This window comes from Burkholderia pyrrocinia (assembly GCF_003330765.1).
GTDB lineage: Bacteria > Pseudomonadota > Gammaproteobacteria > Burkholderiales > Burkholderiaceae > Burkholderia > Burkholderia pyrrocinia_B.
Genome location: NZ_CP024903.1, coordinates 2,672,664 through 2,903,349, shown reverse-complemented (window position 1 = coordinate 2,903,349; position 230,686 = coordinate 2,672,664). Strand labels below are relative to the sequence as shown.

Annotated in this window: 202 protein-coding genes and 5 pseudogenes (2 of these 207 only partly in view); 110 read left to right on the top strand and 97 right to left on the bottom strand. The window is 65.1% G+C overall.

Going from position 1 to position 230,686, the window contains the following annotated elements; genetic code table 11:
- The 10 genes from CUJ89_RS30810 to CUJ89_RS30765 form a co-directional block, all read right to left on the bottom strand.
- Positions 1-242: the 5' end (the start) of an acyltransferase family protein gene (locus CUJ89_RS30810; protein ID WP_114181026.1), read on the bottom strand. It extends 844 nt beyond the left edge of the window; 242 of the gene's 1,086 nt are visible here — the first part of the coding sequence; its start codon is at positions 240-242; its stop codon lies off the left edge, out of view.
- Positions 239-1,378 (bottom strand): hypothetical protein, encoded by a 1,140-nt coding sequence (locus CUJ89_RS30805; RefSeq protein WP_236655004.1) that lies wholly within the window; start codon positions 1,376-1,378, stop codon positions 239-241. The genes CUJ89_RS30810 and CUJ89_RS30805 overlap by 4 nt, the downstream gene beginning before the upstream one ends.
- Complete coding sequence (locus tag CUJ89_RS30800; protein ID WP_114181025.1) at positions 1,368-2,645, bottom strand: lipopolysaccharide biosynthesis protein; 1,278 nt, start codon at positions 2,643-2,645, stop codon at positions 1,368-1,370. Before CUJ89_RS30800 ends, CUJ89_RS30805 begins: the two co-directional genes overlap by 11 nt.
- A gap of 18 nt (positions 2,646-2,663) precedes the next feature.
- Entirely contained in the window at positions 2,664-3,821 is a 1,158-nt protein-coding gene (locus CUJ89_RS30795; protein ID WP_114181024.1) for a polysaccharide pyruvyl transferase family protein, read from the bottom strand.
- Positions 3,818-5,065 (bottom strand): glycosyltransferase family 4 protein, encoded by a 1,248-nt coding sequence (locus tag CUJ89_RS30790; protein WP_114181023.1) that lies wholly within the window; start codon positions 5,063-5,065, stop codon positions 3,818-3,820. The genes CUJ89_RS30795 and CUJ89_RS30790 overlap by 4 nt, the downstream gene beginning before the upstream one ends.
- On the bottom strand, positions 5,062-7,359 hold the full coding sequence (locus CUJ89_RS30785) for a polysaccharide biosynthesis tyrosine autokinase (RefSeq protein ID WP_114181022.1): 2,298 nt from the start codon (positions 7,357-7,359) through the stop codon (positions 5,062-5,064). Before CUJ89_RS30785 ends, CUJ89_RS30790 begins: the two co-directional genes overlap by 4 nt.
- A 4-nt stretch (positions 7,360-7,363) precedes the next feature.
- A complete protein-coding gene (locus CUJ89_RS30780; RefSeq protein WP_114181021.1) occupies positions 7,364-7,861 on the bottom strand; it encodes a low molecular weight protein-tyrosine-phosphatase in 498 nt (165 codons plus the stop codon).
- Entirely contained in the window at positions 7,858-8,994 is a 1,137-nt protein-coding gene (locus tag CUJ89_RS30775) for a polysaccharide biosynthesis/export family protein (protein ID WP_236655003.1), read from the bottom strand. The genes CUJ89_RS30780 and CUJ89_RS30775 overlap by 4 nt, the downstream gene beginning before the upstream one ends.
- Positions 8,995-9,055: 61 nt before the next feature.
- The gene (locus tag CUJ89_RS30770) at positions 9,056-10,471 is read right to left on the bottom strand and encodes an undecaprenyl-phosphate glucose phosphotransferase (protein ID WP_114181019.1); all 1,416 of its coding nucleotides are present in this window, start codon (positions 10,469-10,471) and stop codon (positions 9,056-9,058) included.
- Positions 10,472-11,008: 537 nt separating this feature from the next.
- Positions 11,009-12,025: a 1-aminocyclopropane-1-carboxylate deaminase gene (locus CUJ89_RS30765; RefSeq protein WP_114181018.1), complete on the bottom strand. Its 1,017-nt coding sequence runs from the start codon at positions 12,023-12,025 to the stop codon at positions 11,009-11,011.
- Positions 12,026-12,223: 198 nt separating this feature from the next.
- Here CUJ89_RS30765 and CUJ89_RS30760 point away from each other — a divergent pair, with 198 nt between their 5' ends.
- The 3 genes from CUJ89_RS30760 to CUJ89_RS30750 all read left to right on the top strand — a co-directional run bounded on the left by CUJ89_RS30760 (position 12,224) and on the right by CUJ89_RS30750 (position 13,808).
- Entirely contained in the window at positions 12,224-12,724 is a 501-nt protein-coding gene (locus CUJ89_RS30760) for an Lrp/AsnC family transcriptional regulator (RefSeq protein ID WP_114181655.1), read from the top strand.
- A 110-nt stretch (positions 12,725-12,834) separates the two neighbouring features.
- Entirely contained in the window at positions 12,835-13,338 is a 504-nt protein-coding gene (locus tag CUJ89_RS30755; protein WP_201752348.1) for an antitoxin Xre/MbcA/ParS toxin-binding domain-containing protein, read from the top strand.
- Positions 13,335-13,808, top strand: coding sequence for an RES family NAD+ phosphorylase (locus tag CUJ89_RS30750; RefSeq protein WP_114181017.1), 474 nt, complete (start codon positions 13,335-13,337; stop codon positions 13,806-13,808). The genes CUJ89_RS30755 and CUJ89_RS30750 overlap by 4 nt, the downstream gene beginning before the upstream one ends.
- Before the next feature lie 60 nt (positions 13,809-13,868).
- On the opposite strand, the gene mdeB is transcribed toward CUJ89_RS30750, so the two are convergent.
- Positions 13,869-16,598, bottom strand: coding sequence for an alpha-ketoglutarate dehydrogenase (mdeB, locus tag CUJ89_RS30745; RefSeq protein ID WP_114181016.1), 2,730 nt, complete (start codon positions 16,596-16,598; stop codon positions 13,869-13,871).
- 149 nt (positions 16,599-16,747) lie between these two features.
- Here mdeB and CUJ89_RS30740 point away from each other — a divergent pair, with 149 nt between their 5' ends.
- Entirely contained in the window at positions 16,748-17,275 is a 528-nt protein-coding gene (locus tag CUJ89_RS30740; RefSeq protein ID WP_114181015.1) for an Lrp/AsnC family transcriptional regulator, read from the top strand.
- Positions 17,276-17,503: 228 nt separating this feature from the next.
- Entirely contained in the window at positions 17,504-19,225 is a 1,722-nt protein-coding gene (poxB, locus tag CUJ89_RS30735; protein ID WP_114181014.1) for a ubiquinone-dependent pyruvate dehydrogenase, read from the top strand.
- 39 nt (positions 19,226-19,264) lie between these two features.
- On the opposite strand, the gene CUJ89_RS30730 is transcribed toward poxB, so the two are convergent.
- On the bottom strand, positions 19,265-20,185 hold the full coding sequence (locus CUJ89_RS30730) for a LysR family transcriptional regulator (RefSeq protein ID WP_114181013.1): 921 nt from the start codon (positions 20,183-20,185) through the stop codon (positions 19,265-19,267).
- A 120-nt stretch (positions 20,186-20,305) separates the two neighbouring features.
- Here CUJ89_RS30730 and CUJ89_RS30725 point away from each other — a divergent pair, with 120 nt between their 5' ends.
- Together CUJ89_RS30725 and CUJ89_RS30720 are read left to right on the top strand one after the other, a co-directional pair.
- Positions 20,306-21,289 (top strand): aldo/keto reductase, encoded by a 984-nt coding sequence (locus CUJ89_RS30725; RefSeq protein ID WP_114181012.1) that lies wholly within the window; start codon positions 20,306-20,308, stop codon positions 21,287-21,289.
- A gap of 245 nt (positions 21,290-21,534) precedes the next feature.
- Positions 21,535-22,125 carry a class I SAM-dependent methyltransferase gene (locus CUJ89_RS30720; RefSeq protein ID WP_114181011.1) on the top strand — a complete coding sequence of 197 codons (591 nt, stop codon included), beginning with the start codon at positions 21,535-21,537 and terminating at the stop codon, positions 22,123-22,125.
- A gap of 156 nt (positions 22,126-22,281) precedes the next feature.
- Here CUJ89_RS30720 and CUJ89_RS30715 read toward each other — a convergent pair whose 3' ends face one another.
- The 3 genes from CUJ89_RS30715 to CUJ89_RS30705 all read right to left on the bottom strand — a co-directional run bounded on the left by CUJ89_RS30715 (position 22,282) and on the right by CUJ89_RS30705 (position 25,064).
- Positions 22,282-23,421 (bottom strand): acyltransferase family protein, encoded by a 1,140-nt coding sequence (locus tag CUJ89_RS30715; protein ID WP_114181010.1) that lies wholly within the window; start codon positions 23,419-23,421, stop codon positions 22,282-22,284.
- Positions 23,418-23,585 (bottom strand): hypothetical protein, encoded by a 168-nt coding sequence (locus CUJ89_RS38705; protein ID WP_236655002.1) that lies wholly within the window; start codon positions 23,583-23,585, stop codon positions 23,418-23,420. The genes CUJ89_RS30715 and CUJ89_RS38705 overlap by 4 nt, the downstream gene beginning before the upstream one ends.
- A 327-nt stretch (positions 23,586-23,912) precedes the next feature.
- Positions 23,913-25,064 carry a porin gene (locus tag CUJ89_RS30705; protein WP_114181009.1) on the bottom strand — a complete coding sequence of 384 codons (1,152 nt, stop codon included), beginning with the start codon at positions 25,062-25,064 and terminating at the stop codon, positions 23,913-23,915.
- Positions 25,065-25,626: 562 nt separating this feature from the next.
- On the opposite strand from CUJ89_RS30705, the gene CUJ89_RS30700 reads away from it, so the two are divergent.
- The 3 genes from CUJ89_RS30700 (at position 25,627) to CUJ89_RS30690 (ending at position 28,536) form a co-directional block, all read left to right on the top strand.
- A complete protein-coding gene (locus CUJ89_RS30700) occupies positions 25,627-26,664 on the top strand; it encodes an ABC transporter substrate-binding protein (protein ID WP_114181008.1) in 1,038 nt (345 codons plus the stop codon).
- 70 nt (positions 26,665-26,734) lie between these two features.
- Positions 26,735-27,700, top strand: a complete 966-nt coding sequence (locus tag CUJ89_RS30695; protein ID WP_114181654.1) for an ABC transporter permease — start codon at positions 26,735-26,737, stop codon at positions 27,698-27,700.
- Between the two features lie 14 nt (positions 27,701-27,714).
- Positions 27,715-28,536: a quaternary amine ABC transporter ATP-binding protein gene (locus CUJ89_RS30690; RefSeq protein ID WP_114181007.1), complete on the top strand. Its 822-nt coding sequence runs from the start codon at positions 27,715-27,717 to the stop codon at positions 28,534-28,536.
- Between the two features lie 15 nt (positions 28,537-28,551).
- Here the strand turns inward: CUJ89_RS30690 and CUJ89_RS30685 are convergent, their stop codons facing one another.
- Positions 28,552-29,583, bottom strand: coding sequence for an NAD(P)H-quinone oxidoreductase (locus tag CUJ89_RS30685; protein WP_201752347.1), 1,032 nt, complete (start codon positions 29,581-29,583; stop codon positions 28,552-28,554).
- A 122-nt stretch (positions 29,584-29,705) separates the two neighbouring features.
- Between CUJ89_RS30685 and CUJ89_RS30680 the strand changes: the two genes are divergently transcribed.
- On the top strand, positions 29,706-30,611 hold the full coding sequence (locus CUJ89_RS30680) for a LysR family transcriptional regulator (RefSeq protein ID WP_114181005.1): 906 nt from the start codon (positions 29,706-29,708) through the stop codon (positions 30,609-30,611).
- A gap of 50 nt (positions 30,612-30,661) precedes the next feature.
- Here the strand turns inward: CUJ89_RS30680 and CUJ89_RS30675 are convergent, their stop codons facing one another.
- From CUJ89_RS30675 to CUJ89_RS30655, 5 genes are all read right to left on the bottom strand, one after another.
- The gene (locus CUJ89_RS30675; protein ID WP_114181004.1) at positions 30,662-32,329 is read right to left on the bottom strand and encodes a GMC family oxidoreductase; all 1,668 of its coding nucleotides are present in this window, start codon (positions 32,327-32,329) and stop codon (positions 30,662-30,664) included.
- A 16-nt stretch (positions 32,330-32,345) separates the two neighbouring features.
- On the bottom strand, positions 32,346-33,563 hold the full coding sequence (locus tag CUJ89_RS30670; RefSeq protein ID WP_114181003.1) for a mandelate racemase/muconate lactonizing enzyme family protein: 1,218 nt from the start codon (positions 33,561-33,563) through the stop codon (positions 32,346-32,348).
- Positions 33,560-34,891: an MFS transporter gene (locus CUJ89_RS30665; protein WP_236655001.1), complete on the bottom strand. Its 1,332-nt coding sequence runs from the start codon at positions 34,889-34,891 to the stop codon at positions 33,560-33,562. Before CUJ89_RS30665 ends, CUJ89_RS30670 begins: the two co-directional genes overlap by 4 nt.
- Positions 34,892-35,024: 133 nt before the next feature.
- The gene (gene aldA, locus CUJ89_RS30660) at positions 35,025-36,449 is read right to left on the bottom strand and encodes an aldehyde dehydrogenase (protein WP_114181001.1); all 1,425 of its coding nucleotides are present in this window, start codon (positions 36,447-36,449) and stop codon (positions 35,025-35,027) included.
- A 303-nt stretch (positions 36,450-36,752) separates the two neighbouring features.
- Positions 36,753-37,691, bottom strand: coding sequence for a LysR substrate-binding domain-containing protein (locus CUJ89_RS30655; RefSeq protein WP_114181652.1), 939 nt, complete (start codon positions 37,689-37,691; stop codon positions 36,753-36,755).
- Positions 37,692-37,914: 223 nt separating this feature from the next.
- Between CUJ89_RS30655 and CUJ89_RS30650 the strand changes: the two genes are divergently transcribed.
- Positions 37,915-38,790, top strand: a complete 876-nt coding sequence (locus CUJ89_RS30650; RefSeq protein ID WP_114181000.1) for a LysR substrate-binding domain-containing protein — start codon at positions 37,915-37,917, stop codon at positions 38,788-38,790.
- Between the two features lie 89 nt (positions 38,791-38,879).
- On the opposite strand, the gene CUJ89_RS37885 is transcribed toward CUJ89_RS30650, so the two are convergent.
- The 6 genes from CUJ89_RS37885 to fae form a co-directional block, all read right to left on the bottom strand.
- Positions 38,880-39,245, bottom strand: a complete 366-nt coding sequence (locus CUJ89_RS37885) for a hypothetical protein (RefSeq protein WP_152036679.1) — start codon at positions 39,243-39,245, stop codon at positions 38,880-38,882.
- Complete coding sequence (locus CUJ89_RS30645) at positions 39,242-39,967, bottom strand: hypothetical protein (protein WP_114180999.1); 726 nt, start codon at positions 39,965-39,967, stop codon at positions 39,242-39,244. Before CUJ89_RS30645 ends, CUJ89_RS37885 begins: the two co-directional genes overlap by 4 nt.
- A 156-nt stretch (positions 39,968-40,123) precedes the next feature.
- Positions 40,124-41,458, bottom strand: coding sequence for an MFS transporter (locus CUJ89_RS30640; protein ID WP_236655094.1), 1,335 nt, complete (start codon positions 41,456-41,458; stop codon positions 40,124-40,126).
- 162 nt (positions 41,459-41,620) lie between these two features.
- Positions 41,621-43,072 carry an NAD-dependent succinate-semialdehyde dehydrogenase gene (locus CUJ89_RS30635; RefSeq protein WP_114180997.1) on the bottom strand — a complete coding sequence of 484 codons (1,452 nt, stop codon included), beginning with the start codon at positions 43,070-43,072 and terminating at the stop codon, positions 41,621-41,623.
- Positions 43,073-43,085: 13 nt separating this feature from the next.
- The gene (locus tag CUJ89_RS30630) at positions 43,086-44,108 is read right to left on the bottom strand and encodes an aldo/keto reductase (RefSeq protein WP_114180996.1); all 1,023 of its coding nucleotides are present in this window, start codon (positions 44,106-44,108) and stop codon (positions 43,086-43,088) included.
- Positions 44,109-44,148: 40 nt separating this feature from the next.
- Complete coding sequence (fae, locus tag CUJ89_RS30625; protein WP_031397394.1) at positions 44,149-44,673, bottom strand: formaldehyde-activating enzyme; 525 nt, start codon at positions 44,671-44,673, stop codon at positions 44,149-44,151.
- A gap of 325 nt (positions 44,674-44,998) precedes the next feature.
- On the opposite strand from fae, the gene CUJ89_RS30620 reads away from it, so the two are divergent.
- From CUJ89_RS30620 to CUJ89_RS30610, 3 genes are all read left to right on the top strand, one after another.
- Positions 44,999-46,012, top strand: a complete 1,014-nt coding sequence (locus CUJ89_RS30620) for a LysR family transcriptional regulator (RefSeq protein WP_236655000.1) — start codon at positions 44,999-45,001, stop codon at positions 46,010-46,012.
- A gap of 157 nt (positions 46,013-46,169) precedes the next feature.
- Positions 46,170-46,520: a hypothetical protein gene (locus tag CUJ89_RS30615; protein ID WP_114180995.1), complete on the top strand. Its 351-nt coding sequence runs from the start codon at positions 46,170-46,172 to the stop codon at positions 46,518-46,520.
- 143 nt (positions 46,521-46,663) lie between these two features.
- Positions 46,664-47,227 (top strand): hypothetical protein, encoded by a 564-nt coding sequence (locus CUJ89_RS30610; protein WP_114180994.1) that lies wholly within the window; start codon positions 46,664-46,666, stop codon positions 47,225-47,227.
- Here the strand turns inward: CUJ89_RS30610 and CUJ89_RS30605 are convergent, their stop codons facing one another.
- The gene (locus tag CUJ89_RS30605) at positions 47,228-48,103 is read right to left on the bottom strand and encodes a LysR family transcriptional regulator (RefSeq protein ID WP_114180993.1); all 876 of its coding nucleotides are present in this window, start codon (positions 48,101-48,103) and stop codon (positions 47,228-47,230) included.
- A 160-nt stretch (positions 48,104-48,263) separates the two neighbouring features.
- Here CUJ89_RS30605 and CUJ89_RS30600 point away from each other — a divergent pair, with 160 nt between their 5' ends.
- Entirely contained in the window at positions 48,264-49,583 is a 1,320-nt protein-coding gene (locus tag CUJ89_RS30600; protein ID WP_114180992.1) for a DUF3422 family protein, read from the top strand.
- A 29-nt stretch (positions 49,584-49,612) separates the two neighbouring features.
- Complete coding sequence (locus CUJ89_RS30595) at positions 49,613-49,813, top strand: hypothetical protein (protein WP_114180991.1); 201 nt, start codon at positions 49,613-49,615, stop codon at positions 49,811-49,813.
- Between the two features lie 76 nt (positions 49,814-49,889).
- Here CUJ89_RS30595 and CUJ89_RS30590 read toward each other — a convergent pair whose 3' ends face one another.
- The 6 genes from CUJ89_RS30590 to cynR form a co-directional block, all read right to left on the bottom strand.
- Complete coding sequence (locus tag CUJ89_RS30590; protein ID WP_114180990.1) at positions 49,890-51,899, bottom strand: phospholipase effector Tle1 domain-containing protein; 2,010 nt, start codon at positions 51,897-51,899, stop codon at positions 49,890-49,892.
- Positions 51,900-51,914: 15 nt separating this feature from the next.
- Positions 51,915-52,370 carry a DUF3304 domain-containing protein gene (locus tag CUJ89_RS30585; RefSeq protein ID WP_114180989.1) on the bottom strand — a complete coding sequence of 152 codons (456 nt, stop codon included), beginning with the start codon at positions 52,368-52,370 and terminating at the stop codon, positions 51,915-51,917.
- A 17-nt stretch (positions 52,371-52,387) separates the two neighbouring features.
- A complete protein-coding gene (locus CUJ89_RS30580; RefSeq protein WP_114181650.1) occupies positions 52,388-52,867 on the bottom strand; it encodes a DUF3304 domain-containing protein in 480 nt (159 codons plus the stop codon).
- A 16-nt stretch (positions 52,868-52,883) separates the two neighbouring features.
- Positions 52,884-53,933 (bottom strand): DUF4123 domain-containing protein, encoded by a 1,050-nt coding sequence (locus CUJ89_RS30575; RefSeq protein ID WP_114181649.1) that lies wholly within the window; start codon positions 53,931-53,933, stop codon positions 52,884-52,886.
- Positions 53,930-56,482, bottom strand: a complete 2,553-nt coding sequence (locus CUJ89_RS30570) for a type VI secretion system Vgr family protein (protein ID WP_114180988.1) — start codon at positions 56,480-56,482, stop codon at positions 53,930-53,932. Before CUJ89_RS30570 ends, CUJ89_RS30575 begins: the two co-directional genes overlap by 4 nt.
- 208 nt (positions 56,483-56,690) lie before the next feature.
- Positions 56,691-57,587 (bottom strand): transcriptional regulator CynR, encoded by an 897-nt coding sequence (cynR, locus tag CUJ89_RS30565; protein ID WP_114180987.1) that lies wholly within the window; start codon positions 57,585-57,587, stop codon positions 56,691-56,693.
- 113 nt (positions 57,588-57,700) lie between these two features.
- On the opposite strand from cynR, the gene CUJ89_RS30560 reads away from it, so the two are divergent.
- The 3 genes from CUJ89_RS30560 (at position 57,701) to CUJ89_RS30550 (ending at position 59,433) form a co-directional block, all read left to right on the top strand.
- Entirely contained in the window at positions 57,701-58,360 is a 660-nt protein-coding gene (locus tag CUJ89_RS30560; RefSeq protein ID WP_114180986.1) for a carbonic anhydrase, read from the top strand.
- Positions 58,361-58,390: 30 nt separating this feature from the next.
- Complete coding sequence (cynS, locus tag CUJ89_RS30555; protein ID WP_114180985.1) at positions 58,391-58,861, top strand: cyanase; 471 nt, start codon at positions 58,391-58,393, stop codon at positions 58,859-58,861.
- 104 nt (positions 58,862-58,965) lie between these two features.
- On the top strand, positions 58,966-59,433 hold the full coding sequence (locus CUJ89_RS30550) for a nucleoside deaminase (RefSeq protein WP_114180984.1): 468 nt from the start codon (positions 58,966-58,968) through the stop codon (positions 59,431-59,433).
- A 162-nt stretch (positions 59,434-59,595) separates the two neighbouring features.
- Here the strand turns inward: CUJ89_RS30550 and CUJ89_RS38405 are convergent, their stop codons facing one another.
- Positions 59,596-59,958 (bottom strand): hypothetical protein, encoded by a 363-nt coding sequence (locus CUJ89_RS38405; protein WP_201752427.1) that lies wholly within the window; start codon positions 59,956-59,958, stop codon positions 59,596-59,598.
- Between CUJ89_RS38405 and CUJ89_RS30545 the strand changes: the two genes are divergently transcribed.
- From CUJ89_RS30545 to CUJ89_RS30535, 3 genes are read left to right on the top strand one after another with little or no spacing between them, the layout of a single operon-like run.
- Positions 59,957-61,057, top strand: coding sequence for an ABC transporter ATP-binding protein (locus CUJ89_RS30545; RefSeq protein ID WP_236654999.1), 1,101 nt, complete (start codon positions 59,957-59,959; stop codon positions 61,055-61,057). The genes CUJ89_RS38405 and CUJ89_RS30545 overlap by 2 nt on opposite strands.
- Positions 61,058-61,067: 10 nt before the next feature.
- On the top strand, positions 61,068-62,054 hold the full coding sequence (locus tag CUJ89_RS30540; RefSeq protein WP_114180982.1) for an ABC transporter permease subunit: 987 nt from the start codon (positions 61,068-61,070) through the stop codon (positions 62,052-62,054).
- A complete protein-coding gene (locus tag CUJ89_RS30535; protein WP_114180981.1) occupies positions 62,051-62,890 on the top strand; it encodes an ABC transporter permease subunit in 840 nt (279 codons plus the stop codon). The genes CUJ89_RS30540 and CUJ89_RS30535 overlap by 4 nt, the downstream gene beginning before the upstream one ends.
- 94 nt (positions 62,891-62,984) lie before the next feature.
- On the opposite strand, the gene CUJ89_RS30530 is transcribed toward CUJ89_RS30535, so the two are convergent.
- Positions 62,985-63,875: a LysR substrate-binding domain-containing protein gene (locus CUJ89_RS30530; protein WP_114180980.1), complete on the bottom strand. Its 891-nt coding sequence runs from the start codon at positions 63,873-63,875 to the stop codon at positions 62,985-62,987.
- A 284-nt stretch (positions 63,876-64,159) separates the two neighbouring features.
- On the opposite strand from CUJ89_RS30530, the gene CUJ89_RS30525 reads away from it, so the two are divergent.
- The 7 genes from CUJ89_RS30525 (at position 64,160) to CUJ89_RS30495 (ending at position 71,150) form a co-directional block, all read left to right on the top strand.
- Positions 64,160-65,590: an amidase family protein gene (locus tag CUJ89_RS30525; protein WP_114181648.1), complete on the top strand. Its 1,431-nt coding sequence runs from the start codon at positions 64,160-64,162 to the stop codon at positions 65,588-65,590.
- Between the two features lie 4 nt (positions 65,591-65,594).
- Positions 65,595-65,804 (top strand): DUF3311 domain-containing protein, encoded by a 210-nt coding sequence (locus CUJ89_RS30520; RefSeq protein WP_114180979.1) that lies wholly within the window; start codon positions 65,595-65,597, stop codon positions 65,802-65,804.
- Positions 65,805-65,820: 16 nt separating this feature from the next.
- On the top strand, positions 65,821-67,212 hold the full coding sequence (locus tag CUJ89_RS30515) for a sodium:solute symporter family protein (RefSeq protein ID WP_114180978.1): 1,392 nt from the start codon (positions 65,821-65,823) through the stop codon (positions 67,210-67,212).
- A gap of 210 nt (positions 67,213-67,422) precedes the next feature.
- Positions 67,423-68,406 carry a porin gene (locus CUJ89_RS30510; protein ID WP_161556573.1) on the top strand — a complete coding sequence of 328 codons (984 nt, stop codon included), beginning with the start codon at positions 67,423-67,425 and terminating at the stop codon, positions 68,404-68,406.
- A gap of 83 nt (positions 68,407-68,489) precedes the next feature.
- On the top strand, positions 68,490-68,924 hold the full coding sequence (locus CUJ89_RS30505) for a GNAT family N-acetyltransferase (protein ID WP_114180976.1): 435 nt from the start codon (positions 68,490-68,492) through the stop codon (positions 68,922-68,924).
- 247 nt (positions 68,925-69,171) lie between these two features.
- Entirely contained in the window at positions 69,172-70,308 is a 1,137-nt protein-coding gene (locus tag CUJ89_RS30500) for a helix-turn-helix domain-containing protein (RefSeq protein WP_114180975.1), read from the top strand.
- Positions 70,305-71,150, top strand: coding sequence for a GSU2403 family nucleotidyltransferase fold protein (locus CUJ89_RS30495; protein WP_114180974.1), 846 nt, complete (start codon positions 70,305-70,307; stop codon positions 71,148-71,150). The genes CUJ89_RS30500 and CUJ89_RS30495 overlap by 4 nt, the downstream gene beginning before the upstream one ends.
- Before the next feature lie 87 nt (positions 71,151-71,237).
- Here CUJ89_RS30495 and CUJ89_RS30490 read toward each other — a convergent pair.
- A pseudogene (locus tag CUJ89_RS30490) lies at positions 71,238-71,459 on the bottom strand (LysR family transcriptional regulator); the annotation flags it as partial.
- Positions 71,460-71,479: 20 nt separating this feature from the next.
- Here CUJ89_RS30490 and tam point away from each other — a divergent pair.
- The gene (gene tam / locus CUJ89_RS30485) at positions 71,480-72,265 is read left to right on the top strand and encodes a trans-aconitate 2-methyltransferase (RefSeq protein ID WP_114180973.1); all 786 of its coding nucleotides are present in this window, start codon (positions 71,480-71,482) and stop codon (positions 72,263-72,265) included.
- A 128-nt stretch (positions 72,266-72,393) separates the two neighbouring features.
- Complete coding sequence (locus CUJ89_RS30480) at positions 72,394-73,053, top strand: M24 family metallopeptidase (protein ID WP_114180972.1); 660 nt, start codon at positions 72,394-72,396, stop codon at positions 73,051-73,053.
- Between the two features lie 75 nt (positions 73,054-73,128).
- On the opposite strand, the gene CUJ89_RS30475 is transcribed toward CUJ89_RS30480, so the two are convergent.
- From CUJ89_RS30475 to CUJ89_RS30460, 4 genes are all read right to left on the bottom strand, one after another.
- Entirely contained in the window at positions 73,129-75,579 is a 2,451-nt protein-coding gene (locus CUJ89_RS30475) for a phosphocholine-specific phospholipase C (RefSeq protein ID WP_114180971.1), read from the bottom strand.
- A 132-nt stretch (positions 75,580-75,711) separates the two neighbouring features.
- The gene (locus CUJ89_RS38700; protein ID WP_236654998.1) at positions 75,712-75,849 is read right to left on the bottom strand and encodes a hypothetical protein; all 138 of its coding nucleotides are present in this window, start codon (positions 75,847-75,849) and stop codon (positions 75,712-75,714) included.
- Positions 75,850-76,016: 167 nt separating this feature from the next.
- Complete coding sequence (locus tag CUJ89_RS30465) at positions 76,017-76,697, bottom strand: HAD family hydrolase (RefSeq protein WP_114180969.1); 681 nt, start codon at positions 76,695-76,697, stop codon at positions 76,017-76,019.
- 23 nt (positions 76,698-76,720) lie between these two features.
- Positions 76,721-77,662 (bottom strand): choline ABC transporter substrate-binding protein, encoded by a 942-nt coding sequence (locus tag CUJ89_RS30460; RefSeq protein WP_201752418.1) that lies wholly within the window; start codon positions 77,660-77,662, stop codon positions 76,721-76,723.
- A gap of 267 nt (positions 77,663-77,929) precedes the next feature.
- Between CUJ89_RS30460 and CUJ89_RS30455 the strand changes: the two genes are divergently transcribed.
- The 4 genes from CUJ89_RS30455 to CUJ89_RS30440 all read left to right on the top strand — a co-directional run bounded on the left by CUJ89_RS30455 (position 77,930) and on the right by CUJ89_RS30440 (position 80,498).
- The gene (locus CUJ89_RS30455; protein ID WP_114180967.1) at positions 77,930-78,610 is read left to right on the top strand and encodes an MgtC/SapB family protein; all 681 of its coding nucleotides are present in this window, start codon (positions 77,930-77,932) and stop codon (positions 78,608-78,610) included.
- A 43-nt stretch (positions 78,611-78,653) separates the two neighbouring features.
- Entirely contained in the window at positions 78,654-79,421 is a 768-nt protein-coding gene (locus CUJ89_RS30450; RefSeq protein ID WP_114180966.1) for a DeoR/GlpR family DNA-binding transcription regulator, read from the top strand.
- A 142-nt stretch (positions 79,422-79,563) separates the two neighbouring features.
- Positions 79,564-80,055, top strand: coding sequence for a molybdopterin-dependent oxidoreductase (locus tag CUJ89_RS30445; RefSeq protein ID WP_114180965.1), 492 nt, complete (start codon positions 79,564-79,566; stop codon positions 80,053-80,055).
- 119 nt (positions 80,056-80,174) lie between these two features.
- The gene (locus tag CUJ89_RS30440; protein WP_114180964.1) at positions 80,175-80,498 is read left to right on the top strand and encodes a winged helix-turn-helix domain-containing protein; all 324 of its coding nucleotides are present in this window, start codon (positions 80,175-80,177) and stop codon (positions 80,496-80,498) included.
- A gap of 24 nt (positions 80,499-80,522) precedes the next feature.
- Here CUJ89_RS30440 and CUJ89_RS30435 read toward each other — a convergent pair whose 3' ends face one another.
- The 7 genes from CUJ89_RS30435 to CUJ89_RS30405 all read right to left on the bottom strand — a co-directional run bounded on the left by CUJ89_RS30435 (position 80,523) and on the right by CUJ89_RS30405 (position 89,667).
- Positions 80,523-81,869, bottom strand: coding sequence for a DUF2325 domain-containing protein (locus tag CUJ89_RS30435; protein WP_114180963.1), 1,347 nt, complete (start codon positions 81,867-81,869; stop codon positions 80,523-80,525).
- A 225-nt stretch (positions 81,870-82,094) separates the two neighbouring features.
- On the bottom strand, positions 82,095-83,048 hold the full coding sequence (motB, locus tag CUJ89_RS30430; protein ID WP_114180962.1) for a flagellar motor protein MotB: 954 nt from the start codon (positions 83,046-83,048) through the stop codon (positions 82,095-82,097).
- A gap of 10 nt (positions 83,049-83,058) precedes the next feature.
- Positions 83,059-83,928: a flagellar motor stator protein MotA gene (gene motA, locus CUJ89_RS30425; RefSeq protein ID WP_114180961.1), complete on the bottom strand. Its 870-nt coding sequence runs from the start codon at positions 83,926-83,928 to the stop codon at positions 83,059-83,061.
- A gap of 182 nt (positions 83,929-84,110) precedes the next feature.
- Positions 84,111-85,751, bottom strand: coding sequence for a methyl-accepting chemotaxis protein (locus CUJ89_RS30420; RefSeq protein WP_114180960.1), 1,641 nt, complete (start codon positions 85,749-85,751; stop codon positions 84,111-84,113).
- Between the two features lie 409 nt (positions 85,752-86,160).
- Positions 86,161-87,642, bottom strand: coding sequence for an aldehyde dehydrogenase family protein (locus tag CUJ89_RS30415; RefSeq protein WP_114180959.1), 1,482 nt, complete (start codon positions 87,640-87,642; stop codon positions 86,161-86,163).
- A gap of 22 nt (positions 87,643-87,664) precedes the next feature.
- Positions 87,665-88,615 (bottom strand): agmatinase, encoded by a 951-nt coding sequence (speB, locus tag CUJ89_RS30410; RefSeq protein WP_114180958.1) that lies wholly within the window; start codon positions 88,613-88,615, stop codon positions 87,665-87,667.
- 158 nt (positions 88,616-88,773) lie between these two features.
- Complete coding sequence (locus CUJ89_RS30405; RefSeq protein ID WP_114180957.1) at positions 88,774-89,667, bottom strand: helix-turn-helix transcriptional regulator; 894 nt, start codon at positions 89,665-89,667, stop codon at positions 88,774-88,776.
- Between the two features lie 198 nt (positions 89,668-89,865).
- Here CUJ89_RS30405 and CUJ89_RS30400 point away from each other — a divergent pair, with 198 nt between their 5' ends.
- From CUJ89_RS30400 to CUJ89_RS30385, 4 genes are all read left to right on the top strand, one after another.
- A complete protein-coding gene (locus tag CUJ89_RS30400) occupies positions 89,866-90,210 on the top strand; it encodes a cupin domain-containing protein (RefSeq protein WP_048249140.1) in 345 nt (114 codons plus the stop codon).
- An 84-nt stretch (positions 90,211-90,294) separates the two neighbouring features.
- Positions 90,295-91,755, top strand: coding sequence for an NAD(P)/FAD-dependent oxidoreductase (locus CUJ89_RS30395; RefSeq protein ID WP_114180956.1), 1,461 nt, complete (start codon positions 90,295-90,297; stop codon positions 91,753-91,755).
- An 86-nt stretch (positions 91,756-91,841) separates the two neighbouring features.
- Positions 91,842-93,032: an MFS transporter gene (locus CUJ89_RS30390; protein WP_114180955.1), complete on the top strand. Its 1,191-nt coding sequence runs from the start codon at positions 91,842-91,844 to the stop codon at positions 93,030-93,032.
- 128 nt (positions 93,033-93,160) lie between these two features.
- Entirely contained in the window at positions 93,161-94,081 is a 921-nt protein-coding gene (locus tag CUJ89_RS30385) for a LysR family transcriptional regulator (RefSeq protein WP_114180954.1), read from the top strand.
- A 17-nt stretch (positions 94,082-94,098) separates the two neighbouring features.
- Here the strand turns inward: CUJ89_RS30385 and CUJ89_RS30380 are convergent, their stop codons facing one another.
- Positions 94,099-94,929 (bottom strand): helix-turn-helix transcriptional regulator, encoded by an 831-nt coding sequence (locus CUJ89_RS30380; protein WP_114180953.1) that lies wholly within the window; start codon positions 94,927-94,929, stop codon positions 94,099-94,101.
- 237 nt (positions 94,930-95,166) lie between these two features.
- On the opposite strand from CUJ89_RS30380, the gene CUJ89_RS30375 reads away from it, so the two are divergent.
- The 4 genes from CUJ89_RS30375 to CUJ89_RS30360 all read left to right on the top strand — a co-directional run bounded on the left by CUJ89_RS30375 (position 95,167) and on the right by CUJ89_RS30360 (position 100,992).
- Positions 95,167-96,891, top strand: coding sequence for an amidohydrolase (locus CUJ89_RS30375; RefSeq protein ID WP_114180952.1), 1,725 nt, complete (start codon positions 95,167-95,169; stop codon positions 96,889-96,891).
- A gap of 179 nt (positions 96,892-97,070) precedes the next feature.
- Entirely contained in the window at positions 97,071-98,186 is a 1,116-nt protein-coding gene (locus CUJ89_RS30370; protein WP_114180951.1) for a polyamine ABC transporter substrate-binding protein, read from the top strand.
- Positions 98,187-98,283: 97 nt separating this feature from the next.
- A complete protein-coding gene (locus CUJ89_RS30365; protein WP_114180950.1) occupies positions 98,284-99,858 on the top strand; it encodes a DUF3138 family protein in 1,575 nt (524 codons plus the stop codon).
- Positions 99,859-99,915: 57 nt separating this feature from the next.
- Entirely contained in the window at positions 99,916-100,992 is a 1,077-nt protein-coding gene (locus CUJ89_RS30360) for a C45 family autoproteolytic acyltransferase/hydolase (RefSeq protein WP_114180949.1), read from the top strand.
- A gap of 52 nt (positions 100,993-101,044) precedes the next feature.
- Here the strand turns inward: CUJ89_RS30360 and CUJ89_RS30355 are convergent, their stop codons facing one another.
- The 4 genes from CUJ89_RS30355 to CUJ89_RS30340 form a co-directional block, all read right to left on the bottom strand.
- Complete coding sequence (locus CUJ89_RS30355) at positions 101,045-102,424, bottom strand: MFS transporter (protein WP_114180948.1); 1,380 nt, start codon at positions 102,422-102,424, stop codon at positions 101,045-101,047.
- 182 nt (positions 102,425-102,606) lie between these two features.
- A complete protein-coding gene (locus CUJ89_RS30350) occupies positions 102,607-103,470 on the bottom strand; it encodes an XAC2610-related protein (protein WP_114180947.1) in 864 nt (287 codons plus the stop codon).
- Between the two features lie 47 nt (positions 103,471-103,517).
- A complete protein-coding gene (locus tag CUJ89_RS30345; RefSeq protein WP_114180946.1) occupies positions 103,518-103,886 on the bottom strand; it encodes a hypothetical protein in 369 nt (122 codons plus the stop codon).
- Between the two features lie 29 nt (positions 103,887-103,915).
- Positions 103,916-104,308, bottom strand: coding sequence for a winged helix-turn-helix transcriptional regulator (locus CUJ89_RS30340; RefSeq protein ID WP_114180945.1), 393 nt, complete (start codon positions 104,306-104,308; stop codon positions 103,916-103,918).
- Between the two features lie 136 nt (positions 104,309-104,444).
- On the opposite strand from CUJ89_RS30340, the gene CUJ89_RS30335 reads away from it, so the two are divergent.
- The 9 genes from CUJ89_RS30335 to CUJ89_RS30285 all read left to right on the top strand — a co-directional run bounded on the left by CUJ89_RS30335 (position 104,445) and on the right by CUJ89_RS30285 (position 117,135).
- Positions 104,445-105,077 carry a glutathione binding-like protein gene (locus CUJ89_RS30335; RefSeq protein ID WP_114180944.1) on the top strand — a complete coding sequence of 211 codons (633 nt, stop codon included), beginning with the start codon at positions 104,445-104,447 and terminating at the stop codon, positions 105,075-105,077.
- Between the two features lie 106 nt (positions 105,078-105,183).
- Complete coding sequence (locus tag CUJ89_RS30330; RefSeq protein WP_114180943.1) at positions 105,184-105,564, top strand: hypothetical protein; 381 nt, start codon at positions 105,184-105,186, stop codon at positions 105,562-105,564.
- 92 nt (positions 105,565-105,656) lie between these two features.
- Complete coding sequence (locus tag CUJ89_RS30325) at positions 105,657-106,949, top strand: TolC family protein (RefSeq protein ID WP_114180942.1); 1,293 nt, start codon at positions 105,657-105,659, stop codon at positions 106,947-106,949.
- Between the two features lie 11 nt (positions 106,950-106,960).
- Positions 106,961-108,475, top strand: a complete 1,515-nt coding sequence (locus CUJ89_RS30320) for an efflux RND transporter periplasmic adaptor subunit (protein ID WP_114181646.1) — start codon at positions 106,961-106,963, stop codon at positions 108,473-108,475.
- Positions 108,472-111,678, top strand: coding sequence for an efflux RND transporter permease subunit (locus tag CUJ89_RS30315; protein WP_114180941.1), 3,207 nt, complete (start codon positions 108,472-108,474; stop codon positions 111,676-111,678). Before CUJ89_RS30320 ends, CUJ89_RS30315 begins: the two co-directional genes overlap by 4 nt.
- On the top strand, positions 111,675-112,043 hold the full coding sequence (locus CUJ89_RS30310; protein ID WP_114180940.1) for a copper-binding protein: 369 nt from the start codon (positions 111,675-111,677) through the stop codon (positions 112,041-112,043). The genes CUJ89_RS30315 and CUJ89_RS30310 overlap by 4 nt, the downstream gene beginning before the upstream one ends.
- Before the next feature lie 259 nt (positions 112,044-112,302).
- Positions 112,303-114,114 carry an ExeM/NucH family extracellular endonuclease gene (locus CUJ89_RS30305; protein ID WP_114180939.1) on the top strand — a complete coding sequence of 604 codons (1,812 nt, stop codon included), beginning with the start codon at positions 112,303-112,305 and terminating at the stop codon, positions 114,112-114,114.
- A 695-nt stretch (positions 114,115-114,809) separates the two neighbouring features.
- On the top strand, positions 114,810-116,660 hold the full coding sequence (locus CUJ89_RS30290; protein ID WP_114180938.1) for a S10 family serine carboxypeptidase-like protein: 1,851 nt from the start codon (positions 114,810-114,812) through the stop codon (positions 116,658-116,660).
- Positions 116,661-116,742: 82 nt separating this feature from the next.
- Positions 116,743-117,135: a 2-oxoglutarate dehydrogenase gene (locus CUJ89_RS30285; protein WP_236654996.1), complete on the top strand. Its 393-nt coding sequence runs from the start codon at positions 116,743-116,745 to the stop codon at positions 117,133-117,135.
- A gap of 62 nt (positions 117,136-117,197) precedes the next feature.
- Here CUJ89_RS30285 and CUJ89_RS30280 read toward each other — a convergent pair whose 3' ends face one another.
- Positions 117,198-118,160, bottom strand: coding sequence for a helix-turn-helix domain-containing protein (locus CUJ89_RS30280; RefSeq protein WP_236654995.1), 963 nt, complete (start codon positions 118,158-118,160; stop codon positions 117,198-117,200).
- A gap of 307 nt (positions 118,161-118,467) precedes the next feature.
- Here CUJ89_RS30280 and CUJ89_RS30275 point away from each other — a divergent pair, with 307 nt between their 5' ends.
- From CUJ89_RS30275 to glyA, 3 genes are all read left to right on the top strand, one after another.
- Positions 118,468-119,715 (top strand): D-arabinono-1,4-lactone oxidase, encoded by a 1,248-nt coding sequence (locus tag CUJ89_RS30275; RefSeq protein WP_114180935.1) that lies wholly within the window; start codon positions 118,468-118,470, stop codon positions 119,713-119,715.
- 34 nt (positions 119,716-119,749) lie between these two features.
- Entirely contained in the window at positions 119,750-120,529 is a 780-nt protein-coding gene (locus tag CUJ89_RS30270; RefSeq protein ID WP_114181645.1) for an SDR family NAD(P)-dependent oxidoreductase, read from the top strand.
- Between the two features lie 244 nt (positions 120,530-120,773).
- Complete coding sequence (glyA, locus tag CUJ89_RS30265) at positions 120,774-122,021, top strand: serine hydroxymethyltransferase (protein WP_114180934.1); 1,248 nt, start codon at positions 120,774-120,776, stop codon at positions 122,019-122,021.
- Positions 122,022-122,560: 539 nt separating this feature from the next.
- Here glyA and CUJ89_RS30260 read toward each other — a convergent pair.
- Positions 122,561-123,643 carry a helix-turn-helix transcriptional regulator gene (locus tag CUJ89_RS30260; protein WP_114180933.1) on the bottom strand — a complete coding sequence of 361 codons (1,083 nt, stop codon included), beginning with the start codon at positions 123,641-123,643 and terminating at the stop codon, positions 122,561-122,563.
- Between the two features lie 567 nt (positions 123,644-124,210).
- Here CUJ89_RS30260 and CUJ89_RS30255 point away from each other — a divergent pair.
- Entirely contained in the window at positions 124,211-124,480 is a 270-nt protein-coding gene (locus tag CUJ89_RS30255; RefSeq protein ID WP_114180932.1) for a DUF4148 domain-containing protein, read from the top strand.
- A 161-nt stretch (positions 124,481-124,641) separates the two neighbouring features.
- Here CUJ89_RS30255 and CUJ89_RS30250 read toward each other — a convergent pair whose 3' ends face one another.
- Both CUJ89_RS30250 and CUJ89_RS30245 read right to left on the bottom strand, forming a co-directional pair.
- Positions 124,642-126,174, bottom strand: coding sequence for an amino acid permease (locus tag CUJ89_RS30250; RefSeq protein WP_114180931.1), 1,533 nt, complete (start codon positions 126,172-126,174; stop codon positions 124,642-124,644).
- Between the two features lie 268 nt (positions 126,175-126,442).
- Positions 126,443-127,522 carry an alcohol dehydrogenase catalytic domain-containing protein gene (locus CUJ89_RS30245; protein ID WP_114180930.1) on the bottom strand — a complete coding sequence of 360 codons (1,080 nt, stop codon included), beginning with the start codon at positions 127,520-127,522 and terminating at the stop codon, positions 126,443-126,445.
- Between the two features lie 110 nt (positions 127,523-127,632).
- On the opposite strand from CUJ89_RS30245, the gene CUJ89_RS30240 reads away from it, so the two are divergent.
- Positions 127,633-128,430, top strand: a complete 798-nt coding sequence (locus CUJ89_RS30240) for a helix-turn-helix transcriptional regulator (RefSeq protein WP_114180929.1) — start codon at positions 127,633-127,635, stop codon at positions 128,428-128,430.
- A 163-nt stretch (positions 128,431-128,593) separates the two neighbouring features.
- Here the strand turns inward: CUJ89_RS30240 and CUJ89_RS30235 are convergent, their stop codons facing one another.
- From CUJ89_RS30235 to CUJ89_RS30210, 7 genes are all read right to left on the bottom strand, one after another.
- Complete coding sequence (locus CUJ89_RS30235) at positions 128,594-130,072, bottom strand: aminotransferase class V-fold PLP-dependent enzyme (protein WP_114180928.1); 1,479 nt, start codon at positions 130,070-130,072, stop codon at positions 128,594-128,596.
- Positions 130,073-130,185: 113 nt separating this feature from the next.
- Entirely contained in the window at positions 130,186-130,341 is a 156-nt protein-coding gene (locus tag CUJ89_RS38105; RefSeq protein ID WP_161556572.1) for a hypothetical protein, read from the bottom strand.
- A gap of 36 nt (positions 130,342-130,377) precedes the next feature.
- Complete coding sequence (locus CUJ89_RS30230; protein ID WP_114181644.1) at positions 130,378-130,692, bottom strand: TrfB-related DNA-binding protein; 315 nt, start codon at positions 130,690-130,692, stop codon at positions 130,378-130,380.
- A gap of 18 nt (positions 130,693-130,710) precedes the next feature.
- On the bottom strand, positions 130,711-130,968 hold the full coding sequence (locus CUJ89_RS30225; protein ID WP_114180927.1) for a PAAR domain-containing protein: 258 nt from the start codon (positions 130,966-130,968) through the stop codon (positions 130,711-130,713).
- Positions 130,969-131,038: 70 nt separating this feature from the next.
- On the bottom strand, positions 131,039-132,520 hold the full coding sequence (locus CUJ89_RS30220; protein WP_201752346.1) for a virulence factor: 1,482 nt from the start codon (positions 132,518-132,520) through the stop codon (positions 131,039-131,041).
- Positions 132,517-134,829 (bottom strand): effector protein Tle3 domain-containing protein, encoded by a 2,313-nt coding sequence (locus tag CUJ89_RS30215; protein WP_114180926.1) that lies wholly within the window; start codon positions 134,827-134,829, stop codon positions 132,517-132,519. The genes CUJ89_RS30220 and CUJ89_RS30215 overlap by 4 nt, the downstream gene beginning before the upstream one ends.
- A gap of 19 nt (positions 134,830-134,848) precedes the next feature.
- Positions 134,849-137,617 carry a type VI secretion system Vgr family protein gene (locus CUJ89_RS30210; RefSeq protein ID WP_114180925.1) on the bottom strand — a complete coding sequence of 923 codons (2,769 nt, stop codon included), beginning with the start codon at positions 137,615-137,617 and terminating at the stop codon, positions 134,849-134,851.
- A gap of 898 nt (positions 137,618-138,515) precedes the next feature.
- On the opposite strand from CUJ89_RS30210, the gene CUJ89_RS30205 reads away from it, so the two are divergent.
- The 13 genes from CUJ89_RS30205 to CUJ89_RS38695 all read left to right on the top strand — a co-directional run bounded on the left by CUJ89_RS30205 (position 138,516) and on the right by CUJ89_RS38695 (position 151,979).
- Positions 138,516-139,760, top strand: coding sequence for an MFS transporter (locus CUJ89_RS30205; protein WP_114180924.1), 1,245 nt, complete (start codon positions 138,516-138,518; stop codon positions 139,758-139,760).
- Between the two features lie 155 nt (positions 139,761-139,915).
- Entirely contained in the window at positions 139,916-140,845 is a 930-nt protein-coding gene (locus tag CUJ89_RS30200; RefSeq protein ID WP_114180923.1) for a LysR family transcriptional regulator, read from the top strand.
- 114 nt (positions 140,846-140,959) lie between these two features.
- The gene (locus tag CUJ89_RS30195; protein WP_114180922.1) at positions 140,960-141,454 is read left to right on the top strand and encodes a hydroxyquinol 1,2-dioxygenase; all 495 of its coding nucleotides are present in this window, start codon (positions 140,960-140,962) and stop codon (positions 141,452-141,454) included.
- 42 nt (positions 141,455-141,496) lie between these two features.
- Complete coding sequence (locus CUJ89_RS30190; RefSeq protein WP_114180921.1) at positions 141,497-142,516, top strand: hydroxyquinol 1,2-dioxygenase; 1,020 nt, start codon at positions 141,497-141,499, stop codon at positions 142,514-142,516.
- 38 nt (positions 142,517-142,554) lie between these two features.
- Positions 142,555-144,021, top strand: coding sequence for an aldehyde dehydrogenase family protein (locus CUJ89_RS30185; protein ID WP_114180920.1), 1,467 nt, complete (start codon positions 142,555-142,557; stop codon positions 144,019-144,021).
- 7 nt (positions 144,022-144,028) lie between these two features.
- Positions 144,029-145,096 carry a maleylacetate reductase gene (locus CUJ89_RS30180; RefSeq protein ID WP_114180919.1) on the top strand — a complete coding sequence of 356 codons (1,068 nt, stop codon included), beginning with the start codon at positions 144,029-144,031 and terminating at the stop codon, positions 145,094-145,096.
- A 28-nt stretch (positions 145,097-145,124) separates the two neighbouring features.
- On the top strand, positions 145,125-145,997 hold the full coding sequence (locus CUJ89_RS30175; RefSeq protein WP_114180918.1) for an intradiol ring-cleavage dioxygenase: 873 nt from the start codon (positions 145,125-145,127) through the stop codon (positions 145,995-145,997).
- Positions 145,998-146,002: 5 nt separating this feature from the next.
- Positions 146,003-146,314: a YciI family protein gene (locus CUJ89_RS30170; protein ID WP_114180917.1), complete on the top strand. Its 312-nt coding sequence runs from the start codon at positions 146,003-146,005 to the stop codon at positions 146,312-146,314.
- Positions 146,315-146,317: 3 nt separating this feature from the next.
- On the top strand, positions 146,318-146,653 hold the full coding sequence (locus CUJ89_RS30165; RefSeq protein WP_114180916.1) for a Rieske (2Fe-2S) protein: 336 nt from the start codon (positions 146,318-146,320) through the stop codon (positions 146,651-146,653).
- A gap of 168 nt (positions 146,654-146,821) precedes the next feature.
- Positions 146,822-147,910 (top strand): porin, encoded by a 1,089-nt coding sequence (locus CUJ89_RS30160; RefSeq protein WP_114180915.1) that lies wholly within the window; start codon positions 146,822-146,824, stop codon positions 147,908-147,910.
- Between the two features lie 277 nt (positions 147,911-148,187).
- The gene (locus CUJ89_RS30155) at positions 148,188-149,000 is read left to right on the top strand and encodes a hypothetical protein (protein ID WP_114181641.1); all 813 of its coding nucleotides are present in this window, start codon (positions 148,188-148,190) and stop codon (positions 148,998-149,000) included.
- Positions 149,001-149,358: 358 nt separating this feature from the next.
- Entirely contained in the window at positions 149,359-150,492 is a 1,134-nt protein-coding gene (locus CUJ89_RS30150) for a nitroreductase family protein (RefSeq protein WP_152036678.1), read from the top strand.
- Positions 150,378-151,979 carry a phenylacetate--CoA ligase family protein gene (locus tag CUJ89_RS38695; protein WP_152036677.1) on the top strand — a complete coding sequence of 534 codons (1,602 nt, stop codon included), beginning with the start codon at positions 150,378-150,380 and terminating at the stop codon, positions 151,977-151,979. Before CUJ89_RS30150 ends, CUJ89_RS38695 begins: the two co-directional genes overlap by 115 nt.
- Positions 151,980-152,181: 202 nt before the next feature.
- On the opposite strand, the gene CUJ89_RS30140 is transcribed toward CUJ89_RS38695, so the two are convergent.
- The 3 genes from CUJ89_RS30140 to glmS form a co-directional block, all read right to left on the bottom strand.
- Complete coding sequence (locus tag CUJ89_RS30140; RefSeq protein WP_114180912.1) at positions 152,182-154,191, bottom strand: SMI1/KNR4 family protein; 2,010 nt, start codon at positions 154,189-154,191, stop codon at positions 152,182-152,184.
- A 77-nt stretch (positions 154,192-154,268) separates the two neighbouring features.
- Positions 154,269-155,375, bottom strand: coding sequence for a NucA/NucB deoxyribonuclease domain-containing protein (locus CUJ89_RS30135; protein ID WP_236654993.1), 1,107 nt, complete (start codon positions 155,373-155,375; stop codon positions 154,269-154,271).
- A gap of 261 nt (positions 155,376-155,636) precedes the next feature.
- Positions 155,637-157,466, bottom strand: coding sequence for a glutamine--fructose-6-phosphate transaminase (isomerizing) (glmS, locus tag CUJ89_RS30130; RefSeq protein ID WP_114180911.1), 1,830 nt, complete (start codon positions 157,464-157,466; stop codon positions 155,637-155,639).
- Between the two features lie 156 nt (positions 157,467-157,622).
- Between glmS and CUJ89_RS30125 the strand changes: the two genes are divergently transcribed.
- Entirely contained in the window at positions 157,623-158,114 is a 492-nt protein-coding gene (locus CUJ89_RS30125) for an Lrp/AsnC family transcriptional regulator (protein WP_114180910.1), read from the top strand.
- A gap of 19 nt (positions 158,115-158,133) precedes the next feature.
- On the opposite strand, the pseudogene CUJ89_RS38980 reads toward CUJ89_RS30125, so the two are convergent.
- The 3 genes and pseudogenes from CUJ89_RS38980 to CUJ89_RS30110 all read right to left on the bottom strand — a co-directional run.
- Positions 158,134-158,226: pseudogene (locus CUJ89_RS38980) on the bottom strand (3-methyl-2-oxobutanoate hydroxymethyltransferase); the annotation flags it as partial.
- Positions 158,226-158,786 (bottom strand): methylated-DNA--[protein]-cysteine S-methyltransferase, encoded by a 561-nt coding sequence (locus CUJ89_RS30115; protein WP_114180909.1) that lies wholly within the window; start codon positions 158,784-158,786, stop codon positions 158,226-158,228. The gene CUJ89_RS30115 and the pseudogene CUJ89_RS38980, both read right to left, overlap by 1 nt.
- Positions 158,759-160,240, bottom strand: coding sequence for a DNA-3-methyladenine glycosylase 2 family protein (locus CUJ89_RS30110; RefSeq protein ID WP_114180908.1), 1,482 nt, complete (start codon positions 160,238-160,240; stop codon positions 158,759-158,761). The genes CUJ89_RS30115 and CUJ89_RS30110 overlap by 28 nt, the downstream gene beginning before the upstream one ends.
- Before the next feature lie 317 nt (positions 160,241-160,557).
- On the opposite strand from CUJ89_RS30110, the gene CUJ89_RS30105 reads away from it, so the two are divergent.
- Positions 160,558-161,850 carry an MFS transporter gene (locus CUJ89_RS30105; protein ID WP_114181639.1) on the top strand — a complete coding sequence of 431 codons (1,293 nt, stop codon included), beginning with the start codon at positions 160,558-160,560 and terminating at the stop codon, positions 161,848-161,850.
- A gap of 73 nt (positions 161,851-161,923) precedes the next feature.
- Here CUJ89_RS30105 and CUJ89_RS30100 read toward each other — a convergent pair whose 3' ends face one another.
- Positions 161,924-163,027: a LacI family DNA-binding transcriptional regulator gene (locus CUJ89_RS30100; protein WP_114180907.1), complete on the bottom strand. Its 1,104-nt coding sequence runs from the start codon at positions 163,025-163,027 to the stop codon at positions 161,924-161,926.
- A 101-nt stretch (positions 163,028-163,128) separates the two neighbouring features.
- On the opposite strand from CUJ89_RS30100, the gene CUJ89_RS30095 reads away from it, so the two are divergent.
- A complete protein-coding gene (locus tag CUJ89_RS30095; RefSeq protein ID WP_114180906.1) occupies positions 163,129-163,962 on the top strand; it encodes an NAD-dependent epimerase/dehydratase family protein in 834 nt (277 codons plus the stop codon).
- Positions 163,963-164,075: 113 nt separating this feature from the next.
- Here CUJ89_RS30095 and CUJ89_RS30090 read toward each other — a convergent pair whose 3' ends face one another.
- Together CUJ89_RS30090 and CUJ89_RS30085 are read right to left on the bottom strand one after the other, a co-directional pair.
- Positions 164,076-164,771: a hypothetical protein gene (locus CUJ89_RS30090; RefSeq protein ID WP_114180905.1), complete on the bottom strand. Its 696-nt coding sequence runs from the start codon at positions 164,769-164,771 to the stop codon at positions 164,076-164,078.
- A 104-nt stretch (positions 164,772-164,875) separates the two neighbouring features.
- Positions 164,876-165,334, bottom strand: coding sequence for a MerR family transcriptional regulator (locus tag CUJ89_RS30085; protein ID WP_114180904.1), 459 nt, complete (start codon positions 165,332-165,334; stop codon positions 164,876-164,878).
- 75 nt (positions 165,335-165,409) lie between these two features.
- Between CUJ89_RS30085 and CUJ89_RS30080 the strand changes: the two genes are divergently transcribed.
- From CUJ89_RS30080 to CUJ89_RS30065, 4 genes are all read left to right on the top strand, one after another.
- Positions 165,410-166,654, top strand: coding sequence for an NADH:flavin oxidoreductase/NADH oxidase family protein (locus CUJ89_RS30080; protein ID WP_114180903.1), 1,245 nt, complete (start codon positions 165,410-165,412; stop codon positions 166,652-166,654).
- 193 nt (positions 166,655-166,847) lie between these two features.
- The gene (locus CUJ89_RS30075) at positions 166,848-167,231 is read left to right on the top strand and encodes a DUF2946 domain-containing protein (protein WP_114180902.1); all 384 of its coding nucleotides are present in this window, start codon (positions 166,848-166,850) and stop codon (positions 167,229-167,231) included.
- A gap of 108 nt (positions 167,232-167,339) precedes the next feature.
- Complete coding sequence (locus tag CUJ89_RS30070; protein WP_114180901.1) at positions 167,340-168,257, top strand: hypothetical protein; 918 nt, start codon at positions 167,340-167,342, stop codon at positions 168,255-168,257.
- A 16-nt stretch (positions 168,258-168,273) separates the two neighbouring features.
- A complete protein-coding gene (locus CUJ89_RS30065) occupies positions 168,274-168,639 on the top strand; it encodes a copper resistance protein CopC (protein WP_114180900.1) in 366 nt (121 codons plus the stop codon).
- Between the two features lie 54 nt (positions 168,640-168,693).
- Here the strand turns inward: CUJ89_RS30065 and CUJ89_RS30060 are convergent, their stop codons facing one another.
- The 4 genes from CUJ89_RS30060 to CUJ89_RS30045 all read right to left on the bottom strand — a co-directional run bounded on the left by CUJ89_RS30060 (position 168,694) and on the right by CUJ89_RS30045 (position 173,605).
- Positions 168,694-170,811 (bottom strand): TonB-dependent receptor, encoded by a 2,118-nt coding sequence (locus tag CUJ89_RS30060; RefSeq protein WP_114180899.1) that lies wholly within the window; start codon positions 170,809-170,811, stop codon positions 168,694-168,696.
- A 38-nt stretch (positions 170,812-170,849) separates the two neighbouring features.
- Positions 170,850-172,313, bottom strand: a complete 1,464-nt coding sequence (locus CUJ89_RS30055) for a PepSY-associated TM helix domain-containing protein (protein WP_114180898.1) — start codon at positions 172,311-172,313, stop codon at positions 170,850-170,852.
- Positions 172,314-172,555: 242 nt separating this feature from the next.
- The gene (locus CUJ89_RS30050) at positions 172,556-173,041 is read right to left on the bottom strand and encodes a hypothetical protein (RefSeq protein ID WP_114180897.1); all 486 of its coding nucleotides are present in this window, start codon (positions 173,039-173,041) and stop codon (positions 172,556-172,558) included.
- A gap of 240 nt (positions 173,042-173,281) precedes the next feature.
- Positions 173,282-173,605 carry a DNA-binding protein gene (locus CUJ89_RS30045; RefSeq protein WP_114180896.1) on the bottom strand — a complete coding sequence of 108 codons (324 nt, stop codon included), beginning with the start codon at positions 173,603-173,605 and terminating at the stop codon, positions 173,282-173,284.
- A 594-nt stretch (positions 173,606-174,199) separates the two neighbouring features.
- Here CUJ89_RS30045 and CUJ89_RS30040 point away from each other — a divergent pair.
- Complete coding sequence (locus CUJ89_RS30040; protein ID WP_114180895.1) at positions 174,200-174,832, top strand: LysE family translocator; 633 nt, start codon at positions 174,200-174,202, stop codon at positions 174,830-174,832.
- 69 nt (positions 174,833-174,901) lie between these two features.
- On the opposite strand, the gene CUJ89_RS30035 is transcribed toward CUJ89_RS30040, so the two are convergent.
- Together CUJ89_RS30035 and CUJ89_RS30030 are read right to left on the bottom strand one after the other, a co-directional pair.
- Positions 174,902-176,530: an NADP-dependent glyceraldehyde-3-phosphate dehydrogenase gene (locus tag CUJ89_RS30035; protein WP_114180894.1), complete on the bottom strand. Its 1,629-nt coding sequence runs from the start codon at positions 176,528-176,530 to the stop codon at positions 174,902-174,904.
- 697 nt (positions 176,531-177,227) lie between these two features.
- Positions 177,228-178,175: a LysR family transcriptional regulator gene (locus tag CUJ89_RS30030; protein WP_114180893.1), complete on the bottom strand. Its 948-nt coding sequence runs from the start codon at positions 178,173-178,175 to the stop codon at positions 177,228-177,230.
- 252 nt (positions 178,176-178,427) lie between these two features.
- Between CUJ89_RS30030 and CUJ89_RS30025 the strand changes: the two genes are divergently transcribed.
- Entirely contained in the window at positions 178,428-179,456 is a 1,029-nt protein-coding gene (locus CUJ89_RS30025; protein WP_114180892.1) for a DUF1338 domain-containing protein, read from the top strand.
- Between the two features lie 357 nt (positions 179,457-179,813).
- On the opposite strand, the gene CUJ89_RS30020 is transcribed toward CUJ89_RS30025, so the two are convergent.
- From CUJ89_RS30020 to CUJ89_RS38395, 3 genes are read right to left on the bottom strand one after another with little or no spacing between them, the layout of a single operon-like run.
- Positions 179,814-180,011: a CsbD family protein gene (locus CUJ89_RS30020; protein ID WP_114180891.1), complete on the bottom strand. Its 198-nt coding sequence runs from the start codon at positions 180,009-180,011 to the stop codon at positions 179,814-179,816.
- A gap of 52 nt (positions 180,012-180,063) precedes the next feature.
- Entirely contained in the window at positions 180,064-180,414 is a 351-nt protein-coding gene (locus CUJ89_RS30015; protein WP_114180890.1) for a BON domain-containing protein, read from the bottom strand.
- 56 nt (positions 180,415-180,470) lie between these two features.
- Positions 180,471-180,635 carry a hypothetical protein gene (locus CUJ89_RS38395; RefSeq protein WP_201752345.1) on the bottom strand — a complete coding sequence of 55 codons (165 nt, stop codon included), beginning with the start codon at positions 180,633-180,635 and terminating at the stop codon, positions 180,471-180,473.
- A gap of 369 nt (positions 180,636-181,004) precedes the next feature.
- Here CUJ89_RS38395 and CUJ89_RS30010 point away from each other — a divergent pair, with 369 nt between their 5' ends.
- The 7 genes from CUJ89_RS30010 (at position 181,005) to CUJ89_RS29975 (ending at position 188,214) form a co-directional block, all read left to right on the top strand.
- Positions 181,005-182,537, top strand: a complete 1,533-nt coding sequence (locus tag CUJ89_RS30010; protein ID WP_114181637.1) for a helix-turn-helix transcriptional regulator — start codon at positions 181,005-181,007, stop codon at positions 182,535-182,537.
- A 140-nt stretch (positions 182,538-182,677) separates the two neighbouring features.
- The gene (locus CUJ89_RS30005) at positions 182,678-182,869 is read left to right on the top strand and encodes a CsbD family protein (RefSeq protein ID WP_114180889.1); all 192 of its coding nucleotides are present in this window, start codon (positions 182,678-182,680) and stop codon (positions 182,867-182,869) included.
- Positions 182,870-183,283: 414 nt separating this feature from the next.
- On the top strand, positions 183,284-184,435 hold the full coding sequence (locus CUJ89_RS29995; protein ID WP_114180887.1) for a branched-chain amino acid ABC transporter substrate-binding protein: 1,152 nt from the start codon (positions 183,284-183,286) through the stop codon (positions 184,433-184,435).
- 180 nt (positions 184,436-184,615) lie between these two features.
- The gene (locus CUJ89_RS29990) at positions 184,616-185,788 is read left to right on the top strand and encodes an NAD(P)/FAD-dependent oxidoreductase (RefSeq protein ID WP_114181635.1); all 1,173 of its coding nucleotides are present in this window, start codon (positions 184,616-184,618) and stop codon (positions 185,786-185,788) included.
- 215 nt (positions 185,789-186,003) lie between these two features.
- Positions 186,004-187,131, top strand: coding sequence for an aminotransferase class V-fold PLP-dependent enzyme (locus CUJ89_RS29985; RefSeq protein ID WP_114180886.1), 1,128 nt, complete (start codon positions 186,004-186,006; stop codon positions 187,129-187,131).
- Between the two features lie 376 nt (positions 187,132-187,507).
- Positions 187,508-187,906, top strand: a complete 399-nt coding sequence (locus CUJ89_RS29980) for a VOC family protein (protein ID WP_114181634.1) — start codon at positions 187,508-187,510, stop codon at positions 187,904-187,906.
- A gap of 35 nt (positions 187,907-187,941) precedes the next feature.
- Complete coding sequence (locus CUJ89_RS29975) at positions 187,942-188,214, top strand: hypothetical protein (protein ID WP_114180885.1); 273 nt, start codon at positions 187,942-187,944, stop codon at positions 188,212-188,214.
- A 4-nt stretch (positions 188,215-188,218) separates the two neighbouring features.
- On the opposite strand, the gene CUJ89_RS29970 is transcribed toward CUJ89_RS29975, so the two are convergent.
- Positions 188,219-189,190, bottom strand: a complete 972-nt coding sequence (locus CUJ89_RS29970) for a LysR substrate-binding domain-containing protein (RefSeq protein WP_114180884.1) — start codon at positions 189,188-189,190, stop codon at positions 188,219-188,221.
- A 135-nt stretch (positions 189,191-189,325) separates the two neighbouring features.
- Here CUJ89_RS29970 and CUJ89_RS29965 point away from each other — a divergent pair, with 135 nt between their 5' ends.
- Positions 189,326-191,626: an NADP-dependent malic enzyme gene (locus CUJ89_RS29965; protein ID WP_114180883.1), complete on the top strand. Its 2,301-nt coding sequence runs from the start codon at positions 189,326-189,328 to the stop codon at positions 191,624-191,626.
- A gap of 24 nt (positions 191,627-191,650) precedes the next feature.
- Here CUJ89_RS29965 and CUJ89_RS29960 read toward each other — a convergent pair whose 3' ends face one another.
- Together CUJ89_RS29960 and CUJ89_RS29955 are read right to left on the bottom strand one after the other, a co-directional pair.
- Positions 191,651-191,827, bottom strand: coding sequence for a DUF4148 domain-containing protein (locus CUJ89_RS29960; protein ID WP_114180882.1), 177 nt, complete (start codon positions 191,825-191,827; stop codon positions 191,651-191,653).
- A 139-nt stretch (positions 191,828-191,966) separates the two neighbouring features.
- Positions 191,967-192,911 carry a LysR family transcriptional regulator gene (locus CUJ89_RS29955; RefSeq protein ID WP_114181633.1) on the bottom strand — a complete coding sequence of 315 codons (945 nt, stop codon included), beginning with the start codon at positions 192,909-192,911 and terminating at the stop codon, positions 191,967-191,969.
- A 179-nt stretch (positions 192,912-193,090) separates the two neighbouring features.
- On the opposite strand from CUJ89_RS29955, the gene CUJ89_RS29950 reads away from it, so the two are divergent.
- From CUJ89_RS29950 to CUJ89_RS29940, 3 genes are all read left to right on the top strand, one after another.
- Positions 193,091-194,014 carry a dihydrodipicolinate synthase family protein gene (locus CUJ89_RS29950; protein WP_114180881.1) on the top strand — a complete coding sequence of 308 codons (924 nt, stop codon included), beginning with the start codon at positions 193,091-193,093 and terminating at the stop codon, positions 194,012-194,014.
- A gap of 228 nt (positions 194,015-194,242) precedes the next feature.
- A complete protein-coding gene (locus tag CUJ89_RS29945) occupies positions 194,243-195,685 on the top strand; it encodes an MFS transporter (protein WP_114180880.1) in 1,443 nt (480 codons plus the stop codon).
- A 186-nt stretch (positions 195,686-195,871) separates the two neighbouring features.
- The gene (locus tag CUJ89_RS29940; protein WP_114181632.1) at positions 195,872-196,945 is read left to right on the top strand and encodes a porin; all 1,074 of its coding nucleotides are present in this window, start codon (positions 195,872-195,874) and stop codon (positions 196,943-196,945) included.
- A 310-nt stretch (positions 196,946-197,255) separates the two neighbouring features.
- Here CUJ89_RS29940 and CUJ89_RS29935 read toward each other — a convergent pair whose 3' ends face one another.
- The 3 genes from CUJ89_RS29935 to CUJ89_RS29925 all read right to left on the bottom strand — a co-directional run bounded on the left by CUJ89_RS29935 (position 197,256) and on the right by CUJ89_RS29925 (position 199,169).
- Complete coding sequence (locus CUJ89_RS29935) at positions 197,256-197,963, bottom strand: SDR family oxidoreductase (RefSeq protein WP_114180879.1); 708 nt, start codon at positions 197,961-197,963, stop codon at positions 197,256-197,258.
- Between the two features lie 23 nt (positions 197,964-197,986).
- Positions 197,987-198,283: a YciI family protein gene (locus CUJ89_RS29930; RefSeq protein WP_114180878.1), complete on the bottom strand. Its 297-nt coding sequence runs from the start codon at positions 198,281-198,283 to the stop codon at positions 197,987-197,989.
- Between the two features lie 79 nt (positions 198,284-198,362).
- Complete coding sequence (locus tag CUJ89_RS29925; protein ID WP_114180877.1) at positions 198,363-199,169, bottom strand: SDR family NAD(P)-dependent oxidoreductase; 807 nt, start codon at positions 199,167-199,169, stop codon at positions 198,363-198,365.
- Between the two features lie 358 nt (positions 199,170-199,527).
- Here CUJ89_RS29925 and CUJ89_RS29920 point away from each other — a divergent pair, with 358 nt between their 5' ends.
- Positions 199,528-200,619, top strand: coding sequence for a helix-turn-helix domain-containing protein (locus CUJ89_RS29920; RefSeq protein WP_114180876.1), 1,092 nt, complete (start codon positions 199,528-199,530; stop codon positions 200,617-200,619).
- Positions 200,620-200,623: 4 nt separating this feature from the next.
- On the opposite strand, the pseudogene CUJ89_RS29915 reads toward CUJ89_RS29920, so the two are convergent.
- From CUJ89_RS29915 to CUJ89_RS29900, 4 genes and pseudogenes are all read right to left on the bottom strand, one after another.
- Positions 200,624-200,764: pseudogene (locus CUJ89_RS29915) on the bottom strand (SDR family NAD(P)-dependent oxidoreductase); the annotation flags it as partial.
- A 33-nt stretch (positions 200,765-200,797) separates the two neighbouring features.
- Complete coding sequence (locus CUJ89_RS29910; protein ID WP_114180875.1) at positions 200,798-203,938, bottom strand: efflux RND transporter permease subunit; 3,141 nt, start codon at positions 203,936-203,938, stop codon at positions 200,798-200,800.
- Complete coding sequence (locus CUJ89_RS29905) at positions 203,935-205,050, bottom strand: efflux RND transporter periplasmic adaptor subunit (RefSeq protein WP_114180874.1); 1,116 nt, start codon at positions 205,048-205,050, stop codon at positions 203,935-203,937. The genes CUJ89_RS29910 and CUJ89_RS29905 overlap by 4 nt, the downstream gene beginning before the upstream one ends.
- Positions 205,051-205,133: 83 nt before the next feature.
- Positions 205,134-205,751 (bottom strand): TetR/AcrR family transcriptional regulator, encoded by a 618-nt coding sequence (locus CUJ89_RS29900; protein WP_114181631.1) that lies wholly within the window; start codon positions 205,749-205,751, stop codon positions 205,134-205,136.
- Positions 205,752-205,827: 76 nt separating this feature from the next.
- Between CUJ89_RS29900 and CUJ89_RS29895 the strand changes: the two genes are divergently transcribed.
- Positions 205,828-207,288, top strand: a complete 1,461-nt coding sequence (locus CUJ89_RS29895; RefSeq protein ID WP_114181630.1) for an efflux transporter outer membrane subunit — start codon at positions 205,828-205,830, stop codon at positions 207,286-207,288.
- A 75-nt stretch (positions 207,289-207,363) separates the two neighbouring features.
- On the top strand, positions 207,364-208,050 hold the full coding sequence (locus CUJ89_RS29890) for a TetR/AcrR family transcriptional regulator (RefSeq protein WP_236654992.1): 687 nt from the start codon (positions 207,364-207,366) through the stop codon (positions 208,048-208,050).
- Between the two features lie 92 nt (positions 208,051-208,142).
- Here the strand turns inward: CUJ89_RS29890 and CUJ89_RS29885 are convergent.
- A pseudogene (locus CUJ89_RS29885) lies at positions 208,143-208,389 on the bottom strand (IS30 family transposase); the annotation flags it as partial.
- A gap of 171 nt (positions 208,390-208,560) precedes the next feature.
- Here CUJ89_RS29885 and CUJ89_RS29880 point away from each other — a divergent pair.
- Positions 208,561-209,005 (top strand): annotated as a pseudogene (locus tag CUJ89_RS29880) (phosphate acyltransferase); the annotation flags it as partial.
- Between the two features lie 302 nt (positions 209,006-209,307).
- Positions 209,308-210,276 (top strand): hypothetical protein, encoded by a 969-nt coding sequence (locus CUJ89_RS29875; protein WP_114180872.1) that lies wholly within the window; start codon positions 209,308-209,310, stop codon positions 210,274-210,276.
- A 35-nt stretch (positions 210,277-210,311) separates the two neighbouring features.
- Here the strand turns inward: CUJ89_RS29875 and CUJ89_RS29870 are convergent, their stop codons facing one another.
- Together CUJ89_RS29870 and CUJ89_RS29865 are read right to left on the bottom strand one after the other, a co-directional pair.
- A complete protein-coding gene (locus CUJ89_RS29870; protein WP_114180871.1) occupies positions 210,312-212,006 on the bottom strand; it encodes a bacteriophage N4 adsorption protein A in 1,695 nt (564 codons plus the stop codon).
- Positions 212,003-213,949: a glycosyl transferase family protein gene (locus CUJ89_RS29865; RefSeq protein WP_236654991.1), complete on the bottom strand. Its 1,947-nt coding sequence runs from the start codon at positions 213,947-213,949 to the stop codon at positions 212,003-212,005. The genes CUJ89_RS29870 and CUJ89_RS29865 overlap by 4 nt, the downstream gene beginning before the upstream one ends.
- 988 nt (positions 213,950-214,937) lie before the next feature.
- Here CUJ89_RS29865 and CUJ89_RS29860 point away from each other — a divergent pair.
- The 6 genes from CUJ89_RS29860 (at position 214,938) to CUJ89_RS29835 (ending at position 220,260) form a co-directional block, all read left to right on the top strand.
- Entirely contained in the window at positions 214,938-215,243 is a 306-nt protein-coding gene (locus tag CUJ89_RS29860; protein WP_236654990.1) for a hypothetical protein, read from the top strand.
- Positions 215,244-215,255: 12 nt separating this feature from the next.
- Positions 215,256-216,899, top strand: a complete 1,644-nt coding sequence (locus CUJ89_RS29855) for a DUF2334 domain-containing protein (RefSeq protein WP_114180869.1) — start codon at positions 215,256-215,258, stop codon at positions 216,897-216,899.
- A 106-nt stretch (positions 216,900-217,005) separates the two neighbouring features.
- Positions 217,006-217,974: a hypothetical protein gene (locus CUJ89_RS29850; protein WP_114180868.1), complete on the top strand. Its 969-nt coding sequence runs from the start codon at positions 217,006-217,008 to the stop codon at positions 217,972-217,974.
- 190 nt (positions 217,975-218,164) lie between these two features.
- Positions 218,165-219,364: a PLP-dependent aminotransferase family protein gene (locus tag CUJ89_RS29845; RefSeq protein ID WP_114180867.1), complete on the top strand. Its 1,200-nt coding sequence runs from the start codon at positions 218,165-218,167 to the stop codon at positions 219,362-219,364.
- A gap of 12 nt (positions 219,365-219,376) precedes the next feature.
- Entirely contained in the window at positions 219,377-219,568 is a 192-nt protein-coding gene (locus CUJ89_RS29840) for a hypothetical protein (RefSeq protein WP_114180866.1), read from the top strand.
- 95 nt (positions 219,569-219,663) lie between these two features.
- Positions 219,664-220,260, top strand: coding sequence for a pyridoxamine 5'-phosphate oxidase family protein (locus tag CUJ89_RS29835; RefSeq protein WP_114180865.1), 597 nt, complete (start codon positions 219,664-219,666; stop codon positions 220,258-220,260).
- 6 nt (positions 220,261-220,266) lie between these two features.
- On the opposite strand, the gene gcvA is transcribed toward CUJ89_RS29835, so the two are convergent.
- Positions 220,267-221,160, bottom strand: a complete 894-nt coding sequence (gene gcvA, locus CUJ89_RS29830) for a transcriptional regulator GcvA (protein WP_114180864.1) — start codon at positions 221,158-221,160, stop codon at positions 220,267-220,269.
- A 134-nt stretch (positions 221,161-221,294) separates the two neighbouring features.
- On the opposite strand from gcvA, the gene CUJ89_RS29825 reads away from it, so the two are divergent.
- Together CUJ89_RS29825 and CUJ89_RS29815 are read left to right on the top strand one after the other, a co-directional pair.
- The gene (locus tag CUJ89_RS29825) at positions 221,295-221,999 is read left to right on the top strand and encodes an SDR family oxidoreductase (RefSeq protein WP_114181628.1); all 705 of its coding nucleotides are present in this window, start codon (positions 221,295-221,297) and stop codon (positions 221,997-221,999) included.
- A gap of 199 nt (positions 222,000-222,198) precedes the next feature.
- Positions 222,199-223,476 carry an epoxide hydrolase family protein gene (locus CUJ89_RS29815; protein WP_114180862.1) on the top strand — a complete coding sequence of 426 codons (1,278 nt, stop codon included), beginning with the start codon at positions 222,199-222,201 and terminating at the stop codon, positions 223,474-223,476.
- A gap of 53 nt (positions 223,477-223,529) precedes the next feature.
- Here the strand turns inward: CUJ89_RS29815 and CUJ89_RS29810 are convergent, their stop codons facing one another.
- Positions 223,530-224,915: a PLP-dependent aminotransferase family protein gene (locus CUJ89_RS29810; RefSeq protein ID WP_114180861.1), complete on the bottom strand. Its 1,386-nt coding sequence runs from the start codon at positions 224,913-224,915 to the stop codon at positions 223,530-223,532.
- A gap of 162 nt (positions 224,916-225,077) precedes the next feature.
- Between CUJ89_RS29810 and CUJ89_RS29805 the strand changes: the two genes are divergently transcribed.
- From CUJ89_RS29805 to CUJ89_RS29775, 6 genes are all read left to right on the top strand, one after another.
- The gene (locus CUJ89_RS29805; RefSeq protein WP_114180860.1) at positions 225,078-226,364 is read left to right on the top strand and encodes a hydroxymethylglutaryl-CoA reductase, degradative; all 1,287 of its coding nucleotides are present in this window, start codon (positions 225,078-225,080) and stop codon (positions 226,362-226,364) included.
- 73 nt (positions 226,365-226,437) lie between these two features.
- Complete coding sequence (locus CUJ89_RS29800; protein WP_114180859.1) at positions 226,438-226,935, top strand: hypothetical protein; 498 nt, start codon at positions 226,438-226,440, stop codon at positions 226,933-226,935.
- A complete protein-coding gene (locus CUJ89_RS29795) occupies positions 226,935-228,314 on the top strand; it encodes a tripartite tricarboxylate transporter permease (protein ID WP_114180858.1) in 1,380 nt (459 codons plus the stop codon). The genes CUJ89_RS29800 and CUJ89_RS29795 overlap by 1 nt, the downstream gene beginning before the upstream one ends.
- A 258-nt stretch (positions 228,315-228,572) precedes the next feature.
- On the top strand, positions 228,573-229,616 hold the full coding sequence (locus CUJ89_RS29785) for an alpha/beta fold hydrolase (protein WP_114180857.1): 1,044 nt from the start codon (positions 228,573-228,575) through the stop codon (positions 229,614-229,616).
- On the top strand, positions 229,616-230,152 hold the full coding sequence (locus CUJ89_RS29780; RefSeq protein WP_114180856.1) for a cytochrome P460 family protein: 537 nt from the start codon (positions 229,616-229,618) through the stop codon (positions 230,150-230,152). Before CUJ89_RS29785 ends, CUJ89_RS29780 begins: the two co-directional genes overlap by 1 nt.
- A 296-nt stretch (positions 230,153-230,448) precedes the next feature.
- Positions 230,449-230,686 carry the 5' portion of a DUF4148 domain-containing protein gene (locus CUJ89_RS29775; protein WP_114180855.1) on the top strand. It continues 110 nt past the right edge of the window, so 238 of the gene's 348 nt are visible here — the first part of the coding sequence; its start codon is at positions 230,449-230,451; its stop codon lies off the right edge, out of view.

The following is a 230,686-nucleotide window of genomic DNA, read 5'->3' as shown; positions in this document are numbered from 1 at the left end:
ACGCCGAGCGTCGTCAGCCAATAGAGCGGCACGATGCGGATCAGCCGCTTGCCGAGGAATGCACGGCCCTCGCGCGGCGCTGCGCACGACATGATGAAGCCGCCGATGACGAAGAACACGTCGATGCCGTTCTGCCCGAACGGCAGCACGTGCATGTGGTAGCCGACAACCGCGAGCGCTGCCACCGCTCGTGCGCGCTGAATGTTGCTGAACACGGTCTGGCGCTGCGAGAGCGTGTTCATGTCGGGGCTCGGTCGACGTGTCGCGGGCCGGCAGCGGCAAGGCGCGACCGGGCCGTTGCATCTTCGGCAGCTTGCGCATGCGCATCGCCCCGGTAGTGGGGCGTCGGGCGCGATCGATCGGCGCGCGGGCCGATTCCGGCGAACTGCATCGCGCACAGCAGCGCCACGCTCGACAGGTGGCGCGTGTAGCTGCCGAGGTCGGGCTCGAACAGCATCGATACGGCGACGTGCCCGATGACGAGGCAGGCGAGCAGTTCGCGCGCCCGGCCGGCGCCGCGCGTGCGGCGCCATACCGACGCGAGCGCGATCCACACGAACATCTGCATGACGATCTCCTTCGGCCCCGGCATGAACATCGCCGGCAGGTTCAGCCGCAGCACCGCATACAGATAGTTCGCGCAGAAGGCCGCGAACGAGGTCGGCTCCATCGGATTGCGAAAGCTGGTGCGCGCGCCGAACGGCGAGCCGTACGCGAGGTAGTCGGCGGCCATGTCGCGCGGGTGCTGCAGCAGGTAGTACGCGTCGGGCGGCACCAGGAACAGCACGGCGGGTACCGCGAGCGTCAGCCATGCCTTGCCGCGCCACGACATATGCCTGAACAGCAATGCGACGAGCGCGATCGCGAGGACCAGCGCGAAGTAGCTGCGCACGAACACCGCATAGCCTACATAGAGCATCACGGCGGCGACGAACAAGACGGCGGTCGGGCGGCGCTGCGCGATGCCGGCCAGCACGATGGCCATCAATACGACGATCGTGTCCTTGCTCGCGACGAACAGGTTGAAGAACACGCAGGGCGCGAGCAGGACGAGACACGCCGCCATCGACCCGACGCGCGTGCCGTGGCCGATCATGCGCCAGATGCACAGCGCGCCGATCGTCGCCACGAACAGGTGTGTGCCGGTTTCGCCGAGCATCGCGTAGAACCGGGCGACCGCGTCGAACGACGTGCCATCGTAGGTATTCGAGCCGCCAATCTGGCTCTGGATCTTTTCCGCGTCGCGAAAGACGAACTCCGGCAGAAACGTGCCAGCCTTTGCGTAAATGCCCCAGTAGACGAGCACGGTCGCGGTAGCGATCGCGCGTATCAGCGCGCGGCTGAGTGGCGGGCCCGCGACGAGCAGGTTACGCAGCATCGGACAGGCCCTCCCGACGCGGTGTGACGGCATGCGTTCGCGCGCCGCGCGCGACGATCAGCGCGAGGGCCGCGACGATGCCGACGCTGGCTGCCAGATGTGCAAGCGCTGCGCCCGTCGTGCCCGCATGCCCGATCAGATGCCACGCAAGCGGTGCCCATGCGGCCGCGACGGCGGCCATCGACAGCGTGACGGCCAGGCCCGCGCGCAACGCGATCGCGGCCGTCCACAGCACATCGGCGGCCGAGCGCAACGCGAACGACGCCAGCAGCACGGCCAGCACGGCGACCTCGCGCGTACCAGCCTGCTCGTGCGCGAGCCGGAACAGTTCGTCGTGCACGATAAGAATCGCCACGGCGGCAAGCGCGGTGACGCCCACGGCCGCCGCTAGCGCGCGACGCAACTGCCGGCCGAATGCGGCGGGATCGGCGGCGAGTGTTCGCACGAAGCGGGGCCCGGCCGTGACGGCGATCGCCGAGAACGCGATCGTCTGCACGGCATTCGCGATCGACCACGCGAACACGTAGCGGCCGAGCGCATCGGTGCTCGCGAGGCCGCCGGCGATGAAGCGTTCCGCGTATTGCAGCGACGACAGCAGCACGCCAGCCAGATAGAACGGCAGACCGTGCCGCCACACCGCGAACAGGTCGTGCAGTCCTGGCGCGCGATCCGCCCGCGCGGCATGCGGCGCACGGCGCATGAGCGCGGCGAGACTGCGCCAGCACACGGCGACGGCCAGTGCATTGCTCGCGAACCAGAGGGCGAAGACGGCCTCGATCGAGTGTAGGACGCCGGCAAGCAGCCCTGCGCACGCGAGGCCGGCCCATGCGCCGGTGCGAACGAACAGCAGCAGCGAGCCGGCCCGGGGGCGATGCAGCGAGAATAGCCACGCGTTGGCCTCGAATGCGGCATGCTCGGAAAGCGCGACGAGCAGCACGCCCCACAGGAGCGACGTCGGGATGCCGAGCACATGCGCGGCGCCCCCGCCCGCAGCGCCGAGCGCCAGCACGGCCAGCAGGTAAAGGCCGGCGAACACGCCGCACAGCGTGCGTGCCCTGCCGATCGCGGGTAGCGGATTGCGAGCACTGAGCCGGCGGTTGAGTTCGGTGCTGAAGCCGAGCCCGAGTACCTTCGACGCGATCACGGACGCGGCGACCGCGATTCCGTAGGCGGCAACCGCGTCGAAGCCGAGCATGCGCGCGACGACGATCGCGAGCCCGAATTTCAGGCCCAGCGCGGAGAAGCGGAGCAGAAGTCGAATGAGCATGCGTGATTCCGGTAGGTGTCAGGCGGCGCGTGCCGCGCGCAGCGCGGCGATCACGCGTGCGCGGCCGATACGGATCTGCTCGAAACCCGTTTGCGCGGTCTGCCAGAACGCGGCCGCGGCGTCGGGAGCGAGCACGGTGCGTGCGACGGCGTCCGGATCGAAGTCGGCGCCGTTGACGACCCAGTCGTCGAGTCGCAGGTCCGCATAGGCGCCGAAGCCTTTGCGTTCGTAGCTGAGATGGAACGCGGGGACGCCGTGCAGCACCGATTCGAGCGCGCCGTGCAGGCGCACGGAAATCACGCGGTCCGGCGTGTCCGTGTCGAGCAGGATCCTGAGCGGAACGAGCGTGTCCCGGATGCCGATGCTGCGGTAGTACGCGACGTCGTCGTTGCCGCGGCCCGTGCTCTGCACTGCGAAGCTGACGCGACAGGCCGCGCCGATCTGTGCGACGAGCCGCGCGATCGACGTCGCGTAACGCATCCGTTGCGCACGGTTCCAGCCCGGCGCGCGGCGCAGCACGAAGGCGACATGGCGGACCTCGCCGTCGCTGCGTAGGGCCGCGCGGCTCAGGATCGCGTCGCGGCGGTGCTCGAAGTCGAGCACGGCAAGATCGGGCGCGCGCCGCGTGTTCGGATTGGCGGCAAGGAACGCGGCCGACCGGTCGTCGCGCACGAATACGCAATCGAACGACGCGAGCAGGTGCCGCAGATGCGCGGCGACCGGCGCTGCGCATCGCGCGGGGCCGATGCTTTGCGGCAGGTAGATGGTCGGCTTGCTCGATGCGTATGCCGCGCGCATCTGCAGCAGGTGGCCGGCCTCGAGCTTCAGCGCTTCGACGGAATCGCGCGCGCGCAGATAGCCGCCGCCGACGCCGACGATCAAGTCGACGCTAGCGAGCAGGCGGCGCAAACCGGCCAGCCGCGCGTTCGCGGAAACCGGCAACGCGGCGCTCGCCGCGCCGATCAGGCGGCTCGTGCCGTGTTCCGCGAGTACGGGTGCCGCACGCACGTCGGCGTACGCGGGGAACGACGCCGGGTCGGCGGCGACGATCGATACACGGATCGCGTCGCCGAAGGCTTCCTTCAGCAGCGCGATGGAGAGGTCGACCAGCAGGCCGTCCCCGGAATTGCGAGCGCTGTACGCATGCAGCAGCGCCACATGGGTGGGCGAGGTCATGTCGTCTTCCTGGGAACGAGGCTGAGATAGAGGTCGAGCGTCTGGCGGACCATCGCGTCCGCCGAGTAGTGCCGGGCGGCCGGCGCGCAATTCGCACGCATCGCGCCGCGCAACGCGGCGTCGCGCGCGAGCGTGACGACGGCGTGCTTGAAATCGGTCGTATCGTCGTCGTTCGGCACGACGACCCCGATCTCGCGGGCGCGGATCAGCTCGGCCGCGCCGGCAACGTGCGACGCGACGATCGGCACGCCGGCCGCCATCGCTTCGAGGCAGACATACGGAAAGCCTTCGTAGCGGCTCGGCAGCGCGAACAGGTCGAATGCGGAGAAGTAGCGGTTCGCGCGCGCCAGCGCGCCGACGACGCGCAGGTTCGGCGACAGGTCATCGGCGTCGCGGCCTGCCGCCGCCGCGAAATCGCCGGGGCCGATCGCGACGAACTGCACGTCGGCGCCGCATTGCCGGTAGACGCCGCGCGCGATTCGCACGAGGCGGTCGACGCCTTTCTGGTGATCGAAGCGCCCGACGAAGCCAATCACGAGCGGGTTGCCCGCGACGCCGAGTGCGCAGCGCGCGTCGTCGCGCGGCATCAGGGCCGGCGGCGGCACGCCGTTGACGATCGTGTCGATGCGCCGCGTCGGAATGCCGAGTGCGTCATGCAGATGATCGGCCTCGTCGCGCGACACCGCGACGATCCGGCTCGTGCGCAGGCGGCCGAGCATGCTCTCGATCGCGCCGTAGACGCGGCGCTGCCGATCGCTCAGCGACGGATTGAGCGTATACACCGCGTGCGGCGTATAGACTTGCCGCCACGGCCCCGCGCACAGCCGCGCGATGGCGCCTGCCTTCGAGCTGTGGCTGTGCACGATGTCGGGCCGGATGCGCAGCAGATGGCGATACAGGTGCGCGACGGCCAGCGCGTCGCGCCAGCCGACCGCGCGCCGCATCGGCACCGCGTGCACCGAGCGGCAATGCGCGAGCACGCGCGCATCGAGTATCGATGTGTCGAAGCGCGGCCCGTGCGGCACGACGAGATGCAGCTCGACGTTGTCATCGGCGCTCAGCCCGTCGATCAGGCTGGCGAGATGGACGGCCACGCCGCCACCCGCGGCTTCGGCGACGAGCACGATGCGCAGCCGACGCGCGGGCAGGGCGCCGGTGCGGCGCACGGTGCGCACGGCCGGTGTGGGCGCGACAGGGCTGGTGCCGGCGCGCTGGATGGCGTCGAGATCGATCCGGTCGCTCATCGCGCACCTCCGCGACGCATGCGCGCCGCGAGCGCGCGCAGCCTGCTTCTGGACGACGAATCTGTCGCGCCGTGGCGCGGTGCGTAGTCGTATTGCATGTAGCGATACGCGCCGTCGCGCGCGCCGTAGCGCCCGGTGTGCGGCGCGACGCCGTTGAGCAGCACACCGCGCGCGGCGATGCCGTTGTGCGCGAGGCGGCGGGCCGCTTCGTCGAGCTCGGCGAGGCGCGTCGAGCCGGCGCGGGCGACGAGCAGCACGGCGCCCGCGCGACGGCCGAGCACGACCGCGTCGGTGACGGCGAGAATCGGCGCGGAGTCGATCACCACCGCGTCGTAGCGCGCCGACAGCAGGCCGATCGATGCATCGACCCGTTGATGGACGAGCGCTTCGGCGGGATTCGGCGGCAACGCACCGGTCGCGATGAAATCGAGGTTCGGCGCAACGTTCGCGTGAATCACGTCCTGCGGCTCGGCCATGCCCGATACCAGCTCGGCAAAGCCGCGCTCGCGTGCGACGCCGAAATACTCATGCAGATAGCCTTTGCGCAGATCGCCGTCGACGAGCAGCACGCGCGTGCCGTTCGCGGCGAGCAGCGCCGCGAAGTTCGCGGCCACGAACGACTTGCCGACGCCCGGCGCGGGGCCGCTCAGCAGCAGCACGTTGTTGCTCGCGTCCTGCATCGCATAGCGCAGCGCGGTGCGCAGGCTGCGCAGGCTCTCGATCGCCGGATCGTGCGGCGCCAGCGTGCTCAGCAGGTGCGGCCCCGGCGCGTGCGCGGCCATTTGCCGGGCGATGCGCCGCTGATCGGGCGAATCGGGAATCGTTGCGTAGACGCTGACGCCGAGATGCTGTTCGATCTCGTCGGCACTGCCGACGCCGCCCAACAGGAAGTCGCGCGCGAACGCGAGCGCGGTGCCGAACAGCAAGCCGAACAGCGCGGCGGCGGCGATCACCACCGGCCGCTTGGGGCGAACCGGATCTTCGGGCACGATCGGCGCGTCGACGAGCCGCACGCTGCCGGTTCGGCCGGCCTTGACCAGTTCGAGCTGCTGCGCGTTGCCGAGCAGCGCCGTGTAGAGGTCGGTATCGACCTTGACGTCGAGCATCAGCCGCACGGCATCCTGCTCGAGATCGGGCAGGCGCCGGACCTGACGGTCGAATGCCTGCTGCTGGCGTTGCAGCGTTGCGATTTGCGCGTCGAGCGCGGCCATGTCGGGATGTCCTGGCGCGAAGCGGGAAGCCATTTCATCGCGCTTCTGCTGCAGTTCCAGCCGGCGGGTTTTCGCGTCGGCGGTTTGCTGCAGGATCAGCTTCGCTTCCTCGGTCAGGTCGAGCGCGCCGTTCGCGTTGCGCATGTCCGTGTAGCGCTGTTCGGCCTTCTGCAACTGCTTCTTGAGCATGGGCAACTGCGCGTTGAGGAACGCGAGCGACTGCGCGGCGTCCGCGGAGCGGCGCTCGATGTGCTGGCGGACGTAGTGGTCCGCGATGGCTTTCAGTTGCGCCTGCACGCGCTGCGGATCGGGGCCGCGCAGCGTCGCGACGATCACGCCGGACTGCTTGACCTTCTCCTGCACGTCGAGCGCATGCCGGAACGCGTCGATCGTCTCGGCACGAGACTGGCGCACGAGCGTGAAGCGGGTGCCCGGGTGCGCATCGATGCCAGCGACGTCGATGACGATCGGGCCATTCGCGGTCGCGAAGCGTCCGGGCTGACCGATCCGGCCCGTGACGGCGGCGGGCAGCGCGGAACCGGACAGCCGGTAGCGCCCGGCGTCGAGCAGCGTCAGCTCGAAGCGATCGCCTTCGAGCGGTTGCGGCACGTCGAAGCGGGCCAGATCGGCGCGCTCGGTGCCCCACGCATAGCCGCCGATGCCGAGCAGGCCGGGGCGGGCGATGCCGATGTTGAAGCGCGAGATGAAATCGCCGACCACGGGGAAGCGCTTCGGCCCCACGACGATATAGCTGCGCAGATCGTCGACGGCGCGCGTGACGACGAGACGCGATGAGAGAATCTGCGCTTCCGCGGCGGCGGTCGACTTGACGTCGAACAGCGACGACACGTCGCCGAGCAGACTTTTCGCGGCGGATGCGTCGCCGCTGTCCTCGACCTGCACGAGGATGTCGGCCTGGTATTGCGGATGGCTGAGAAACGCATACAGCGTGCCGATGCCTACGCAGGCGGCGGTCACGCACGCGATCAGCCAGCGATGGGACACGAGCACGTCGATCACGCCGGTCAGCGTGATCTCGTCGGTGCGTTCCCGCGCGTGCAGAGGGGGAGAAATTGACGTCATCGATTCAGTCCGGAAGACGGGGTGAGGGAGCGGACGGCGAGGTGCCGTCCGGCGGGGCGTCCGGCGCGATCCTTGCGCACCAGCCCGCGATGCCGCGTTCGATCAGCGCGAGGCTGCGTTCGAACGACGCGCGCGTGCCGAGATGCGGATCCGGCACGTCGAAGCCGTGCGGCGCGCCGTCGCCGAGCCGGAACACGCGGCCGCGCAGGTGCGGATAGCGGTGGGAGATCCCGCGCGTCTGGCCGGAATCCATCGTCAGGATCAGGTCGGCCCGCGTCGCGAGCCAGGCCGGCAACTGGCGCGCGCGATGCGCGGCGATATCGAGGCCGCGCTCGCGCATCAGCGCGACCGCGTGCGGGTCGGCCGGCTGTCCGACGAGCGCGCCGAGGCCGGCCGACTGCACGTCGACGTCCGGCAGGCGCGCGCGGAACAGCGCTTCCGCCATCGGGCTGCGGCAGACGTTGCCGATGCAGACGACAACCAGCGTGGTTGCGGCGCTCATTTGACGGCGAGCGCGGCGGCGGCGCTGGTGCTGACGCCCGGCAGCAGCAGGCTCAGCACGCGGCTGAAGCGCACCAGGCTGTTGCCGTCGACGTAGACGATGTCCCGGGGCTGCAGCTCGAATTCGTTGGCCAGCACCATCGACACGGGCGAACGCGCGTCGAGATGGAACACCTGCGGGTTGCCCGTCTGCGAGCCGCGGATCACGAACATCTGCGCGGCGTCGGCGGTACCGGCGTTCACGCTGCCGGCTTGCGACAGCGCGTCGGACAGCGTCAGACGGCCGTCGCGCAGCGGCAGCGCGAGCGACGGCTTGTTCACTTCACCCATCACGTAGACGCCGTACTCGTTGCGGGCCGGCACATGCAGCAGGTCGCCGGGCGCGAGCACGACGTCGGCCGGATTCTGGCCATGCCGCAGCATCCGGGTCAGGTCGAGCGGATAGGTGACGCCGCCGCGCACCAGCGCGATGCGGCTCTGGTCGGCGGCGGGGCTCATCCCACCCGCGCGGCCGAGCGCCTCGTAGAGCGTCATCGGCACGTCGTTGACGGGCTGGCCGCCCGGCGTGCGGACTTCGCCGTCGATATAGACCTGCTGCGAGCGGAACGACGCGACGCGCAGCGTCACCTGCGGATCGCGATACACGCGGGCAAGGGCGGCGACGATGCGGGTCTGCGCGGTGGCGGCGGTCAGCCCGCCGACGGGCACCTTGCCGGCGAACGGAAACGACAGGTCGCCGTTCTGGTCCACCACGAAGCCGGCGACGGGATCGGCGGCACGCGGCGCATTCTGCGTGGCGGCGCCTTGCGCGGCCGCGAGCTCGGGATGGTCCCAGACGGTGATCTGCAGCACGTCGCCCGGGCCGATCCGGTATGCGCCGGGCGGTGCGGCCAGCAGGTCGGCCTGCGTGGCCAGTTGCCGTGCCGCCTGCGCTTTCAGCGCATGAATGAGCGCGGCGTCGATCTCCGTCATCTCATAGCGTGGCGCATCGTCGGCCGCGCTCGCGGCGCTGGGATGTGCGTCGCTCATGCGCATGCCGGGCGCGAATGCGCAGGCGGACAGCGCAAGGCTGGCGGTGGCCAGCAACACGACGCGAACGGCGCGCGGGCACGCGTTTCCGATCCGTCCGATCATGGCGGTTCTCATAAGCAGTCCTTTCAATGATGCGGCGCCGTGCTGCCGCGTCTCGGTTGGGTCAGTACGCGTTGCGGTGCGTCCAGCCGCGGGTAGCGGTGGCGACAACGATGTGCATGTCGAGTGCGAACGACCAGTTGCGCAGGTAATGGAGATCGGCCTCGACGCGGTGCTGCATCTTGTCGATGCGATCCGTTTCGCCCCGCAGGCCGTTGATCTGTGCCCAGCCGGTGATGCCGGGCTTGACGCGGTACCGATGGATGTAGCCGTCGACGATCTTCTGGTACAGCGTGTCGTGCTCGATCGCGTGCGGGCGCGGCCCCACGACGGACATGTCGCCGCGCAGCACGTTGACGAACTGCGGCAGCTCGTCGAGGCTCGTGCGGCGCAGGAACGCGCCGATCCGGGTTACGCGCGGATCGGCGCGCGTCGCCTGCCGGACGCGGCCATCGGCGTCGGCATGGAGTCGCATCGTCCGGAACTTGTAGATCGTGAAGATCTTGCCGTCCGCGCCCTTGCGGCGTTGTCGAAACAGGACGGGGCCCTTCGACGACAGCCGGACCGCGACGGCGATCGCGAGCAGCAGCGGCGCCATGCCGACCAGCACGGCCGCCGAGAACATGCGGTCGAAGACGGCCTTCTGCAGCAGTGCGCTCGCGGATAGCGGCGATGCGACCAGGTTGATGGCCGGTGCGCCGACCAGATCGACCATTTCGCCTTCGAAGAGCGCGAGCTTGCTGACGTCGGGCATGAAGCGAACGTTGACGAGATCGAGTCGGAACGCGTCGAGGACGGCCAGTACGGCCTGCTCTTCGGCAATCGGCAACGCGATCCACACCTCGGGAATCGACTGCGTGCGTACATGCGCCGCGAATGCGCCGAGATCGCCGAATAGCGGGACGCCGTCGCGCGCATGCTGCCCGGCGCACGCGGTGTCAAGCAGGGCGACGGCCCGAAACCCGGCGTGCGGCGCGAGTGCGATTCGCTCGAGGACCGCTGCGCAATGCACGCCCGTGCCGACGATCGCCACGGCACGGTCGCGCTCGCCGGCGCCGCTGATCCGGTCGAGCGTCGTGCGGGCGACGAGCCGCGCCGCGACGAGTGCGGCGCCGCTCGTCGACGCCCAGCACAGAAGCCAGAGCGGCGACGCGAACCGCGCGCCGTACAGCGCGAGCATGACGAGCGTCGCGCACGCCAGCGCCAGGCCCCACGCGATGCACATGCGGAGCGCGGCCCGGCACTTCGAACGCATGCGCGCCGTGCGATAGATGCCCAATGCAGGAAACAGCGCCATCGCGAACGTTGCGGCACAGGCGACGAGCGCCACTTCGGCGGCGTGATGGCCGCTTTGGCCCGGCAGTACCCATGTTGTTCCCGCTGCACCGAATGCAATCAGAACGAGATCCGACATCCGCGCGAGCAGCCCCGCTGCTGCCGATGGTGAGGCGGCTCGCCGTTCTTCGAATGCGGTATTCATAAACCCTTCCCCTGCCGATTGATTTGATTTGCGTTCGTCGAGCCGATTGCCGGACGCGATTGCGCGCCACGAGGGCGGGCGCCGGACAACGCAAACAATCGATGAAATGAGACGCCGCCTGCCCGATCGGTCGATCGCAGGCGCTGCGTGAATTGCATCTGCCGGAAACCGAGCGATGCTCGGGTCAGTGGGAGGCGACGCGTCGAGCCCAACAAACACGCGTCAATTTTCGGTAAGCGGGGATGTGATTTAAATAGAACGTGTATTAAATGGACTTTGTATTTATTGGTACACGTACGAATGCTTTGATACGGGTCTGATCGGCGCGAATAATCGGGCGGGCAAGTCTGCTATTTCTCCGGCCTCGGGAGCGAGGCTGCCGCATATTGCCGCAGCGCGAAGGAGTCGAATCGGGACGACTTCGGCGGGAGATCGGGTGCGATGTGCCGCCGGCGCGGCGCGGGGCGATTTTCCGGGCCGGCATGCGTGCGTCGGCACGTGCAGCCGCCGCAAACGCATGCCGTGCGCGTCAGCCGGTCACCCGTCCCGGAACATGACGCTGTACGCACTCAGCGCCGGCACTCCGCCGAGATGCGCATACAGCACCTTCGAGCCGGGCTCGAACTCCCCGAGCCGCACCTTGTCGATCATTCCATGCATCGATTTGCCCTCGTAGACGGGGTCGGTCAGCATGCCTTCGAGTCGCGCGCACAAGCGGATCGCGTCGAGCGTGCCGTCGTTCGGCAGCCCGTATTCGGGGCCGGCGTAGCGCGTGTCGAGGACGACGTCCTGCTCGTCGATGCGGCGCCCGAGTTCAACGAGCTCGGCCGTATGCCGCGCGATGCGCGTGATCTGCGCATGCGTTTTCTCCGGCGTCGCGGACGCGTCGATCCCGATCACGCGATTCGCGCGCCCGTCCGCCGCGAAGCCGACCACCATGCCCGCCTGCGTGCTGCCCGTCACCGAGCACACGACGATGTAGTCGAACTTGAAGCCGAGTTCCGTTTCCTGTTGCCGCACCTCTTCGGCGAAGCCGACGAAGCCGAGCCCGCCGAGCGGATGCTCGGAGCAGCCGGCCGGAATCGGATACGGCTTGCCGCCCGCCTGCCGCACGCTTTCCATCGCTTCTTCCCAACTGCGGCGAATGCCGATGTCGAAGCCGTCCGGCACGAGCCGCACGTCGGCGCCCATCATCCTCGACAACTGGATATTGCCGACGCGGTCATACACGGGATCGTCGTAGTTGACCCAGTGCTCCTGCACGAGCACGCATTTCATCCCGAGATGCGCGGCGACGGCCGCGACCTGCCGCGTCTGGTTCGACTGGACGCCGCCGATCGATACGAGCGTGTCCGCACCCTGCGCCAGTGCGTCGGGGATCAGGTATTCGAGCTTGCGGGTCTTGTTGCCGCCGAACGCGAGGCCGCTGTTGCAGTCCTCGCGCTTCGCATACAACTCGACCTTGCCGCCGAGGTGCGCGCTCAGGCGCTTGAGCGGCTGGATCGGCGTCGGGCCGAACGTCAGCGGATAACGGGGGAAGCGTTGCAGGTTCATCGAATGGTGTCTCCGGAAAGGCAGGGGTTGCACGGGAAGCGGTGCGCTCGGGAGGAGCCGGCACGCCGTCTCCCGATGAAAAAATGATAGGCATGCAGGCGAGAAATGAGCTTGCGAAATAAATATCGTCGACCTACGTTGGGAACGAATCGCGCATCAATCAAGCAATTCGGATTCAAAAAAATGGAGGATGACGCAATGAAATTAAGTGGAAGATCGTCGACGCCGGCCGATGCCGCGCCCGCGCTCGATCGCATCGATCGCGCGATCCTCAGGCAGCTTCAGCAGGACGCGTCGATCTCGAACGTGAGCCTCGCTGCCAGGGTGAAGCTGAGCGCGCCGGCGTGCCTGCGGCGCGTCGAGCGGCTCAAGGAGATGGGGATGATTCGCGGGATCGTCGCGCTGCTCGACCCGAAGCCACTCGGTGCCGGCATGCTCGTCGTGATCGGCTTCGTGCTCGACCGCTCGACGCCGGAGGCGTTCGCCGCGTTCGAGAAGGCCGCGCAGAAGGTGTCGGGGTGTGTCGAATGCCACGTCGTGACCGGCGAGTTCGACTATTTCATGCTGGTGCGCACGCGCGACAACGAGAGCTTCAACCGGCTGCACGCGGAGCAACTGATCTATCTGCCGGGCGTGCGGCAGGTGCGGTCATTCATGGTGCTGAAGGAGATTCTGTCGACGCATGTGCTGCCGGTCTAGCGCAGCGCGCCGTCGATTTCCGGCGACTACGGCTATGCCATTTGGATAATGCCAAGTTCCCGATTGAGAGCGTACAATGGGAGAATCAATTGACCCATTCGGGAGTCGTCATGACAGCAACCCCACCTGCGGCCCGCCAGCCTGCCAAGCGGGCGGCCGCGTCCCGCACCGCAAAGGCTGCGGGCAGCTCGAACGGTCTGGGTACTGGCAAGGGCGATTTCGACACCTTTCGCCGGATGGCGCCGATGTCGCAGCGACGCACGATCGCCGATGGTTTCGACGCGGCCATCATTGAGCGCGTTGCGCGCGAGTTGCTCGGTGTGCCGGTTCAGACCCTCTTGAATGCGCTGAGCCTGCCCAGCTCGACCATTCTGCGGAAAATTGCCAAGCACGATCGGCTGTCGCAAGGCGAGTCCGATCGCGTTGCGCGCGTGCTCTATGTGCTGGATCTCGCCACCGATCTGTTTGAGGATGGCAAGCGTGCCGCGGAGTGGATGAGCCGGGCGAACGCGGAGCTTGACGGTTTGAAGCCGATTGAAGTGCTCGACGTGCAGCCTGGCTACGACCGTGTGCGAGATATTCTGAACCGTGCACAGTTCGGGGTCGCTGCGTGAGGCTGTACCGTCTCGCGAAAGAACGCAAGGGTCGCTACCTGGCAGACGACCTGAGCGGGAACGGTGCGGCGATTACGGGTGGCCGCTGGAATCCTCGCGGCATGCGCGTGCTGTACACCTGCTGCCATGCGTCGACGTCGTTGCTGGAGGCGCTGGTCCATATGTCCGGCTTGCTTCCTGCTAGCGGATTTTTCCTGGTGACGCTCGAAGTGCCCGACACCGTCCATGACAACGCGCACCAGCCGGACCTGCCGGACGATTGGGCGGCGCTGTCACAGGATCCGGAGTCGACCGCCCGGATCGGGCAGGCCTGGCTTGAAGCGGGCGAGCAGTTGGCGATGCGCGTGCCGTCAGTCGTCTGCCCGACCGACTTCAATTTGCTGCTGAACCCGATGCATGCGGATTTTGCGTCGAGTGTGAAAGTCATCAGCAAAGAAGCGTTCGCGCTGGACCCTCGTCTCTTCGGCTAGGCTATCGTATCGCGCTGATCGAAGAACAGCCGTCGGCCGCCGCACCTTCGTATCGCCCGATCAGCATTGCCACGGCGCGATGTCCGACTGCGGAGCCTTGCCGAGCCGTTCGCGCGCGGCACGCACGACGGCATCGTCGATCTCCTGCTCATCCGCCAGCGCCTTCAACGCGGCGAGCACGATGCTCGCGCGATCCACCTCGAAAAACGACCGCAATGCCTCGCGCGTGTCGCTGCGCCCGAACCCGTCGGTGCCGAGCGTCACGTAGCGGCGCGGCACGTACGCGCGGATCAGTTCGGGCACCGCACGTACGTAATCGGTCGCGGCGATCACCGGCCCGCGCGATGCGGCAAGCGCCTGCGTGACGTACGGTGCGACCGGCGCGTCGTCGAGGCGGGACAGCCGTTCGGCCGCCATTCCGTCGCGCTGCAGCTCGGTGAAGCTCGTGACGCTCCACACGGCCGCGTCGATGTTCCAGTCGTCTTTCAGCATTCGCTGCGCGGCGACGACTTCGCCGAGGATCGCGCCCGAGCCGAGCAACTGCACGCGCGCGCCCGCATTCGAATCGGCCGGCAGCGGATACATCCCCTTCAGTATTCCTTCGCGCAATGCCGACGCATCGCCGCCGGGTATCGAAGGCTGTGCGTAGTTCTCGTTCGTGACCGTCACGTAATAGAACACGTCGCGCTGCGCTTCGACCATCTCGCGCATGCCTGCGTCGACGATCGTCGCAACCTCGTACGCGAACGCGGGATCGTACGCGCGGCAGTTCGGAATCGTCGACGCCGCGAGATGGCTGCTGCCGTCCTGGTGCTGCAACCCCTCGCCGCCGAGCGTCGTGCGCCCCGACGTCGCGCCGACGAGGAAGCCGCGCGAGCGCTGGTCGGCGGCGGCCCAGATCAGATCGCCGATCCGCTGGAAACCGAACATCGAGTAGTAGATGTAGAACGGCAGCATCGGCAGGTCGTGCACGCTGTACGACGTCGCGGCCGCGATCCACGACGAGATCGCGCCCGCTTCCGAAATGCCTTCCTCGAGGATCTGGCCGCGCGTGTCTTCGCGGTAATAGAGCATCGAGCCGAGATCTTCGGGCTCGTAGCGCTGGCCGAACGGCGAGTAGATGCCGACTTGCCGGAACAGGCTGGCCATGCCGAACGTGCGCGCCTCGTCGGCGACGATCGGCACGACGCGCGAACCGATGTCGTGGTCCTTCATCAACGCGGCGAGCATGCGCACGAGCGCCATCGTCGTCGACATCTCGCGGCCGGCCGCGTCCAGCGCGAACGCTCCCCAGGCCGGCATCGAAGGAACGGTCAGCCCCTTCGATGCCACTCTCCGCCTTCTGGGCAGATAGCCTCCCAGGGCAGCCCGGCGTGCATGCAGGTAACGCATTTCCGGGCTGTCTTCCGCTGGCTTGTAAAACCTGAGCTGCTCGACGTCGCTGTCCGACAGCGGCAACCGGAAGCGGTCGCGGAACGCCTTGAGATCGTCGACGTCGAGCTTTTTCTGCTGATGGGTCGTCATCCGGCCCTGGCCGGCCGTGCCCATTCCGTAACCCTTCATCGTCTTCGCGAGAATCACGGTCGGCTGGCCGCGGTGCGCGAGTGCGCGCGCATACGCCGCGTGCAGCTTGCGCGCGTCGTGGCCGCCGCGGCGCAGGCGGTCGATCTCCGTGTCGGTGAGTTGTGCCGCGAGCGCTTCGAGCGCAGGGTCCTGGCTGAAGAAGCGCGCGCGGTTGTATGCGCCGTCGTTCGCGGAGAAGGTCTGGAACTGGCCGTCGACGGTCTCGGCGAACGCACGGGCGAGCGCGCCGGCGTGATCGCGCGCGAACAGCGGATCCCAGTCGGATCCCCACAGCACCTTGATCGTGTTCCAGCCGGCGCCCGCGAACTGCGCTTCGAGCTCGTCGATCACGCGGCCGTTGCCGCGCACGGGGCCGTCGAGCCGCTGCAGGTTGCAGTTGATCACGAACACGAGGTTGTCGAGCCCTTCGCGCGCGGCGAGCGACAGCGCGCCGAGCGATTCGGGTTCGTCCATCTCGCCGTCGCCGAAGAAGCCCCACACGGTACGGCCCGCCGTATCCGCGAGCCCGCGATCGCGCAGGTAACGCATGAAGCGCGCCTGGTAGATCGCGTTGATCGGGCCGATCCCCATCGAGCCGGTCGGGAACTGCCAGAAGTCGGGCATCAGCCATGGATGCGGATACGAGCACAGGCCCGGGCCGGCGATTTCGCGGCGGTAGTGCTTCAGGTGGTCCTCGGTGAGGAAGCCTTCGAGATATGCGCGCGCATAGACGCCCGGCGACGAATGCGGCTGGAAGTACACGAGATCGCCGCCGACCGCGCCGGTTGCGTCGCCGGCCGCGGGTGACGACGCGCGGAAGAAATGGTTGAAGCCGGTTTCGAACAGGTCGGACGCCGACGCATAGCTCGCGATGTGGCCGCCGAGTTCGCCGTACGCGCGGTTCGCGCGCACCACCATCGCGAGCGCATTCCAGCGCAGCGCGGCCGACAGCCGTTCCTCGAGATCGGGGTCGCCCGGATACGGCGGCTGCTCGGCGAGCGGAATCGTGTTCAGGTAGCGCGTGACGGGCGTGCGCGGCGACGCGAGGCCGCTCGCGCGCGCATGTTCGGCGAGGCGGTCGAACAGGTATTGCGCGCGTTCCCGGCCGACGTGCGCGACCACCGCGTCGAGCGCTTCGAGCCATTCGGTGGTTTCTTCCGGGTCCGCATCGACGCGCGCGAGGGCCGCGCGCTGCGCGTGTTCGATACCGTTCGACAGATCCGTCATGTGAGTCCCCCGCGCGCCGGCGGAGGCACGCATCAAGGAGACTCATGCTACGCGCCGGCTCACAGAATTTGCGTCTGATTTCGGTGGGAATTTGCCGCCGGATAGTGTAAATATTCTTGAATCGTCTTGAGATCAGGAATATTCAAACTATGAGCACCTCGCCCAAGCGGCTCGACCGCATCGACATCGGCATCCTGAACCAGCTTCAGCAGAACGCGCGGATCACGAACGCGGAGCTCGCGCGCGCGGTGAACCTGTCGTCGACGCCGTGCTTCAACCGCGTGCGCGCGCTCGAGAAACTCGGGCTGTTCAGGCAGCAGGTCACGCTGCTCGATCCCGAGCCGCTCGGCCTGCGGATCAACGTGTTCATCCAGGTCAGCCTCGAGAAACAGGTCGAGGATGCGCTGCGGCGCTTCGAGGAGGCGATTTCGCAGCGGCCCGAGGTGATGGAGTGCTACCTGATGTCGGGCGACGCAGACTATCTGCTGCGCGTCGTGATGCCGGACATGCGCACGCTCGAACGTTTCATCATCGAGCGTCTGACGACGATTCCCGGCGTGTCGAACATCCGGTCGAGCTTCGCGCTGAAGCAGGTGCGTTACAAGACCGCGCTGCCGCTGCCGGCGGCGGGCCTGACGCTCGTCGATCCGGACGAGTCGGCGTCGGACTGGAGTTGAGCGCGCGCGTGCCTGCCTGCCCGGTTGCCGACGAAACGGCGGCGATTGCCCGACCTGGCCGAAAGGAACGGACCGATGCGAGCGCGGTCGCTGCCGCGTGACCGCGCGACGCGTCCGCATCGTCGCGACGCCGCGCGGGACGATCGCGTATGCTCGTCCGGTCGGCGGCGAGGGCGGCCGCCGGAGCCGGATCAATCGTGTGACGACCCATCAACGAGCGAGGGCATCATGGCAAGACAGACGATGGCGGAATACCTGGCGAAGACGCTGGCTGCGGCGGGCGTCGAGCGCATCTGGGGCGTGACGGGCGACAGCCTGAACGGCCTGTCGTTCAGCCTGGGCCAGATCGGCTCGATCCGGTGGATGCATACGCGCCACGAGGAAAGCGCGGCGTTCGCGGCCGGCGCGGATGCGGCGTCGACCGGGCGGCTCGCGGTGTGCGCGGGCAGTTGCGGCCCCGGCAACCTGCACCTGATCAACGGGCTGTACGACTGTCACCGCAATCACCAGCCGGTGCTTGCGATCGCCGCGCACATCCCGTCGACCGAGATCGGCCTCGGCTACTTCCAGGAAACCCACCCGCAGGAACTGTTCCGCGAGTGCAGCCACTTCGCGGAGCTGGTGACGAACGCGTCGCAGTTCCCGCGCGTGCTCGCGCGCGCGATGCGCACGGCGATCGACGAGCGCGGCGTCGCGGTGATCGTGCTGCCGGGCGACATCGCGCTCGGCGACGGCCCGGAAGAAGCGCCGGCGTGGAGCGAATCGTCCCCGCCGTCGATCCTGCCGGCCGATGCCGACCTCGACCGGCTCGCGGCGCTGCTCAACGGGTCCGACGCGGTCACGCTGCTGTGCGGCAGCGGCACGCAGGGCGCGCACGACGAAGTGGTCGCGCTGGCCGATACGCTCGGCGCGCCGGTCGTGCATGCGCTGCGCGGCAAGCAGTTCGTCGAATGGGACAACCCGTTCGACGTCGGGATGACGGGGCTGATCGGCTTCAGCTCGGGCTATCACGCGATGGAATCGTGCGACACGCTGCTGATGCTCGGCACGGATTTTCCGTACCGGCCGTTCTATCCGTCGAACGCGAAGGTCGCGCAAATCGACTGGAAGGGCTCGCAGCTCGGGCATCGCGCGCCGCTCGCGCTGGGCCTCGTCGGCACCGTGAAGGAAACGATCGCGGCGCTGCTGCCGCGCCTCACGCGCAAGACCCAGCGGCGCTTTCTGGAGAATGCGCTGAAGCACTACGCGGCCGCGCGCAAGGGGCTCGACGATCTCGCGGTGGCCGAGCCGCCGGGCCGTGCCATCCATCCGCAATACCTGACGAAGATCGTCGACGAAGTCGCGGCCGACGATGCGATTTTCACGGCCGACGTCGGCACGCCGACGCTGTGGGCTGCGCGCTACCTGACGATGAACGGCAAGCGGCAACTGCACGGCTCGTTCAACCACGGCTCGATGGCGAACGCGATGCCGCAGGCGCTCGGCGCGCAGGGCGCGCATGCGGGGCGGCAGGTGGTGTCGCTGTCCGGCGACGGCGGGCTGTCGATGCTGCTCGGCGATCTGCTGAGCGCGCGCCAGCTCAACCTGCCGATCAAGATCGTCGTGTACAACAACAGCCTGCTCGGCTTCGTGTCGATGGAGCTGAAGGCGGCCGGCTATCTCGACACGAACGTCGACCTGAGCCCGACCGACTTCGCGGCGATCGCGAAGGGCGCGGGCATCTTCAGCGTGCGCGTCGAACATTCGGAGAACGTCGAGCACGCGTTGAGCATGGCGTTCGAGCATGACGGGCCGGCCGTCGTCGACGTCGTCACGTCGAAATACGAGCTCGCGATGCCGCCGAAGATCGAGATCGCGCATGCGAAGGGCTTCAGCCTGTTCATGCTGCGCGCGATCCTCAGCGGGCGCGGCGACGAGATTGTCGAGCTCGCGAGAACCAACCTGAGGTGAGGCGGCGCCGGGCGCGCTGCATCGTGCGGCGCGCGCGGTTCACGATTCGTTGTCGACCGGCCGGGGCTGCGTCGCCCACTCGCGCACGGCCTCGACGAACAGCCGCAGCGCGGCCGGCGGATGACGGTTCGCCGGGTAGTACAGGCACAGGCTGTCGAAATTCTGCTCCCACCCGGGCAGCACGCGCACCAGCCGCCCGGAAGCCAGATGGTCGGTGACGCGCGATTCCGTTACCCATGCGATCCCGATGCCGGCCAGCGCCGCTTCGACCATCAGGTTCGGGTTGCCGAGCGTCATCGGTCCGTCGACGTCCACGCTGACGTTCTTGCCGTTGCGCATCAGATCCCAGCGAAAGATCGCGCCGCTTTCGAACCGGAACCGGATGCACCGGTGACGCGTAAGGTCCTGCGGGCTCTCCGGCGGCGCGTGACACGACAAGTACGCGGGCGATGCAACCGTGATGAAGCGGACCGCGTCGCCGAACTTCACGGCGATCATGTCGCGCGGCACGTCCTCGTGTACGCGGATGCCGGCGTCGAAGCCTTGGTCGACGATATCGATCAGCCGCGAATCCACGACGAATTCGACGTGAATATCCGGATACCGTGCGACGAAACCGGGCAACACGTGCCGGATGAGCGGGCGCGAAGCGGATTCCGATGCGCTGATCCGGATCTGGCCGGACGGGCGATTGCGGGCGGTCGCGGCGTCGTTCAGCGCGTCTTCGAGGTCGGTGACGGCGGGCCGTACGCGCAGCAGCAGCTGTTCGCCGGCCTCCGTCAGCGCGACGGAGCGGGTCGTGCGGTTGAACAGCCGCACGCCGAGCCGTGCTTCGAGGTGGCGGATCGCATGGCTCAGCGCTGACGGCGACACGCCCAGGATGCGGGCCGCGCCGCTGAAGCTGCGCTGCTCCGCGATCGTGATGAAGGTCGTCAGTTCGCCGAGGCCGGTGCGGAGCATTGATGAAATTTCCTCAATAACGCATGAAAGAGTACGCCGATTGTTGAGCGGTATCTATCAACCTAGACTGGCTCCTTCGGCATCCCGTCGATCGTCATCACTTTCAGCAGGAGAAATTCAATGCAAACGCGCGTGCTAGGAAAGAGCGGCCTCGAAGTCTCGGCAATCGGGCTCGGCTGCATGGGATTGAGTTACGGCTATGGCCCGGCCGTCGACAAGGCGACCGGCATCGCGCTGATACGCGCCGCGTTCGAGCGCGGCGTGACGTTCTTCGACACGGCGGAAGCCTACGGCCCGTTCGTCAACGAGGAACTGGTCGGCGAGGCGGTTGCGCCGTTTCGCGATCAGGTCGTGATTGCCACCAAGTTCGGTTTCGAGAACGGCGAGCCGATGAAGGGCGTCGACAGCCGGCCGGCGCGGATCCGGGAAGTGGCCGATGCGGCGCTGAAGCGGCTGAAGGTCGACCGCATCGACCTGTTCTACCAGCATCGCGTCGATCCGGACGTGCCGATCGAGGACGTGGCCGGTACGGTCAAGGATCTGATCCGCGAGGGCAAGGTTGCGCACTTCGGGCTGTCGGAAGCCGGTGAGCAGACGATTCGCCGCGCGCACGCGGTGCAACCGGTGGCCGCGCTGCAAAGCGAGTATTCGCTGTGGTGGCGCGAGCCGGAGGTGCGGATCCTGCCGACGCTCGAGGAACTCGGCATCGGCTTCGTGCCGTTCAGCCCGCTCGGGAAAGGTTTCCTGACCGGCGCGATCGATGCGAGCACGACGTTCGACAAGACGGACTTCCGTAATGTCGTACCGCGCTTCTCGGAGGAAAACCGCAAGGCCAATGCGGGCCTGGTCGATCTGCTCGGCCGGATCGCGGCCGACAAAGGCGCGACGCGCGCGCAGATCGCGCTTGCATGGCTGCTGGCCCGCCAGCCGTGGATCGTGCCGATTCCGGGCACGACGAAGCTGCATCGGCTCGACGAGAACGTGGGCGCGGCCGCCGTCGTGCTGACGGCCGACGATCTCGCCGCGATCGAGACGGCGCTGGAGCAGGTCAGGATCGTTGGCGAGCGTTATCCCGCGCACTTCCAGCAGCGCATCGATCGTTGATCCGGCATCCGGCGCCGGCACCGGCACCGGCACCGGCTCGCGCGTGCAGCACTGCGACGTATTAGGGACAATCTTCACGTCGCCTTAATATTGCGTTTCCTAGAATCGATTTGATCGTCGCTCTTCCTGCGACGGACCGATTCGTCCAGGAGGATGCGCATGAACAAGCCCTGTGTCGCCGTAGCCCTGTCCCACGAAGTCGCCGGCATGTCGAAGCCGACGGCGCAACCGGTCAAGGTCGGCCAATGATCAGGCCGAACATGTGGCGTGTCTCGGCACTGTTCGTGCGCGAGTGGGTCGGCCGTCCGGCCGCGGTGGGCGCGTTGTGCCCCAGTTCGCGGCATCTGGCGCGCGAGATGGCCGACGCGGTGCCGGACGGCGACGGGCTGGTCGTCGAACTCGGCGGCGGCACCGGCGCGATCACCGCGGCGTTGCTCGAACGCGGCGTCGCGCCACGGCGCCTCGTGGTGGTCGAGCGTTCGCCGGCGTTCGTGCGGCACCTGCGCATACGCTTTCCGGGCATCTCGATCGTGTCGGGCGACGCGCGGCAGCTCGAGCGGCTGCTGCCGCCCGACGCGCGGGTCGATGCGATCGTGTCGTGCCTGCCGCTGCGCACGCTGCCGCGCCAGGACGTGACGGCCATCATCGATCAATGTCATCGCGTGCTGTCGGCAGACGGCGTGATGATTCAATTTACATACGACTTGCGTTCGCCCCGCCGTCATCCGCTGGGCGATTCGGCATTTGTTGCCTGCGGCAGTCGTATCGTCTGGGCAAATATTCCGCCTGCGCGAATCGTGACCGTGCGCAGCGCCACCGTCGAACACGTCGATTGACGCAGCCGCGCCGCATCCTTTCAGAAGTCGTACAGTTCCTTCCGGTTTTCGAAAGCATCGACGCCGGGGGGAACCGGCCCGTCTTGCGGTACGGCAGGGGCTCGGCCAATTTTTCCCTTGGCCCGCTGCCACCCGGCAGGGATTGCCGATCGCGCGCTAGAAGCGCGCGCCGTCCGGCACGCGCGCCGCAGGCCGCGACGCAACCCGCTTGATGGCGCGGTCGAGCGGTGTCGCATAGCCGCGCGCGATGATCGCGCTCAAGCCGGCCGACAGCATCAGATACGCGACGAGCAATGCCAGCTTGCCGTCACCATGCGTGGCAGACGGTGGCCAGAACGTGCGCAGCGCGCCGAGCACGATCAGGTGGAACAGATACAGCTCGTAGCTGAGCCGGCCGCTCCAGCGCAGCGGCGCGAGCATGCGGCCGTGCGCGCGTTCGCGTTCGGCATGTGCGCCGATCAGCAGCACGGCCGTGCCGAGCGCCATCGCGGATACGCCGATGACATGGCTCTCGGCGATCGGCCACGCGAGGTAGAGCACCGTCATCGCCGCTGCTGCGAGCCATTGCACCGGCGCTGCCGCGAGCACCTGCCAGCGTGCGCGTTCGGCGAGCAACGCGGTGCAGCACCCGATCGCGATGCCGTCGAAGCACGCGAAGTACGCGTAGAGAAAACCGCCTTCGTCGCCCGGATGCGTGAAGCGGTACACGGGACCGATCGCGGCGACCAGCAGCCAGAACGCGAACAGCCGCGTGTCGCGGCGCAGGACGATGCACAGCAGCGGAAACGACAGGTAGAACACCTCTTCGACCGACAGCGACCACAGCACGCCGAGCGCGTAGTTGACCCATCCGGCTGCGCCGATCAGCACGTTCATCCAGAACGTGAGCGACGCGAGATTCACGCGCCAGAACGACACGGCGATGCCCTGCGGCGCATGGTTCGCGAAGATCGGCACGCCGGCCGCCGCGAGGCCGTTGACGAGCGCGAGCAGCAGGAGCAGGCACGGGACGATCCGCGCGACGCGCGACACATAGAACGCGCGCACGTCGAGCGCGCCGAGGCTGCCCCAGCGCCGGCGCGCATTCGACGTGATCAGGTAGCCCGAGATCGCGAAGAACATCGTCACGCCATAGTTGCCGTTGCGCACGATCGCATGGATCGTGTTCCAGCCGAGCACGCGCGCGAGCGCCGTGTCGCGCAGCGGATACGCGATGTTGAAGTGATGCAGCAGGACGAGCAGGATCGACACGCCGCGCAGCAGGTCGATCCGCGCATTGCGCGGCCCGGCGCTCATTGCGGCCGCGCCGGTTTCGCGAGCGCCGGCAGCGCGGCCAGGAACGTGTCGCGCGAGCGCAGGCCGGCGTCGGCGACGACGGTGCAGACGGGACGGGCATAAGAGGACGCGGCGGCCGGGAGGCCGGCGGCGAATGCGAACAGTGCGCGGCGCCAGTGCTTCAAGTGAAACTCCTTGGGGGACGTGCGGAACGCGCGGGGTGCGGGCGGAAAGCGGCAGGCCGTGCGCAATGAATGCACCGGCCGGCATCGCGGCTATCGCGGATGCCGGCCGGCGGGATCGCCCACAGTGTATCGGCGGATCGCCGGCGGTTGACCTGTCACGGTTGACGGGGCGATCGCGCGGTGTTTACCGAGTCCGGCCGGATCGGCCGGTCAGGCATTGCCGCGCCGATGAAAAAGCCCGCCGGCAGGCTGGCGCCTGAGGGCGGGCGAAGACACCTCGGGCCGACCGGCCCGGGTGTCGCGTGAAGAACGGAGAACCGGGACGCGTCAGAACTTGTGGCGCAGCGCGAGACGCACGGCCACCTGGTTCGACGTCGACGACGGCGCGTCGGTGCCGGGGATGAACGCGTTGTCGAGGATCGAGTTCGTCTTGTCGCCGGCGATATGCTGGTACGCGGCCTGCACGTACACGTCGGTGCGCTTCGACAGGTTGTAGTCGGCCATCAGCCCGGCCGAGTGGATCTTCGGCTTCGCGTTGCCGGTCGACGCGTCGTACTTCTCGAGCGACAGCACGTACTGCGCACCGACCATGAACGCCGGCGTGATCTGGTACGCGCCGTTCACCTCGAAGTTCTGGTACTTGATCGCGCTGACCGTCGCTCCCGGCGCGATGATCGCGCCCGGCGTGCCGAGGTAGCCGTTGCCGGTCGGGTTCTTGTAGTTCGAGTTCGTGTACGCGAAGCCGACCGTCGCGGGCCCGAACGTGTAGTTGATGCCCGCGCCGAACACGCGCATGCGCTCGGCGATGTAGCTCGCGTCGTTCGCGGTGATCGCGCCGGCCGAGCCGTCGCCCGGATGGTTCGCCTGCAGGTACGCGGCGCCGATCAGCAGCCCGTTGTTCTGGTATTGCGCGCCGAAGCTGTACGCGCGGTTATCCGAGAAGCTCGTGCTGTTGCTGAAGCTGTATGCGCCGCCGAACTGGAAGCCGCCGAAGTTCGGGCTCGCGTACTTCACGGTGTTGTCGAGGCGGAACGAGTTGTCGGTGTTGTCGTTGTCGAACGGGTGCGCGAGCAGGTAGCCGCCCCAGTTGCCGTTGGCCGTGGTCGGCGCGAGATAGTCGACGACCGAGTCGTACTGGCGGCCGAACGTCAGCGTGCCGTACTGCGCCTGGCTCAGGCCGACGTACGCCTGGCGGCCGAACATGCGGCCGCCCTGGTTGAGCCGGCCGCTGTTCACGTCGAAGCCGTTTTCGAGCTGGAAGATCGCCTTCATGCCGCCGCCGAGATCCTCGCTGCCTTTCAGGCCCCAGCGGCTGCCCTGCGCGTAGCCGCTCGCCATCTCGTAGACGTGGCCGGTGCCGACGTTGTTCGTGTAGTTCAGGCCTTCGTCGATCACGCCGTACAGCGTGACGCTGCTTTGCGCGAACACGGGGGATGCAAAGGTTGCCGTTACGGCAAGCGCCGTCAGGGTCTTTTTCATTGAGATCTCCGGGGTATCCAGCTTGTATCGGTTGTCGTGAACGCGTCCGGCGAGGCGCGTCCCGTCATCCGGGGCGATCCGGCGCAGCGCGTGCGGCGCCGGGGCGCGCGATGCGCGGCGGCGCGGCGACCGGCAGCGTCGGGTCGTGTCTCCTCCGATGACACCGCGCATTCTTCCCAAGCCGAAACGGAATCGAAAGCGAGTAATTTCGATGGATGGGATCGGGTTCGCCGATGGGGGCACGGCGGGCGGTTTCGACAGTCGAAACGGTGCGCGCGGCGCAGCGATTCAAGGCCGGCCGGGCAACTGCCGAACGGTGTCGCAACGCAGCCCGCGCCGGGCCGTGCATGGCCTCCGGAAATCGGCCGCGAGGCCCGCCCGGCGGGCTTGGCGGGGTGCCCGGAGATCGATTGGCGCTACCGATTGCAGTGATCGGAATTACTCGTTTCCCTAAACAAATTGGCGGTCCAAACATGCAGGCTGACCGGACGTGAACGCATTCGCCGGCCGACGCGCATGCCGCGCCGCACAAACAACAGATTCGATTTGGAGACGACCCACCATGCAGATTCGACGACTGAAAACGGTCCTTCTCGCCGCCGCAGCGATCCTGTCCGCGCCCGCGGCCCACGCGGCCGGCGGCGCGTGCGCCGACGGCAAGACGGTCCATTTCGCGGGCATCACGTGGGAGAGCGGGTCGTTCGCGACCGAGGTGCTGCGGCAGATCATGGAGAAGGGCTACGGCTGCAAGACGGACGTCGTGCCGGGCAGCACGGCCGCGACGGAAACGGCGCTCGCGCGCAACGACCTGCAGATCTGGGCCGAGCAGTGGACGGGCCGCAGCGAGATCACCGCGAAGGCTGTCTCGTCGGGCGCCGTGAAGCTGATCGGCGACACGCTGCCGGGCGGCACGACGGAAGGCTGGTTCGTGCCCGAATACGTGGTGAAAGGCGATCCGGCGCGCCACATCAAGCCGGTCGCGCCGGGGCTCGTGTCGGTCGACGATCTGCCGAAATACAAGCAGGTGTTCGCCGACGAGGAGGAACCGGACAAGGGCCGCTTCCTGAACTGCCCGACGGGCTGGGACTGCGAGCGCGTGAACTCGCGCCTGTTGCGCGTGCTGAAGCTCGACCAGACGTATACGAACTTCCATCCGGGCACGGGTGCGGCGCTCGACGCGGCGATCGCGTCCGCATACCAGCGCGGCGCGCCGATCGTGTTCTATTACTGGGGCCCGGCCGCGCTGATGGCGAAATACAAGTTCGCCGCGCTGAAGATGCCGGCCTATAACGAAGCATGCTGGAAGACGCTGCGCGACGAGAGCAGCACGCACCAGTGTGCGTCGTCGTACATGGTGTCGCGGCTGACGGTCGGCGTGTCGAAGCCGTTCGCCGACGCGAACCCCGATCTCGTCGGCGTATTCGGGAAGGTGCGCTTTCCGATGGACTTCCTGAACCAGACGATCCTCGAGATGACGACGAAGAAGATCGACGGCGCGGCGATGGCCACGCAGTTCCTGAAGACCCGCCCGGACATGTGGAAGCAGTGGGTGCCGGCCGATGTCGCGCAGAAGATCGCCGGCAGCCTGAAGGGCGCGTAACCTGCGCGCGGCGTCGGGCCCGCGTCCGCCGCCGCCGTCACGCGCCTTCGCGGCGCGACGGAGAACCATGATGAACGGCTTCTTTCTGCACCTGTCGATCGCCGACTGGGTCAACAGCGCGCTCGAGACGTTCGTCGCGCAGTACGGCGACAACTTCCATCATTTCAGCACGCTGCTGCTGCGCTACCTGCTCGTGCCGCTCGAAGGCGCGCTGCGCGTGGCGCCGCCGTGGCTCGTGCTGCTGGTCGTCGGCGCGATCGCGTGGAATGCGACGCGCCGCATCGGCCTCGGCGTGCTCTTCATGCTGCTGCTCTACGCGATCGGCTGCTTCGGCCTGTGGGACAAGCTGATGCAGACGCTCGCGCTGATGCTCGTCGCGACGGTGCTGTCGGTCGCGATCGGCGTGCCGGTCGGCATCCTCGCGTCGCGCAGCGCGTGGCTGCGCCGGATGCTGCTGCCCGTGCTCGACGTGATGCAGACGCTGCCGAGCTTCGTGTACCTGATTCCGGTGCTGATGCTGTTCGGCCTCGGCAAGGTGCCCGCGATCCTCGCGACGATCATCTACGCACTGCCGCCGCTGATCCGCCTGACCGATCTCGGCATCCGCCAGGTCGATCCGGACGTGACGGAAGCCGCGCGCGCGTTCGGCACGACGCGCTGGCAGTTGCTCGTCAACGTGCAGTTGCCGCTCGCGCGGCCGAGCATCATGGCCGGCATCAACCAGACGACGATGATGGCGCTGTCGATGGTCGTGATCGCGTCGATGATCGGCTCGCGCGGGCTCGGCGAGGACGTGCTCGCGGGCATCCAGACGCTCGACGTCGGCAAGGGCACGCAGGCCGGCCTCGCGATCGTGATCCTGGCGATCGTGATCGACCGGATCAGCCAGGGCTTCGGCCAGGAGCGGCGTGCACGGCGGCGGCTCGCGCAGCAGCGCCGGCAGAAGGGCGCATCGCGCGTGCCGTACCGGTTGCCGCGCAAGGCGTCGTCGCCGGGCGTCGATTCGAATCAGGCGACGCAATCGTCGCGCGCATAGGAACGGAGGCAGACATGGCGACCATCGACGTCAAACACGTGTACAAGCTGTTCGGGCCGCAGGCCGCGCATGCGCGCGTGCTCGACCTGCTGAGGGCCGGCAAGCGCAAGGCCGAGGTGCTGGCCGAAACGGGCTGCAACGTCGGGCTCAACGATGTGAGCCTCGGCATCGAGTCGGGCGAGATCTTCGTAATCATGGGACTGTCGGGCTCCGGGAAGTCGACGCTCGTGCGGCACTTCAACCGGCTGATCGAGCCGACGGCCGGCGAGATCGTGATCGACGGCAGCGACGTGATCAAGCTCGATGCGCACGGGCTGCGCGAGCTGCGCCGCTTCAAGGTCAGCATGGTGTTCCAGAACTTCGGGCTGCTGCCGCACCAGACCGTGCTCGACAACGCCGCGTATGCGCTGCGCACGCGCGGCGAGAAGCGGCACGACGCGGCCGACGCGGCGCGCAACTGGCTGACGAAGGTCGGGCTCGACGGCTATGCCGATCACTATCCGGACGAGTTGTCGGGCGGGATGCGGCAGCGCGTCGGCCTCGCGCGCGCGCTGGCCGCCGATACCGACGTGCTGCTGATGGACGAGGCGTTCTCCGCGCTCGACCCACTGATCCGCACCGAGATGCAGGATCAGTTGCTCGAACTGCAGGCGACGCTTTCCAAGACGATCGTGTTCATCACGCACGATCTCGACGAGGCATTACGGATCGGCGACCGGATCGCGATCCTGCGCGACGGCGCGCTCGTGCAGGTCGGGACGCCGGACGATATCCTGTCGCGGCCGGCGGATGATTACGTGAGAAGGTTCGTGGAGAAGCGGTCGAGCGTGAACTGATACGCGTCACCCCGCTCAGGCCGCGCGGTGCGCGGCCGTCGTCAGCACGATCTTGCCGATGTGGACGCCCGAATCGATCAGCACGTGTGCGTCGCGCGTGTCCTCGAGCGGGAAGGTTCGAAACACCTGCGGCCTGACCGTGCCGGCCTCGACGTGCGGCCACAGGTGCCGTTCGAGTTCGGCGATGATCGCGCCCTTCTCCTCGGGCGAGCGCGAGCGCAGCGTCGAACCGATGTGCGTGAGGCGCTTGGTCATCATCGGCCACACGTCGAGCTCCTTCGCCGGCCCGTTGAGCGCGCTGACCTGCAGGATCCGTCCGTTCATTGCCGCGGCCCGGTAATTGCGCGCCACGTAGTCGCCCGCAATGATGTCGAGGATCACGTCCACGCCCTTGCCCGCGGTGATGGCGTCGACTTCGGCGACGAAATCCTGCTCGCGGTAATGGACCGCGTGATCCGCGCCGAGCCGCAGGCTCGCGGCGCGATGCGCTTCCGAGCCGACCGTCGTGATGACGGTCGACGCGCCCATTGCCTTCGCGATCATCGTCGCGGCGGTGCCGATGCCCGACGCGCCGCCGTGGATCAGCACCGATTCGCCCGCCTGCAGCCGCCCGCGCTGAATCAGGTTCAGCCAGACCGTCATGAACGTTTCCGGCATCGCCGCGGCTTCGATCATGTCGAGGCCGGGCGGCAGCTTCATCGTCGCGAGATGATGGGCGACCGCGTATTCCGCATAACCGCCGCCCGTCACCAGCGCGCTTACCCGGTCGCCCGGGACGAAACCGCGCACGGCCTCGCCGATCGCGACGACTTCGCCCGCGATCTCGAGGCCCGGAATGTCGGACGCGCCGGGCGGCGGGCTGTAGAACCCCTTGCGTTGCAGCACGTCCGGGCCGTTCACGCCGGCGGCGTGGATCCGGATCAGCACTTCGTCGGCGTTCGGCCGCGGCACGGGGCGCCGTGTCGTCGCCAGGACTTCGGGGCCGCCGGGGCGGGTGATTTCGACTGCCGCCATGTCGGCGGGAAGGGGGGAGCGTGTATCGGACATGTTTGCCTCGCAACAGACAGGTGAGTGGTCGGTGAAAAAAGTATAGGCTTGCGGGGTGATGAATTCGCGCAGCGATTTTCAAGACCACAGATGCAGATTTGCATCACATAGGGAGAACGCCCTTGAACTGGGATGACACCCGGATTTTTCTTGCCATCTACCGGGAACGCAGCCTGCGCGGCGCTGCGCGGGTCGTGGGGCTCGACCAGGCGACGGTCGGCAGGCGGCTCGCGGCGCTCGAGCGCGCGCTTGGCGCAACGCTGTTTCTGCGCACGTCCGTCGGGTACGTGCCGACTGCGGTGGGCGAGGTGGCGCTGCGGAACGCGGAGAAGATGGAGCAATCGGCGATCGATCTCGTGCGGCAGACCCAGGGCGTCGACCGGCGCCTCGCGGGCGACGTGCGCGTGACGACGACCGATACGATCGGGCTCGAGTTCGTGATGGGGGCGATCCGCAACCTGCACGACGAGCATCCGGATGTGCGCGTGCTGCTCAACACGTCGACGCAGGTAGAGAACCTCGCGAAGCGCGAGGCCGACATCGCGATCCGGACGATCAAGCCCGACAATCCCGATCTGCTCACGCGCCGGCTCGCCGCCTGGCCGACGGGGCTATACGCATCGGCGGACTATCTGGAACGGTACGGCGAGCCGGTGCCCGGCACCGGCTTCGATGGTCACGACGTCGTGTGCTTCCTGCCGCACCTGCAGATGCACGGACTGCTCACGATGGTTGGCGAGCCGGTCCGCGCGGGACGGATCGTGTCGGGGCTGAATTCGAACCTGATGCTGCGCGCCGCGGTGCGCGCCGGGCTCGGGCTCGGCGAGCTCCCGGTGCCGATCGCGGAGCGCGACGGGCTGGTGCGCGTGTGGCCGGCCTGTACCGGTGCGCGTCCTTACGAAGTCTGGATGGTGACGCACAAGGACTTGCGGCATACCGCACGCATGAGCGCGATGATCGATCACATCGTGCAGGTGTTCGGCGACGCGCCGGCGCAGCGCCGAACGAAAGACGGCGCACCGCGATGAGCGGTGCGCCGTCTTTCGTCGTTGCCCCTGTTTCGCTTGCAGCTGTCGCGTCAGTGCGCGATAGCTTCCCGTTGGCCGGACTGCACGTCGGTCGCGTCGCCGCGCAACGCATCCGCCAGAATCAGATCCGCGCCTTTCTCCGCGACCATCATCGTCGGCGCGTTGATGTTGCCCGACGTGATGTTCGGAAACACCGACGCATCGACGATCCGCAGCGCCTGCAACCCGTGCACGCGCAGCGACGCATCGACGACCGACGTCGCCGCATCGGGCCCCATCGCGCACGATCCGCACAGGTGGTAGATCGAACCCGACTGCTCGCGGAAGTACTGCAGCATCGCTTCGTCGGAGTCGACCTGCGGGCCCGGCGAGATTTCCCCGACGGTCATCGACTTCAGCGCCGGCGCGCGCATCAGCGAACGGATCATCTTGCTGCCTTGCACGGCCTCGTCGAGATCCTTTTGCGTGGTCAGCGCGTTGATGCGGATCTTCGCCGCCTCTTCCGCGCGGTTCGACGCGATCTCGATCGTGCCGCGGCTTGTCGGCCGGCACGGGTTGAACGCGATCAGGAAGCCCGAATACGGCTCGGGCTTGATGCTCGCGCGGTCGCTCTTCGGAATCCGGTACGACAGCGGGTTGAAGTAGAGCTGCAGGTTCGGCTCCGGTACGTCGCCCGAGCCGCGGAAAAAGCCGCCGGCCTGGTTCACGCTCATCGCGAGCGGGCCGCGCTTCGTCAGCAGGTAGCGCAATCCGATCTTCAGCTTGCCGAGCAGCGTGCCCATCTCGTCGTTCAGCGTCGGCCGGTTCGCCTTGAAGTAGAAGCTCACGCACAGGTGGTCCTGCAGGTTGCGGCCGACCGCCGGCAGCGCCTGCACGAGCGGCACGCGATGGCGCGCGAGCAGCGCCGGATCGCCGACGCCCGACAGTTGCAGCAGCTTCGGCGTATCGACCGCGCCGGCCGCGAGAATCACTTCGCACGCGGCGACGAGCGATTCATCGCCATGCTCGCCCGCCACGACCACGCCGGTCGCGCGCGTGCCGTCGAACGTCACGCGCCGCACGAGCACGCCCGAGCGCAGCGTGAGGTTCGCGCGGCCCAGTGCGGGCCGCAGGTACGCGAAGCTGCTCGAACAGCGCTCGCCGTGCTTCGTGTTCAGGTCGTAGATGCCTGCACCTTCGAACTGCGCGCCGTTGAAGTCGTCGGTGCGCGGCAGGTTCAGCTGCCCGCAGCCCTTCAGGAACTCGTGGACGATCGGATGCACGTCGGCCTTCATCGACGTGATGTGGATCGGCCCCGTCGCGCCGTGATGCTGCGGATCGGTTGCGCCGGCCGCGTGGGTTTCGAGCTTGCGGAAGTACGACAGCACGTCGTCGTATGCCCAGCCCGGATTGCCGGCGTTCGCCCAGTCGTCGTAGTCGCTGCGCTGGCCGCGCACGTAGACCATCGCATTGATCGAGCCCGACCCGCCGACCACCTTGCCGCGCGGGCAGTACAGTTTGCGCCCGGCGAGCTGCGCTTCGGGCTCGCTGTAGTACATCCAGTTGTAGCGGCGGTTGTAGTAGGTCTTCGTGAAGCCGACCGGCACCTTGAACCAGAACGACGCGTCGCGCTCGCCCGCTTCGAGCAGCAGCACCGAGTGCCGGCCCGATTCGCTCAGGCGGTTCGCGAGGATGCAGCCGGCCGAGCCCGCGCCGACGATGATGTAGTCGTAGGTCATGTCGCTTCCTTTGCGCTCAGCCCTTCGCGGGAGCGAGATTCTTCACGTCGACGGGCGTCTCGCCCATCTGCAGGTGCAGCCGTTCGCCCGTGTAGGGCGTGTGACGGCGCACGACGTCCATGTCGAGCTCGATCCCGAGGCCCGGCTCGTTCGACGGGATGATGTAGCCGTCTTCCCAGCGGATCGGCGTCTTCACGACGTCCGAATGAAAGCCGCCCCACGTCATGATGCTTTCCTGGATCAGGAAGTTCGGCGTGCAGGTCGCGAGCTGGATGCTCGCGGCCGCGCCGACCGGCCCGTTGTACAGGTGCGGCGCGATCTGCGCGTAGTGCACTTCGGCGAGCGTCGCGATCTTCTTCGCTTCGAGCAGGCCGCCCACGCGTGCGACGTTCAGTTGCAGGATCGACGCGCCGCCCGCCTGCAGCAGCTTGTGGAATTCGTACTTGGTCGTCAGGCGCTCGCCGGTCGCGATCGGAATCGACGTGTGCTTCGCGACTTCGGCGATCGCTTCTTCCTGCCCGGGCGGCACGGGTTCCTCGAACCACAGCGGGTCGTATTTCTCGAGCCGCTTCGCAAGCCTGATCGCCGACGAGGGCACCATCTGCCCGTGCGTGCCGAACAGCAGGTCGGCCTTGCTGCCGACGGCCTCGCGCACCTTGCGGCAGAACAGCTCGCAGCGGTCGAGCACTTCGAGCGACAACTGGTGGCCGGAGTAAGCGGTGTACGGGCCGGCGGGGTCGAACTTGACGGCCGTGAAGCCGAGCTTCACGTTCTCGGCCGCGCATTCGGCGGCGAGATCGGGGTCGTCGTAGTCGTACTCGCCCTTCGCGTTCTTCGGGTACAGGTACGTGTACGAGCGCAGCCGCTCGTGGATTTTCCCGCCGAGCAGTTCGTACACGGGCTTGCCCGCGGCCTTGCCGATGATGTCCCAGCATGCCATCTCGAGGCCGCTGACGACGCCCATCATCGTCAGGTCTGGCCGCTGCGTGAAGCCGCTCGAATAGGTCTGGCGGAACAGCCGCTCGACGTGGTGCGGGTCGTGGTTCAGCAGGTAGCGGTCGAACACGTCGTCGATGATCGGGCCCATCGCCTTCGGGTGGAAGGTCGCGGAATAGATCTCGCCGACGCCTTCGATCCCGTCGTCGGTCTTCAGCTTCACGAAGATCCAGTACATCCCGCCGATATGCGGCGGCGGCACGGCGACGATATGGGTTTCGAGCGAAACGATCTTCATGCGGACTCCTTGATTCGGTTGAGGCGGACTTTGAGGAACGCGGCGGCGCCCGCGCCGCAGAGCGCGACGGCCGCGATGTAGCCGAAATAGAGCTGGTAGCCGTGCGCGCCGGGGTAGGTTTGCGTCACGTAGCCGTTGATCAGCGGCACGAACACGTCGGGCGAATAACCGAGCACCGAGATCAGGCCGATCGCGAGGCCGGCGCAATGCGTCGGCACCTTGCAGTCGTCGAGCAGCGACCAGTACAGGCCGCGAACCGCGTAGGTGAGGATGCCGATGAACAGCACGAGCACGACGAGCATCGCCTGCGGGCTGTGCGGCGGTGCGGCGATCAGCCCGACGAGCGACAGCGCCGCGAGCACGAGCGCCCAGAACAGCACGGAGACCTTCGAGATGCGGTCGCCGAGGAAACCGCCGCCGATGCCGCCGACGGGGCGCATCCACAGCTTGAGCGTCGTGATGAAGCCGGCCGCCGTCGCGCTGAGCCCGAAATTGCCTTCGTGCAGGTACGCCGAGAAGCTGTAGGTTGCCCAGAACACCTGGTAGCCGCAGAACACGATCGCCGCGACGAGCCACAGCTCGGGGATTGCCGCGAGCGTCTTCAGGTCGGCCAGCGCATTGCCGGCGCGGCGCTTCGTGGCCGCTGCACGGTCGCCCGCGCGCGCCGGGTCTTTCACCAGCGCAAGCAGCACGCCGAGCGCGATGCAGAAGAACGCGTACAGGTGCACGACGAGCCTGAAGCCGGCCGCGTCGGTGCCGCCGTGCGCTTGCGTCACGTATGCGAACAGCGTGATCGCGATCGTCGCGAGCAGCGCCTCGACGAGCCCGCGGCCGCCGTCGAGCAGGCCGAAGAAGCGGCCCTGTTCGTCGGAGCCCGCGATCATGTTCACGCGCTTGATCACGGCTGCCCAGAACGTGAGGCCGGTGGTCAGCCCCCAGCCGCCGAAGATCAGCACCAGCATGTCGAACGATGGCCCGGTCGCATAGACGAGCCCGAGCACGCCCGTCGCGAGCAGCGAGAAGCAGATCAGCCAGCGCGGCGACAGCCGATCGGCGAGCCAGCCGCTCGGCAGGTAGCTGACGAGGAAGATCGTGCCGAGCGACGAGTACAGGTAGCCGAGCTGCACGTCGTCGATACGGAAGAACTGCAGCATGGTCGGCTGGTACACCTGCCGCAGGTACAGCATCGGGTAGATTGCGCCCGCGGCGATCACGAGCAGCAGCAGTTGCAGGTAGCGCTGCGCGCGCGAGTCGTGCGACGCGTGTGCGTCGTGCGCTTTGTCTTGCAACGCGAGTGACGCGGCGGGCGTCGACGGTTGGGTCGGCATGATGTCTTCCTCCATCAGACTTCCTTCAAGCGGAGGTCTGCAGATTTTTTATGTGTGTGATCGGATCAGGGGCGGCGCGCGCGGCGTGGTGTCGGGATGCGCGCGCCGGAAACGGCGCGTCGGCCTTGCTGCGTCAGTACTTCATGACGACGAGGCGCGTCTGCGTGAATTCGAGCATCCCGTGCTTGCCGTCGTCGCCGCCGAGGCCCGAGCGTTTCCAGCCGGCGTGGAAACCCTGGTACGGATCGGCCGGCGTGCGGTTCACGTACAGCTCGCCCGCCTCGATCGCGTTCGCGACGGTCATCGCGGTGCGGTAGTGCTCGGTGTAGAGCACCGACGACAGCCCGAACTGGTGGTCGTTCGCGAGCGCGATCGCTTCGTCGATCGTCGTGTAGCGCAGCACGGGCATGATCGGGCCGAAGGTTTCCTCCTGCACGATCTCCATGTCCTGCCGGCAGCCGGTCAGCAGCGTGGCCGGATAAAAGAAGCCGGGGCCGTCGGGGATCGCGCCGCCGGTTTCGAGCGTCGCGCCGGCCGCGATCGCGCGTTCGACCATCCCGTGGATGTGCGCGCGTGCCGACGCGCTGACGAGCGGGCCCATGTTCGACGGATCGGCCGCGCGGTCGCCGCTGCGCACGGCGGTCATCTTTTCCTTCAGCAGTGCGACGAAACGATCGTGCACGCTGTCGTGCACGTACACGCGCTCGATGGCCGTGCAGAGCTGGCCGCAGTGCGTGGTTTTCGACGCGACGAGCGCGGCGGCCGCGCGTTCGAGGTCGGCGTCGGGCTCGATGATCGCGGGCGTCTTGCCGCCGAGTTCGAGCGACGGCTTCGCGATGTTCGCCTTGCAGTAGTCGAGCACCTTGCGGCCCGCGTTCACGCTGCCGGTCAGCGTGATCATCCCGACCGCCGGATGCGTGCACAGCGCCTCGGCCGTCGCGTGGTCCATCGTCAGGATGTTGACGACACCCGGCGGGAAGCCGGCTTCGTCGACAGCCTTCGCAATCTCGAACGCGGATACCGGCGTGTGGTTGCTCGGCCGCACGACCACGGTGTTGCCGGCGATCAGCGCGGGCGCGACCTTGCGCAGCAGCGTGTAGACGGGGAAATTGAACGGGATCAGGCACGCGACGACGCCGATCGGCTCGCGCTGCAGGAACAGGTTCTCGTCGGGCGTGTCGCTCGGGATGATCTCGCCCTCGATCCGGCGCGCCCATTCCGCGTGGTAGCGCGTGATCTGGCCCGCGTAGACGGCTTCGTTCGACGCGTCCTCGACACTCTTGCCGGACTCCTGCGCGAGCGCCGCGCCGATCTGCGGCGCGCGCGCGGTCAGCGCGTCGGCGAGCTTGTGCAGGAAGGTTGCGCGCTCGGCGCTCGGCAGCTTGCGCCACGCCTTTTGCGCGGCGGCCGCGGCGTCGACGGCGGCGAGTGCCGCGGCCGGCGTCGCGGCCGGCACGCGCGCAAACGGCGCTTCGGTGGCGGGATTGTGGACGACGATGAACGCGTCGCTTTCCGGGGCGACAAAACGGCCATTCACGTAGTTGCGTTCGGTGCGCATCAAGAGGCTCCTCCGATGGATGCGGGCGGATCGCTTCGGGTGGCGAAACGCGCGTAACGGGACAGAGGCCATTCTGTTCATGCGTTTAGTGCACGACAAACGACTTATTTTCGCGTCGGGTATGAGAAAAACGCACGTTACTCGGCGAATCGGCCGGAATCGCCCGTCCGGCAAGGCCGGTGCGGCGGTGGCGGGACGGGGAGCGGGCGGCGGCGGGCCCGCATTTTCCGACTGGTCCGAATGCGGACGGGCGCGGGAGCCGGTAAGGTGTCGCCCGCAGGCGCCGATCGGCGCGGAGGCGCGTTACGGCAGCGGCACCTGCGGCAGCGGCGACGACGGTTCGAGGTGGCGTTTCGCGAGCCACACTTCCTGCTGCAGCCAGTCGCGGAACTGCACGATGTGCGGCAGGTTCGTCTGCTCGGGGCGCGTGACGAACCAGTACGACTGGTGGCCGTCGACATGCACGTTGAGCACCTGCATCAGCTGCCCGGTCGCGAGTTCGCGCGCGACCATGTGGCGGTCGGCGATCGTGATCCCGAGGCCGTCGATCGCCGCGCGGATCGCATGGTCGAGCAGGTCGAATTCGTAGCCGCCGCGCGTGTCGACGTCGGCGATGCCGGCCGCCTTCAGCCAGTGTTGCCAGGTCTGGTAGCGCTGGTCGTCGGTCGCGAGCACGTGCAGCAGCGTGAAACGGTTCAGGTCGATCGGCGCGCCGTCCTGTCGCAACCGCGCATACAGCGCGGGCGCGCAGACGGCGATATGCTGCTCCTGCATCAGCAGCGCGTTGTCGAAGCCGTCCCATTCGCCGTCGCCGAACCGGATCGCGCAGTCGAGCACGCGCGATTCGCCGAGGCTGTCGTGAATGCGCGTCGTGAGGCTGAGTTCGAATTCGGGATGCGCGTCGCGTAGCCGGCTGAGGCGCGGCATCAGCCAGCGCGCGGCAAAGGTGGGCGGCACGTTCGCGCGCAGGCGGTTCAGGTGGGTTTTTTCCTGCAGGCTGTGCACGGTCAGCTCGATCTTGTCGAACGACTGCTGCAGCGCGCGCAGCAGCACGCGGCCGGCCGCCGTCAGTTCGAGCTGGTGATGGCGGCGCTCGAGCAGGGTTTCGCCGATCTGGCCTTCGAGCTGGCGGACCTGGCGGCTCACCGCGCTCTGCGTCACGTTGAGCAGTTCGGCCGCGCGCGTGAAGCTGCCGGTGCGGCCGGCCATCTCGAAGGCTTTCAGCGCATTGAGCGCCGGCATCTTGCGTCTCACGGGGCAGGGTCGTTGTTGGTGCGGGATGCTTATTGTAGGCGGGAGGCCGGCGAGGCGGGGACGATGGATGCCACGGCGGATGGCCGGGCCCGTGCGCCGGACCTCGGGGTTTTCACGGTCTGACGGTCGACGCGCTTTTCTGCGATAAAGCTGCCCGCGGGCTGGCCGGCGGGGCTGGCCGGCAGCAACACGAAAGAGAGGAACACACATCATGCGACGCCTGCCATCGTTGATCGCGCTGCGATTTTTCGAGGAGACCGCGCGTCACCTGAGCTTCAACCGCGCGGCGGTCTCGCTGTGCGTGACGCAAGGGGCGGTCAGCCGGCAGATCCGGCTGCTCGAGGAAGCGCTCGGCGCGCGCCTGTTCGAGCGCGACCACAAGGGCGTGCGCCTGACCGATGCCGGCCAGCGCCTGCTGCCGTTCATCGGGCAGGCGTTCGACACGATCGAGCGCGGCGTCGGCGAAGTCGCTGCTGCGCGGCCGGGCGCGAAGCGGCGCCTCACGGTGTCGCTGCCGCCGACGTTCGCGACGCAGTGGTTTTCGCCGCGGCTCGGCACGCTCGCGGAGGCGCTGCCGGACGTCGAGCTGTCGATCCGCACCGAGCCGGCCGACGATTGCCATTGCCACATCCGTTTCGGGCGTGCGGCGCGGGCGGGGATGCAATCGGAGCTGCTGATGATGGAGCGGCATGCGCTGGTCGGCGCGCCGCGTTATCGCGGCGACGCGCTCGACGTGCTGCTCGGCCGGCTGCCGTCGCTGCATGTGCTGCACGAGGGCAAGCGCCTGACGCTGTGGGCCGACTGGTGCGAGCAGGCGGGCGTGCCGGTAGCGCGGATCGGCGACGGCATCGAGTTCTCGACGCTCGAACAGGCGATCCGCGCGGCGCGCAAGGGCGCGGGGCTGGCGGTCGTCGATCTGAACATGATCGAGGAGGAGATCGGCGAGGGCAGCCTGGTGCGGCTGTCGCCGGTGCAGCCGATCGGGCCGTTCGGGTACTGGCTCGACATCGAGCCGGAGAGCGTCGCGGTCGAGCCGGTGCGCGCATTCGCCGCGTGGTTGCGGGAGCAGGCGGCGAGGAAGGGGTAGGGGCATGGACGTGGAGCTTCGGATCGCAATGCGGTGTCGATCACGACGACGAGGTTCGTTGGTCGTTCACACGGCGATCCTCCAATCTGTCAGAGAGTGTCACTCATTTCGGAGTACAGATCCGGGTCGAGGCCGAAATGAATGAACGTTTCCCGGCCTCCGACGGCTCTGGCTTCGGCTTCCGAAATGATGGGCAACTTGCACTTCGACGGATCGATGCGTCCCACGTTGAAGACTGTTCTCGGCAGCGGGGGTGCCGGCTCATCGATTGGCCGTGCCGCTGGCCCGACGGCGAGCGTACGCGCGAGACTGCGACGGAGTTCGCTCGCGAGGAGTTCTTCAAGAAGTCGCCTCGCTTCCGGGCGCCAGACAAGACGATTCCCGCGAATCAGGCGACTGCGCGCCGCCGATCGTGCGATCCGGAATCCGGTGATCGGGCTGTGCTTTTCCGTCATCTGTAAATCCTCTTCTCGATCAGGTAATCCCGCAGTGTCAACACGGATGCGCCATTCGGCGCAACGTCGAATGTCATCCATCGATGTGAGCCGGCGACTCGCCAGAAGTCTCGCCCGAACCGGGTTGCATAGAGCGTCCGCAGGGATCGAAGCGATCCATCGGCCAACCCGACCGGATATCCCTGGAAATACTGGAACAGGGCAGCTTCGTCTGCATGCACGCCGGAAATGGGCGCATCGAAGCCGAATCTCGGCCATGCGTAGTATCCGTGGAGCCGTGGGCCGCCGGGTTGTGGCGGTGATTTGCGGCCGCCCATCGCCAAAGCGCCGATCCGGACAATGCCCAACGTATCACACGCCCGAACGATTCTCCAGAGCATTGCCGCGCCGAGTCCGGCGACCGCACCGTCGGCCAGATCGATTGCACGGAGTTCGAGCACGCGCATATCGGCGGTTCGGAATACTGATATCCGGTTTTCCGATCGGATCAACGTCGGGTGGGTGACGGCGAATGTCAATTTACCGGCGCTGTCGAGGTAGGCCTGGACATCCGACCCGGCCGGCGCTCCGCATAACGAGACGAGCAACGCATCGGAAACGTCGTGGTCAATGCCAAGCAATGCGGGGATGTCCAGATCGTTTCGTTCGATCGTCAGCCGATCGTCGAAGAACGTTGCCTCGTAAGGTAGCGTATGACTGAGATCGACAGGGTGGGCGGGCATGGTGGCTGACGAGAAGCGGAAAGCCCCAGCTTATCGCCGCGAATCCGGTGTGCCGAGTCCGCCGAATGGCCAGTTCGAACGCGCGGCTGCCGACTGTCTCGCCTGTTTTACGGTCGGGGCGACGAGGCGGGCCTGCATGCAGCCCGCCTCCCGTCATCAATGCCCCGACGCCTGCTCCAGCGTCAGATGCTTGGTCTCCGGCGCCCACGCGATCGACACGATCATCCCGACCAGCAACACGCCCGCCAACGCAAACATCGTTGCGTGAAACCCGAGCGTCACGATGCCGACCGGCAGCAGGAACGTGCCGATCGCCGAACCGAGCCGGCTGCACGCGATCGCGAGGCCAACCCCGCTCGCGCGCACTTCGGTCGGAAAGCACTCGGGCGGGAACACGCCGACGAGGTTGCTGAACGCCGACATCGTCAGCGTGAAGATCGCGAACGCGACGATCATCGCGACGGCCGCCGACGACGGCAGTACTGCCAGCGCGACAAGCGACGCGCACGTGACCGCGAACGAGCCGATCAGGAAACCGCGCCGCGACAGCCGGATCGTCAGCCAGATGCCGATCAGTGCGCCGAGCACGAGGAAGCCGTTCAGCAGCAGATCGGCGCCGAAGCCTTCGGCGAGGCCGATCGTCTTCAGGATCGTCGGCAGGAACGTGTAGATCGCGAAATACGGAATCACGAGGCACACGAAGAACGCGCAATTGAACATCGTCCGGCGAATCAGGTCGCGGTGGAACAGCCGGGCGAAACCGCCGTGCGCATGCGGTTCGGTCGAACCGTCGAGCATCACGTGCGGCCCGAAATGCTTCGCGACGATCGCGCGGGCCTCCTGCACGCGGCCCTTGCCGAGCAGCCAGCGCGGCGATTCGGGCGTGCCGATGCGCAGCACCAGTACGATCAGCGCGGGCAATGCGGCCGACGCGAGCAGCCAGCGCCATGCGTCGGGCGTGGCGTCGCTGTACGCGAGGCCGAGCACGTTCGCGGCGACATAACCGATCGTCCAGATCACGCTGAACGAACCGAGCAGCGCACCGCGCTGCTTGCGCGGCGAGAATTCGGCGAGGATCGCATGGCCGACCGTGAAGTCGCCGCCCATCCCGAAGCCGATCAGCACGCGCAGCACGCACAGTTCGAGCGGCGAACTCACGTAGAACTGCGCGAAGGCGGCCGCCGTGATGATCACGAAGCTCGTCAGGAAGATCTTCTGCCGGCCCATCCGGTCGGACAGCCAGCCGAACACGAGGCTGCCGAAGAAGATGCCGATCAGCGCCGAACTGCCGATCATCCCCATCCAGAACGCGTCGATCGGCATCTGCCGGCCGAGCGCGGCCAGCGCGTAGCCGATCGTGCCGAGCGTGTAGCCCTCGGTGAAATGCGCGCCGAACGTGAGGCCGGCGATCTTCACGTGGAAACGGCAGAGCGGCACGTCGTCGAGCGCGACGGGGCGCTGCGGCGCATCGGCGCCGCGCGGCAACTGCAGGGCGTGCGCCGTGCCGGATTGAACGTTGGCTTGAGTCAAGCTGCCTCCGGAATTGTTATGCGTGCGGCGCGCGGGCGGCGGATGCCGCCGCGAAGCCGTGTGAAGCGCCGCGCGGCCGGGCGGCGCGCGGCGCAGTCGCCCGGGCGGGCGTGGGCGGGGGTGTCAGCGGCCGAGGCCGGCCATCAGCGTGTACTTGAGTTCCACGTATTCGTCGAGGCCGTACTTCGAGCCTTCGCGGCCGAGCCCCGATTGCTTGACGCCGCCGAACGGCGCGACTTCGGTCGAGATGATCCCGTCGTTGACGCCGACCATCCCGCTTTCCAGCGCACCTGACACGCGCCACGCACGGCCGAGGTCGCGCGTGTAGAAGTACGCGGACAGCCCGAACGGCGTGTCGTTGGCTGCCGCGACGGCTTCTTCCTCGGTCGTGAAGCGGAAGCAGCCGGCGACGGGGCCGAAGGTTTCCTCTTCGGCGATCAGCATGTCGGGTGTCATGCCGGTCAGCACGGTCGGCTCGTAGAACGTGCCGCCGAGCGCGTGACGCTTGCCGCCGATGAGCGCGTGCGCGCCCTTCGCGGTGGCATCGGCCACGTGCCGCTCGACCTTGCCGAGCGCCGCTTCGTTGATCAACGGTCCCTGGTCGACGTCGCCCGCGAGCGCGTTGCCGACGCGCAGCGTGCGCACGGCGTCCGCGAGCTTGCGCGTGAAGGCGTCGTACACGCCGTCCTGCACGAGGAAGCGGTTCACGCACACGCAGGTCTGGCCCGTGTTGCGGAACTTCGACGCGATCGCGCCTTCGACCGCCGCATCGAGATCGGCGTCGTCGAACACGATGAACGGCGCGTTGCCGCCGAGTTCGAGCGACAGCTTCTTCAGCGTGTCGGCCGACTGCTTCGCGAGCAGCTTGCCGACCCGCGTCGAGCCCGTGAACGACAGCTTGCGCACGACGGGTGAACTCGTCAGCGTTTCGCCGATCGCGACGGCGTCGCCCGATACGACGTTGAACACGCCGGCCGGCACGCCCGCACGCTCGGCGAGCACCGCGAGCGCGAACGCCGACAGCGGCGTTTCCTCGGACGGTTTCAGCACCATCGTGCAGCCGGCCGCGAGCGCGGGGCCTGCCTTGCGCGTGATCATCGCGAGCGGGAAATTCCACGGCGTGATCGCCGCGACGACGCCGACCGGCTCGCGCGTGACGACGATCTGCGCGTTCGGCTTCGGGCTCGGGATCACGTCGCCGTACATGCGCTTCGCTTCTTCCGCGAACCATTCGAGAAAGCTCGCCGCATAGGCCACCTCGCCGCGCGCTTCCGCGAGCGGCTTGCCCTGTTCGCGCGTCAGCAGCTCGGCGAGCGCATCGCGGTGTTCGAGCATCAGCTCGCCCCAGCGTTTCACGCGGGCGCCGCGCTCCTTGGCAGTCAGCGCGCGCCATGCGGGAAACGCGTGGGCGGCCGCGTCGATCGCGCGCTGCGTGTCGTCGGCGCCGCCTTTCGCGACCTTCGCGATCGTCTCGCCGGTCGCGGGGTTCAGCACCGGATAGGTCGCATCGCTCGCGCCATGCGATTCGTGCCATTCGCCGCCGATGTAATGGCCGGTTCTCAGAAATTCGTTCATCGTGTTCGTTCCTTCAGTCTGCCGCGAAGCTGCCCTGCGCCGGGCGCGGCTCGCGCGCGATGCGCTTGTCGGCCGTGTAGTCGTTGATCAGGTCGCACGGCGTGTAGTTACGTTCCAGTTCGTGCAGTTCTTCTTCGCTAAGCTGCGTTTCGAGCGCGCCGAGCGCGCTGTCGAACTGCGCGACGGAATCCGCGCCGACTAGCATGCTGGCAATGCCGGGCCGGCTCAGCACCCACGCCTGCGCGATCTGCGCGGGCGGCACGCCGCGCCGCTTCGCGACCTTCGCGACCGATGCGGCGATCGCGAGCGACGACGTGTCGCCGTACATCTGCGCGGTGAAGAAGTCGGTCTGGTTGCGCGTCGATTGCGACTCGCAAGTCAGCAGGCCGCGCGCGAGCGGGCTGAACACCGACACGCCGACGCCCTGGTCGATGCAGTACGGCACCATCTCGCGCTCTTCCTCGCGATACGCGAGGTTGAGCTGCAGCTGCATGTTGATCGGCTTGTCCCAGCCGTTGCGCTCGCACGCCTGCATGATCTTCGCGAACTGCCACGTGTACATCGTCGAGACCCCGATGTAGCGCGCCTTGCCCGCGCGCACGATGTCGTGCAGCGTGCTCATCGTTTCCTCGACGGGCGTATTCACGTCGAAGAAATGCAGCATGAAGATGTCGACGTAATCCATCCCGAGGCGCTTCAGTGATCCGTCGATGCCGTCGAGCACGTGCTTGCGCGAATGGCCGCCCGCGTTCGGATAACTGCCCATGTCGTAGCCGACCTTGGTCGTCACGACGAGCTCCTCGCGGCGTGCGTTGCGCTTCAGGATGCGGCCGACCACTTCCTCGCCGACGCCCGTCGAATAGAAATCCGCGAGATCGATGAAGTTGACGCCGGCGTCGAGCGCGCGGCGCACGATCGGCTCGCTCTGCGCTTCGTCGAAGATCCACGGCTTCCATTCGGGGGTGCCCATGTTCATCGTGCCGAGACACAGGCGGGACACCTTCAGGCCGGACTGGCCGAGGCGGACGTATTCCATGCTTCCTCCTGGTGCGGCCTGTCCGGCCGCGCGTTGTCCGTCAGTTCTTTTTCGGCGTGTAGAACGGGTTCGACACGTCGCGCGCGGCGGCGAACACGGCGTCGCGATGCGGCAGCCCTTCCATCGCGGCGACGATCGCGTTGCGGCACGCGCGGTAGTTGTTCTCGAACACGGCGTCGAGATCGTCGGTCTGCGGGTTGACCCAGTTCGCCGACACGACGACCCAGTCGTTCTCCGCTTCCGGCGGCAGCGTGCCGTTCTCGAGCGCTTCGGCCACGGCCTTCGCGATGCCGGCCTGCGACGCGCCCCACGTGGCATTGCCGTGGAAGTCGCCGGCGATCTGCGCCTTGTTCACGTACAGCGTGAGCGGCTTGGTCGGCACGCCAGGCTGCGCGATCACGACGAACGGCGCATGGCCGGCCGACGGCGTCGCGAGTGCGGTCGCGAACGCCTGCCCGGCCGGGCCGTTGCGCGGGCCGACCAGCACGTTGATGTGCGCGAGGTTCACGCCGGGGCCTTCGAAGCCTTCGCCGATGTAGAGCTGCCTGGGTTGGGATGCGGTCATTGCGGTGTCTCGTCGATGAGGTTGGTGTGAGGCGATTGTGGTGGGCCGCGCCGCGGCCGGTGAATCGATGTTTTCTGATCGAGCCATGAGTTTTCGTTGTCTCCGGAAAAGCCCTTGGTCCGGCGCGCGAACGCCCGCCGGGCGGCCTGCGGCCGCCGCCGCGACGGCATGCGGGGCAGGGCAGACGGGCGCGCGTTCGCGTGCCGGCTCCGGGTTTGTCATACCCGGGCAGGGGTTGGAGGGCCGCGCGCATCCGGACAACAATCGGCGTACTCCGAGCCCTATCTTTCGTCTTCCCTTCCTTTTTCGAAAGCGAGTAATTCCGATGGCTGCCATTGAGAAACCTGACGCTTTGCGCCAGCCCTCCCAAGCGGGGCACGCCCTCAGCGGGACTTCCTTCGGCGCGGAAAACTCGGGGCGGCCCGGCGCTTTCTCGAGGCCCGACTGGTCGAAACTGACTTCGCTCGATCCCGAGCTGATCCGGGCATTCGTCGCCGTCGTCGAAAGCGGCGGCTTCACCGCGGCGGCCCGGCAGCTGCATCGCACGCAGTCGACGATCAGCCTGCGCATCCGCACGCTCGAGGAGCGGCTCGACACGCACCTGTTCATGCGCAACAGCCGGCGGCTCGAACTGTCGCGCGACGGCGAGAATTTCCTGATCCACGCGCGGCGGATCATCCAGGTGCAGAACGACGCGATCATCGCGCTGAAGCAGACGAGCAGCGACCGCGGCGTCGTGCGCTTCGGGCTGCCCGAGGACTATGCGGAGCTGTGGCTGCCCGACCTGCTGAAGTCGTTCTATGCGCTGCGGCCGGGCGCTCGCCTGCACGTGCAATGCCGGACCTCGCTCGAACTGCTCGAACGGCTGCAGGCCGGCGAGCTCGACGTCGCGCTCGTCGTGCGGCACGGGCCGAACGCGGGCGGGCGGCTGCTCGGCCGTCACGACGTCGTGTGGGCCGCGCACCGGGACTTCGCGCTCGGCCCGCATGCGTCGGTGCCGCTCGCGCTGTTTCCCGAGACGTGCTGCTACCGGCAGCGCGGGCTGCAGGCGCTCGCGACGGCCGAGCGGCCGTATCACGTCGTCTATACGAGCCAGAGCCCGACAGGTATCAAGATCGCGGTAAACCACGGTGCGGCCGTGACGATGATCGATCGCTGCACGCTGCCGGAGAACTGGCGCGTGCTTGGCGAGGCGGACGGGCTGCCGCCGCTGCCGGCGGCCGATCTCGAACTGCATCGCTCGCCCGGTATCTGCGATCCGCTGACCAACGATCTGGTGTCGCTGATCGAATCGATGGTCGACGAGCGGCGGCGCGCGTCGCTCGAGGCATTCGCGTAGCCGGGCGACCGGGGCGCGATCCCGGCCGACCGACGGCGGCGGGTTACATCCCGCATGCCGTTTTTTGCACCGCCGCACCGTTTTTTTGCGCGACGTTTATGCGCTGTCTTCTAAGCTGGGGAGGTGTCGAACTGCCGAGACGGCTTCCGTCCGCCCCATGACTTTTATTCATCCCGTTCCCGTCTTCGATGTCGCCGGCCGCCGGTTGCGCGCCGGCGCATGCCGCAACGTCATTCCTTTCCCGCCGCCGCGCCCGCGCCTGCAGTTGCCCGTCACGTTGACGGCCGACTCCGGCGAATGCGCGCGCGCCCGGCTCGCGGCGTTGCTGCATTCCCCGCTCGGTGTGTATGTCGTCAGCGCGCGCGCCGTGCGCGACGTGATCCACGTGCAGTTCGACATCGCGCCGGAAGATCTGGATTTCACGCTGCACATGCTGATCGCGCAGCAAATCGATGCGGTGATCGGGCCGGTTGCGCGCCGATTGCGCGTCGGACCGAAGGCCGGGTGAGCCGGGGAACGATTGTTGCTCGTTCCTTATTGCTTTTTGATCCGCCGCCGTAGCGCCGGTTGCCGTGTTGTTCGTCAGCCGCCGGCGGCGAACGTTCGTGCGCCGCGTCGTGCGCGGCGCTGATCCTGAATAACGGAGTGTCCATGGACCTCGCGGAAGAAGTGCATGTCGCACGGCCGGCAAGCCGCCGCGTGCGGACGGCGTCACTGCCGTCGGGCCAGCAGCTCGCGCGGCAACTCGTGACGACGGTGCGCGTGGCCGAAGTGCTGCTGCATCAGGCGATCGTCGTGCCCCACGGGCATCAGTGGTCGGTCGACACCGAGCGTGCCGACGTGGCCGGCGGCCCGCTCGCGGCTTGGGAGACCTGCGTGACCTGGCGAATCGGCAAGGTGTTCGCAGCGGCGGTCAGCCCGGCCGCGCGCGCCAACGATCCCCGGCAGGTCGCGGTCGAGATTCGCCTCTATCTGCCTGAGCAGGAGTATGTGGACGAGCGGCGCGTGAGCATCTTCGGCCGCCACAACGGCAACTGGTTCGGCGCGACGCTGTCGGTCGCGTCGGGTGCGCAGTGGGGCTGGCAACGTGCCGAGCACGTCGCACCGGAACACCGGCACGTGCGGGGCGATACGCTTGAAGCACTCGTCGATGCGGTCGCGGCGCACGTCAATGCGGCGCTGGACGCGGCCGGGTTTGTTGGTGCGACGCGCTGATCACGCGTCGCCGGTTTGCCCCGTCTGCCGCTGCAGATCTTCCATCAACTGCTCGGCGAGAAAGTCGCACGGCGGCCGCTTCGATTTCGTGCTGCGCGCGAGGATCAGTTCGAGCGGCGGCAGGTCGGGCAGACCGTGCGAGCGCCCGAGCATTGACAGTTGCGCGGGTATCGCGCAGCGCGCCAGCGGCGCGACCGCGAGGCCGGCCTCGACCATGCTGAGCAGCCCGAGCAGGCTCGGGCTTTCATACGAGGTGCGGTACGGCAGCTTCGCGCGTTCGAGGCTGCGGATCGCGTTCTCGCGCGCGACGCTGCCCGGCATGAACACCGCGATCGGCAGCGGCCGCTCCTCCCACACGCGCGGCCCGTTCGTCATCGCGGCCCACGCCATCGGCTCGTGGCGGATGAAGTCGCCGGACAGCCCCTTGATGCGCGTGCCGCACACGAGATCGACGGTGCCGTCCTTGATCAGCGGCGCGAGCGCGCTGCTCGGCAGCCCGATCACCTGGATCTCGACCTTCGGGTAGGTCGCCGAGAATTTCTTCAAGACCGACGGCAGCAGCGACGACGCGTAGTCGTCCGGCACGCCGATCACGACTTTACCGGTCACTTCCGGCCGCACCACGGCTGCCCACGCCTCGTCGCGCAGCGCCAGCATTCGTCTGGCGAATCCCAGCAGCACCTCGCCCTCGCGCGTCAGCACGATGCTGCGCGGCTTGCGCACGAACAGCGGCCGCCCGATCGCGTCTTCCAGGCTCTTGATCTGCATGCTCACGGCCGATTGCGAGCGGTTCACGGCCTCGGCGGCGCGGGTCATGTTGCCCGTCTCCGCGACGGCGACGACAGTGGCGAGTACGTCGTGATCGAGCATCTTCATCGCTATCAGTAAAACTGAATGTAACGATCAGCATTATGCGTTTTTATTGTCGCTGTGTGTCTGCCATAGTGCGATCACGCTGACGTTTCGCCCGAGGGTGACGTGGCGGTCAGGCCGGCTGATCCGGCGTGCAGGACCGAACAGGGAAAATGGTGTATCGATGATGGACCATCCGTTGCGCGCCGCGCTGGCCGCGGAATTGCATGCCCGGCCGTTCCTGCGGCTCGCCGAAGCCGTGTCGCTGACGCATTACGCGATCTATGCGGACGGCCAGCCCGACATCCACGAAACGCTGCTGCACGCGCTGTGCCGCGATACGGGCATTGCCGCGCCGCAAGAAGGCGCGACGCACTACGCGGTGCAGTCGCCGTGCGGTTGGCACCTGAAGTGGGAACGCCACACCGAATTCTCGACCTTCACGTTCGTCGCGCCGCGCCGCGACACCGGCTATTTCGACGATCTCGCGATCGAAGGCATTCCGGCCGCGTGGTTCGCGCGGCTCGCCGGCATCCGCTTCGTCGCGGTGCGGATGGAACTGCTGTCGGGCGACGCCGCGCGGCTCGTCTGCGGCGACCTGCGCCGCTGGATCGACGGGCCCGCGCTCGTCGGCAGCAGCGTGCTCGGCGGCGGCAAGGTGTTCTGCGACTGGCATGTGCGCGACGACGGCTTCATGCGTTTTCTCGTCGTCGACGAGGATTTCCGCGAGGAGCAGGGCGGCCGCCTGCTGCAGCGTCTCTACGAAATCGAAACGTACCGGATGATGGCGCTGCTCGCGCTGCCCGTCGCGCGCCGGATGAGCCGCGAGCTCGACGAGATCCACGCGGCGCTGCACGGATTGATGCAGCGGATGGACGCGAGCGGTGCCGACGGCGACGACGCGGCGCTGCTCGTCAAGCTCACGCATCTCGCGGTGCGGGTCGAATCGCTGTCGGGATCGGGCGCGCGCTTCAGCGCGTCGCGCGCGTACGAAAAGCTCGTGCTGGCGCGCATCCAGGAACTGCGCGAGGAGCGCATCGAAGGGATGCCGACGATCGCCGAATTCATGGAACGGCGCTTTGCGCCGGCGATGGAGACGTGCCGCAGCGTGTGGGCGCGCCACGAGCAGATCGCCGCGCGGATCGCGCGGGCGGTCGACCTGCTGCGCACGCGCGTGAATCTCGCGCAGGAAAAGGACGTGACGCGCCTGCTGGCGGGCATGGAGCGCACCGCACGCAATCAGCTTCATTTGCAGCACGCGGTCGAAGGGCTGTCGGTGGCGGCCATTTCGTACTACGTGCTGTCGCTCGCGACGGCGGCGTTCAAGGCGCTGCACGTGATGAACCTGCCGGTCGATCCGGAGCTGGCGGAAGGCTTGCTGATTGCGCCGGTCGTGTTCGCGGTGATTCACATCACGCGGCGCACGCGCGTGCAGCTTGCGCGTGCGGAGATCGCGCATGACGGCGCGCCCGTGCATGCGGCGACGTTGAAGCAGGCAAGCTAGAACATCAACGACATATCAAAGGAGTGGAGATGACTTTTTCGCAGAAACAACCGGCGTTTTTCAGTGGTTTCGATGCGTTCGACGAACCGGTATCGGACGAAGCGGGCGTATCGGAAGAGGCGCGCGTGACGTCGTATCAGGCCGTGCTGCAGGAGCCGATGACGTCGCTCGTCGGGAAGACGCTCGATCGGCCGGATGTCGCGGCGGTGGCGATTCTCGGGTACAACTGACGCGGGGTTGGCAGTGTGTGCTGCCCGGCTGCGTATGCGGCCGGGCGGGCTTGCTGATTGGAGCAGTGTGTACTGCTTAGTCGCCGGAGAGATCGCCGATCGACGCGCCGCGAGGAATCTGGCCGGACGTGACCTGCCTGACGTATTCGTCCTGCGCATCCTTGATGTTCTTCGACACGTTGCCGAGGACTTTCTTCACGTAGTCCTTCGCGGTGTCGGTCTGGCGCGCCATCCAGCCCTTCTCCTCGATTTCGCGAAGTTGCATGAATACACCGTCGCCGAGCGCGACGTTGTTGAGCCGCGTGATCGTGTTGTGAACGAAGTTGTCGAAGAACGCGATCACTTCCGGCGACAGTTTCGGCGGGTGCACCCATGCGGTGGCCAATGCGCGCACGGTCTTGTCCGAAATGTCGTCGACTGTCCGGCGTTCGCCGAAGGTGAACTGCGGGACTTTGGAGTTTGGTTCCTGGCTCTTGTAGTACCAGTCCCGGCCTTCGTAGTTTGGCAAGCCGCCACCGTGCGGGAAGACCGCGTTGTAGACATCGGCGTCCACGGTGTTGATGAACAGGTTGTTGTCCGTGCTTTCATGCGCCGTGCGGTCATGAACGTGACGAGCCCACGACACGAACAGCTTCTGGTGCTCGACGAAATGCGTTTCGAGCGGCCCGTTCGCTTTCGGTAGCATTGCCGTGTAGGCCGCGAAGAGGTCGTTGACGGTCAGGTTCTTGCCGTTCACGTTGACAGTCTTCTGAAAATCGAATTCGCGTGCCACGCCGGGATTCGTTTGGCGAAGTTGGGAAAGAGGCTTTAATGGTACGCCGGCCGCCCAAGCTCGATCGAGCATATTCCGCGCGGATACACGAGCCAACTCCGCCGACTTTTGATCCTCCCCCTCTCGAAATCCCCCTCCTACATCCGACTGGCTGCCCGGATAAACGATTTCGAGCAAGTTCGCATGATCGGGCGACCTCCTGGGAGAATCCAAATTCTTGTAAAACCGCAGTTCTGTCGCCGCAACGTGGTGAACAATCGACTTGAATTCCTTCTGGAGGTCATACTCTCCAAGCGTTTGTTTGGAGAGGCTGAGAAACATGCTTAGCCCTTTGATGGAGAAGCTAATGGCCTTCCCTTCGGCTGGCACGACGCCCAGGACGGGAGCGACCACTTTGGTGAAAATCGAATCGGCATAGGACGTCGCGACGCAATCGAAGAGGCCCATGAAGTCGAATTCGACAGGTATTCCCTTGTACGTTACTTTTCCGCTTTCCTGTTTGCATACTTTTCCGATCAGTTCGTTTGCAAATTTTCGAGCAAGAATGCCGCCACGGTCATACCCAAAAACCGCAACGCGAATGCGCTTGATTTCGCGTGGATCTTTCTCGGCCCGTTCGACGTTGGCTTTGAAGTCGGCAATCGCTTGCATGAAACGGACATTGAAACCAGTTCCCATGTAGCCTGACGCGTACTCGTTGTCACGTACCGGCTGAACCGAATCGGCAAGAATGCCTACACCTACCGGGAGAAGATCCATGCCGACCTTCTTGAGGGTCAACGACTCCTTGAGGTTTTGCTTAATTGTTTCGGGTGCCTTATTAATGCCCTCAACGATGGCGGAATAGCCGCGAGCGACGAGCGTTTTGTTGGTCGGACCATCAAGGGTATTCTTGCCAATTTCACCCGCAACCTTCTTTGCCGAATCGTCTATGAACTTTCCTTTGGCCTCTTTGACGAGCGCGGAAGCCGTATCGCTCGCTGCCTTTCCGACCACGCCGACCGTTTGATTCGATAGATCGCGCCCCATGCCTTCGTAGTACATCGCATAGATACCCAGGCTGTTGTCAGTTTCCTCGTGAGCCCTGAACAGACGAGCGATGTTTGAAAGGTGGCCTTCATCTTGAAGGCTTTGCGCGAAGCCATCGAAGAAAAAACTCTGATAGATCTCTTGATGGCACCGGAAGCACGGGGTTGGTGCCTCCGATGGAAGCTGCGTGCTGACGCTTGCGGCCCGTGCGGCACGGGACGCACCAGAACCTTGGTCCGACGAATTGGGTTGGGCGCCTTGGGCGGCTATTGTGTCGTTCGGCATGCTTCCCTCGCGAATTTAGTCCGTGTTGGGGATGTGCGGGTCGGTTGGATAATCGACCCACTGTGCTTCGATTTTTCGATTGGGAAGGAAGTGGAATTCAATATATCCCTGGGATTTGTTCGGCAAGGCCGGCACCGGAATATCCGTTTCATAAACGTCGAACGGTAAGTTGTTCTTGTACTGATCCGGGGTCAACTCGTACATGATCTTGATATGCCAGGTCTTTGCGCCGCGCGGTATGTCCATGCAGCATACGGACTTTCCACCGCCGCCGCGTTTATGGGCGGTAGAGCCGCCGGCCCCAAACCCGTCGATCGTGAAACTGTAGATGCTTCTGTCTGTATAGTTGTACCCAATGACGTGGTACGGTCCGTAGCTCGCAGTCTGCGCATGCACCCACCACGCACCACCGAGTAGCAGCACAGCGATCGCGATCGGGTTGCGAGCGAGGTGGCGAAGAAAATTCAGCATGTCGATGTTCCTGTCATTCAGTTCGTCTTGGACGATGCGTTGCTTGTTGTATTCGGGTTGCGCGGACCGGTCGGATATTCGACCCATTTGGCTTCGATCTTGCGGTCGGGCAGGAAATGGAACTCGATGTAGCCGTCGCGCTTGTTCGGCAACTTCGGAACGGCGATCTCCGTCTCGTAGATTTCCGGCGACAGGTTCTTGGCATCTTCTTCGGGCGTCAGGTCGTACGTGACCTTGAGGTGCCAAGTCTTCGTGCCGCGCGGCACTGCCATGCAACAGACCGTGCCGCCACCGCCGCCGAATTGACGGGCATGCACGCTGCCGGCGCCGAAGCCGTCGATGACGAGGCTGTAGATGCCTCGATCGGTGTAATTGAAACCCGCGACGCGATACGGCCCATTGCTCTCCGCGTGTGCCTGTACACCCCACAAGCCGCCAGCGATCGCGATCTCTATCGCAACCACCTGACGAACCGCACGACGCATTCCGTTCAACATCCCCATCTCCCGCGACTCAACCGGCTTCGGGCTGCACATCAACCGCCGCTGTCGTCGCTTGCTGCCGCTCGGTTGCATAACCCGCGAGCGGATGCACATCCAGCAGTTCCGCCCACACATCCGCGTCGACATCCGCGAGCGTTTCCGACAACGGCGGTGGATTGTCCCCGCGCGCCGCGATCTTCCCGGCAATCTCCGGATGCGCATCGAACGCCGGATGCACGTTCATCCCGACCAGCACGAAATAGGCGAGATCGTTCTCGTTCGCGAGCCCGTACCGCTCCCGCGCCCGCACGGCCAGATCCTTCACATAGCGAATGCCCCAACGGCCCGGCACAGCCGACATCGGCGGCAGGAATTCGTCGTGCAACTGGAAATAGAGCGTCTCCGCGAATCCCTCGCGCGCCAGCGCTTCGTACTGCGTATCCGTGAACACGATCGGCGTTGCCGCCACGGCAGGCAGCGGTCCCTTCTCCTCGCCGACCACGCTCTCCCACGGATCGAACCGGTAACGGAACTCGACGAATGCCGTCAGCAGTTCGCGCCGCTGCGCAGGCGTCAGAATCGGCACGAGGTTTTCGAGAATCGACGGATCGTAGTAGCGCAGCAACGCCTGGCGCGTATCGGGCAACGTCGCCTCGGCCAGCGGATGCAGATACGCGGCGAGTTCGGGCAACGCATGGCCCGTCGCGAGCCAGACGACGAGATCCGAATCGCCGCCGGCATTCAGCAGGTCGAGCATCATTGCGCGCGACGCATCGTCGTCCGCCGTCAGGTCGAGCAGGAACGGGCCGATTTCGGGCCGCGACGCCTCGAGCATCGTGACCGGATACAGCGACTGCCATGCAATGCCGCGCCAGCGCGCTGCGTCGAGCACGGTTTCGTCCAACGCGCCGTCGACCAGCGCCAGCAGGCGCAGCGGGCGCGTCTCCGCGGCCTGCCGCGTGCGATACCAGTCGCGCAGGTCGTCGAGCCGCTGCGCGGCGGTTGTGCGTGGCCATTGCGCCGGCAGCGGCAGCGCGTGCGTCAGATCGTGGAACGGCTTCATGGAGGCGGCGGATTTCATGTGCGGGGCGTCAACGCGGACTTCATTTTCGCGGCGCTGCGCCGGCATTCCGAACACACGCCTTCAGGCAGGCGCGGCAGCGGGTAGTTGGTACTGGCCGGACCCGAGAAGCTGTGGTCGCCGCCCTTGAAATCCACCTTGCCGGGCGCGTGGATCTCGATGTTGCCGTTGCCGATGCGGATGTACGCGCCGCCGGACGTCAACAGGATCGGCTGCTTAGATGCGACGTCGATCTGTTCGGTCGCGGCGAGGATCTTGATGGCCTTCTGCGCGGTGAGCTCGACGTTGTCGTCGTGCGCACGGATCTCGATCTTGCCCTTGCCGGCGAACAGCTTCATTCCGGCGTTCTGCGCGAACAGGCTGACCGACGAGATCACGCTCGCGACCAGCGATTTCCCGGCCGCGATGTGGGTGTTCTGGCCACTGACGACGTTGACGTGCCGGTCGGCAACCATCTGCAGCGATTGCTGGCTCGCCATCCCGATGCCGGCCGGGCTGCCGAACAGCATCACCGGCTGCGTGAACGCGTTCGCGTTGCCCGTGCCGCCGCCGGCCGTGCGTCCGCCCGATGCCGCGCCGGGCACGCTCTGCTGGGTCGCGTCGGTGAACGTCTTCAGCGCGTCGCGACCGGGTTTCAGCGTGTCGGCCTGATGCGTCTCGCTCACGTCAGACAGCGATTCGAGCAGGCTCTCGGCACCGACGAGCTGTTGCTGCGTCTCGCGCACGTCGAGCGGCTGGCTCGACACGGCTTTCGGATGCGTGGTGACGTACAGGCCCTGGTTCGCGCGCACGGCGCCGTATGCATCGGTCCGCAGGTCGAAGCCGCTGCCGACGTACGCGCCGCGTGTGTTGCCGGACTGCTCGATCAGATAACCGACATGCAGCAGGCTGTTCGCCGTGCTGCTGTAGAGCTGCGAGCGGTTTTGCCCGGTCGCGTCGTCCATCACGAGCTGGTTGTATCCGCCGCCCGCGTATTCCTTCGAGCGAAAGCCGGACAGGATGCCGTCCGTATGCCATTGCGGTTTGGTCGCGCCGTTGTAGAGCCGGGCCGTGACGATCGGCCGGTCGCAGTCGCCGGACATCCAGTCGACCACCACTTCCTCGCCGATGCGCGGCACATGCACGCTGCCGTACCCGCCGCCGGTGTCCGACGACGCGACGCGCAGCCAGCACGATGCGCGCTCGTTGCCTTCGTTCAGGCGATCCCAGTGGAACCGGACCTTGATCCGGTTAAGTTCGTCGGTATGCACTTCCTCGCCCTTCGGCCCCGCGACGGTCGCGGTCTGCAGATGCATCTCGGGCTTCGGATGTTCGAACGGGCTGCGGAACGGCACCGTCTGGCGCTGCGCCTCGATCTCGACGAGATAGAAACCCTCGCTGCCGTCGGCGTGGCGCACGGTCATCGTGCGGGCCGCGTCGCCGAGCTGCGCCTTCATCGCTTCGAACTGCGCGGCCAGGCCATGCGGAAAATGCGACAGCGCAGCCGGAATGTTGTTCCTGATCCACCAGACCGTCTCGACGACGGCGAACCGGTTGCCGTCCTGTTCGGCCGGCGGATGGGCCGCATGGTCGGTCAGCTCGAACACCCGGCCAGCGTCGATGCCGCGCATGCCGCCGATACCGTGGAATCGCTTCGCGCGCGATTCCCATTCTTCCATCCGGATGGTCGACTGGCGGTTGCCGTCGCCCTGCGCACCGTACGTATAGGCGCCCGTGTACGTATAGACTTCGGCCTGGTTCGGCAGGTCGCCCTGATCCGGCCGGGTCGGGACATCGGTGCCCTTCGGATTGAGCGCGGTGCCGGGCGACTTGTAGTCGAACGTGCGCGTCGTGTAGTGGCTGCTCTGCAAGGTGCGCGTGCCCGACCACTGGACGAGCGCCTGGGTTTCGTCGCCCCAGGCCGCGCGCTGGAACGGCACGCGGGCCGGCGCGGTGGCGGGCAGTGCACGGAGCGAATCAGTGATCACCAGCGTGTGGTGCGAGCCGTCGCTGGCCTGCTCGAAGTAGCCGAACAGGCCTTCGTCCTCGTGCAGGCGATGGACGAAATTCCAGTCATCCTCGAATTGCATGCAGAACGAGCGGTTCGGCAGCGGTGCGGAGAGCGCGAACCGGAACATGCCGCCGGCTTGCGGATGCTGGTTGAAAACGTCGGTCAGGATTTCGTCGGCGGTGCGGTCTTGCCAGATGCGCTGGTCACGGCGGTACCGGAGGAACCCGAGCCACGACATGACCCGGATCTGGTACGCGGTGATGCCGCCGTCGAAGCCGAGCCGGCGCGCGGTCTGCACGTAGCCGTGCCACGGCAGATAGGTGTCGCCTTGCTGTTCGATCCACAGCGTGACAGGCTGCGCGATCAGCTTCTTCAGTTTGATGGTGTCGCGGGTGGAGACTGCGTCGACCGTCAACGTGAAATCGCGGCCCAGCCGCGATACTCCGTGAACCGTCTGGGGCAGCAGGACATTCTGGCCCAGCGGTGTATCGAGCTTGAGCAGGCGAGCTTGCTGAAACAGGCCGCCGCTGATCGCGCGAACCAGTTCTTGGGAATTCATCGTCGTGGCCCTCTTGAATCGAGAACGATGAGCAGGTAGGCGATTCGACCGCCGGTTTTGTCGTACAAATTCTCTCGATCCACGATTTTACAGGATAAATCAGGGGATTCCGGCGTCGCGGCGCCGGTCGGAAGTGGTGCCAGGTGCGCCACGTGCGACCGGCCCGACGGCCGTCGGCGGCCACGCGTGCGCCATCCGGCAGCCTTTGTCATCGCGTGCGTCTGGCCGGTCCCGCCCCCTGCGCGAGCGCCAGCTCGACGAACGCGCGCGCAGCCGCGCTCCGGTACGCGCCCTTGCGCTGCAGCAACACGGCCGTGCGTCGCAGCACGGCCGGGTCGAGCGCGACGGCGACGAGATCGTCGTGCCCGGTCGCGATCGTCGCGGGCAGCAGCGTCGCGAGGTGCGTGCGGCGCACGATCTCGATCACCGCACCCAGCGAATTCGCCTCCATCAGTACGCGCGGCCGCACGTCATGCTCGCGGAAATAACGGTCGATCTGCGTGCGCGTCGCGAACTCGGCGGTCAGCAGCACGAGCGGCGCGTCGTGCAGGGCGCGCAGGCCGGCCTTGCGTTTCCCGGCGAGCGCGTGCCGACGATTCACGACGAGCGCGAGCGTTTCGACCAACAGCGTTTCCACTTCGATATCCGCCGTCTGTACGTCTTCGAACGCGATGCCGACATCGAGCTCGTCGTCGACGAGCAGCGCCTCGATGCGCTCCTGCGACATCTCGCGCACCGACAGCGACACCTCCGGATAGCGGCCGTGAAACGCCTCGACGAGCGGCCCGACGAGATAGCTCGTGAAAGTCGGCGTGACCGCGATCCGCAGTGAGCCGCGGCTGAGATCCTGCACATCGTGAATGGCGCGCCGGCCTTCCGCGAGATCGTGCAGCGCCTGCCGCGCATAGCGGAAATACACGTCGCCGGCATCCGTCAGCCGTGTGACGCGCCCGGTGCGGTCGAACAGTTGCGCGCCGAGCGTCTCCTCGAGCTGGCGGATCTGCTGCGACAGCGCGGGCTGCGACACGTGCAGCGCGGCGGCCGCGCGCGTGAAGCTGCGGTGTTCGGCAACGGCCAGGAAGTAGGTGATATGGCGCAGCAGCATGGCGATTCCTATAAGTCGTGCTTATCCGGTGGATCATAAATCAGTCTTTTACGTTATTGGAAGCGCGGCGTAACCTGCCCTTCATCGATTTCACCCACACCGGAGAACACGCGATGAAGGACATCATCGAAGGCTTTCTGAAGTTCCAGCGCGACGCCTATCCGGGGCGCGCCGCACTGTTCCGCGATCTCGCGCGCAGCCAGAACCCGCGTGCGCTGTTCATCTCGTGCTCGGACAGCCGGCTCGTACCCGAACTCGTCACGCAGCGCGAACCGGGCGACCTGTTCGTGATCCGCAACGCCGGCAACATCGTGCCGTCGTACGGCCCCGAGCCGGGCGGCGTGTCGGCATCGGTCGAGTATGCGGTGGCCGCGCTGCGCGTGACCGACGTCGTGATCTGCGGCCATTCCGATTGCGGCGCCATGACCGCGATCGCGACCTGCCAGTGCATGGACCACATGCCGGCCGTCGGCCACTGGCTGCGCTACGCCGATTCGGCGCGCGTCGTGAACGAGGCGCGCGCGCATCGCAGCGAACGCGAGCGGATCGACTCGATGGTGCGCGAGAACGTCGTCGCGCAACTCGCGAACCTGAAGACGCACCCTGCCGTGCGGCTCGCGCTCGAGGAAGGGCGTCTCGCGCTGCACGGCTGGGTCTACGACATCGAATCGGGCTGCATCGATGCCCATGACGGCGCGACCGGCCGGTTCGTTTCCCTGGCGGACCATCCCGACGTCCGCGCCACGCCCGCGACGCTCCCCGTCGCGGCCTGAACTGCTCCTGTCTACTCACGAGGTATTGCCATGATCCAGTCCCAACACAGTCAGACTGCCCGCCACGCGCTTGCGGAGACCGTCGTCCTCGCGAAGGCGCGCAACAACCTGTCGTTCGCGCAGCTCACCGAAGGCACGGGCCTCAGCGAAGCGTTCGTCACGGCCGCGCTGCTCGGCCAGCATCCGTTGCCGGCCGACGCGGCGCGCGTCGTCGCCGACAAGCTCGGTCTCGACGACGACGCGGTGCTGCTGCTGCAGACGATCCCGCTGCGCGGCAGCATCGACGATCGCGTACCGACCGATCCGACCATTTACCGCTTCTACGAAATGCTGCAGGTGTACGGCACGACGCTGAAGGCGCTCGTCCACGAGAAGTTCGGCGACGGCATCATCAGCGCGATCAATTTCCGGCTCGATGTGAAGAAGGTCGACGATCCCGAAGGCGGTTCGCGCGCGGTGATCACGCTCGACGGCAAGTACCTGCCGACCAAGCCGTTCTGACGCCGGTGCGGCGCCGCGGTGAGGCGCGGCGCAGGTTTCCTCGACGTGCGTCGGCCGCCGGCCGGCGCACTTTCCCGCCATTCCGTTTCAACGAGGACACAGTCATGGATTTTGTGAAACGCACGATCGATCTTGCGATGAAGAACGTGGAAGAGGGCGGCCGCCCGTTCGCGACGGTGATCGTCCGCAACGGCGAGATCGTCGCCGAGAGCCCGAACCTCGTCGCGCAGACCAGCGACCCGACCGCGCACGCCGAGATTCTTGCGGTGCGCGACGCGTGCCGCAAGCTCGGCACCGAGCACCTGACCGACTGCGAGATCTACATTCTCGCGAGCCCGTGCCCGATGTGCCTCGGATCGCTGTACTACTGCAGCCCGAAGCGCGTGATCTACATCACGACGCGCGAGGATTACGCGCCGTTCTACCGCGACGACCGCAAGTACTTCGAGCTCGACACGTTCTATGCCGAGTTCGCGAAGCCGATCGACGCGCGGCGGCTGCCGATGGTGCAGCAAAAACACCGCGATGCGATCGGCGTTTACCGGCGCTGGAACGAACTGAACGCGAAATGACGTGACGCGCGCGACGCACATGTCGCGCGGCGCAGCCGCCCCGGCTGCTCGTTTTCCCCACCTCCGCTCCGCCCGGCGGCTGCCGTGCCGCCGGGCGCCCGTGCTGCGGCGCGGGTCCGCGTCGTGCCCCCGGTTTCCCGCCTGCCCAAACATCGATGCCGTTCAATGTCCGGAACGGAAATCCGCGATCCAAAAAGTTTTTGACGGGTTTAAAAATTCGCACTGGAGACAACACAAACGTGCGGAAAGCTCGATGAAAACCGATGAAATATTCATGACAGCCAGCGCGGCGGCCGCTCCCGGCCGCGGCTGATCGCGGCTGTCTGCCGTGCGTCGACCCACACCTGCTTCGTTGCGCCATTCGTTCCGGACGAGGAATCGCTCGATCCCTCTCCGCCGGCACCGTGCGACCGCACGACCGGTCGCGCCTGGCGCCTGAAATTCGCTTACTTGCTTAACACGGACCATCATGAAACGGGATTCATTCAGTACACCTGATGCAGTGCGTCGCGCGACGACGGACATGCTCAAGCCGAACGACGCGTTCGTACGCATCGAAAACGTCGTGAAGAAATTTGGCGACAGCACGGCCGTCGACAACGTGAACCTGACGATCGCGAAGAACGAATTGTTCGCGCTGCTCGGCAGCTCGGGCTGCGGCAAGTCGACGCTGCTGCGCATGCTCGCCGGGCTGGAGACGGCCACCGCCGGCAAGATCTTCGTCGACGGCGAGGATCTCGCATCGCTGCCGCCGTACCGCCGCCCGGTCAACATGATGTTCCAGTCGTACGCGCTGTTCCCGCACATGTCGGTCGAATCGAACGTCGCGTTCGGCCTGAAGCAGGAAGGCACGCCGAAGCACGAAATCAAGGAGCGCGTGGCCGACGCGCTCGCGCTGGTGCAGATGAGCAAGTATGCGCAGCGCAAGCCGCACCAGCTCTCCGGCGGCCAGCAGCAGCGCGTCGCGCTGGCCCGCTCGCTGGTCAAGCGCCCGAAGCTGCTGCTGCTCGACGAGCCGATGTCCGCGCTCGACAAGAAGATCCGCCAGAAGACCCAGCTCGAACTCGTGAACATCATCGAGAAGGTCGACGTGACCTGCGTGATGGTCACGCACGACCAGGAAGAGGCGATGACGATGGCCAGCCGCCTCGCGGTGATGAGCGAAGGCAAGATCGTGCAGATCGGCGCGCCCGGCGAAGTGTACGAGTTCCCGAACAGCCGCTTCTCGGCCGAATTCATCGGCTCGACCAACCTGTTCGAAGGGCGCGTGGTCGAGGACGAACCCGATCACATCTTCGTCGAAAGCGACGACCTCGAAACGCGCATGTACGTGAGCCACGGCGTGACGGGCCCGCTCGGGATGCCGGTCGGCATCTCGGTGCGCCCGGAACGCGTGCACGTGTCGCGCGAGAAGCCGGGTTCGAAACACAACTGGGCGCGCGGCGTGGTGACCGACATCGCGTACATGGGCAGCTACTCGCTGTATCACGTGCGCCTGCCGAGCGGCAAGACGGTCGTGTCGAACCTGTCGAGCTCGCACCTGCTGCACGACAGTGCGCCGGCCTGGAACGACGACGTGTTCGTGTCGTGGTCGCCGGCGAGCGGCGTCGTGCTGACGCAGTGAGGACGACACGATGAGAACCTCCGCTTCCACTCCGTCCGCGCCGGTGTCGTCCGGCGCCGCGAGCACCGGCGCAGGCCGGGCCCGCCCGAGCCGCTTCGCCGCGCTGTCGCGTTTCCTGCCGTCGGGCCGCAGCGTTGCGATCGGCGTGCCGTTCCTGTGGCTCGCAGTCTTCTTCGCGCTGCCGTTCGTGCTGGTGCTGAAGATCAGCTTCGCCGACCAGGTGATGGGCATCCCGCCGTACACGTTGCTCGTCGAGTTCAAGGACGGCGTCGTGCACTTCGCGATGCAGCTGTCGCACTACGCGTTCCTGCTGCAGGACGACCTGTACATCGCGACCTACCTCAGCTCGCTGAAGATGGCCGCCGTGTCGACGGTTCTGTGCCTGTTGATCGGTTACCCGATGGCGTACTACATCGCGCGTGCCGAGCCGAACCGGCGCAACGTGCTGATGATGGCCGTGATGCTGCCGTTCTGGACGTCGTTCCTGATCCGCGTGTACGCATGGATCGGCATCCTGAAGGACGACGGCCTGCTGAACCACACGCTGATCGCGCTCGGCATCATCCACACGCCGCTGCGGCTGTATCACAGCGATGCGGGCGTCTATATCGGCATGGTCTATTCGTACCTGCCGTTCATGGTGATGCCGCTGTACGCGCACCTGGTGAAGATGGACCTCACGCTGCTCGAGGCCGCGTACGACCTCGGCGCGAAGCCGTGGGTCGCGTTCACGCGGATCACGCTGCCGCTGTCGAGGAACGGGATCATCGCCGGCAGCCTGCTGGTGTTCATCCCGGCAGTGGGCGAGTACGTGATTCCGGAACTGCTCGGCGGCGCGGACACGCTGATGATCGGCCGCGTGATGTGGGATGAATTCTTCAACAACATGGACTGGCCGATGGCGTCCGCGGTGACGGTCGCGATGGTGATGCTGCTGCTGGTGCCGATGGCGCTGTTCCAGTACTACCAGGTCAAGGAACTGGAGGAAGCGAAATGATCAAGCCGAGCAAACCGCTGTCGACGGGCGTTCTCGCCTTCGGGTTCCTGTTCCTGTACATCCCGATCATCAGCCTGGTCGTGTACTCGTTCAACGAGTCGAAGCTGGTGACGGTGTGGTCGGGCTTCTCGCTGAAGTGGTACGCGGCGCTGTGGCAGGACGACGAGTTGCTGACGGCCGCGTGGCTGTCGCTGAAGATCGGCCTGCTGACGGCCACCGCGTCGGTCGTGATCGGCACGTGGGCGGGCTTCGTGCTGGCGCGCTTCGGCCGCTTCAAGGGCTTCACGCTGTACACGGGGATGATCAACGCGCCGCTGGTGATTCCGGAGGTGATCCAGGGCATCTCGCTGCTGCTGCTGTTCGTTGCGCTGGAGCAGATGTTCGGCTGGCCGAAGGGGCGCGGGATGCTGACGATCTGGATCGGTCACGTGATGCTGTGCGTGTCGTACGTGGCGATCATCGTGCAGTCGCGCGTGAAGGAGATGAACAAGTCGCTGGAGGAGGCCGCGCTCGATCTGGGGGCGACGCCGCTGAAGGTGTTCTTCGTGGTGACGCTGCCGCTGATCTCGCAGGCACTGCTGTCGGGCTGGCTGCTGTCGTTCACGCTGTCGATCGACGACCTGGTGCTGTCGGCGTTCCTGTCGGGGCCCGGGTCGACGACGCTGCCGCTGGTGGTGTTCTCGCGCGTGCGGCTGGGGCTGAACCCGGAGATGAACGCGCTGGCGACGCTGTTCATCACGGCCGTGACGGTCGGCGTGATCGTCGTGAACCGGATGATGATCGCGCGCGAACGACGCCGGGTGGCCGACATGAAGGCGGCGTTCGCGGTGGCGTGAGCGGGGGGCGGACGCGCTCGATACCTGGGTGCGATGCGAGCGGGGCGGCGGGTGTGCTGCTTACTCGCCGCTCCTGTCGCTTTCGCGCGCCACTTCAGTTCTCGAATTCCTGTCTGAATAGCTCGACCAGCATCTCCGCGGCCAGCGACAGCGGCGCATCGCGCAGCTTGAGAATGCCGAGCGTCAGCGGCGGGAGCGCCATGCGCAGCGGTATCCGGCTTGCCTGCGCGCCGTAGGGCTCGACGTCGAGCATGCCGGCCGGACATGCGAGCAACGCATCGCTGCGTGTCATCAGGTTCCAGCCGACGCCAAACGAACTGACCCTGACGATGGAGGCCGGGAGCGCATGCTGCGCTCTGCGCAGATGGTCGAGCCAGTTGCTGTGCTGGCTGCCTGGCGACAGGTTCATGACCCATGTGCAGTCGACGAGGCGGTCCCATTCGGTGGCTGTCGCGCGCGGATGCCCGCGCCGGCATGCCACCACGGTTTCCAGTCTTTTCAGCGGTTCGAACTGGAACTCGCTTCCGATTTCCTCTTCCGCCGGGGCGGCCACCGCAAAATCGATCGAGCCATCGCGCATCGCGTGCAGGATGTGCGGCATCATCCCTTCCTCGACCGTGAGGTTCGCGAGCGGCATGCGCTTGCGAAAGCGCTCGATCACGGCAGGCAGCACACCGATAAATACGATCGGCGTCACGGCGACCGAAACATGTCCATGCTTGCCGCCGAGAATGTGCCGGATATCCTGGCGAGCCAGCGCCAGTTGCGCATGGGCGAGCCGTGCACGCACGGTAAGTTGCTGACCGCACTCCGTCAGCGTGACGCCGCGCGTGCTGCGCGATATCAGCGGCGCCTCCAGGTCCTGCTCCAGCTCGCGAATCGCCTTGGTGACCGCCGCCTGGCTCAAGCGAAGCTGTCGTGCCGCTCCGCGAATGCTGCCGGTTTCAACCAGCGCAAGCCACGCCTTCAAGTGGTGATCCTTCATGTCTCCTTCCACGCGTCTGTTTTCCGGCGCGCAATGCCGTGGCATGGCCGCCGACCGGACGCTCTGTCGTTCGAACCGGATTCTAGCCGGTATCCGGCCTGGCGCACTTCATCGGCACCGCGGCGACGCGACCCATCCATAGGAGGTGCTGACAACTTGTGGTTGTCTTCGCCGAGAAGCGTTCGTCTTATGCGATCAAAACTGGCCGGTTAGGCTTCTTTCATCGCGAGCCCGGTCGGGAATTCGCGGCAATCCATTCGATGAAGAACAAGGAGGAGCGAAACGTGGAACAGCAACTGTGGCGCCTGAGCGCGACCGAGATGACGGCGCTCGTCGCGCGCCGGGACGTGTCTTCGAAGGAGCTCGTGCAGAGTTGCCTGCAGCGGCTCGAGGACGTCAATCCAAGGATCAACGCTATCGTCGATGTGCTCGCCGACAGCGCGTTGTCGGCCGCCGCGGCGGCCGATGACGCGATTGCGCGACGCGAGCCGATCGGCCCGTTGCACGGTGTGCCGGTCACCGTCAAGGTGAACGTCGACATGGCCGGCTTCGCGACGAGCAACGGCGTGAACGCCTTCGCGGACCTTGTCGCGCGCGAGGACAGCCCCGTAGTGTCGAATCTGCGCAAGGCCGGCGCCATCATCATCGGGCGCAATAACGCACCGGCATTCTCGTATCGCTGGTTCACCGACAACGACCTGTACGGCCGCACGCTGAACCCGTGGCATCCGGGGCTGACGCCAGGCGGGTCAAGCGGCGGCGCCGCCGCGGCCGTCGCGGCGGGTATCGGCCCGATCGCACACGGCAACGATCTCGGCGGATCGATCCGCTACCCGGCCTACGCTTGCGGCGTCGCCGGGCTGCGACCGACGGCGGGACGCGTCCCGGCTTACAACCCGACCCAGTCGAAGGACCGGACGCTCGCTGTCCAGCTCGCGTCGGTTCAGGGGCCGCTGGCACGCACGATCGGCGACCTGCGTCTTGCGCTGTCGGCGATGGCCGCGGGCGATTCGCGCGACGCGTGGTGGATGCCCGTCGCGCCGGCCGGCGACGACGCATCGTTTCCCACGCGCGTGGCCGTCTGTGCATCGCTCCCGGGCGTGCCGACCGACGACGCAGTGACCGACACGGTGCGTCAGGCTGCACGCTGGCTCGAAGATGCCGGATGCGTGGTCGAAGAGGTCGTCCCGCCGAGGATGAACGAAGCGAGCGAACTGTGGCTTGCCCTCGTCACCAACGAGGCGACGGCGGGGCTGGACAAGACGATCGACGCGTACGGTGACCAGGCAATTCGCACCGCGTTCGCGAGCCAGCGAAGTGTCGCGCCCCGGCTCGACCTGGCCGGCTACATGAACGGCCTTGCACAACGCACGGGCCTGCTGCGCGAATGGCACGCTTTTTTCGAGCAGTATCCGTTGCTGCTGATGCCCGTCTCGTGCCAGCGGCCGTTTGCCATCGACGAGGATCAGCGAGGCGACGCCGCGTTCCGGCGCATTCTCGACGCGCAAGGCCCGTTGCTCTCGACCGCGCTCCTCGGCCTGCCGGGACTGTCCGTGCCGACCGGTGTTCGCGACGGCGTGCCGATGGGGGTTCAGATCGCCGCGGGCCGGTTCCAGGAGGCGCTGTGCCTCGCGGCCGGCGAAGCGATCGAGGCGCGCGCGGGCATCTGCACGCCGATCGATCCGGTCGACGCAGCGCGGCAGGAGGCGCGATAGATCCATGGCCAAGTTCCTGATCGGCCTTGCCGTGCCTTATCTCGGCGTGTTGGGCTTGCTGCCCTGGGTCTCGTCCGTCGATGCCTACGTGTTCGGCGTGCCGTTCGTCTACGCATGGATGTTCGCGTGGTTCGTCCTGACGTCCGCGTGCCTGTTCGTCTGCTGGCGCTGTTTCGACAAGCCGGCGGCCGATGCGGCCCGGCTCGAAGTCTGATTTCGCGGAGGCACATATGTCGACAGTTGTATTCGTGGGGTTCGTCGCCCTGTCGTTCTGCCTCGCGCTTTACTCGCGCCGTGGCGTGGGCAAGCAGAGTGTGCACGACTTCTTCGTCGCATCACGGCAATTTGGCGCGTTTCTCGTCTTTTTCCTGGCGGCGGGCGAGATCTATAGCGTCGCAACGATGGTCGGTTTCGCGGGCGGCATTTATGCGAAAGGGCCGACCTACGGCATCTGGTTTCTCGGCTATATCCTGCTAGCGTATCCACTGGGCTACTTTTTGGGGCCGAAGATCTGGGAAGCGGGGCAGCGCTACAACGCGATTACGCTCGCGGACCTGTTCGGCGGCTATTTCCGTAGCCGCTCGACCGAACTCGTCGTCGCGCTGTCGTCGATCGCGTTTCTTTTGCCGATGGCCCAATTGCAGTTCACGGGCCTCATTGCCGCGTTTCGCGGGATCGGCTGGCAATTCGAGCCGCTGCACATGGTGCTGATCGCCGGTGTGCTCGCGTTCGCCTACATCATGATCGCCGGTATCCGTTCGTCGGCCTACGTAGCAGTACTGAAAGACATCCTGATGGTCCTGGCGATTGTGGCTACGGGCCTGGCCGTGGCAGGACATGTCGGCGTGAAGGAGGTTTTCCACGCGGCAAGCCTGCGCGTCGGCAATCAGATGAACGCGGAACAGCTGCGCTTTACGATGAGCACGATCCTGCTGCAGTCGCTCGGCTTCCTCGCGATGCCATTCGGCGTGCAGATGTTCTTCACCGCGAAAAGCGCCGACACGATCCGGCGTTCGCAGATCGCGATGCCACTCTACATGCTGATGTATCCGTTCCTCGTCATCGCCGCGTATTACGCGATCAGTCAGAGCGTACACCTGCGCTCGCCGAACGAGGCGTTCTTCGTCGCGGCGAATGCGCTGCTGCCGTCCTGGCTCATCGGGCTCGTTGCGGCTGCCGCCGCGCTCTCCGGCTTGCTCGTGCTGACCAGCATGTGTCTCGCGATCGGGCCGATCGTGAGCCGCAACCTGCTGCCTTCGCTTCCGGCGCAGCGGCAGACTGGCGCTGCGAAGATCGTGATCTTCGTCTATCTCGCGGTATCCATCGCGATGACGTCTTCGACGCCGACACTGATGCTCACGCTGATCAACGTCACGTACTACGGCGTCGCCCAGTTCTTCCCGGGCCTGATCGCGGTGCTGTTCTCACTGCGCATCCGGCCGCTGGCAGTGACGGCAGGCATGCTCGTCGGACAAGGTCTCGCGCTGATGTTGTATCTCGGAAAGTTCCAGCTCGGCGGCATCAATCTTGGGCTGCCCTGTCTGGCTGCCAACGTCGCCACCGTCGCCGCGATCCATTACCTGATCGGCGCAGGTGCGCCCCGCGCGGTGGTGTCGCGGTAAGCTCACCGGCCTCGACCTGTCCGATCGACCGGCAGTTGTCACTCGGTCGACGGCTCGTCGCAGCCTTCGGTAGCCACCGATAGCGGCCGGCTCTGCCGGCCTGCATCGGTCGACTCGAAATTCAACGCGATCGTACCCGTTCATACTTCGACCCACTTCCAGATGAAACGCTTCGCATACCTACTTTTATTGTCGACTCCCGGATTGGCGATGGCGCAAGGTTCCGTGACCCTGTACGGGATCGTCGACACGGGGCTTCAGTATCTGACCAACGCCGACAGCGCCGGACATCGATCGGTCGGGATTGCGCAGAGCGCCTATCTGCCGTCCCGCTTCGGCATCAGGGGCGTGGAAGACCTGGGCGGCGACCTGAAGGCCGTGTTCCAGTTGGAGAACGGCTTCAATTCGGCGACCGGGGCAATGGTCGTGGCCGACACGCTTTTCAATCGACAGGCGTGGGTCGGCCTTGACGGGACCCTCGGAAAGTTGACATTCGGACGCCAGTACAGCGTGCAGTTCGACAGGGCGATTTACTACGATCCGACCTATTTCGCCGCTTACTCCGCTCTCGCCCTCAATGCCATCCCGCAGGCGACGATCCGCGTGAACAACTCGGTGAAGTTCACGTCGCATCAGCTCGCGGGCTTCACGACCGAAGCCATGTACGGCTTCGGCCAGCAGGTGCCTGGCAACACGCTGGCCGGACGGTATATCGGCGCCGCGCTCGAATATACGGCCAATCGCTTTACGGCGACCGCGACGGTCGAACAGATGCGTGGCACGGTTGCGGCGGCGAGCGATCTTTCGTCGCGCGTCGACCAGCGCTACGCATTCGCCGCGCGGTACAACGCGCCGAAGTGGGCCGTGATGGCCAACGTCACCCGGATCACGGGCGACCTGCAACTGACGCCGCGAGGCACCGTGTATTGGCTGGCCGGCAACATGTTCGTCACGCCGGAGGTTCAGTTGTATGCGATCGGCGGACGCTACGATTATCAGGGCCGCGCGGAGCACCCGATGATCTTCGTGGCGGGAACGCTCTACGTGCTGTCCAAGCGCACGTTGCTTTATGCGAACGTCGGCACCGCGCGGAACCAAGGAAGCAGCTCGCTTGGCGTGAACAGTTACGCGTCCGTCGGCCAGCCTGGCCACAGTCAGCTCGGTGTCTCGGTCGGTATCGATCAGAAGTTCTGAAGCGGACGGGCATGGCAGAATTGCCGGGTTGAACAAAGGCGGGCCGAATGGCCCGGCAATCTGTCGCCTACTTGTGCACTCACATGACCGCTCATTCCGACATCGAGATCCGCGTGACCGCCGTCGGGCAGCCGACCGCCCGAGACCTCATCAGCAGCAAGCTCAACGAGTACAACAACACGATGACGAACCGGCCCGACAACACGGCGCTCGACATCTACGTGACCGATCCCGCGACCGGCGAGATAGTGGGCGGTCTCACCGGCCGGACCTCGCTCGGCCTCTTTTTCATCGATCTGTTTTACCTGCCCGAATCGCTGCGCGGCGGCGGATTCGGCAGCCGGCTGCTGCGCGAGGCCGAAGCGGAAGCGAAACGGCGCGGGTGCGCGCGCGCGGTGCTGTACACGATCTCGTTCCAGGCGCCGGACTTTTACCGGAAGCAGGGCTACGAGACGTTCGGCGAAGTGCCGTGCGAGCCGGAAGGGACGGCGCGCGTGTTCATGGTCAAGATGCTTTGAGCGCGTTTTCGCGGCAACAGGCTTGTTCCTGACATCTGCCGACATCGAAGGCGTTGGCCGACGAAGCTTGACCGACCGCTTCGGGGCGGTAAGCGACACCCACGGAAATCCGGGATGAACCAAAAAATAGTAGCGGATTGAGCGGGCCTTGCGGCAGTCCCGTGATGATCGTAACATGGCCGCGTGATTTATCATGTCCATGTGATTCACGCGGACAAGTGATTTCTCATGGCCACGTGAGTATGATATGAAACCACTCTCAAACGAATTGCCCGAACACCTCGCGCTCGATGCCTTCCGCAACCTGTTCGAGGAAGCCGATGGCTGGAGCGTAACGGAGATTACGGGGTCTGATCATGTCGGGGACGTCATCGTTGCCAACGATCAAGGCACGTCGTACCTCGCGGTTCTCAAGGCGTTCAATGAGGGGCGAGCCGATCGTGTCACGGCATTCTTTGCTCAGGCGCTCCTCGAGGCGCGCACGCACGCAGAGAGGCAGGGGATGCGGCCCGCGATCCTGATCTGGGTCGGTAGCGTTTCGCCGTCTCTCATTAACCGTTTGGTGGAATTCCACACGGCGTACGGCAATCGCGAACCATTCGCTGTGCTCTCGCCGGACGGGACTCGATATGTCCAATTCCCCGGCTTGGATATTTTTGAGCGTCCGAACCAACAGACGCGCCCCTACGGCAGCAGTCCTGGCACCCAGCCGCGCCTGACATTCTCGGATCTTACCCAGTGGATGCTCAAACTTTTACTGGCGATAGATATCAAGGGCGAAGGCCTGATCGGTGCTGAGCGCAAGCATTACACCACCGCGACCGACCTCGCGCGCGCCGCCGGCACCTCGGTCATGACGGCCACGCGGCTGATCCACGCATTGAAGCGGGAAGGGCTCATCGAAACCAAGCCGTTCCTGAAAATCGTGCAACGGGGAAAGCTCGCGAAACGATGGAAGAGCGAATACCAGCGGCCACCACTGGCGTTGCCCATGAAGTTCCTTTTGCCGGGAGCGCCCGATACACAGCTGCATAAGCTACTCAAGAAAGAGCGCGGTGTTCTCGGCCTTTTTGCCGCAGCCGACGCGCTTGGTTTCGGACATGTGAAAGGTGTACCGCCGACGATCTGGGTTCATAACCTGATGGAGGCGGAGAACTGGCGATCGCTGCGTCGAGCCAAGGAGGGGGAGCGCCCTGATCTTGTCTTGCAGCAGACCGGCTTTCCCCAATCGTTGGACCGTGGTGCGGTTTACCGCGACGGTCTGCGGGTCACGGACATCATTCAGACCTGGCTCGATGTTTCGGCTCACCCGGCGCGAGGTGCAGAGCAGGCTGCCGAACTGGAGCATGGCGTTCTTGCCGGCGTGGTTGGAGAAAGTGTGTGAGCGAACTCGTCGAATTCAGTCATCTCGCGATGACTTTGGAACCGTGGCGCTCGAAGATCGTATTCGTCGGGGGCTGGGCCTTTCGGCTCTATCGATATGAACCGCGAGCCTATCAGCCGGAACACGAGCCGATCTTTACTCGGGACGCCGACGTGGCATACGCGGAACGCGAGGCACTCGAGGGAAGTATCTTGGCGGCACTTGAGGGCGCAGGATTTAAGGCGGAACCGACTTGCGGAGGCGATTTCCGGCCTCCCGCGACGCGCTACACACTCGGCGGGAACGCCAACGGGTTCTACGCCGAATTCCTGACTCCGCAGACCGGCAGTCCGAGGCGGCGCATCAAGGGCACCACGGAAACCGAGCCTGATGCGACCGAGGCCAACGCCGGTGTGGTCGCACAAAAGCTGCGACATCTTGAGGTGCTGCTATACGAGCCGTGGCTAGTGACGATTCCCGCAGAGGAGTCGGGCCTCGACGAAGCGGTGCCTGACCTGCGCATCCCGAACCCCGTGAGTTTCATGGTCCAGAAGCTTCTGATCCGTGGCGATCGAGCCGTAGAAAAGCGGCCACAGGACGTGCTCTACATCTACGATGCCATGTACATCTTCAGTGGCGCAATCGAAGACGACTTGGTCCCGATATGGAAGAACCTCGAGGGTACTCTGTCGGATAAGCAACAAAGGTCCGTTCGCGCCGGGGTCGAAGCGTTATTCGCCGAGGTGAACGACACCATCCGCGCAGCGGCCGAGATCGCGAAACCTGGTCGACACATCGAATCTGAAGATATGCTCCGGCTGTGTCAGGACGGATTCCAAGCGCTTTTCGGCGGCACCGTCTAGGCCTATGACTGCTCAACGCGCATCCGGGGACCCACGCACCAGGACCGGGCGCTCAGCGGCTTCGGAAGCACCCGTACCGCTCGCGAATCACCGCGCCGGCGTCGCGCGCCCGACGATCATGTCGTAGAGCGCCCGCGCCGCCGGCGACAGTTGCGCGCTCTTGCGTGTCACGAGCACGAGCGCCGTCGAACTGCGCTGCACCTCGTAGAACGAATGCAGCGACACGCCGCTGGTTTTCAGCGCGCCGTCGAGCAGCGCGCGATTACCGTTCACTTCGCCGGCGAAGCCCGGATGCGGCGACGCCGCCCATGCCGACAAGGAGAAATATCGTGACGACCCCACTCGATCAATACGCGAACCAGTACGTGCAATTCGAGGACGAACGCACGCGGCCGGTGCGTGACCTGCTGGCCGCCGTGCCGGGCACGCCGATCCGCACGGCGGTCGACATCGGCTGTGGGCCCGGCAATTCGACGGAAGCGCTGATTGCGCGTGCGCCCGACGCGACGATCCATGGGATCGACGCGTCGGCGGACATGATCGCGGCCGCGCGCAAACGCCTGCCGTCACTGCGTTTCGACATTGCCGATGTGGCCGGGTGGGACGATCCGGGCGGTTATGACCTGATCCTGTCGAACGCGGTGCTGCAATGGGTGCCCGCGCACGACACGCTGTTCCCGACGCTCATCGGCCGGCTCGCGCCAGGCGGCCATCTCGCGGTGCAGATGCCCGACAACCTCGACGAGCCCGCACACCGGTTGATGCGCGAAGTCGCTGCGGCCGGGCCGTGGGCGGACAAGCTGAAAGGCGCGGCGCGCACCGAGCGGTTCGACGCGCGTTATTACTATGCGCTGCTGTCGCCGCTATGTTCGCGCGTGGATGTGTGGCGCACGACCTACTACCACCCGCTGCGCGGCGGCGCCGACGCGGTCGTCGAATGGTTCAAGGGCAGTGCGCTGCGGCCGTTCCTCGCGGCGCTCGATGACGGCGAACAGCACGCGTTCCTCGTGCGCTATCGCGACGCGATCGCCGGTCCGGACGGCTATCCGGCGCTCGGCGACGGCACGGTGCTGCTGCCGTTCCCGCGCCTGTTCATCGTGGCGACGCGGAAGTGATGCGGCAATGACGCGGCGCGCGACGAAACGCGACAATGCACCGGCCTGGAAATCGATATATTCTCCTGTGCATATCGAAACGACGATCGACCGTACCGACCCACATTCACCAGCACGGGAGCAGCATTTTGAATTCGACGCACCGCGAAGCCGTCGGCGAGGCCTTTTCGCTCGACGCGATGCAGCACGCAAGAACCATGACGTGGCAGGCCGTCGACGCGATCGCCGCGGGTATCCGGCCCGGCATGCGGGAATCGGAGGCCAACGCGCTGGGGCTGCGCGTGCTCAAGGATCTCGGGATGGACAGGATCTGGCATCCGGTCCTCGTCCGCTTCGGGGAAAACACGTTGCGCACGTTCAAGGAGCGTTCGGTGGCGGACCCGGTCCTCGCCGACGACGACATCTTCTTCATCGACCTCGGCGCAGTATGGGCGAAGCACGAGGGCGACGCGGGCGCGACCTTCGTGTGCGGCGACGATCCGGACATGCATGCGTGTGCGCGCGCGGCGGGCGTCATCTACGGCGAAGTCGAGCATCACTGGCGGACCACCGGATGCGCGGGCATCGCGCTGTACGAATTCGCGGCGCAGCGCGCCGACGCGCACGGCTTCCGGCTGAATGTCGACATCAAGGGGCATCGCGTCAGCGATTTCCCGCACGCGATCTACAAGGCCGGCAATCTCGGCGATTTCGACGGCGCGCCGGCCGCCGGCCTGTGGATCCTCGAAATCCAGATCGCCCACCCGACGCGGCCGTTCGGCGCGTTTTACGAAGACCTGCTCGTGTAAGCGCGGCGCCCGGCGACGCGCGCGATGAACGCGCGCCGGCCGGGTCCCATGGACAGCGGCGGGACCGCCGCGCCCTCAGATGCTGATCGCGACGGGGCCCGCGAGCGGCGTGTAGCCGTCGTCGAACAGATACCACGCGTCGTACTGGCCCGATGCCAGCGTGCTGTTCGCGGTCGACGAGAACAGCAGCGAGCCGGTGCTTTTGGGCAGGTACGCCCACGACTTGTAGTTGCCCTTGGTCGGCTGCGCGCCGCGCGCATAGATACCCACCCAGTTCTTCGGGCTGTGGCGCCACGGCGGTACGACGTAGTCGAACCGCAGCGTGCCGTACGACGCTCCCTGCGACGCCAGCGCGGCGACGAATTTTCCGTTCGTATTGCCGATGGCCGAATCCGTCAGCAACGCGCCGGATTGCGCCTGCACGCAGCCGGCCACGCGGCGCAGGAAATTCGGGTCGTTCGCGTCGCGGATGCTTGCGTCGTACCAGCCGGCGTCGCCGTACCACGTGACGGCCTGCGTTGCGCCGGCAGGCACGCTGACCGACTGCGCTGTGTTCATCCCGTACGCGTTGTCGGCGAGCTGGAACGTCGTCGCGCTCGCACCGGCTGAGTTGTCGAGCGTGATCTGCACGTTGCCGTTCTGCACGTCGTAGCAGAGGCTGACTTCGGCCGCCGATCCCGTGTTCCCCGACGCGCCGATGTTGCCGCGGAACGTCTGCAGGAACCCGTTCGGGCCGTAGATCGAGTAGTCGTAGCCGCCGCCCGAATTCACCGCAAGCGTATCCGACAGGGCCGCGCACGCGCTCGTGCCGGCGCCGATCGTGTATTGCCGCGGGATCGTGCCGGTGCCGTCGACCCACGCCTGCAGATGCACGCCGGCCGCGCCGGTGTTGGTCATCGTCAGCGCGAGCGTCTTGCCGGACCGGTTGACCTTGCCCTGGACGAAGAACTCGTACGGCAGCCGGCAGGCGGTGTTGCGGCCGGTCGTCTGGGCCGGCACCGCGGTGGTGGTGGGGTAGGGGATGAGGGCCGTCGAGCCGTTCGGGTCCATGTTGCTGGCCGGCCCCGGGATCGCCGGAATCGTCTGGTCGGGATTCGCGAAATCGAATGCCGACGTGAGATCGCCGCATACCGCGCGCCGCCACGGCGTGATGTTGGTTTCCTGCAGCCCGAAGCGCGCTTCCAGAAAGCGGATCACCGACGTGTGGTCGAAGACCTGCGAGTTGACCTTGCCGCCCTTTGACCACGGCGAGATCACGAACATCGGCACACGCGGGCCGAGCCCGATCGGCACGTCGCCGCTGGCCGATCCGTCCGATGCGCCGCCGCCGCCGGCGACGAATTCCGCCGCCGTCGATACGGTCGACTGGCCGGTGCCGGCGTAGGCGCTCGACGGGACGGCCGGCGGCACGTGATCGAACAGGCCGTCGTTCTCGTCATACATCACGAGCAGCACCGTGCTGGCCCACACCTTCGGATTCGACGTCAGCGCATTGAGGACGTTGCTCACGTACCATTCGCCGCCGCTCGCGGCCCACGACGGATGCTCGCAATACGCGTAAGGCGCGGCGATCCACGACACCTGCGGCAGCGTGTCGTTCGCGACGTCGGCCTGCAACTGGCTGAAGAGATTCGTATCGTATTCCTTGCCGCCGCCGGCCGGATCGATCTGCGTGCCGTTGAGCGCCGGCGCGAGCGGATCGCTTGCGCCGAGGTTCTGGTACTGCTTGAAGTTCAGGATGACGTTGTCGCCGTAGTTGCCGTTCCACCATAGATCCTTGCTGGAGCCGTTGTATTCGCCGTAGCCGTGGCCGGAATCCAGCCCGTTGCCCTTGTCCTGATAGAACTTCCACGTGACGCCGGCCGCGTTCAATCGTTCCGGCATGGTGGTCCACCCGGTGCCGGTCATCGTGTTCGTCGTGTACGGAGAATAGCCGGCGACGTTGCCGCAGCATCCGGTCCACAGATACAGGCGGTTCGGGTCCGTCGGGCCGAGCATCGAGCAGTGGTAGCCGTCGCACACGGTGAATGCGCTCGCCAGCGCGTAGTAGAACGGAATGTCGTTCTGCGTGAAGTAGTACATCGTGCCGGTGGTCTTCGCCGCGACCCAGTTGTCATAGCGGCCGTTGTTCCAGGCACTGTGCGTGCCGCTCCAGCTGTGATCGAGATCGCCGTAATAGGTGTCGCCGTTCGCCACACCGGCGGGCGGGGTCGGGTTGAACGGGAACACGTAGGACAGCATCCAGGGCTGGCGCCACACCGGATAGCCGCTCGAAATCACGACCGGCCGCGGATCGCCGAAGCCGCGCGCGCCGCGCAGCGTGCCGAGATAGTGGTCGAACGACCGGTTTTCCTGCATCAGGATCACGACGTGCTTGACGTCCTGAAGGGTGCCGGTGATCGTCGCCGCCGGAATCGACTGCGCGCGCAGGATGCTCTCGGGCAGCATGCCGGTGACCGCGGTGGCGCCCGCGAGCTTCAGCGCATCGGCGAGGAACTGACGTCGTGTCGTGGGGGTGTTTTGCATGATCGCTCTCTGTCGTGGATTGCCGGTCGGACTCGCCGGGTGCGGCCGTTCGCCGTGCGGTGCACAGGTCGTTACCCATTGCCCGTTACCCGTTACCCGTTACCCGTTACCCGGCCGTAGGGCCTGCGTCGGTCAGTGGCACGCGCTCGCGCAGTGCAGGACCGGCGCGGACGCCGAGCCCGGTGCCGATGCGTGGGCGGCGGCTACGTTGCCCGCCGCACCCGAATCGCCGTCGCCGCAACCGGCCAGCGTGCACAGGAGCGCGATCATGAAAACGCCGCGCCAGTGCGGAAAGCGGCTTTCCGACCGGCGAGGCGGTACGACATTCTTTCGATCCGTTTCGAATCGGATTCCTGATTGATTGAGACTGGTGCTGTGTGCTCCGGATTTCATTACCCCTCCAGATATGAAATGGACAGCAGAGAATATCGCCCGAATCAGAACAACTTCATGACAGGCCACCCGCGCGTGCCAGCAACGAGCGAAAGCCGCGCGTCGGGATTGGTGGCGACCGGATGCGTGACGTAGTCCAGCAGCGGCACGTCGTTGATCGAATCGCTGTAGAAGTAGGTCCGTTCGAAATCCGACGGCGCGTAGCCGAGCGAATCCAGCCATGCCGTCGTGCGCACGATCTTCCCTTCGCGGAAACTCGGCACGCCGACGCTGCGCCCGGTGAATTGCCCGCCGGGCGTGCCGTCGTCGGTATCGAGCTCGATGCCGAGCAGATGCTCGATCCCGAACTCGGCCGCGATCGGCCCGGTCACGAAGACGTTGGTCGCCGTGACGATGCAGCAGAGATCGTCGTTGTCGCGATGCCGGTCGACCAGCGAACGCGCCTGCGGCGTGATCGCCGGCCGGATCACTTCGTCCATGAACTGCGCATGCCAGCGTTCGAGCTGCGCCCGCGGATAGCGGGTGAGCGGCGCCAGCGTCACCGCGAGATACGCGTCCATGTCGAGCGTGCCGGCCGCATAGTGGCCGTAGTGCTCGTCGATCAGCGCTGCATGCGCGTCGCCTTCCTGCCAGCCGACCCGGGTAATGAAGCGGCTCCAGGCCTGGTCGCTGTCGAGCGGCAACAGCGTGTGGTCGAGGTCGAACAGCGCGAGATTCTTGTGCATGGGGGGTTCCTTGTATTGCGTGCTTACGCGCCGATGAGTTTCTCGATCGCGTCCCTGGCGTTCTTCCCGTCGATGGTCGTGACGCCGTCGAGCCACTTCGACAGTACGCCGGGATTCTTCTTCGCCCATTCCTTCGCGACCGCGACCGGGTCCGAATGATTCATGATCGGCACCATCAGCTGGTTCTCTTCGTCGGTCGTGAATTTAAGGTTGGTCAGCAGCCGGCCGACGTTCGGGCAGCGTTCGAGATAGCCGGGCGTGACGAGCGTATAGACCTTCGCCGATCCGTAGTTCGGGCCGAACACGCTGTCGCCGCCGTCGAGATACGAAATCCTGTAGTTGAGGTTCATCGGGTGCGGCTCCCACGCAAGGAACACGATCATCCGGTGCTCCTGCACGGCGCGCGTGACCTGGACGAGCATCCCGGCCTCGCTCGATTCGACCAGCTTGAAGCCGCCGAGCCCGAATTCGTTCTTGTCGATCATTCGCTGGATCAGCGCGTTGCCGTTGTTGCCGGCGCCGATCCCGTAGATCTTGCCGTCGAGCTGGTCGCGGAATCTGGCGATGTCGGCGAAGTTCTTGAGACCCTTGTCGGACGCGTATTGCGGCACGGCCAGCGTGTAGCGCGCGCCGATCAGGTTGGGCTGCGGCAGCTGGTGCACGGCGCCGGCGTCCACGAACGGCTTCACCGTCGGCGTCATGCTCGGATCCCAGTAGCCGAGGAACGCGTCGATCTGCGCCTTCTTCACGCCGGCCAGCACGATCGGGGGCGACGCGATCGTCTTGCTGGCCTCGTAGCCGAGGCCGTCCAGCAGCATCATCGCGACGCCGGTGGTGGCCGCGATGTCGCTCCAGCCGACATCGCCGAGCGTCACCTTCTTGCAGACGTCGCCCTCGGATGCGTGAACGGGGGCCGTCGCAAGCGTTGCCAGCAGCGTTGCGGCCAGCATCCATGCCTTTTTCATCATGTTGGTCTCCTAAGCAAGAGTTCCGGATCGGGTTGCCTGAATGATCCGACGATTGATCGTATTGATCGGATGAAACAAACGAACTTCGGTCTAGCCATGTTGTTTTTCGTACCGTATATTAGAACGCACAAATTCGCAAGATCACACAAAAATACAATTTGCCGGCCGCCGGATGCGGTGGGCGGGCGACGGCGGGAAAAATCGGGCGGCGGTCCGCACGGGCCGCGCTTCATCACGTGGATAGGCAAGACAAGGAGACCTCGAATGATCAGTCAGCTGGAAATCATTGCCCGCCTGCTGCTGGCGGCGTTGCTCGGTAGCATCGTCGGTATCGAACGCGAGCGCCTGTCGTGGGCGGCCGGCTTGCGCACGCACATGCTGGTGGCCGTGGGCGCCGCGCTCGTGATGGTCGTCTCGGCGTTCGGCTTCGCGGATATCCAGGACGCGAAGAACGTGTCGCTGGACCCGTCGCGGGTCGCCGCGCAGGTCGTGTCGGGCATCGGCTTTCTCGGCGCCGGGTCGATCATGCTGCGCGGCGAGATCATCCGCGGCCTGACGACCGCGGCGAGCCTGTGGGTCGTGGCCGCAGTCGGGCTGGCCGTCGGCGGTGGCATGTACGTGGCCGCGATCGCCGCGACGGCGATCGTGCTGGCGATCCTGGCCGGCCTGAAGCCGATCGAGAAACGCTTCTTCGCCGCGCGGCAGCGTTGGGGCGTGCGCATCCTCGCGAGCCGCGGCGCCGTGAAGCTGACGTCGCTGCAGGCGATGCCCGGCATCGATCAGGCGCGCATCGTCCAGTTCATCATCGAACAGGACGACGCCGCGCCGGACGACGACCGTATCCACGTGGTTTTTTCACGGATGACGAGCGCCGAGTTCCAGGCCGTCCGTCAATCCCTGCAGACCCTCGTCGGCATCAAAAAGATGGAGGAGAGCGCTGCATAGATCGCCGTTCGAATAACATTGACGTTCACTCCGAGGACATTTCATGTGGCAAGAAGAGCGATATCAGAGGATCCGGCTTCTGTTATCGAAGATGCAGCGCGTCTCCACCGACCGGATCATGGCCGACCTGAACGTGTCGCGGGAAACCGTGCGCCGCGATCTCGTCGATCTCGAGGCGTTGGGGGAGCTGAAGCGCGTGCACGGCGGCGCGGTGCAGGTGGGCGACGAAGCGCCGATCGCCGAACGCGCGCAGACGCACGTCAAGGCGAAGCTGGCGATCGCCCGCGCGGCGGCCAGGCTGGTCACGGGCTCGCAGACGCTGTTCATCGATGCGGGCACGACCACCACGCTGCTGGCCGAGGAGCTGTCGAAACTGTCGGGCCTCACGATCGTCACGAACTCGATCGATGTCGCGCTGAAGATGCGTTCGAGCGACCCGGGGCAGGCGATGAACGAAACGATCCTGCTCGGCGGGATGATTGGCAGCCGCGCGGCCGCGACGGTCGGCGACGGCACGATCGCCGAAATCTTCCGCTATCGTGCCGACCTCGCGTTGCTGTCGCCAGTCGGCGTCGATCACGTCAGGGGCGCGACGAACTATGATCGGATGGAAACCGAAGTGGCGCGCGCGATGGTGAGCAACGCGGCGGACGTGGCGATCCTGGCCGATTTCAGCAAGCTCGGCACGAACAGCCGGATCGGCTTCTGCGAGCCGGCGCGGATCGGCACGCTGGTGACGGACCAGAAGGCGGAATCGGTCGACAGCTTCAAGCGCATCAGGAAGGTCATCAAGAACATCGTGCTGGCATAGCGCCGGGACGCGCGGGGCATGATCGGCTGCCGTTATGCCGCCCATGCGGCGCGTATTCTGCCTGCCGGCTTTTTTTCGGCGTAATATATCCGCCGATACAACGAAGGCGTGCCGTCCGGCGGCGCCGTTGCGGAGGCGGGCGATGGAGATGGCAGGAACGGCGGCGCCTTCGGCGCATCAGGCGGCGGCAGGCTCGATCGCGCTGACGGGCGCATTCGTGCGGCCGATGACGGTGACGCTCGACGATCTGCGCCGGCACGCGAGCGCGACGGCCGATCCGTTCGACCTGCGCTGCTTCACGACGAACCGCTTCATCCGCTCGGTCGCGCCGTATCGCGGCGCGCGGCTGAAGGATCTGCTCGATGCGGCCGGCCTGCGCAACGACGAGCCGGGCGACTTCAAACGCATGGTGTTCATCGCGCATGCGCACGACGGCTATGCGGTCACGTTCTCGTGGCACGAACTGTTCAATACGCCTGTCGGTGAGCGCGTGATCGTCGCGTTCGAATGCGGCGATGCGCCGCTGTCGATCGACGACGGCGCACCGCTGCTGTTCTCTGGTGCCGACCTGCTGCCCGCGCCGCGTCACGTGAAGCGACTGGCCGGCATCGTCGCGCGCGTGCTCGAGGTCTGAGCCGGCGCGCATGCCGCCGGCGTTGGCTGCGTCGGCCATCGTGTATGCTTGCCCGCATCGTTTAAACGGCAGACAACATGAAGACTTCGGCACACCCCAAGCCAGAGGTGCGGTTCAGGATGCGCATCCAGCAGGCCGACACGATCGCGCTCGGTCCGGGCAAGGTCGCGCTGCTCGAGGCCGTGCGCGAGCACGGCTCGATTTCGGCGGCGGCGCGCAGCCTGAAGATGTCGTACCGGCGCGCATGGCTGCTGATGGACGAGCTGAACCGCTCGCTGAAATCGCCGGCCACGGTTTCCGAACATGGCGGGCAGAGTGGCGGCGGCAGCATGCTCACGCCGGTCGGCGAAGAAATCATCCGCCTCTATCGCGGGATCGAGGAACGCGCGTACGCGGCTTGCGCGGACGAGATCGCCGCGCTCACGAAAATGGTGCGCCGCTGAAGGATTCGTTCGGTCGGGTCTTGCCTAGCCGTGCCGCAGGCAAAAGCGCGGCGTGTCGCTCGTGGAGGCATCCGGCGGCATGACGTCACGCGCTTGCGCATCGAGCCGCCCGATCAGTTCGACGAAGCTGGCGACGCTGGCGGTCCGCAGCGGGTAGTACGCGATCTGGTGGCGTTCGCAGATGCGCTTGAGCAGGTTCATCGAATCGTGGTCGATGCAGTCGACCGGGAACACGACCAGGTGCGCACCCGGTAGCGCTGCGGCCAGCAGGCCCTTGCGATCCTCGATGCCGCCGTCGTGCATCGTCACGTCGCCGCCCGACGCCTCGACGATCCGCCGGATCGCGCGGTTCGAACCGGGCCGCCCGCCGACATAGACAATGCGCTTGCGCTGAAGAATCGACAGCGTGTCCACTGCCGGTTCGGCCGGATCGTCTGTCGACGCCTGCACCGCCTGTTCGATCGCGCTTGCTTCGGCGCGAAGCGTTTTCACCATCGCCATCAGGTCGTCGAGCCGCGCGCGCATCGCGCGGGCGCTCGCCTGTTCCGCGGCAATTCGCTGTTCGGCCGCCTCGCGGCGGCTCGTGTGCAGCGCGAGCCGTTCGTCGCGTGCGGCCAGCGCTTCGCGCAGTTCGCGCACTTCGTCGCGCAACGCGGCGTCGTCGGCCAGCGGCTGCGCGCTCTGGCGCGCGTGGATCGCATTCAGTTCCTGCTGCACCGCGTCGCGCTGCGTGCTCATCTCGTGCAGGCGCGCCTGCTGCCGTTCGATCTTCGCGTGCAGCGCCGTATTCTCTTCCTCCAGCGCGACCAGCCGCCGGATATCGGCGCGATTGGCCGCGCCGACCAGGTGCGACAGCATGTGCAGATCGCCGAATGCGACCTGGCGCACGCCCATCGTCGTGCGCGGATGCGTCATCAGCGCCCAGTACGCGGGCGGAATGTCGCCGTTCTTGAGGGCTTCCTTCCAGCGCGCGAGGAGTTCGTCCGCATCCTTTGCGCTGTCGAACGCGCGTATCGCGCCTGCATAGCGCTCGTCGAGCGCCTTGTGCAGCGCCTTGCCGCCGGCCGCGCCTTCGATCGCGAGTTCGACGGCCGCGTGGTGGATTTCCAGGTCGGTCGCATGCTGGCGGTCGAGATCGGTGAATTTCGGCACGAGCTTGCGCAGTTCGTGCGTGGTCAGGCAGGTGCCGATGATCGAGCAGTGCAGGTGCGAATCGAGTTCGAACAGGCGCGTGCGGCGCTTCAGCTCGGCCTGTTGCGCGCGGGACGGCGCGCAGCATGCGTCGATCCGCACGCTGGTTCCCGCGGACGGATGGCCGCCGGACGACGGAAGGTCCGCCGTGCGGGCAAGGCGAAAGGGCGGAGCGTGCATGTTGACCTCTATCCGGCACGGTCGGACCGGAGACGGATGCGCGAAAGATTCGCGAAATATACCACGGAATATAACGGGCGCGTGTCGTGGACAGGCCGGCCCGCAGGGGTTCGCGGAAATGATGGGGACGATGACGCCGTGATGCGTTGCCGGCGCCGGACCGATGTTTCGATTGCGGAGGCAATCCATCCGCCTGCCTCCGCCCGGACTGCCGCCGGATCGCGCCTAGCGCGGCTGCGTGACCGCCACCGGCAGGACGGCGGCCCGGGCGCCGGGTGTCTCGTCTACGGTCGTGCGGCCACCGTCGCGAAAGAACGCCTGCTCCGCGGCATTGTTCATGACGAGGATGCTGATGCGGCGATTGGTCGGCTCGTCCGCGACGTTCTTGTCGAGCGGCAGCACGTCGGCGAGTCCGCGCACCTGCAGCAGCTTTTCTTCCCGCAACCCGCCGGCCACCAGTGCGCGCCGCGCGGCGTTCGCGCGATCGCTGGAGAGCTCCCAGTTCGAATAGCCGGTCGGGCCGTCGGGGTAGGGCGTCGAGTCGGTGTGCCCGGCGATCGACACGCGGTTTTCGACATCGTCGAGGGCCGTGCCGATCTGCGCGAGAATCGCGGTCGCATAGCTTTCAAGCGCCGAACTTCCCGACGCGAACATCGGACGCTTGAGCGAATCGACGATCTCGATGCGCAAGCCTTCTTGGGTGATCGCGATCCGGATCTGGTCCTTGTAGGCCCGCAGCGACGGACTCTGTGCGATCGCCGCGGTCAGTTTCGCCTTCAGGCGTTCGAGCTTTTGTGTATCCACCGCGCTGGCCAGCGCCGCGGGCGAGTCGGCCGGCGACGGGCTTTTCTTGTCGATCGCCGGCGCCGGGTCCGACATGTCGCGACCGCCACCTTGAACGACGCTCGGGCGTGGCGCATCCGCATCTTTCCCGCCGGACAGGAGGGCCGACAGCGGCGTGTTGAAATATTCCTCGATGCCCTGCTTGTCGTATTTGGAGGCCGAGCCCAGCAGCCACATCAACAGGAAGAACGCCATCATCGCCGTGACGAAATCGGCGTAGGCGATTTTCCAGGCGCCGCCGTGGTGAGCGTCGTGGTCATCGCCTTTCTTGCGGCGCACGACGACGAGCGGCGTCGATACGGACTGTTTCGACGGGTTGGAGCGACTGTCGGCCATGGCGTTTCCGTTACGCTGCCTTCGGCAACCTGGTCGCGCGGACGGCCTCGTCGAGCTCCTGGAAACTCGGGCGATCAGCCGTGAACAGCACCTTGCGGCCGAATTCCACGGCGACCGACGGCACATAACCGCTCATCGACGCGAGCAGCACGGCCTTCACGCACTGAAACGGCTTGGCCGCGGCGCGGCCCTTCGCATTGAGCAGATCCGCGAGCGGGCCGACGAAGCCATAGGCGAGCAGGATGCCGAGGAACGTGCCGACGAGTGCGCCGGCGATCATCTTGCCGAGCACGGCCGGCGGCGCGCCGACCGAGCCCATCGTATGCACGACACCCATCACCGCGGCGACGATGCCGAACGCCGGCAGGCCATCCGCCATCTTCTGGATCGCGTTGGCGGCGACCGATGCCTCCGCATGATGCGTGTGCAGTTCTTCGTCCATCAGGTCCTGCATCTCCAGCACATTCACGCTGCCGCTGGACATCATCCGCAGGTAATCGACGATGAAGTCGAGCAGATGGTGATCTTCGAGCACGTGCGAATATTTCTGGAACAACGGGCTCTGCTCGGGGGCATCGACGTCGGCCTCGAGTGCCATCAGGCCGTCCTTGCGGGCTTTCTGAAGCAGTTCGTACAGGAGTGCGATCAGCTCGACATATTGCTGCTTCGTATAGCCGCCGCCCTTGAAGCAGGTCGGCAGGCTCTTGATCGTCTTCTTCAGCGTCGTGACCGGATTGCTGACGACGAACGCCCCCAGCGCGGCGCCGAAAATGCACAGCAGCTCGAAGGGTTGCAGTAACGCCGGCAAATGGCCGCCGACGCCGATAAAACTGCCGATCACTGACCCGATCACGACGATCCACCCGATTGCGACAAACATGATTACCTCATTGGCGACTTGCGCTGCTGTGTCAGATTATCGAAAGGCGAGCGGGACAGCTTCGGCCCCGCTCCATTCCCGCAGCGGCAACGGAGCGTCGCGTGCCGCACCAACTGGCGGGTATTGATGCAATAACGGAATTATTCTGTACAACTGAACCCGTGATTCCGGGAATCGCCGCGTCAGTAGCCCGTTTGCAAGCGCGCATGTTCCACGTTTCCGGAGAGCCTGCCGTGCACGACCGGCACGTCGGCACCGCGATCGACGGCGTCGCTCACCCGGAACGCCGCCGCCGCGCGCTGCAGGCTCACGGCCTGATCCTTCAGCGACTGTGCCGCGGCCGCCGCCTGCTCGACCAGTGCGGTGTTTTGCCGCGTCATCCCATCCATACGCGTGACGGCGAGGCTTACTTGGTCGATGCCCGCGCTTTGTTCCGCCGCTGCCTCGGCGATTTCCTGCACGACGCCCGTCACGCGCATGATCGCGTCGCGCGCTTCGTCGATCGTCGAACCGGTTTGCTCGATCAGGGCCGCGCCGCTGCCGACGCTTTGAACCGCATGGCCGATCAGCTCGCGGATTTCCTTCGCCGCGGTCGCGCTACGCTGTGCGAGGCTGCGCACCTCGCTCGCGACGACGGCGAAGCCGCGCCCCTGCTCGCCCGCGCGGGCCGCTTCGACCGCCGCATTCAGTGCGAGGATGTTCGTCTGGAAGGCGATGCCCTCGATCGTCGTGATGATCTCGACCATCCGGCCCGACTCGCTCGAGATGCCGCGCATCGCCGCGATCGCCTGCGTGACCATGTCGCCGCCGCGCACCGCGATATTCGCGGCGCTCGCCGCCAGGTCGCTTGCCGTGTGCGCGTTGTCGGCGGTCTGGCGGACCATCGCGGTCATTCGTTCCATGCTCGACGTCGTGTCCTGCAGCGATGTCGCCTGGCTTTCGGTGCGCGATGACAGCTCCGCGTTGCCGCTCGCAATCTCGTTCGCACCGCCCGCCACGTTGTCGGATGCATGCTTGATCTCGCGGATCGTATGCGCCAGTGCACCGCGCATCCGTTGCATGACGTGCAGCAGGCTCGACGTTTCGCCGGCACGCGCGCGGATTTCGACGGCCAGGTCTCCCGATGCGATCGCGTTCGCGACGTGGGCGACGTAGGCCGGATCGCCGCCGATCGTGCGCACGATGCTGCGGTTTGTCACCACGACGAGCGCCACGAGCACCGCCGACACCGCGACGAATATCGCACCGATGAGCCACAGCGACTTCATGAACGCGGCGTCGATATCGTCGACATAGGCGCCGGTCGCGATAATCCAGTCCCACGGTGCATAGCGCACCACATAGCCGATCTTGCCGACCGCCTGCGCCGACGCCGCGCCGGGATGCGGGAAAACGTAGTCGACGAAGCCGCCGTCCGGCGCCTGCGCGACCGACGCGAACGTCACGTAATGGCGGCGGCCGTCCGCATCGACGCTGTCGGCGAGATTCTTGCCTTCGAGCGCGGGCTTGATCGGATGCATCACCATCTGCGGCTTCGAGTTGACCACGAGAAAGTAGCCGTCCTCGCCGTAGCGGATACCGCGCAGGCTGTCGAGCGCCCGCTTGCGCGCGTCCGCGTCGGAGGTCGAGCCGCTTTGCGCCTGCGCCGCATACTCGGTCACGATGGCGAGCCCGATATGCGCGACATTCTCGAGGTCGCGCTTGCGCTCGTCGATGCGTGTTTCGCGCGACTGCCACGCGGCCGACACCGACACCGCAAGCAAGGCGATCAGGCTGACGATCATGGGCAGCCACAGCTTCTGTGAAAAACCGAGTTTGTACATCCCGAGCCCTCGAGCGTGCGAACGAACATCGCGCAGGGTTGCCGAGCGAAGCGCCATTGAAAGGACGATCGGGCGGCGGCCGGCGGATTGTCCAGGAGACCGGAGGCTCCTGCTCAGGTTATCGGCCGGTGCGGGCGGAAGTTGGGTCATGTGAAACCCGCGGTCGCCGTTGTGTCGCGCCCGGGACGGGCGGGATGCGGCGGGTTTCAATGAGGGGATCGATCGCCGAGCCTTCTCCACAAAGGAGCGCGTGCCTGGACGGAAGGCCGGACACGTGGAGCCTGCTTCGGCGGGCCCAGTGGGTTCCTTGATCGGGATCAAGAAAGCGCGTCGGCATCTCGCGACTTTTCGTAACGCGGCGTCACGGCACCTGCCATGACGCCGCCAACGGCCTGAACGGCCGCACGGGTCAGTCGATCGCGCGCATCGCGTGGCGCAGCTCCTGATAGCTGCGCAGCCCCGCGACGCCGAGCTCGCGGCCGATCCCGCTGAGCCCGAAGCCGCCCCAGCACACGTGCGGGTAGATGAGCTGCGGCGCATTGATCCACACGAGCCCCGCGCGCACGCGCTTCTTGAACTGCTGCGCGATGCCCGCATCGCGCGTCACGACGGTCGCGACGAGCCCGTAGCGCGTGTCGTTGGCGAGCGCGATCGCCTCGTCGTCGGTGCGGAACGATTTCACGCACGCGACGGGGCCGAATACTTCGTCGGTCCACAGCGGGTTGTCGGCGGCCGGTTCGGCGATCACGACGGGCGCCATGAAGAAGCCTTCTGCGCCGGCGTCTGCGACACGGCCGCTGAACGCGACGCGTGCACCCGCAACGATGCCGCGCTTGAGCATCGCTTCGACGCGCGCCTGATGCGCGGCCGAGATCAATGGCCCCATCGCCACCTGTTCCGCGGCAGGCGGCGCGACGACGAGTGCGCGCACGGCCGTCTCGAACGCGGCCATGAAGCTGCGGTACACGCTGTCGTGTACGAGGATGCGCGCGGTGGCCGAGCACATCTGGCCTGCATTCGTGAACGCGCCCGCGACCGCGAGCGACACCGCGATGTCGAGATCGGCGTCCTCGCGCACGATCAGCGACGACTTGCCGCCGAGTTCGAGCGTCACGCGCTTCATGTCCTCGGCCGCGGCCTGCATGACCTTGCGGCCGGCCGCCGTGCTGCCGGTAAACGAGATCTTGTCGATCAGCGGATGCGCGGTCAGCGCCGCGCCGATGTCGGCGCCGCCGTTCACGACGTTGACGACGCCGGCCGGTACGCCGGCCTCGGCGACGATGTCGAGCAACGCATGTTCGGTCGGCGACGTGAGCTCGGACGGCTTGAGCACGACCGCGCAGCCGGCTGCGAGCGCGGGCGCGAGCTTCCACGCGGTCGTGACCATCGGGAAGTTCCACGGCATGACCAGCGCGGCGACACCGACTGCGTCGTAGAAGCGTTCGGCCGTGACGGCATCGCTCGGCAGCGCGACCGGTTCGGCCGCGAACAGCGCCGGGTCTTCGCACAGCTTCGCGTAGTAAGCGAACGTCGCGGCGACATCGCCGACGTCGGCCTCGGCCTCGAACGGCGGCTTGCCGCTCACCTGCATCTGCAGCGCCGCGAGGCGGTCGCGTTCGGCTTCGACGCGCTCGGCGATCTTCGCGAGAATGCGGCCGCGCTCGGCGGGCGGCGTGTCGCGCCAGCCGGCGAAGGCATCGCGCGCGGCGCGCGCCGCGGCATCGACGTGCGCGGCCGTCGCGAATTCCTGCCAGCCGATCGCGGCGCCGGTCGACGCGTTGAAGATCGGTGCGCCGGCCGCATCGGAATGCGTGCGCACGGGCTGGCCGGCGATGCGCGCCGCAGGCAGCACGAACGTGGCGGTGGAACGGGAAAGCTCGGCGGTGGACATGAGGGTCATCCTGTCGGTCGGGTTAGCGGTAGGCGACGCCCGGCATCACGCAGAGCATCTCGAACGCGAGGTTCGCGCCCGTGAGCGCGGTGGTGCCGGTCGGGTCGTACGGCGGCGACACTTCGACGAGGTCCGCGCCGACGATGTTCAAGCCCTTCATCCCGCGCACGATCTCGAGGCCCTGCTGCACGGTGAGGCCGCCGATTTCCGGCGTGCCGGTGCCGGGCGCGAACGACGGATCGAGGCCGTCGATGTCGAAGCTGAGATACACGGGCGTGTCGCCGACGCGTTCGCGCACCTGCGCCATCAGCGGCGCGAGCGACTGGTTCCAGCATGCTTCCGCCTGCACGACGGTAAAGCCCTGCTGGCGGCACCAGTCGAAATCGTCCGCGTGGTAGCCGGTGCCGCGCAGGCCGATCTGCGTGACCTTGTCGCATTGCAGCAGGCCGTCTTCCACCGCGCGGCGGAATGGCGTGCCGTGCGCGATCTTCTCGCCGAACATCGTGTCGTTCACGTCTGCGTGCGCGTCGACGTGCACGACGGCGACCTTGCCGTATTTTTTATGCAGCGCGCGCAGGATCGGCCACGCGATCGTGTGGTCGCCGCCGAGCGTGATCGGCCGGCAGCCGTTCGCGACGATCTCGTCGTACGCTTCCTCGATGCGGCGCACCGAGTCCTTCAGGTCGTACGGGTTGGTGGCGACGTCGCCGATGTCGGCCACTTGCAGCGAATCGAACGGCGCGGCGCGCGTGGCCATGTTGTACGGGCGCAGCAGCACGGATTCGGTGCGAATCTGGCGCGGGCCGAAGCGCGAACCCGAGCGGTTCGACGTGCCGAGATCGAGCGGCACGCCGACGAAACACGCGTCGAGGCCGTCGGTCGTGTCGGCCTGCGGCAGGCGCATCATCGTGGCGATGCCGCCAAAGCGCGGCATCTCGTTGCCGCCCATCGGCTGGTTCAGTTCGCGGGGCATGGGGCCGTCTCCTTTGTCTGAGGTAAAGCGATCGGCCGATGGTAGAGGAGAACGCCAGCGCGAAGATTTTGAAGTCGCAACGTTTACATCGACGGGTCTCGATGCGAGTAGCGCCGCGGCATCGAAGCGGCGCTACCGAAGGCGGCGGCGCGGTGAGGTCAGCCGGAGACCGCAGGCTGACCGGGCCGCAGCGCGCCGTCGTGCGATCCGGCGGAAGGGAACGCCGTCGCGGCCGATCCCCATGCGGCAAGCTCGCGCTTGGTGCGCACGCCGAGCTTCGTGAACGCGCGCTTCACGTACGACTCGGCCGACGCGACACGCACGCCGAGGATGTCGGCGGTCTCGGGCACGGTCTTGCCGGAGATCAGGTGCTTGCAGGTTTCGTATTCGCGCTTCGACAGCTTCACGCCGTCGGCCACGATCCGCGCGTCGAACTGTGCGAGCGGATGGACTTCGGGCGTCGGGTGCGCGACGCGCCGCACGGCGGTGGTCGACGCGTGCAGCTCGAGCAGCGGGAACAGCACGTCGCTGATGCTGCGGAAGCGGTTCATCTCGGCGAGCGTGAACGGTGGCCGGTCGCGGCCGCGCTCCAGCGCGATCGAGTGCTGCGAGTAGCGCGTGCCGCGCGCGAGCACGCATTCGTGGCCGATATGCACGTCGTCGAACAGCCGCTGGCGGAATTCGCCAGGCGGGATCGCCGCGATGTCGCGCACGACGAGCATCGTGCCCGTCTTGCCGCGCAGCCCCGCGAACAGCGGGTCGCTGTCGAGAAAGCGCTCGTAGTAGAGCGTCATCACATCCGAGATGTCCGACGTCGCGGGGCCGATGCCGCTGCTGCCGATCCATTCGCATCGATAGCCGGTGGGCATCGTGCCGTCGACGCGCGAGCGTTCGACGTGTGCGACGTCGAGCGGCACCACGTCGTTCAGCAGTTGCGTGAGGCGCGGCACGAAATGCGGCGTGCCGACCGTCTCGATCAGCTCGCCCAGCGCCTTGAACGACACGTTGAAACGGTCGTTGTCGCGGTGGAAGGGGTTCACGTTGAGCAGCATGCGGTTCCCCGGTGAGAAGCGGCGGGATTGTAGCGGTTGCAACGAAGAGCGTCATTAGGGGGAAACACCGGCAGGTGTCCTTGCGACTTTAGCGCCCCCGCAAAACACCGCTTGTCCCCCCTGAAGGGGGGCATACCGGGGCCGTGTAAATGAGTAACTTTGTCTCTGCTTTTTTCAATCAAGAGACGAAAGATTCCGATGACCAAACTGATCAAGGACATCCTGCCGCTGGGCGCAGGCGTGGGCGAATTCACGAAGCTCGACTTCGGGATGGACGAAAGCGACTGGCGCGCGGCAGAAGGCAAGAGCGGCAACTACATCATCGGCTGGTGGGAAGGCAAGGTCGGCTCGGTGGAGTTTCCGGAAACCGCGGCCGACGAAGCGGTGTGGCTCGTCGAGGGCCGGATCGCACTGACCGACGTCGAAGGCAACCGCAAGGAATTCACGCCGGGCCAGGGCTACCTGCTGCCGGCCGGCTTCGCGGGCCGCTGGGAGACGATCGAGGACGCGAAGAAGTTCTACGTGCTGCTCGAGAAGTCGTGATGTCAGAAACCGCCGCCGTGGCGTCGTCGTCCGTGTGACGCGAACCCGGCGGCGGTTTCGTTTTCGCGTGTGATGGCTGGGATCATGGAAATGGAAGTCAACGAAGCAAAACAGACCGCGCCGGTTCAGGCCCACGCCATGCGTGGTGCGCCGGTCGCACTGGGCGCCGAGGCGGCGCTCGCGAATACGAAGCTGTTCCCGTACTGGCTCGACAACCCGGCCGCGCCGGCGACCGAGCCGGAGCTCGTCGGCGACGTGACGGCCGACCTGCTGATCGTCGGCGGCGGCTTCACGGGGCTGTGGTCGGCCGTGCAGGCGAAGGAACAGATGCCGCACCTGAACGTGGTGCTGATCGAGGCCGGCAAGGTTGCGCACGGCGCATCGGGCCGCGCGGGCGGGATCATCTCGACGTCGGTGATGCACGGGCTGCCGAATGCGGTGCGCGTGTTCCCGAACGACATCGCGCAGCTCGAGGAATTCGGCCATCACAACCTCGACGGGTTCGAGGAAACGCTGAAGCGCTACGACATCGACGCCGACATCGAATGGAACGGCGAGATGACGGTGGCGGTCGATCCCGAGCATATCGCGCACCTGAAGGGCGATTACGACCTGCATCGCGAGTACGGCCACAACGTCGTGCTGCTGAACCGCGATGAAACGCTCGAACAACTGAATTCGCCGCTGTTCGCGGGCGCGCTGTGGTCGCGCAACCGCAGCGGGATCGTGCATCCGGCGAAGCTAGCGTGGGGGCTGAAGCGCGCGGCATTGTCGCTCGGCGTGAAGCTGTACGAGCACACGCCGCTCACGAGTGTGACCGACGAAGGCAGCACGGTCTATGTGAAGACGCCGAAGGGCAGCGTGCGCGCGCCGCGCGTCGTATTCGGCAGCGGCACCGCGAAGGTCGGGATTCCCGACATCAACCGCCGCGTGATGCAGGTGCGCGACCACGTGCTCGCGACCGAGCCGCTCACCGATGAGCAGCTCGCGCGGATCGGCTGGAAGAATCGCCAGGGCGTGTACGACACGCGCACGCAGCTCAACTATTTCCGCCTGACGAAGAACAACAACATCATCTTCGGCGGCCTGGTGAGCTATCACTTCGACGGCGACCCGGAGCCGCACCAGGACGGCCAGCGCGACACCTACTACCGGCTCGCGGAAGCGTTCTACCGCACCTTCCCGCAACTGAGCGACGTGCGCTTCTCGCACGCGTGGGGCGGCCCGATCGACTACTGCTCGCGCGGCTCGGTGTTCGCGAAGCGCTATCTCGGCGACAAGGCCGTGTTCGTCGCCGGCTATACGGGTTTCGGCGTCGCGGCGAGCCGGTTTGGCGCGTTCATGGGGCTGAACATCCTGTTCGACCGCGACAGCCCCGAGCGCAAGCTCGACATCGCGAACCAGAGCCCGAGCTACATCCCGCCCGAGCCGATGCGCTGGGTCGCCGCGAAGATCACGTTCCATGCGTTCGACGGCGCGGATGCCGAAGGCGGCTGGAAGCGCGCATGGATCAGCGGCCTCAAGGCGATGGGCTTCCCGATGTAAACGACGCGGCGGCCCGGGCCGGCCGCCGCCATACCAAGCTCCCTTGAGGAGACGGTCCGCGCTGCGGACACGGAGAGAGACATCGCATGAACGTAGTGAACCTTCAAGATGAAGCGCGACAGGAAAGCGCGCCGTTCGTCGTCGTGATGCTGCTGCTCGGCATCCTCGGGCCGACGGTCTTCCTCGGCTTGCCCGCGATCGTTGGGCAGGTCGAGCGCCATTGGGGCTTCGGCGAAGCGGCGCTCGGGCTGTCCAGTTTTGTCGAGGTGCTCGGCGAATCGACGGGCACGCTGCTCGTCGCGTTCGTGCTCGGCCGCCAGCCGGTCCGGCTCGTGCTCGCGGGCGCGGTGACGCTCGCGGCCGGCGCGAACCTCGGCACGCTCGCGACGCACGGGCTCGTCGCGTATTCGACGCTGCAGTTCATCGCGGGCGTCGGTTCGGGCGGGCTGAACGGCATCGCGCTGCGCTACCTGTCGTACTCGCGCGCGCCGGAGCGCAATCTCGGGATGATGCTGATGGGGCAGGTGATGTGGAGCATGGTGCTGCTCGCCTACATCTTCCCGATGCTGAGCGGCGCATGGGGCGCGCATGGCGTGTTCGGTTTCGTCGCGTGCGTGCTCGGCATGTTCGTGCTCGCGACGCCGCTGTTTCGCCGCGGCGAGACGCTGGCTGCGCCGACGCCGGCCGGGCTCGCCGGCCGCATCGACCGCAAGGGCGCGATGCTCGTGCTGTGCGCGCAGCTCGCGCTGTACGGCGGGGTCGGCGTCGTATGGACCTTCCTCGAGAAGATCGGCACCGAAGCAGGCCTGAGCGGCAAGTCGGTGTCGCTCGTGCTCGGCATCGCAAACGTCGCGAGCCTCGTGATCTGCGCGGCGATGCCGAAGCTCGGCGCGGGCGCGGGCCTGCGCCGCTGGACGCTCGTGAACCTCGGCGGCTGCGCGGTCGCGGCCGTGCTGCTCGCGATGCCGGCGTCGGTCGCGACGTTCGCGCTCGGCGCGATCGTATTCATCGGCTGCTGGACGGGTGGCGCGCTGCTGATCTATGCAACGATTCCGCAGTACGACCTGATCGGCAAGTCGGCCGCGCTGTCGCCTGGCTGCGTCGCGCTCGGCTATGGCGTCGGTTCGGTCGCGGGTGGCTCGCTGATCGAGAGCGCGGGTACGCAAGCGGCGCTGATCGCGGCGATCGTGCTGTGCGCGGTGGCGTTCCTCTGCTACGGGCGGCTGCGACCTGCGGTGTTCGGCATGGAACGCGCGCTCGCGGCGACACCCGAGTAACGGTTGCGGCGCGCGCCGCTGCCGATGGCGGCGCGTGTCCGATTCGATTCATCGGCGAAGGCGGGCGGCGTGGCGCGCGATGCGCGTCGTGCCGGCCGGGCAACGCGCGCACGCGCAGCGGCTTCTGCATGTTTTCGAATACCACCGATCTCGATCTCCGGCTCATCCGGGTTTTTCTGGCCGTCGTCGACGCACGCGGCATCACGGCCGCCGAGGCGTCGCTCGGCGTGCGGCAGTCGACGATCAGCACGCAGTTGTCGGCGCTCGAAGCGCGCGTCGGCTTCAAGCTGTGCGATCGCGGGCGCGGCGGCTTTCGCCTGACGTCGAAGGGCGAACGCTTCGTGGCCACCGCGCGCACGCTCGTCGCGGCGACGTCCGAATTCGTCGCGCGCGTGCGCGACATCGACCGCAAGCTGGTCGGCACGTTGTCGATCGGCCTGATCGGCCAGGCGCCGCTCGTCGAGAATGCGCGCGTCGCCGACGCGATCGGCGCATTCCGCAAGCGCGACCAGGCCGTCACGTTCTCGATGAAGGTCGCATCGCCGCAGGAGCTCGAGGAAAGCCTCGTGAACAACCAGCTCGATCTCGCGATCGGCTATTTCTGGCATCGCGTTCCGGGCCTGCTCTACACGCCGCTCTTCACCGAGCAGCAGGTGATCTACTGCGGGCGCGGGCACCCGCTGTTTCATGCGTCGCGGCCGGTGTCGGCGGACGACCTGCAGATCCATGACTGGGTATGGCGCACCTATCCGGTGCCGGAGGAGCAGTATCCGCTGCCCGAGCGGCGCGTGACCGCGAGCGCGGACAGCATCGAGGCCGCGACGATCCTGATCCTGTCCGGCGGCCATCTCGGCTACCTGCCCGCGCATTACGCGGAGCCGTTCGAGCAGCGCGGGCTCGTGAAGGCCGTCGGCCGCACGACGTTCAGCTTCGACGTGCCGCTGCATCTCGCGATGAAGCGCAGCACGAGCGACAAGCCGATCGTCGACGCGTTCTGCGAGGATCTGCTGCGCGCATTCAACATCAAGGCGGCCGCGCTGGCGGCCTAGGCCTGCGTCCTGCCGGCTCAGCAGTCGACGAGCACCCAGTCGAACAGCTCGCGGCGCGTGCGCACGCCGAGCTTCGCGAACGCGCGCTTCACGTACGACTCGGCGGTCGACAGCTTCACGTCGAGCTGCTGCGCGGCTTCGGGCACCGAGCGTCCGCACAGCATCAGCCGGCAGATCTCGTGCTCGCGGCGCGACAGCTGCACGTCCTGTCGTTCGAGGCGCGTATCGAAACCGGCCTGCGATGCCGCGTTCGGCGAGACCGACGCGACACGCCGCGCGGCGCACGTGCGCGCATGCAGCTCGAACATCGGAAACAGCAAGTCGACCATCTGCCGGAAGTGGAACAGCTCGTCCGTCGTGAACGCGGCCTGCCCGCCGGCGCGCGCGAGCCCGAGCGCGTACTGCACGTGCGCGTTGCCGTGCACCAGCACGCATTCCTGCGCGATGCCCGGCTCGTCGAAGATCCGGCGGCGGAAGTCGCCGTTCGCGAGCCCGTCGATATGGCGCTGCACGAGCAGCGTGCCGGCCTTGCCGCGCAGCGGCGCGAACAGCGGATCGACGTGGCAGTAGTCCTGGTAGTAGACGTCCATCACGCGCAGCGTGTCCGCCGGGAAGCGCATGCTGCCGCTGCCGAGCCATTCGACGACATGGCCCGACGCGCTGCCCGTGTCGGCGCGCCAGCGTTCGAGATGCACGGCGTCGGCCGCGATGCTGTCGTTCACGAACGCCGTGACCGCGCCGACGAAGCCCGGCGTGCCAACCGCGCGGATTGTCGCGCCGAGCGTATCGGGGCGCACGCCGACCAGGTAGTGGCCGTGCGCGGCGGGATCGGGATGAAGAAGTCGCATGGTCGGACGGGGGCGGGCGGATGACAGCGCGACGTTACGCGAAGCGCGTGCGCGCGTCTGCCGGGAATTCACCGGATAAAAGCGCCGATTTTGCGCGTTGTCCCCACAATGACGACACGGTGTGTGCGCGCCGCGCCGGAATTCGCAAAAGCCCCCGCGTCGGGGGGGCAGACCCGTGCGAATCGTCTGTCTATAGTGAAAGCACTTCGAAAACCTGATCACCATAGAGGACAGGCAATGCAGATTCAACCGACGCAGGCCGCCGCGACGCCGGCGGATTTCGTTCTGACCAATGCGAAGGTCTACACCGTCGATCCGCATCGGCCGTGGGCGCAGGCCGTCGCCGTGCGCGACGGCCGGATCGTCCAGGTTGGCGACACGGCGGCCGTGCAGGCGTACGTCGGCGCGAAGACGAAGGTCGTCGACGCGGCCGGCCGGCTCGTGCTGCCGGGCTTCGTCGAATCGCACTGGCACTTCGAGACGACCGCGTTCGCGTTCCAGGCGTTCGTGAACCATGAGGATCCGCAGAAGGTGCTCGCCGCGCTGCGCGCGTACGTCGAGTCGCATCCGGACGAGCCGGCGATCACCGGGATGGGCTGGGTGCAGGCGACGATTCCGCCGGCGCTGCTGCGCAAGGAGACGCTCGACGCGATCTGCGCGGATCGCCCCGTGTGCCTGCTGTCGACCGATTTCCATTCGATGTGGGTGAACTCGAAGGCGCTGGAGATCGCCGGTATCGATGCGTCGACGCCGCCCGTGCAGGAAGGCGCGAGCTGGTTCGAGAAGGACGCGGTGACGGGCGAGCCGACCGGCCTGATCGTCGACGGCGCCGCGTATTCGTTGCTGATGCAACGGATCAGCGCGGCCGGCCTGCTGCCGACCGGCATCGACCTGTACCTGAAATCGATTCCGCCGTGGCAGAAGAAGCTGTGCGCGGCCGGCGTGACGACCGTATTCGACGCGGGCTTCTTCGACCCGAGCGGCGACCAGTCGCTGCTGTACGAGACGCTGCAGACGATGGAGCGCGCGGGCGACCTGAAGCTGCGCGTGGTCGGCAGCGTCGCGGTGATCGGCGAGATCGACGATCCGGTCGGCACGCTCGTCCAATATCGCGAGCAATACGATTCGCCGCTCGTGAAGGCGCGCGCGCTGAAGCTGTTCCTCGACGGCACCGAGGCAAACCACACCGCGTACCTGCTCGAACCGTACGCGGACCGCCCCGACACCTGCGGCGCGCCGACGATGCCGGCCGACACGTTCAACCGCTATCTGGTCGAAGCCGATCGCGCGAACGCGAACGTGATGGTCCACTGCGTCGGCGATGCGGCCGTGCGGATGGCGCTCGACGGCTTCGACGAGGTCAACCGCTCGAACCCGCCGCGCGACCGCCGCCACGTGATTACGCACGCGTTCCTCACGCATCCGGACGACATCCCGCGCTTTCGCCGCGCGGGCGTGATGGCGAACACGCAGCTGCAATGGGGCGTGGTCGACGCGTACACCGAGCAGCTGCGCGACCACTATGGCCACGAGCGCTGGAGCAACATGTACAAGTTCCGCACGTTCCTCGACGAAGGCGTGACGGTGTCGATCGGTATGGACGGCCTCGCGTGCCAGTGCCGCTGCCAGCACAAGCCGCTCGAACACATCGAGTCGGGCCATACGCGCCAGCTCGCGGGCGAGCCCGATGCGCCGGTGTTCCCGGACATCGCCGAGCGCCTGAGCATTCCGCAGCTGATCGCCGCGTACACGATCCACGGCGCGTACCAGCTCGGGATGGAGCACGAGGTCGGCTCGCTGACGCCCGGCAAGCGCGCGGATCTGGTGGTGCTCGACAACGACCTGTTCGAGGTCGGCCAGCACGATATCGGCCGTATCGACGTCGCGCTGACGATGATGGACGGCCGCGTCACGCACGTGGGCGAGGATTTCGGTATGCGTACCGGCATGACGGCCGCCTGACCGGGCGCCGGCTGACGGAGCGGTGACGCAGGCTTTCAAACCGCTTCCGTTTTGCGTCGATTGTGCGGCATGTCCCCCTATTGGCAGGGCAGACCGGCCAATTTCCTCTGGATACATTTTTCCGGACCGAAGCACACACCGTTCATCGCGAACGGATCATGATATCGACGGAGGAAAACATGGCAGGGGACTGGAAACATCATCTGAAGACGGCATGCGCGGCGCTCGCGCTGGGCGGGTGCGCGTGGGCCGGCGCGCCCGTCGCGCACGCGGCGGATGTCGTCAACGTGTACAACTGGGGCAACTCGATCGGCAAGGCGACGATCGCGAACTTCGAGAAGGCGACCGGCATCAAGGTCGTCTACCAGGAGTTCGATTCGAACGAGACGCTGCAGGCGAAGCTGCTGTCGGGCACGTCGGGCTACGACGTGGTCGTGCCGTCCGACATCTTCTGGGCGCGGCAGCTGCAGGCCGGCATCTACCGCAAGATCGACAAGAGCCAGGTGTCGAACTACGGGTTGCTCGATCCGGAAATCATGAAGGTGCTGTCGAAGGACGATCCGGGCAACCAGTTCGGCATTCCGTGGACGTGGGGCACCGACGGGCTCGGGATGAACGTCGAGAAGGTGAAGGCCGCGCTCGGCAACGACGCGCCGCTCGACAGCTGGGCGCTGCTGTTCGACCCGAAGTATGCGAAGAAGCTGAAGAGCTGTGGCGTGTCGGTGCTCGATTCGCCGGTCGATGCGTTCGGGATGGCGTTCGTCTACCTGAAGAAGGATCCGAACACGACGAACCCGGCCGACTACCAGGCCGCGTACGAACTGCTGAAGACAGTGCGGCCGTACATCACGCAGTTCAATTCGAGCAGCTACATCAACGATCTCGCGGGCGGCGACATCTGCCTCGCGCTCGGCTGGTCGGGCGACGTGAACTCCGCGCGGATCGCGGCCGCTTCCGCGAAGAAGTCGTATCACATCAAGTACGTGATCCCGACCGAGGGCAGCGCGCTGTGGTTCGACATGATGGCGATCCCGAAGGATTCGCCGCATCCGGATGCCGCGCTGAAGTTCGTCAACTTCGTGCTGTCGGAGAAAGAGAGCGCGAACCTGACCAACGACACGTCGTATCCGTCTGCCGTGCCGTCGTCGAAGCACCTCGTGCGTGCCGAAGTGACGAGCGATCCGGCCGTGTTTCCGCCCGCCGACGTGATCCGCAAGCTGAGCCTCAGCAAGCCGGTTCCGCCTGAGCTGATGCGTCTGCAGAACCGTCTCTGGACGAAGCTGAAGACCGAGTAAGCCGGCCGCCGTTCCCCGCATTCCCGCCTACTTTTCGCGCGCCCCGCCGCTCATCGCGGCGGGCGGGGGCGCGCTCGTCCCGACGATCACCCATCCCATGAAAATCAAACACATGACGGCGCTGTGCCTGCTCGCGTTCGAAGCGGCCTCGGCATTCGCGCACACGCCGCAGGCAACCGATGCGAGCAAGATGAAGGCGCTGCAGGCGCAGGTCACCGCGCTGCAGCAGCAGGTGAACGAACTGCGCGCAAGCATGACGGCATCGAAGGCGCCCGGCGCGGCAACCACCGCCGCATCGGGCGGCGCGACGATCGGCTCGGTCAACACGGCAGCGGCCGCCGCGCCGGCAGCCGATGCGGCGCCCGCATTGACGAACGACGACCTGCAGCAGATGCGCGAGCAGATCGCGAACGCGTCGTTGAAGGTCGACTCGCTGCAGGAAGCCGCGACGACCGGCCCGCTTGCGGGCCTGAGCATCACCGGCTATGTCGATCCCGTGTACCTGTTCAACCGGGCGCAGCGCACGTCCGGCTTCCAGTTCCTGAACCACGATCCGGGCGCGTACGACTACTTCAACAGCACGATCGGCGACGTCTATCTCGACATCAAGAAGACCTTCGGCGTCGGCCCGATGGCGCCGTCGGCGGAGATCGTGATCCAGCCGAACCGCGGTTTCGGCAACGTGTTCAGCAACGCGCACGGTGGCGTGGGCAACAACATCGTCACGCAGGCGCAGGTCAACGTGCCGCTCAGCACGACGCGGACCTTCGAGGTCGGGATGATGCCGAGCCTCGCCGGTTACGAGGTGCAGCCGTCGACCCAGATGCTGACGCTCACGCACGGGCTGCTGTACGACTTCAGCGAGCCGGGCAACCTGATCGGCGTCGGGCTGAAGGGCAACAATGCGGCGATGACGCGCTTCTGGCAGGTGATCATCGGCAACGAGGTGCTGCGCACGGCGGGCGCGATCGCGAACGCGGCGAACAACACGACCAAGACCAACTGGACGCCAACGATCACCGCGCGCTTCGACAACGCGACGTCGACGGCCTTCGACTTCGGCCTCTCCGGGATGCTCGGCCGGCAGTCGCTGTTCTCGCCGTGCGCGGTCGCGGGCGGCTACGGCTACCAGTGCAACGGATCGTCGCCGACCGGCCTCTACAAGTACGTGGAAGCCGACATGACCTATACGCACGACAAGACGCAGGTCAACGCGCAGATCGACTACGGCGAGTTGCAGAAGGGCGCATGGAACGGCGGCACCGCGCGCTGGTACGGGATGTCGCTGCTCGGCCATACGAAGTGGACGACGGCGTGGGTCGGCCGGATGGGCGCGACGCTGCGCTTCGACTACCTGAACAACACGGCGAATGGCGGTGGCGGCACGAACATCCAGTACGGGCTCGCGGGCGGCAACCCGTCGGTGAACGGGTCGAGCGGCTTCGGCATCGATCCGTCGTGCTTCCAGGCCTCGTCGACAAACGGCACCGAGTGCAAGGGCGCGCAGCGTTATGCGATCACGGCCGACCTGTTGTTCTATCCGACGCAGCAGATTACCGTGAAGGTCGAATACCGCCACGACGCGGCGAACCATCCGGTGTTCCTGAAGAGCAACGGCACCTACGCGCGCAGCAACGACCTGGCCGGGATGCAGTTCATCTATTCGTTCTGACGCACCACGTTCCGGGTCGAGCCGGCCCGGACCTCATTCAACACAGGAGATCTGATCTTGAAGCTGCACACCTTCGCGACCGACATCACCGATCCGCGCGAGCGAGGCCGCCTGATCGGCGAGCGCTTCGCGCCCGAGATCCGCGAGACGGTCGCGCTTTATCTCGCGTTCTTTCCGAAGCTCGGCATCGATCCGCAGCGCGCGCGGGAGATCGGCGAAGCGAGTCTTGCCGCGCTCGGCGCATGGTGCCCGCGCCTCGCCGCCGAGGTGGAAGCGATTGCCGACGGCGTCGACTTGCCGCGCTGGCAGCTCGCGTGCCTGAACGCGCGCACCGAGATTCTCGCCACCGCGCCCGCGTCGGCCGAAGGCGAGTGCTCGACGACCGTCTACGCGCCGGCCGGCCCGAACGCGCCGCGCACGCTGCAGACGTGGGACTGGCACGACAGCCTCGCGCCGCAGGGGCTGCTGATGCAGTTCGATACGCCGCACGGCCGCACCGTCAAGCTGTTCTCCGAATTCGGGATGCTGGCGAAGCTCGGCGTCAACAGCGCGGGGCTCGGGCTGCACTTCAACATCCTGCATCACGCGAGCGACAACGACAGTGCCGGCGTGCCCGTTCACGCGATCGCGCGGCGCGTGCTCGAAGATGCGACGACGGTGCAGGAGGCGATCGAACTCGCGCGCACCGCGCGCGTGAGCGCATCGACGGTGCTGACCGTGTTCACGCGGCATGACGCGAACCCGCGCGCGGCGAGCATCGAGCTGAGCCCGTCGGGCGTGGGGGTGGTCGTGCCGCGCCCGGACGGCTGGCTGCTGCATACGAATCACTTCCTCGACCGCGCGTTGAGCGGCGGCGAGTGCATGCCCGACAGCTCGACCACGCGCGAGCGTTTTGCGCACCTGAACGATGTCGTGACCGGCATGACGAGCGCCGACGTGCGCGAGCGCGCGGCCGCGATGTGCGGCGCGGCCGGCGATCAGGCCGTGGTGTGCTTTCATCCGGACCTGTCGATGCCCGACACCGAGCGCTGGGAAACGCTGCTGACCGTCGGCATCGATACCGATGCGTGCGCGCTCGACTACGTGGCCGGCAATCCGCACGACCTCGCGCGCGACGGGTTCCTGCGGTTCTGATCCGCGCGCAACGGAACAGCGGGGCGGCACGCGCGTGCCGCCCTTGCAGCGTTTATGCGTCGATGCGCTCGACTTTGCCGACGAGCAGCCCGTACGACAGGCTACCCACGAGCGCCATCGCGGCGATGTAGGTGATCGCGCGCGAGAAGTCCGCGCCGTTTACGAGCAGCCCGATCACGATCGGCGTCGCGATCGCGGACAGGTTGCCGATCAGGTTGAACACGCCGCCCGTGAGGCCGATCAGCCGCGCGGGCGCGAGCCCCGACACGAGCGACCACGTGATCGATGCGAAGCCGTTGCCGAAGAACGCGATCGTCATGAACGCGATCACCCAGCCCGTCGACGTGACGTAGTTCGCACCGATGATGCAGGTCGAGATCAGCAGCCCCGAGATGATCGGCAGCTTGCGCGCGAAGCCCTGCGACGCGCCGCGGCGCATCAGCCAGTCCGACAGCACGCCCGAGCACAGCACGCCGACGAACGCGGCGAGGAACGGCAGCGACGCGAGAAAGCCAGACTTTATGAAGTCCATCCCGCGATACTTGACGAGATAGGTCGGGAACCACGTGAGGAAGAACCACAGCGTCGAGTTCAGTGCGAACTGGCCGAGATAGATGCCCCACAGCTTGCGCTGGCCGAGCACGACGCCGAGGTCGCGCCACGTCGACGGGGTGCGCTCGCTGCGCGCCGCGACGCGGTCTTCGAGATCGACGAGCCCGCCGCCGTCGCGGATCAGCGCGATCTCGGCCGCGTTGACGCCGCGAAACGCGCGCGGCTCGCGATACACCGCATACCAGATCGCGGCCCACGCGATGCCGGCGAGGCCGGTCGCGACGAACACCATGTGCCAGCCGAGATGCACCTGCAGCCACGCGAGCACCGGCGTGAGGAACGCGAGGCCGACGAACTGGCCCGACGTGTAGCCGCCGATCGCGCTCGCGCGCTCGCGGGTCGGGAACCACGTCGTGACCACGCGGTTGTTGATCGGATAGGCCGGCGCCTCGAGCGCGCCGACCGCGAGGCGCAGCACGATCAGCCCGACGAACGAGCCCGCGAAGCCGAGCAGCAGCGTCGCAGCCGACCACAGCGCCAGCGCGCCCGCATACAGCACGCGCGGCGACACCTTGTCGACGAGCCAGCCGCCCGGAATCTGCATCAGCGCATAGGTCCAGCCGAACGCGGAGAACACGAGGCCCGCGCGGACGGGATCGATGTTCAGTTCACGAAACAGTTCGGGCGCGGCGATCGACAGGTTGCTGCGGTCGAGATAGTTGATCACGACCGTGATGAACAGCAGCGCGAGGATCAGCAGCCGCTTGCGGCTCGGTGGCGTGGTCGCGGCCGCGCGGGCGACGGAACCGGGTGAGGTGCCGGCGTGTGCGGGCAACTGCTCCGGCGGGTTGGCGCGGGTGCGTGACGCGGATTGGGCCACGGTCGTCTCCTGTGTTTTTTGCCCGGTCGGCGCCCGCGAGCGGGGCGGCCGAATCGAATGGCGTTGGAGCGAACGTTAGAGCCGTGGCGCAAAGTGCGTCAACATTTGAACAGGCATCCCTATTAATGGGACGTCGCGCGTTCAATATGTGGGAAAGCGCGGCGGGAACGCCGCATCCGGGATCAGTTGGCCGTCGCTTCCTTCGCGCTGACCCAGCCCTGCACGGCGCCGGCGTGCGGACTGCGATACTGCACTTTCAGCCACTGGAAATCGGCGCTCGCGTCGATCAGTTCCAGCGTGTCGCCGGCGACGACATAGCGACGCGTGGGCGTATCGGTCATCGCGTCGTGCAGCGGCAGGCGCGCCGTGCGCACCTTGAACGTGACCTTGCCGCCGCCGTACGTGTCGGGGCGGCGCGACACGCGTTTGCCGTGCTCGTCGTAGGTCAGCAGCATCGACGACGGGCCCGAATCGCCATCGAGCAGGTCGCGCAGGTTATCCGGCACCGCTTCGCTGGACTGATAGAGATACATCCCGCCGCTTGTGTCGAAGCGGTACGCATCGGTGTACCAGATCGGGCCGCCCCGGCACGAGCTGTAAAGCGTGCGTTCTTTCGGCTTGGCTGACACGTTGATCAGGTCGTCGCAGTTGCCGTGCGGCAGGTTGGCCGCTGGCATGTGCAGCGGCTCGAACTGCTGGCGCGCGGCGTTGTACAGGTAGATGCCGTAGCTGTCGTTGACCATGCCGAGCAACGCGTGCACGGCGAGATCGCGGTGGCCGTCGAAGTTGTAGTCGTCCGACGCGAGGTGATAGTGGCCTTCCTCATCGGCGGCCGTGACGTCGAGCGTCTGGGTTTTCCCGCTCGGCAGGAAGCGGACCGTGATGTGCGCACTGTCGGCGCGCTCGACGCGGGCCGTGACGGTGTCGTCGACCTTGAACGTGAGCAGCGGCCTGGCCGCGTGCGCGGCGGTCGCCATCGATGCGCAAGCAACGAGCAGCAGCGCGGCGAGACGAGGAGGCGTGCGGAATTGCAGGGAACGCGTCATGAGCGGGTGTCGGAACGAAGGTCGAGGATGGGCTTGCAGGCGACTGCCTAGCCGCGTGCGCTGTCGTCGCGATAACCGCTTTTGCCGTCGAAGATCTCCTTCAGCGCGGCGCGCAGCGCGACCGGGTCGTGCTGGCCGGGCGCGAGATGGATCACGTAATGCGTGTGGCCGTCGAGACGCGCGGCGATGGCGGGTTCGAGTTCGACGTCGATCGTAGCGTCCGTCAGGCGCACCGACAGATCCTTGACGCGCAGGTTGATCTGGTCGCGCACCATCACTTCGATCGTCGCATCGTCCGGAAAGCGCGACAGCGCGAAGCAATAGTCCTGCTCCGGATCGTGACAGTAGAGGTTGGCGAAGCTTTCGTCGTCGTCGAGATCGGACGTCGCCGCGCCGACTGTGGCGTGAAGTTCCATGAACGGTGGTTCCTGCGTAATGGTTATGGTTATCGGGGTGAGTGGGTTGCCGTTTCGATCGAGGCTGCGGCTGCGGGCGTCACACCGGTATCGCACGATGCACCGGCATCTCGCGCCTTCAGCCACAGCCCGAATTCGCGCATGACGTCGACAACCGGCCGCAGCCGGTCGCCATCCGCGGTCAGATCGTACTCGACCCGTACCGGCACCTCCGGATAGACGGTCCGCCGCACGAGCCCCGCGTCTTCCAGTGCGCGCAGGTCGAGCGTCAGCATGCGCTGCGAGATGCCCGGCATGTCGCGGCGCAGGTCGCTGAAACGCCGCGGCCCGTCGAGCAGATACGACACCAGCAGCAGCCGCCAGCGGCCGCCGAGCAGGCGCATCGCTTCTTCAACGGAACATCCTGTCGCACTCGTTTTCATGCTGCTGAACCCTGGTCGGTAAATTTTTTGTGACTACGGCACAAACGACTGCCGTCTTCCCGTGCTTGCGCCGATGCGAGATATTAGCGCCCGCGTCGCGGCGAATCGATACACGGACAACCCACCAAGGAAAAGCATGAAGCTTTATCACGCTCCCGGAAGCTGCTCGCAGGCGATCTGCATCGTGCTGCGCGAAGCCAACCTCGACGCGGAGATCGTCAAGGTCGACGCGCGCAAGCATGTGGTCGAGGACGGACGCAACTACTACGACGTGACCGAACTCGGCTACGTGCCGCTGCTCGAACTCGACGACGGCACGACACTGCGCGAAGGGCCGGTCATTGCGCAGTATCTCGCGGATGCGCGTCCGGAAGCGGCGCTCGCGCCCGCCTACGGCACGCTCGCGCGCTACCGGTTGATGGAGTGGCTGAACTTCCTGACGGCGGAAATCCACAAGGGCTTCATTCCGCTGCTGTACGCGGTGCAAGCGGGGAAATACGTCGACCCGGCGCGGCAGAAGCTCGCCAGCCGCTTTGCATGGATCGACCGCCAGCTCGACGGCAAGACGTTCCTGGCGGGCGACACGTTTACGGTTGCCGATGCGTACCTGTTCGCGCTGACCGGCTGGGGCAAGGCCGACTGGATGCGGTCGGTGTACAACGCGGATATCGATCTGACAGGGTATGCGCATCTGCGCGCATGGTATGAGCGCGTACGCGCGCGGCCGGCGGTGCAGGCCGTGCTGACGGACGAAGGCCTGTCGCGGTAGCCCGCGGCGACGGTCACGGATACGGCGCGTCATCCCGCCGCACCGCGACCGTTCCGCCATATCGACGCGCCGCCACGCAGCAAAATGCCGCGCTATAATCGCCGCCATGAAATTGCTTCGGACCTTCATCCTGCTGCTGCTTTGCGCGGTGCTGCCCATCAGCGGGCTGGCAGCCAGCGGCCTGACCGGTGAATGTCCGATGCAGTACACGATGTCGATGGAAGCGGACACAGGCATGAACCTGTCCGCCGACATGAGCGATTGCGATTCGATGAAGTCGCCATCCGCCGATCACACGAAGGCCAAAGCCAAGGGCATGGCCTGCAAGGTGACGGCCCAATGCCAGTTCGGCAGTCTCTACCACCCGGCCGCCCGCGCCGACGTCAGCCGTCCCGCTGCATTCGCCAGCACGATCGTCTTCCATTACACGCAGACCGTCCCGGCCCGCGACCCGAGCGGGTTGTGGCGCCCTCCACGCATTAGCTGATCCCGATCCGACCGGTTCACCGCCAAGGCGGTGAGGTTCGTCCTGTGCTCAGGACGTGGAACCCCTTTGGGTTCCGACGTTGGGGTTAGACCATGTCATTCGATTTCGGCACGCCGCGCACGCGGCGTGCGTATCGGCGCGCGCCCGTGCTTTGGGCCGCGCTTCTGGTGGCGGGCGCCGTTCACGCGCAGCAGTCGCCTTTCACGCTGGACGCCGCGCTGCAGTCCGCCACCGATCATTCCGCTTCGATGCAGGCCGCGCAGGCTTCGGTGCGCGCGCGTTCCGAAGCGGCCGTCCGGGCCGGCCAGTTGCCGGACCCGATGCTCAAGGCCGGCATCGACAATCTGCCGGTTAACGGCGGGCAGCGCTTCACCGTCGGCCAGGACTTCATGACGATGCGCCGCATCGGCATCGAGCAGGAATGGGTGTCCGGAGACAAGCGGCGGCTGCGCTCGGCGCTGGCCGACGAGCAGGTCGGCCGCGAGCGCGCGGGCTATCTCGCGCAGCTCGCCGCCGTGCGCCAGCAGACCGCGACGGCCTGGCTTGACGCCGTCTACGCGAAGCAGGCGCTCGCGCTTCAGCAGGCGCTGCTCGGTCACATGAACCATGAACTCGACGCGACGCAGGCGTCGTATCGCGGCGCGAAGGCGAGCGCGGGCGATGTCGTCCAGGCCCGCGCGATGCTGGCGCAAACGCAGGACCAGGTGCTCAAGGCGCAGCAGGCGTATCGCACCGCGCTCATCGCGCTCGCCCGCTGGACGGCCGCCCCGGTGGCGGACGTGACAGGCACGCCGCCCGCGCCCGAATCCTTTGTGTCGTCGCTGCCGCCGGACGAACTGCGTCTGTCGCAACCGGCGCTCGTCGCCGCCGCGGACGACATCGCGGTCGCCGAAGCCGACACCGCGGTCGCGAACAGCGAGCGCAGCCCGAACTGGACGTGGGAGATCGCGTACCAGCAGCGCGGCGGCGCGTATTCGAACATGGTGTCCGTCGGTGTCTCGATCCCGTTGCCGCTCAACCGCAAGAACCGCCAGAACCGCGACGTCGCCGAAAAAGCCGCGCTCGCGACGAAGGCGCGCCTGATGTACGAGGACACGCTGCGTCAGGTGCAGGCCGATATCCGTACGCAGTCCGAGACGCTGGCGAGCGGCCGCGAACGCATCGCGAACCTGGGCGCATCCCTGCTGCCCGCCGCCGATCAGCGCGTGCAGCTCGCGACGGCCGCTTACCGGGCCGGCACGGGTTCGCTCGCCGACACGTTCGCCGCGCGGCGCGCGCAGCTGGAAGCGCAGTTGCAGGTGCTCGATCTCAGGCGCGACGTGTCGCAGACGTGGGCGCAACTCGAATATCAGGTCGTGCCGTCGACGATGGCCGCCGCGCAGTGAAGGAGAACGAGATGACGAAACAATCACTGGCGCGCGCGGCGTTGACGGCATTCGCCGGCGCGGCGCTGCTCGGCGCGGGCTATTTCGCGGGCGTGCGCCATGCGGCGGGCGGCGCGGGGGCGGCGGCTGTCGCGCCGTCGGGCATGACCGATCCGCAGGCGGGACGCAAGGTGCTGTACTGGCACGACCCGATGGTGCCGAACCAGCACTTCGACAAACCGGGGAAATCGCCGTTCATGGACATGCAGCTGCAGCCCGTCTATGCGGACGAAGGCGGCGGCGCGTCCGGCATCCGGATCGATCCGGGCCTGCAGCAGAACCTGGGCATTCGTTATGCGACCGTGCGCCGGCAGCAGACGGCGGCCGGCTTCGATGCGGTGGGCACCACGCAGTTCGACGAATCGCGCGCGGACGTCGTGCAGTCGCGTGTCACCGGCTACATCGACCGTCTCTACGCGCGCGCGCCGATGCAGCGCATCGCGAAGGGCGCGCCGGTCGCGTCGCTGTTCGTGCCGGACTGGCTCGCGCCGCAGGAGGAATATCTCGCGCTCAAGCGCGGCGGCATGGACGGCAGCCTGCTCGACGCGTCGCGCGCGCGCATGCGGGCGCTGTCGATGCCCGACGGCATGATCGCGAACCTCGATCGCACCGGCCGCGCGCAGACGCATGTCGTGCTGAGCGCGCCGGAAACCGGCGTCGTCAGCGAGCTGAACGTGCGGGATGGTGCGATGGTCGCGCCCGGGCAGACGCTCGCGAAGATCGCCGGGTTGTCGACGCTGTGGCTCATCGTCGAGGTGCCGGAAGCGCTCGCGCTGAACGTGCAGCCGGGGATGTCGGTCGACGCGACGTTCGCGGGCGATCCGGCGCGGCACTTCACGGGACACATCCGCGAAGTGCTGCCCGGCATCAGCACCGGCAGCCGCACGCTGCAGGCGCGCGTGGAGATCGACAATGCGTCGCTGAAGCTCACGCCCGGCATGCTGATGCGCGTGCATGTCGCCGCGAAGCAGACCGTGTCGCGCCTGCTCGTGCCGTCCGAAGCGGTGATCGCGACCGGCAAGCGCTCGATCGTCATCGTGAAGAACGGCGACGGCCGGCTGCAGCCGGTGTCGGTGACGGCGGGCAACGACGTCGGCAGCGACACGGAAGTGCTCGACGGGTTGAGCGAAGGCGACACGGTCGTCGCGTCGGGGCAGTTCCTGATCGATTCCGAGGCCAGCCTGAAAAGCGTGCTGCCACGGCTGGAACGGGCGGCCGGCGCAAGCGCGGCAGCATCGTCTTCCGCCGCGGCGGCGCCGATCTACGAAACCACCGGCAAGGTCGAGAAGGTCACGTCCGCCGACATCACGTTCTCGCACCAGCCCGTTCCGGCGCTCGGCTGGGGGGCGATGACGATGGCGTTCGGCAAGCCGTCGGCGCAGGCGTTCCCGGACGTGAAGCCGGGCGAGACGGTGCGTTTCGCGTTCACGCAGAGCGACGACGGCTATCGGCTGACGAAGGTCGAACCGCAGGGAGGCGAACGATGATCGCGCGCATCATTCGCTGGTCCATCCACCATCGCTTCCTGGTGCTCCTGGCCACCGTGCTGATCGCGGCGTGGGGCGTTCATTCGCTGCGGCAGACGCCGCTCGATGCGCTGCCCGACCTGTCGGACACGCAGGTGATCGTGAAGGCGTCGTATCCGGGCAAGGCGCCGCAGGTCGTCGAGGACCAGGTGACCTATCCGCTGACGACCACGCTGCTCGGCGTGCCCGGCGCGAAAACCGTGCGCGCGTACTCGTCGTTCGGCGACGCGTTCGTCTATGTGCTGTTCGACGACCACACCGATCCGTACTGGGCGCGTTCGCGCGTGCTCGAATACCTGAGCCAGGTGCAGAGCCGGTTGCCGGCAGGCGCGACCGTGTCGCTCGGGCCGGATGCGACCGGCGTCGGCTGGGTGTACGAGTACGCGCTGGTCGACCGCACCGGCCATCACGATCTCGGGCAACTGCGCGCGCTCAACGACTGGTTCCTGAAGTTCGAGTTGAAGGCCGTGCCGGACGTATCCGAGGTGGCGAGCATCGGCGGCATGGTGCGCCAGTACCAGGTCGTGCTCGATCCGGACAAGCTGCGCGCGTACGGCATCACGCAGGCGGCGGTCGCGGACGCGCTCGGCAAGGCCAACCAGGAATCCGGCGGCTCGGTCGTCGAGCTGGCCGAGTCGGAGTACATGGTGCGTTCGTCCGGCTACCTGCGCACGCTCGACGACTTCCGGCATGTCGTGTTGCGCACGGACGACGCGGGCACGCCGGTGCTGCTCGGCGACGTCGCGCGCATCCAGGTCGGCCCGGCGATGCGGCGCGGGATCGCGGAGCTGAACGGGCAGGGTGAGGTGACGGGTGGCGTAATCGTGATGCGTTCGGGCAAGAACGCGCTGACGACGATCGACGCGGTGAAGGCGAAGCTCGCCGACCTGAAGCATTCGCTGCCGCCCGGCGTCGAGATCGTCACGACCTACGACCGCTCGCAACTGATCGAGCGCGCGGTGGGCAACCTGAAGGACAAGCTGATCGAGGAATTCGTCATCGTCGGGATCGTCTGCGCGGTGTTCCTGTTCCATCTGCGCAGCGCGTTCGTCGCGATCCTGTCGCTGCCGCTCGGCGTGCTGGCCGCGTTCATCGTGATGCGCTACCAGGGCGTGAATGCGAACCTGATGTCGCTCGGCGGGATCGCGATCGCGATCGGCGCGATGATCGACGCGGCGATCGTGATGATCGAGAACGCGCACAAGCATCTGGAAGCCTACGATCACGCGCATCCCGGCGAGCCGCTGACGGCCGCGCGGCGCTGGGAACTCGTCGCGACGTCGGCCGCGGAAGTCGGGCCGGCGCTGTTCTTCTCGCTGCTGATCATCACGCTGTCGTTCATTCCGGTGTTTTCGCTGGAAGGGCAGGAAGGCAAGCTGTTCGCACCGCTGGCGTTCACGAAGACCTACACGATCGCCGCTGCCGCCGGGCTGTCGGTGACACTGGTGCCCGTGCTGATGGGTTATCTCGTGCGCGGCCGCATTCCGCACGAGCACGCGAATCCGATCAACCGCGTGCTGATCCGCCTGTACCGGCCGCTGCTCGAAGCGACGCTGCGGCGCCCGTGGTTCGCGATCGGCATCGCGGTCGTCGCGCTCGTGCTGACGGCCGTGCCGCTGTCGCGGCTCGGCGGCGAATTCATGCCGCCGCTCGACGAAGGCGACCTGCTGTACATGCCGACCGCGCTGCCGGGCATCTCGGCCGACAAGGCGAGCGAACTGCTGCAGCAGACCGACCGGCTGATCAAGACCGTGCCCGAGGTCGACACGGTGTTCGGCAAATCGGGCCGCGCGGATACGGCCACCGACCCCGCGCCGCTCGAAATGTTCGAGACGACGATCCGCTTCAAGCCGCGCAGTGCATGGCGGCCCGGCATGACGCCGGAGAAGCTGGTCGACGAGCTTGATCGCACGGTGAAGGTGCCGGGCCTGTCGAACGTGTGGGTGCCACCGATCCGCAATCGGCTCGACATGCTGTCCACCGGCATCAAGACGCCGGTCGGCGTGAAGATTTCCGGGCCTGAGCTGACGGGGATCGACGCGATCGCGACGCAGGTCGAGGCGGCGGTGAAGCACGTGCCGGGCGTCACGTCCGCGCTCGCGGAACGGCTGAACGGCGGCCGCTACCTCGACGTCGACATTGACCGGCTCGCCGCCGCGCGCTACGGCCTGTCGGTTGCCGATGTGCAGTCGGTCGTGTCGTCGGCGGTCGGCGGCGAGGATGTCGGCGAAGTGATCGCGGGGCGTGAGCGTTTCCCGATCAACATCCGCTATCCGCGCGAGATCCGCGATTCGCTCGAGAACCTGCGGCAATTGCCGGTCGTCACCGCACGCGGCGCGCAGATCCGCCTCGGCGACGTCGCGCGCATCGCGATCGCCGACGGGCCGCCGATGATCCGCAGCGAGAACGCGCGGCTGTCCGGCTACGTGTACGTCGATCTCCGCGGCACCGACCTGCGCACGGCGGTCCGCGCGATGCAGCAGGCCGTCGCGCAGCAGGTCGCGTTGCCGCCCGGCTATTCGATCGCGTGGTCGGGGCAGTTCGAGTATCTCGAACGCGCGGCGGCGACGCTGCGCACTGTCGTGCCGGTGACGCTCGTCGTGATCTTCGTGCTGCTGTTCCTCACGTTCAATTCGGCGGCCGACGCGCTGCTGCTGATGTCGACGGTGCCGTTCGCGCTGGTCGGCGGCTTCTGGCTCGTCTGGGCGCTCGGCCACGCGGTGTCCGTCGCGACGTCGGTCGGTTTCATCGCGCTGGCGGGCGTGGCCGCGGAATTCGGCGTCGTGATGCTGCTGTACCTGAAGGGTGCGTTGCAGCGCCGGCTCGACGCCGGCGAGCCGCTGACCGATGCGCTGCTGCTCGACGCGATCCGCGAAGGCGCGGTGCTGCGCGTGCGGCCGAAGGCGATGACGGTCGCCGTCGTGCTGGCCGGCCTCGTGCCGATCATGGTCGGGCACGGCGCCGGCTCCGAAGTCATGCAGCGCATCGCCGCGCCGATGGTCGGCGGCATGGTCACGGCGCCGCTGCTGTCGATGTTCGTCATTCCCGCCGCGTGGCTTCTGCTTCAGCGCCGTCGTGTGCGAAGCGCGAGCGATGCGCGGCATTTCCCCGCAGTTCCTTCCGGCATGAATGTGCCATCCACCCACACTGGAGAATCTCGATGAAAAAGATGAAATTGATTGCGGCCGTTGCCGCCACGCTCGCGTTCGGCGCTGTCGCAGCGCCCGCATCGGCGGCCGGCGACATGTCGGGCATGGACATGTCCGGCATGAAGATGTCGTCGGGCGACGCGGCCGAGTCGCATGCCGCGCTGACCGATGCGGAAGTGAAGAAGGTCGATGCCGCGAGCGGCATGGTCACGCTGAAGCACGGCGCGCTCGAGAACGTCGGGATGCCGCCGATGACGATGGCGTTCAAGGCGAAGGACGCGGCCATGCTCGCGCAGGTTCACGCGGGCGACAAGGTCAAGGTGCGGATCGAGAAGGTCAACGGCACGCTGACGATCGTCAAGCTGGCGAAAGCGTCCTGATCGTCCGGATGCGGGCGTTGCCGTCGCCCGCATCCGTGCAGCGAAGCGCGCCGCGCCGGCGCGTTGCCGAAGGTCATCAGGGGGAATCGTCGCGACAGGGCTTTTTGTCAGACGATTCCCCGTTTTTCATGCGCAACCGTGCGGCCGGTTGCGATCGCGGCGTGATCACGAAAATTACATAGACCTGTCTGTCGATTACCAAAAACTGTCACCGAGCGCCGCTAAGCTTTCGCCACCCTCACAACCGGGATTCCCCGTCATGCGCTCGACAATCCGCCTGCTTACCCCGCTATTGCTGCTCCCGACGCTCGCCGCGCCGGTGTTCGCCGCCACCGTCGCGCCCGTCAGCCCGAACTGCGGCGGCAGCACGACGCCGATCGCCGATATCCAGGGGCCGGGCGCGCCGTCGCCGCTCGCCGGCCAGAACGCGTCGATCGAAGCCGTCGTCACCGCCGATTTCGGCGGCACCGATGGCTTCGGCGGCTTCTTCGTCCAGCAGGCCGACGCGCAGCGCCGCAACCAGCCGGGCGTGTCCGAAGGCCTGTTCGTCTATGCGCCGAAAGTGCGCGCGAAGGCGGGCGATCTCGTGCACGTGACGGGCAAGGTCGAGGAGAAATACGGGCAGACGCAGCTCACGCTGTCGGGCGCGATCGCGGTGTGCGCGAACGGCCAGGCAGTCACGCCCACGACGCTCACGCTGCCGGTCGACAGCCCGAACGCGTTCGCCGCGTATGAAGGGATGCTCGTCCGCCTGCCGCAGACGCTGAACGTCACCGATAACTACGAGCTCGGCCGCTACGGCAGCGTGATGCTCAGCAACGGCCGCCTGCGCACGCCGACGAGCGTCGTGCCGCCCGCACAGGCGCAGACGCAGATCGACGCGAACGCGCGCAACCGCCTGATCCTCGACGACGGCTCGAACAAGCAGAACCCCGCGACCGTGCCGTATCCGGCGCCGGAGCTTTCCGCGGCGAACACGCTGCGCGCGGGCTACACCGTGCGCAATGTCGAAGGCGTACTCGAGGTGCGGTACGGCGCATGGCGCGTGCAGCCGCTGCCCGGCGCGGCCGTGCCGGCATTCGACGCGCGTGCGAACCCGCGCACCAACGCGCCCGCGCGCGATCCGAAATCGAACCTGCGCGTCGCGTCGTTCAACGTCCTCAACTACTTCAACGGCAACGGCCTCGGCGGCGGCTTCGACGATCCGAACAACCGCGGCGCGAAGAACTACCCGGAATTCCAGCGTCAGGAAGCGAAGATCGTCAGCGCACTGAAGGCGCTCGACGCCGACGTGATCGGCCTGATGGAAATCCAGAACAACGGCTACGGCGAACTGAGCGCGGTGCGTCAGCTTGCGGCGAAGCTCGGCAACAGCTGGCGCGTGGTCGATCCGGGCACGTCGCGCCTCGGCGGCGACGCGATCGCGGTCGCGATGATCTACGACAGCCGCAAGGTCGAACCGGTCGGCCGCGCGGCGACGCTCGCGATCGACGACAAGAACCGCCAGCCGCTCGCACAGTCGTTCCGCCGCATCGGCGGCAAGCAGGCGCTGACCGTCGCGGTCAACCACCTGAAGTCGAAGAACTGCCCGGATGCCGCGAACGACGATCTCGACCAGGGCGACGGCCAGGGCTGCTGGAACCCGACGCGCACGCGCGCCGCGGCGAAGCTGGCAGATTGGCTCGCCGGCACGCCGACGGGCGTCGCGAGCCAGGGCGTGCTGCTGATCGGCGACTTCAACAGCTACACGCATGAAGACCCGATCCGCACGCTCGAATCGCGCGGCTACCGCAACCTCGTCGCGCGCTGGATCGGCGCGAACGCGTACAGCTACGTGTACAACGGCGAAGCCGGCTATCTCGATCACGCGCTCGCGACGCTGCCGCTCGCGTCGCACGTGAAGGCCGTGCACGAATGGCACATCAACGCGGACGAGCCGCTCGCGCTGCAGTACACGCTCGCGTACAAGTCGGCCGAGCAGCAGAAGACGTACTACGCGCCGGATGCATATCGCTCGTCGGATCACGATCCGGTGCTGATCGATATCGCACTGCCGGGCGGCGGGCGTTGATAGCGGGTTGAAGGCGGGCGACGGCGAGCGGCGATGCTGCATGCCGTCGCCCGCTCGGAAAATCCGGTCGAATGTCGGGTAAATAATTCCGTTGAAGCCCGCGCGTATTAACGAAATCGGTATTTTATGGGTGACGAGGTGCGCATAAGCATCTTGATTGACGAGTGGTTGAAGTGAATCGAATCACGTGCGCATGCCGCCGCGCGGCCTTAATCGATTCTGGATAATAAAAATGAAAGAAAAATCCTGTCGATATGAAGGTTTTAGAGGCGCTGTATCAATACAGTAAAGGCTTCAGCGTTGTACGTGAAAAGTAAAATATTCGGCGAGACATTGCCGATACAGCGCGCCTTGCACGAATAATCCCGTTTTCTTTCAAATGCCAGACACTGACTGGCGTTTGCATCATTACGGGATTTTTAATATCGGAATGATCTTTGACAACGCGGCGCAGCACCGCCTATTTTTGTCATGTCGTAAATTTTGGTCATATAAAAGTTGTCCAGACTGCAGGGGGCGTCCGAGCACCATTCTCGCCAGCAGTTTGCTGTGTCTGTATCAAGTTCAGTCTCTTAGAAGTCCAATCCCCAACCGCCGACTGCCGACCGTGCAACGCGAGTGGCGGGTAGGCCTGCGCGTTTCTCGAGCGTTGGCGGCCTTTGTGAAGCGGTATCCGAACCCACACAAGGATAGAGATGAAACCAGACAGGAGCTGTACCGGCAGCCGCCGTGGCCGTCACGGCCGGTTGGCCGGGCTAGGTGCATTGACCGTCATGACACTGGTCCTCGCGGCGTGCGGCGGCGACGATTCGTCGTCCGTCGGCGCGTCGAGCCTCGCGCAGGCGACTGCCAGCCAGCAGGCCAGCGCGCAACAATCGGCCGGCAGCCAGACGCCGGCGGCCAACCAGCCTTACGTCGATCAGGTCGCGTATTCGATGAATGCGACCGACGGCCTTGCCGCCGCGCAGGTGTCCGAGAAAGCGGCCGTCATGCATTACCAGTGGAAGTCCGGCGGCACGGCCGTCAACTACACGACGACCACCGGCCACCTGACCGCGCAGGACGCGAACGGCAATGCGGAAGCGTCGATGTCGTATGTCGCGTACACCGCGCCGAGCACGAACGGCAAGCCGCGTCCCGTCACGTTCGTGTATAACGGCGGCCCCGGCTCGTCGTCGATCTGGCTGCGTCTCGGCTCGTTCGCGCCGACCCGCGTCGCCACGCCCGATCCACTGTTCGGCAACAACTGGCCGAACTATCCGCTCGTCGACAACGTGGACAGCCTGATCGACACCAGCGACCTCGTATTCATCGACCCGCCGGGGACCGGGCTGTCGGAAGCCGTGTTGCCGAACACCAACCAGAAGTACTGGGGTTCCGATGCGGACGTGAACATCATGCGCGACTTCATCCAGCGCTACCTGAACGTCAACAGCCGCAGCAGTTCGCCGATCTACCTGTACGGCGAATCGTACGGCACGCCGCGTACCGACATGCTGGCGCTCGCGCTCGAATCGGCCGGCGTGCACCTGACGGGCATCGTGCTGCAGTCGTCGATCCTGAATTACTTCGCGGATGCGGTGGAAGCGGTGGCGATCACGCAGTCGACGGAGGGGCTGCTGCTCGATACCGATACCGTGGCCGGCTATCTGCCCGGCTATGCGGCGGTCGCGGCGTATTTCAACCAGGTATCGCCCGCGCCGGTGAACCAGGATCTGTACGCACTGCAGACGGAACTGTTCACGACGCTGATCTACAACCAGCTGCAGAAGTACTCGCAGTCATGGGTGTTGAGCCAGCTCGGCATTCCGGATGCGCTCGGCACGCCGGTGTTCCCGAGCGATGCGACGCTCAGGCTGTGGTCGATCCCGTCGAGCCTGACGCAACAGGCGCTGCGCGGCTACTTCAACGCGAACCCGTTCGGGACGAGCCTGCTGCCCGGCACGACGGTCGGCCGGTATGACGGACGCGTGTCGTTGCCGAATTCGGATCCGCGCCTGCAAACCGATGGCGACCCGTCGGACATCCTGATATCGCAGCCGTTCACGAACGCGCTCGCGACGCAGATGCCCGACTACCTCGGCTACACCGCGCCGAACGCGACCTACCTGCCGCTGAACGACAACATCATCGGCGTATGGGACTTCACGCACGACGGCCAGCCGATGCCCGACACGATCCCCGATCTGCTCGGTGCGCTGCAGCTCAACCCGAAGCTGCGCGTGCTCGCGGAGAACGGCTTCCACGATCTCGCGACACCGTTCTTCAACACCGAGAAGCAGCTCGCGCGGCTGCAGACGGTGAAGGGCCTGAACCCGAAGCTGCAAGTGAACTTCTTCCAGGGCGGACACATGACTTATCTGGACGACGTCGCCCGTCCGCAGATGAAGCGGGACCTGACGACGTTCTATCGCGGCAAGCGGATTCCGACGGCGCTGACGCTGCACACGCTGCCGCCGCCGTGGCCGGATGAAAACCCGCCCAGCGTGCCGACCGGCAGCGTCCCGGGCGCGACGGCAGCGACGACGCTGGCGGCGGCCCCCTGAGCGACGGACTCCTTGTCAAAGGAACCCTCTATTCATCCATTGAATGCGAGTGATCATGTCCCTAATCAATTTGATGCGGCGTATGTCTTCGTTGATCGTCCTCGGTGCCGTGGTGAGCAGCGCCTACGCATTGCCGCCGCAGGCGGTGGCGCCGGTGAAGCTGCCGCACGGCGGGCGCGGTGTCGACGGTCCGTTCTTTCCTTCGACGCGCGCGGCGCCGGTCTTGCCGTCGACCGGCGCGACGCTGCAGCAGCAGGCGCAGCGGCGTGTCGACGCGAGGCTCGGCGCCAATACGGTGCTGAGCAATGGCGCGGCCGTGACGAAGGCGCAGGCGCAGAGCAGCGGGCTCGGTTTCGTGTCGAAGCACTTCGACGAGATCGATGCGAAGCACACCGGCCGCGTGACGATGAGCGATGTGCGGCAGTTCATCCAGCAGCGGCAGGTGCAGGCGCAGCAGGAACAGCAGGACGACTGATGGCGTGAGCAGGGCGGCGGCCGGTGCGAGGTTTGCACCGGCCGCCGAATCGCGACAGGCATCTAGCTGGCCTGGCGCGCGTAGCGCCTGGCCGTGGCCGACGGCAGTTCGCCGAACATCGCGCGATAGTCTTGCGCAAAACTGCTCAGGTGCCAGAAGCCCCATTTGGTTGCGGCGGACGTCACGGATTCGCCGAGCCGAAGCTCGCGGCGTGCGTGATTCAGTCGAACGGCCCGCAGATACGCAATCGGGTTCAGGTTGAGCGCGTCGTGGAACGCATATTGCGCGGTGCGCCGGCTGATGCCGAGCTGCACGCACAGCTCGGCGATCGACAACGGGCAGGTCGATGCGTCCTGCAGCCGCTCCTGTACCGCGTTGACCAGCGACCAGTATTTCGTCGGGCGCGCGGCTTGCGCGCCGGCCTCCGGCGTGGCCGCCGTCATCACTTCCGAGATCGCGTACAGGACGGTGCGCTCCAGCAGTTCGATCCTGTCCTGCGTCGCCACGTCGTCGACGGGCGTGTTTTTCGCCGCCGCGGCCAGCGTCTGGCGCAGCAGGTCGCGAAGATTGTCGGCGACCTCGCTGGCCATCGGGATCAGCGGCGCGAGGGTTCGCGCGCGCAGGGATGAAGCGAGCGTGCGCATCGCCTGCGTCGACAGCTTGTCGGGTTCGATTTCGACATTCACGAGCACGTGCCGGTCGGGCGAATAGAACTCGAATTCCGGCAGGCTCGAGAACACGTGCAGGCTGTCGCGCCCGCTCTTCTCGCCGCACATGCGCGCATGCCCTTCCAGTTCCAGCGGCACGGCCACGGCGATCCGGTCCGACGGCACGGCGCCCTGCTGCAGGATGACCTTGTCGAGGTCTTCGACCAGCAGCCGGATGCCGCCGAGCGAAACGATCGACGACGAGCCATGAAACAGGCCGCCCGAGATCTGCGTGTAATTCAGGTCCCAGCCGTCGAACGACCGCGCCTGCTCCGCCACGTCGGTGAACGCGCAGAACGCGACCGTTCGCGCGAACAACGGGGCGCCAGAGAAATCGCTCGGGTGGGCAGACGGCGTCATCGGGGTCGGGAAGGGGCGGGCCGGATCGAATCATTGTAGCCGGTCAAAAAGCTCCGCTCCGCCACATCCTCGTAGAAACCCTTGCTTGCCGAAATCCGATAGTGGAAAGCCTTTCGGCGCCCTACCTTTGGCACTGACACGATGCATCGGCCGGGTGTCCACGAACACCCGGTTTCCTTGATCGAGCGGCTCGACGGGGCAGCCAACCGCCGACCCGCCGAGCCATTCCGACAAAGCACCTCGGACCCTATCTGGAGAGACGTTGATGGAACTTCCCCGTGGCGGATTCTGGAGAAACTGGGTTGGCAATCAATCATGCGTGGCCGCGCACATGGCGTCGCCGACCAGCGAGGCCGAGATCGCGGAACTGGTGCGCACCGCGACGCGCCAGGGCAAGAATGTCCGATGCTCGGGATCGGGGCACTCGTTCACGCCCGTCGTGGCAACCAGCGGCCTGCTGTTGTCGCTTCAGGATTACCAGGGCATCGTCGCTGTCGATGAAGCGCGCAAGCGCGTGACGGTGAAGGCCGGCACCAAACTGAATGCGGTGACGCGCCACCTGAAGGACATCGGCTTGTCGCTCGTCAACCAGGGCGACATCGATTCGCAGGCGATTGCCGGCGCGTTCGCCACCGGCACGCACGGCACGGGGACGACGCTGAGCAACCTGTCGTCGCAGGTCGTCGGGATGCGCATCGTTCGTCCGGACGGCTCGATCATGGAAGTGAGCGACGCGCAGGACATCGACCTGCTGCATGCGACGCAGGTGAATATCGGGATGTTCGGCGTGGTCTCGGAGATGACGCTGCAGGTGACCGATGCGTTCTGGCTGCATGATCGTGTCTGGCGCGAGGACTTCGACGCGCTGATGGAACAGTACGACGACCTGGCGGCGAAGCATCGGCATTTCGGCTTCTTCTGGTGTCCGACGTCCGAAAGCCGCCACCTGTACTGCCTGCCCGACACCGCCAAAGTGTCGAACTCGAAGAAGGACTACGACGTGTGCGAAATCAAGGTGATGGATATCACCGACCAGCGCACGTTCCATGAAGGCGAGCACGAGAAGATCGCCTATAGCGCCGAGGTGTATGCGATTCACTACGTGCCGAACTTCCATGAACTCGAGTACGCGGTGCCCGCGGAACACGGCAAGGAAGCGCTGCGCCGGGTTCGCGACCTCATTCTCACGAAACATCGCGACTGCATTTTCCCGGTCGAGTACCGCTTCACGAAGGGCGACCCGGCGTGGATCAGCCCGTTCAACCACCAGGACAGCGTCACCATTTCATGCTCCGGCGGCCCGAACGGCGTCGACTACTGGCCGTTCCTGAAGGACGTCGACGACATCCTGCGCGACTACGGCTCGCGTCCGCACTGGGGCAAGCTGCATTTCACGAACCGCGAAGACGTGGACCGCTGGTTCCCCAAAGCCGAAGCCTTCCGCGCACTGCGCCGCAGCGTGGACCCCGAAGGCTATTTCCTCAACGATCATCTTCGGACGCTGTTCAGTTGAGCCGGCCCGAACGAACTACATGGGAGAACGAAGCATGAATGCCAGGATTGACGGTCGCCTTGCCGGCAAGGTCGCCATCGTGAGCGGCGGCGCCGGCGGATGCGGCGGCGCCGCGTCCGAACTGTTTGCCGCGCAGGGCGCGAAGGTCGCGATCATCGACCGGGACGGCGACGCGGCCGAAACGCTCGCGGCCAGGCTGCGCGAGGCCGGCTTGCAGGCGATCGGCCTCGGCGCGGACGTGTCGAAACAGGCGGATGTCCAGCAGGCGGTCGATGCGGCGAAGCAGCAGTACGGCAATGCGGACATCCTGTTCAATCATGCCGGCACGCTGATCGTCAAACCGTTTCTCGACATCGAAGAGTCGGAATGGGACTGGCTGATGGGCGTGAACGTCAAGAGCATGTTCCTGATGACGAAAGCGGTGCTGCCGCAGATGCTCGAGAAGGGACGGGGCAGCATCGTCTGTACGTCGTCGATTTCCGCGGTCTGCGCGACGCCGGGCGAGGTGCTGTATGACGCGACCAAGGGCGCCTGCCACATGTTCGCGCGGGCCATCGCGGTCGAGTACCGCGACCGGGGGATTCGTTGCAACGCGCTGGCGCCGGGGTTCATCCGCACGCCGCACGGGATGCGCGAACTCAGGGACCTGCAGGCCATGGGCGTCGACGCGACCGAAGCGGCGATCGCGCTTCAGCAAGGTCGCTTGTGCGAGCCGTCGGAAGTCGCGGCGGCCGCGCTGTTCCTCGCGTCCGACGAATCGAGTTTCGTCAACGGCACCCATCTGTTCGTCGACAACTGTTTTTCCGCCGTCTAGTCACTGATGCTCGCAAGAAGCTGAAGGGCAGGCGCCACGCCTGCAAGGTCAGCGAGCCTGGTCGAAGGTTCCGCAGCGATGCGAACCTTCGATTTTTTTTGTCTGTTCATCGCGCGGGGCGTCCTAGCGGATTGTCGTAATCCTTCTAGCTGAACAAGGGGCGCGTCTGATGGAATGGGAGGGCCGAACCACCAATCAGCCGGCATCCCGCGGTCAGTCAATCACTCTCTTTTGGTCAATCATCATGTTCAATCGCACCACCAGCACCGTCGCAAACGTCGATCCGGAACTCTGGACTGCCATTCAGGACGAAAACCGCCGCCAGGAAGATCACATCGAGCTGATCGCGTCGGAAAACTACACGAGCCCGGCCGTGATGGCCGCGCAGGGCTCGCAGCTCACGAACAAGTACGCGGAAGGTTATCCGGGCAAGCGCTACTACGGCGGTTGCGAATACGTCGACGTGGTCGAGCAACTGGCGATCGACCGCGTGAAGCAGCTGTTCGGCGCGGAAGCCGCGAACGTGCAGCCGAACTCGGGTTCGCAGGCGAACCAGGGCGTGTTCTTCGCGATGCTCAAGCCGGGCGACACGATCATGGGCATGAGCCTCGCGCACGGTGGTCACCTGACGCACGGCTCGCCGGTGAACATGTCGGGCAAGTGGTTCAACGTGGTCAGCTACGGCCTGAACGAGAACGAAGACATCGACTACGACGCGGCCGAGAAGCTCGCGCAGGAACACAAGCCGAAGCTGATCGTCGCGGGCGCGTCGGCGTTCTCGCTGAAGATCGACTTCGAGCGTATGGCGCAGATCGCGAAGTCGGTGGGCGCGTACCTGATGGTCGACATGGCGCACTACGCGGGGCTGATCGCGGCGGGCGTGTACCCGAACCCGGTGCCGCACGCGGATTTCGTGACGACGACGACGCACAAGAGCCTGCGCGGCCCGCGCGGCGGCGTGATCCTGATGAAGGCCGAGTACGAGAAGCCGATCAACTCGGCGATCTTCCCGGGCATCCAGGGCGGCCCGCTGATGCACGTGATCGCGGCGAAGGCGGTGGCGTTCAAGGAAGCGCTGTCGCCGGAGTTCAAGGCGTACCAGGAGAAGGTGGCGGAGAACGCGCGGGTGCTGGCTGAAACGCTGGTGAAGCGCGGGCTGCGGATCGTGTCGGGCCGCACGGAAAGCCATGTGATGCTGGTGGACCTGCGCGCGAAGAAGATTACGGGCAAGGCGGCGGAAGCGGCGCTGGGCGCGGCGCACATCACGGTGAACAAGAACGCGATCCCGAACGATCCGGAAAAGCCGTTCGTGACGAGCGGCATCCGTCTGGGCTCGCCGGCAATGACGACGCGCGGCTTCGGCGTGAAGGAAGCCGAATTCGTCGGCAACCTGATCGCCGATGTCCTCGAAAGCCCGGAAGATGCCGCCACCCTCGAGCGCGTGCGCGGGCAGGTCGCCGAGCTGACCCAGCGGTTCCCCGTCTACGGTTGATGCCCGCGAGGTTCAACCGCCGCAACGCGGTCGAACTTTGTCGTTCCCCATCGATGTCGAAAAAAGAAAACCGACTCGCGGCATGACACCTGCGAGTCGGCGGCTTGAGCCTGTTCAAGCGCTATCGGCTCGCTTGTATGAAGGCGAGCAACGCCGCGCCGACTTCATCGTCGGTGGTGTTGAACGAGTCGACTGCAGACATGCGATTGTGTCCCGCAAAACGAGCCCACGTCGGTCAGCGCTTTGCATCGCATTGCGCTGACCTCGGTTGCGTCGCGTAACCCGCATTTCGGGCGGATTGAACTCGGCCATTGTCACCATGATCGGCTGCGGCGCGCTCGACATGCCGGGCAGCCACGAGCGCTGCGCATACGTGCTCGAGTCTTCATCGAATCAAGTTCGGACAGTACCGCCCGGAAGGCTCGCGGGGCAGAGCGCCTTGCGCCGACCGCAATGCACCGGCATTGCTCGATGGTTAGCGGGAAGGTGCCGTGCCGCCCGGTGGCGACTGCACTTTCGACGCGACACGACATGCGACGCTAATCGTGCCGGCCAAGGCGAAAGACGCTGCGCAATTCGTCGTGGTTGTGGACGTTGAGCTTGCGGTAGATCTTTCGCACATGATCGACGACGGTGCTGTCGTGCAGCGAGAGGCAGCGCGCTATTGCGGTTTGCGAGTGGCCGAGAACGAGTAGCGAACAGAGCTGCCGTTGTCGTTCCGTCAGACCGAACTCGAAGCCGAGTCGCTCGATTTCCAGTTCGTGCGGGAGGAAATGCTCGATGTAGATCACGATCGCCTGTTCGCAGTGCATCTCGCTCGCGTGTGCAAAGCGATACGCCTTGAATCGGAAGCGGCCGGCCGCATTGCGGCGTTCCATCGTGGCGGGTGCCACCGGGAGGCCGCACCAGATGCGATTGACATTCGTCAGCAGCGGCGCAAGCCAGTTCGGAAAGCAGTCGCGACGATAGAACGCAAGCGGTTCGCCGGATGCGAGCGCCAGCATTCTGGTGCTGTCCTCGCTCTGCAGCAAGAGCTTCCCGGTGTTGTCGACGACCATGATCGCTGACTGGCAGCCTTCCGCTTCGCGCGACGGCGGATGTATCGGGCACGAAAGCGCATGAGCGATATGTCGCGCGAAGGGCTCGATGTCCCGATGATTCTTTTCCGAGAACGGGCGACCGCCGGGCGCGCGGCACAATTTCAGGCTTCCCCAGCCACGGGCGCCATCGGTCGCCGTTAGCTCGAGACAATGCCGCATGCTGACCGGCCGCCACAGCTCGGCATACATTGCACTCTTCAGCAGCGCGGCGTCGTAACGGGCGCTGTTTTCGAATCCGCGGCCGCGGCGCATCGCATCCGAGAACGTGACGCCGAGCACTTCCTGTTTTTCGGTGTTGTGGACTTCGGCAAAGTAGGTGGGCAGAACTTGATAGACGGTATCGTTTTCACTGTATACGTCCGACACGGCATAGTGCTCGTCGGTATAGAAGAACATGCCCCAGTCGGCGCCCACGATGCGCCGCGTCGCTTCAACCACATGAGGAATAACGAGGCGCGGCTCGATGCCAAACGAACATAGTCGCCGGATGTGGCCCGCTAGCGCGACATACTTGTCGGACATGGTGCGCCCCTTGAGCTACGACGGGCTTGCGCGCGACTGCGTCGCAACGCGGGCCGCCTGAGCCTTGCGCATACGGTGTCCAGTTTAGGTCGGCAAGTCGACGAATTCCACAATTGCCCCCTCGTCAGGGGGCGTTAAACCGGCAGGCTGATTTCTATCATTGATCCATTCCTGCTGGTTGCCCCGCCCGGTGCGCGGTGGCTCGAAGCGCGAGATCCGCCCAATGGCGGGTGCGTGCTGCAGGAATGTTCGATCCGCGTTGCGGCACGATGCGCAGGCAAGCGCATGCGCGAGGCTGCTGCGAGGCAATATTGCGCATTCACATGCGAATGCGCTGGCCCGGGGGACGTCACTGGAGGACGCGAAGGTCGCATGGAAACTCGAACGTGTGAAGCCGGCCGATGACTGGAGTGACGCAGCAGAATGCTCGCGATTCGCGAGGAGCGGTGCATGCCGTCACGGTCGATGTTGTCGCATCGGCGAGGTGTGTCGAATCGCGCGGACGGCCGGACATCGGCTCCGTCCCCGCCATATGAGTTGCAATATCTTTTCATATGAGGTGCCACGATGAAGACGATGTATAAGGCGGCGCTGGTCGCCGTTTGCATGCTGGGTGCGGCCGGGCTTGCTCGGGCGGCCGGCGGAGCCGACGAGGGCCCCGGCACGCCCTCGGATGCAGCGATCAGCGCCACCGCAGTGGGCTCCATGCCCAGTGCTGGGTCACAGGCGGGCGGCCCCGCAGCGATCACGCGCGCACAGGTGAAGGAGGAACTGATTCGTGCGCGGAAGTCGGGCGAGCTCGATCGGCTCGATCAGTTCTACGGCGGCGGGCAATAGGGGCGGCGTGACGAACCGGCGCGGCCGCCTGGATCATCGGCAGCCGCGTGGTCGGTACCCTGGTCGCACACGAGGACCGTAGTGATCGGCAACGCGACCCTCGCGAAGATCACCGGCATGACACCTGCGAGTCGGCGGTTTCAGCCTGTATCAACAGCGCTTCAGACGGACGGGTCGACGTTCGCCTCGAGTTCGCGGATGCGGTCGAGATTTCGCGTGTCCTTCAGCACCGGCGGACCCGCGAAGGTGTTGCGCACCCCGAAGCCATACCAGATCACCATGAGCGCCGCCACGAAGCCGACCAGCACGTAGAGCACCTTTTCATTCGGCGGCTGGATGCCGACATAGGCCAGCACACAGGCGCCTACCAGCGCGAGCAACGCGCACGGTTTGGACCAGATGCCCAGTTGAAACGGACCCTTTTCAGTCCACGTGCGGCCTTCGGCCAGCATCCCGGAGCCGATCGGCATTGCATACGAGATGAACAGGAACACGGCGCTGCCGGCACTCAGTACCGAGAACGCGTCGCCGTACAACGTGACGACGATCGCGAGCACCGCACACGTCCAGATCGCGGGCCCGGGCGTCCGGTGCGCGTGATTCACGCTGCGCAGCAGCTTCGAGGCCGGCAGCCCGCCGTCGCGCGCAAACGCATACACCATCCGCGACGTCGACATGATCGCGGCGAGCCCGCACACGTAGTTGATGAAGAACATCGCGAGTTCGAGGCAGACGCGCAAGGTCTTCGGAATCGGCGCGAGTATCGCTTCGAAAAAGCCGGTGCCCTGTTTCATGCCGGCGGTCAGGTCGGGCATCACCAGTACGAACGCGCACACCATCACGTAGCCGAAGACCGCGGACCAGAACACCGACCCGATGATGCCGCGCGGCACGTTCCTGGCCGCATCGTGCGTCTCTTCCGACGTGTGCGCGGAAGCGTCGAAACCGGTGATGGTGTAGGTCACCAGCAGCAGGCCGGACAGGAACGCGAGCGGCGTGGCCTGTTTCGGCCACGCACCGCCGTCGACGCCGGTGAAATTGGTGAAGGTGACCAGCCGGTGCGGATCGAATGCGACCGGCGAGTAGTAGAGCAGCGAGACAACCAGCGCAATCGTCACCACGAAAATGAGGTAGCCCGACAGGTCGGTGATCTTGCTCGCAATCCTGATGCCGCGTGCGTTCAGGATGGCCTGCGAGATCGTGATGAGCGCGATGAACGCCGTTTGATGCCACCAGGTCAGGTGGTCCGGACTGACGCCGAACATCGGCGCGATCAGCGTCTTGAAGAATGGATCGTAGGTGCCGAAATTGATCGCGGCGATCACGAAGATGAGGCCGATCAGGTTGAGCCACGCCGTCATCCACCCCCATTTCTTGCCGCCGAGGATGGCGCCCCAGTGATAGAGGCCGCCCGCCGTCGGAAACGCGGAGGCGATTTGCGACATCGACACGGCGACGATCAGCGCGAACAGCGAACCCAATGGCCAGCCCAGACCGACCGACGCGCCGCCGGTGGCCGAAAACGCGAGCTGAAACGCGGTAATGCCGCCCGACAGAATGCAGATAACCGAAAAAGAAACGGCGAAGTTCGAGAAACCGCTCATACGTCTCGACAGTTCCTGCGCATAGCCCATCTTGTGCAGGAGGCTTACGTCACTGTCGGTGCCTGAATCAGGCTGGAATTTTGTATCCATAGTCGCTCCGTCACGAATGTCCTGCGTGGCAGGACCGTCATCGCCGCCCGGGCCATGTGATACGGCCCGCTCCTGGAATTCGTCGGCGGCAGGCGATGCCGCGGTTGAACGGCAATCACTTTCCGGCCCGATACGTGAACGGTATGAAACCAAATCTCCCGGCAATATCAGATTTCGGCAACGTAGTGAAAATCCGGATGCGTGCACCGTTCCGGGGCGTGGTGCAGTGTCATGGCAGGCCGACCCGGTACGACGCCGGATACACGTGTCAAGGCGCGATCACGGTCATCCTGAACGGCCCGCCGTTCGCCGCTGCATGCGCGACCGCGTCGTTCGCGTCGTCGAGCGCGAACACCGTCACGTCGAAGTGCCCGAGGTCGAGCAGCCCGCCGCGGACGAGCCCCGCCATCAACGTCACGGCTTCGGTCGGGTACATCCACTTGCCGCGCAGCGTGATGTCGTTGCGCATGATCCACGGATACGGCAGTTCGAGCCCGGCACCGCCGAGCATGCCGACGCCGCCCATCAGCACCGCGCGCCCGTACGGGCGCACCGTCATCACCGCGGTACGCACCGTCGTCGCGGGCACCGACGGCGGCATCAGGTCGATCACGCAGTCGATCGGCCCCGGCGCCGCCTGCTGCATGCGTGCACGATCCGCGGCTTCGTCGCCGGTCAGCGCGACGGTGCGCACGCGTTCGCCGAAGCGGCGTTCGAGCTCCGCGAGCGCGCGTGCATTGCGGCCCGGCGCGACCACGCACCGCGCGCCCATCGCCAGCGCGACCGCGATGCCTGCGCTGCCGAAGTTGCCGGTCGCGCCGCTGACGAGCAGGATCTCGCCCGCCCGCAGCTCGGACGCGAGCAGCCCGCCGTACGGCACGAGCAGCGTATTGAGCGCGCACCAGCGCGCGGCGTCGGCCGGCTCGATGTCGCCGATGCGTACCGCGTTTTCGGTCGGCACCCGTAGTCGTTCGGCGAACGGGCCGTCGTGAAAATGGCGCTGCAACCGTTTGCCGCCGTCGCCGCGCGCGCTCCAGCCCTGCAGCACGATGTCGGGCTGGAGCGCATCGTCGCGTGAGCGCACGGTCGGATCGCAGAACACCCAGTCGCCCGGCTGCAACTGCGTCGCGTCGGGGCCGGTTTGCCGGACACGGCCGATTGCGCCGCAGCCGGGCACGATCGGCAGCTCGATCGGATACTGGCGCTCGCCGCTGAACACTTCGTGCGCATAGGACAGCACCGGCGTCGCGACGACATCCACGATGACCTCGCCGGTGCCGAGCATGGGGTCCGGCATCGTTTCGATAGCGAGCGGCATGCCGAGCGACTTCAGAATCGCAGCTTTCATGACTCTTCCAGACAGTGGGGGACGAGCCGATTCTGGCAGGCTTAGAATCCGCAACAAGGCCCGGCACGAGCCCAGGATTGCCCGATACCACCCTGCACGGAGCGAACCCGATGACCGTCACGACGCGAACCCCGTTCGGCGATTTTCTGCGCTCGCGGCGCAAGAAGCTGCAACCGGATGCCGTCGGCCTGCACAACGGCCCGCGCCGGCGCACGCCCGGCCTGCGGCGCGAGGAGGTCGCGGAACTAGCGGGCATCGGCATCGACTGGTATGTGCGGCTGGAGCAGGGGCGCGATGTCAGCCCGTCGGACGCGACGCTCGACGCACTGGCGCGTGCGTTGCGGCTGAACAAGGCCGAGGCTGCTCATCTGCGCACGCTCGCGCGGCGCGACGTGTCGCGCGCGTTCGTGCCGGAGAGCGTGCCGCCCACCATCGCGCGGCTCGTCGCGAATCTTCACCTGCCCGCGTACGTGACCGGGCAGCGCTGGGACATCCTCGCGTGGAATGCCGCCGCGGCCGACCTGCTCGGCTTCGATCGGCTCGCGCAAGCCGACCGCAACGTCCTGATCTACATGTTCGTCGAGCCGCACGCGCGCCGGCTCTTCGCCGCGGGCTGGGCCGACGAGGCATGCCGGATGATCGCGCTGTTTCGCGCGAGCCATGATCTTTATGCGAGCGATCCGGCGTTCATCGCGCTGGTGGAGCGCTTGCGCGCGAGCAGCGACGCGTTCGCGCAATGGTGGGGCGCGCATGACGTGCGCAGCGGCGTGTCGGGCCAGAAGGTGCTCGTGCATGCGCAACGCGGCACGCAGCGTTACGAGTACGCGACGTTCCAGGCGAACGACGATCCTGCGCTGAAGCTGGCGATTTATACGCCGGTGAGTGGCGATGGGGACGTCGGCGAATAGGGGCGTGCGTGCGACAGGATTGCCGGCGGGTGATGTAACGGCAGGCGTCAGCCGGGCGGCCGAGGCGTGATTGGCCGGCGTCACCGCCCGGCGACATAGCAACGCATCGGCTCCCTTCGAGTGCGAAGGCGGATGGCGTAGCGTGTTCGGGCGGCGTTCTGCGTCAGGCCGTGCGCCGGCTCGACAAACGATTCCACAGCATGCCGGAGCGGCTCCCGCTGCGGCAATACGCGAGCACGGGCTTCTGCAGCGTGTCGAGCAACGCACCGAACGCATCGACCTCGGTGTCGCCGATGCGATCGCGCACGACCGGCAGGTAGCGCGCTTCGAGGCCCAGCTCGCGGGCTGCCGCGGCGATCTCGTCGAAGGCCGGCTGGTCATCGCCTTCGCCGTCGGGCCGGTTGCAGATGATCGAGCGGAAGCCGGCATTCCGGATCGCTTTCAGGTCGGCCGGCGTGATCTGCCGCGAAGCGGAAAATCCGTTCGACGCCGTCGCCCGGCATTGTTCGATCGCGTTCCGGAAACAGGCGACCGCGAAGTCGACGTCCTGCTCCGTCGTGAAACGGCCGAAGCTCACGCGCACCGTGCGGCCAGCCGCTTCCGCATCGAGGCCGATCGCGGTCAGCACATGGGACGGTGCGCCGCTGGTCGAGTTGCACGCGGAGGTCGACGACACGGCGAGTGCCTCGCCGAGCATGAACGGGAAAAAGCCGGGTGCATTCACCGTCAGGCTCAACGTGTGCGGGATGCGGCGCGCCGAGGCGGCATTCTGCGTGACGTCGCCGAGCGCGAGCAGCGCGTTCGTCAAACGTGCGCCGAGCGCCGCAATCCGCGCGGCTTCGCCGTCGAGTTTTTCGGCGGCCAGTTCGCACGCGACGCCCATGCCGACGATCTGATGAGTCGCGAGCGTGCCCGAGCGCAATCCGCGCTCGTGTCCGCCGCCATGAATCTGAGGGGCGATCCGGTCGGCGATGTCGCGGCGGACGAACAGCGCACCGATGCCTTTGGGGCCGTAAACCTTGTGCGCGGACATCGACATCATGTCGATGCCGAGCGCGCGCACGTCGATCGGCGTCTTGCCGAGCGCTTGCGCCGCGTCGACGTGGAGCAGGGCGCCCGCGGCGTGCACGATGCGAGCAATCGTGCCGATGTCGGTCAGCGTGCCGAGTTCGTTGTTCACGAGCATCAGCGACACGAGGCCGGTATCGGGGCCGATCGCGGCAGCCACCGCGTCGGCGGTGATTTCGCCGTCGGGCGTGGGCGTCAGATAGCTGACCGACATGCCGCGCTTCGACAGGTTCGCCATCGTATCGAGGATGGCCTTGTGCTCGATGCGGCTCGTGATCAGGTGGCGCTTGTCGGTCGCGGTTTCCGCATAGCCTTTCAGCGCGAGGTTGTTCGATTCGGTGGCGCCCGACGTCCAGACGATCTCGTCGGCATCCGCGCCGATGAGCGCGGCGACCTGCGCGCGTGCGCGCTCGACCTGTTCCCGGGCCAGCCGGCCGGCGGCGTGCGAGCTCGACGCGGGATTGCCGAAGATGCCGTCGGCGCCGAGGCAGGCCGTCATCGCCTCGATCACGCGGGGATCCGCGGGCGTCGTGGCCGCGTAGTCGAGGTAGTGCAACGTGGTGCTATCGCTCATGTCCTTCTCTTGCTCTTTCTCTTTCGGAATGGGAGAAATGATACGGGGGACAGGCGGGAAAATGGATCCAAAATCGGTCGACAATTCAGCTTGATATGGAATAACGTTTTCTTTTAATGTGGAATGGTGGAATTTGTTTCTTCGTGGTCGGCGGACACGATCGTGCGTGGCGGTGGTGGATCGGCCATGCGGATGCGCGTGTCGCCCTCCCCGATAACATGTTCGTCGCTATCGATCCACTCCGTGTTCATCACGCGGCGTGTCTTCATTGCCGGGATGCAGTCGCTACCGTTCTCCGGGTTCGGTCAAGGCGTCAGCTGTGGATCGGATGGCCTGGCCAATCGGTGAGCATCACGAACCCACGCATGCAATGCGCTTTCGTACTTCGCCGGGATCGTGATCGTGAGCGTGGTCAGGCGCGTGTCGTTGCCTGGCAGTTCCAGATACCGTTGCCAAACCTTCCGCACAAGTTGCGACATTGCGGAGCGCGTCATGCCGAGTTCGGCGGCAAGTGCGCGCTGTGGCCGGCCCTTCACGAAGATTTCAAACAAGGCCCAATGATTCATGGGCTTGATCCGGGTATCGTGCAGCCGCAGTAGTTGGAACTGTTCGGCGGTCATGCGTCGGCTCTGCCGCATTCAGACGCGCCCGGAAGTTTGTAGGGAAGAAATCAACGCCGCTCCGCAGGAAGTTTTGTGGCCATCGAACGCGGCGGCTCGGCCTTCCACGTCGAAAGCCATATCACCTTCGACAATCACGCAGGCTCCGTGAATCGGACATGAACACGTGTCGCCAATGCGGGCGACCGCTCGCTCCATCACCTCGCTCGTACCCGCTCCGGATTCAACCCGGCCGCCGTGGGTGTGCATGTCGCCTACCCGAACAATTCCCCGCATATTTCCGATCCCCTGAATGATTCGGCGCGGCGGTCACGTTCGCACGCAACGCGCCGCGCGCTGGCTTACGTCACCACGAATAACCCTGCATGCCGTAATCGGTATCGTGTCGGCGTCCCCACCACGGCAGGTAGGCGTTGTTCCCACCGCGCGCGCGGAACCAATCCTTGCTCGGATCGATTGGCGTCAGCTTCGATGGCGGCATTACTACGACGGCGACGGGATGTTCCGGGTCCGTTGTGCCTGCAACCAATGCATTGCCGCCGAAGTGATTGATCCGGCCGATTGCCAGTGCGACGTCGGTCAATGCGCTACCGGTTCCCATGTCGCCGAGCAGCGCCGCCGTGTTGAAGGTCTGTTTCTGGTGGTCGTAATCCGGCAGGATTTCGGTGAGTGTCTGCGACAGCCCGACGAGTCGCGTCGAAGCGGCATCGCTACCGGCACCGGCATCGTGAACGATGTACTTGATATCCGGGACGGCTATCCCTGCGTTGTGCGCTGCCTGATCGATGGTCGCCTTCCAGGCTTGTACCGTTCGCGTCGTGCCGACCTTCTGCGAAAACTCGTCGGTGTTTCCGGTAGCGGCCTTGCCAATCCACGCGAGCGGTTCGCGCTCCATGTTGAAGGTCGGGCCGGCGAGGAACAGCACAACGAGGTTTTCGTTGATCTGTGCGTCGGTCGGCGGGAAATTGGGTGCGTCCCAATTCATCACCCAGACGCTCTTGTCTGGGTTCGCTTGCAGATAAGCCAATGCTTTGTTCAGCGACGTGAAACCAGCATTCGCACCGCCTTGCGTAACTTGCACGTCGGGGGGCGTGTCACGGCTCCAAAGCGTTTTCGACGATGGCGGTCCAATCTCGAAGTATTCAACGATTGCGCTGGTCAAATACGATTTCGCGTCAGTCGGCGCGAGTCGTTTGGGTATCGCTAATTCGACATGCGTGCCTGCGAGTTCTCGCCAATCTTTTTGATTCTCCGACTTCACGGTATAGAAGTATTTTGCGTTGCTCGCATAGCGTGTCCGTAGCAATAATAAGGATTCGTCTACGTATTTTTGATAGAAGCCATTGAACGTCTCTTTCCCGCGATTGCCGTAAACCAACGCTCCGATTGATTTGAGCGTCGCAAACGAGTTCGGGTCCGTGCGCACCATGTCATCGTTCTTGTTCGGTGTGACAAGTCCTTGCGTCCACAACGTTTGCCATTCCGTCGGGTAGTCCATCCGCTGCAACGGATTCAACCAAATCAGGCCGACGACCTGCGCGACGAACGGTTTGGCAGGTTCTTCAGTCGGCGCAGCTACGCTGGCATCCGTATTGTGGCTCGGTGCGGCCTGTGCAGGGCCCATCGTTGCCGTCGTCAACAGAAACGCCATCAGCGCCAGCAGACCGGGGGCAATCACTAATCGTTTCATCCAATCTCCTGTTTCGAGTAATGCCGGGTGCTGTTGGTCAAAATGTGCCATCAGCACGACCATTAGCAGAGCCGCCATTATCCATACCACGGCAGCCAAGGCGATACGTCGCGGCCATGTAGCGATCAGCGCCTTCATACTGCCACTCCGATGCTCAGATAGGCTTGCCCTTCACGATCATTCACGATCTTGTCAGGCACGTTGCCCTCACTACCTTTGGCGTGCGCCCATTCTTGCATCGTCAAACGATCAAGCTGTCCAGTCTCAAAGTACTTGCTGTATTTCTTATTTGGATTGTCCTTTTCAATGCCTTTTCCCATGCGCCAATCCGCCTCAATCCGAAAATCGTACATCTGGTCAGGAGTCAAGTAACAAAGGCCAATCGCCACATCATACGCAAGCGCTTTTTCGGCATGTTCCGGGTTGGTCATCGTCGTTGAGTGGTTCGTCGGGTTATTGGTCTGACCGCGATCCATCCCGTCTGTGATCTGCTTGTTGCGCCATATGTTGTAGCCACAGGGGATATCGCTTTCTCCATCCTCTCCGATTACATGGCCGTCGCTGTCGACCCACACCGTGTTCAACGTGCGGCGCGCCTCCATGCGCATCAGTGCGCGATCCTCGTAACGCTGTCCGGCTTCACTCTCGGCCGTGCCGTGGGCGTCACCGTCCTTGTTCATTGCCTTGTACTGGTCATAAGGATCGTCGGCCTGTTTGTCTGCATCAGTCTTGCTCGCGTCACGCCATGCAGACGGCGGATCGTTGCCTTCGTTGAAGTCACTCACCGCGTCGCCGTCCTTCGTCTCGATCGACTTGCCGAAACGCAGCGCCTTCGGCGGGAACGACTCGTCTAATTCAGGTGCATCCGCAACGACCGTCCATCCCTTCGGCGGGTCTTCGTTCACACGAAACATTTTCATTGCGGAAGTCGCTGCGGTCGCCGCATACATGATTGGCGCAGTGATCAATGTTCCCATCATCCCGAAGATCGATTCGTTTCCTTTGAGCGCACCGACCAAACCGAATTTAGCCGGCGGCGACGGTGGATACCAGAAACCCGGTGTCGCCCCTTTCTTGTCATGCCGCCAGTCGTCTTCCCAATATCGATAGGGCTTCTGCACGCCGACCGGGAAGCCTGACGCGAACACGCGCTGCGTCAGGACGCCGGATACGCCAATGTCGTTGAGTTCATGCTTGCCGATACCGCGCCAGCCGATACCCTGTACGGTCACGGCCGAGATTACCTGATCGTGCGGACAGCAATACGCTGTGACGCGCCCATAGGTCGAACCGTTCAGGCCGTGTCGCATACGATCATCCTGAGCAGCATAGGACTTGTTGCTCGTCGGCGATACGCGGCTGTTCGCCATGTCTTCATCAACCTTATCGGGTGAAGGCTCGTATGCGGCGCGGCTGCCCACGATGGACAGGAATTTTCCGAACGTCTGTACGCGCGCCGCGTAGGTCTGTCGTCCACGATTGCCCTTGGCGTCCTTCGTCTCACGTTGCGACCACGTATCCATTCCCGTTGATGATTTTCCCGGACCTGTCCCGGTCGCAAAACTGTACGGTGCATTCGCCAGCACATAGGCGTCCGCCACGCAGCGCCCCTTACGTCCCCACGGATCTTCAACTTCCGGCAACGCGTCACCGAAAAATGCCCCCGTCAGGCCGACGATGTTGCCTTGGCTGTGGCACACAACCGTGATCGGTACGTCGGCCCGCATCTTGCGGATAGACTCGATCAGCTTGGCGAGCCGCAAGGCGGCAAGCACGCCATACGCACGCGGCGGCGCGCGATATAGTGGCCGGTTGGTCGGGTTGATACCCTGCACGGACGTCCATCCGAACGCCCGGTCATCGAGGCCGCCGTGCCAAAGATCAGGCAGGCTTGAGCAGCCATTGGTGAACGGGCCGCCGCCCCAATAATCCTTCTCGTTAAGAAAAATCTTGTCGCCGTACTCCTTGAGTTCTTCGAGCGTAGCCCGATAGCCCCACCGAAAATGGATGACAGGCGAGAACGAGGGATCGGGCTTGATGTAATTGTCGGCCAGCAGCTTGGGATTCAGAAACCCGTCGGGCGTCACGCCTTCGGTGTACTTCGCGGGCGTCAATTGTCCGGCGTCGACGCCGAGATACTTCATCTGATCGTCCAGGCGCCCAAGCCGGCGATTCAGTCCGGCGCACAGTCCTTCTTCGGACGCGTCGAACCATTCGCCTTCAGAGTTGACGCCGTGAACGAAGATGACGACACCGGGCAATGGAAGTTGCTTGACACAAATAAGCCGATTGTCCTTGTCGAACAACGTCGGCCCTTCGGTTCGGCCGACGATGATAGGCGGCGGATCGGAGCGCGATGCAGCCGTGTCGGGGGCATCGGTCGTTGTGGCGGGTCCATCGGCTCGCGTGTCCGCTACCGGTCGAGGATCGAGAAAAGGGGCGGTCATCCACACTCCTGCGCGTGTCTTAAACGTTCTTCTTGATGAACTGCACCGCCAGCTTTTCGAAGTGGTCGGTATGGACCGGTGGCAGTTCGCCAGCCGTGTCGGTCGTCAGGTTTGACAGCGCCCCTGACGCCTTCTGTACTTGCCCGTCGAAACCCGACGCCGCAGCGCCATCGGTCGCGAGAACGAGTTTCGGCACACGGCCGAGCGGGGCTTTATCGAACTTCGGCATATCGGTGTTCATGCTGGCGGGGCCACCCCACGAATGGCCCGCCGACTTCACCGTGAACGTGCCAGGGCAGCCCAGTTCGATATTTCCGCCGTCAAGCTTGAGATACGCGCCGCCCGACGTGACGAACACCACTTGATCGTTTGCCATGCCGGCAAGCTTGCCGCCGGCCGCAGTCAGTTGGATGTTCCTGGCTGAATCCACCCGCGTGTCGTCGTTCTGCGACTGGATCGTCACCTTCCCCTGATTGGCGATCGCCGACACACCTTCGCTGTGCGCAAACATCGCCACGCCGTGACCACCATGCAAATTGATGCGCTCGCCGCTAGTGAGTTGCACGTGTTGCCGGGCGATCTGATCGATGTTCTCGCCCGCATACATGACATGCGTTTTAGGGGTGACATGCAGCGATCCGGCCTGCGCGCCGAAAGCCATCAACGCAGACACGTCGCAGGCTGCACCGGACTCGCCGACGCCGGCCGTCCAGTTACGGAATGCGTCGGCGATCTTGTCCTGGCCGGCGGTATCGGCGGACTGTCCGCCATGCTGACCGGCATAGTCGCCGAGCGATTTGAACAGTTCGGTGCACTCGCCGAGCAGGCTAACGAGTTCGTCGCGATCGAGCTGGCCGCCGCTTGCCTGCGTGCGCGCATAGGTCGTCAACAAAATGCCTTGGGCGGCGCGCAACGCGGCGGCGGCATCGGTACGCAACTCCGCGCCTTCGCCTCTATCGGTGCCGTGTCCGTCTTGCCGTGGCTGCGTCAGATACCCCAAATTCAATTGGGTATGCGCGTGTTCGCTCGCGAGCTGCGCTGAAATCTGCGATGGCGTGTCGTCTAGCCGCAGCTGGTTATACCGACGGCCCTTGATTTCCTGGGTCTTGATGCCGGACAGGTAGCGGTTGCCGGGAAGCGCGCCGGTATGGCTGAAAGTCGCGGGCGGGTTCGCGCCGTTGCTCAACACCCCGATGATGACCAAACGGTCCGGGTCGCCTGAAAGACATCCCAATAGGACTTCCATCCCGACACGGGGCAGGAAAAGCGCACCGAAGTTTCCGCCCGCCAAACTCGCCCCGACACGAATAGGCGCACTATCACCGGCCAAGCCATTCGTTCCGACGCCTTGCGCGTGGGCGTGATCCGCGGGATCGAAACCGTGTATCTGCACGCGCACGCGGCCGGCTTCGTCGCAAAACACTTCTTCCCCCTGCGTGCCGACGATCGTGCCGGTCAGCAGGTGAGCCGGCGGCAGGTCGAGTTTCGGATCGTAGGACGGCTTGAGCGGCACGCCGCGACGCACGCACGTGAAACTGTTCTCGTAGCGCGTGTCCGTCTGTCCGGACGCATCGATCGGCGCGAGCGGTGCGGTTTGCGTGAGGTTCCGGCTCGCCGCGAATAGCTCGATCACGCGGCTCGTCAGGTCTTTCGGCAGGTTGTTCCAGATATCGTGCCGAACCGACGTGACAACGAACTGGCGTTGGTTGGCAGGCTTCATGTCAAGTTCGGGGTCGCCCGTCAGCGTGAACCAGTAACCGACCGGCATATCGCGCACGCTACTGATGCCGTCGTAGCGCTCCGCTTCGAACTGGTGGGCGAGTATCCGGTCGTGTGTGATGCGGTCGTGATCGTTCCATGAATCCCCGACGTGCGGAATGTCGATCGCAACATCGGTCAGCAATCGCGCAAGGTCGTTACCGGATTCACCCTGATCGATGCTGGTAGCGACGGCGGAATCGTCTACGCGGGCTTTCTTGTAGTCCCACGACGGACGGCTGGCTTTGCCGGCGGACAGGCTTTGATAATGCGCAAAGAGCGTCACCGTATCGCGTTGCTCGGTTCCTGCATCGCGCGGGTGAAGACGCACCGCACCGGCCGGCGATTCCGCCAATCGAAGCGGGTCATCGCAGAACACGAGCGTGTGAATCGGCCGATCGTCGGTCATGCCGCGTGCCCCTCCGACCGGCCCGGCCTTCGCAAAAACCGTGATGCCTTCGCGTCGCAACAGCCGGCGCACAAAGCGCGCGTCCGATTCGTTGACCTGCCGCGTCAGTTCGCGCGCCGGATAGTGTTCGGCTCGTACTCCTGACAGGTCGAAATCGAATGCCCGCGCGAGCGCGGGACTACGTTGCTGCCACTCGTTCGTCAGCGTGGCCAGAATCTCGATAACACTGCGCGACCTGAAGATGCGGGAGTTGGTGCGGCGGTCCATCAACGAAAGCGCATCACAGACGTGCAACTGGTACACCGTCAGTTCGCCATCGGATTGACCCATTCGCACATCACGCACGATCGCATTGATCGCCTGCACGTTGCCCCGGTCGGTCGTTAGCAGGACCGATACAGGCAGGCCAAGAAACAACGTGGGGGATAGATGGTCACGTGTGGAAACGCAGGTCAGGTGCCCGTCGATTCCCGACATCAACCCTTCGCGGATATCGGCGTGATGGAGCGCCAGCAGATGGCCGACTGTGCGTTGCGCTTGCCCGAAATGAAGGGCGACCGGTCGCCTGTTCCTGTCGACAAGACCGGAGGCAAAGTTTCGAAGTGTTGCTGCTATCGACATAACGGCAATCTCGTTGTTATTTTTCCGGATTCGGACTTGTTCGAATCGGACTCTCAGTTTAATAAAGCGACGGCACTCGTAATTTGGATGTGGAGGATATCAAACATATATCGCTTGAAAGTCATATTGATATTTTGAGATGAAAAATCGCGCCTTAAGAAACAGTGTTTAACGTTTCGGTGAGGGTGGATTTTTTAAGGAAAATCCTATGTCGGACATATTCACTGATATTCGTATCTGCTCTTTGCTAGTCCGCCGCGCCGCGGTGACTGACTTTTTCGTCGAACTAAATTGAGTTGCAAAAATTAAAAATCAGACTTTTCAAAATCCAGAATGGACAGCGACACATTGCGGTGTCGGAAGGGGCCCGAACAGGATCGCGCTCGTGCGCGTGCCGCGCACGTTTGTTTGACCATGTACAGTCAAACAAACGCCTGTCGCAAGGTTCACACCGGTAGCACCGTCGGGTGGTGCAGGATGATTCGTGTCATGTATCCGGATTGCACATGCTGGCGCTGAGCTTGCCGGACCGTGTGCATGCAGGGTGTAAACGGGGCAGTACGCCGATTCCTCGATGTCCATGAGGGATTTCCCCGTGGCGCGTGAATGAGCGTCACTTCGGCACCGCGCCGATTCGCTCCACGCTTCCCCGCAGACACTTCCCGCCCACCGCTCCCGATTATTTGCGTTTCGCGAATGGCGCGTTCGCCGGTTGTTCGATACCCGATCGGCAGCCTTGCACCTATCGTTGTGGCGTCGGCTGATTGGATTCGACGCCTCGAACCGGAAAGGCGGCCGGCGCTCCCTCGCGATTCACGTCGCATACAAAGACATCGGACCTGGCTCATGCGCAGGCGCTCCGGCGCGCGCAGGCGAACCAGCGTCCACGGAGACGGAAATGAAAGCAAACGAGTGGGATACCTCCTATGAGTGGAAGGCGGTGACGCTGCTGGCGCTCGGCTTCGGGCTGGTCGGCCTGGATCGCTGGCTCATCGCGCCGCTGTTCCCTTCGATCATGAAGGACCTCAACCTGACCGCGCAGGACGTCGGCAACTGCATCGGCGTGCTTGGCCTGTCGTGGGGTGTCTTCGCGGCGCTGATGGGCGGTATCTCGGACAAGATCGGCCGGCGGAAAGTGCTCATTCCGGCCATCATCGCGTTCTCGCTGCTGTCGGGCTTTTCGGGGCTCGCGGGCGGCCTGCTCGGTCTGATGGCGATTCGCGGCCTGATGGGCGTCGCGGAGGGCTCGTTCTGCCCGACGAGCTTCGCGGCGACGGCCGACGCGTCGCATCCGCGGCGGCGCGGCCTGAACCTCGGCCTGCAGCAAAGCGGCTTCGCGCTGTTCGGACTGGCGCTGTCGCCCATCATCGCCACGCAACTGCTCGGTTTTATGTCGTGGCGCTGGGTCTTTGCGCTGGTGGCGATTCCCGGCCTGATCCTCGGGACGATCATGTTCTTCGTCATCCGTGAGCCGAAGGTCACGAGAGAGGTTGCGTCGGAGCACGCGCCGGCTTCGCTCGGGCATGTTCTCAAGAGCCGCAACATCCTCGTGGCGATGGCTGCACTGTGCTGCGCGATGACCGGCGTATTCGTGCTCGGCGCGCTGCTGCCGCTGTATCTGACGGATTACCTGTCGCTCGGCACGCAGAGGATGGGCCTCGTCGTGTCGGCGATCGGCTTCGGCGGCTTTCTCGGGCAGTTCGGCTTGCCCGGCCTGTCCGACCTGGTCGGCCGCCGCCTCGCGAGTATCGTCGGCTTCACGGGAACGGCCGTGATGCTCTATATTTTCCGCGGCCTCGGCCCGCAGCCGCTCGCGCTGTTCGGCGTCCTGTTCGTCGCCTCGTTCTTCACGCTCGGCCTGGTGTCGCTGCTGTCCGGCCCGGTGGCGACCGAAGCCGCGCCCGTCGGCCTGGTGTCGACGTCCATCGGTGTGGTGGTCGGCGTCGGCGAGATCTTCGGTGGTGGCATCGCGCCGGCGATGGGCGGCTACGTTGCCGCACACTTTGGCATCCAGAACATTCTGTGGTTGCCGATGTGCGCGGTCGTGCTGGGCATCCTGGTCAGCCTGCTGTTGAAGGAAACCGCGCCTGCCGTCCTGCAGCGTCGTGTGGTCGTGCAGCCGGAGCTCACGGCAGGAAAGTAACCGAGGTCAAGTCCGCGCGGACGCGGCGGCGAACGCCGGTGTCGGTGCCATCCGTGATTGACATCGATCGGGTGACACAGTGACGCCTCCTGCATGACCCAGCCCGTGGCCCGGTACGGGTAGACTGCCGGTTTCGCTGTCGAAAAGGGTGCGGTATGGACCGGTTTCTGAGCATCGAGGCATTCGTCAGAGTGGCGGAGACGAGCAGCTTCGCCGAGGCGGCGCGGCAGCTTGGCGTGACCAGTTCAGTGGTAACGAACCGCATCCAGCAGCTCGAGAAGTTCGTCAACGCGCCGCTGTTCCATCGCAGCACGCGCCACGTGCGATTGTCCGAAGTGGGCGAGGCCTTTTATCGCGAGTGTGCCGAGGTGGTGGGGCGCGTCAACGAGTTGACGGACCAGATGCGCGAGCTTCGCGCGACGCCGACCGGGCGGCTGCGCATCCAGATGCTGCCCGGGTTCGCACTCGATCACTTTGGCGCGCCGCTGGTCGAATTCAACCGGCGCTACCCGGGCATCCAGCTCGACGTCATCGTCAATGACCGTGTCGTGGACCCTGTCGAAGAAGGGTTCGACATCGCTTTCCAGATCTTTCCGCCGATTTCCGAGTCGCTTATCGAGCGGCGGCTGTTCACGGTCAGGCGTCTCTTTTGCGCGTCACCCGCTTACCTCGAAGCGCATGGTGCGCCACAACATCCGCGCGATTTGCTGCAGCACACGACCGCGCTGTATTCGGGCTACCCGTCGCGCAACCGCTGGACGATGACGCGAGACGACGAGGTGGTCGAAATGGAGTTGCCGGGCATGATTCGCTCGAACTCCGTTCACCTGCTGCGCGAGTGCGCGCTGACGGGCGGCGGCGTCGTTTGCCTGCCCACGCTGGTGGCGAGCGACGCGCTCGTCGCGGGCCGGCTGGTGCCCATCCTGACCGAATACCAGCTCGCTCCGCTGAGCTTTGCCGCCGTTTATCCCGCAACGCAGCGACAGGCGTTGAAGGTGAAGGCGCTGGTCGAATTCCTCGCGGAGTACATCGGCGATGAGTCCCCGTGGGACCGGCCGCTGCTGGAGCGTGGCTGGGTGCGGTGAACCGCGCGATTATTCGCGAAACGCAAATGCCGTAATCGCCATCCCCTGCCTTGTTGCTGTCGTCCCTTGCCCCTAGAGTTGAATCCAACAAGCGGTTCAACTCAGGAGACAGCAATGACCGACACGGCATTCCACACCGTCCTTGGCTCGCTCGACAGCTACAGGAAGGGCGAGATCGAAATCACCAGCGGCAGCGCCCAGCACTACGCCTTCTCGAATGTCTTCGAGGTGGCATCGAAGTCGGCCCCTTATGAAAAGGTCGTCGCCGGCAAGAATCTCGAATACGTGATCGAAGTGATGAGGACCGAGGGCCAGTCGCCCTGGTTCGCATGCGCGCATGACGAGTTCGTTATCCAGATGGATAACGAAGTCCGGATCGAATTCATCAAGCTCGATACCCCGCCGGAAGCGGGTCGCGGCACCGTGAGCGCCGGTGCGCAGCCGGCCGGCCGCAACATGGGGTACGTCGTCCTGCGCAAAGGACATCAGGCGCTGCTCCCGGCCGGCTGTGCCTACCGCTTCACCGCAAGCCAGCCGGGCGTCGCGCTCGTACAGACCGTCCTCGGCGAGCTGTCCGTGGAGAAGTGGGCCGAGATCTGCCTGCACTGACTGTTCCGACCGACCCCATTCGACTATTCCAGGAGACAAGTTATGGCCACCCTCGAGACCCTCGACCCATCCGCGGGCTTTGCAGCCGATCTGGTGCGCGCCACGGACGCCGATGCCGTGACCGGCTACCGCCGCTTCCAGCTCGGCGAGTTCGCGTTCCAGCGCGACGAATATTTCGTGAAGATCAGCTGGCCGGCGAAAGGCCAGACGCGCACGCATGCGATACCGGCGGACGCATTCCTGCGCGCGATGATGCGCGATGTGGCGTGGGGCTTCTTCTACGGCTGGGTGAATTTCGACCACGTGTTCGGCACGCGCAATCACTACGGCAAAGTGGACATGTATGCGGGCACCTTCAACGGCATCCTGAAAGACGCCGGGGTCGACTACACCGAGACCTTCGAAACGCCCACCATCATGGCGACCTTCAAGGCCATGCTGCACGACTGGACGAACGAAGGATTCGACCCGTTCGCGGCACCTGAAGAAACGGGCACGGCATTCGGGCGCAAGCACGGCGACAACGGCTCGGCAATCGAACGCACGCGCATCGCGACGCGCCGCATGCCCGGCCTCGAAGGCGACTCGCCGCTGCGCGACACGCTGCCGGTCAACCGCGCGTTCCTCGACGTCGCCCAGGACGAACCGGAAGTGCATGTCGAACCAGGCTTCGAAGGCGAGCTTCACGCATTCAACCTGTTCAAGTATCTGTCGCGCTCGGACGTGACGTGGAATCCGTCGGTCACATCGGTGTGCGGGCGCAGCCTGTTCTGCCCGACCACCGAGGAATTCATCCTGCCGGTCTTCCACGGCAATGACCGTGTCGAATGGTTCCTGCAACTGTCCGACGAAATCGTGTGGGACGTCGGCGACAAGAACACCGGCGCGCCGCGGGCGCGCATCACGATGCGTGCGGGCGATATTTGCGCGATGCCCGCCGACATCCGGCACCAGGGTTACTCCACGAAGCGTTCGATGCTGCTGGTCTGGGAAAACGCGACGCCTGACCTGCCGCAACGATACGAGAGCGGCGAACTGGCTCCGTATCCGATCGCGTTCTAAGCAGCGCTTCAGCTCCAGCCATACACCGAGGACGATTCATGCAAACCCAACTCTTCATCGACGGGCGCTTCGTTGACGCCGTCGACCGCGGCACGATCGACGTGCTGAATCCTCACGACGGTTCCGTCATCGCGAAGATCGCGGCGGCCACCGCGGCGGACGTCGATCTGGCCGTCGAAGCGGCGACCCGCGCGTTCCCCGGATGGTCGGCCATGCCGGCCGCCGAACGTGGCCGGCTGCTGCTGCGCCTGGCCGACGCCATCGAGGCCAACACCGAGGAGCTGGCGCAACTCGAATCGCTGGACACCGGCCACCCGATTCGCGATTCGCGTTCGCTCGACGTGCCGCGCACGGCCGCCTGCTTCCGTTACTTCGGCGGCATGGCCGACAAGCTTCAGGGTTCGGTGATTCCCGTCGAAACCGGCTTTCTGAACTATGTGCAGCGCGCGCCGATCGGTGTGGTCGGCCAGATCGTGCCGTGGAATTTTCCGCTGATGTTCACCAGCTGGAAGATGGGCCCGGCGCTTGCCGCCGGCAACACGGTGGTGCTCAAGCCGTCGGAAATCACGCCGCTGTCGACGTTGCGCATCGTCGAACTGATGGCCGAGGTCGGATTTCCCGCGGGCGTCGTCAATATTGTCCCCGGCTACGGCCATACGGCGGGCCAGCGGCTCGCCGAGCATCCAGGTGTCGGGAAGATTGCGTTCACCGGTTCGACGGCAACCGGCCGCCGGATTGTCGAAGCGTCGCAGGGCAACCTGAAGCGCATTCAACTGGAGCTGGGCGGCAAGGGCGCGAACATCGTCTTCGACGATGCCGATCTCGACGCGGCCATCAACGGCGCCGCCTGGGCAATCTTTCACAACCAGGGGCAGGCGTGTATCGCCGGCTCGCGTCTCGTGCTGCACGAACGCATCGCGGATGCGTTCCTCGAGCGATTCGTTGCGCTGGCATCGTCGATCCGGATCGGCAACCCGCTCGATGCCAATACCGAGATGGGTCCGCTGACCTCGAAGCAACACCTCGAGCGCGTGCTGTCGTTCGTCGACGTGGCGCGCGAACAGGGCGGCCGCGTGCTCACGGGCGGCAGCGTGCCGCACGATCCGGCGCTCGCCAACGGCTATTATGTGCGCCCGACGGTCATCGAGGCAAAGAGCGCGACCGACCGCGTCGCCCAGGAGGAAGTGTTCGGCCCGTTCGTCACCGTGCTGCGCTTCGGCAGCGACGATGAAGCACTGTCCATCGCCAACGCGACGGAATACGGGCTGGGCAGCGGTCTCTGGACCCGGGATCTCTCCCGCGCGCACAAGATGGCGTCGCAAATCAATGCGGGAATGTGCTGGATCAACTGCTACAAGCGCGTCAATCCGGGCAGCCCGTTCGGCGGCGTAGGCCAGTCGGGCTACGGCCGCGAGATGGGCTTCGAGGCCATGCACGACTACACGGAAGCGCGGTCGGTGTGGGTCAATGTCGACGGCAACGTGCCGCCGCACTTCAAGCGCTGAGGCCGTCATGGAGCGATTCGTCTATCAGGGAACCCCTTCCCGCGTGGTGTTCGAATGGGGCGCGCTCGCCAGACTGCCGGACGAGCTGTCGATGCTCGGCGCCCGCCGTGCACTCATCCTGTCCACACCCGAGCAGCGACCGCTCGCCGAACGCGTAATGGCGGTGCTCGGCGAGCGTGCTGCCGGTGTGTGCGCGCAGGCGGTCATGCACGTTCCGGTCGAAGTCGCGCACGCCGCTCGCGAGATGGCCGGCGAGCTGGGCGCGGACTGTTGCATCGCGATCGGCGGCGGCTCGACGATCGGGTTGGGCAAGGCCATTGCGCTCGAGTCTTTGCTGCCGATCCTGGCCGTGCCGACGACTTACGCCGGCTCGGAGATGACGCCGATCTTCGGGCTCACGGAAGGCCGGCTGAAGCGCACCGGGCGCGACGCACGCGTGCTGCCGCGTACCGTGCTGTACGACCCGTCGTTGACGGTGTCGCTGCCGCCGGGCATTTCGGCGGCGTCCGGCATCAATGCGATGGCGCACGCCGTCGAGGCGCTCTATGCGGAAGATGCGAACCCGGTGATCAGCCTGATGGCCGAAGAATCGATTCGCGCGCTCGGCGAAGCATTGCCTGTCGTGGTGCGCGATCCTGAGGACCGCACGATGCGCAGCCGCGCGTTATATGGCGCATGGCTCGCGGGAACCTGCCTTGGCGCGGTCGGCATGGCGTTGCACCACAAACTCTGTCACACGCTCGGCGGCACCTTCAACCTGCCGCACGCGCAGACGCACGCGGCCATGTTGCCGCATACCGCGCACTACAACCACGCCGCTGCGCCCGACGCGCTGCGCCGCGTCGCGCGGGCGTTGGGCGGGAACGACGCAGCCGACGCCGGCCCGCTGCTGTTCAGGCTGAACGAGCAGCTCGGCATCGCGCCGGCACTCGCCGACATCGGGATGCCGCAGGCGGGCCTCGACGAAGCGGCCGACCTTGCGTGCCGGAACCCGTATGCGAATCCGCGGCCGATCGAGCGCGCGGCGATTCGCGCGTTGCTCCAGCACGCGTGGGAAGGGCGTGCGCCGGATTGAACAACCCGAAGCATAAAGGGAGACAGACGTGACCCACGACCATCATGACGGCGACGCGAGGCTGACCGAGCAGGTCGTCGCCAGCTTCGACGGCACGCCGAGCCCGCGCTTGCGCGCGCTGATGCAGAGCCTCGTGCGCCATCTTCATGCATTCGTACGCGAAACGGAGCTGACGGAAGCGGAGTGGATGGCGGCGATTCGCTTCCTGACCGAGACCGGGAAGACGTGCGACGACGTCGTGCGCCAGGAGTTCATCCTGTTGTCGGACACGCTGGGCGTCTCGATGCTGGTCGATGCGATCAACCATCGCTTCGCGACCGGCGCCACGGAAACGACGGTGTTCGGCCCGTTCTACATCGAGGGGATGCCCGAGCGTGCGTATGGCGAGAATATGGCCCGCACGCCGGGCGCGCCGGTTGTGGTGCGCGGTCGCGTGCTGACCACCGACGGTGCGCCAGTGACGGACGCCGTGCTTGACGTGTGGCAGACGGCGGAAAACGGCATGTATTCCGGGCAGGACATGGCGCAGCCGCACGGCAACCTGCGTGGCCGCTACCGGACCGATGCCGAAGGCCGCTACGCGATCGCGACGATTCTGCCCGTCAGCTATCCCATTCCGACCGACGGCCCGGTCGGGAAGATGCTCGACGCCACCGGCCGGCATCCATGGCGGCCCGCGCATCTGCACTTCATGATCGACGCGCCGGGCTACCGTACGCTCGTCACGCATCTTTTTGACGAGGACGACCCGTATCTGAAGTCGGACGCCGTCTTCGGCGTGAAGCCGTCGCTGATGGTCGCGTATCGCGAGCGTGATGCGCATGACGAGCTCGCCCGCCAGATCGGCCTGAACGGCCCGTACCGCGAAGCGACGTACGACTTCGTTCTCGACCGGAGCTGATCGATATGGCTCGATTTTTCGCGGTGTTTGCGACGGACCAGCCCGGTATGCGCGAGGTGCGTGACCGCGTGCGGCCGATTCATCGGTCCTACCTGCGCGCGGCCGCCCAGCACGGCGTGTATGTGCGGCTCGGCGGCCCGACGCTGGACCCGCAGTGCGACGCGATGAACGGAACGCTGCTCGTCATCGAGGCGGACGATATCCATGCCGTGATGCAGTTTGTCGGAAACGACCCGTACGTGAAGGAGGGGTTGTTTTCGCGCGTGGAAGTGCGTCCCTGGGACTGGAGCCTGGGAAACCCCGAGCAGCGAGTGTGAGTCATGGAGGCAAGACAACTCTGCCGCATTTCAGACGTGCCTGATGGCGGCGCGCGGGTCGTCGACGAAGCATGCATCGGACGGCCCGTGATCGTGGTGCGGCGCGGCGAGCAGGTGTGGGCGTATGTGAATCGTTGCCCGCACTTCTCGGTCCCGCTCGATTTTGTACCGGGCAGTGTTTCCTGTTATCGGTCGCAGGTATTGATGTGTGCCCATCACAGTGCGCTGTTCCGGTTCGACGATGGCGTGTGTATCGACGGACCGTGCTCGGGCGCGGCATTGGAAGCCGTGGCTGTCGAGGTGGATTCCACCGCGTGGGTCATCTTTCGAGGCGCTTGATTCGAGCGTTCTGATCAGTACGGGTTGGAGTCAGTCCATGTGACGATTTTTATCTATATAAATCAGTAAAACTAATCATATTCGCAGCGCATTGATACGAAGCATCGGGCGGGCACCCGCCACGTAGCGGGTGGCGGGCTCGCATTTCCATAAAAAGACGGAGACAAAATGAAACTCAGGTTTGGAGTAGTGGCGATTCTTGCCGTGGCGCAGGGCGCATGGGCGCAGAGCAGTGTGACGATGTTCGGTCTGATTGACTCCGGCATCTCGTATGTCAGCAACGAGGGCGGCGGAAAGAACGTCAAGTTCGACGACGGCATATTCACGCCCAACCTCTTTGGCTTGCGCGGCACGGAAGATCTCGGTGGCGGGTATCGCGCCACGTTCGCGCTCGTGAACCAGTTCTCGATGGCGAACGGCGCGATCATCGGGTCCGGGATTTTCGGGCGCAATGCGTACGTAGGCCTCGAGAGCGGCCGGTTCGGCAGCATCACGCTGGGCAATCAGTACGACTTCATGGTGGATTCGCTCTTTTCCAGGGGAAATGAAATTTCGCGGGAACTCACGGGGCTGTACGGTTTCAGGAACGGCCCGTTCCAGCGTCTCGCGCTGCCGGACAATCCGACCGGTGCGTTCGATTGGGACCGCACGGCAGGCAGCAAGCCGATCGCGAATTCCGTCAAATACAGTTCGCCGACGGTTGCGGGCCTGTCCGGCGGCGTGATGTATGCGTTCGGCGGGGTGGCCGGCGCGATCGGCGCGGACAATGCTGTCAGCGTCGGGCTGAACTATGAGCTGGGGCCCTTCGGTGTGGGCGCGGCCTACACGAACGAGAAGTACGGTCCGGCACCCGGCACGCCGTCGACCAGTGTGCGCAACTGGGGCGTCGGGATGCACTACGACTTTGGTATCGTGACCGCGAAGGCGCTGGTGACCACCGTTCGCAATTCGTTCAACGATGCCGGTGTGTGGATGGCCGAAGCCGGTGGTGCGTGGCGGGTCAGGCCGGACGTCGTCCTGGGCGCCAAATACATGTACATGAAGGGCAACGAAGCGGTGAGCAACAACTACGCTCATCAGGTCAGCGTGGCGCTTCAATACCTGCTGTCGAAACGGACTATGGTTTATGTTTCGGCTGATTATCAGCGGGCGAACGGCGGCGCGAATGCGCAGGTCAACGGTGTGCTGGATCCGAACGGTGCTTCAAGTTCGGCTAGTCAGGCGGTGGCTCGGGTGGGGGTGCATACGGTGTTTTGATTGGCGTGGGGCAGTGGGCGGAACTTGACGCAAGTTCCGCCCGGCACCGGACTAGTCGAGCGGCGACATGCCGACATGCGCGCCGCCGCTCGCTTCCGGTCGGTTGTTGTCGCCCGGGCAACACGGTAGTGTGCCCGTTGACCTGCTGCCGGGCCGACAATGAGCCTACGATGAGGTGCGCCGACCATCGGTGAATTCAAACAGCGGATGCGTTGCCGATGATTCCACCCTATAGTGCTCGTCGTTGACCGATCTGCAAGAAAATCAGGAGTTCGCCGTGTTTCACCGGAAATCCAAGTTGGGTCGTTCGAACTTCGTGTGCGTCGTCGCCCTGACGATGATGCTGGCGCCAGTCGCGGCGCATGCAGAGGCGGAGGCTGTCGACGGCACGACGCGCATCGCGCCCGCTGTCAATCACGACATGTCACCCGCACGACCGATTGTCGGCGACGACCCGGTTGCAATTCGGGATGCCCTGAAGAAGCAGCACATCAGCACCATCCCACCTTCGTTGAGCGTCCGGGTTCGTGGCCTGGTCTCCGGCGCTGCCGACCGGCATGGCCCGAATCCCGACCTGGCGGCCGTCGATCTGGATCGTGACGTGACGTTCGTGGTGCCGGTGCGGTACGGGCTGAGGTACCGGTCGCAGCGGAACCTATTGACACTGGACGTCGACCTGTTCGACGCAGAGCGCGACGACCGGACGGGCATCCTGCTCAGAAAGGTCACGACGGGGCCACGAGGGCGAGGGCTGGTGATTGCACCCGAAGCGAAGGCAAAAGGGTACATCCAGCAGGTCGACATCATCGAACTCGAGTCCGGGAAAGGCAAAATGACCACGGTTCGTAGCCGCATGCGGCTTTCGCCCGCCGTGTACGCCCAAACGCATGGCGACTTCGCACTCGTTTTTTCCGGACGCCTGGTTCGGCCTTACCTGACCGAACAAATCGAGCATGTCGATCCGAGCATTGACGAGCCGACGGACATTACGACCAGGATCTCCAGATTGCACATGGATCTCCATGCCATCTGGCTGGTGAGTCCGTCGAGCGGTGCCGTGCTGTCGAAGAAGCTGCGTCTGTCGAAGTAGCGTTTTCCTGTACGAGGCGCTGATCTTGACCGGCTTCCGGAGCGCACGCATGTCCCGTGCTTCGACGCCGATCCTCTGCACGAGTGCGTGCGGCCGCGGTGTAGTCGGCGTCCGGTCGAAACAATACAGCCGTGCGCGCCATGCACCAATGTTCCGGTATGTCGTTTTCGAGGGGGCGTTGCGTCGCTCTGGGTTCGCGACGCGAAGAACCGCGGCCGCGTTCCCGTCGCAAAGTAAGGAAAGGATTGATCGGCCGGACAAGTGGGAGGCGAGCCCCCTTCTCCCAGTTGTGGTCCGCCAAGGCACGCGTGAAGGGACATTGACCATCATGTAAGATGCGCACAGCTTAACCCCGGTCTTGAGAGGGACCGGGTTCTCGCGCACAACGGCAATCCGCCGAACAACAATAAGGAAGCCACGCGATATGCCGGGGATTTCCACTGAAGCCTTTTCCGTCTGGCACACGATCCTGTCCGTTGCTCGACATGCACCGTCGCCCCACAACGTTCAACCGTGGCGTGTGAAACTGATATCGGACGATAGCGCGGAGCTATTCATCGATGGCACGCGCACCCTGCCGAAAGAAGACACGACCGGGTCGTTCCTGTTGTCCGCGATGGGCATGTTCATCGAGGCGATCGATCTGCTCGCGGCACCGCATGGCTTGCGTGTCGAATGGCAACTGCATCGCCCGGTGCAGGAATTCGCGGCCATCCTGTCCCGGCCGACCCCGCGGGAGCTGATTCCGTTCGCTGCGTTGCGGCTCGTCGCCAACGCCGGGGCGTTGCGCGACGACCCGTCCGCGCTGATGATGGCGCGCCGCACGTCGCGCATTTCGATGGATCCGACACCGGTGCCGGACGCGGCCGTCACGCAACTGGCGGCGCTGGCCAGCGAATGGGGGCATCGATATACGCACCTGTCGGATACGGAACTGATCGAGCCGATCATCGCTGCGAACATCGACGCCGTGTTCCGCGACATGAACGTTGCGGATTACCACGACGAAATCACCAGCTGGTTTCGCTTCACCGAACGCTCGACCACCCGGCATCGCGACGGTCTCGATTGGCGCTGCATGAACCTGTCGCGCGCCGAGTTCTGGCTTTCCGCGCATCTGTCGAAAATCCTGACGTTCAGGCCGACGCGTTTCTATTTCAAGCGCCGGTATCGCGCGCAACTGGGCCATGTACCCGCGATCGGCGTGCTGAGCGGCGATTTCTTCAACCCGGCGAATGCGATCGAGTCGGGCCGTTTCCTGCTGCGCTTCTGGCTTGCGCTGACGAGCCTCGGCCTGTACCTGCATCCGTACGGCAACCTGGTCACGAACCCTGACGCTGCCGCGTGGTTCAACGCGCATGCCCAGGTTGACCGGGCATGGCTCGTTTTCAAGGTCGGCTACTCGCGTACTCCGCCGCAGAGCCAGCGCAGGGCGCTCGCCGATATCCTCGTCGATACACCGGTTCCGTCCTCCTCTCCGAGATCCGCATGAACACGCTCTATCGCCTCTTTCTCGAAGCCATTCTCTGGACGCTATGGTTCCTTCGCCGCGTGATCAGCGTCGACGGACGTCTTTATGTATTCCTCAACGCACCGGTGTTTCAGCCCTATCTGGCCTATGTCGGCCGCATGCGCGCCCGCGTGGCATACCTCAAGGCAAGCACGGCGTGCCCGGCGTACATCGCGTTCCTGAAGGCCGAGGGCTACCAGGCCGGCGGGAGATGGCGGTTGTCGGACCTGCCCGCCATGACCAAGGAGAATTACATCAAGCGCTATTCGATCGAGCAGCGCTGCTATGGCGGAGCCATTCCGAAGTCAGGCGTGGTCATCGACGAGTCGTCGGGGTCGACCGGCCAGCCAAACAATTGGGTGCGCAGCGCGGCCGAACGCAGCGACGTCAAGCGCATCCTGCAATTGAACTATCAGCTTGTCTTTCGCGACTCCGGCAAGATATTGCTGAACTGCTTTGCGCTCGGGCCGTGGGCGACGGGCATGAACGTATCGATGTCGCTCGTCGACGTCGGCATCATGAAGTCCATCGGGCCGGACAAGGCCAAGCTGATCAACACGCTGAAGCTGTTCGGGCCGAAATATCAGTACCTGATATTTGGCTACCCGCCGTTTATCCGCTCGGTGGTCGACGAATGCGATCTCGACCTGACGCCTTATCACATCGATTTCATCGTTGGCGGGGAGGGGTTGTCGGAAGCGTTGCGCGACCATCTGCTGCGCAAGGCGAGCACGGTGATTTCGTCGTATGGCGCGTCGGACCTCGAGATCAACATCGGCGTCGAGACACCGACGACGATCGGCCTGCGGCGCGCGCTGCTGGGCCGCCCTGAGTTGTGCCGCGAAGTGTTTGGCCGCGATACGCCACCGATGATCTTTCAGTACAACGCGCTCGACTACGTGATCGAAACGAATGTCGACGGCGAACTGCTTGTGACCATCGGGCGCCAGTCCGGCGCGGCGCCGAAGATCCGCTACAACATTCGCGATTCGGGGGGGACGTATACGTTCCGGATGTTGAGCAAGCGTCTGGCGGCGCATGGCATGCGCCTGACGGACTTCGCATCGCGGACCAGCCATTTCCCGTTTTTGTTTGTCTACGGCCGCAACGATTCGAGCGTGCCGTTCTACGGCGCAAAAGTGTTTCCGTCCGATGTCGAGCAGGTTCTGTCTGCCTCGCCCGTGCTGCACGATGCGATCAGCACGTTCCAACTCGCGGCGACCGAGGACGAGCACTTGACGAGCTTCCTGCACGTCCATCTCGAACGGGCGTCGGGTAGTGCGCCGATTCAGCTCGACGACGCAGCGCTGCATGGCGAGATGTTCGAGGGCATGAAGCGCGTGAATCAGGATTTTCGCGAGGTATCGAGGTTGTTCGATCCGATGCAGATGATCGTGCATGTGCACGATCACGATACCGGCCCGTTTCAGGGGCGAGATATCCGCATCAAGAACAAGTACATCGCGTGATGGAGTGGCTTGCGGGGTGTTTGGACGCACCGGTCTATCGGGCAAAGTGCGTGCCTGGAACAGGACTCGCCCCCATGCCACTTGTGGAGTTGCATGGGGGCTTCCGTGCTCGGCTATTTCGACCCGACGCACTTTACGCGCGATTTCCGCAAGCTGATGGGCTAGGCGCCGGCTGAATACCGGCGGGACGTCAGCTTGAATTTCACTCGGCGGCGATGCGAGCGAGCCATTCCGGAAACCCACCCGCAATCCGCTCGCGCCGCTCATCGTCATGCCAGACCCGAATCACTTGTCCGACCACACCGCCTTCTGCGGGATCGAGATCGAGACACAGATGATTGCCGCTACCGTCGTGCGTGAACGGTATCCACTTCAGGTTGTACCAGTCGTCCCGGATACCGGGATCCGGTTCCGATGTCACACCGTCGAAATCCCCGCCATCGACCAGACCTTTCCAGATGCGCCATTGCGCGATGATCTCGCCCGAACTCAACAGCGCATCGCTTCCGGAAAATTCGTCTCCGGGGTCGGCCTGGCCATTGTGAATGCGCAGACTGTCGACGAATGCATCAGGTAGTACGGCTCCCAGCGCGGCCTGCAGGGTTGCGATCTCGTCGTCGGACGCCGCTCCGTTGAGTCCGACCGGCAAACGCGTCGAATCGGCGGCGAAGCCGGCGTCGAGTCGTTGCCACGTCGCGCGAAGATCGGTGGGCCCGACCCCGGAATCGCGGGGCGGATTCGGGGTGCCACCGACTGTCAAAGGTGGCGACGCTGCGTCGGCGGCCGTCGTTGCAGCATCGCTCGGCGGCACGCCCGGGCAGACACGGTCGAGACGCAGGAACAGCACGGACGAGCCCGCCGGCAACGGGTGTTTCGCGGCGGGGATCGCGACGAGTACATCGGCACGAGCGATGCCGCTGATCGACCCATCGGCTTCGGACGGTAGCAGGCGGACGAACGAGTTGCCGTCGACGTCCCGATACAGGTTGCCCCACTGCATTCCGTTGAGTTCGGCATTGCGCTCGACGAGGTGCCCGATGACGGCAGTTTCCCAATGCGGGGCCGGCGTTGCCGCGTGCTCGAGCAAATCGAGCACGCGCGGCATGATCGCATGCATCAGCATCGCCACCGCACACGTGTGGCCAGGCAGATTGATCAGCGTTGCCTGATCGTAACTGGTGAGGACCCGCAGCCCGCTTTGTGTGCCGTCGGGGCGCGTGTACGGCAGCGTGGTCTTCGTCGGCGGCGAGCGATCGCTGCTGCGCCCGAAGTTGAAGCGGCCGGCCGGCGTTTGCTGGATGTCGACGGTAGTCTCGTCGTTCGAGTACATCGGCTGCGCATTCAGACCCAATCTCTGGAATGGCGGCACGGCAGGCAATCCGGCGCCTATGATCAGGTCGTAACGTTGCGCGAGATCGAACAGCTTCTTGTTGAATGCATATTCGTCCCGTTGCACCTCGAGCGGCGGTCGCGTCATGTTTGGCGGCTCGACATACTCGACCGGAGGTACCTCGTATCCCCAGCGCTGCAATACGGCACGGATATACGGTCCACTCGTGTCGGGCCGCTGCCAGGGCTCGCGAGCGGCGCCGGGCGGGCGATGTTCGTACCCGACGATCGCCACGCCGATTCGTGGCCGCTTCGTCACCTCGATGTCGCGCACGCCTGCCGCGATCAGCACGACGTGCCGTTCAGCCGTTATCCGGCTGCCCTTGGGCAGGAGAAGACTACCTTTCCGATGCTCGCTGCCGGGTGCGATCACGTGCTGTCCAGGCGACAACGGGACGTGCAGCCGGATGAAAGATCGAGTGCCGCGATACATGACTTCAAGGTCGCGTTTCGGGACGACAGCATCCGCGTTCTCCGGCAACGGAAAATACGGCGGGATATCCACCGCGCACTGCGCGCCGATCGCGCGTGCCTCCGGACTGCTTGTCGGCGACGCGAGTACGCGTCGGCTGAATTCGAAGTCGAGTTCGACTGGTGCGCGAGGGGTCGCATGCGAAGTATCGGACGCGCGCAATGCATAGCCTTCGACTGCGGCGAGTGGAACTGACGGTACGTTCTCGGGTGCGAAAACGTCGGCCGCCGTCACCCGCGTGACTGCGTCCTCGATCGAAACCGTCTCGCATTGCATCGCGCCTGGAACGGCACGTCGACAGCGCTCGTAGGCTTGAGTGAGCCAAAAGGGAAAGTTCTCGTGATCGCTCATGGTGCTTTGTATCTCGATGCCGCGGTTCGAAGGTGCCTGCGAGCCGCGGCATGCGGACTGTTTTCGTCGGTTGCGGGTTAACGTTTCGACGAGGGCTGTTGAGAATCGACATCGACGTAGAATTTCTCTGCATCGAGCACGCGCTGGTTCAAATAGAAATTGCCGAGAAAAGCGCCCGCGCGTCGATTATCGCTCGCATCGATACGCTTGACCGACGCGTCATCCCTCGATGCGCCTTCCTCTGTCGAGGCAAATGGATATTCATCGCAGTCGCAATCCGTCGGCGTTTCGTCCGGGTCGCCGGTGAACGTGCACTGGCCATTGACCGAACCGTAGATCGCGAGACATTGCTTTTTGGACGTGTCCCGATTCTGTCGCCGCAGTACTGCGTCGCGTGTGCGTGCCAGAGGCTTCGACGCCCAGGTATCCGGAAAGATCGTGCCATCCCCTCGCGGTACGAATCTGCCGGGATGTCCGGCCGCTTGCGCCTCGCGAATATGGATGGCCGATTCGTCGACATCAGGATTCGTGGCGGTGATGGTACGCAGTATCGCCGGTGCTTCCGGGTAGACACACCCTTGCGAGCTGCTTTTTGCGAGCCCGACGTCGCAGCGAATGACAGGAATGTAGCCGACACCCGCGTACGGACTCACACTTGCGCCGTTCTCGAGCGAGTCGCCTGACTTGGCGACGCGGTACTCGACGGTCGGACTGAACTCGAGCGGATTACCGGCTCCCATGTTCGGCGTGACCGTTACCGTCACCTCGTTGGAGAGTCCGCCAAGGGCGAGCGGCACACCTGCATTGGGGGATACGGTACAAGCCGACCCGCATTCGACGATGGGCTTGATCATCAGGCCGCCCGGGTTGCCGGAAATGACACGGGTTCGGAAACGGAACTTCAGGGTCCATGCGAGCTGATTCGACGGATTGTCTGAATAGGCATAAGCGTCGATAGCCACTCGCCCGATTTCGCTATTTTGATCGTCCTTGGCGACATACTCGAGCGGGACGGATTTCTGACAATGACCACCTCGACTCAACAGTGAGTCTCTGGATGCTTCGGTGCGGACTGTCGTGCAGACCGGTGAAACGTCCGTTGCGCTTTCCGCGTGTACATGCAACGCGGTTGCAAACACGACCGCACCGGCAAGCAGCCGGCCAAATAGCGTTCGATGAATCACATCCCCTCCTGACTGTTCAATAATCGAAATGGCGTTTTATTTGCGGCGCCTCGATTTAAATTTCTATTTCGATGAAATGTAACTGTTATATTTGTCAGGAATGTAATTTTCTGGGGTTAATATATTTTTAAATGTTCATTGATTTGTGAATGATTTGGTTGATTGACTTTGAAAGTGTTGATTAATCGAGTTGGTGGAGAATCGATTCGATTGTGAACATGGCTGTTGGTGGTGGGGCATTCGGCGTTGCCCCCGCCACCCTCACTCCACCGTCACCGACTTCGCCAGATTCCTCGGCTTATCAATATCCGTCCCCCGCGCCAGCGCAGCGTGATAAGCGAGTAACTGCATCGGCACCGTATGCAAAATCGGCGAGAGCGGCCCGTAGTACTCGTTAAGCCGAATCACCTCGATCCCGTCACTCGGCACCAACCCGCAATCCACATCCGCAAAGACAAAAAGCCGCCCGTTCCGCGCACTGACCTCATGCATGTTCGATCTGAGCTTCTCAAGCAGCATGTCATTCGGCGCAACCGCAATCACCGGCATCTCGTTACTAACGAGCGCAAGCGGCCCATGCTTGAGTTCACCCGCCGGATACGCTTCCGCGTGAATATACGAAATCTCCTTCATCTTCAGCGCACCCTCAAGCGCGATCGGATAATGCATCCCGCGCCCGAGAAACAGCATGTTGTCGCGTCTCGCGAGCAGTTCCGACCACGCCATGATCTGCGGCTCCAGCGCGAGCACCTTCGACATCGCGTCAGGCAAGTGCCGCAGCGCGCGCAGATGTTCCTTCTCCTCGTCATCGCTCAACCGTCCGCGCACCTGCGCAAGCGACAACGTGAGCAGGAACAGCGCAACGAGCTGCGTCGTGAACGCCTTCGTCGAAGCCACTCCGATCTCGATCCCCGCACGCGTCACGAATTGCAGCGCACACTCGCGCATCAACGCACTCGTCGCGACGTTGCAGATCGCGAGCGTATGCGTCATTCCGCTGCGCTTCGCAACATGCACCGCGCCGAGCACGTCGGCCGTCTCGCCGCTTTGCGACACCGCAACGACGAGCGTGCGCGGATTCGGCACGCTGTCGCGATAACGAAACTCACTGGCAATTTCGACACTCGCCGGCAGCTTCGCGATGCTCTCGATCCAGTATTTCGCGGTCAGCGCCGCGTGATAGCTGCCGCCGCACGCGAGCAGCAGCACCGAATCGACGTCGTTGAACACGCGCCATGCGCCGTCGCCGAACAGCTCGGGCATGATCGACGCGACGTCGAGCAGCGTATCGGCCACCGCCTGCGGCTGCTCGAAGATCTCCTTTTGCATGTAGTAGCGATACGACCCGAGATCGGCCGCGCCGCTATGCGCGGCGACCCGCTGCACCGCGCGTTCGACGCGCTGGCCGGCCGCATCGACGATCCAGTAGCGATGCAACTGGATGTCGGCGACGTCGCCGTTCTCCAGATACGCGATGCGATCCGTGATGCCCGACAGCGCAATCGCGTCGGATGCCAGGAAATTCTCGCCTTCGCCGACGCCGACCACGAGCGGCATCCCGTCGCGCGCGCCGACGATCCGGTGCGGCTCGTCGCGGCACATCACCGCGATCGCGTAGCTGCCGCGCAATCGCGCGACCGCGAGCCGGACCGCGTCGAACAGGTCGCCGTCGTACAGGTGGTCGATCAGGTGCGCGATCGCCTCGCTGTCGGTCTGGCTCGCGAACACATAGCCGTGCGCCTGCAGTTCCGCGCGCAACTGGTCGCAGTTCTCGATGATCCCGTTATGCGACAGCGCGATGCGCGCGTTGGCGTCGCTCGGCGAGAAGTGCGGATGCGCGTTGAGCGTGACGGGCGCGCCATGCGTGGCCCAGCGCGTATGCGCGATGCCGGTATAGCCCGACAGCGCATGCTCGGCGATCTCGCGCTGCAGGTTGGCAACGCGATCGACGCTGCGGGCGCGCGCCAGCGCACGGTCGCGGTAGACCACGACGCCGCACGAATCGTAGCCGCGGTATTCGAGCCGCTTCAGGCCGTCGACAAGGTTCGGCAGGATGTCCCGCTGGGCGACCGCCCCGACAATTCCACACATATCGCGCTCCGTAAATGTCCTGTCTGGACCCGTGACAGCGATGGTAGAGGCGGTCGAATGGAATTAAATTTCAAAATATAACCACAAATGAAATGAATCATGGATCGTCTATCATGCTGAAATTAAATTTCACACCCTGACCGGAAGGAGCCGCCGATGGCCGGCATCACCCTCGACGATCTCGACCTGCGCATCCTCGCGATCCTGCAGGACGACGCGTCGGTGTCGAACCTGCAACTGGCCGAGCGCGCGCTGTCGTCGCCGCCCACTTGCATGCGCCGCGTGCGCCGGCTGACGGAAGCCGGCGTGATCCGCCGGCAGGTCGCGGTGCTCGATCCGGCGGCGATCGGCACGGCCGTCACGGCGCTGATCGAGATCAGCCTCGACCGGCAGACGGCCGAAGACTACGACGCGTTCGAAGCGTATGTGTGTGCGGAGCCGGCGGTTACGCAGTGCTACCGCGTGTCGCCGGGCCCCGATTTCGTCGTGCTGGCCGATCTGGCCGACGTCGCCGAATACGACGAATTCGCGCGGCGGCTGTTCACCGGCGCATCGAACGTGCGCAACGTGCGGACGTTCTTCTCGACGCATCGCGCGAAATTCGAGGCGAACGCGCGGGTCGCGCATGCGCTGCGCAAGCGCGCGTGAGCGCGTCGTTCGCGTGGCATCACGCGGCGGCCGCGTCCGCCAGTTGCAGCGGCTTGCCGTATCCGAAGCAATGGGCCGGCTCGGGAAACACGCGCTGCCGCACCTCGTGATTCAGAACGCGAACGCCTGCTGCACCGAATGGTGCGCGCCGCGTTCGAACCCGGCGCCTTCGAGCGACAGAAGCGCGCGCTTGCGGTCGATGCCGCCCGCATAGCCGGTCAGGCTGCCCGATGCGCCGACCACGCGATGGCACGGCACCATGATCGACACCGGGTTCCGGCCCACCGCGCCGCCAACGGCTCGCGCGGCGCTCATCGGCAACCCGACGCGTTCGGTGATGTCACCGTACGACACGAGTTCGCCGAACGGAATCGCAAGCAATTCCTTCCACACCCGCCGCTGAAACGCGGTACCGCGCAGGTGGATCGGCACCGAGAACGTTTCGCGTGCGCCGGTGAAGTATTCCGCGATTTCTTCCGCAACCTTGCGCGCGAGCGGCGACATGACGCGCGGGTCCGCTTCGTGCGCGATCGCAAGCGACGGGAAATATTTCTGGCCGACGAAGAACAGGCCGGTCAGCGCATCGTCCTCGATGCGCACGGCGATGTCGCCCAGCGGGCTCGGAATCAGGTAAGCGGGAGTCTTCACAGAGCATCTCCATGCAGGCGCCATACATGCAGTGCGGCATACGCGCGCCACGGCGCCCAGCGCGCCGCATGACGCGCGGATGATGGCATGCGCGTGCGTTCGGTGCGTGCGGGCAGTAACCCGTCGTCGGCGGGGAACGCATTCGGCCAGGCCATCGCGCGCATCGCGACGTACTGCACTGCGTGCTCGTCGAAGCCCGCCATGGCACGCAGCGCGGCGAGCGTTGCGTCGAGCGGCGCCATCGGTTCGAGCGCGAGCGTGCCGTCGGCGACCGTGCGTGCGAGCGACACGATCGCCTGCGCCGCATCGCGCGCGATGCCGAGTGCCTCGAGGGCCGCCGGCGGCAGGGCGGCCAGCGTCGCAGCGGCAGGCAGCGCGTGAGTCAGCCCCGGCGGCGCGCCGTCCACCGGCGTGCCGAAGCGTTCGGCGACGCGCGCGAGCATCGCACCCGCATGCGCCGCCGCGAGTTGCTCGCCTGCGATCGCGCGGATCGCCATCTCGAGGCCGTCGAACGCGCCCGGCACGCGCAGGCCGGGCGAGCCGCTCGCGAGTTCGCCGAGATGCGCGTCGATCACGTCGGGGCGACTGTCGAGATCGAACAGCCGCCGCACGCGCGCGAGCACGGCCGGTACGACCGGCGTCAGCGCGGGCGATACGGTGACGGCCAGCACGAACCGCTGCGGTACATGCGCGACGGACAGCCAGCCCGTCACGCGGCCGTTGCCGCCGACGTTGCTGTTGCCGTTCCGGTTCGGCAGTTCGACGACGCGCGCGTAGCCCTGCGCGTCGATCCGCTCGACGCCGTCGATCTGGCGCTGCGCGAGGAAGCGCATCAGGTCGGCCCACGCGAACGGCGGCCGGTACGGCAGCGGGAACGTCATGTCGCCGTCGGCCGATGCACGGGCCCCTTTACGCAGCCGCAACGGATTGAGGCCGTAGCGCTGGCGGAACAGGTCGTTGAAGCGCCGCACGCTGCCAAACCCGGCGGTCGATGCGACGACGGCCACCGGCAGCGCGGTATCGGTCAGCAGCCGCTTGGCCATCAGCAGGCGGTGCGTCTGCGCGAACTCCACCGGCGACACGCCGAACTGCGCGGCGAAGATCCGGCGCAGATGGCGTTCGGTCACGCCGACGCGATGCGCGAGCGCGTCGACAGAGTGCTCGTTCAGGAAACCGTCCTCGATCAGCGTGGCGGCCGCGTCGGCGAGATTGCCGGACAGGTCGAGCAGCCCATGGCCGGGCGCAAGCTCGGGGCGGCAGCGCATGCACGGCCGGAAGCCGGCTTTCTCGGCGGCCGCGGCGGTCGGGTAGTAGCTGCAGTTCTGCGCTTTCGGCGGCTTCACCGGGCAGACGGGGCGGCAATATACGCCCGTCGTCGCGACGCCGACGAAGAACCAGCCGTCGAAGCGGCGATTCCGCGAAAGCAGGGCGTCGTAGCAGGTGTCGGGATCGAGGCGCATGAAACGACTGTAAACCATCCGCGCGATCGATTCTGGCTGGAATCGGACATGTGTCTCGGCAGCCGTGCCCCAATTCGAGCATTGGAAAATCCGGGAAAAACGGTTAATGCCAATTGGCGAAACAGTCGTCTCTTTTGCAGCGACAAATTTGAGATGACTCATCGAAATCCCCGACTGACAGGGCGCCGGCAGACGCCCTATGCTTTGAAAAACGTTTTCCAGATTGATTGGTGATCGGCCGTGCGCGACAGCGCGCCGCCGCCCGCCCCGGCGCCGGTCGCCGGTCAACGAACATCGTGCGGCGCGACGGGCGCGGCCGCGCATCGGAGACATTCATGCAATCTGCCGTCGTCAGCACGGTGCGCGCCGCTGCCAGCCGCTACCGCTGGACCGTCTGTGCGCTGTTGTTTTTCGCGACCGTCATCAACTACATGGATCGGCAGATCCTCGGCTTGCTCGCGCCGATGCTCCAGCACGACATCGGCTGGAGCCAGGTGCAGTACGGCCGCATCGTGATGGCGTTTTCCGCGTTCTATGCGCTCGGCCTGCTTGGCTTCGGGCGCATCGTCGACTGGCTCGGCACGCGCATTTCGTATGCGGCGGCGATGCTGGTGTGGAGCATCGCCGCGATGCTGCACGCGATGGTCGGCTCGGTGATGGGCTTCGCGTTCGTGCGCGCGCTGCTCGGGATCGGAGAAGGCGGCAACTTCCCGGCCGCGATCAAGACGACGGCCGAATGGTTCCCGCGCCGCGAACGCGCGCTCGCCACCGGCATCTTCAACTCGGGTGCGAACATCGGCGCGGTGTTCGCGCCGGCGATCATCCCGGCGATCGCGGTGGCTTACGGCTGGCGCGCGGCGTTCGTGATCATCGGCGCGATCGGCCTCGTGTGGCTCGCGGTGTGGCTCGTGTTCTATCGCCAGGCCGATACGCGCGCGCTCGCCGCGGAGTACGACGAGCCGCGCGACGAGGCCGAAGCGCTCGACGCGGCCAACGCGAACGCCGGTGCGCCGCGCTGGGGCGAACTGATCCGCAAGCGCGAGACGTGGGCGTTCCTGATCGGCAAGTTCCTGACCGACCCGGTGTGGTGGTTCTACCTGTTCTGGCTGCCGAAGTGGCTCAACGAGTCGCGCGGGATGGATATGCAACATATCGGCCTTCCGCTCGTCTGCATCTATGCGCTGACGACGGTCGGCAGCATCGGCGGCGGCTGGCTGTCGTCGAGGCTGCTGCGCGCGGGCTGGAGCGTGAACGGCGCGCGCAAGACGACGATGCTGATCTGCGCCTGCTGCGTGCTGCCGATCGCGTTCGTGTCGCAAGTGCAGAGCCTGTGGATCGCAGTGCTGATCGTCGGGCTGGCCGCCGCCGCGCACCAAGGCTGGTCGGCGAACCTGTTCACGACGGCATCCGACCTGTTCCCGCGCCGCGCGGTTGCGTCGGTGGTCGGCATCGGCGGGATGGCCGGTTCGATCGGCGGCGTGCTGTTCTCGGAAGTGATCGGCCAGGTGCTGCAGCGCACGGGCCACTACTGGGTGCTGTTCGCGATCGGCGCGCTCGCGTACCTGCTCGCGCTCGCGATCATGCAGGTGCTCACGCCGAAGATGAAGCCCGCGAAACTCGACGCGTGATGGCGTGTCGTCAAGCAAACGCGCCGCCCATGGCGGCGCGTTTGCTTTTGGGGCGCGGTGAGGAACCGGTGACTCAGCCGGCCGCGGCCGTCGACGCGCGCATGATCAGCCGCGGCTCGAATGTCGAATAGCTCGCGTCGGTGCGCCCCGCGAGCGCGTCGATGAGCTTCTGCATCGCGAGCTCGCCCATGTTTTCGCTCTGGATGTCGACGGTGGTCAGCGCGGGCGCCGCGTAGGCGCCGTACGGCACGTTGTCGATGCCCGCGACCGATACGTCCTGCGGCAGCCGGAAGCCGAGCGACGCGGCTTCCTTCATGAAGCCGAGCGCGATCAGGTCGTTGTAGCAGATCACGGCCTGCGGGCGCTGCGGCCCGAGCATCACGCGCGAGCAGGCGCGCTCGCCGGCCTCGGCGGTCGGCGCATGCGCGTCGTGCACGTCGAGCGTGAGCCCGGCTTCGGCGAGGCAGTCGCGCGCGCCCTGGATCCGCTCGTCGTTCACGCGCGCCGTGCCGAAGCCGAGATACGCGATGCGCGTATGCCCGAGATTGAGCAGGTGACGCGCGAGCATGTAGGTCGACAGCCGGTTGTCGATGCCGACGCTCGGAATCGGCAGGCCGGGGCTGCGACGCAGCAGCACGAGCGGCTTGTTGAGATCGAGCATCCAGCCGGCTTCGTCGTCGGGCATCCGCGTGCTGACGATCAGCCCGTCTACGCGCTGCGCGAGCGCCTCGATCAGCGAGCGTTCGCGTGCCTGACTCTCCTCGGTATCGACGAGCAGCAGCGTGTAGTCGTGCTGCAGCGCGACCCGGTTCGCGCCCTTGACCACGTTCGTGAAGTGCGGGTTGCTGATGTCGAGGATCACGAGGCCGATCGTGCGCGTGCGCCCGGTGATCATCGAACGCGCGAGCGGGTTCGAACGGTAGCCGAGCCGTTCGATCGCCTCCTTGAGCCGCGCCTCGACGGTCGGCGAGAAGCGCTGCGTGCCGTTCACGTACTTCGATACCGTCGCGACCGACACGCCGGCATCCGCGGCCACGTCGCGGATCGTCGGGGAAACTTTTTTCATCGGGAGGGTAACGTTTTCGTTCGATAACGCCGGATTGTGGCAGAAAAAGCCGGCGCGCGGCCACGTGCCGACATCGGGAAAGTGCGGATGGCTGCGAACGGAGCCAACCATTGACGTTCGGCGCGGCTCCCGCGTATAGTTGGAAAACGTTTTCCGATTCAGGTCAAATGCCGGATCGGAGCCCAGGTCTGATTCAAGGAGAAGGAGATTCGATGAACGCCTCATCCACCGGCGCGCGCAAACCGTTCGGGCGCCTGCTGCTGACGGGCGCGGCCGGCAACCTCGGCCGCCAGTTGCGCGGCGCGCTTGCCGACTGGGCCGACGTCGTGCGCGTCAGCGACATCGCGGTGCTCGACGACGCCGCTGCGCATGAAGAAACCCGCGTCGTCGATCTGGCCGACCGGTCGGCCGTGATGCAGCTCGTCGACGGCGTGGACGCGATCGTCCACCTCGGCGGCATTTCGGTCGACGCGCCATTCGACGATCTCGTCGACGCGAACATCACCGGCACGTACAACCTGTACGAAGCCGCACGCAAGTACGGCGTGAAGCGCGTCGTGTTCGCGAGCTCGAACCATGCGATCGGCTTCCATCCAGTCACGGAAGTGCTCGATGCCGATTCGCCGCTGCGTCCGGACAGCCTGTACGGCGTGACGAAGTGCTTCGGCGAATCGCTGTCGCGCTACTACTTCGACCGCTTCGGGATCGAGACCGTGTGCCTGCGGATCGGCTCGTCGTTCGAGGTACCGAAGAACCCGCGCATGCTCGTGACGTTCCTCAGCTATCGCGACTTTATCGAACTGGTGCGCTGCTCGCTGCTGACGAACCGCGTCGGGCACGCGATCGTCTACGGTGCGTCGGACAACCCGGTGAAGTGGTGGGACAACACGAAGGCCGGCTTCCTCGGCTTCCGCCCGCGCGACAGCTCCGAGCAGTTCGCCGGACTGTTCCCGGTCGCGGCGCCGACCGCCGAGTACGACGATCCCGCGCAGCGGTTCCAGGGCGGCGGGTTTGTCGTCGGCGAGCCGATGGAGCGGAAGGGGTAGGCGGCAAGGTCATCTGGCCGCAGTAACCGGCGCCATGTCGACCGGCGCGGCGCGGGTGTTGTCAGGCCGTGTCGGCCGACGTGCGTTGCGTACGGGCGCCAGCCTCGCCGGCGTCAATGCTTGCGGCAAACCGGATCGGTCTCGCGCCGCTCGCTCGATTCGCACCAGTCACTCGGCCGCCACGCTTCGAACGCGACGGTTTGCGCCGCATTGGCGCGCGTGACGTGGACGGGATCGGCTTTCAGCGCATCGCCGTTCGGGTCGTCGTTGAACCGCCAGTTCCGGAATACTTCCCGATGAAACACCCACGTGCGGTGCGCGGCGTCGTAGCGAAAGGTCAGGCGGTCGCGCCAGTGGCTCGGGCCCGCGAACACCCCCTGTTCGATCGTGAACGCGCGAGCCCCGACCGTGAGCGCGTTCTCGGCGACGCCATCGAGATACGGGTCGCCCATGCCGCCTTCGTCGGCTTTCATGATAACGGTGTCGTTGCGCGCCGCCAGCCGGTAGCGCCCGTCCTTGCCCTGAAGGAAGAGCAGCAGCGGACGCGGCGCCGGATTGCGCATCGAATCGCCGGGCCGATGCGCGACGACGACATAGCCGGTGCGGGGGCTGTCGGTCAGGCGTCCGGACGCGGCATCCAGCGCTTCGTAGCCGGCGGGAAGCTGCGCGACGATGTCGTCCGGAAGATCTGACGTGTCCGGGCAACGGAGCGACGCAGGCGTGTCGCCGCACTGCGTGGCGTCTGCATTGCCGATGCCGAATGTCAGCAGCACGGCGACGAGGAATCCTTGGATGCGGGGAATCGTCATGCGGGTCGGGTCGTGAGGTCGCGGTGCGGCAGCCGACGCGCACGCGTCGTCTCGTCTCGCCGCAGCGCGGGTTGATGGATCGGTGGGTGACGCCGTGTAATCAGTCACGCGCGCTTGCGCGTCGGCCGTGCGACGGGCGCCGGCGCCAGCGGTTCGCTGGCCTGTTCGCACAGCCGGTCGAGCATGCGTTGCGCGGCGCCCGCGCAATCCTCGCCCGCCGGCTTGTTCTCGATCTCGTCGATCAGCGCCTGCAGATGGCGCCGGTTCTGCGCGAGACGCTGTTCGAGCAGCGCGATTTCGTCGACCTTGTGCCGCAGCGCGACCAGCAGTTCGTCGCGCGGCCACGCGCGGAGATCGGGCGGCAGCACCGCGCGGATTTCGTCAAGCGCGAAACCCGCGCGCTGCGCGCGGTCGATGATCGCGAGCCGCGTCAACGCTTCCGGCCCGTATTCCCGATAGCCGTTCGCCTGCCGGCGGGCCGGTTCGAGCAGGCCGCTCGCTTCGTAGAAACGGATGCGCGACGCCGCGATGCCGCTGGCCCGCGCCAGTTCGCCGATTTTCATCAGTGCTCCAAAGGGGCTTGACCTTAAAGTTGACTTTAAAGTTATCGTTGGGCATCGTCAATCGAGGATGCCCTCATGAACCTGTTTACGCCCCTGACGCTGCCCAACGGCGCGGTGATCCCGAACCGGCTGGCCAAGGCCGCGATGGAAGAGAACATGGCCGATGCGGATCACGCGCCGTCCGACGCGTTGCTGCGCCTGTACCAGGCGTGGGCCGACGGCCAGGCCGGCCTGATCGTGACCGGCAACGTGATGGTGGACGGCCGCGCGATGACGGGGCCGAACGGCGTCGTGCTCGAGAGCGACGCGCATCTCGACCGCTTCCGCCGCTGGGCGCAGATCGCGCGCTCGTGCGGCGCGCACGTGTGGATGCAGGTCAACCACCCGGGGCGCCAGATGCAGGCGGCGCTCGGCCAGACGACGCTGGCGCCGTCGGCCGTGCCGCTCGCGCTCGGTGCGTTGTCGAAGCAGTTCCCGGTGCCGAAGGAGATGACGCAAGCCGATATCGCCGATGTGCAGCAGCGCTTCGTGCGCGCCGCGCAGCTCGCGGAGCAAGGCGGCTTCACCGGCGTGCAGATCCACGCGGCGCACGGCTACCTGCTGAGCCAGTTCCTGTCGCCGCTGACGAACCGCCGGCAGGACCAGTGGGGCGGCAGCATCGAAAATCGCGCGCGCCTGCTGCTCGACATCGTGCGGGCCGTGCGCGCGACGGTGTCGCCCGCGTTTGTTGTAGCGGTCAAGCTGAACTCGGCCGATTTCCAGCGCGGCGGCTTCAGCGCGGACGACGCGAAGCGCGTGGTCGAACTGCTGAATCCGCTCGGCGTCGATCTCGTCGAATTGTCGGGCGGCAGCTACGAAGCGCCGGCGATGCAGGGCGAGGCGCGCGATGGGCGCACGCTCGCCCGCGAAGCGTATTTCCTTGAATTCGCGCGCGACATCACGGCCATCGCGCGGATGCCGCTGATGGTCACGGGCGGCATTCGGCGCCGCGCGGTCGCCGAGCAGGTGGTCGACAGCGGCGTGGCGATGGTCGGCATCGCGACCGCGTTGTCGATCGAGCCGAACCTGCCGCGCGACTGGCGGGCCGGCAAGGACAGCGCGCCAGTGCTGCAGCCGATCCGGTGGAAGAGCAAGGCGCTGGGCGCGCTGGCCAACATGGCCGTCGTCAAGTTCCAGCTCGCGCGGTTAAGCGTTGGGCGGCGCACGCATCCGCAGGTGTCGCCGCTGCGCGCGCTGGTCGGGCAGCAACTGGCCGCGCAGTGCCAGACGCGGCGCTATCGGAAGTGGATGGCGGGGCGCGCGGCGGCTCCGGGTGCGTGACGCGGATGGGTATGTCTGAAACGGCCATTCCGGATTGATTGGCCTGTCGCCCGGCGGGTCGCTTTCCGGGCCGATACTTTCGGATTGCTTTCCGAAATATCGAGCGCGTTTACTGCATTATTCAGGCGCCTGATTGCGATTTCAGCGTGGCATAATTCGCCACCTTCATTGCACTCCGTCATCTTCGCGCGTCATGCACGTCGCTCGTTTCCGCAAACCCGGCAGCCTGATCGGATTGATCGCAATCCTGATGATGGCGCTCGCCCCCGCGGTTTCGCAGATGATGGCGTCGCGCCACCGCCTTGTCGACGTACTGGCCGTCTATTGCTCGGCCAGCATCGACGATGCGCCGGTCGCGCACGACGACGGCAAGCCCGCACCTCAGGCAAAGGCACACTGGCAAGCGTGTCCTTATTGCAGCTTCGTCGCGCATGCGACCGTGCTGCCGGGCTATCCGGTCGCATTCGCCGTACCGCTTCCGGACGCGCAGGTGCCGGTCGCGTCGGCATCGATTCCGGCCCGCGTTCGTGTTGTCCACACCATCGCGCAATCGCGTGCGCCGCCCGCGTTCTCCTGAGTTCGTCTGATTCTTCCATCTGACAAGCCGCCGCTTCACGACCGAAGCGAGCGGTTGTTTGTCGCGCGCGTGCGCGACGGCATCGAACGACAACCGGAGAACATACCTATGCCCCGCATTACCGAACGGCACGCGCCACGCGCATGTGCCGCGCTGCTGACCGCCATCGCCGGCCTGTCCCATGCTTCATTCGCGAACGCGCACGCCGTGGTCGGCGATCGCGTCTTTCCCGCCACGATGACCGTCGACGACCCGGGCGTCGGCGACGAATTCGATACGCAGTTCGGCCACATCAAGACCTCCGACGACAGCGGCAACAACATCAACGTCAATACCGTTTCGTACGAGTGGGACAAGCTGATCACGAAGAACCTCGCGTTCAGCGTCGCCAGCCAGTACGTGTCGCAGAACGCCCCGGACGGCGGCTCCGCGAAGGGCTGGGACAATGTGACGCTGGGCGTGAAATACCTCGTCTATGCGAATCCTGCTCACGAGTTCATGGCATCGGTCGGTCTCAAAACCGAGATCGGCGGCACGGGCGCGAAATCGATCGCGAATCCGTACTCGACGTTCACGCCGGCCGTTTATGTCGGCAAGGGCTTCGGCGATCTGCCCGCGTCGCTCGGCTATCTGCGCCCGTTCGCGCTCACGGGCGAGCTCGGACCGAACCTGACCACGGCCTCGTCCGACCAGGGGCCGAATTCGCTCGGCTGGGGCCTGACGCTGCAATACAGCATCCCGTACCTGCAGCAGCAGGTGAAGAATCTCGGTCTTCCGCAACCGCTCAGCAACATGATCTTCGTCGTCGAGGCGCCGATGAGCACCTGCACCGCGGGCGCGTGTTCGGGGCAGACGACCGGAACGATCAACCCGGGTGTACTGTGGGTCAATCGCTATGGGCAATTCGGTGTCGAGGCGCAGATTCCGGTCAATCGCGCGAGCGGCAACCATGTCGGCGTGATCTTCGATGCGCATCTGTATTTCGACGACCTGTTCCCGGGCTCGCTCGGCAAGCCGCTCTTCTGATCCACGGAGAACCCGCATGAACCTCCTGACCACGATGCGCACGGCCGCCGCCGCGCTGCTCCTCGCCGGCGCGCAGCTCGCGCATGCGCATGCGTTTCCGACGCATCAGGCGCCGTCCGCGGGCGAGACCGTGACGGCTTCGCCGAAGCGCGTCGCGATCGATTTCGACGATGGGCTCGAACCCGCGTTCAGTTCGATCGCCGTCGCCGATGCACAGGGCCGTGCCGTCACGAACGGCAAGGCCGAAGTCGACGCGTCGAACCGGAAGCACATGTCCGTCGCGCTGAACCCGTTGACGCCGGGCGTCTACACGGTCACGTGGGTGGCCGTCGCGGTCGACGGCCATCGCACGCAGGGGCACTATGCATTCACGGTGAAGTGACGAGGGCCGCGCATGCGCCGGCGGCGTCGCCGCACCGCATCGTATCGCGCGGCGTCAGAACCGGTAGTTCGCCAGCACTTCGAGCCGCCGGTCGTTGCCGAGCAGATACTGCGTCTCGTTGTAGTACGCGGACTGCACGTAGCGGCGGTTGAACACGTTGTACGCGCGCGCCGTGATCGTCGTGTCCTTGCGCGGCTTCCACGCGAGGCCGAGATCGACCGTGGTGTACGACGGCATCACGAGCTGGTTCGCGGTGTCGGCGAAGCGCTTGCCGATGTACTTGACGCCCGCGATGCCCGTCCAGTCCGGCGCGAAGCGCCAGCTCACCCACAGGTTCGCGAGACGCTGCGGCACCGACACCGGCACGTTGCCCGCGCGCGAGACCGTCGTGCCGCTGGACACCTGCTGAAAGTCGTCGTATTTCGCGCGCAGGATCGACACGTTCGCGTCGACGCGCCAGTCCTTCGCGATCTCCGCGCCGACCGTCGCCTCGAGCCCGCGCGACGACTGCTGGCCGACCTGGATCGACTGGTTCGGGTTCAGCGGATCGGCCGTCAGGAGGTTGCTCTTCACGATCCGGTACGCGGCCAGCGTCCACTCGGCCTTGCCGTCCAGGAACGACTGCTTCACGCCGATCTCGACCTGCTTGCCGGTCGCGAGCGTGAAGTTGGCCTTCGATGCATTCAGCGACAGCAGCGAGCTGACCGGATCGGCCGCGACCGAGTACTGGCCGTACACGGCGAGGCCGGGCCGCACGTCGTATACGGTGCCGACGCGCCAGCCCGTGTTCGCGAACACCTTCGTGAATGCGCCGCCGTTCACGAGATCGTCGCGGTTCACGCTCGCGTGGTCGTAGCGCAGCCCGCCGATCACCGACCAGCGCGGCGTGATCTCGAGCCGGTTCTCCGCGAACAGCGCGTACTGGTTCGACTGGCTGCGGTACTTCGGATACGTGCCGGCGGTATTGATGAAACTGCCCGGGTCGAAGTTGAACGGATCGACGGTCGAGGTGCCAGAATACGGCGAGTTGTTGTCGTGCTGGAACGTCGTGTGGTTGAACTCGAACCCCGCCGAGAACGTGTTGCGCATCCCCAGCAGCGCGCCGGTCACGGTGGCCGTCGTCACGTTGCCGTACTGCTCCTGGTCGTGAAAGATCTCCGTGTAGCTGCTGCGCCGGATCTGCGCGGTCGACGGCAGGTACGTGTAGTACTCGGCGTCCTTCCAGTGGCGGTTGCTCTTCATCCGGTACAGCGTGCTCGTCACGTTCAGGCTGTCGCTCGGCTGCCAGTTCGCCGACACCGTCGCCCAGCTGTCGCGGAACGCGATGTCGCTGTCGCCGACGTTGTAGTTCTTCTTGTCGAGCGCCCGATCGCGCGCGCCGTTGACGAGCGGCACGCCGAAATACTGCATCGGATGCTGGAAGCCCTGCGCGTACGATGCCGTCACGTACAGGTCGGGCGTCACGTCGTAGCGCAGCGCGCCCGAGATCGACAGGTTGCGCGAATCGCCGCGGTCGACCCAGTTCGACGAGCGGTTGCCGCTGATGTCGAAGCGGTACGACAGCTTGTCGTTGATCGCGCCGCCGCTGCCGAACGCGACCCGCGCCGTGCCCTCGGTGCCGCCGCCGACCTGCAGCTCGTTCCGGATCGGCGTGCGTGCCGGCTTTTTCGGCACGATGTTGACGACGCCGCCGATCGCGCCTTCGCCATAGATCACCGAAGCCGGGCCGCGCAGCACGTCGATATGATCGACCGACCACGTGTCGAACGGGAACGTGACGCCGATCGCGCCGTACGGGCGCACGCCGTCGTACAGCTGCGTCACCGAAGACGCACCGACGAAGCCGCGCGCGCCGAGCTCCGAGTCGCCGTTGCCGGGGTGCGGCGATGCGCTGATGCCGGCGGCCCGGCTCACCGCGTCGACGATCGAACTGTCGCCGCGCGTGTCGAGTGTCGCTCGGTCGATCTGCTCGATGCTCGCGGGCGTTTCGAGCGGCGACAGCCCGAGATGGCTGCCCGTGTCGAGCGGCCGCGTCAACGGGGCCGGCTTCTGTGCGTTGATGCGGATAGGTGCGAGCGTCGTACCGGTGCCGCCGGCGTCGTTTTCCTGGGCCTGCCCGGCCGGCGCGAAGGCCGCGAGCAAGGCGGCGGGCAGCATCAAGCTGAACTTCATGTTTCGGTATCCTTTGTATCGGTGGAATCGTTGTGCGATCAGGCAGCCGCGCGCGCCGCACGGCCGAACAGCACACGGTCGGTCAGCCAGACCGCGACGATCGTCATCCCCATCAGCGGGAATACGATGCCGAGCAGCACGAGTCCCGCGATCCAGCCGCGCATCGGCGGCGTGCCGCGTTCGCGCGACGGCGCGCCCAGCTTGCCCGCTGGGCGGCGCTTCCACCACATCACCGCGCCCGTCACGGCCATCGCGGCCAGCCCGAGCGACAGCACCGTACAGGCGATCTGGTTCGCGAGCCCGAAGTAGCGGCCCATGTGCAGCGACGTGCCGTACGACACGGCCCGCGATACCGCGCCGTAGTCGTCATAGCGGATGTCCTTCAACACGGCACCGCTGTACTGGTCGAGGTAGATCGTCCGCTCCGCCTTCGGGTCGGCCGGGAAGTACGACGCGGTGAACACGCCGTCCGCGCCCGACGGCAACGCGAGCGTATAGCCGCTCGTCACGCCGAGTCCCGCGACGATCGCGATTGCGCGTGCCAGCGGCAGTGGTGCGGGTGTCGGCGCCGACGGCGAATGCGGAACGGGCACGTTGCCGACCGCCCACGGCGTTTGCGGCAACGGCAGGTCGTCCATCACCATCCCCGGCATCGACGCTCCCGATTCATCGTGATGGCCGGATGGCGCAGCGGCCTGCGCGTGCGGCGGCACCGCCGCGGCGCCCGGACGCGTCGAGCGCACCGACGCGCCGCCCCATGCGCCATCCGGTGCGCCGAGGTTCACGGTCGCGGCGAGCGCCTTGAAGTTCTTGCCCCACGAGCCCGACCACGGCAGCCCCGTCAGGATGAACGCCACCGTGCCGGCCGCGAGCCAGATGCCCGCCGTCGCGTGGACACTCTTCCACAGCGGCCGGCCGTGCAGCGACAGGTCGGGCCACAGTGCGCGCCCGACGCGCGCGGCGCCATGCGGCCACCACAGTGCGATGCCGGTGCCGATCATCACGAAGGTCCAGCACGCGGCGAGCTCCATCAGCAACTCGCCCGTCTTGCCGAGCAGCAGCTTGCGATGCAGCATCCGGTCGACCTGCATGAAGCGGCGCTCAACGCTCAGCGTGCCGAGCACGCTGCCGTCGTACGGGTTCACGTACACGCTCTCGCGGCTGCCGTCACGGAGCCGGAACACGTACTCGGCGCTGCGGTCCGGCGCGGTGGATACCTGGACGGAAACCGGCGTCGCGCCGGCCGGCATCGCGGTGCGCGCGTTCGCGAGCAGCGTGTCGGGCGCGAGTCGCGGCGTGGCGCGCGGCTCGACGATCAGCCGGTGCGGATACAGCAGCGGCTCGATCTGCGGCTGGAAGCAATAAAGCGTTCCCGTGATCGCGAGGATCACGAGGAACGGCATGACAAACAGGCCGGCGTAGAAGTGCCAGCGCCAGAGCGTCCGGTAACCGGCGCTTGCGGAACGGGCGGGCGAGATCGCCCGCTCGACGGTGGTCGACATGGTGTCAGCTCCTCGTGTTCGTCGATCGGTCAGGCCGGCGCGGGCCGGCTGTCGTCAACGTGCGGCACACCCGCAGGCGCGCGTCGACGGAACGGGCGACGCGGCGTCATGCGCAGACGGTGCGCATGGCGGCGTCGCCCGCGCGGCGCGGGCATTCGGGTGAACGCTTGAATCGGGTGTCGTGAAACGAACGGCATGAAGGCTCATGCACATCGACGCGCACGAGCCGCTTGGCGGAACGTTCAGCAGAACAGTGGAGGAGCGCGGGAGGGCGGGCGATCGTCGAAGATCGATCGCACGAAGGGAAGACCGTCGACGGGTATCCGGAAACGCCGCGGCGCCGCGGCGGGAAACAACAGCACCAGCAGCACGAACGACGCCAGGGCCGTGAACAGCGCGGCACCAAATGCGCAGAGGCTGTCGCCATTCCCGGCGGACGCCGCTTTGCCGGTGTGCGCGTCATGTTTGAGCGCATCGACGAGCGCCAGCGCATCGTTGGCCAGCGTGATGGGCGCGCTGGCATCGAAACGGGCGGTCAGCGCGGCCATATCGACGATCAGCGGGCCGCGGCCCGAACACAGCACCACCGAACCCGCATCCGGACCGTCCGGATCGAGCATCACGGCGCCCGACATCAGCGCGCGGGACAGCAGCGTCACGAGGAGGAAACCCCACAGAAGCTGTCGCGCGACGCCTTGGCGGAGCAGAAAGCGGCGAAGTGCATTCATGGCGCGCGATTGTACCTCCGTTTGCGGGGAGCGGCCGGCCGCCGCGCTGATGGGCGGGATAAGCCGGCGTGTAGTCGGAAGGGAGCGCGGGCGGGTCGACACGCCCGGGCGGGGGCTAGCGCCTCATGACTCGCTCGGCGTCGTGATCGTGGCGCCGAGCGATTGCGCGCATTCGCCCGAATCGGGAATGGCCGCGATGGTCGCCATTGCCCGCGATGGAAGCCGATTCGTCAGGCCGCCTCACGCCGGATACGCATCGTCGACCTTCAGGTTCGCGAGCCGGAACAGCGTGCGCAGCGTCTGCGGATGAATGTCGCGGTGCGCGGCGAGCGACGTCAGCATGAAGTCGAGCACCTTCGCGTAGCGGAGCAGCACGAGGCAACGCGCGAGATCGGGCGTGCGGCTGCGCATGTCTTCGGCGAGGTGAACCATTTCGGTGGACAGCGTGTGCGCCATCTCGAGTTCCATCTGCTGTTTTTCGGTCCAGTCGGGCAGCGGCTGTTCGAGCAGCTTCGCGAGAAAGAGCTGGAACGACGTATCGGACGAGTTGGGCAGCGCATTCATGACGGGCCTCGTTACTTGCGCGGATCGTTCGGGCGTATCCGTGGGGCGCGCCCGAAGATGGGTTTATGTCCGCGCGGCGATCGGCGCGGCTTTCACCGAAATGGAATGCAGGTTCCGTACCAGCGCCGCAATCCGATTGTTGAGCAAGGTTGAGCCGCGATACGGCACCGGTCGGCGGGTCCCGCCGATACTGGGCTGCGGAGGCGGTCGAGGCGTCCATCCATACGCGGGGGCGCGACGAACGTCGGGCACACCAAGCGGGTCGGCGAGGCGAAATGCTTCACGGATGTAACGTAACGCCGGATAAAACGCGTCGTGCGTTACTGCCGGCGGGCGGCCGAAACGTGCCGACCCGCGCGTTCCACCTGCGCCTGCAAAGCGTTCGGCCGGCGGAAGCGGCGGTAAGGGACAACCTCCATTGCTCAGCGGAAACGGACGGCGAATGCACCGGGTGTTTCATAACCGAGACGGTTTTGCGAGTGGCGATCCGGCTGCATGGTCATCGAACTGGCCCAGCGAATTGCCGGACAACTGTCCATGGGCAGACGGCGCGCGTTTGCCAACAATCTCCGAATCGTCCCTGCGAGGTTTGAAATGAGCGTCCACGCCTTCTTCTCGGCCAACCTGCTGCTGGCCTACACGGCCTATTTCATCGGTACGGCCAGCCCGGGGCCGAGCAATCTCGCGATCATGTCGGTGGCCGCGAACCAGGGCCGCAAGGCGGCGCTGGCGTTCGCGCTCGGCGTCATTTCGGGGTCGATGTTCTGGGCGACGGTGGCGGCGCTCGGCGTGTCGGCCGCGCTGCTGGCGTGGTCGAAACTGCTGGTCGCGATCAAGATCTTCGGCGGGCTGTACCTGCTGTGGCTCGCGTTCAAGTCGGGGCGCACGGCGCTGTCGGGCCCGGCGGCGGCGTCGCTGAACGCGGCGCGCGAGCAGCGGCTGTCGCGCTTCTACGCACGCGGCGCGATGCTGCACCTGACCAATCCGAAAGCCATCCTCGTGTGGGTGTCGATCGTCGCGCTGTCGTCGAACGGCGCAGGTGCGTCGCACGGCGCCGTCGTGCCGGGCTGCCTCGTGATCGGGTGCCTGGTGTTCGGCGGCTATGCACTGGTGTTCTCGATGGACGGCGCACGCCGGCTGTACGTGCGCGGCCGGCGCGCGATGGAAGCGTGTCTCGCCGTCGTGTTCGGCGTGGCGGGGATCAGGCTGCTGGTGTCGAACGTGTAGCAGGGCGGTGCCCGCCGAAGCCCTCCACCGCACCGGCGCGCGGTGGAGGGTTCCCGCATCGCGGTTGCTTCAGAAAATGAAGCCCGTATGGATGAACTTCGAGTGGTGGTCCGACACGATCGAGTCGAGCAACTGCTTGCTGCTGTCGGTCTGCTTTGCCGCGACCATCGAGCGGATCGAGAACGCGCGCAGCGCGTCGCTCACCGACAGCGTGCCTTCGGCCGAATCCTTGCGGCCCGCGAACGGGAACACGTCGGGCCCGCGCTGGCACTGGCAGTTGATGTTCACGCGGCACACCTGGTTCACGAGCGGATCGACGAGTGCGCCGATCTGCGCCGGATCGGAACCGAAGATGCTGACCTGCTGGCCGTGATCCGACGTCGTCACATAGTCGAGCGCGGTTTCGACGTCGTCGAACGGCGCGACCGGAATGATCGGCCCGAACTGTTCCTCGCGGTACAGCTTCATCCCTTCGGACACCGGATACACGACGGCCGGATAGAACAGCGTCTTGCTGAACTCGCCGCCCGAGTGGTTGACGACTTGCGCGCCCTTTGCTTTCGCGTCGTCGATCGCGTCCGTCATGTAGGCCGTGCGATGCAGGCCGGGCAGCGGCGTGATGCTGACGCCTTTCTCCCACGGCATGCCGATCTTCAGCTGTTCGAGCGCGGCGGTGAAGCGCTTCAGGAATTCATCGACGATCGAGCGGTGCACGAGCAGCATCTTCAGCGCGGTGCAGCGCTGGCCGTTGAACGACAGCGCGCCGAGCAGGCATTCCTTCACGGTGAGGTCGAGATCGGCGTCGGGCAGCACGATCGCCGCGTTCTTCGCGTCGAGGCCGAGGATCGCGCGCAGCCGGTGCGACTTCGGGTGCTGCTTCTTCAGGTGATCGGCCACCTTGCTCGAACCGATCAGCGCGAGCACGTTGATCTTGCCCGACGCGAGCATGTGCGGCACGACCACCGCGCCCGGCGCGTAGATCGTGTTGATCACGCCCTTCGGGAACGCGTCGCGGAACGCTTCGAGCAGCGGCTCGAACAGCAGCGTGCCGTACTGCGGCGGCTTGAACACCACGGTGTTGCCCATCAGCAGCGCGGGGATCAGCGTCGCGAAGGTCTCGTTCAGCGGATAGTTGTACGGGCCCATGCACAGCACGACGCCGAGCGGCGTGCGGCGGATCTGGCCGATCGTGCCTTCCGCGATCACGAAGCGCGAGTTCGCGTTGTCGAGCTCCTTCAGCGCATCGATCGTCTGCGCCATGTACGTGACGGTGCGGTCGAACTCCTTCTGCGAATCGGCGAGGCTCTTGCCGATCTCCCACATGATCAGGTTCACGACGAGCTCGCGCTGCGCGACCATCCGCTTGATGAAATCCTGCATGCACGCGATGCGCTGCTCGACCTTCATCGTCGGCCACTCGCCGCGGCCCGAATCATAGGCGCGCACGGCGGCGTCCAGCGCCGCGTCGCTCTCCGTTTCGCCCATCACCGGATAGCTGCCGATCTCGACCTGCTCGACGCTGCCGTCCGCCTGCCGCACGCACACGGGCGACAGCACGGTTTTGGTCGCGCCGTCCCACGGCCGGAGTTCGCCGTCGACGAGCGACATGCGCTGGTGGATCGGCGAACTCAGCCGGAACTCGGCGGGGATGTCTTGATAGGCGGGAAACAGTTGCTGCAGGGAGGCGGAATCGGGCATGACGGTCTCGTTTGACGGGGTGTCCGGGAAGGACGGGCGATGCGAATCCTGAGCTGAATGATCCTCGATCCTGAATCGGCATGATGACGCGCGCACGACGAGGCGTCACGCGAGAACATGGCTGAATCGGTGAATGGAACCAGTTCCATTAAAAAGGAATGCCGCCGGGAATGCAAGAATTGCCGAGCCGTGTCATGCGGTGCGTAAGCATTCAGAAAGACTGTTTCCGAATGATCGGTATAACGTGCTCGAAGCACCCGCAAACGTTTCACTTTGACCGGATTGGGCGGATAATGGCGCGGCGCGGCGAAGAAAAAAATGAAGCGAGCCTGAGAGAGCAAACGTAGTGAAGAACAGAAGAAGGTCCGCCGCACTGCCGATGCGAGGTCGGCTGCCCGGAGCGTCGGGCCGGGGTTGCCCGGCCCGGCGCGCACCGGACTTGAATGCGTGCCGCCTGCTTCACCGGATCCTTCGCGATCCTCTCCAATCATCTCGTCGTCGTATCCCGAACTTCACCTTCTGTCTGACTGCCACGGTGCGACCGCCGCGGTGAAGTGGCACATGTCATGCACGCGCCGCGCGACAATACAGGTCTTCGTCACGATGACCTGCATCTCACTGCCCTGGCCGCGCCTGCGTGCTGTGTGTGTTGTTGCTGGCATGCGACGCAGCCGCGCCGTGACCTGAGGCGGGCGTGCTACTCGACGTCCTCGTCATCCTCCGCGTCGGCCTCATCGCCATCCCGCTCCGGCGTCGCATACGCGCTCGCCTGCTCGAGCAGCCAGCCGCGAAACAGCTCCAGCGGCTTGCTGTGGCTGAACTCCGTCGGATACACGAGGTAGTACGCCGAATCGCCGACCGTCGCCGCGTCGCACGGCACGACCAGGCCGAGCTGCTGCAATTGTTCCTCGACGAAGAACTTCGGCACGAGCGCGATCCCGAGCCCGGCCGCGGCCGCGCTGATCAGCATCGTATGCAGCTCGTAGCGCACGCCCTGCATCGTGCGGATGTCCTCGACGCCGTGCGTCTCGAACCACTGCGCCCATGCGCCGGGGCGCGTCGTCGAGTGCAGCAGCGGATACGCGAGCAGATCCTCCACGCGCTGGACGGGCCCGTCCAGCAGCGCGGGCGAGCAGATCGGCACGACTTCCTCGCCGAACAGATAGTCGGACGACGTGCCGGGCCAGGTCGGCTTGCCGTAATGGATCGCGGCCTCGAAGTGCGTGTCCTCGAACGAGAACAGGTCGGTGCGGCTGCCCATGTTCACGCGCACGTCGGGCGTGCGGTCGTAAAAGCTCTTGATGCGCGGGATCAGCCAGTGCGACGCGAACGTCGGCAGCACCGCGAGCTCCAGGTAACCGCCGCCGCTGCCGTGCGCGATGATCGACAGCGTGTCGCGGTCGAGCGTTTCCAGCGCGCGCCGCACCTGCGTGCCGTACAGCTTGCCGGCGCGCGTCAGCACGACGCGCTGCTTCACGCGCGCGAACAGCCGCACGCCGAGGCTGGCCTCGAGCGTCGCGATCTGTCGCGATACCGCGCTTTCGGTCAGGAACAGCTCCTTGGCCGCGTGCGTGAAGCTCTCGTGGCGCGCGGCGGCTTCGAAAGCCACAAGTGCGCCCATGTTGGGAATCTTGAATTTACGCATGATGTCAGGGTCTGTTTAGATATGGAACGCGCATGCGTTGTCTGACGAACGGGGCCGCGCCACACGGAGGCGGAGGGCGGGCGAAGGACGGTCAATAATTCCAAAAACTCATCACGTGTCAATTTAATCTCGCTTTACGCCCGGCTGCAACCCTTTGAATAATGCTCTCCACGCAAGGTCAGGCGCCCGCTGGGCAGCCGGCCGACGAGTTGCCGGCACGTTTGCCGGCGGTCCCCCGAGACGAGAATCCTGATGCGCAATCCGAATATCGAGAGCTTGCTGACGAAGCTGCTGGGACAGGCGAAGACCGACGCCCTGTTCTCGACCCTGAACATGCCGGCCATCCTCGAAGAATGGGAAGACGGCGTCGTGACGCGCGCGGAAATCGCGCAGGCGATGAACATGGCGCTGTTCGAAGGGCTGCTCGAACGTTCGGCGAACGGCCGCGCGTATACGGCCGAGGCGATCGAAAGCGGCGGCTCGGTCTATTTCGATCACGGCGCGCTGCGCACGGTGCGCTGGCCGAACACGGGCGCGCTGCCGCCGGGCGAGGCCGCGTTCACGCGCATCCTGCGTCCGCTCGGCTTCCGCCTGAACGGTCGTTATCCGCTCGACAAGCTCGGCATGACGGGCCGCGCGTATGCGCATGAAGACGCACCGGACGAGATCGCGCAGTTCTTCGTCAGCGAACTGCATCCGGAACGTTTCTCTAAGGAATTCCAGCAGGCCGTGACGAACGTCGTGAGCACGTCGCGCGACCCGCTGTCGCCGGCGGCCGTCGCGCTGTTGTGGGAAGTCGAGCGCGAAGGCTGGCTGTCGCTGGACGCCGCGCACGCATTGCTGCCGGAAATCGTCGGCGCATTTGCGCGCCAGCACGACCTGCCGAACGAACTCGACTACGAAACACTGCTGATGGAATCGGCGGAAATGGCGTGGATCTCGACCGAAGGCAACGCGTTCAACCATGCGACCGACCGCGTCACCGACGTGTTCAAGCTATCCGACGACGAGAAGGCGAAAGGCCGGCCGATGAAGCCGGAAGTCGAGCGCTCGCGCTCGGGCCGCGTGTTCCAGACCGCGTATCGCGCGGATACCGTCGAGCGCGAGTTCCGCACGCGCGACGGCGGCACGGTGAAGCGCAATGTGCCGGGCTCGTTTTACGAGTTCATCACGCGCAAGCGCACGTTCGACCAGGCGGCGCGCCGCTGGGTGACCGACCTGCGTTTCGATGCGGGCAACGCGCAGGGCATCTTCAAGATGACGGCGAGCGCGGCGAAGTAACGGACGCGAAGCAGGGTGCGTCGCGCCTCGCTTCCGAAGTCGTGAGCCGATCGGGCAGGGCGCGCATGCGTCCTGCCCGATTGCGTTTGGCTGCCCGCGATGCAGCGGAACGTGCACGGTCGTTCGAGCGGCGGGGCAAGGTGTCGCCGTCGAGTGCATGGTCGGGATGGTGGAGGTGCTGCAGGAGCTGGCGCGCGCCGGGCGCTGCGCCGTCAGAAGATGTGCGTGATCAGATAGAACAGCACCAGCAGCCCGGCTGGCACGCCGAGCAGCCAGGCGATCAGGTATTTGCCCATGTCATGGTCCGGGAGGCCGCGACGCCGGTGGCGCCGCGGTGGGTTGAAATTGCCGGTTGCGTTACAGCTCGCGATCGAATTCCTTCAGCTGCTTCTCGGCTTCGTCGCGGGCGATCCCGTAACGCTCCTGGATCTTGCCGGCCAGATATTCGCGATTGCCGTCGGCCACCTTCAGGTCGTCGTCGGTCAGCTTGCCCCACTTGGCCTTCAGCTTGCCGGCGAGTTGCTTCCACTGGCCCTTGATCTTGTCTTCGTTCATGGTGTGCTCCTGTCGGAATGGGATAACTGCGCGGCAGCCGCCGCGCGGGAGGTCAGGCCTTTGCCTTCAGGCCGGATGCGTCGACGTGCTTCACGCCCTTGACCGCACGCGACACGGCGATCGCCTTCTTCACGGCGATCTTCGTCGGCAGCACGCCCGTCAGCGTGACGGTGCCGTCGACCGTCTTCACGCCGATGTCGAGACTCTTCAGGCCGTCGGTCGCGGCCAACCGGCTCTTCACCTTGGTCGTGATCCACGTGTCGGTGACGGGCTGGTTCGATTCGGCCTTCATGCCGTTGTCGGCCGACGCGTCCTGCGCATACGCGTTCGTGAGCGGCGCGGCGCTCAGCAGGAAGGCCGCGCTGACGGCGAGCAGCGTCGAAAGATGTGGGGTCTTGTTCATGATGGGTTCTCCGTCGATTGGCATGGTGAATGCGTGAGTACGAACGGCGGCATCCGTTACCGGACGATCGGCGTGTCGTAGCCGGGCTCGCGCGGCGGGATGTCCGGGCGCGGCACGTCGGGCGGCAGCGGAACCGGCGGGTCGGTGCCGGGCGGCGGTTCGGGCGGACTGTCCGGGGGCGGTTCGGGCCGCGTCGGATCGGGTGTCTGATGCAAATTCATCGTGCTTCTCCTCTGCGGTTCGGAAGGGCAGCGCCTGAGCGCCGATGCAGTACCAGCGTACCGGTGCGAACGCATGTGGACATCGCGCAAATTCACCTGCTCGGCTAGTGCGTTTGCACCGGGGCGGTGATGGCGTCGATGTGCGCCGGTTGCCTGCGAGGCCGGGAAAGGCGGGCGCGGCGGATGCTTCCGTGATCGGCGGGATGCCGCACGGTGGGCGCGCGTCGTGCGAATGTACTATTGCGGATAGTGCATTCGCGCCTGTCGCGCACATGCGCGGCAAGCGATCATCGCCACACGCGCCGGCCGGCGCGTATCGATGAAGAGGCGACCGCGCCGGCGGCCATGTCGATCACCTGGAACGATTCGATGAACGAACAAGTCAACGAACAGGCGCTCAAGTCGCATACCGACCGGCGCCAGCTGCACCAGATCATCGCGGGGCTCACCGAGGGCGTGATTCTGGTCGAGCCCGATCAGCGGATCGTGTGGGCGAACGAGGCCGCGCTCGCGATGCATGGTGTGACCGACCTGAAGGCGCTCGGCGCGACCGTCACCGAATACCGCGAGCGTTTCCGGCTGCGTTACCGGAACAACCATCCGGTGCGCGACGGCCACTATCCGATGGATCGCGTGATTGCCGGCGAAGAGTTCAGCGACGTGACGGTCGAAGTCGAATCGGCTGCCGACGAGACCGTGAGCTGGGTCCACCGGATCCGCAGCCTCGTGTTGACGAATGCGGCCGGCGAGCCCGACTGCCTCGCGCTCGTGCTGCACGACGCCACCGAATGGGCAAGCGCCGAGGAGCGCTTCGAGCGCACCTTCAATGCGAACCCGGCGCCGGCCGCGATCTGCCGGCTCGACGATCTGCGCTATGTGAAGGTCAACCAGGGCTTTCTCGACATGACGGGCCACGCACGCGACGACGTGCTCGGCCGCTCGGTGTACGAGGTCGACGTGCTCGAACAGGCCGAGCGGCGCGAGCTCGCGATCGAGCGGCTCGGCGAGGGCGCGACGATCCCGCAGATGGAGGCCGTGCTGAAACTCGCGGACGGCAGCACCAAGGCGGTGGTCGTCGCCGGGCAGCCGATCGACATGAACGACGAGGCCTGCATGCTGTTCACGTTCATGGATCTCGAACCGCGCAAGCAGGCCGAGCGCGCGCTGCGGCAGAGCGAGGAACGCTTCGCGACGGCATTCCGGATGGCGCCGGTCGCGACCGCGATCGTCACGGCCGACCGTTTCGAGCTGCTCGACGTCAACGGCGCATTCGCCGCGATGACGGGCCATGCGCAGGACGACCTGCTAGGCAAGTCGGCGGACGAGATCGGGCTGTGGGCCGAGCGCGGCGCGTGGCAGCGCATCCACGGCCGGCTCGCGCGCGACGGCAACGTGCGCAATGCCGACGTGCAGATCCGCACGCGCGACGGCGACGTGCGCGATTGCGTCGTGTCGGCCGACCCTGTCGCGATTCACGGGCGGGATTGCCTGCTCGTCGCGCTGCTCGACATCAGCGATCGCAAGCGAACCGAGATGGAACTCGTCTACGCGATCGAGACCGCGATGCAGGATGCGTCGTGGTTCAGCCGCACGCTGATCGAGAAGCTCGCGAACGTGCGGCGCGCGAATGCGCCGGACGCGGGCGCGCAGTTGTCGGACCTGACCACGCGCGAGCGCGACGTGTTCGACCTGCTGTGCCACGGCCTCGCGGACAAGGAGATCGCCGGCCGCCTCGGTCTCGCGCCGAACACCGTGCGCAATCACGTCGCGACGATCTACGCGAAGCTCGACGTGCACAGCCGCGGCGAGGCGATCGTGTGGGCGCGCGAGCGCGGGATCGTCGGCGCGGCAGAAGCGAACGGCGCGCGCGGCGACAAGGGCGGCGCGAAGGGCAAGGACTGACGCCGTCGGTACGAATGCACCATGCGCGCTGGTGCATCCGCATCTGCCGCGCGCCGCGCCCGCCTGCGATCCTGTCCATTCGGCGGTGCGACGCAGGCCGTCGCATCGCCGGCTCTTCCCAGCCATCGCAGGAGACGACCATGGACAGGAATCGCATCGAAGGCAAGCTCAAGCAGATCAAGGGTTCGGTCAGGGAAGCGCTCGGCAAGGTGACGGGCGACCACAAGACGGAAGCGGAAGGCATTGCCGAACAGCAGGCCGGCAAGATCCAGGAGAAGGCCGGCGAGGCGGCCGATACGGTGCGCAAGCAGTCGGGCGCGGATCGGCACTGATCGATGACGCGGCGCCGCAGGCGTCGCGACGGCTGGCCGTTGCCGCAGCGATGATGCGCCATCGGCATGACCACGGCCGGCCTTTCTGGACGGGCGCCAGCGCGTATCCCAGCTGATGTGTTCGACTCACGGCCCGCCGTCGCGCGGGCCGCGTGTCGTCCGGGCTCACGGAACTTGATGACAAATCCTCACAACATAGTTCCGATATTTCGTTTGCTGCACGGGTATTGGCTATCCACAATCCTTTCACCTCTTTCGCGGTGAAGGGTTCTTCGGAGACGGAACCCCGGTAGTCGGTTGCCGGTCGCGCCTTGCGCGTCGACTCGGCGGCGGGCGCGAATACCGACGCGCGGGAGGTCGCCGATGCGCCAAAGTCGCGCGTCGCATTCAGACCCACCGAAGAAGGATTGCCTCATGACGTTCCGCATTCGCTCGCTTTCCGGCATCGCATTGACCGCCGCGATCCTCGCGTTCCAGACGGGTACGGCCCATGCGCAAGAGACGGTCGTCAAGGTCGGCGTGGCCGGCCCGCTGACGGGCGGCGGCGCCGCGTACGGCAAGGACATCGAGAACGGCGTGCGCATGGCTGTCGACGAAGCGAATGCCGCGCACACGACGGTGGGCGGCAAGCCCGTGAAGTTCGTCGTCGCGTCGCAGGACGACCAGAGCGATCCGCGCATCGGCGTGCAGGCGGCGCAGCAGCTCGCCGACGCGCAGGTGGCCGTCGTGATCGGCCACTTCAATTCGGGCACGACGTTGCCCGCGTCGAAGATCTACGCGAAGGCCGGCATTCCGATGATCACGCCGTCGGCGACCAATCCCGACATCACGCGAGCCGGGCTCGGCACCGTGTACCGCGTGATCGCGACCGACACGCAGAACGCCGGCAACGCCGGCGCGTACGCGGCGAGCGTGACCAAGGCGAAGCGCATTGCGATCATCGACGATCGCACTGCATTCGGCCAGGGCGAGGCCGACGAATTCGAGAAGTCCGTGAAGGCGAACGGCGGCACGATCGTCGCGCGCGAATTCACGAACGACAAGGCCGTCGACTTCAGCGCGCAGCTCACGAAGATCAAGAGCACGAACGCCGACCTCGTATTCTTCGGCGGCCTCGACGCACAGGCCGCGATGCTGGTGAAGCGCATGCGCCAGCTCGGCATCCGCGCGCAGTTCCTCGCGGGCGGCGGCGTGATGAACGCGAACTTCATCAAGCTGGCCGGCAATGCGGCGGAAGGCGCATCCGTGTGGGAATACGGGCAGCCGCTGTCGCGTCTCGCGAAGGGCAAGCTGTTCGAAACGAAATTCAAGCAGAAGTACGGCATCGACATGCTCGCGTATGCGCCGTTCGCGTACGACGCGACGTGGATTGCGATCAACGCGATGCAGCAGGCGAACTCGACGAAGCCGGCCGATTTCAATGGCGCGCTGAAGGGCACGCGCTACGACGGCATCACGGGCACGATCGCGTTCACGAACACGGGCGACCTGAAGAACCCGAGTTCGACGCTGTACGAAGTGAAGAACGCCGCGTGGCAGCCCGTCACGACGAAATCGGCGGACTGAACGCAAGCGCGCGCGGGCTTTCGCGGCGATGCCGGACGTGCTGAAATACCGTAAGCGATCGGTTGCGATCGCGACGCACGCCGGGGCCATGGCCCGGGAAGCCAGCCCGCGCGACGCGGCATGAACAACCATCGGGCGCGGCCGGCTGGCCGCGCCTTATATGTGCAACTGGAGTCAGTCGTGAGTTCTCAAGTCGTCATCGTCGGCGGTGGTGTGATCGGCAGCTCGATCGCCTATTTCCTGCGCGCTACCGATCCGACGGTCTCCGTGACCGTCATCGAACGCGACCCCACCTATGCGCGATCGTCGTCGGCGCTGTCGGCCGCGTCGATTCGCCAGCAGTTCTCGACACCGCTGTCGATCGAGATGTCGCTGTTCGGCATCGACTTCCTGCGCACGATCGGCGAACGGCTCGAAGTGGATGGCAATCGGCCGTCGATCGATTTGCACGAAGGCGGTTACCTGTTTCTCGCGACGCCGGCCGGCGAGGCGACGCTGCGCGAGAATCACGCGCTGCAGACCCGTCTCGGCGCGGATATCCGGCTGATGGATCGCGATGCGTTGCGTGCGAAGTTTCCGTGGTTGAACGTCGACGATCTCGTGTCGGGTGCGTATGGCGTGAGCGGCGAGGGCTGGTTCGACGGTTACGGGCTCGTGCAGGCGCTGCGGAAGAAGGCGCAAGCGCTTGGGGCGCGGTATGTGCCGGCCGATGTGAAGTCGGTTGTACGTGACGGCCGCAAGGTCACGCATGTCGTGACGGCCGACGGTGAGCGCCATGCCTGCGACACGCTCGTCAACGCGGCGGGTGCGTGGGCTCGCACGCTGTCGTCGATGATGGACATCGACATTCCCGTGTATGCGCGGCGCCGCAGCATTTTCAACGTATCGTCGCCGGCGAAGCTCACGGGTTGCCCGCTGCTGATCGACCCGACAGGGGTTTATTTCCGGCCGGAGGGGCGGACGTATATCTGCGGGACGTCGCCGAGCCCGGACCGCGACCCGGACGATCTGCCGCTCGACGAAGTCGATCACGACCTGTTCGACGAGGTGATCTGGCCGACGCTCGCGCATCGCGTGCCGGAGTTCGAGGCGCTGCGCGTGGAGAACTGCTGGTCCGGGTACTACGAGTACAACGTGTTCGACCACAACGCGATCATCGGGTATCACCCGGATCTCGATAACGTCGTGTTCGCGAACGGCTACAGCGGCCACGGGCTGCAGCAAGGGCCGGCGACGGGGCGCGGGGTCAGTGAACTCATTCTGGGCGGGCGTTATGAAACGCTTGACCTGTCGTCGCTCGGCTGGGCGCGTGTGCTGGAAAACCGGCCGATCGTCGAAAAGAACGTCGTGTAGCGCGGCGTAACCGCCCGGTATGGGGTGGGCGGGATTCTCCTTGTGTCTCAAACCCATTGGCCCGACTTTGTCGGGCCTTTTTTCGCTGGTTCTTCGCGGCGTTCGTTAGAATCTGCTTTCGTCGAGGAAAAACGTATTTGCATTGGTGCAGAGCGGTATCAAGTGACGGACACTGCTCGCCCTGATTCCATTGTTCATCCATACCGGAGGCGAGCATGCCAGGTTTACTTCCCGATGTTGACCGCGAGGGACTCCTCGAATATTCGGTGGTTTACACCGATCGATCGGTCAACCATATGTCGCAGCGCTTTCAGGGCGTCATGCGCGACATTTCCGACATCCTGAAAAAAGTCTACAACGCGAAGTCGGCCGTTATCGTCCCGGGCAGCGGGACTTTCGGCATGGAAGCCGTTGCCCGGCAGTTCGCGACGAACAAGAAGTGTCTGGTCATTCGCAATGGCTGGTTCAGTTTCCGCTGGTCGCAGATTTTCGACATGGGCAGCATTCCGTCCGAATCGACGGTGCTGAAGGCGCGTCCGGCCGAAGCGGGAAGACAGGCCGCCTATGCGCCGGCCCCGATCGAGGAAGTGGTCGCCGCGATCAAGGCAAACAAACCGGATCTGGTCTTTGCGCCGCATGTCGAAACCGCATCCGGGATCATGCTGCCCGATGCCTATTTGCGCGCGGTGTCCGACGCCGTGCATGCCGTCGGCGGCATGTTCGTGCTGGATTGCATTGCCTCCGGTACGGTTTGGGTCGACATGCAGGCCAGCGGCGTCGATGTCCTGATCAGCGCGCCGCAAAAGGGCTGGAGCGCGTCGCCGTGCTGCGCGATGGTCATGCTCAGCCCGCTCGCCCGCGAACGAATCGATGCAACGACCAGCACCAGCTTCGCCTGCGATCTTCGCAAGTGGCTGCAGATCATGGAAGCCTACGAGAGCGGCGGTTTCGCGTACCACGCGACGATGCCCACGGACAGTCTCACGACGCTGCGCGACGTGATGAAGGAAACCGACGCATACGGCTTCGACAAAGTGAAAGCGGAGCAGCTTGAACTCGGCAAGCGCATTCGCTCGCTGCTGGCCGACAAGGGATTCAGGAGCGTGGCGGCTGAAGGTTTCGAGGCACCGGGTGTCGTGGTCAGCTACACGGACGATGACGGCATACGATCCGGGAAAAAATTCGCCGATGTCGGCTTGCAGATCGCGGCCGGCGTTCCGCTGCAATGCGACGAGCCTGAGGATTTCAAAACCTTCCGCCTTGGATTGTTCGGCCTGGACAAACTGCATGATGTCGATGGCGCGGTCGCCCGGTTCTCCGACGCGTTGAACCGCATTCTTTAGGTCGTTTGCGGGTCAAACGGAAACCGGATGCGCCACGACGCGAAACCATCAGCCCGAAGCGAAGCGGGCGAGTCACGCGCCGAGCGGCTGCGCGGGCTGACGAATGATGCGTCACCCGTTGCCAAACGACGGTGGCCGATGCTTCGTCATATCGAGTAATACCTGTAATTCGGCGTGAAATCTTCTTTTCGGTGACTCGGGCTAGACTGGCCTCGCCTTGTCCCCCTCAAGGTTGTTGTGTTCCTCTGCTCGGCCCGCGCTTTCCGGCGCGGGCCAATTTTTTTTGCTCGATAGCGGACGGGTGTGCTGTCGATGGCCGTGTGTGGCAACATCGCGGGGATCATGCCATCACTTCAGCGCGCGGGCAGGCCCAGCCATCCGAGGGGAACTCCGGTTCGATCACGTCAAATTCGGCGTCAGCGACTATGCAGCCAGCAAAGCGTTTTTCCTCAAGGCACTTGAACCGCTTGGCGTAGTGGCTGCGTCGGAGGGGGAGCCTTCGTACGGGGTCGAGCTTTGTCCGCCCGGTAAGCCTTCGTTGTGCCTGTTCCAGACCGCGGAGAAGCCGGCGCATCTTCACATCGCATTCATGGCCGGGAACCGGCAGCAAGTCGATGCGTTCTATCGCGCGGCGCTGGCGGCGGGCGGGAAAGACAACGGGGCACCGGGGCTGCGGCCGCGTTATCACGCGAACTACTATGCGGCTTTTGTCATTGGGCCGGATGGGCACAATATCGAGGTGGTTTGTCAGTCTGCGACAGTCGATGATCGGTGAGTGCGGGATGGTGGGGGGCTTGTTATTGAAGGCGCGTGCACGGAAATCGTCGGTTAGCGGCTGCCAGGAGCGGTAAGTCGACAGTAGTCCGAATCGTCGTCAACCAACGCTTCCGCGGCAAGGACGAGAGTCATGTCGAAAAGCATTTTTTCGACGTCGACGCCTGGACGTTCGATCCGGCAACCAGTCAGTACAAAAAGCGGTTCTCCTACCGGACAGCCAAGCGCTACGACAGGGGAGAGGGCTCGGATCATGTGCTGACCGCCGAGCGTGGGGAAATTCTGCGACGCCTCGCGGCCAGCAAGTAGCCCCTTACCGCTGCGCTTCCCCATACGTCTCTTTACACACCTCGCGTAGCGCGTCGACCAGCACGTCCCGCGCCGGCGAATGCGATTCGGCGGCGCGGGTAAACAGCGCGATGGGCGGGAGCGTCCAGACCAGCGAGTAAGGCACGATCGCCACGCCGGCAATCCGCACCAGTTCCTCCGCGATATCGGCCGGTACGATCGATACCGCTTCGTCGCTCGACGCAATCATTTCGCCGATCAGCTTGGACGAGTAGCTTTCGACGACCGGAACGGGGGGCGGGATACCCGCCGACAGAAACAGGTCGGTTACCTGTTCCCGCATCGGCGTATGAGGCGCACCGAGAATCCAGTCGAGCGCGTGCAGCTTGTTCCAGTCCAACTGCGTGCGGGCCAGTTTGGCGGCAAGACGCCGGCTCGCGATCATGCGCGGCTGCTGCTGGTACAGGACCTCGAACGAGACCTGGCCCAGGTCGATCGCCGAGGACGCGCGCCCGATCACGATGTCGACGCTGTGATCCTTGAGCTGCCGCAGGAGCTGATCGCTGGTGCCTTCGTGAATCGTCACGGTCAGGCGCCGCTCCATGCGCGATTGCAGCCGCTTGAGCGCTGCCGACAGCATCTGGCCGGAGATGAACGGAATCACGCCGATGTGCAGGTGGGCCGCATGCCCCGCGGCGACGGCCTCCATCTCGCGGGCGAGGTGGTCGAGATCCTTGATCATCGCCTTCGCCCGCTCGAGCACGACCGCACCGAGCGCGGTGGGCCGCATGCCCCGCGAAGAGCGCTCGAAGAGCGGCGTGCCGAACATGCTCTCCAGTTCGGACAGCGCGTTCGTCACGGCGGGCTGGCTGCTGGCCATGTGCTCCGCGACGCGCGTCAGCGACCCGTGCTGCTGGATCTGCAGCAACAGCACGAGGTGCCGCATCTTCAGACGCGCGCCAAGCCGCCTGACCACGTCGTTTGCGTCGAATGTCATTGGCTGGCCGCGCACCCATCATGAAAAAGTGATGGGCCAATATTAAAACAGAATCATCCTCTTATGACGGATCCCTAGAATCACCTCAATGGATCGCGCCGGGACTGGCCTGGCGGCCGCCCCCGGACCGAGAACATGAAACAGACCGAGACACAACAGCAGGCAGCGTTCGACTATCACGAGTTTCCGACCCCGGGGAAGATCTCGGTCGTCGCCAGCAAGCCGCTCGTGACCCAGCGCGATCTTGCGCTGGCCTACACCCCGGGCGTCGCGGCGGTTTGCGAGTCGATCGCGGCCGATCCGCTGCAGGCGCACCGCTTCACGAGCCGTGGAAATCTGGTGGGGGTGATCACGAACGGCACCGCGGTGCTGGGTCTGGGCAACATCGGCCCGCTCGCATCCAAGCCGGTCATGGAGGGCAAAGCCGTCCTGTTCAAGAAGTTCGCCGGGATCGACGTCTTCGACATCGAGATCAACGAGACCGATCCGGACAAGCTGGTCGACATCATCGCCGGCCTCGAACCGACCTTCGGCGGCATCAATCTCGAGGACATCAAGGCGCCGGAATGCTTCACGGTGGAGCGCAAACTGCGCGAACGCATGAAAATCCCCGTCTTCCACGACGATCAGCACGGTACCGCCATTACCGTATCCGCGGCTTTCATCAACGGGCTGAAGGTGGTCGGGAAGTCGATTTCGGAGGTGAAGGTTGTGACGTCGGGGGCCGGTGCGGCAGCGCTGGCCTGCCTGGACTTGCTGGTCGACCTCGGGCTGCCGGTTGAAAACATCTGGGTGACCGATATCGAAGGCGTCGTCTATCGTGGCCGTACCACGCTGATGGACCCGGCCAAGTCGCGCTTTGCGCAGGAAACCGATGCCCGCACGCTGTCCGAAGTCATTGGTGGCGCGGATGTGTTTCTGGGCCTGTCGGTCGGCGGCATTCTGAGCGCGGAGATGCTGAAGGAGATGGCGCCGCGTCCGCTGATTCTCGCGCTGGCCAATCCCACGCCGGAGATCTTTCCGGAACTGGCGCATGCGACGCGCGACGACGTCGTCATCGCGACGGGCCGCTCGGACTACCCCAACCAGGTCAACAACGTCCTCTGCTTTCCGTACATTTTCCGCGGCGCACTGGACGTGGGCGCGACGACGATCACCCGCGAAATGGAGATTGCCGCGGTTCACGCGATCGCCGGCCTTGCGGAGGAAGAGCAGAACGAAGTCGTTGCGGCCGCCTATGGCGCATACGATGTGGCCTTCGGCGCGCAATACCTGATTCCCAAGCCATTCGACCCGCGCCTGATCGTTCGTATCGCGCCGGCCGTGGCCAAGGCGGCGATGGAAGGCGGCGTAGCGACACGCCCGCTGACGGATCTGGGCGCCTATGTCGAGCAACTGCAGCAATTCGTCTACCACTCCGGCGCGTTCATGAAACCGCTGTTCGCGACAGCGCGCCAGCTTGTGCGTGACGGCGGCAAGGCGCGGATCGTCTTCACCGAAGGCGAAGACGAGCGGGTACTCCGCGCCGTGCAGGTCATCGTGGACGAGAAGCTGGCACGTCCGATCCTGGTCGGTCGCCCGGAGGTGCTGCTGGCACGCATCGAGCGCTTCGGTTTGCGCCTGCGGCTCGGTCAGGATGTCGAAGTGACCAATCCGGAATATGACGAACGCTTCCCGCAATACTGGACGACGTATTGGGAGCTGAGGTGCCGGGACGGCATCTCGAAGGAGATGGCGCGGGTCGAAATGCGGCGTCGCCTGACGCTGATCGGCGCGATGATGGTGCGGCTTGGCGATGCGGACGGCATGATTTGCGGGACGGTCGGCGAGTATCACAATCATCTGCGGTTTGTCGACGAAGTGATCGGCAGGAAGCCCGGCGCGTCGACCTACGCGGCGATGAATATTCTGCTGCTCGATCAGCGGACGGTGGCGTTGGTGGACACGCACATCAACGACGATCCCGATGCGGAGCAGATCGCGGAATTCACGATTGCCGCGGCTCGGCAGATGGAATGGCTGAACCTGACGCCCAAGGCCGCGCTGCTGTCGCGGTCGAACTTCGGGTCGGGCAGCGCGGCTTCGGGTGTGAAGATGCGCCGGGCGCTGGAGATCGTCCGGGAGCAGGCGCCCGACATCGAGGCGGATGGCGAGATGCATGGCGATTGTGCGCTTGATGAAGGGCTGCGGTCGCGCCTTCTTCCGATGTCGCCCCTTAAGGGTGCTGCCAACCTGCTCGTTTGTCCGAACGTGGATGCGGGGAACATTGCGTACAACCTGCTCAAGACCGAGGCGGGCAGCAACGTGGCGGTGGGGCCGTTCCTGCTCGGCGTCAACGCGCCGGTGAACATCCTCACGTCGAGCTCGACGGTGCGACGCATCGTGAACATGGCGGCGCTGACGGTGATTGAGGCTAATCGGGGTGCTTCTGTCTGATTGATTGGCGCTTGTGGGAGGGGATTACCGCCTGGCCGGGTATTTCACATCATCAGGGATCGGGTTGTATCCGGCTCGTTCGAGGTCTGCGAGTTCGGCGCGTACTTGTGCGCGCGTGACTGGCGCGTCAGTTTGGGCGAACGAAGCAATGGGAGAAGCAGCGAGCAACGCGAGCGCGGTCGCAAAGAAAATCGGTTTCATCACGCACCTACTTTTGGCGCTTGGTTAATCCGGTACTGCTCGAAGCCACGAAGTATATGCGCCAAAATCCAGGTATTTACCCTTATTGGAACGGCAGTACATTGCAAAACGCACAATTCGGCGCGCCGGGCACGGCCCTTTAGATGGATCGCAGGAAGGCTGCGGACACGCCTAACTGAAGGTCCGAGGAGAGGTTCCGCGAACGTGCAATCTCCTTGGTTAGCTGCATGACCGTGCGGCACGCCAGCGTCAGCGCGCCGTGGGGTGACATGGCAAGCGCAATGAAGCGCGGCACGGACGGATCAACCACCATCGACGCCTGCAGCCGACATTCTTTTTGAAGATTGGCAATCGCATAAGGTCCGAGCAGCGCGTAGATTCCGCCGTCTGCCACGATGTGCCCCTGCAGACTCAATGAGTCGGCTTCTGCCGCGAAATTCAGGGAGACCTGGTGTTCCCCTGCAATTTGTTCCAGCCGGTCGCGCCAACTGTTGGGGCGGCAGAAAAAGACCAATGGAATGCCGTCGAGTTCGGAAAAAGCGATCGTGGATTGCTTGGTCAACGGGTCGCCTTCCGCGCTGACCAAGTAGGTCGCTGCCTCAAGTAGATACTCGTCGCCGTTTTTCGGCGTCGGACTATTTCGAAAAAGAAGGGCGAGATCAACACTGCCGTTTTCTAGCCACGTCTCCAACAATGCACCTTGACCCTCGCGCACCTGTAGTTGCACCAAGGGATAACGTTCTCGAAGGCGATGGTAAAGGGTGCTGACAAGGGGATGAGCGGTAGAGGGCAAGATCCCGAGTCTGACCACCCCAATTGGCTCTCCTGCCGTGCTCCGGATGTCGTTCGACAACTGCTCCGTGCTGGCAAGCCACGCCCTGACGCGCGGCGCGATCCGCGCCCCCAGTTCGGTCAATACCACGCCGCGGCCTGTCCGTTGAAACAAGCGGCCGCCGCAGTACTGCTCAAGTTCAACAATCTGTCGGCTGATGTGCGGCTGACTGGTGCCGTAGGCAATGGCGGCCTTACTCAAGCTCCCGAGTTCTGCTGCATCGATGAATAGTTTCCAAGCCGCGTAGTCCACCGCCAAGCCTCATCAGATATGCCAAACAAGTATAGCTGAAATGTGCAGCTAGGCAGTTCTCGCATGGAGCGACCGTCCCTAGACTGCAACGCATGCACCGTTGTTCCAGCTTGAAGCGAAACGAGCAGCGGGCTCTCCTCTCGGAAAGAGGAGCCGAAAAGCTCACATTTGGAGACGTCATGAAAGCGATCGATCTGCGCGGTTTGGTCCCGGCACCCGTTACCCCCTTTACCCGCGATGGAGCGGTGGACCATGCAGCAATTCAACGGCTGGGTTCCTGGCTCGGCAGCATCGAGGGCGTCAAGGGCCTGACGGTGCTGGGCCACGCTGGCGAAGGCACGTTCATGACGCAGAAAGAACAGGCTCAAGTCATCGAAAGTTTTGTGAAGGCCGTCGACGGCAAGATTCCGGTCATCGCCGGTATCACGCTCGAGGGTACACAAGTCGCCGTCGATGAAGCGAAGCGAGCGATGGAAGCCGGCGCGTCGGCTGGTCTCGTGTATCCGTCGCATGGCTGGCTGCGCTTCGGTTACCAGAAGGGCGCACCGCAAGACCGCTACCGAGCCATCTACGAAGGCAGCGGCCTGCCGCTTATCCTGTTCCAGTACCCGGATGCCACAAAGGCGACCTACAACCTCGAAACGCAGTTGGAAATCGCCGCACAACCGGGCGTGTTTGCGATGAAAAATGGCGTGCGCAATATGCGTCGCTGGGACGTTGAGATTCCCATCATTCGTCGCGAGCGTCCGGAACTGCAAATCCTGACCTGCCACGACGAGTATCTGCTGCACACGATGTTCGACGTCGACGGTGCGCTCGTCGGCTACGGCGGCCTGGCTCCCGAGCCGCTCATCGAACTGATCAAGGCAGGCAAGGCGAAAGACTATCAAGCTGCGCGCGCGATCCACGATCGCCTGCTGCCTGTGACGCGCAACGTGTATCACCGTGGCTCGCACATGGAAGGCACCGTGGCACTCAAGCACGGCCTCGTGGCCCGCGGCATCCTCGAGCACGCCACAGTGCGCTCGCCGTTGCTGCCGCTCGCGGAAGGCGCGGACGTTGAAATCGCGGACGCACTTCGCTCGGCGGGCCTCGTCGACTGACGCGGCAGCGGTGCACTCATCGCCGTTATGGCGATAGCGAAGCGCTGCCCCCGCTTCGCTATCCGTGTCAAGCAGTAACGGCGACGCACGAAACCACGTTCTATGCGTCGCCCATAACAGGACCAAACAAGCTTCAGCATCGCGACAGAACAAGAGAGAAACGCGATCGGTGCTTCAAAACAAGAAGAAAACCGAGGGCCCATAAAATGCAGCTTTTCAGGAGACAGCATGAACACCCCTTCGACCGCCTACGGCGTCGGCCTTGGTCATCCCTCGAGCGAAACGCGCCCCGCGAGCGAGCAATTGCGTGCTGCAAACTTGCTGTTCCGCATCGAGAACGTGCCGTTCTGCAAGTGGCACACCAAAGCACGGATCGTCATGGGCAGCGCGACCCTCTTTGATGCATTCGACGCACTTTCGCTCGCTTTCGTCCTGCCCGTACTGGTGGGCCTCTGGCATCTTTCTACTGGCCAGATTGGCGTGCTGATCGCTGCCGGCTATCTTGGCCAGGTCGTCGGCGCGTTGGTCTTCGGCTGGCTTGCCGAGCGCCTCGGGCGGGTGCCGAGCGCCACAATCACAGTCGGTGTCATGTCGGCAATGAGCGTCGTATGCGCCTTCACCGGCAGCTTCCATATGCTGTTTCTGATGCGCTTCCTGCAAGGCATCGGCGTGGGGGGTGAAGTCCCCGTGGCCGCCACGTATATCAACGAGCTGTCACAGGCGCATGGCCGAGGCCGCTTCTTCATCCTGTACGAACTCATTTTCCCGCTGGGTCTGCTCGCGGCCGCCCAGCTTGGCGCTTTCATCGTTCCCCGCTTCGGTTGGGAATATATGTTCCTGATCGGCGGAATTCCCGGCGGCGTCGTAGCGATCCTCATCGCACGCCTTCCAGAATCGCCGCGCTGGCTCATTTCACGGGGGCGTTTCGACAAGGCTGAACGCATCATCGAGCGGCTCGAGGCCAGCACGCCGAAGCGCAACCTCGATACGCAGACGCAGAAGGCGGAGGTTGACGAGCGCGTGGTGGGCCTGCTGAACGGACTGCAGTCGAAGCAGAAGGGAACATGGAAAGAACTCTTCTCGCCGTTCTACCGAGGCCGCACCGTTGTCGTATGGTTGCTCTGGGCGAGCTCTTATTTCGTGGCCAATGGCATCAACAACTGGCTGCCGAGCCTCTACAAGACGGTCTATCATCTGCCTCTGCAAGAATCGCTTCACATGGCGTCCGTCTCGAACGTCCTGAGTACGTGCGGGGTGCTTGCTTGCGCGTTGCTGATTGATCGGGTCGGGCGCCGCCGTTGGGCAATGGCCTGCTTCGTCATCAGCGGAATTCTGCTCGCCGCACTCGGCATTCATGGCGCTGGCAGCGCATGGTCCGTGATGTTCCTGGGATCGTCGGCCTATGCAGTGATGGCTACTACAACGGTCCTTCTGTACCTGTACACCCCCGAAATCTATCCGACCCGGATGCGCGCGATTGGCACGGGTCTCGCGACTTCTTGGCTGCGAGCAGCGTCTGCTGCTGCGCCCGCGATTGTCGGCGTCGTGTTGACCGGGAAAGGCATCGCCGCGGTATTCATCATGTTTGCCGTGGTCAGTGCAGTGGGCTTCCTTGTCGCTGCGCGAATGGTGGAGACGACCAATCGCGCGCTTGAGGAGATCTCCCCGTAACAGTCGCGTTTCCTGCGGCTCCTTATCCTGATATGACTCAAGGGAAGGAGCTTCCAAGCTCGCACCCCCTCAGCTTCGGCGACATGCTTGAAACAAACTCAAGCGTTCCGCGTTATTCCATCAGTAGTACGTATTGATTGAATGAGGAAAAAGTCGCCTATAAAAATTTGAATGGAGACAACCGAAATGAAAAAGCAACAACAGGATATGGGCGGTGCTTCTGTGCGGGAAGTCTTTGGCACGCTCGGAGTTGCAATGATTCTCTGTTCCAGCCTGGCATTGACTTCGGTCGGCGCACGCGCAGATAGCGGCTCCCAAGTCCAGCTTTATGGGCTGGTTGGCACCTATGTCGGAAGTGTCAAACGTAGCGACACGCCCCAATCCACAGTGCTCATGGGGAGTGGCGGACTGACCACGTCGTTCTGGGGCATTCGAGGCAAGGAAGATCTGGGCGGCGGCGTTAGCGCCATCTTCGCCCTTGAGAGCTTCTTCCAACCCCAAAACGGCGCGCAGGGGCGCAATACGACGGACCCATTCTGGTCGCGCAACGCGTACGTGGGCTTTCAAGGCGACTTCGGCCAGTTGACGTTCGGGAGGCAAAGAAATCCGACCTACACGGCCGAATCACTTGTCAATCCATTCGGATCATCGGTCGTATTCTCTCCGCTGGTCGTCCAGACGTTCGTGGCCAATTATGGCGGCACGATTATCGGAGATACGGTGTGGAATAACACCGCCAAGTATACGACCCCGACCTTTAAGGGTTTCGGTGCAACGGTAATCTACGGCCTCGGTGGCGTTGCGGGTTCGGCTGGCATCGGTAATCTCGGCGTTCATTTGACTTATCAAGGTCACGGTCTCACGGCAGTCCTGTCCGGTCAACGCGTACGGTACACCGCAGCAGGGCCGGTGGGGGCGCAGTATGCGTACCTCGCGGGCGCCGCGTACGACTTCAAGCTCGTAACGCTCTACGGGGCGTGGGCGATGACCAGTGACGTGAGTACGCCGACAGGCAGTCACACCTATGAGGCTGGTCTGTCGATCCCCTTCTCACCGGCCGACTTCCTGCTTGCCGAGTGGGCACGTACACAACGGTCCGGACCTACGCCTACGACCAACAGTCTTCGCAACACGGCTTCTCTCGGTTACAACCACCTTCTATCCAAGCGGACGGACATTTACGCGATTTATTCGCTGGACAAGTTGAGCGACCACCCCACCGGCAACACCTTTGCGGTCGGCATTAGGCATACGTTCTAACTCCAAACCCGGTCGATCAGCACCCGACTGATTGAATCGAAAGGACGGTTGCCGCAGGTCGGAGTCGTTCGGCAGATGGCGAAGCCGCCTCGATGAAGCCTGCACGGGGACGGCGCGTGCTCGGTCCGCACCAACTCTGCCTGCGAGTGACGGTTGTACACTCGGAAGCGGCCGCTCTGGTCACGTCAACCTGAATGGCAACTCAGGGCGGCGGATTCAACCGGTCGATGCAACGGCATCGTCCCAGGAGAGAACACAGCCGGAAAGTCCCGCGCATTCCCGTGGCTCGGGGCGCGCCGCGGATCGAGCGTCACCCAAGCATTCCAAGATACATCGGCGGCACTGCAGTAAGGCCAGCATGCACGCTACGGGTAACCTCATCGGCCAAGAGTTCAGACTGACCGGCCTCCAATGCGGCGATCGCCATACGCGCAACCTCGTCGGGAGATGCCTTGGGTCCAGGTGCTCCCCGCGCCATGTCGGTATCCATGAACGCGACATGCAGCGACAGAACTTCTGTCCCCTGGGCCCTCAATTCCTGCCGCATCGCGTTACTCAAAGCCCAAGCGGCAGCCTTCGATGCGCTGTAACTGCCGGTAATGCCTGGCAGAGTGGCCCAACTCAGCGCAGAAATCACGTTGATCACGGCACTACTGCTGCACGCAGCCAGGATCGGCGCGAAGGCCTGCGCCATGCGTAATGGACCTACGGCATTTGTCTCGAACTGTTGACGCAGCATGTCGATGGATGATGGCAAAAGCACAGGCCCGGAGCCTCCGACACCAGCGTTGTTCACCAGTAAGCTCACGTCGCCCAATTCGCTGGCGAGCGCTTCGATCTGGTCGGCGCGGGTCACGTCCAAGCATACTGGCACCACGCCCGGCTCTGTGACGGTAGATGGATCACGCGCCGCGGCATAGACTTTGGCCGCGCCACCGGCGATCAATGCGCGTGTGAATGCGGCGCCCAGTCCGCGATTGGCACCGGTAACGAGCGCGACAGAACCTTGAATCTTCACGACGACTTCCTTAAAACAGAGGATCAGTGACGCGCTGCTAAATGCAGCATGACGTAGTGCTCATAGTGACCGACGCCATTTTTCACGATGGGATCTTGCGAGGTGAAAGCGGCGATGTCGTCATCGTCCGAGATTTGGTACAGGGAGACGCCATAGCCACCAGTGTCATCAATCACCGGGCCGTGAGCCACAATCACGCCTTGCGCGAGCAGCTCATCGAGAAAAGCGCCATGCTGCTTCATCCATTTCAACTCGTCGTCCGACATTGTCGTGAGAAAGTCGGGCCGCGGAGGAATGAACTTGCACAGGTAATACTTCATCGATATTCCTCACTAAACGTTTAGCACCGTAATCGTATGAAATTGACGGCGCTGTTTGATCTGCCAGCTTCGGGTGTGCTTATCCGGCGGTCCTGACGCTCTTGAGAATCGAGCTTTCGAACATCTTCGGCGCGTAGCTTTGCAGGAAAAGAATCATCCCGGTCATCTTGCCCACCGGATTGCTGAACTTCGGTTCCTTCGTGCCGATGATTTTCGTGATGGTATGCACGACCGAGTCGGGCGCCTCCGCGTCATCGATACCCTTTTGCGTGGCGGCACGAACCTGCTTACGGTAAGCGTCGTAGTCGGCGATATTGCCGCCTGTCGACGAAACGGAATTCTGGCCGAGATTGGTTTTGAACCACACCGGCTCCACCACGCTGACCTTGACGTTGAACTGGTTTAGTTCAAAACGCAGAGCCTTGAAATAGCCTTCGACTGCGTGCTTTGAAGCCGAGTAATAGGACAGGTTTGGCGGGCCGATTAAGCCGACAATGGAGCTTACGGTGATGATCTGGCCGCTCTTCTGCTTACGAAAGTAAGGGAGCAACGCGTTTGTGACCTTGACCGTACCCCAGAAGTTGGTTTCGAACTGCTGCCTGCCGACTTCAAGCGGCGTCTCTTCAGCGATGCCGGTCACCATGTAGCCCGCATTATTGACGAGAACGTCAAGTTGCTTCGTATAGGTGAAAAGCTCGCGAGTGAACGACTCGATGGAAGCGTCGTCGTCGATGTCAAGGCGCAGCAACTTGAAGGGCACGTTGCGTGCGTATTTTTCCGGCTGACGACTGGTACCGATCACATTGAAGCCGTCTTTGTGGAGTTTGTTCGCAAGCATCAAACCAAAGCCCGACGATGCGCCCGTAATCAGAATTGTCTTCTTCATCTTGCCAGCTCCCGTTATTCGAAATGGCCTATCACGGCTTTCGAAAAAATGTTGATGTAGATGGATTTGAGTTCGTCATTGCCGGCCTCCAACTATGACGATTCAGCGAGCGTTGGCGAGAGACGCTCGACTATCTTCATGCATGACGGCCATGCTTGCTCGGCAACGGGATTGCGCTAAATTCGATCTGAAAATCTCTTCGGGCAACCCTTGACTGTTGCTGCAATTCTGCCTGCCAGTTACGCCACCAGCACTAGCGGAACACGCCAAGCTACCAGCCGAACGCGCCAATATTGTGGGAGGCCAATTGGCGCATTTTGCTATTGTGATGGCGTAATCTGCTGGATAGACTCTCACGATGAATACGAAAAGCGAGCATCCGCCGAGTGGTCGACACGGCCACCCAACTGACTATGCCATCTGGCCGGGCTGGCGCCTGTTGATGCAGGACGCAGGTCTTGCAGCTTCGCCAGTTCTGCGCCGTGCGCAGCTACCGGGTGATCTCTTTTCGCGCCAGAGTGTTCGCCTGGATCCGACCAGTTTCTTCAAGCTGTGGAAGGCCATCGAGGCCGAGGCAGCAGCAATCGATGCGGAAGTACCGGCCGCGCTGCAGATCGCCAAGGTGATGTCATCGGACTGGTTCGATCCCGAGCTTTTCGCCGCGCTGTGTAGTTCAAATATGGGCGGAGCACTCGATCGGATTGCGAAGTACGTCAGACTGATCGCCCCCATGATCATTCGGATCGACCGCGCGGTTGAGCACACCACCGTCTCCATCGATTTCCTCGATCACACCCTGCCGCCGCCTGATGTCTTTCTTACTTTCAAGTTGGTCTTTTTCGTGCAACTCGCGCGCCTGGCGACACGCAGCCCTGTGCGCCCGTTGCGCGTGAGTTGGCCGTTGGCGACGAGCTCACGGAACGACCGCGCGCCCGCCTACCAAGCATATTTCGGCGTGCCCGTTACGGATGCGCCCCTAGCCACCTTGGTATTCTCTGCGGAGGATATCGAGCGGCCATTCCTGACCGAAAACCACAAGATGTGGTTGTTTTTTGAGCCTTCGCTGCGCCAGAGGTTAGCTGACCTGGACAGGACGGCCAGCATGGCGGAAAGAGTGCGTAGCACGCTGCTGGAGACCCTCCCGGCGGGTGAGGTGTCGATGCAAGTAATCAGTCGAAAACTGGCAGTCAGCGCCCGCACATTGCAGCGCAGGCTTCAAGATGAGGGAACATCATTCCAGCAAACGCTGGATACCTTGCGCGAATCTCTGGCATATCACTATCTTCGCAACACAACAATGTCTAGCGCGGAGATCTCTTTTCTACTGGGATTTGACGATTCCAATTCCTTTGCTCGGGCATTCCACTCATGGACCGGAAAAACCCCGCAAAAGGTACGAACGGAAATTGGTGTCAACAATAGCGAGCCGAATACGAATACAGCCGGGTAGTAGCGACTCCCGAGATAGGCGCTGCTTTTGCGATGCTGCGCACGGTGCCAAATACTCGGCACCCCCGCCTCGTAAACATCTCGGCGGCGGCGCGTCCGATACCCGAGGACACGCCGGTAACAACGACAATAGTGGCATTCGACATGAACAGCTCCCTTCAGGTGGAATTGATAGTGTTTTAACTGCCCGCGTCGAGCGCGTCCTGCAGCGTTTGCTCGGGAGGCTGCGCCTGCTCATGCCGATCTTTGCGCGAGCCGGTGGTACTGTCGGGTCGAATCTTGAACCAGATCGAATACATGGCCGGCAGGAAGACCAGGGTCAGAATCGTCCCGGCAAACGTGCCGCCGATCAGCGTGTACGCAAGGGTTCCCCAGAACACCGAATGGGTCAGCGGGATGAAAGCGAGGATCGCCGCCATGGCCGTCAGGATCACGGGGCGGGCACGCTGGACGGTGGCCTCGACGACCGCATGGAATGGAACCAGGCCCGCCTGTTCGTTCTGGTGGATCTGCCCGATCAGGATCAGCGTGTTGCGCATCAGGATGCCCGACAGCGCAATGAGGCCGACCAGCGCATTGATGCCGAACGGCTGCCTGAACAGAATCAACGTAGGCACCACACCGATCAAACCCAGCGGGCTGGTCAGGAACACCATCACCATTGCGGAAATCGAGCGCACCTGGAAGATGATGATGATGAGCGTAACCGCCAGCATGATCGGGAAGAGCGGCAACATGGCCTTGGTCGCTTTGGCCGATTCCTCGATGGAGCCCGCCTCTTCGATACGGTAGCCGGTCGGAAGCTTTGCGATGACGGGTTGAAGCTGCCTGGTAATCGCCGTCGACACGTCCGGCGGCTGAAGGTTGTCGGCGATGTCGCCTCGTACCGTGATCGTCGGCACGCGGTCCCGCCAGTGCATGATTGGTTCCTCCATGCGCACGTCGACCTTGCCCACCTGCGACAGCGGAATGCGTTGCCCGTTCGCGCCAGCCAGCGTAAAGTCGCCGAGCCGCGCCGGGTCGAGACGAACATCGCCGGCCGAACGCGCGATGACCTGCACGGTTCGAATATCCTCACGCACGGCGGTGACAGGCACGCCGGTTAGCAGGAATTGCAGTTGTTGCGCTACGGCGCCGGATGTCAGCCCCACCGCCTGCAGACGGTCCTGCTGCAATGTGAAGTGCAGCGTGGGCGTGCGCGTACCCCAGTCAGCGTTGACCGTGCGCATCATCGGACTGGCCTCCATCCTCTGCTCAACTTCTCCCGCAATACCGCGTAGCTTGCCCGGGTCCGGGCCAGAGATACGGTAGGCGACCGGGTACGGCGAATACGGACCGAATACGAGTTGCGTGACTCGCACACGCGCCTCGGAGGCGAGACCGTTGGCGACTGCCTGACGCAGTCGCTGCTTCAATGCGTCGCGCTCGTCCTGGCTGTCCGTGCGCACTACGATCTTCGCAAACGACGGATCGGGCAGTTCCGGCCCCATCGCCAGGTAAAAGCGTGGCGCGCCTTGCCCGACGTAGGCGGTGACGATCCTGGCTTCCTTCTGCTTCGCGAGCCACGCTTCGACCTTCGTCGTGGCGGCGCTGGTTTGCGAGATCGACGTGCCATAGGGCATCTGCACTTCGACCAGCACTTCGGGACGGTCGGAGATCGGGAAAAACTGCTTTTTGACCACGCCCATGCCGAGGATGGCCATGACGAAGAGGCCCACGACCGAACCGGCGACCAGCCATTTGCGCGCGATGACGCGCGTGAGCAGCTGACGGAAGCGGTTGTAGCGCGGTGTGTCGTAGATCGCGTCGTGACCGCCTTCGACCTTTTTGAAGTCGGGCAGCATCTTCACACCCAGGTAGGGTGTGAAGACCACGGCGACGACCCACGATGCGATCAGCGCGATGCCGACGATCCAGAACATGTTGCTGGTGTATTCGCCGGCCGTGGAGCGCGCGAAGCCATTGGGCATGAAGCCGACGGCGGTTACCAGCGTGCCCGCCAGCATCGGCGCGGCCGTATGACTCCACGCATAGGCGGAGGCGGCGATGCGGCTGTAGCCTTCCTCCATCTTTACCACCATCATTTCGATCGCGATGATCGCGTCGTCCACGAGCAGGCCGAGTGCGAGGATCAGCGATCCGAGCGTGATGCGATCGAAATTCTTGCCGGTCGCGGCCATCACGACGAACACCACCGCGAGTGTCAGCGGTACGGCAGCGGCAACGACGAGGCCCACGCGCCAGCCCATGCTGACGAAGCTCACCAGCATGACCACCAGCAACGCGACGAAAAATTTGAGCATGAACTCGTCGACCGCCGAATGAATGTTGACGGCTTGATCGGTGACTTTGGTCAGGCTCATGCCCAGCGGCAGCCCGGCGTTGATTGCGCCGACCTCGCTGTCCAGCGCCTTGCCGAGGTCCAGCCCGTTCCAGCCGTCGCGCATCACGATGCCCAGCAGCAGGGCCGGTTCGCCGTTGTTGCGGATCATGAAGGTTGCCGGATCTTCATAACCGCGCGTGACGGTGGCGATATCCGACAGCTTCAGTGTGCGGCCCTGCGCCACAATGGGCGTATCACGGATCTTCTGCAGGTTGTCGAAGGCACCGTCCAGACGGATGAACACCTCTGGACCTTTGGTCTCCACGGAGCCGGCCGGCGTCAGCGCGTTCTGGCCGTTGAGCGCGGCGAACACGTCCTGCGGGCTCACGCCGAGCGTTGCCAGCCGGTCATGCGAGAACTGGACATAGATGCGCTCGGCCTGCTCGCCGATGATGTCGACCTTCTTCACGCCCGGCACGTGCAGCAACCGCTGGCGCAGCGTCTCCGAATCGCGCACGAGCAGGCGCTGCGGCTCGCCCTTCGCCTTCAGGGCAAACAGCGCGAACGTGACATCCGCGTATTCGTCGTTGACCATCGGCCCGATCACGCCAGACGGAAGGTTGGCTGCCTCGTCGCCGATTTTTTTCCGGGCCTGGTAGAACTGTTCCTGCACTTCTGACGGCGGGGTACTGTCGAGCAGCGTCAACGTCGTGAAGGCCACGCCTGGGCGCGTGTAGGTCTCGCTCCGGTCGTACCAGCGCAGCTCCTGCATGCGCTTCTCGATTTTCTCGGCGACCTGATCGTGCATTTCCTGCGCGGTGGCCCCCGGCCACGCGGTGATGATGGTCATCACCTTGACCGTGAACGCGGGGTCTTCTGCCCGGCCCAGCTTGAAGAACGAAACGAGGCCGGCCAACGAGATCAGGCAGATCAGGAACAGGGTAATGGAGCGCTCGCGCACTGCGAGCGCCGACAGATTGAAACGGCCTTCGCTCACGGACGGACTCCCTCGGAAGCGACGGCGACGGCTTGACTCGTCACCCGTACCTGCTCGTCTTCGCGCAGCAGTTGCGCGCCGAGCGCGACGATCCGGTCGCCTTGCTTGATCTCGCCGGCGACGCGAGCACTATCGTCGTCCAGATGTTCGACAGTAACCGGTCGCCAGGAAACCTTTGCCGGTTCGCCGTTGATGACCCACACCCCCGGTCCCTTGCCCGCGTCGAACAGCGCACCGATCGGCACCTGCAAACCGCCTTGCACCAGGGAGCGCGCGTCCGGAATCTGGATTGTCACCGTGGCGCCCAACGGTGCGTCGGCCAACGCGCCCTGCAGCACATACCGTGCTTCGTAGGTGCGCGTACGCGGATCCGCCGCATCCGAGAGCTGGCGCAGCGTCGCCGGTACGCTGACGCCGCCGTTGCCGAACAGCGTGGCCTGGGCGACCGAACCCCCGGCAGGGCGCAAGGTTTCGGGTAGCTGGATGACAGCCTCACGGCGCCCGGCGTGGGCCACGCGTACCACGGGCTGTCCGGCGCTGACGACCTGGCCCGGTTCGGCCAGCGTTTCCATCACGACTCCGTCGCCGTCCGCTACCAGCTCGGCATAACCCGCCGCATTGCGCGCAACGCCGGCGTCCGCCTCGGCCGCGCTGAGCTGAGCTTTGGCGGCATCGGCCGCGGCCCTGATCTGGTCATAGGCCGAGGCCGATATCGCTCCGGTGCCGCGCAGCTCGCGGTAGCGCTCTTCATCTTGCGCGGTCTGCTGCGCCCGAGCTCGCGCGGCGGTGACCGCATCCTGCCGGGCCTGCGCGGCAAGCCTCAGATCGATGGGATCGATGCGCATCAGCGGCTGACCTCGCTTGACGGTTTGCCCGGCATCCACCAGCCGCTCCAGCACCTTGCCGGAGACGCGAAATCCGAGATCGCTCTGCACGCGCGCGGCGACGGTTCCGGTAAACGAACGGGAAGCGGGGATCGCCGCCTGAGCGATGGCGGTGCGCACCAGGGGCGCCTCCGTGCGCGGATCGGACGGGGCTTTTGCGCCGCAGGCGGCTAGCGCAAATGGCAGTGCACAGACGACTGCAGAGATAGCAAGGCGACGCCGGAGCATGAAAGACCCATTGATGGAGTGATCGGGGCTTTCATTATGGTTCTAGTGACTAATTTAGTCAATAGTCACAATTGCGATTTGCCTCAGGGCGACAGACTGCGGAGCACGAGACTGGACAGTTGGGCAGGCGCGACCTTGGTGTAATCGAAGCTGTACTGCAGGAGCATCGGGTTGAGGTAGGGGCGCATCACCAGATAGATCGCCATCGCGGTCTCATCGAGGGGCGTTTTGCGCTCGAAGTCCCCGCTTTGCCGGCCCTCCTGCAGGATGTCCTGAAGCAGCTTCTGGACGCGCGCTTCATACGCAAGCACAGCCTGCCAGTTTTCCGTGGCCGCCGATGCGGCAATCTCGTAGAGCTTGCGGTCCTGGAAAAACAGACGGAGGCTCGCATCGGTGAACACGCTGAACATCCGCCGCAGCTTCTCCGCTGGCAGATCGGTTTGCGCGACGGCCGTCCTGACCTCGGTTTCGATCTGATGCAGACAGTTCGCGCAGATCATCTCGCCAATGGCCTGCTTGGACTCGAAGAACTTGTAGATATAGGCCTTGGAGAACCCGATCGCCTTGGCGAGGTCGGAGACCGTCGTTTTCTCGTAGCCATACCGGCTGAAGTGCTCGGTGGCGGCGACAACGATCTGATCCCGCACCTCATGGTCAGCGGGGCCGCGCGCCGGGATGGGAGAAGTGGAGGCTTTTTTCATGGGCATAGCATACAGGAATGGACAACTAGTGACTATTTGGTATTATAGTCACCACAAGAACCTTGCGAAGACGCTCATGCTACCCAAACACATCCTTGCCGCGGTCATTGTCGTCAGCCTCTCGGCAGGCTGCGCGGTAGGCCCCGATTATGTCCGGCCCAATGTAGCGATGCCGGACCAGTTCCTGGGTCAGGCCGCGGTGGATCACCGGCACGCGGCGGCCCGTGCCGACCTTGTCACGTGGTGGACGGGTTTCGACGATCCGCAACTGACACGATTCGTCACGCTCGCGCTGGAACAGAACCTGGACCTTGCGCAAGCCGCCGCTCGCGTCTCGCAGGCGCGCGCGGGACTTGGCGCGGCGAACGCTGCGCTGCTGCCGTCCGGCAATGTCAGCGGCCAGGCGGCGAGAGTCTATCAATCTGTTGAAACCCCATTGGGGCGGGTCTTGAATTCGACGCCAGGCTTCGACCGTTACGGCAACGACTATGAGGCCAATTTCAGCGCGAGCTGGGAACTGGACGTGTTCGGGGGCCTGCGTCGCGGACGCGAAGCGGCACTTGCCGAATATCAGGCTTCGGAAGCGGGTGCGGCGGCCACGCGCCTGGCTGTCGCAGCGCAGACTGCCGATATCTACATCACCATTCGTGGGTTGCAGGCCCGTCTGAACGTTGCTCGCAAGCAGGTGCAGACGCAACAGGATCTGCTCTCGACCATCAACCTTCTGTATGGCAAAGGACTGGCGGCCGACCTTCAGGTGAGCCAGGCTGAAGGTGCGCTGGCCCAGGTACGGGCATCCGTCCCAGTTCTCGAGACGGCTCTGGAATCGGCCTTGAACGCGCTGGACGTGATGCTGGGTGCCCAGCCCGGCACGCATCGAGCCGAACTGATTGAACCGGGCGACATACCGGTTGCCCCGCAGATCGCGGCTACAGGATCGCCGGGAGAGTTGCTCCGGCGCCGGCCCGACCTGATCGTGGCCGAGCGTCGCCTGGCTGCATCGAACGCGCGCATCGGCGTGGCTATCGCCGAGTATTACCCGAAAATCTCTCTGAGTGGACTGATCGGCAGCGCAACATCAATGGCCGCTGGCAATCTGTTCACCGGTGGTGCCAGTCAGGCCGCTGGCGTGCTGGGGCTGCGCTGGCGGTTGTTCGATTTCGGCCGTATCAATGCGCAGATCGGGCAGGCCAGAGGGCAGGATGCCGAAATGTTGGCTGCGTATCGGCTGGCAGCGCTGCATGCGACCGAAGATGTCGAGAACGCTTTCTCGGCACTGGTCAAGCGCGAGGAACAGGCTGCGGTGCTCGCCCAAGGAGTGAACTCGCTCGGCCGGGCGCGAGCCGCCTCATTCGCGGCCTATCAGAAAGGTGTTGTCAGCCTGATTGAAGTCCTGCAGGCCGACGAAAACTTGCTGCGCACCTCGGATGAGCGGGTGCAGGCACAAACGGAATCGGCACGCGCAGCGGTTGCGGCCTTCAAGGCGCTCGGTGGCGGATGGCAACCTCGAGGATCCGAAGCTGTCGCGATCAAATAGCAACCCCACGCACCAACGACGTGGCAAGAGTATGGATTATTGCCATCGTTCTTTGCTTAATGAGGCTTTTGCCGCATGCCGCCCAAACGAATGACGCGAGCAGAAAGCCGCGAGCAAACCCGGCGTCGCCTGCTCGACGCTGCAGCGTCGAGCATCGCCGAAAAAGGGTTTGCTGCGACAAGCGTAGAGGATATCGCGGCCCAGGCTGGCTATACCCGCGGCGCGTTTTACTCGAACTTCGGCAGCAAGAGCGATCTTTTCGTCGAATTGCTCCGTCTCGATCACCAGAACATTCAAGAAAACTTGCAGAAGCTGCGAGACGCCGCACCGTCCAGCGAAAACCTGCAAGTGCAGCTCACCTTGTTGTACGCGCAGTGCTATCCCGACGACAACAACTACATCATCTGGGCTGAGGCACGTTTGCATGCCATGCGTGACGCGAAATTCCGGCAACACGTGAATGCCCTATGCCTGCAAAAGCGCGACATGATCGCGTACTTGATTGAGCAGTCATGCAAACGCATCAACGTACAGTTGCCGGGCCCTTTCTCCGACCACGCGCTCGCCGTTATTGCATTGATTGATGGCATCCTCTACTTCAATATGACGATGCCCAATGATCTGTCGAACGCTTCGGCCGAAGCGATTTTGAGCAACGTTTTTTATAAGATGTTCTGCAATGCACCGGTCCTGACTGAAGCACAGTTTGATCTTGCGTCTTCTCCACAGATACCCGATCAAGCGATTCAGTCCATCAGTTGATATTAGCCAAGTCTCCTGGTCGTCGCGCGCGTGGAGGCGGCCAGAGAGTAAACGGAGTATGGCTGATAGAGTGTCCGTTCGGGTTTGCGGATTCAACCCGTCGATGCAACGAACTGATGAAATCGTTCGGCTGGTGTATCAAAGTCTTGGGTCTTTCGCGGACGCTCATTGAACCGCCTAGCTACGGCGTTGAGCTTGGCCTGCGAAATAGACTGAGAAATCGATCCCTTCGGGGAAGTACTGTCTCAGGAGCCCATTTGTGTTCTCGTTCGAGCCACGTTACCAAGGGCTCTGCGGATCACAAAAATAGACCCTTATGTCGGTGGCCACGGTGAGTCGCTCGTTCTGCGATTGGCGGAGGAATTCAACTGGAACGATTGGGCCGTCGCGAAACCATTCGGTTCGAATGGGGAGCGTTTGCTCGCCCCAAACGAGAGAGCTCCAAGCTTTGAGCGAGCGTGGCTGACCGGCGGGGCGCTACCGACCTGGCCATTGCCGCGGGAGTCGCGATGCGGGTCGACAAGCACCTTCAACAACTGTCACGCCTACATGGGGTTCGTCGACGAAGTGATCGGCAGGAAGCTTGGTGTTTCCACCTACCCGGCAATGAACATTCTGTTGCTCGACCAGCGGACAGTGCCGTTGGTGGATGCGCACATCAACGCTGATCGCAGAGCGGAACAGATCGCGGAATTCACGATTGCTGCGGTCGCGCCTTCTTCCAATGTCGCCCCTTAAGGGTGCTGCCAACCTGCTCGTTTGTCCGAACGTGGACGCGGGCAACATTGCGTACAACCTGCTCAAGACCGAGGCAGGCAGCAACGCGGCGGTGCGACCGTTCCTGCTTGGCGTCAACGCGCCGGTGAACATCCTCACGTCGAGTTCGACGGTGCGACGCATCGTGAACATGGCGGCGCTGACGGTGATTGAAGCCAACCGCAATACGTCTGCTTGATCGAGCGTCGGAAGTAGGGCGGCGAAGGGTTCGCAAGGCGTCGCATAGCTGGATCCCGGTGGTGACGGGTTTCACTATTCGGCCGCCTTGTGAACCAATGTTGTTGGATATTCGTTTAGGGATGCTGGACATGTCTCCGGGCAGCATCGCGTCGCAATTTCACCTGCGTGATGCGCCGGCGCCCGCCCCTTCGGCATCGGCCTCACGATGTTCCGGAGCCATTTCTTCCGATATCGTCCGATAATTAGCTTTTATTTTCGTCTAAAATCGCGCTTCTTCTTACTTTAGGATGGAATGAAGTTTTGATTAAACTGACGAAAAACATTTCGCGCACGGCCGTTGCCGCGTGCATTGCCTATGCAGGGCTATTGCCCTTGTCCCAGTCCGCTCAAGCCCAGGTCGAACCCCTGAAGAATCCGGTTTACGGCGTGACGCTCGACGATCTGACGAAACTCGATACCATCATCGCGTCGCTGCAGAACCTGCCGTACCGGCCGACCGTGCGTGTCGTGTTCGATCCGGGTACGTCGGCCGCCGACTACTACGCCCCTTTGCTGCGCCTGCACGCAGTCGCGTATGTGATGGGCGAAGTCTACGATTCCTACTATTTCCCGACGGACCTCGCCACGTATAAAGCGAGAACGCAGGAGCTGGTGTCTCAGCTGAAGAACACCGTCGACGTGTGGGAGATCGCCAACGAAATCAACGGCGAATGGCTGCGTGCCAACCCGAGCGGTACGAACTCCGTGGTCAATTCGCAAGAGCAGCAAATCGGCCAGATGGTTGCCGCGGCCAACACGATCGTCAAATCGAACGGCGGCAAGACGGCCATCACGCTGTACTACAACGACGACAGCAAGGGCACCAACTGCTGGGAGAAACCCCAGGATTACTGGAAGACCTGGCCGACGACCTTCCTGTCCTCGACGGTTCGCCAGCAGGCCGACTATGCGCTGTTCAGCTACTACCCGTATCAGGATTGCCCGGGGCTGAATCCGTCGTGGAAGAACGATTTTGCGGCGCTGGAAAGCATCTTCCCGAACGCCAAGGTAGGCTTCGGCGAAATCGGCACCTCGGATACCGCCGCGCCGGCCTCGGTGCAGCAGAACCTGATCAAGACCTATTACCCGATGGTCGGCACCATGAACGATCCGCGTTTCATCGGCGGTTTCTTCTGGTGGAACTATGTCGAACAGATGCTCCCGTATTCGACGAGCTCCTACTTCCAGTTGCTGCGTCAAACGATCATTACGCTCAAGTCGCCCAACTGATTGCACCCTCTGTAGTAAAGCGTCAGCGTCGTTGATCAGAACCACAATGTCGCGCGTACGACGAGACCACGTGCGCGGACCGCTGACGTCAATGCAAACCGGTATTGCACCGTGACATCCAGATAGCTTGCCGGTGCGGTATATCGGCCTTCGCGAAACCAGTAGCGGAACTGGATGCCGGGCCCCGCGCCGATTGCCGTCTTGTCCGGCTGGCGGTTGTCGTGATCGCCGGCAATCGCGGCGTGCGGGTAGACGGTCAGCCGGTTGCTGATCATCGTCAAACGCCAGGTGTGCCCGTAACGCAACTCCGAATAGATGATGTATCGGCCTGCTTTGATGAAGTAGGCGCCTTCGACATAGGCCTGCCAGCTACGCCAGCTCGGTTCGGTGACCCTCAGGTCGGTACCCCCTTCCGACGAATACCCCAGCCGCATCAGCCAGTCCGTCATCGACAGGCTGCCGATGTGGAACAGCCGCTCGGCGGTCATCACGACGTTCTGGTCGGGCAGCGGCTTGTAGCGCACCCCCACCGACCCCTGCACGGTCGGCATGCCGGTCACGTTGCCGGTCCCGTCGTATGCGGTGCCGTATCCGCGCACGAAGAACTGGAGGATGCGCCCGTTCCGATAGCCGATCTTCGGTGGCTGCCAGTACGCCTCGATACCCGGCTGCAACACGCTGATGGTGCCTTGCGGACCGAACGCGGCCGACTGGTATGGCGCGCTCAGCACGAAACCCCAGGTGCGCTGAAGTTGCTCGACTTCTCGTCGATAGCCGAACTTGTGCTGCGCATCGAACTTGTGTTCGTTTTCATCGGCGTCGAGACTATGCTCGAACAGTTCAACGGACTGCTCGTTCAAGCCGATGCGCTTGGCGGCATAGCCTGCGTCGGCGTAGTTCATCGCGTTGCCGGCTCCGCCGTTGAAGCCCTCCTGGAATGCGTCGAGGGCCTCGCGATCCTTGTGTTCACGTAGCAGGTCATAGGCCTGCTGCAACTTCTGTGTCGCGGTATCGTCTACCGGTATTTGTGGCGCCTGCTCGGGTTGCTGAGCCTGCGTCACGATCGACACGGCCATCTTCCGCTCGGCGTCGGTCGACGCGTCGCTGGCTGCCAGGTCCGCCACGCGGATGGCGCTTTCGCGATCGCCCGACATCAAGCTCAACTGCGCGATACGCAGCTGAATCACGGCGGATTTTTCATCGGCCAGCGGCGCCAGTGCAACGCCGGCTTCATGCAGGCGATTCGCCGCGAGCGCGCTGTCCGACCACGCGAGGCGCAGGTTGCGCTGCTGCTCCTTGCTCCATTTTCCCGTCGCGACGGCGGCCGAGAAATCGCTGCACGCCACGTCGTAATGCATCTGCCGCTGCGCCAGGTAGCCATGTTGCGCCCGGACTGCCGCGCTTTTCGGAAAACGAACGCTCAGCGATTCCACCATCGCGTCCGCTTCGTCGACTTTTCCTTCCCGCCTGAGTATATCGAGGAGCAGCAGCCCGAGCTGTTCGCTTCGAGGCTGAACCTTGAGGGCACGCAACGCATAGTCTTCCGCGCGGGGCAGGTCGCCGGCGTTGATCGCCTTGTATGCGCCATCCGCGAGCCGATAAGCCTTGGGGGTGAGCGATTGCGCGGCGTATGTCGGGGCCGGCCAGGCCAGCGACATGGCGACAGCCAGGGCGCTCAACCGGGCGCAGCGCTGGAGGCCCATCGCGATCGGGAGTCTTGAGCGCTTCATGCCTGTTCTCCCGTCGGCTTTTGCATCGGAGATATCTGCGGCGTCGCGTCGTCGCCGCCGCGTACCCGTGCGAGTTCGACGAAGCGCGAGTGTCGGGCGAGTTCGGCTGCAATCTCCGCATCGCAGGCAATGAAATAGGCAACGTTCGTTCTGGCGCCTCGCCGCACGACATCCTGTTCGTCCTGCGTGAGCGGCCGCCCGACCGCAACGTTCAACGTGCCGTCGTCCGTGGTTGAAAACGGGACGGCCCGATACGCGTACTGCAGCTCGAATGCCAGCGAGTCCGCGAAGTGGCCCACGGCCACATTGCCCAGGCTTACCCGGGGGAGATCCGCTTGTTCTGCGATCGCATCCGCCAGCGAGTCGGTGGAGATTGCGCTGCCTTCGATCAACAGTTCGCCCAGGCGCTTGCCGCAGATCAGTTGTTTCTCGAGGCTTGCCTGCAATTGCTCCAGCGAGACCACGCCCCAACCGACCAGGATCTCGCCGACCTTGCGGCGCACCTTCCCGAGCGCTTCGTTCGACAAGTACGTATGACTGGTCTTGTCCCATGCGATCGGCTTGCCGCTCGTCAGGTGGCTGATATAGATGCGCCACGCGCGGCAAACCGCGTAGAAATTGATCAGGTTGTTGACGAACATCCTCGGAATCGAGAGCAGCCCCTGGACCGGGCCGTTCAGCTTGCTGACAAAATGGTAGCGCTGCCCGGCGCGGGCAAACAGCATGGCGGTGTTCACCCATAGCAGCGGCGCTACCCAGTCGCCCATCATGACGAGCGAAGCGCTGACAGGCACGACATGGCCGGCTTTCTGAAGGACGGCAAGCAACACGAAGTTGAGCAGCACGCCATAGGCAATCACCGAAAACAGCGATGTCACGATGCCCTTGCGATCGTGGAAGAACATGTAGCGGGTGAGGAGATCGCCTTTCCAGCCGAGTTGCTCCCAGCCCTGAAAAGCGATGCCGAGGATCCAGCGCGCGCGCTGCCTGTATGCCGTACGAAATGTTTTTGGAAAATACTCGCGCGTGGCCAACAGGTTTCGATTGACGGCTCGGCCATGTGCACGCTTGGTTCCCGCTTCGCGCGTGATATCCGAAAGCGGAAAGCGTGCAAAGGTTTCCTTCATGCCCAGGTCTCTCAACCGGAAGCTGAAGTCATAGTCCTCGGTCAGCGAACTGGTGTTGAACGGGCATCCGTCGCGCTCCTTCATCGCTGCTTCGATCGAGCGCCTGCTGTAGCACGATGCAACACCCGCGCCCGGGACGACGCCGGTCAGACGGGCTCGCACCGGCACGTCCTTCTGGTGCGTTTCGCTGAAGTCGTCCAGATAGCATCCGGCCACGAACTCGTTCCATTTCCGGGGCAACGACAGAACAGGAAGCTGGACCAGGTCGCTATCCGCAACGGCATGGTTGAGGTACTTGAGTTCGACCGGATGAATGACATCTTCGCAGTCGTGCATGACGACGCCCGCGAACTGAATATGATGGACTTCTTCGTAGCGCAGGATGGCTTCGATGATCCAGTTCAGGCAGTCTGCCTTGCAGGTCGGCCCATCGTTCATGACCGTTGCGCGCGTCACCCTGCCCGGGTACCTGCGGACCATCCGTTCGACCTCCGCCGTGGTTTCGGCGTCGTTGTGATAGGTTCCGACGAAGATGACATATCGCTCGTACTCGATGGTCGCCAAAGTGTTTTCGATCATCTTGGCGATCACGTCATACTCTTTCCAGGCCGGCACCATCAGCGCGAGATGGTGCTCTTCCTGCGCACGCAGCATGCCGATATCAATCGTCTGCGATTTCTCGCGACGCAGAATCCGCCCGATCTCGAATGACCAGTAACAGGCGTCCAGCGTAAGGTCATCCAATGTGCTCACCAGGATGACGATGGCGGTCACAATGGCGACAATGTTAAGCGCATATAAATACGTACTCCACATTATGTGATCCATCATTTTCCCCGCGCTTTTCTCTTGTCTGTGCTTCTGCCCCCTCGTACCAACGTAAGACGAATCACACCCCGTCCTCGTCGACCCGTCACTCCCACTCCGTGGCTTGCGTCACACAAACTTCGGTTGCTCGCAAAAGACTCCGTGAGGTCTGGCGCTTTCCCGACGCGACCACGCAACATCATCAAAAATGCAACGTGTTCGGTGGATGACTTCCGTAAGCCGGTTTTTCGCTGGCTTGCCGCCGTCTCCAGCCGGGACGAACCCGGCATTCATCAACGCTTGCAGCCGCTCTCGATCCAGCGCCTCGCTGGCTCTCCGCGTACCGTCTTCTCAATCCACTGCTCATCAAGCAAGTCGTGCGCCATCGCGGCGCGACCCTTGACCTTCCGGGCGTCGGGGGTGCGCCGTACAAGATCGACCCACCGAATCCGAGCCAAATGTTTCAGTGCTGAAACACCCGGTCGACGGATCTGATGAAAGGTAATTGTCGGACCCTTTCCCAGGCCCTGACTGCGGCCATCGGGAAATCGTCATGCAACTCCAGAGATCACGGGCCGGAAAGATTGGAATCGAGCCCGAAAATCCGGCCTTCCACTCGTCATTGCGCGTGCGAGCTATCCGGGTCGATTGCCGCGTCGGCAACTGCGGAGCGCAGGGAGGAACTGGTTTTCCCTGAATCATCAGAACTGGTTTTGCTCGTTTGTCCGATCAAATTCGCGACACCGGCGACGTTGCACGCCTGAAACGTTTTATCGAGACAATTCCGGGCTGCCGGGACGCGCCAATTTCGGTGCCCTGACCCAGTGCCCATTTGCGACGGATGGTACGGTTTTAGCTTGAAAGTAAAACCATCCAATCCCGGATTTTTTTGGGTATAAGGCGCGCAGGAAAAATCACGACATAACGCCCTCATTCTGAATGGCACATCGCCGTGCTCGTTTCGTTAACGAGATTAACTTAATTTGCATATCAAAGGATGAAAATCATGCTTTCTCATCGTGATCAGTCATTTCGGAAAGGATTGAGTGTCGTCGGATCACTCGTCACATTAATCTCCACGCTCGTCTTCGCCGTCGCTGTTCAGGATGCGAATGCGCAGGATAAAAACAATTCATCTGCAGTAAAGGTTAAGCCTCCTCCATTACCGAACGGGTCCGCCCAGGTCAAAGTGAAGCCAGGCATGTCCGACGAGGATTGGGAGAAGGCATACAAGGAGACCGGGCGTCCTCTGTTCAACAGGAAGTCCGTCAAGAAAGCCGGTGGCAATGTGGAACGTGACTAGGGAGAAACGGCCATGAAAAAGATCTTGATCGTCATAGCCCTGCTTGCCGGATTCGCGCAAATGATGTTGCCGAGCACGGTGCACGCGCAGGCCACCACTGCACATACTCTCGTACTATACGATAATCCGGCCAACGACCCGTATTCGAAGCTTGGCCTGATGTACAGCATTATGCTGAGGAACTTGCTTGGCCATTTCAATGCGACGGTCGATCTGGTTCCGATACAGAACTATACGGCCGGAATGGTCGCGAACCACGATGTCACGTTCTATATTGGCGACTACTACAACAACCCGATTCCGACGGCGTTCATGAGCGACGTGATGACCGCCACGAAAACCGTGGTCTGGTTCAAATACAACTTGTGGCAGCTGGCATGGAACACCGCCTACACCTTCAACCAGACCTTCGGGTTCAGCTTTTCCGGCATTGCCGGGTTGAACGCGGCACCTTCGTCAAGCAATCCGAATCCCGGCTTCTACGACACGGTCACGTACAAGAACCTGTCGATGGTCAAGTACTACGCGTATAACGCGTCAACCGGCGCCATCAACGCGGATCCGGATATCGGACTGACCCAGGTCGTCGATGCCACCAAGGCGCAAGCGCTCGTCACCATCAAGAACAGCGTGAGTGGGGCGACCACGCCATACATCATGCGCTCGGGCAAGTTCTGGTATTTCGCGGATATGCCGTTTTCCTACATCGGCCCGACGGATCGATACCTGGTGATATGCGACATCCTGCACGACATCCTGCAGACCAATGCACCGGTGAATCACCGTGCGCTCGTCCGTCTGGAGGACCTTGACGCGTATACGACGACGAGTTCGATGCGAACGCTCACGAACTACCTGTACTCGAAGAGGATTCCGTTCACGATGGCAACCATTCCCGTGTATACGGATCCGAACGGCTATTACAACGGAGGCGTCCCCGAGACTATCCACCTGGCACAGGCGACGGGTCTCAAGAGTGCGTTGAACTATGCTGTGACGCACGGCGGCTCGATCGTGGTGCACGGACTTACGCACCAGTACGATTCGACGCCGAATCTTCTGAATGCGGTCAGCGGCAGCGATTACGAGTTCTGGTATGCGGTGCAGAACCGTCCTGTCGATGAGGACTCCATTCCCTGGGCGACAGGCCGAATGACCGAGGGTATCTCCGAGTTCACGACCAACGGCTACAAGATCGTCGGCTGGGCCGCGCCGCAGTACCAGATGTCGCCGAATGCAGCGGCGGCCACTGCCCTTGAGTTCCCGACGACGTTCCAGCGGGCTGTCTACTACACCGCGACCAATCCGCAACTCGGAACGGGTGCAGCCAACCAGGACTTTTCGGCCGGGCAGTTCTTCCCGTACATCATCAACTCCGATTACTACGGGCAGCGGATCGTCCCGGAGAACCTGGGCAGTGTCCAGTACAACATCTGCAATATCGACCCGTTCTCGTGTATCTCGTACACATGGCAGCAAATCGTGACCAATGCTCAGTACGGTTTGGCGGTGCGGGACGGTTTCGCGTCCTTCTTCTTCCATCCGTACTGGCTTGAACCCGATCTCGGGTTGCCGGCCTACCAGGACTTCCAGAGTATGGTGACCGGCATTACGAATCTCGGCTACAAGTGGGTAGACGGCACGACTGCCAAGTGACGCGAGCGTGGTGGCAACCTCGTGCGACCCGCATCGGAAATGCGGGTCGCATGTTTGCGTTTGATCGGCTACGATGACGCGCGAGAGTGCTTCCGTGGAGCCAGCGATGACCACGTCCGCCATCCCGGCCGTGAGCAAGATTCAACAACGCATGGGGCGGTTTCGACTGGCAGGCAAACCGCGCCAGCGCTCAGGCGTGCCGCGTTCGCCCCGGACGGCGACGCTCGCGGCAATCGGCGCATCGCTCGTCGTGGCCGCCTGCAGCTGGACGGCGCACGACGTTCACGCCGACGGAATCGTCTGGCAGGTGGACAACACGACGACGAATCCCGTCGGAAACTGGCAGATGCTCGGCGTACACGATCTGTTGATCCAGTGGACCGTCGTCGACGATACCGCGTACGTTGCCAACGCCCGCATCCGTACCGCGGCACACCTTCCCGACTGGGCGCGCATCGGTCGTGAGCCGTGGGCCAGAAACGTCATCCTGGGACTGGCCGGCTACCAGGACGAAAAACGTGCGCGCACCCATCTGTCGACGCTCGCGGACCAGTCCGCGGAGGTGGCGCGCGTGCCACTTCCGCTGCACGTTACCGGCTACTACTTCCCGGTCGAAATCGATCCGACCTGGCAGGAGGCGCCCAAGCTTGCCGAGATCCTGCAGCGACTGCCTCGTCCGCTTTGGGTGAGCGTCTACGACCAGACCAATATCGGCGGAAAGACGCTGGCGGACTGGCTCGCAGCGTGGCTGCCCCCGGACGTCGGGGTGTTCTTCCAGGACGGCTGCGGTGTCTATGCCCGCGAGCCATCCGTCGCGCGCACCTACCTCGACGAGCTGGCTTCACGCTTGGGCAAACGGCGCGTGCGGGTCATCGCCGAGGCCTTCCGGCCGGCCGAGCATGGCGGATTCCGTTCGGCCAGCGCCGAAGAGTTGAGCAAGCAGCTATTGGCTTATCGGGGCTATTCGGTCTATCTGTTCGATGGTCCGCACTATGTGTCGGACGACCTCACGCGCGCGCTCGCAACCCGGCCGACCAAGCCGCCCCCTGTCGAACCCGCCGGTACGGGGCGCTGAGCTTCCCGACGCACCCATTGCCCCCATTTAATGACCAAACCGCAAGACCTAGTGCATAGATATCGTTTGCCGCGGCCTTAATGACTATCGACAATCGTGGCTCGAATTGACCGCCGCGGCGTCAGAAGCGCCCCGGTGGCCGGCACCAGGCGGCTATCCCGGCCGTCCGCGCCATCCAGCTCACGACGACATGTACGCGTTCACTCCCTCATTCCAGAACCCCGCCGGCTCGCCGATCCGCGAGCTGTTCAAGTACCTCTCCGAACCGGGCATGATTTCCTTCGCGGGCGGCTATCCGGCCAGCGACCTGTTCGACGTCGACGGTTTGAACACGGCCGCCGAACGCGCATACGCCCAACCCGTGCGCTGCCTGCAATACGGCCCGACCGACGGCCTCGCCGAACTGAAGCAGCAACTGATCGCGCTGATGGCGCGTCGCGGCGTCGCGTGCACGCCGGCCGAACTGCTCGTCACGACCGGTTCGCAGCAGGGCCTCGACCTGCTGCTGCGCGTGATGGTGTCGCCCGGCGACGTCGTGCTGACCGAACAGCCGGCCTATCCGGCGACGCTGCAGGCGATGCGCCTGCAGCAGGCGCGCATCGTGACGATCCCTGTCGATGGCGAAGGCCTCGACGTCGATCGTCTCGCAGCCCGGCTTGCATCGGGCGAGATCGCGCAGCCGAAGCTCCTCTATACGGTTCCGACTTTCGCGAACCCGACCGGCGCGACGCTGACGCGCGAGCGCCGGCTGAAGCTGCTGCGTCTCGCGGTGCAATATCGTTTCCTGATCATCGAGGACGATCCGTACGGCGACCTGCGCTTCGCGGGCGAAGCCGTGCCGTCGATGCTCGCGCTGGCCGGCGAGGTGGCGGGCGCGCGGGACTGGATCGTGCATTTCGCGAGCCTGTCGAAGATCGTCGCGCCGGGGCTGCGCGTGGGCTGGACGATCGCGCCGGCCGAGATCGCGCGGCGCTGCGTGATCGCGAAGCAGACGGTCGATCTGTGCAGCGCGCCGTGGATGCAGGCAACCGCCGCCGAATATCTGGCCGACGGCGCGCTCGAACGCCATCTGCCGCGCATCACGGCGGCCTACCGGCGCAAATGCGATGCGATGTGCGACGCGCTGCGCGACGGCTTCGGCGATGCGATCACGTTCCATCGTCCCGAAGGCGGGATGTTCGTGTGGGCGCGGATCGGCGCGGTGTCGTCGGACGTGCTGCTGCAACAGGCGATCGCGAACAAGATCGTGTTCGTGCCCGGCAAGGCGTTCTTCGCGGACAACGTCGACGCGGCATCGCTGCGCCTGTCGTTTGCCGCGCCGGACGTCGACGCGATCCGGGAAGGCGTGGCGCGCCTCGTGCGCGCGTGTGGTGCGGCGCTGGCCGCGTGAGGAGACATCAACGTGAATATCACCGTCAACGACACCGCATCGATAGGCGCAGCGCCGGGCGCTGCCGATAACCGGCCGGTTGCGCATCGATCGTCGCAGATCAGCGCGGGGCCGCAGTATGTTGCCGACGTGCTTGGCCGGTTCGGCGCGGAGCCGACGACCGATGCCGGCGATGCGGCGTCGGTCGTGCTCGGCTACAACTGAGTTGCACGGCGGCGGCCGGCGCACCGCACGGGTGCCGTCGCCGCAGCAAACGGGTAAGCTTGCGCGACCGAAACACGTGCGATCGCTGCTTCCTCATGTCCGACACCGTCCAAGGATCGCTCAAGGAAACCTACGACCGCGTCTGGTCCTGCCTCGAATCCGGCGTCAGCGTGCAGCGCTCGCCGTTCACGATGCTGCAGGCGGCAACGCTCGGCCTCGACGGCGCACCGAAGGTTCGTACGATCGTGTTGCGCCAGGTGAGCCGCGCCGATCGCGTGCTGTCGTTTCATACCGATGCGCGCTCGGAGAAGGTCGCGGAGTTGCGCCGCGATCCGCGCATTGCCATCGTCGCGAATGATCTCGATGCGCTCGTGCAGATTCGCGCGGAAGGCGTTGCATCGATCTGCGACGACGAAGCGCAACGGCGCGCGATCTGGCAATCGAGCCGTCCGCATACGCTGCTGCTGTATCGCGCACCGTTGCCGCCCGGCACGCCGGTCGAGTCACCCGAAGCAGCCCATGTCGTGGCGAGCCAAAGCACCGCGCCCGCCGCCGACGGCTACGAAAACTTCTGCCTGCTTCACGTGACCGTCGCGCGCATCGACTGGCTCGAACTCGCGCGCGCCGGCCATCGCCGCGCGGTATTCGACCTGAACGAAAGCGGCTACGACGGCCGCTGGATCGCCCCCTGAGGCCGCTCAGGGCTGCCCGTCCGCCGCCGCCTGGCCGATCATCCAGTCGCGCATCACGGCGACCGCATCGTCGTCGCGCCGTTCGGCCGGATACACGAGATAGAACCCCACCGACAGCGGAAACGCGAAATCGAACGGCTTGCACAGTCGCCCGGCGGCGATGTCGCGCTCGACGAGCGGATAGGTCGCGAGCGCGATGCCCTGGCCGGCGACGGCCGCATCGATCGCGAGCGACGTCTGGTTGAAACGCAGCCCCTTGTGCGGATCGATGTCGACGGGCTCGGGCATCGCTGCGAGGAACGCGGGCCACAGGTCGTGCGCGTCGTGCAGCAGCACATGGCCCGCGAGCGCGCGCGGCGAAGCGGGCGCGGCCGGCAGCGCGGGGCTGCACACGGCGCACACATCGAACGGGAACAGCGCATGCGCGGCGAGATGCTTGCCGAACGGCGGCTTGCCGTAGCGGATCGCGAGATCGACGCCGTCGTGGCGGAACGTCGCGAGCTGCTGGTCGGCGATCACGCGCACGTCGTAGTCGGGATGCGCGTCGGTGAACAGCGCGAGCCGCGGGATCAGCCACTTCGACGCGAACGACGGCGTCGTGCTGATCGTCAGCGCGGCGCGCCGCTTCACGAGCCGGTCGGTCGCGTCGGCGATCGCGTGCAGCGCACGCTGCACGTCGGAGAAGTACGCGGCGCCGTCGTGCGTCAGCGCGAGGCCGCGCGGCAGGCGCTCGAACAACTTCAGGCCGAGCACATCCTCGAGGTGGCGCACCTGCTGCGCGACGGCGCCTTGCGTCACGCCGATCTCGTCGGCCGCGGCGCGGAAATTGAGGTGCCGCGCGGACACTTCGAACGCACGAAGTGCATTCAGCGGCGGCAGGCGGGAAGGGCGAGGCGGCATCGTTAGGCTATAGAAATACTATTGGCTGGAGGCAGAAATACTGGTTCGACAGTCGTAAATGATGCGCCTACAGTACCACCATGGCGCGCCGAATGGCGGCTGCGCAGCGGCAGGATTCGAACGAGGAGCAGATCGTGACTGTAGAAAAAGTGGCGTTGATCACGGCGGCGGGCAAGGGCATGGGCGCGGCGATCGCGCGCGAACTGGCGGCGACGGGCTATCGCGTCGCGCTGATGTCGCCGTCGGGCAGCGCGGTGGCGCTTGGCGAGGAACTCGGCGGGTTCGGCATCCAGGGCTCGGTGACGGAAGACGCCGATATCGACCGGCTCGTGCAGGAGACGGTCGCGCGCTACGGTCGCATCGACGCGGTGGTCAACAACACCGGGCATCCGCCGAAGGGCGAGCTGCTGTCGATCGCCGACGAAAGCTGGCACGCGGGGCTCGACCTGATCCTGCTGAACGTGGTGCGCGTGATGCGCCGCGTGACGCCGATCTTCCAGCAGCAGGGCGGCGGCGCGGTGGTCAACATCTCGAGCTTCGCGGCGGACGCGCCCGAGCAGCCGATGCCCGTGTCGTCGGCGCTGCGCGCGGCGCTGAGCGCGTGGACGCGTCTTTACGCGGAACGCTATGCGGCCGAGAACATCCGGATGAACGCGGTGCTGCCGGGCTTCATCGACAGCTGGCCGGAAACGCCGGAGATCGTCGCGCGCATTCCGGCCGGCCGCTTCGGCAAGACCGGCGAGATTGCGAAGACGGTCGCGTTCCTGCTGTCCGACGGCGCGGGCTACATCACCGGGCAGAACATTCGCGTCGACGGCGCGATCGTCAAGGCGCTCTGAGTGTCGTACCGGCGAGCGGGCCATGCGGGCCGCTCGCTGCGCAGCGGCTACAAACGCGTACAAATCAGACAAATCCCGGATACATCAGACCTTTCAAATGGGCGACGCCGCGTGACCGGGGCGCGCCGGATTGAAAGCCACGGCGCGATCTGGCGCGCGGCATGTTCACTTTCCACTTCACGAAAGGAGATGCCGAACGATGTCTTCCACACCGTTTTCCCCGCTGCGTCGCCACCTGCTGGCCACTTCCGTGGCCGCCGGGGTATCCGCGATGCTGCCCACCGCGCTGCATGCCGCGACCGGCGGCAGCGGCATACGCCCGTTCACCGCGCATATTCCCGATGACGCACTGGCCGACCTGCGCAGCCGCATTGCCGCGACGCGCTGGCCGGGCCGCGAAACCGTCGCCGACGAATCGCAGGGCGTGCGGCTCGCACGCATGCAGGCGCTGCTGCGCTACTGGGGCACCGACTACGACTGGCGCAAGGGCGAGGCGCGCCTGAACGGTTTCCCGATGTTCATCACGGAAATCGACGGGCTCGACATTCATTTCATCCACGTGCGGTCGCGGCACGCGAACGCGATGCCGATGATCATGACGCACGGCTGGCCCGGTTCGATCTTCGAGCTGCTGAAGGCGATCGGCCCGCTGACCGATCCGACCGCGCACGGCGCGAGTGCCGACGACGCGTTTCATGTCGTCGTGCCGTCGTTGCCGGGTTTCGGTTTCTCGGGCCGGCCGACCAGGACGGGCTGGGGTTCCGACCACATCGCGCGCGCGTGGGGCGAGCTGATGGCGCGGCTCGGTTATACGCGCTTCGTGTCGCAGGGCGGCGACTGCGGCTCGGTGATCTCGCACCGGATGGCGATGCAGCGCGTGCAGGGGCTGGCCGGGATTCACGTGAACATGCCGGCGACGGTGCCCCCGGATATCGCGGCGCTGCTCGCGACCGATTCGCCCGCGCCGGCTTCGCTGTCGCCGAAGGAGAAGGCCGCGTACGACAAGCTCGCGACGTTCTATCGCGACAACTGCGGCTACTCGGCGATGATGGTCACGCGCCCTCAGACGGTCGGCTATGCGCTCGCCGATTCGCCGTCCGGTCAGGCCGCCTGGATGTATGACAAGATTTCGCAGTGGACCTACAGCGGCGGCGTGCCCGAACGTTCGATTCCGCTCGACGAGATTCTCGACGACATCTCGCTGTACTGGCTGACGAACACCGCGACGTCCGCCGCGCAGATCTACTGGGAGGATCACTCGAACAACTTCAACGCGGTGGACATCTCGCTGCCGGCCGCGATCACGGTGTTTCCCGGCGAGATCTACCAGGCGCCGCGCAGCTGGGCCGAGCGCAGCTATCGCAACCTGATCTACTTCAACGAAGTCGACAAGGGCGGGCACTTCGCGGCATGGGAGGAGCCGGAGCTGTTCGCCCGCGAGGTGCGTGCCGGGTTCCGGCCGCTGCGTCGCGCATAAGCATGGCTTGATCGGCGAATGCGGGCCGGCTGTTGTGCGGCCCGCGTTCGTTTCTATGCGATCGCGTGCAACGCCTGTGCGAAACGCTTGTCCGCCAGATACGCGACGTTGAACCGGCAATACGCAGACGGGCGATCGGCCTGCGGCGAGAACACGGCGCCCGGCGCGAGGATCACGCCGCGCTCCAGCAGCGCTTGCGCGAGCTGCATCGAATCCGGCCAGCCGGGCAGCGCGGCCCACAGATACAGGTTCTGCTCGCACGGCCGGTAGACTTCCGCGCCGAGACGCTCGAGCGCATCGAGCGCGGTGCCGGTCGCGCGCCGCAGCTTCTCCTGAAGATGATTCGTATGCCTGAGGAAGTGGCCGTCGCTGACGATTGCGTCGAGCGTGCGTTCGCAGTATTCGGAGCTGCTGACGTGGGTCAGCATCTTCACGTCGGCGAGATCGCTGGCAAGCGCCGCGTTGCACGCGAGAAAGCCGACCCGCAGCGCGGCCGACACCGATTTCGAAAAGCTGCCGATATAGATGGTCCGGCGCAACTGGTCGAGCGTCGAGATGCGCGTGAGCGAGCGCGGCCGCAGGTCGGCCAGCGCATCGTCCTCGACGATGATCAGGTCGTGTGCGTCGGCGAGCTGCAGGATGCGGTGCGCCTTGGCGGCGCTCGTATCGGTTGCGGTCGGGTTGTGGCCGACCGATTGCGTGAAGAACAGCTTCGGCCGGTATGCGGCGATGTGCTCGGCCAGCTTCGCGACGTCGGGGCCGTCGATCTCGCGCGGCACGCCGACGATGTTCGCACCGCTCAGCTTGAGCTTGCCGAACAGCGGGTAGTAGCCGGGATCGTCGACGAGCACGGTGTCGCCGGGGCGCACGAAGTAGCGCAGCACGAGGTCCATCGCCTGGTTCGCGCCGTGGGTGAGCACGATCTGCGCGGGCGGCGCCTCGATCTCGTAGCCGGCGAGCTTCTGCTGCAGCGACTGGCGCAGCGGCAGGTAGCCGAAACGGCTGCCGTAGCGGAACAGCGACGCGGCGCTCGTGCGCATGATGCGCTGCTGGTACTGGTTCAGCCGCGTTTCCTCGAGCCATTCGATCGGCGGAAAACCTTCGCCGAGATTGAGCACGTCGGGCTTCACGTGAAGCTGCTCGCGCATCAGCCACACGATGTCCATCGCGCGGTCGAGCGAACTCGGCTCGTCGATCTCGGGTGCGGCTGCCGCCCGCCGCGTGACGAAGAACCCCGAGCCGCGGCGCGGCTCGATCAGGCCGTCGGCCGCGAGCAGCTCGAACGCGCTGATCACGGTGTTCTTCGAACAGCCGGACGCCTCGGCGTATTCCCTGATGGAAGGCAGCTTCGCGCCGGCCGGCAACACGCCTTCCTCGATCTGTCTGGCGAGATTGTCCGCCATGGCGCCAGACAGGCTGGCTTTTGCACGCTGTTTCATCGCTATGTTCCGTCGGGCCGGTCCACTGTCATGGGTACGGAGGATGGAGTGTCTGGTCTGTCTGTACCTTTTCAATGGGTACAGTGTGGCTATTATTCGGCTATCCGCTGCCCGCCGCAAGCACCGCCAGACAGCCCCGCCACCCCGAAACAGAACGACATCATGCCCATCGATTCCGCCTTGCCGAACTTCCGCTCGCTCACGCCCGGGCAACGCCTGTCCCACCTGTCCCGTACCGTCGGGCTCGACGATGCCGAGCACGCGCTGCTCGCCGCGCCCGGCGCGCTGCCTCTGGACACGGCGAACGGGATGATCGAGAACGTGATCGGCACGTTCGAACTGCCGATGGCGGTTGCCGGTTACTTCCGGATCAATGGCCGTGACGTGATCGTGCCGATGGCCGTCGAGGAGCCGTCGATCGTTGCGGCCGCATCGTATATGGCGAAGCTTTCCCGCGCAGCCGGCGGCTTCCGCACGTCGAGCAGCGGGCCGCTGATGCGCGCGCAGGTGCAGGTGATCGGCGTGGGCGATCCGTACGGCGCGCGGCTCGCGATCCTGCGGCACGCGGCCGAACTGATCGCGCTCGCGAACAGCCGCGACAAGATGCTCGTCGGCCTCGGCGGCGGCTGCCGCGACATCGAGGTCCACGTGTTCCCCGATACGCCGCGCGGCGCGATGGTGGTCGCGCACCTGATCGTCGACGTGCGCGACGCGATGGGCGCAAACACGGTCAACACGATGGCCGAAGCCGTCGCGACGCGCATTGAAGCGATCACCGGGGGCCAGGTACGGTTGCGGATACTGTCCAACCTCGCGGATCTGCGCCTCGCCCGTGCAGAGGTACGGTACGCGGCCGATACGCTCGCGACCGACGAGTATCCGGGTGACGCCGTGATCGATCGCGTGATCGACGCGTACGTGTTCGCGGCGACCGACCCGTACCGCGCGGCGACACACAACAAGGGCATCATGAACGGCATCGATCCGGTCGTGGTCGCGACCGGCAACGACTGGCGCGCGGTCGAAGCCGGCGCGCACGCGTATGCGAGCCGCAGCGGGCGCTATACGTCGCTGACGACGTGGGAGAGGGCCGCCAACGGTGACCTGGTCGGCACGATCGAAATGCCGATGCCGGTGGGGCTCGTCGGCGGCGCAACGAAGACGCATCCGCTCGCGCGTCTTGCGCTGAAGATCATGAACGTGACATCCGCGCAGGAACTCGGTGAAATTGCGGTCGCGGTCGGGCTTGCGCAGAATCTCGGTGCGCTGCGCGCGCTCGCGACCGAAGGCATCCAGCGCGGCCACATGGCGCTGCATGCTCGGAACATCGCCGTCGCGGCCGGCGCGACCGGCGCGGACGTCGACCGGATCGCGCAGCAGATGGTCGCGGCGCAAGACGTGCGGGCCGACTTCGCGGTCGCGCTGCTCGCGGGCCGCAGCGGCGGCTGACGCGTGGTACGCGCGCCGTGCGTGGCGTGCTGCGCCGGAGTGGCCGGCGACATATCAATCAAGGAGGAGACACATGGAACAGACCGGTTCAAGCGCCGTCGCACCCGCTCCGCAGTGCGTCCGGCCGTTCGCCGGCGCCGATGCATCGACCGCGACGCTCGTCGAGGTATGGGGCGACACGGTGGCCACGAAGCATCTGGCGTGGTCGGTCCTGCTCGGCATCTCGATCAGCCTCGGCGCGTTCGAGATCGGCCGGCTCGCACTCGCGTCGTTCGTGCACGACGCGGCGATCGCGCGGGCTTACGCGATGCTGATCGGCCTCGGCGGCTGCCTGCTGGCCGGCACGATCTGCGCGGTGCTGTTCAAGCCGAAGCGCACGGTGATCGAACATGCGGCAGGCGGCCCCGAGCGCGACGAAGCGCTCAGGCAGCTTGCCGAGGCGTCGGGCGGGCTCGGGTCGCCGAGCGACCTGTCGGCCAGTGCGCGCGCGGAGATGGAGGAGCTCGGCTTGCTCGACCTGTTCGCGTCATACGATGCGTCGCCCGATCGCGCACGCGCGGGAGGCCGCTGATGGACGCGCTGCTGCATGCGTTTCCGGCCGCGTTCGCGATGGGGCTGCTCGGCGCGATCGTGTTCTCCGGCATCGGGCTGATCTCGGGCACCGACGAAACGACCACGATCGCGCCGCTCACGCTGCTCGTCGCGCTGCTCGGCGTGCCGCCCGCCGGCGTGTTCACGTTCTTCCTCGCGGGCGCGGTGGCCAAGCACATCACGCATTCGATCCCGACCGCGCTGCTCGGCATTCCCGGCGACACGATGGCCGCGCCGCTGCTGCAGCAGGCAACGCTGCTGCGCGCGCTCGGCGTGCCGCACATCGCGTTGCGCAAGATGATCTCCGGCGCGATCGTCGCCGCATTCGTCGCGCTGCCGCTCGCCGTGCTGTTCGCGTCGCTGCTCGCGCCGTTCGGCGCGGCGATCGCGAAGGCCGCGCCGTGGGTGTTCCTCGCGGCGGCCGTCGGCATTGCGTATTTCTCGGCGGGGCGCTGGGCATCGGTGTTGCTGCTGGTGCCGTTCGTGATGCTGGTGGTCGGGCTGCAGGCGCTGACGGGCCATTACGGCGTGAAGCTGAGCGTCAGCTACTTCCTCGGGATCGCGATCGGGCCGCTGGTCGCCGACCTGTTCTCGATCCTGTCGCCGGCCGAGCGGCGGCGCATGCGCCGCGACGGACCGTCGACGTTCGTGCTCGCACCCGACGTGAAGAGCTGGCGCGGCTACTTCCCGAATCCGCTGAAGGTGCTCGACCGCGAGCAGGTCGCATGGACGGTCGGGACGGCCGCCGTGTCGAGCGCGACGTTCGTGTTCAGCCCGGTCGCGATGACCGTGCTGATGGGCGAGATCGTCGGCGCGCGCGTGCGTCATGCGTACCAGCGCCTGACGACCGTGATCGCTGCGCGCAACGGCGTGACCGAAGCGACCTATATCGCCGAAGCGCTGATTCCGCTGATCGCGTTCGGGCTGCCGCTGAGCCCGGTGGCGGCCGGCCCGGCCGCGCCGCTGTTCAATGCGCCGCCGCGCTTCACGGTCGATGCGGCGAGCGGGCAGATCCACAACCTCCACACGCTGATGAGCTGGCCCGAGTTCCTCGGCTACGGGCTGCTGTCGATCCTGCTGGCCGCGTTGATCGCGTATCCGCTCGCGATGCACCACGCGCACCGCGCGGCATCGTTCGTCGCGAAGAAGCTGAGCCACGAAGCGATCATCGCGACCTTCGCGGGGCTGATCGTCGTGATCGGCGTATGGGAAGGGCAACTGCTGGGGCTTGCCGTGATCGTGACGGTCGGCCTGTTCGGCGGGATGCTGTCGCGCCTGTTTGCGTTCAACACAGGCGTGCAGTTCATGGGCTACTACGTCGCGGTGCTCAGCGTGCCCGCGATCGCCAGGCTGTTCTGACGCGCCGGCGCACGGGGGCCGCGTGTGCCGCGCGGCTGCCCGAAAGCGTCGTGTCGCGCGCGATTTTTGAATCGCCGTGTGTCGTGTGTGCGCGCGGATACGTTGGGATACAAAGCATCCGGATGGTTCGGATATAAAACCGGTGAAGCGTTTCACACGGCGGCGCGGTGCCATGCGCCGCCGCTGCGAACGGCGATACTGGAGCGCCCGCACGTGCCGCGGGCCCCTTCCTAAGCGATCGACAATGGAGAACGAGTCATGCCTGATACCGTGAACACCCGCCGCCGCCTGATCCTGGGCACGACGCTGGCGGGCCTGAGCCTCGCCGACCTCGGGTTCGGCAACCTGGCGCGCGCGCAGTCGGCGCCCGATGCACCGGCTGCGAAGCGCCCGGCCGGCGTTGCGTCGCTGGGCACGATCCACCAGATCGACGCGGGCGTGCTCAACGTCGGGTATGCGGACCTCGGGCCGAAGAAGGGCCCCGTCGTGTTCCTGCTGCACGGCTGGCCGTACGACATCTACAGCTATGCCGAAGTCGCGCCGCTGCTCGTCGCGGCCGGCTATCGCGTGATCGTGCCGTACCTGCGCGGCTACGGATCGACGACGTTCCGCTCTGCCGACACGGTGCGCAATGGCCAGCAGGCCGTGACGGCCGTCGACGTCGTCGCGCTGATGGATGCGCTGAAGATCGACCGCGCGGTGTTCGGCGGCTACGACTGGGGCGCGCGCACGGCCGACATCATCGCGGCGCTGTGGCCGCAGCGCGTGAAGGCGCTGGTGTCGGTGAGCGGCTACCTGATCGGCAGCCAGGAGGCGAACCGCAAGCCGCTGCCGCCACAGGCCGAATTCCAGTGGTGGTATCAGTTCTATTTCACGACCGAGCGCGGCGCACTCGGCTACGCGGCGAACCGCGATGCGTTCAACAAACTGATCTGGCAACTTGCGTCGCCGAAGTGGCAGTTCTCCGACGAGACCTATGCGCGCTCGGCCGCGTCGTTCCAGAACCCCGATCATGTGGCCGTCGTGATCCACAACTATCGCTGGCGCCTCGGGCTCGTCAAGGGCGAGGCGCAATACGACGACATCGAGCGGCGTCTCGCCGCCGGGCCGGCGATTACGGTGCCGACGATCACGATGGAAGGCGACGCGAACGGCGCGCCGCATCCGGAACCGGCCGCGTATGCGAAGCGGTTCACGGGCAAGTACCAGCACCGGACGATCACCGGCGGCATCGGCCACAACCTGCCGCAGGAAGCGCCGCAGGCGTTCGCCGACGCGATCCTGCAAGTGGAGCATCTGTGATGCGGGCAGGCGCAGGCATCCTGCGTCGCGGCATGGGCCGCGCGCTCGTCGCGGGCGCGCTGCTGGCCGGCGCGCTGTCGGCGAGCGGCCCGGCCGCATTCGCGGAGCAGCCGAAAGCCGCCGCGTCGCCGATCTACGGCGTGACGATCCCGCCCGGCTACCGGAAATGGGAAATGGTCGCGCCGGCCGAAGAGGCCGCGCCGCTCGACGAGCTGCGCGTGGTGCTCGGCAACCCCGTCGCGATCCGCGCGCTCGAACAGGCGACGCTGCCGTTTCCAGACGGCACGATCCTCGTGAAGCTCGCGTACAAGCGCAAGCAGTCCGACGAGTTCGCGCCGGCGACGGTGCCTGGCCAGGCGACGACCGTGCAGGTGATGGTGAAGGACTCGCGCCGCTATGCATCGACGGGCGGCTGGGGGTTCGGACGCTTCATCAACGGCGTGCCGGCCGATATCGGCCAGCATCAGACGTGCTTTGCGTGTCACCAGGCGCGTGTGAAGAACCATGACTACGTGTTCACGCGGCTCGCGCCGTGACGTGACATGAAAAGACGGGTTTGACGGAAAGGCGTGCCGCGCGAGGCGCGCCTTTTTTGTGTTGCGTGCGTCGGGGGAGCACATCGGCACGGCGGTGAACGACGCGGCATGCGGGTTTGTATCGTACTGTATCTGCGGCCGTTCCGGAAAAACTGGCATGCACAAAGCCCCTGTTCCGGAAACATGCCGGATACGTGGGCGGGTTCTACTGTCGACATGCAGAAAACGTTCGGTGTCAGACGTTCACACCGGATGCCAAGTGATCGACACCTCAACTTCGTTCAAGGAGAACCCTCATGAAAACCGCCCGAATCCTCGTTGTTGCCGTCCTCGCCGCCATCCCCGCGTTGTCGTTCGCCGATACCGGTCACAGCCTCACGCGTGCTGAAGTGCGCGCGGACCTCATCCGTCTCGAGAAGGCCGGCTACAACGCGGCCGGCAGCGAAGCGCATTACCCGGACGACATCGCCGCCGCACAGAACGCCGTTGCGGCTGCCGAGCAGGTCGCACGTTCGGACCAGAACGGCCCGTCGA

Bases quoted from the DNA above. Each gene is read 5' to 3' on its own strand.
- CUJ89_RS30805 (WP_236655004.1), bottom strand. From the start codon at position 1,378: ATGCTGCGTAACCTGCTCGTCGCGGGCCCGCCACTCAGCCGCGCGCTG.
- CUJ89_RS30800 (WP_114181025.1), bottom strand. From the start codon at position 2,645: ATGCTCATTCGACTTCTGCTCCGCTTCTCCGCGCTGGGCCTGAAATTC.
- CUJ89_RS30795 (WP_114181024.1), bottom strand. From the start codon at position 3,821: ATGACCTCGCCCACCCATGTGGCGCTGCTGCATGCGTACAGCGCTCGC.
- CUJ89_RS30790 (WP_114181023.1), bottom strand. From the start codon at position 5,065: ATGAGCGACCGGATCGATCTCGACGCCATCCAGCGCGCCGGCACCAGC.
- CUJ89_RS30785 (WP_114181022.1), bottom strand. From the start codon at position 7,359: ATGACGTCAATTTCTCCCCCTCTGCACGCGCGGGAACGCACCGACGAG.
- CUJ89_RS30780 (WP_114181021.1), bottom strand. From the start codon at position 7,861: ATGAGCGCCGCAACCACGCTGGTTGTCGTCTGCATCGGCAACGTCTGC.
- CUJ89_RS30775 (WP_236655003.1), bottom strand. From the start codon at position 8,994: ATGATCGGACGGATCGGAAACGCGTGCCCGCGCGCCGTTCGCGTCGTG.
- CUJ89_RS30770 (WP_114181019.1), bottom strand. From the start codon at position 10,471: ATGAATACCGCATTCGAAGAACGGCGAGCCGCCTCACCATCGGCAGCA.
- CUJ89_RS30765 (WP_114181018.1), bottom strand. From the start codon at position 12,025: ATGAACCTGCAACGCTTCCCCCGTTATCCGCTGACGTTCGGCCCGACG.
- CUJ89_RS30760 (WP_114181655.1), top strand. From the start codon at position 12,224: ATGAAATTAAGTGGAAGATCGTCGACGCCGGCCGATGCCGCGCCCGCG.
- CUJ89_RS30755 (WP_201752348.1), top strand. From the start codon at position 12,835: ATGACAGCAACCCCACCTGCGGCCCGCCAGCCTGCCAAGCGGGCGGCC.
- mdeB (WP_114181016.1), bottom strand. From the start codon at position 16,598: ATGACGGATCTGTCGAACGGTATCGAACACGCGCAGCGCGCGGCCCTC.
- CUJ89_RS30740 (WP_114181015.1), top strand. From the start codon at position 16,748: ATGAGCACCTCGCCCAAGCGGCTCGACCGCATCGACATCGGCATCCTG.
- poxB (WP_114181014.1), top strand. From the start codon at position 17,504: ATGGCAAGACAGACGATGGCGGAATACCTGGCGAAGACGCTGGCTGCG.
- CUJ89_RS30730 (WP_114181013.1), bottom strand. From the start codon at position 20,185: ATGCTCCGCACCGGCCTCGGCGAACTGACGACCTTCATCACGATCGCG.
- CUJ89_RS30725 (WP_114181012.1), top strand. From the start codon at position 20,306: ATGCAAACGCGCGTGCTAGGAAAGAGCGGCCTCGAAGTCTCGGCAATC.
- CUJ89_RS30720 (WP_114181011.1), top strand. From the start codon at position 21,535: ATGATCAGGCCGAACATGTGGCGTGTCTCGGCACTGTTCGTGCGCGAG.
- CUJ89_RS30715 (WP_114181010.1), bottom strand. From the start codon at position 23,421: ATGAGCGCCGGGCCGCGCAATGCGCGGATCGACCTGCTGCGCGGCGTG.
- CUJ89_RS30705 (WP_114181009.1), bottom strand. From the start codon at position 25,064: ATGAAAAAGACCCTGACGGCGCTTGCCGTAACGGCAACCTTTGCATCC.
- CUJ89_RS30700 (WP_114181008.1), top strand. From the start codon at position 25,627: ATGCAGATTCGACGACTGAAAACGGTCCTTCTCGCCGCCGCAGCGATC.
- CUJ89_RS30695 (WP_114181654.1), top strand. From the start codon at position 26,735: ATGAACGGCTTCTTTCTGCACCTGTCGATCGCCGACTGGGTCAACAGC.
- CUJ89_RS30690 (WP_114181007.1), top strand. From the start codon at position 27,715: ATGGCGACCATCGACGTCAAACACGTGTACAAGCTGTTCGGGCCGCAG.
- CUJ89_RS30685 (WP_201752347.1), bottom strand. From the start codon at position 29,583: ATGTCCGATACACGCTCCCCCCTTCCCGCCGACATGGCGGCAGTCGAA.
- CUJ89_RS30675 (WP_114181004.1), bottom strand. From the start codon at position 32,329: ATGACCTACGACTACATCATCGTCGGCGCGGGCTCGGCCGGCTGCATC.
- CUJ89_RS30670 (WP_114181003.1), bottom strand. From the start codon at position 33,563: ATGAAGATCGTTTCGCTCGAAACCCATATCGTCGCCGTGCCGCCGCCG.
- CUJ89_RS30665 (WP_236655001.1), bottom strand. From the start codon at position 34,891: ATGCCGACCCAACCGTCGACGCCCGCCGCGTCACTCGCGTTGCAAGAC.
- aldA (WP_114181001.1), bottom strand. From the start codon at position 36,449: ATGCGCACCGAACGCAACTACGTGAATGGCCGTTTTGTCGCCCCGGAA.
- CUJ89_RS30655 (WP_114181652.1), bottom strand. From the start codon at position 37,691: ATGCCGGCGCTCAATGCGCTGAAAGCCTTCGAGATGGCCGGCCGCACC.
- CUJ89_RS30650 (WP_114181000.1), top strand. From the start codon at position 37,915: ATGCGACGCCTGCCATCGTTGATCGCGCTGCGATTTTTCGAGGAGACC.
- CUJ89_RS37885 (WP_152036679.1), bottom strand. From the start codon at position 39,245: ATGACGGAAAAGCACAGCCCGATCACCGGATTCCGGATCGCACGATCG.
- CUJ89_RS30645 (WP_114180999.1), bottom strand. From the start codon at position 39,967: ATGCCCGCCCACCCTGTCGATCTCAGTCATACGCTACCTTACGAGGCA.
- CUJ89_RS30635 (WP_114180997.1), bottom strand. From the start codon at position 43,072: ATGAACGAATTTCTGAGAACCGGCCATTACATCGGCGGCGAATGGCAC.
- CUJ89_RS30630 (WP_114180996.1), bottom strand. From the start codon at position 44,108: ATGGAATACGTCCGCCTCGGCCAGTCCGGCCTGAAGGTGTCCCGCCTG.
- fae (WP_031397394.1), bottom strand. From the start codon at position 44,673: ATGACCGCATCCCAACCCAGGCAGCTCTACATCGGCGAAGGCTTCGAA.
- CUJ89_RS30620 (WP_236655000.1), top strand. From the start codon at position 44,999: ATGGCTGCCATTGAGAAACCTGACGCTTTGCGCCAGCCCTCCCAAGCG.
- CUJ89_RS30615 (WP_114180995.1), top strand. From the start codon at position 46,170: ATGACTTTTATTCATCCCGTTCCCGTCTTCGATGTCGCCGGCCGCCGG.
- CUJ89_RS30610 (WP_114180994.1), top strand. From the start codon at position 46,664: ATGGACCTCGCGGAAGAAGTGCATGTCGCACGGCCGGCAAGCCGCCGC.
- CUJ89_RS30605 (WP_114180993.1), bottom strand. From the start codon at position 48,103: ATGAAGATGCTCGATCACGACGTACTCGCCACTGTCGTCGCCGTCGCG.
- CUJ89_RS30600 (WP_114180992.1), top strand. From the start codon at position 48,264: ATGATGGACCATCCGTTGCGCGCCGCGCTGGCCGCGGAATTGCATGCC.
- CUJ89_RS30595 (WP_114180991.1), top strand. From the start codon at position 49,613: ATGACTTTTTCGCAGAAACAACCGGCGTTTTTCAGTGGTTTCGATGCG.
- CUJ89_RS30590 (WP_114180990.1), bottom strand. From the start codon at position 51,899: ATGCCGAACGACACAATAGCCGCCCAAGGCGCCCAACCCAATTCGTCG.
- CUJ89_RS30585 (WP_114180989.1), bottom strand. From the start codon at position 52,370: ATGCTGAATTTTCTTCGCCACCTCGCTCGCAACCCGATCGCGATCGCT.
- CUJ89_RS30580 (WP_114181650.1), bottom strand. From the start codon at position 52,867: ATGTTGAACGGAATGCGTCGTGCGGTTCGTCAGGTGGTTGCGATAGAG.
- CUJ89_RS30575 (WP_114181649.1), bottom strand. From the start codon at position 53,933: ATGAAATCCGCCGCCTCCATGAAGCCGTTCCACGATCTGACGCACGCG.
- CUJ89_RS30570 (WP_114180988.1), bottom strand. From the start codon at position 56,482: ATGAATTCCCAAGAACTGGTTCGCGCGATCAGCGGCGGCCTGTTTCAG.
- cynR (WP_114180987.1), bottom strand. From the start codon at position 57,587: ATGCTGCTGCGCCATATCACCTACTTCCTGGCCGTTGCCGAACACCGC.
- CUJ89_RS30560 (WP_114180986.1), top strand. From the start codon at position 57,701: ATGAAGGACATCATCGAAGGCTTTCTGAAGTTCCAGCGCGACGCCTAT.
- cynS (WP_114180985.1), top strand. From the start codon at position 58,391: ATGATCCAGTCCCAACACAGTCAGACTGCCCGCCACGCGCTTGCGGAG.
- CUJ89_RS30550 (WP_114180984.1), top strand. From the start codon at position 58,966: ATGGATTTTGTGAAACGCACGATCGATCTTGCGATGAAGAACGTGGAA.
- CUJ89_RS30545 (WP_236654999.1), top strand. From the start codon at position 59,957: ATGCTCAAGCCGAACGACGCGTTCGTACGCATCGAAAACGTCGTGAAG.
- CUJ89_RS38405 (WP_201752427.1), bottom strand. From the start codon at position 59,958: ATGTCCGTCGTCGCGCGACGCACTGCATCAGGTGTACTGAATGAATCC.
- CUJ89_RS30540 (WP_114180982.1), top strand. From the start codon at position 61,068: ATGAGAACCTCCGCTTCCACTCCGTCCGCGCCGGTGTCGTCCGGCGCC.
- CUJ89_RS30535 (WP_114180981.1), top strand. From the start codon at position 62,051: ATGATCAAGCCGAGCAAACCGCTGTCGACGGGCGTTCTCGCCTTCGGG.
- CUJ89_RS30530 (WP_114180980.1), bottom strand. From the start codon at position 63,875: ATGAAGGATCACCACTTGAAGGCGTGGCTTGCGCTGGTTGAAACCGGC.
- CUJ89_RS30520 (WP_114180979.1), top strand. From the start codon at position 65,595: ATGGCCAAGTTCCTGATCGGCCTTGCCGTGCCTTATCTCGGCGTGTTG.
- CUJ89_RS30515 (WP_114180978.1), top strand. From the start codon at position 65,821: ATGTCGACAGTTGTATTCGTGGGGTTCGTCGCCCTGTCGTTCTGCCTC.
- CUJ89_RS30510 (WP_161556573.1), top strand. From the start codon at position 67,423: ATGGCGCAAGGTTCCGTGACCCTGTACGGGATCGTCGACACGGGGCTT.
- CUJ89_RS30505 (WP_114180976.1), top strand. From the start codon at position 68,490: ATGACCGCTCATTCCGACATCGAGATCCGCGTGACCGCCGTCGGGCAG.
- CUJ89_RS30500 (WP_114180975.1), top strand. From the start codon at position 69,172: ATGAAACCACTCTCAAACGAATTGCCCGAACACCTCGCGCTCGATGCC.
- CUJ89_RS30475 (WP_114180971.1), bottom strand. From the start codon at position 75,579: ATGCAAAACACCCCCACGACACGACGTCAGTTCCTCGCCGATGCGCTG.
- CUJ89_RS38700 (WP_236654998.1), bottom strand. From the start codon at position 75,849: ATGATCGCGCTCCTGTGCACGCTGGCCGGTTGCGGCGACGGCGATTCG.
- CUJ89_RS30465 (WP_114180969.1), bottom strand. From the start codon at position 76,697: ATGCACAAGAATCTCGCGCTGTTCGACCTCGACCACACGCTGTTGCCG.
- CUJ89_RS30460 (WP_201752418.1), bottom strand. From the start codon at position 77,662: ATGAAAAAGGCATGGATGCTGGCCGCAACGCTGCTGGCAACGCTTGCG.
- CUJ89_RS30455 (WP_114180967.1), top strand. From the start codon at position 77,930: ATGATCAGTCAGCTGGAAATCATTGCCCGCCTGCTGCTGGCGGCGTTG.
- CUJ89_RS30450 (WP_114180966.1), top strand. From the start codon at position 78,654: ATGTGGCAAGAAGAGCGATATCAGAGGATCCGGCTTCTGTTATCGAAG.
- CUJ89_RS30445 (WP_114180965.1), top strand. From the start codon at position 79,564: ATGGAGATGGCAGGAACGGCGGCGCCTTCGGCGCATCAGGCGGCGGCA.
- CUJ89_RS30440 (WP_114180964.1), top strand. From the start codon at position 80,175: ATGCGCATCCAGCAGGCCGACACGATCGCGCTCGGTCCGGGCAAGGTC.
- CUJ89_RS30435 (WP_114180963.1), bottom strand. From the start codon at position 81,869: ATGCACGCTCCGCCCTTTCGCCTTGCCCGCACGGCGGACCTTCCGTCG.
- motB (WP_114180962.1), bottom strand. From the start codon at position 83,048: ATGGCCGACAGTCGCTCCAACCCGTCGAAACAGTCCGTATCGACGCCG.
- motA (WP_114180961.1), bottom strand. From the start codon at position 83,928: ATGTTTGTCGCAATCGGGTGGATCGTCGTGATCGGGTCAGTGATCGGC.
- CUJ89_RS30420 (WP_114180960.1), bottom strand. From the start codon at position 85,751: ATGTACAAACTCGGTTTTTCACAGAAGCTGTGGCTGCCCATGATCGTC.
- CUJ89_RS30415 (WP_114180959.1), bottom strand. From the start codon at position 87,642: ATGTCCACCGCCGAGCTTTCCCGTTCCACCGCCACGTTCGTGCTGCCT.
- speB (WP_114180958.1), bottom strand. From the start codon at position 88,615: ATGCCCCGCGAACTGAACCAGCCGATGGGCGGCAACGAGATGCCGCGC.
- CUJ89_RS30405 (WP_114180957.1), bottom strand. From the start codon at position 89,667: ATGCTGCTCAACGTGAACCCCTTCCACCGCGACAACGACCGTTTCAAC.
- CUJ89_RS30400 (WP_048249140.1), top strand. From the start codon at position 89,866: ATGACCAAACTGATCAAGGACATCCTGCCGCTGGGCGCAGGCGTGGGC.
- CUJ89_RS30395 (WP_114180956.1), top strand. From the start codon at position 90,295: ATGGAAATGGAAGTCAACGAAGCAAAACAGACCGCGCCGGTTCAGGCC.
- CUJ89_RS30390 (WP_114180955.1), top strand. From the start codon at position 91,842: ATGAACGTAGTGAACCTTCAAGATGAAGCGCGACAGGAAAGCGCGCCG.
- CUJ89_RS30385 (WP_114180954.1), top strand. From the start codon at position 93,161: ATGTTTTCGAATACCACCGATCTCGATCTCCGGCTCATCCGGGTTTTT.
- CUJ89_RS30380 (WP_114180953.1), bottom strand. From the start codon at position 94,929: ATGCGACTTCTTCATCCCGATCCCGCCGCGCACGGCCACTACCTGGTC.
- CUJ89_RS30375 (WP_114180952.1), top strand. From the start codon at position 95,167: ATGCAGATTCAACCGACGCAGGCCGCCGCGACGCCGGCGGATTTCGTT.
- CUJ89_RS30370 (WP_114180951.1), top strand. From the start codon at position 97,071: ATGGCAGGGGACTGGAAACATCATCTGAAGACGGCATGCGCGGCGCTC.
- CUJ89_RS30365 (WP_114180950.1), top strand. From the start codon at position 98,284: ATGAAAATCAAACACATGACGGCGCTGTGCCTGCTCGCGTTCGAAGCG.
- CUJ89_RS30350 (WP_114180947.1), bottom strand. From the start codon at position 103,470: ATGACGCGTTCCCTGCAATTCCGCACGCCTCCTCGTCTCGCCGCGCTG.
- CUJ89_RS30345 (WP_114180946.1), bottom strand. From the start codon at position 103,886: ATGGAACTTCACGCCACAGTCGGCGCGGCGACGTCCGATCTCGACGAC.
- CUJ89_RS30340 (WP_114180945.1), bottom strand. From the start codon at position 104,308: ATGAAAACGAGTGCGACAGGATGTTCCGTTGAAGAAGCGATGCGCCTG.
- CUJ89_RS30335 (WP_114180944.1), top strand. From the start codon at position 104,445: ATGAAGCTTTATCACGCTCCCGGAAGCTGCTCGCAGGCGATCTGCATC.
- CUJ89_RS30330 (WP_114180943.1), top strand. From the start codon at position 105,184: ATGAAATTGCTTCGGACCTTCATCCTGCTGCTGCTTTGCGCGGTGCTG.
- CUJ89_RS30325 (WP_114180942.1), top strand. From the start codon at position 105,657: ATGTCATTCGATTTCGGCACGCCGCGCACGCGGCGTGCGTATCGGCGC.
- CUJ89_RS30320 (WP_114181646.1), top strand. From the start codon at position 106,961: ATGACGAAACAATCACTGGCGCGCGCGGCGTTGACGGCATTCGCCGGC.
- CUJ89_RS30315 (WP_114180941.1), top strand. From the start codon at position 108,472: ATGATCGCGCGCATCATTCGCTGGTCCATCCACCATCGCTTCCTGGTG.
- CUJ89_RS30310 (WP_114180940.1), top strand. From the start codon at position 111,675: ATGAAAAAGATGAAATTGATTGCGGCCGTTGCCGCCACGCTCGCGTTC.
- CUJ89_RS30305 (WP_114180939.1), top strand. From the start codon at position 112,303: ATGCGCTCGACAATCCGCCTGCTTACCCCGCTATTGCTGCTCCCGACG.
- CUJ89_RS30290 (WP_114180938.1), top strand. From the start codon at position 114,810: ATGAAACCAGACAGGAGCTGTACCGGCAGCCGCCGTGGCCGTCACGGC.
- CUJ89_RS30285 (WP_236654996.1), top strand. From the start codon at position 116,743: ATGTCTTCGTTGATCGTCCTCGGTGCCGTGGTGAGCAGCGCCTACGCA.
- CUJ89_RS30275 (WP_114180935.1), top strand. From the start codon at position 118,468: ATGGAACTTCCCCGTGGCGGATTCTGGAGAAACTGGGTTGGCAATCAA.
- CUJ89_RS30270 (WP_114181645.1), top strand. From the start codon at position 119,750: ATGAATGCCAGGATTGACGGTCGCCTTGCCGGCAAGGTCGCCATCGTG.
- glyA (WP_114180934.1), top strand. From the start codon at position 120,774: ATGTTCAATCGCACCACCAGCACCGTCGCAAACGTCGATCCGGAACTC.
- CUJ89_RS30260 (WP_114180933.1), bottom strand. From the start codon at position 123,643: ATGTCCGACAAGTATGTCGCGCTAGCGGGCCACATCCGGCGACTATGT.
- CUJ89_RS30255 (WP_114180932.1), top strand. From the start codon at position 124,211: ATGAAGACGATGTATAAGGCGGCGCTGGTCGCCGTTTGCATGCTGGGT.
- CUJ89_RS30250 (WP_114180931.1), bottom strand. From the start codon at position 126,174: ATGGATACAAAATTCCAGCCTGATTCAGGCACCGACAGTGACGTAAGC.
- CUJ89_RS30245 (WP_114180930.1), bottom strand. From the start codon at position 127,522: ATGAAAGCTGCGATTCTGAAGTCGCTCGGCATGCCGCTCGCTATCGAA.
- CUJ89_RS30240 (WP_114180929.1), top strand. From the start codon at position 127,633: ATGACCGTCACGACGCGAACCCCGTTCGGCGATTTTCTGCGCTCGCGG.
- CUJ89_RS30235 (WP_114180928.1), bottom strand. From the start codon at position 130,072: ATGAGCGATAGCACCACGTTGCACTACCTCGACTACGCGGCCACGACG.
- CUJ89_RS38105 (WP_161556572.1), bottom strand. From the start codon at position 130,341: ATGAAGACACGCCGCGTGATGAACACGGAGTGGATCGATAGCGACGAA.
- CUJ89_RS30230 (WP_114181644.1), bottom strand. From the start codon at position 130,692: ATGACCGCCGAACAGTTCCAACTACTGCGGCTGCACGATACCCGGATC.
- CUJ89_RS30225 (WP_114180927.1), bottom strand. From the start codon at position 130,968: ATGCGGGGAATTGTTCGGGTAGGCGACATGCACACCCACGGCGGCCGG.
- CUJ89_RS30220 (WP_201752346.1), bottom strand. From the start codon at position 132,520: ATGAAGGCGCTGATCGCTACATGGCCGCGACGTATCGCCTTGGCTGCC.
- CUJ89_RS30215 (WP_114180926.1), bottom strand. From the start codon at position 134,829: ATGACCGCCCCTTTTCTCGATCCTCGACCGGTAGCGGACACGCGAGCC.
- CUJ89_RS30210 (WP_114180925.1), bottom strand. From the start codon at position 137,617: ATGTCGATAGCAGCAACACTTCGAAACTTTGCCTCCGGTCTTGTCGAC.
- CUJ89_RS30205 (WP_114180924.1), top strand. From the start codon at position 138,516: ATGAAAGCAAACGAGTGGGATACCTCCTATGAGTGGAAGGCGGTGACG.
- CUJ89_RS30200 (WP_114180923.1), top strand. From the start codon at position 139,916: ATGGACCGGTTTCTGAGCATCGAGGCATTCGTCAGAGTGGCGGAGACG.
- CUJ89_RS30195 (WP_114180922.1), top strand. From the start codon at position 140,960: ATGACCGACACGGCATTCCACACCGTCCTTGGCTCGCTCGACAGCTAC.
- CUJ89_RS30190 (WP_114180921.1), top strand. From the start codon at position 141,497: ATGGCCACCCTCGAGACCCTCGACCCATCCGCGGGCTTTGCAGCCGAT.
- CUJ89_RS30185 (WP_114180920.1), top strand. From the start codon at position 142,555: ATGCAAACCCAACTCTTCATCGACGGGCGCTTCGTTGACGCCGTCGAC.
- CUJ89_RS30180 (WP_114180919.1), top strand. From the start codon at position 144,029: ATGGAGCGATTCGTCTATCAGGGAACCCCTTCCCGCGTGGTGTTCGAA.
- CUJ89_RS30170 (WP_114180917.1), top strand. From the start codon at position 146,003: ATGGCTCGATTTTTCGCGGTGTTTGCGACGGACCAGCCCGGTATGCGC.
- CUJ89_RS30165 (WP_114180916.1), top strand. From the start codon at position 146,318: ATGGAGGCAAGACAACTCTGCCGCATTTCAGACGTGCCTGATGGCGGC.
- CUJ89_RS30160 (WP_114180915.1), top strand. From the start codon at position 146,822: ATGAAACTCAGGTTTGGAGTAGTGGCGATTCTTGCCGTGGCGCAGGGC.
- CUJ89_RS38695 (WP_152036677.1), top strand. From the start codon at position 150,378: ATGGCTCGTTTTCAAGGTCGGCTACTCGCGTACTCCGCCGCAGAGCCA.
- CUJ89_RS30140 (WP_114180912.1), bottom strand. From the start codon at position 154,191: ATGAGCGATCACGAGAACTTTCCCTTTTGGCTCACTCAAGCCTACGAG.
- glmS (WP_114180911.1), bottom strand. From the start codon at position 157,466: ATGTGTGGAATTGTCGGGGCGGTCGCCCAGCGGGACATCCTGCCGAAC.
- CUJ89_RS30125 (WP_114180910.1), top strand. From the start codon at position 157,623: ATGGCCGGCATCACCCTCGACGATCTCGACCTGCGCATCCTCGCGATC.
- CUJ89_RS30115 (WP_114180909.1), bottom strand. From the start codon at position 158,786: ATGGCGCCTGCATGGAGATGCTCTGTGAAGACTCCCGCTTACCTGATT.
- CUJ89_RS30110 (WP_114180908.1), bottom strand. From the start codon at position 160,240: ATGGTTTACAGTCGTTTCATGCGCCTCGATCCCGACACCTGCTACGAC.
- CUJ89_RS30105 (WP_114181639.1), top strand. From the start codon at position 160,558: ATGCAATCTGCCGTCGTCAGCACGGTGCGCGCCGCTGCCAGCCGCTAC.
- CUJ89_RS30100 (WP_114180907.1), bottom strand. From the start codon at position 163,027: ATGGTTGGCTCCGTTCGCAGCCATCCGCACTTTCCCGATGTCGGCACG.
- CUJ89_RS30095 (WP_114180906.1), top strand. From the start codon at position 163,129: ATGAACGCCTCATCCACCGGCGCGCGCAAACCGTTCGGGCGCCTGCTG.
- CUJ89_RS30090 (WP_114180905.1), bottom strand. From the start codon at position 164,771: ATGACGATTCCCCGCATCCAAGGATTCCTCGTCGCCGTGCTGCTGACA.
- CUJ89_RS30085 (WP_114180904.1), bottom strand. From the start codon at position 165,334: ATGAAAATCGGCGAACTGGCGCGGGCCAGCGGCATCGCGGCGTCGCGC.
- CUJ89_RS30080 (WP_114180903.1), top strand. From the start codon at position 165,410: ATGAACCTGTTTACGCCCCTGACGCTGCCCAACGGCGCGGTGATCCCG.
- CUJ89_RS30075 (WP_114180902.1), top strand. From the start codon at position 166,848: ATGCACGTCGCTCGTTTCCGCAAACCCGGCAGCCTGATCGGATTGATC.
- CUJ89_RS30070 (WP_114180901.1), top strand. From the start codon at position 167,340: ATGCCCCGCATTACCGAACGGCACGCGCCACGCGCATGTGCCGCGCTG.
- CUJ89_RS30065 (WP_114180900.1), top strand. From the start codon at position 168,274: ATGAACCTCCTGACCACGATGCGCACGGCCGCCGCCGCGCTGCTCCTC.
- CUJ89_RS30060 (WP_114180899.1), bottom strand. From the start codon at position 170,811: ATGAAGTTCAGCTTGATGCTGCCCGCCGCCTTGCTCGCGGCCTTCGCG.
- CUJ89_RS30055 (WP_114180898.1), bottom strand. From the start codon at position 172,313: ATGTCGACCACCGTCGAGCGGGCGATCTCGCCCGCCCGTTCCGCAAGC.
- CUJ89_RS30050 (WP_114180897.1), bottom strand. From the start codon at position 173,041: ATGAATGCACTTCGCCGCTTTCTGCTCCGCCAAGGCGTCGCGCGACAG.
- CUJ89_RS30045 (WP_114180896.1), bottom strand. From the start codon at position 173,605: ATGAATGCGCTGCCCAACTCGTCCGATACGTCGTTCCAGCTCTTTCTC.
- CUJ89_RS30040 (WP_114180895.1), top strand. From the start codon at position 174,200: ATGAGCGTCCACGCCTTCTTCTCGGCCAACCTGCTGCTGGCCTACACG.
- CUJ89_RS30035 (WP_114180894.1), bottom strand. From the start codon at position 176,530: ATGCCCGATTCCGCCTCCCTGCAGCAACTGTTTCCCGCCTATCAAGAC.
- CUJ89_RS30030 (WP_114180893.1), bottom strand. From the start codon at position 178,175: ATGCGTAAATTCAAGATTCCCAACATGGGCGCACTTGTGGCTTTCGAA.
- CUJ89_RS30025 (WP_114180892.1), top strand. From the start codon at position 178,428: ATGCGCAATCCGAATATCGAGAGCTTGCTGACGAAGCTGCTGGGACAG.
- CUJ89_RS30020 (WP_114180891.1), bottom strand. From the start codon at position 180,011: ATGAACGAAGACAAGATCAAGGGCCAGTGGAAGCAACTCGCCGGCAAG.
- CUJ89_RS30015 (WP_114180890.1), bottom strand. From the start codon at position 180,414: ATGAACAAGACCCCACATCTTTCGACGCTGCTCGCCGTCAGCGCGGCC.
- CUJ89_RS38395 (WP_201752345.1), bottom strand. From the start codon at position 180,635: ATGAATTTGCATCAGACACCCGATCCGACGCGGCCCGAACCGCCCCCG.
- CUJ89_RS30010 (WP_114181637.1), top strand. From the start codon at position 181,005: ATGAACGAACAAGTCAACGAACAGGCGCTCAAGTCGCATACCGACCGG.
- CUJ89_RS30005 (WP_114180889.1), top strand. From the start codon at position 182,678: ATGGACAGGAATCGCATCGAAGGCAAGCTCAAGCAGATCAAGGGTTCG.
- CUJ89_RS29995 (WP_114180887.1), top strand. From the start codon at position 183,284: ATGACGTTCCGCATTCGCTCGCTTTCCGGCATCGCATTGACCGCCGCG.
- CUJ89_RS29985 (WP_114180886.1), top strand. From the start codon at position 186,004: ATGCCAGGTTTACTTCCCGATGTTGACCGCGAGGGACTCCTCGAATAT.
- CUJ89_RS29970 (WP_114180884.1), bottom strand. From the start codon at position 189,190: ATGACATTCGACGCAAACGACGTGGTCAGGCGGCTTGGCGCGCGTCTG.
- CUJ89_RS29965 (WP_114180883.1), top strand. From the start codon at position 189,326: ATGAAACAGACCGAGACACAACAGCAGGCAGCGTTCGACTATCACGAG.
- CUJ89_RS29960 (WP_114180882.1), bottom strand. From the start codon at position 191,827: ATGAAACCGATTTTCTTTGCGACCGCGCTCGCGTTGCTCGCTGCTTCT.
- CUJ89_RS29950 (WP_114180881.1), top strand. From the start codon at position 193,091: ATGAAAGCGATCGATCTGCGCGGTTTGGTCCCGGCACCCGTTACCCCC.
- CUJ89_RS29945 (WP_114180880.1), top strand. From the start codon at position 194,243: ATGAACACCCCTTCGACCGCCTACGGCGTCGGCCTTGGTCATCCCTCG.
- CUJ89_RS29940 (WP_114181632.1), top strand. From the start codon at position 195,872: ATGAAAAAGCAACAACAGGATATGGGCGGTGCTTCTGTGCGGGAAGTC.
- CUJ89_RS29930 (WP_114180878.1), bottom strand. From the start codon at position 198,283: ATGAAGTATTACCTGTGCAAGTTCATTCCTCCGCGGCCCGACTTTCTC.
- CUJ89_RS29925 (WP_114180877.1), bottom strand. From the start codon at position 199,169: ATGAAGAAGACAATTCTGATTACGGGCGCATCGTCGGGCTTTGGTTTG.
- CUJ89_RS29920 (WP_114180876.1), top strand. From the start codon at position 199,528: ATGAATACGAAAAGCGAGCATCCGCCGAGTGGTCGACACGGCCACCCA.
- CUJ89_RS29905 (WP_114180874.1), bottom strand. From the start codon at position 205,050: ATGCTCCGGCGTCGCCTTGCTATCTCTGCAGTCGTCTGTGCACTGCCA.
- CUJ89_RS29900 (WP_114181631.1), bottom strand. From the start codon at position 205,751: ATGAAAAAAGCCTCCACTTCTCCCATCCCGGCGCGCGGCCCCGCTGAC.
- CUJ89_RS29895 (WP_114181630.1), top strand. From the start codon at position 205,828: ATGCTACCCAAACACATCCTTGCCGCGGTCATTGTCGTCAGCCTCTCG.
- CUJ89_RS29890 (WP_236654992.1), top strand. From the start codon at position 207,364: ATGCCGCCCAAACGAATGACGCGAGCAGAAAGCCGCGAGCAAACCCGG.
- CUJ89_RS29870 (WP_114180871.1), bottom strand. From the start codon at position 212,006: ATGAAGCGCTCAAGACTCCCGATCGCGATGGGCCTCCAGCGCTGCGCC.
- CUJ89_RS29865 (WP_236654991.1), bottom strand. From the start codon at position 213,949: ATGTGGAGTACGTATTTATATGCGCTTAACATTGTCGCCATTGTGACC.
- CUJ89_RS29860 (WP_236654990.1), top strand. From the start codon at position 214,938: ATGAAAATCATGCTTTCTCATCGTGATCAGTCATTTCGGAAAGGATTG.
- CUJ89_RS29855 (WP_114180869.1), top strand. From the start codon at position 215,256: ATGAAAAAGATCTTGATCGTCATAGCCCTGCTTGCCGGATTCGCGCAA.
- CUJ89_RS29850 (WP_114180868.1), top strand. From the start codon at position 217,006: ATGACCACGTCCGCCATCCCGGCCGTGAGCAAGATTCAACAACGCATG.
- CUJ89_RS29845 (WP_114180867.1), top strand. From the start codon at position 218,165: ATGTACGCGTTCACTCCCTCATTCCAGAACCCCGCCGGCTCGCCGATC.
- CUJ89_RS29835 (WP_114180865.1), top strand. From the start codon at position 219,664: ATGTCCGACACCGTCCAAGGATCGCTCAAGGAAACCTACGACCGCGTC.
- gcvA (WP_114180864.1), bottom strand. From the start codon at position 221,160: ATGCCGCCTCGCCCTTCCCGCCTGCCGCCGCTGAATGCACTTCGTGCG.
- CUJ89_RS29815 (WP_114180862.1), top strand. From the start codon at position 222,199: ATGTCTTCCACACCGTTTTCCCCGCTGCGTCGCCACCTGCTGGCCACT.
- CUJ89_RS29810 (WP_114180861.1), bottom strand. From the start codon at position 224,915: ATGAAACAGCGTGCAAAAGCCAGCCTGTCTGGCGCCATGGCGGACAAT.
- CUJ89_RS29805 (WP_114180860.1), top strand. From the start codon at position 225,078: ATGCCCATCGATTCCGCCTTGCCGAACTTCCGCTCGCTCACGCCCGGG.
- CUJ89_RS29800 (WP_114180859.1), top strand. From the start codon at position 226,438: ATGGAACAGACCGGTTCAAGCGCCGTCGCACCCGCTCCGCAGTGCGTC.
- CUJ89_RS29795 (WP_114180858.1), top strand. From the start codon at position 226,935: ATGGACGCGCTGCTGCATGCGTTTCCGGCCGCGTTCGCGATGGGGCTG.
- CUJ89_RS29785 (WP_114180857.1), top strand. From the start codon at position 228,573: ATGCCTGATACCGTGAACACCCGCCGCCGCCTGATCCTGGGCACGACG.
- CUJ89_RS29780 (WP_114180856.1), top strand. From the start codon at position 229,616: ATGCGGGCAGGCGCAGGCATCCTGCGTCGCGGCATGGGCCGCGCGCTC.